This is a genomic window from Pseudomonas sp. TE3899, assembly GCF_056279105.1.
Genome location: NZ_JBWBQR010000001.1, coordinates 117,261 through 347,946, shown reverse-complemented (window position 1 = coordinate 347,946; position 230,686 = coordinate 117,261). Strand labels below are relative to the sequence as shown.

At 59.2% G+C, this 230,686-nt stretch carries 212 protein-coding genes and 5 pseudogenes (2 of these 217 only partly in view); 76 read left to right on the top strand and 141 right to left on the bottom strand.

Going from position 1 to position 230,686, the window contains the following annotated elements:
* Positions 1-8,498, bottom strand: a pseudogene (locus ACZ89E_RS01650) (non-ribosomal peptide synthetase) (it extends 4,488 nt beyond the left edge of the window).
* A 370-nt stretch (positions 8,499-8,868) separates the two neighbouring features.
* Here ACZ89E_RS01650 and ACZ89E_RS01645 point away from each other — a divergent pair.
* Positions 8,869-9,417 (top strand): RNA polymerase factor sigma-70, encoded by a 549-nt coding sequence (locus tag ACZ89E_RS01645; protein WP_149661803.1) that lies wholly within the window; start codon positions 8,869-8,871, stop codon positions 9,415-9,417.
* A gap of 134 nt (positions 9,418-9,551) precedes the next feature.
* Here ACZ89E_RS01645 and ACZ89E_RS01640 read toward each other — a convergent pair whose 3' ends face one another.
* The 3 genes from ACZ89E_RS01640 to ACZ89E_RS01630 form a co-directional block, all read right to left on the bottom strand.
* The gene (locus ACZ89E_RS01640) at positions 9,552-10,565 is read right to left on the bottom strand and encodes a GNAT family N-acetyltransferase (protein ID WP_476254691.1); all 1,014 of its coding nucleotides are present in this window, start codon (positions 10,563-10,565) and stop codon (positions 9,552-9,554) included.
* A gap of 100 nt (positions 10,566-10,665) precedes the next feature.
* Positions 10,666-11,460: a substrate-binding periplasmic protein gene (locus ACZ89E_RS01635; RefSeq protein WP_178129280.1), complete on the bottom strand. Its 795-nt coding sequence runs from the start codon at positions 11,458-11,460 to the stop codon at positions 10,666-10,668.
* Positions 11,461-11,553: 93 nt separating this feature from the next.
* Positions 11,554-12,180: a TetR/AcrR family transcriptional regulator gene (locus tag ACZ89E_RS01630; protein ID WP_463258061.1), complete on the bottom strand. Its 627-nt coding sequence runs from the start codon at positions 12,178-12,180 to the stop codon at positions 11,554-11,556.
* 190 nt (positions 12,181-12,370) lie between these two features.
* On the opposite strand from ACZ89E_RS01630, the gene ACZ89E_RS01625 reads away from it, so the two are divergent.
* From ACZ89E_RS01625 to ppnP, 8 genes are all read left to right on the top strand, one after another.
* Complete coding sequence (locus ACZ89E_RS01625) at positions 12,371-14,161, top strand: acyclic terpene utilization AtuA family protein (protein WP_476254690.1); 1,791 nt, start codon at positions 12,371-12,373, stop codon at positions 14,159-14,161.
* A 12-nt stretch (positions 14,162-14,173) separates the two neighbouring features.
* Complete coding sequence (locus tag ACZ89E_RS01620) at positions 14,174-15,043, top strand: SDR family oxidoreductase (protein ID WP_149661807.1); 870 nt, start codon at positions 14,174-14,176, stop codon at positions 15,041-15,043.
* A gap of 3 nt (positions 15,044-15,046) precedes the next feature.
* Positions 15,047-16,663 carry a geranyl-CoA carboxylase subunit beta gene (gene atuC, locus ACZ89E_RS01615; protein ID WP_149661808.1) on the top strand — a complete coding sequence of 539 codons (1,617 nt, stop codon included), beginning with the start codon at positions 15,047-15,049 and terminating at the stop codon, positions 16,661-16,663.
* A gap of 136 nt (positions 16,664-16,799) precedes the next feature.
* Complete coding sequence (gene atuD / locus ACZ89E_RS01610; RefSeq protein ID WP_476254689.1) at positions 16,800-17,957, top strand: citronellyl-CoA dehydrogenase; 1,158 nt, start codon at positions 16,800-16,802, stop codon at positions 17,955-17,957.
* Complete coding sequence (locus tag ACZ89E_RS01605; RefSeq protein WP_149661810.1) at positions 17,954-18,751, top strand: enoyl-CoA hydratase/isomerase family protein; 798 nt, start codon at positions 17,954-17,956, stop codon at positions 18,749-18,751. Before atuD ends, ACZ89E_RS01605 begins: the two co-directional genes overlap by 4 nt.
* 59 nt (positions 18,752-18,810) lie before the next feature.
* Entirely contained in the window at positions 18,811-20,772 is a 1,962-nt protein-coding gene (locus ACZ89E_RS01600) for an acetyl/propionyl/methylcrotonyl-CoA carboxylase subunit alpha (protein WP_476254688.1), read from the top strand.
* Positions 20,773-20,843: 71 nt separating this feature from the next.
* The gene (locus ACZ89E_RS01595) at positions 20,844-21,386 is read left to right on the top strand and encodes a 3'-5' exonuclease (RefSeq protein WP_476254687.1); all 543 of its coding nucleotides are present in this window, start codon (positions 20,844-20,846) and stop codon (positions 21,384-21,386) included.
* A gap of 69 nt (positions 21,387-21,455) precedes the next feature.
* Positions 21,456-21,740 (top strand): pyrimidine/purine nucleoside phosphorylase, encoded by a 285-nt coding sequence (gene ppnP, locus ACZ89E_RS01590; RefSeq protein WP_149661813.1) that lies wholly within the window; start codon positions 21,456-21,458, stop codon positions 21,738-21,740.
* Between the two features lie 72 nt (positions 21,741-21,812).
* Here the strand turns inward: ppnP and ACZ89E_RS01585 are convergent, their stop codons facing one another.
* Positions 21,813-22,619 carry an MOSC domain-containing protein gene (locus ACZ89E_RS01585; protein ID WP_476254686.1) on the bottom strand — a complete coding sequence of 269 codons (807 nt, stop codon included), beginning with the start codon at positions 22,617-22,619 and terminating at the stop codon, positions 21,813-21,815.
* A gap of 91 nt (positions 22,620-22,710) precedes the next feature.
* Positions 22,711-23,646 carry a chemotaxis protein CheV gene (locus tag ACZ89E_RS01580; protein ID WP_133838221.1) on the bottom strand — a complete coding sequence of 312 codons (936 nt, stop codon included), beginning with the start codon at positions 23,644-23,646 and terminating at the stop codon, positions 22,711-22,713.
* A gap of 441 nt (positions 23,647-24,087) precedes the next feature.
* Between ACZ89E_RS01580 and ACZ89E_RS01575 the strand changes: the two genes are divergently transcribed.
* The 3 genes from ACZ89E_RS01575 (at position 24,088) to ACZ89E_RS01565 (ending at position 26,618) form a co-directional block, all read left to right on the top strand.
* Positions 24,088-24,558 carry a hypothetical protein gene (locus tag ACZ89E_RS01575; protein WP_476254685.1) on the top strand — a complete coding sequence of 157 codons (471 nt, stop codon included), beginning with the start codon at positions 24,088-24,090 and terminating at the stop codon, positions 24,556-24,558.
* Between the two features lie 510 nt (positions 24,559-25,068).
* Positions 25,069-25,962, top strand: coding sequence for a sensor histidine kinase (locus tag ACZ89E_RS01570; protein WP_149661822.1), 894 nt, complete (start codon positions 25,069-25,071; stop codon positions 25,960-25,962).
* Positions 25,959-26,618 carry a response regulator gene (locus ACZ89E_RS01565; RefSeq protein WP_463258068.1) on the top strand — a complete coding sequence of 220 codons (660 nt, stop codon included), beginning with the start codon at positions 25,959-25,961 and terminating at the stop codon, positions 26,616-26,618. The genes ACZ89E_RS01570 and ACZ89E_RS01565 overlap by 4 nt, the downstream gene beginning before the upstream one ends.
* On the opposite strand, the gene yegS is transcribed toward ACZ89E_RS01565, so the two are convergent.
* Positions 26,602-27,519, bottom strand: coding sequence for a lipid kinase YegS (gene yegS / locus ACZ89E_RS01560; RefSeq protein WP_476257004.1), 918 nt, complete (start codon positions 27,517-27,519; stop codon positions 26,602-26,604). The two genes, ACZ89E_RS01565 and yegS, sit on opposite strands and share 17 nt — an antisense overlap.
* A 201-nt stretch (positions 27,520-27,720) precedes the next feature.
* Between yegS and ACZ89E_RS01555 the strand changes: the two genes are divergently transcribed.
* On the top strand, positions 27,721-28,020 hold the full coding sequence (locus ACZ89E_RS01555) for a hypothetical protein (RefSeq protein WP_476254684.1): 300 nt from the start codon (positions 27,721-27,723) through the stop codon (positions 28,018-28,020).
* A gap of 64 nt (positions 28,021-28,084) precedes the next feature.
* Here the strand turns inward: ACZ89E_RS01555 and ACZ89E_RS01550 are convergent, their stop codons facing one another.
* Complete coding sequence (locus tag ACZ89E_RS01550) at positions 28,085-29,272, bottom strand: molybdopterin molybdotransferase MoeA (protein ID WP_476257003.1); 1,188 nt, start codon at positions 29,270-29,272, stop codon at positions 28,085-28,087.
* A gap of 22 nt (positions 29,273-29,294) precedes the next feature.
* Positions 29,295-29,834 carry a molybdenum cofactor biosynthesis protein B gene (moaB, locus tag ACZ89E_RS01545; RefSeq protein ID WP_133838225.1) on the bottom strand — a complete coding sequence of 180 codons (540 nt, stop codon included), beginning with the start codon at positions 29,832-29,834 and terminating at the stop codon, positions 29,295-29,297.
* Between the two features lie 81 nt (positions 29,835-29,915).
* Between moaB and mobA the strand changes: the two genes are divergently transcribed.
* Positions 29,916-30,518 (top strand): molybdenum cofactor guanylyltransferase MobA, encoded by a 603-nt coding sequence (gene mobA / locus ACZ89E_RS01540; RefSeq protein WP_149661818.1) that lies wholly within the window; start codon positions 29,916-29,918, stop codon positions 30,516-30,518.
* 77 nt (positions 30,519-30,595) lie between these two features.
* On the top strand, positions 30,596-30,817 hold the full coding sequence (locus ACZ89E_RS01535; protein WP_133838227.1) for a YgdI/YgdR family lipoprotein: 222 nt from the start codon (positions 30,596-30,598) through the stop codon (positions 30,815-30,817).
* 79 nt (positions 30,818-30,896) lie between these two features.
* Here ACZ89E_RS01535 and ACZ89E_RS01530 read toward each other — a convergent pair whose 3' ends face one another.
* From ACZ89E_RS01530 to ACZ89E_RS01520, 3 genes are all read right to left on the bottom strand, one after another.
* The gene (locus ACZ89E_RS01530; protein WP_149660153.1) at positions 30,897-31,787 is read right to left on the bottom strand and encodes a pseudouridine synthase; all 891 of its coding nucleotides are present in this window, start codon (positions 31,785-31,787) and stop codon (positions 30,897-30,899) included.
* 72 nt (positions 31,788-31,859) lie between these two features.
* Positions 31,860-32,180 carry a transcriptional regulator gene (locus ACZ89E_RS01525; RefSeq protein ID WP_149660152.1) on the bottom strand — a complete coding sequence of 107 codons (321 nt, stop codon included), beginning with the start codon at positions 32,178-32,180 and terminating at the stop codon, positions 31,860-31,862.
* A 151-nt stretch (positions 32,181-32,331) separates the two neighbouring features.
* Positions 32,332-32,568: a glutaredoxin family protein gene (locus tag ACZ89E_RS01520; RefSeq protein WP_149660151.1), complete on the bottom strand. Its 237-nt coding sequence runs from the start codon at positions 32,566-32,568 to the stop codon at positions 32,332-32,334.
* Between the two features lie 214 nt (positions 32,569-32,782).
* On the opposite strand from ACZ89E_RS01520, the gene ACZ89E_RS01515 reads away from it, so the two are divergent.
* A complete protein-coding gene (locus ACZ89E_RS01515) occupies positions 32,783-34,495 on the top strand; it encodes a cation:proton antiporter (RefSeq protein WP_149660150.1) in 1,713 nt (570 codons plus the stop codon).
* Here ACZ89E_RS01515 and ACZ89E_RS01510 read toward each other — a convergent pair.
* The gene (locus ACZ89E_RS01510; protein ID WP_149660149.1) at positions 34,492-35,700 is read right to left on the bottom strand and encodes an ammonium transporter; all 1,209 of its coding nucleotides are present in this window, start codon (positions 35,698-35,700) and stop codon (positions 34,492-34,494) included. The genes ACZ89E_RS01515 and ACZ89E_RS01510 overlap by 4 nt on opposite strands.
* Before the next feature lie 305 nt (positions 35,701-36,005).
* On the opposite strand from ACZ89E_RS01510, the gene ACZ89E_RS01505 reads away from it, so the two are divergent.
* The 8 genes from ACZ89E_RS01505 (at position 36,006) to ACZ89E_RS01470 (ending at position 47,521) form a co-directional block, all read left to right on the top strand.
* Positions 36,006-36,320, top strand: coding sequence for an ElaB/YgaM/YqjD family protein (locus ACZ89E_RS01505; RefSeq protein ID WP_133838233.1), 315 nt, complete (start codon positions 36,006-36,008; stop codon positions 36,318-36,320).
* Position 36,321: 1 nt separating this feature from the next.
* Positions 36,322-36,711: a phage holin family protein gene (locus tag ACZ89E_RS01500; RefSeq protein WP_133838234.1), complete on the top strand. Its 390-nt coding sequence runs from the start codon at positions 36,322-36,324 to the stop codon at positions 36,709-36,711.
* Positions 36,708-37,049, top strand: a complete 342-nt coding sequence (locus ACZ89E_RS01495; protein WP_149660148.1) for a hypothetical protein — start codon at positions 36,708-36,710, stop codon at positions 37,047-37,049. The genes ACZ89E_RS01500 and ACZ89E_RS01495 overlap by 4 nt, the downstream gene beginning before the upstream one ends.
* A gap of 125 nt (positions 37,050-37,174) precedes the next feature.
* On the top strand, positions 37,175-38,338 hold the full coding sequence (locus tag ACZ89E_RS01490; protein WP_463258076.1) for an EAL domain-containing protein: 1,164 nt from the start codon (positions 37,175-37,177) through the stop codon (positions 38,336-38,338).
* Between the two features lie 69 nt (positions 38,339-38,407).
* Entirely contained in the window at positions 38,408-39,739 is a 1,332-nt protein-coding gene (locus tag ACZ89E_RS01485; protein ID WP_149660146.1) for a deoxyguanosinetriphosphate triphosphohydrolase, read from the top strand.
* 504 nt (positions 39,740-40,243) lie between these two features.
* Positions 40,244-40,870, top strand: coding sequence for a response regulator transcription factor (locus ACZ89E_RS01480; protein WP_123510288.1), 627 nt, complete (start codon positions 40,244-40,246; stop codon positions 40,868-40,870).
* 8 nt (positions 40,871-40,878) lie between these two features.
* Positions 40,879-44,523, top strand: a complete 3,645-nt coding sequence (locus ACZ89E_RS01475; RefSeq protein ID WP_476254683.1) for a transporter substrate-binding domain-containing protein — start codon at positions 40,879-40,881, stop codon at positions 44,521-44,523.
* 49 nt (positions 44,524-44,572) lie between these two features.
* Positions 44,573-47,521, top strand: a complete 2,949-nt coding sequence (locus ACZ89E_RS01470; protein ID WP_476254682.1) for an HD domain-containing phosphohydrolase — start codon at positions 44,573-44,575, stop codon at positions 47,519-47,521.
* On the opposite strand, the gene ACZ89E_RS01465 is transcribed toward ACZ89E_RS01470, so the two are convergent.
* Both ACZ89E_RS01465 and ACZ89E_RS01460 read right to left on the bottom strand, forming a co-directional pair.
* Positions 47,522-48,004 (bottom strand): GAF domain-containing protein, encoded by a 483-nt coding sequence (locus ACZ89E_RS01465; RefSeq protein WP_149660143.1) that lies wholly within the window; start codon positions 48,002-48,004, stop codon positions 47,522-47,524.
* Positions 48,001-48,891, bottom strand: a complete 891-nt coding sequence (locus ACZ89E_RS01460; RefSeq protein WP_149660142.1) for an ATP-binding protein — start codon at positions 48,889-48,891, stop codon at positions 48,001-48,003. The genes ACZ89E_RS01465 and ACZ89E_RS01460 overlap by 4 nt, the downstream gene beginning before the upstream one ends.
* Positions 48,892-49,045: 154 nt before the next feature.
* Between ACZ89E_RS01460 and ACZ89E_RS01455 the strand changes: the two genes are divergently transcribed.
* Positions 49,046-51,367: a hybrid sensor histidine kinase/response regulator gene (locus tag ACZ89E_RS01455; protein WP_149660141.1), complete on the top strand. Its 2,322-nt coding sequence runs from the start codon at positions 49,046-49,048 to the stop codon at positions 51,365-51,367.
* Here ACZ89E_RS01455 and ACZ89E_RS01450 read toward each other — a convergent pair.
* The 3 genes from ACZ89E_RS01450 to msrB all read right to left on the bottom strand — a co-directional run bounded on the left by ACZ89E_RS01450 (position 51,351) and on the right by msrB (position 52,909).
* Positions 51,351-51,812 carry a MarR family winged helix-turn-helix transcriptional regulator gene (locus ACZ89E_RS01450; RefSeq protein ID WP_463258080.1) on the bottom strand — a complete coding sequence of 154 codons (462 nt, stop codon included), beginning with the start codon at positions 51,810-51,812 and terminating at the stop codon, positions 51,351-51,353. The genes ACZ89E_RS01455 and ACZ89E_RS01450 overlap by 17 nt on opposite strands.
* Positions 51,809-52,294: a glutathione peroxidase gene (locus tag ACZ89E_RS01445; protein WP_149660139.1), complete on the bottom strand. Its 486-nt coding sequence runs from the start codon at positions 52,292-52,294 to the stop codon at positions 51,809-51,811. Before ACZ89E_RS01445 ends, ACZ89E_RS01450 begins: the two co-directional genes overlap by 4 nt.
* Positions 52,295-52,513: 219 nt before the next feature.
* Complete coding sequence (gene msrB, locus ACZ89E_RS01440; protein WP_463258081.1) at positions 52,514-52,909, bottom strand: peptide-methionine (R)-S-oxide reductase MsrB; 396 nt, start codon at positions 52,907-52,909, stop codon at positions 52,514-52,516.
* A 225-nt stretch (positions 52,910-53,134) separates the two neighbouring features.
* On the opposite strand from msrB, the gene ACZ89E_RS01435 reads away from it, so the two are divergent.
* A complete protein-coding gene (locus ACZ89E_RS01435) occupies positions 53,135-54,346 on the top strand; it encodes a pyridoxal phosphate-dependent aminotransferase (protein ID WP_054052048.1) in 1,212 nt (403 codons plus the stop codon).
* Positions 54,347-54,662: 316 nt separating this feature from the next.
* The gene (htpX, locus tag ACZ89E_RS01430) at positions 54,663-55,550 is read left to right on the top strand and encodes a protease HtpX (protein WP_149660137.1); all 888 of its coding nucleotides are present in this window, start codon (positions 54,663-54,665) and stop codon (positions 55,548-55,550) included.
* A 69-nt stretch (positions 55,551-55,619) separates the two neighbouring features.
* On the opposite strand, the gene ACZ89E_RS01425 is transcribed toward htpX, so the two are convergent.
* Positions 55,620-56,273: a thiopurine S-methyltransferase gene (locus ACZ89E_RS01425; RefSeq protein WP_149660136.1), complete on the bottom strand. Its 654-nt coding sequence runs from the start codon at positions 56,271-56,273 to the stop codon at positions 55,620-55,622.
* Positions 56,274-56,376: 103 nt separating this feature from the next.
* Between ACZ89E_RS01425 and ACZ89E_RS01420 the strand changes: the two genes are divergently transcribed.
* The gene (locus tag ACZ89E_RS01420; protein ID WP_463258082.1) at positions 56,377-57,144 is read left to right on the top strand and encodes a DODA-type extradiol aromatic ring-opening family dioxygenase; all 768 of its coding nucleotides are present in this window, start codon (positions 56,377-56,379) and stop codon (positions 57,142-57,144) included.
* A 98-nt stretch (positions 57,145-57,242) separates the two neighbouring features.
* Here the strand turns inward: ACZ89E_RS01420 and ACZ89E_RS01415 are convergent, their stop codons facing one another.
* Complete coding sequence (locus ACZ89E_RS01415) at positions 57,243-58,916, bottom strand: DEAD/DEAH box helicase (RefSeq protein WP_054052043.1); 1,674 nt, start codon at positions 58,914-58,916, stop codon at positions 57,243-57,245.
* 421 nt (positions 58,917-59,337) lie between these two features.
* Between ACZ89E_RS01415 and ACZ89E_RS01410 the strand changes: the two genes are divergently transcribed.
* Positions 59,338-60,129, top strand: coding sequence for a crotonase/enoyl-CoA hydratase family protein (locus ACZ89E_RS01410; protein ID WP_476254681.1), 792 nt, complete (start codon positions 59,338-59,340; stop codon positions 60,127-60,129).
* A 157-nt stretch (positions 60,130-60,286) separates the two neighbouring features.
* Here the strand turns inward: ACZ89E_RS01410 and ACZ89E_RS01405 are convergent, their stop codons facing one another.
* Positions 60,287-61,042 (bottom strand): spermidine synthase, encoded by a 756-nt coding sequence (locus tag ACZ89E_RS01405; protein ID WP_149660133.1) that lies wholly within the window; start codon positions 61,040-61,042, stop codon positions 60,287-60,289.
* A 147-nt stretch (positions 61,043-61,189) separates the two neighbouring features.
* Between ACZ89E_RS01405 and ACZ89E_RS01400 the strand changes: the two genes are divergently transcribed.
* Complete coding sequence (locus ACZ89E_RS01400; RefSeq protein ID WP_092279550.1) at positions 61,190-62,536, top strand: class II 3-deoxy-7-phosphoheptulonate synthase; 1,347 nt, start codon at positions 61,190-61,192, stop codon at positions 62,534-62,536.
* Positions 62,537-62,658: 122 nt separating this feature from the next.
* On the opposite strand, the gene ACZ89E_RS01395 is transcribed toward ACZ89E_RS01400, so the two are convergent.
* Together ACZ89E_RS01395 and ACZ89E_RS01390 are read right to left on the bottom strand one after the other, a co-directional pair.
* Complete coding sequence (locus tag ACZ89E_RS01395; protein WP_476254680.1) at positions 62,659-63,882, bottom strand: winged helix-turn-helix domain-containing protein; 1,224 nt, start codon at positions 63,880-63,882, stop codon at positions 62,659-62,661.
* A gap of 64 nt (positions 63,883-63,946) precedes the next feature.
* Positions 63,947-64,162, bottom strand: a complete 216-nt coding sequence (locus ACZ89E_RS01390; protein WP_149660160.1) for a DUF1127 domain-containing protein — start codon at positions 64,160-64,162, stop codon at positions 63,947-63,949.
* A 96-nt stretch (positions 64,163-64,258) separates the two neighbouring features.
* Here ACZ89E_RS01390 and ACZ89E_RS01385 point away from each other — a divergent pair, with 96 nt between their 5' ends.
* Positions 64,259-65,113, top strand: a complete 855-nt coding sequence (locus ACZ89E_RS01385) for a LysR substrate-binding domain-containing protein (protein WP_149660130.1) — start codon at positions 64,259-64,261, stop codon at positions 65,111-65,113.
* On the opposite strand, the gene ACZ89E_RS01380 is transcribed toward ACZ89E_RS01385, so the two are convergent.
* Complete coding sequence (locus ACZ89E_RS01380) at positions 65,103-65,852, bottom strand: sulfite exporter TauE/SafE family protein (protein ID WP_463258085.1); 750 nt, start codon at positions 65,850-65,852, stop codon at positions 65,103-65,105. The genes ACZ89E_RS01385 and ACZ89E_RS01380 overlap by 11 nt on opposite strands.
* A 109-nt stretch (positions 65,853-65,961) precedes the next feature.
* Here ACZ89E_RS01380 and ACZ89E_RS01375 point away from each other — a divergent pair, with 109 nt between their 5' ends.
* The 3 genes from ACZ89E_RS01375 to ACZ89E_RS01365 all read left to right on the top strand — a co-directional run bounded on the left by ACZ89E_RS01375 (position 65,962) and on the right by ACZ89E_RS01365 (position 68,203).
* Entirely contained in the window at positions 65,962-66,918 is a 957-nt protein-coding gene (locus tag ACZ89E_RS01375) for a LysR family transcriptional regulator (protein WP_149660128.1), read from the top strand.
* A 69-nt stretch (positions 66,919-66,987) separates the two neighbouring features.
* Positions 66,988-67,449 (top strand): MarR family winged helix-turn-helix transcriptional regulator, encoded by a 462-nt coding sequence (locus ACZ89E_RS01370; protein WP_149660159.1) that lies wholly within the window; start codon positions 66,988-66,990, stop codon positions 67,447-67,449.
* 334 nt (positions 67,450-67,783) lie between these two features.
* Entirely contained in the window at positions 67,784-68,203 is a 420-nt protein-coding gene (locus tag ACZ89E_RS01365) for an organic hydroperoxide resistance protein (protein WP_149660127.1), read from the top strand.
* Between the two features lie 88 nt (positions 68,204-68,291).
* Here the strand turns inward: ACZ89E_RS01365 and ACZ89E_RS01360 are convergent, their stop codons facing one another.
* Positions 68,292-68,861: an elongation factor P gene (locus ACZ89E_RS01360; RefSeq protein ID WP_032626910.1), complete on the bottom strand. Its 570-nt coding sequence runs from the start codon at positions 68,859-68,861 to the stop codon at positions 68,292-68,294.
* Between the two features lie 48 nt (positions 68,862-68,909).
* A complete protein-coding gene (gene earP / locus ACZ89E_RS01355; protein WP_476254679.1) occupies positions 68,910-70,052 on the bottom strand; it encodes an elongation factor P maturation arginine rhamnosyltransferase EarP in 1,143 nt (380 codons plus the stop codon).
* A 124-nt stretch (positions 70,053-70,176) separates the two neighbouring features.
* Between earP and ACZ89E_RS01350 the strand changes: the two genes are divergently transcribed.
* Both ACZ89E_RS01350 and ACZ89E_RS01345 read left to right on the top strand, forming a co-directional pair.
* A complete protein-coding gene (locus ACZ89E_RS01350; RefSeq protein WP_149660125.1) occupies positions 70,177-70,587 on the top strand; it encodes a hypothetical protein in 411 nt (136 codons plus the stop codon).
* 2 nt (positions 70,588-70,589) lie between these two features.
* On the top strand, positions 70,590-71,072 hold the full coding sequence (locus ACZ89E_RS01345) for a GreA/GreB family elongation factor (RefSeq protein WP_149660124.1): 483 nt from the start codon (positions 70,590-70,592) through the stop codon (positions 71,070-71,072).
* A gap of 6 nt (positions 71,073-71,078) precedes the next feature.
* Here the strand turns inward: ACZ89E_RS01345 and cysB are convergent, their stop codons facing one another.
* The 5 genes from cysB to ACZ89E_RS01320 form a co-directional block, all read right to left on the bottom strand.
* Positions 71,079-72,053, bottom strand: coding sequence for an HTH-type transcriptional regulator CysB (cysB, locus tag ACZ89E_RS01340; protein WP_054052018.1), 975 nt, complete (start codon positions 72,051-72,053; stop codon positions 71,079-71,081).
* 222 nt (positions 72,054-72,275) lie between these two features.
* On the bottom strand, positions 72,276-72,779 hold the full coding sequence (locus ACZ89E_RS01335) for a universal stress protein (RefSeq protein ID WP_149660123.1): 504 nt from the start codon (positions 72,777-72,779) through the stop codon (positions 72,276-72,278).
* Between the two features lie 94 nt (positions 72,780-72,873).
* On the bottom strand, positions 72,874-73,779 hold the full coding sequence (locus ACZ89E_RS01330) for a 5'-nucleotidase (RefSeq protein WP_463258088.1): 906 nt from the start codon (positions 73,777-73,779) through the stop codon (positions 72,874-72,876).
* Positions 73,780-73,803: 24 nt separating this feature from the next.
* Positions 73,804-74,757, bottom strand: a complete 954-nt coding sequence (locus tag ACZ89E_RS01325; RefSeq protein WP_476254678.1) for a putative 2-dehydropantoate 2-reductase — start codon at positions 74,755-74,757, stop codon at positions 73,804-73,806.
* Positions 74,754-75,140, bottom strand: a complete 387-nt coding sequence (locus ACZ89E_RS01320) for a thioredoxin family protein (RefSeq protein WP_476254677.1) — start codon at positions 75,138-75,140, stop codon at positions 74,754-74,756. The genes ACZ89E_RS01325 and ACZ89E_RS01320 overlap by 4 nt, the downstream gene beginning before the upstream one ends.
* Between ACZ89E_RS01320 and ACZ89E_RS01315 the strand changes: the two genes are divergently transcribed.
* Entirely contained in the window at positions 75,139-75,582 is a 444-nt protein-coding gene (locus ACZ89E_RS01315) for a PilZ domain-containing protein (protein ID WP_123406704.1), read from the top strand. The genes ACZ89E_RS01320 and ACZ89E_RS01315 overlap by 2 nt on opposite strands.
* A gap of 128 nt (positions 75,583-75,710) precedes the next feature.
* On the top strand, positions 75,711-76,787 hold the full coding sequence (locus ACZ89E_RS01310; protein WP_149660118.1) for a 3-deoxy-7-phosphoheptulonate synthase: 1,077 nt from the start codon (positions 75,711-75,713) through the stop codon (positions 76,785-76,787).
* A gap of 63 nt (positions 76,788-76,850) precedes the next feature.
* On the opposite strand, the gene ACZ89E_RS01305 is transcribed toward ACZ89E_RS01310, so the two are convergent.
* Positions 76,851-77,138: a GNAT family N-acetyltransferase gene (locus ACZ89E_RS01305; protein WP_020800382.1), complete on the bottom strand. Its 288-nt coding sequence runs from the start codon at positions 77,136-77,138 to the stop codon at positions 76,851-76,853.
* A gap of 643 nt (positions 77,139-77,781) precedes the next feature.
* Between ACZ89E_RS01305 and oprI the strand changes: the two genes are divergently transcribed.
* Positions 77,782-78,033 (top strand): outer membrane lipoprotei OprI, encoded by a 252-nt coding sequence (oprI, locus tag ACZ89E_RS01300; RefSeq protein WP_002553018.1) that lies wholly within the window; start codon positions 77,782-77,784, stop codon positions 78,031-78,033.
* A 122-nt stretch (positions 78,034-78,155) separates the two neighbouring features.
* Here the strand turns inward: oprI and ACZ89E_RS01295 are convergent, their stop codons facing one another.
* From ACZ89E_RS01295 to ACZ89E_RS01285, 3 genes and pseudogenes are all read right to left on the bottom strand, one after another.
* Complete coding sequence (locus ACZ89E_RS01295; protein ID WP_476254676.1) at positions 78,156-79,127, bottom strand: L,D-transpeptidase family protein; 972 nt, start codon at positions 79,125-79,127, stop codon at positions 78,156-78,158.
* Positions 79,128-79,417: 290 nt separating this feature from the next.
* The gene (locus tag ACZ89E_RS01290; RefSeq protein WP_003226812.1) at positions 79,418-79,711 is read right to left on the bottom strand and encodes a hypothetical protein; all 294 of its coding nucleotides are present in this window, start codon (positions 79,709-79,711) and stop codon (positions 79,418-79,420) included.
* A gap of 56 nt (positions 79,712-79,767) precedes the next feature.
* Positions 79,768-79,914: pseudogene (locus tag ACZ89E_RS01285) on the bottom strand (arylesterase); the annotation flags it as partial.
* A gap of 160 nt (positions 79,915-80,074) precedes the next feature.
* Here ACZ89E_RS01285 and hxsA2 point away from each other — a divergent pair.
* From hxsA2 to hxsC, 4 genes are read left to right on the top strand one after another with little or no spacing between them, the layout of a single operon-like run.
* Positions 80,075-80,359 carry a His-Xaa-Ser repeat protein HxsA2 gene (gene hxsA2, locus ACZ89E_RS01280; RefSeq protein WP_476254675.1) on the top strand — a complete coding sequence of 95 codons (285 nt, stop codon included), beginning with the start codon at positions 80,075-80,077 and terminating at the stop codon, positions 80,357-80,359.
* A 1-nt stretch (position 80,360) separates the two neighbouring features.
* Positions 80,361-80,663: a His-Xaa-Ser system protein HxsD gene (gene hxsD, locus ACZ89E_RS01275; RefSeq protein ID WP_149660115.1), complete on the top strand. Its 303-nt coding sequence runs from the start codon at positions 80,361-80,363 to the stop codon at positions 80,661-80,663.
* Positions 80,656-82,113 carry a His-Xaa-Ser system radical SAM maturase HxsB gene (gene hxsB / locus ACZ89E_RS01270; protein WP_476254674.1) on the top strand — a complete coding sequence of 486 codons (1,458 nt, stop codon included), beginning with the start codon at positions 80,656-80,658 and terminating at the stop codon, positions 82,111-82,113. The genes hxsD and hxsB overlap by 8 nt, the downstream gene beginning before the upstream one ends.
* A complete protein-coding gene (gene hxsC, locus ACZ89E_RS01265) occupies positions 82,107-83,270 on the top strand; it encodes a His-Xaa-Ser system radical SAM maturase HxsC (protein ID WP_149660113.1) in 1,164 nt (387 codons plus the stop codon). Before hxsB ends, hxsC begins: the two co-directional genes overlap by 7 nt.
* Positions 83,271-83,288: 18 nt before the next feature.
* On the opposite strand, the gene ACZ89E_RS01260 is transcribed toward hxsC, so the two are convergent.
* Positions 83,289-83,894, bottom strand: coding sequence for an arylesterase (locus ACZ89E_RS01260; RefSeq protein ID WP_169373730.1), 606 nt, complete (start codon positions 83,892-83,894; stop codon positions 83,289-83,291).
* A gap of 10 nt (positions 83,895-83,904) precedes the next feature.
* Between ACZ89E_RS01260 and ACZ89E_RS01255 the strand changes: the two genes are divergently transcribed.
* From ACZ89E_RS01255 to ACZ89E_RS01240, 4 genes are all read left to right on the top strand, one after another.
* Complete coding sequence (locus tag ACZ89E_RS01255) at positions 83,905-84,588, top strand: ABC transporter ATP-binding protein (RefSeq protein ID WP_133838269.1); 684 nt, start codon at positions 83,905-83,907, stop codon at positions 84,586-84,588.
* Entirely contained in the window at positions 84,588-87,092 is a 2,505-nt protein-coding gene (locus tag ACZ89E_RS01250) for an ABC transporter permease (RefSeq protein WP_149660110.1), read from the top strand. The genes ACZ89E_RS01255 and ACZ89E_RS01250 overlap by 1 nt, the downstream gene beginning before the upstream one ends.
* A gap of 33 nt (positions 87,093-87,125) precedes the next feature.
* Positions 87,126-87,623 (top strand): transcription elongation factor GreB, encoded by a 498-nt coding sequence (greB, locus tag ACZ89E_RS01245; RefSeq protein ID WP_463258093.1) that lies wholly within the window; start codon positions 87,126-87,128, stop codon positions 87,621-87,623.
* A 158-nt stretch (positions 87,624-87,781) separates the two neighbouring features.
* On the top strand, positions 87,782-88,642 hold the full coding sequence (locus ACZ89E_RS01240) for a phosphatidylinositol-specific phospholipase C domain-containing protein (RefSeq protein ID WP_476254673.1): 861 nt from the start codon (positions 87,782-87,784) through the stop codon (positions 88,640-88,642).
* A 7-nt stretch (positions 88,643-88,649) separates the two neighbouring features.
* On the opposite strand, the gene ACZ89E_RS01235 is transcribed toward ACZ89E_RS01240, so the two are convergent.
* The 3 genes from ACZ89E_RS01235 to ACZ89E_RS01225 all read right to left on the bottom strand — a co-directional run bounded on the left by ACZ89E_RS01235 (position 88,650) and on the right by ACZ89E_RS01225 (position 91,164).
* Positions 88,650-88,958, bottom strand: a complete 309-nt coding sequence (locus ACZ89E_RS01235) for a class I SAM-dependent methyltransferase (protein ID WP_149660107.1) — start codon at positions 88,956-88,958, stop codon at positions 88,650-88,652.
* 248 nt (positions 88,959-89,206) lie between these two features.
* Positions 89,207-89,641: a DoxX family protein gene (locus ACZ89E_RS01230; protein WP_149660106.1), complete on the bottom strand. Its 435-nt coding sequence runs from the start codon at positions 89,639-89,641 to the stop codon at positions 89,207-89,209.
* A 101-nt stretch (positions 89,642-89,742) separates the two neighbouring features.
* Positions 89,743-91,164, bottom strand: a complete 1,422-nt coding sequence (locus tag ACZ89E_RS01225) for an MltF family protein (protein ID WP_149660105.1) — start codon at positions 91,162-91,164, stop codon at positions 89,743-89,745.
* Between the two features lie 233 nt (positions 91,165-91,397).
* On the opposite strand from ACZ89E_RS01225, the gene ACZ89E_RS01220 reads away from it, so the two are divergent.
* The 3 genes from ACZ89E_RS01220 to ACZ89E_RS01210 all read left to right on the top strand — a co-directional run bounded on the left by ACZ89E_RS01220 (position 91,398) and on the right by ACZ89E_RS01210 (position 94,463).
* Positions 91,398-92,204 (top strand): TatD family hydrolase, encoded by an 807-nt coding sequence (locus ACZ89E_RS01220; RefSeq protein ID WP_149660104.1) that lies wholly within the window; start codon positions 91,398-91,400, stop codon positions 92,202-92,204.
* 181 nt (positions 92,205-92,385) lie between these two features.
* The gene (locus tag ACZ89E_RS01215) at positions 92,386-93,870 is read left to right on the top strand and encodes a methyl-accepting chemotaxis protein (protein WP_476254672.1); all 1,485 of its coding nucleotides are present in this window, start codon (positions 92,386-92,388) and stop codon (positions 93,868-93,870) included.
* 230 nt (positions 93,871-94,100) lie between these two features.
* Positions 94,101-94,463 (top strand): Mpo1-like protein, encoded by a 363-nt coding sequence (locus tag ACZ89E_RS01210; protein ID WP_149660102.1) that lies wholly within the window; start codon positions 94,101-94,103, stop codon positions 94,461-94,463.
* Position 94,464: 1 nt separating this feature from the next.
* On the opposite strand, the gene ACZ89E_RS01205 is transcribed toward ACZ89E_RS01210, so the two are convergent.
* The 3 genes from ACZ89E_RS01205 to ACZ89E_RS01195 all read right to left on the bottom strand — a co-directional run bounded on the left by ACZ89E_RS01205 (position 94,465) and on the right by ACZ89E_RS01195 (position 96,840).
* Positions 94,465-95,262 carry an acyl-CoA thioesterase gene (locus tag ACZ89E_RS01205; protein WP_149660101.1) on the bottom strand — a complete coding sequence of 266 codons (798 nt, stop codon included), beginning with the start codon at positions 95,260-95,262 and terminating at the stop codon, positions 94,465-94,467.
* 443 nt (positions 95,263-95,705) lie between these two features.
* Positions 95,706-96,473, bottom strand: coding sequence for a CHAD domain-containing protein (locus tag ACZ89E_RS01200; RefSeq protein ID WP_476254671.1), 768 nt, complete (start codon positions 96,471-96,473; stop codon positions 95,706-95,708).
* Positions 96,474-96,561: 88 nt separating this feature from the next.
* Complete coding sequence (locus ACZ89E_RS01195) at positions 96,562-96,840, bottom strand: hypothetical protein (protein WP_054051974.1); 279 nt, start codon at positions 96,838-96,840, stop codon at positions 96,562-96,564.
* A gap of 222 nt (positions 96,841-97,062) precedes the next feature.
* Between ACZ89E_RS01195 and ACZ89E_RS01190 the strand changes: the two genes are divergently transcribed.
* Complete coding sequence (locus tag ACZ89E_RS01190; RefSeq protein WP_149660098.1) at positions 97,063-98,100, top strand: patatin-like phospholipase family protein; 1,038 nt, start codon at positions 97,063-97,065, stop codon at positions 98,098-98,100.
* A 152-nt stretch (positions 98,101-98,252) separates the two neighbouring features.
* Here ACZ89E_RS01190 and ACZ89E_RS01185 read toward each other — a convergent pair whose 3' ends face one another.
* From ACZ89E_RS01185 to kdpF, 6 genes are all read right to left on the bottom strand, one after another.
* Positions 98,253-98,951, bottom strand: coding sequence for a response regulator (locus tag ACZ89E_RS01185; protein WP_476254670.1), 699 nt, complete (start codon positions 98,949-98,951; stop codon positions 98,253-98,255).
* Between the two features lie 68 nt (positions 98,952-99,019).
* Positions 99,020-101,665 (bottom strand): DUF4118 domain-containing protein, encoded by a 2,646-nt coding sequence (locus ACZ89E_RS01180; protein WP_476254669.1) that lies wholly within the window; start codon positions 101,663-101,665, stop codon positions 99,020-99,022.
* Between the two features lie 128 nt (positions 101,666-101,793).
* On the bottom strand, positions 101,794-102,339 hold the full coding sequence (kdpC, locus tag ACZ89E_RS01175; RefSeq protein ID WP_149660095.1) for a potassium-transporting ATPase subunit KdpC: 546 nt from the start codon (positions 102,337-102,339) through the stop codon (positions 101,794-101,796).
* A gap of 159 nt (positions 102,340-102,498) precedes the next feature.
* Positions 102,499-104,556, bottom strand: coding sequence for a potassium-transporting ATPase subunit KdpB (kdpB, locus tag ACZ89E_RS01170; protein WP_149660094.1), 2,058 nt, complete (start codon positions 104,554-104,556; stop codon positions 102,499-102,501).
* A 10-nt stretch (positions 104,557-104,566) separates the two neighbouring features.
* Positions 104,567-106,261 carry a potassium-transporting ATPase subunit KdpA gene (gene kdpA, locus ACZ89E_RS01165; RefSeq protein ID WP_149660093.1) on the bottom strand — a complete coding sequence of 565 codons (1,695 nt, stop codon included), beginning with the start codon at positions 106,259-106,261 and terminating at the stop codon, positions 104,567-104,569.
* Between the two features lie 8 nt (positions 106,262-106,269).
* Positions 106,270-106,359: a K(+)-transporting ATPase subunit F gene (gene kdpF, locus ACZ89E_RS01160; RefSeq protein ID WP_007899818.1), complete on the bottom strand. Its 90-nt coding sequence runs from the start codon at positions 106,357-106,359 to the stop codon at positions 106,270-106,272.
* 403 nt (positions 106,360-106,762) lie between these two features.
* On the opposite strand from kdpF, the gene eat reads away from it, so the two are divergent.
* Complete coding sequence (eat, locus tag ACZ89E_RS01155; RefSeq protein WP_149660092.1) at positions 106,763-108,127, top strand: ethanolamine permease; 1,365 nt, start codon at positions 106,763-106,765, stop codon at positions 108,125-108,127.
* 124 nt (positions 108,128-108,251) lie between these two features.
* On the top strand, positions 108,252-108,419 hold the full coding sequence (locus ACZ89E_RS01150; RefSeq protein WP_081744012.1) for a DUF2897 family protein: 168 nt from the start codon (positions 108,252-108,254) through the stop codon (positions 108,417-108,419).
* Between the two features lie 109 nt (positions 108,420-108,528).
* Here ACZ89E_RS01150 and ACZ89E_RS01145 read toward each other — a convergent pair whose 3' ends face one another.
* Both ACZ89E_RS01145 and ACZ89E_RS01140 read right to left on the bottom strand, forming a co-directional pair.
* Positions 108,529-109,380, bottom strand: a complete 852-nt coding sequence (locus tag ACZ89E_RS01145) for an urea carboxylase-associated family protein (protein ID WP_476254668.1) — start codon at positions 109,378-109,380, stop codon at positions 108,529-108,531.
* Positions 109,381-109,395: 15 nt separating this feature from the next.
* Positions 109,396-110,049, bottom strand: a complete 654-nt coding sequence (locus ACZ89E_RS01140; protein ID WP_476254667.1) for a GntR family transcriptional regulator — start codon at positions 110,047-110,049, stop codon at positions 109,396-109,398.
* 175 nt (positions 110,050-110,224) lie between these two features.
* Here ACZ89E_RS01140 and ACZ89E_RS01135 point away from each other — a divergent pair, with 175 nt between their 5' ends.
* Positions 110,225-110,782 (top strand): TetR/AcrR family transcriptional regulator, encoded by a 558-nt coding sequence (locus tag ACZ89E_RS01135; protein ID WP_476254666.1) that lies wholly within the window; start codon positions 110,225-110,227, stop codon positions 110,780-110,782.
* Here the strand turns inward: ACZ89E_RS01135 and fabF (ACZ89E_RS01130) are convergent.
* The 3 genes from fabF (ACZ89E_RS01130) to ACZ89E_RS01120 all read right to left on the bottom strand — a co-directional run bounded on the left by fabF (ACZ89E_RS01130) (position 110,779) and on the right by ACZ89E_RS01120 (position 113,407).
* Positions 110,779-112,053, bottom strand: a complete 1,275-nt coding sequence (gene fabF, locus ACZ89E_RS01130) for a beta-ketoacyl-ACP synthase II (protein ID WP_476254665.1) — start codon at positions 112,051-112,053, stop codon at positions 110,779-110,781. The two genes, ACZ89E_RS01135 and fabF (ACZ89E_RS01130), sit on opposite strands and share 4 nt — an antisense overlap.
* A 32-nt stretch (positions 112,054-112,085) precedes the next feature.
* On the bottom strand, positions 112,086-112,880 hold the full coding sequence (locus ACZ89E_RS01125; RefSeq protein ID WP_476254664.1) for an SDR family NAD(P)-dependent oxidoreductase: 795 nt from the start codon (positions 112,878-112,880) through the stop codon (positions 112,086-112,088).
* 191 nt (positions 112,881-113,071) lie between these two features.
* Positions 113,072-113,407 (bottom strand): ComEA family DNA-binding protein, encoded by a 336-nt coding sequence (locus ACZ89E_RS01120; protein ID WP_476254663.1) that lies wholly within the window; start codon positions 113,405-113,407, stop codon positions 113,072-113,074.
* 263 nt (positions 113,408-113,670) lie between these two features.
* On the opposite strand from ACZ89E_RS01120, the gene ACZ89E_RS01115 reads away from it, so the two are divergent.
* From ACZ89E_RS01115 to ACZ89E_RS01105, 3 genes are all read left to right on the top strand, one after another.
* A complete protein-coding gene (locus ACZ89E_RS01115) occupies positions 113,671-114,765 on the top strand; it encodes an acyltransferase family protein (RefSeq protein WP_149660085.1) in 1,095 nt (364 codons plus the stop codon).
* Positions 114,744-115,874 carry an SGNH/GDSL hydrolase family protein gene (locus ACZ89E_RS01110; protein ID WP_178129171.1) on the top strand — a complete coding sequence of 377 codons (1,131 nt, stop codon included), beginning with the start codon at positions 114,744-114,746 and terminating at the stop codon, positions 115,872-115,874. Before ACZ89E_RS01115 ends, ACZ89E_RS01110 begins: the two co-directional genes overlap by 22 nt.
* A gap of 126 nt (positions 115,875-116,000) precedes the next feature.
* Positions 116,001-116,477 (top strand): acyltransferase, encoded by a 477-nt coding sequence (locus tag ACZ89E_RS01105; RefSeq protein WP_149660083.1) that lies wholly within the window; start codon positions 116,001-116,003, stop codon positions 116,475-116,477.
* Positions 116,478-116,602: 125 nt separating this feature from the next.
* Here ACZ89E_RS01105 and ACZ89E_RS01100 read toward each other — a convergent pair whose 3' ends face one another.
* The 31 genes and pseudogenes from ACZ89E_RS01100 to mtnA all read right to left on the bottom strand — a co-directional run bounded on the left by ACZ89E_RS01100 (position 116,603) and on the right by mtnA (position 151,084).
* Positions 116,603-118,048, bottom strand: a complete 1,446-nt coding sequence (locus ACZ89E_RS01100) for a hypothetical protein (RefSeq protein WP_476254662.1) — start codon at positions 118,046-118,048, stop codon at positions 116,603-116,605.
* On the bottom strand, positions 118,045-118,422 hold the full coding sequence (locus ACZ89E_RS01095; protein WP_306108896.1) for a GtrA family protein: 378 nt from the start codon (positions 118,420-118,422) through the stop codon (positions 118,045-118,047). The genes ACZ89E_RS01100 and ACZ89E_RS01095 overlap by 4 nt, the downstream gene beginning before the upstream one ends.
* A gap of 19 nt (positions 118,423-118,441) precedes the next feature.
* The gene (locus ACZ89E_RS01090) at positions 118,442-119,389 is read right to left on the bottom strand and encodes a WxcM-like domain-containing protein (protein ID WP_476254661.1); all 948 of its coding nucleotides are present in this window, start codon (positions 119,387-119,389) and stop codon (positions 118,442-118,444) included.
* Positions 119,386-120,321: a glycosyltransferase family 2 protein gene (locus tag ACZ89E_RS01085; RefSeq protein WP_149660158.1), complete on the bottom strand. Its 936-nt coding sequence runs from the start codon at positions 120,319-120,321 to the stop codon at positions 119,386-119,388. Before ACZ89E_RS01085 ends, ACZ89E_RS01090 begins: the two co-directional genes overlap by 4 nt.
* Positions 120,322-120,465: 144 nt before the next feature.
* On the bottom strand, positions 120,466-122,460 hold the full coding sequence (locus ACZ89E_RS01080) for a polysaccharide biosynthesis protein (RefSeq protein WP_149660079.1): 1,995 nt from the start codon (positions 122,458-122,460) through the stop codon (positions 120,466-120,468).
* Between the two features lie 96 nt (positions 122,461-122,556).
* Positions 122,557-123,567 carry an MraY family glycosyltransferase gene (locus ACZ89E_RS01075; protein ID WP_256672319.1) on the bottom strand — a complete coding sequence of 337 codons (1,011 nt, stop codon included), beginning with the start codon at positions 123,565-123,567 and terminating at the stop codon, positions 122,557-122,559.
* Between the two features lie 10 nt (positions 123,568-123,577).
* Positions 123,578-124,558: an NAD-dependent epimerase/dehydratase family protein gene (locus ACZ89E_RS01070; RefSeq protein ID WP_476254660.1), complete on the bottom strand. Its 981-nt coding sequence runs from the start codon at positions 124,556-124,558 to the stop codon at positions 123,578-123,580.
* Positions 124,555-125,553, bottom strand: a complete 999-nt coding sequence (locus tag ACZ89E_RS01065; RefSeq protein ID WP_149660076.1) for a WaaS/CpsH family glycosyltransferase — start codon at positions 125,551-125,553, stop codon at positions 124,555-124,557. Before ACZ89E_RS01065 ends, ACZ89E_RS01070 begins: the two co-directional genes overlap by 4 nt.
* A gap of 2 nt (positions 125,554-125,555) precedes the next feature.
* Complete coding sequence (locus tag ACZ89E_RS01060) at positions 125,556-126,116, bottom strand: serine O-acetyltransferase (RefSeq protein ID WP_476254659.1); 561 nt, start codon at positions 126,114-126,116, stop codon at positions 125,556-125,558.
* Positions 126,117-126,127: 11 nt separating this feature from the next.
* Positions 126,128-127,261, bottom strand: coding sequence for an NAD-dependent epimerase/dehydratase family protein (locus ACZ89E_RS01055; protein ID WP_149660074.1), 1,134 nt, complete (start codon positions 127,259-127,261; stop codon positions 126,128-126,130).
* 67 nt (positions 127,262-127,328) lie between these two features.
* The gene (locus ACZ89E_RS01050) at positions 127,329-128,501 is read right to left on the bottom strand and encodes an O-antigen polymerase (protein WP_476254658.1); all 1,173 of its coding nucleotides are present in this window, start codon (positions 128,499-128,501) and stop codon (positions 127,329-127,331) included.
* Between the two features lie 3 nt (positions 128,502-128,504).
* Entirely contained in the window at positions 128,505-129,470 is a 966-nt protein-coding gene (locus tag ACZ89E_RS01045) for a glycosyltransferase family 2 protein (protein WP_476254657.1), read from the bottom strand.
* 43 nt (positions 129,471-129,513) lie between these two features.
* A complete protein-coding gene (locus ACZ89E_RS01040; RefSeq protein ID WP_476254656.1) occupies positions 129,514-130,785 on the bottom strand; it encodes an O-antigen translocase in 1,272 nt (423 codons plus the stop codon).
* A gap of 6 nt (positions 130,786-130,791) precedes the next feature.
* The gene (locus ACZ89E_RS01035) at positions 130,792-131,913 is read right to left on the bottom strand and encodes a DegT/DnrJ/EryC1/StrS family aminotransferase (RefSeq protein ID WP_476254655.1); all 1,122 of its coding nucleotides are present in this window, start codon (positions 131,911-131,913) and stop codon (positions 130,792-130,794) included.
* 64 nt (positions 131,914-131,977) lie between these two features.
* Positions 131,978-132,406 (bottom strand): sugar 3,4-ketoisomerase, encoded by a 429-nt coding sequence (locus ACZ89E_RS01030; RefSeq protein ID WP_256672322.1) that lies wholly within the window; start codon positions 132,404-132,406, stop codon positions 131,978-131,980.
* Positions 132,407-132,418: 12 nt separating this feature from the next.
* A pseudogene (rfbC, locus tag ACZ89E_RS01025) lies at positions 132,419-132,973 on the bottom strand (dTDP-4-dehydrorhamnose 3,5-epimerase); the annotation flags it as partial.
* 113 nt (positions 132,974-133,086) lie between these two features.
* Complete coding sequence (locus ACZ89E_RS01020) at positions 133,087-134,142, bottom strand: Wzz/FepE/Etk N-terminal domain-containing protein (protein WP_476254654.1); 1,056 nt, start codon at positions 134,140-134,142, stop codon at positions 133,087-133,089.
* Positions 134,143-134,309: 167 nt separating this feature from the next.
* Positions 134,310-135,188, bottom strand: a complete 879-nt coding sequence (rfbA, locus tag ACZ89E_RS01015) for a glucose-1-phosphate thymidylyltransferase RfbA (protein ID WP_476254653.1) — start codon at positions 135,186-135,188, stop codon at positions 134,310-134,312.
* Positions 135,185-136,066 carry a dTDP-4-dehydrorhamnose reductase gene (rfbD, locus tag ACZ89E_RS01010; RefSeq protein ID WP_149660066.1) on the bottom strand — a complete coding sequence of 294 codons (882 nt, stop codon included), beginning with the start codon at positions 136,064-136,066 and terminating at the stop codon, positions 135,185-135,187. Before rfbD ends, rfbA begins: the two co-directional genes overlap by 4 nt.
* A complete protein-coding gene (rfbB, locus tag ACZ89E_RS01005) occupies positions 136,063-137,139 on the bottom strand; it encodes a dTDP-glucose 4,6-dehydratase (protein WP_149660065.1) in 1,077 nt (358 codons plus the stop codon). The genes rfbD and rfbB overlap by 4 nt, the downstream gene beginning before the upstream one ends.
* 230 nt (positions 137,140-137,369) lie before the next feature.
* Positions 137,370-137,609 (bottom strand): LapA family protein, encoded by a 240-nt coding sequence (locus ACZ89E_RS01000; protein ID WP_149660064.1) that lies wholly within the window; start codon positions 137,607-137,609, stop codon positions 137,370-137,372.
* Positions 137,610-137,620: 11 nt separating this feature from the next.
* Positions 137,621-137,929 (bottom strand): integration host factor subunit beta, encoded by a 309-nt coding sequence (ihfB, locus tag ACZ89E_RS00995; RefSeq protein ID WP_054051920.1) that lies wholly within the window; start codon positions 137,927-137,929, stop codon positions 137,621-137,623.
* Between the two features lie 151 nt (positions 137,930-138,080).
* Positions 138,081-138,359, bottom strand: coding sequence for a hypothetical protein (locus tag ACZ89E_RS00990; RefSeq protein WP_149660063.1), 279 nt, complete (start codon positions 138,357-138,359; stop codon positions 138,081-138,083).
* 217 nt (positions 138,360-138,576) lie between these two features.
* Positions 138,577-140,271 (bottom strand): 30S ribosomal protein S1, encoded by a 1,695-nt coding sequence (rpsA, locus tag ACZ89E_RS00985; protein WP_123406822.1) that lies wholly within the window; start codon positions 140,269-140,271, stop codon positions 138,577-138,579.
* 120 nt (positions 140,272-140,391) lie between these two features.
* The gene (gene cmk, locus ACZ89E_RS00980) at positions 140,392-141,081 is read right to left on the bottom strand and encodes a (d)CMP kinase (protein WP_149660062.1); all 690 of its coding nucleotides are present in this window, start codon (positions 141,079-141,081) and stop codon (positions 140,392-140,394) included.
* On the bottom strand, positions 141,078-143,285 hold the full coding sequence (locus ACZ89E_RS00975; RefSeq protein WP_463260645.1) for a bifunctional prephenate dehydrogenase/3-phosphoshikimate 1-carboxyvinyltransferase: 2,208 nt from the start codon (positions 143,283-143,285) through the stop codon (positions 141,078-141,080). The genes cmk and ACZ89E_RS00975 overlap by 4 nt, the downstream gene beginning before the upstream one ends.
* Before the next feature lie 28 nt (positions 143,286-143,313).
* Positions 143,314-144,426: a histidinol-phosphate transaminase gene (hisC, locus tag ACZ89E_RS00970; protein WP_463258129.1), complete on the bottom strand. Its 1,113-nt coding sequence runs from the start codon at positions 144,424-144,426 to the stop codon at positions 143,314-143,316.
* Between the two features lie 10 nt (positions 144,427-144,436).
* Positions 144,437-145,531, bottom strand: a complete 1,095-nt coding sequence (pheA, locus tag ACZ89E_RS00965; RefSeq protein ID WP_028620536.1) for a prephenate dehydratase — start codon at positions 145,529-145,531, stop codon at positions 144,437-144,439.
* Positions 145,531-146,616 carry a 3-phosphoserine/phosphohydroxythreonine transaminase gene (gene serC, locus ACZ89E_RS00960; protein WP_149660058.1) on the bottom strand — a complete coding sequence of 362 codons (1,086 nt, stop codon included), beginning with the start codon at positions 146,614-146,616 and terminating at the stop codon, positions 145,531-145,533. The genes pheA and serC overlap by 1 nt, the downstream gene beginning before the upstream one ends.
* A gap of 303 nt (positions 146,617-146,919) precedes the next feature.
* On the bottom strand, positions 146,920-149,583 hold the full coding sequence (gene gyrA / locus ACZ89E_RS00955; protein ID WP_149660057.1) for a DNA gyrase subunit A: 2,664 nt from the start codon (positions 149,581-149,583) through the stop codon (positions 146,920-146,922).
* Positions 149,584-150,007: 424 nt separating this feature from the next.
* On the bottom strand, positions 150,008-151,084 hold the full coding sequence (gene mtnA / locus ACZ89E_RS00950) for an S-methyl-5-thioribose-1-phosphate isomerase (protein ID WP_476254652.1): 1,077 nt from the start codon (positions 151,082-151,084) through the stop codon (positions 150,008-150,010).
* 108 nt (positions 151,085-151,192) lie between these two features.
* Between mtnA and ACZ89E_RS00945 the strand changes: the two genes are divergently transcribed.
* The 5 genes from ACZ89E_RS00945 to ACZ89E_RS00925 all read left to right on the top strand — a co-directional run bounded on the left by ACZ89E_RS00945 (position 151,193) and on the right by ACZ89E_RS00925 (position 156,199).
* Entirely contained in the window at positions 151,193-152,527 is a 1,335-nt protein-coding gene (locus ACZ89E_RS00945; protein ID WP_149660055.1) for a TRZ/ATZ family hydrolase, read from the top strand.
* Positions 152,528-152,585: 58 nt separating this feature from the next.
* The gene (gene ubiG, locus ACZ89E_RS00940; RefSeq protein ID WP_149660054.1) at positions 152,586-153,284 is read left to right on the top strand and encodes a bifunctional 2-polyprenyl-6-hydroxyphenol methylase/3-demethylubiquinol 3-O-methyltransferase UbiG; all 699 of its coding nucleotides are present in this window, start codon (positions 152,586-152,588) and stop codon (positions 153,282-153,284) included.
* Between the two features lie 4 nt (positions 153,285-153,288).
* The gene (gene mupP, locus ACZ89E_RS00935; RefSeq protein WP_149660053.1) at positions 153,289-153,960 is read left to right on the top strand and encodes an N-acetylmuramic acid 6-phosphate phosphatase MupP; all 672 of its coding nucleotides are present in this window, start codon (positions 153,289-153,291) and stop codon (positions 153,958-153,960) included.
* A 196-nt stretch (positions 153,961-154,156) separates the two neighbouring features.
* Positions 154,157-154,897, top strand: a complete 741-nt coding sequence (locus ACZ89E_RS00930) for a YciK family oxidoreductase (RefSeq protein ID WP_007899713.1) — start codon at positions 154,157-154,159, stop codon at positions 154,895-154,897.
* A gap of 375 nt (positions 154,898-155,272) precedes the next feature.
* Positions 155,273-156,199: a GGDEF domain-containing protein gene (locus ACZ89E_RS00925; RefSeq protein WP_149660052.1), complete on the top strand. Its 927-nt coding sequence runs from the start codon at positions 155,273-155,275 to the stop codon at positions 156,197-156,199.
* A 59-nt stretch (positions 156,200-156,258) separates the two neighbouring features.
* Here ACZ89E_RS00925 and ACZ89E_RS00920 read toward each other — a convergent pair whose 3' ends face one another.
* The gene (locus tag ACZ89E_RS00920) at positions 156,259-157,020 is read right to left on the bottom strand and encodes a TenA family transcriptional regulator (protein ID WP_372242352.1); all 762 of its coding nucleotides are present in this window, start codon (positions 157,018-157,020) and stop codon (positions 156,259-156,261) included.
* A gap of 79 nt (positions 157,021-157,099) precedes the next feature.
* Entirely contained in the window at positions 157,100-159,556 is a 2,457-nt protein-coding gene (locus ACZ89E_RS00915) for an EAL domain-containing protein (RefSeq protein WP_149660050.1), read from the bottom strand.
* A gap of 233 nt (positions 159,557-159,789) precedes the next feature.
* On the opposite strand from ACZ89E_RS00915, the gene ACZ89E_RS00910 reads away from it, so the two are divergent.
* Positions 159,790-164,496: a hypothetical protein gene (locus ACZ89E_RS00910; protein WP_476254651.1), complete on the top strand. Its 4,707-nt coding sequence runs from the start codon at positions 159,790-159,792 to the stop codon at positions 164,494-164,496.
* Position 164,497: 1 nt separating this feature from the next.
* Here the strand turns inward: ACZ89E_RS00910 and ACZ89E_RS00905 are convergent, their stop codons facing one another.
* From ACZ89E_RS00905 to ACZ89E_RS00880, 6 genes and pseudogenes are all read right to left on the bottom strand, one after another.
* A complete protein-coding gene (locus ACZ89E_RS00905; protein ID WP_463258134.1) occupies positions 164,498-166,315 on the bottom strand; it encodes an ABC transporter ATP-binding protein in 1,818 nt (605 codons plus the stop codon).
* Entirely contained in the window at positions 166,308-166,910 is a 603-nt protein-coding gene (locus ACZ89E_RS00900; RefSeq protein WP_178129175.1) for a DsbA family protein, read from the bottom strand. Before ACZ89E_RS00900 ends, ACZ89E_RS00905 begins: the two co-directional genes overlap by 8 nt.
* A 36-nt stretch (positions 166,911-166,946) precedes the next feature.
* Positions 166,947-167,381 carry a rhodanese domain-containing protein gene (locus ACZ89E_RS00895; RefSeq protein ID WP_476257081.1) on the bottom strand — a complete coding sequence of 145 codons (435 nt, stop codon included), beginning with the start codon at positions 167,379-167,381 and terminating at the stop codon, positions 166,947-166,949.
* Between the two features lie 64 nt (positions 167,382-167,445).
* A pseudogene (locus ACZ89E_RS00890) lies at positions 167,446-167,826 on the bottom strand (rhodanese domain-containing protein); the annotation flags it as partial.
* A 238-nt stretch (positions 167,827-168,064) separates the two neighbouring features.
* Entirely contained in the window at positions 168,065-168,361 is a 297-nt protein-coding gene (locus ACZ89E_RS00885; protein ID WP_090186621.1) for a BolA family protein, read from the bottom strand.
* Positions 168,362-168,373: 12 nt separating this feature from the next.
* Complete coding sequence (locus ACZ89E_RS00880; RefSeq protein ID WP_149660046.1) at positions 168,374-168,901, bottom strand: DUF2059 domain-containing protein; 528 nt, start codon at positions 168,899-168,901, stop codon at positions 168,374-168,376.
* Between the two features lie 192 nt (positions 168,902-169,093).
* Between ACZ89E_RS00880 and ACZ89E_RS00875 the strand changes: the two genes are divergently transcribed.
* A complete protein-coding gene (locus ACZ89E_RS00875; RefSeq protein ID WP_149660045.1) occupies positions 169,094-170,488 on the top strand; it encodes a class II fumarate hydratase in 1,395 nt (464 codons plus the stop codon).
* A 123-nt stretch (positions 170,489-170,611) separates the two neighbouring features.
* On the opposite strand, the gene ACZ89E_RS00870 is transcribed toward ACZ89E_RS00875, so the two are convergent.
* Positions 170,612-171,571 (bottom strand): DMT family transporter, encoded by a 960-nt coding sequence (locus ACZ89E_RS00870; protein WP_149660044.1) that lies wholly within the window; start codon positions 171,569-171,571, stop codon positions 170,612-170,614.
* 210 nt (positions 171,572-171,781) lie between these two features.
* Here ACZ89E_RS00870 and ACZ89E_RS00865 point away from each other — a divergent pair, with 210 nt between their 5' ends.
* A complete protein-coding gene (locus ACZ89E_RS00865) occupies positions 171,782-171,976 on the top strand; it encodes a DUF6316 family protein (RefSeq protein WP_149660043.1) in 195 nt (64 codons plus the stop codon).
* Positions 171,977-172,091: 115 nt separating this feature from the next.
* Here the strand turns inward: ACZ89E_RS00865 and ACZ89E_RS00860 are convergent, their stop codons facing one another.
* A complete protein-coding gene (locus ACZ89E_RS00860; protein WP_476254650.1) occupies positions 172,092-173,276 on the bottom strand; it encodes a thiolase family protein in 1,185 nt (394 codons plus the stop codon).
* A gap of 102 nt (positions 173,277-173,378) precedes the next feature.
* Positions 173,379-174,893 (bottom strand): polyphosphate:AMP phosphotransferase, encoded by a 1,515-nt coding sequence (pap, locus tag ACZ89E_RS00855; protein WP_476254649.1) that lies wholly within the window; start codon positions 174,891-174,893, stop codon positions 173,379-173,381.
* A gap of 346 nt (positions 174,894-175,239) precedes the next feature.
* On the opposite strand from pap, the gene mnmC reads away from it, so the two are divergent.
* The 5 genes from mnmC to ACZ89E_RS00830 all read left to right on the top strand — a co-directional run bounded on the left by mnmC (position 175,240) and on the right by ACZ89E_RS00830 (position 182,763).
* On the top strand, positions 175,240-177,219 hold the full coding sequence (mnmC, locus tag ACZ89E_RS00850; protein WP_476254648.1) for a bifunctional tRNA (5-methylaminomethyl-2-thiouridine)(34)-methyltransferase MnmC2/FAD-dependent 5-carboxymethylaminomethyl-2-thiouridine(34) oxidoreductase MnmC1: 1,980 nt from the start codon (positions 175,240-175,242) through the stop codon (positions 177,217-177,219).
* A gap of 259 nt (positions 177,220-177,478) precedes the next feature.
* Positions 177,479-179,251, top strand: coding sequence for an N-acetylglutaminylglutamine amidotransferase (locus tag ACZ89E_RS00845; RefSeq protein ID WP_133838414.1), 1,773 nt, complete (start codon positions 177,479-177,481; stop codon positions 179,249-179,251).
* Positions 179,252-179,254: 3 nt separating this feature from the next.
* Positions 179,255-181,000: an N-acetylglutaminylglutamine synthetase gene (gene ngg / locus ACZ89E_RS00840; protein ID WP_476254647.1), complete on the top strand. Its 1,746-nt coding sequence runs from the start codon at positions 179,255-179,257 to the stop codon at positions 180,998-181,000.
* Between the two features lie 141 nt (positions 181,001-181,141).
* Positions 181,142-182,332: an osmoprotectant NAGGN system M42 family peptidase gene (locus ACZ89E_RS00835; protein WP_266017837.1), complete on the top strand. Its 1,191-nt coding sequence runs from the start codon at positions 181,142-181,144 to the stop codon at positions 182,330-182,332.
* A gap of 203 nt (positions 182,333-182,535) precedes the next feature.
* Positions 182,536-182,763 (top strand): YheU family protein, encoded by a 228-nt coding sequence (locus ACZ89E_RS00830; protein ID WP_010461751.1) that lies wholly within the window; start codon positions 182,536-182,538, stop codon positions 182,761-182,763.
* Between the two features lie 4 nt (positions 182,764-182,767).
* Here ACZ89E_RS00830 and csrA read toward each other — a convergent pair whose 3' ends face one another.
* The 3 genes from csrA to ACZ89E_RS00815 form a co-directional block, all read right to left on the bottom strand.
* A complete protein-coding gene (csrA, locus tag ACZ89E_RS00825) occupies positions 182,768-182,953 on the bottom strand; it encodes a carbon storage regulator CsrA (RefSeq protein ID WP_133838340.1) in 186 nt (61 codons plus the stop codon).
* 153 nt (positions 182,954-183,106) lie between these two features.
* Entirely contained in the window at positions 183,107-183,439 is a 333-nt protein-coding gene (locus tag ACZ89E_RS00820; protein ID WP_133838341.1) for a YnfA family protein, read from the bottom strand.
* Positions 183,440-183,503: 64 nt separating this feature from the next.
* Entirely contained in the window at positions 183,504-184,319 is an 816-nt protein-coding gene (locus ACZ89E_RS00815; protein WP_476254646.1) for an SDR family oxidoreductase, read from the bottom strand.
* Between the two features lie 390 nt (positions 184,320-184,709).
* On the opposite strand from ACZ89E_RS00815, the gene ACZ89E_RS00810 reads away from it, so the two are divergent.
* Positions 184,710-184,868 carry a DUF3309 family protein gene (locus ACZ89E_RS00810; protein ID WP_178129173.1) on the top strand — a complete coding sequence of 53 codons (159 nt, stop codon included), beginning with the start codon at positions 184,710-184,712 and terminating at the stop codon, positions 184,866-184,868.
* A 63-nt stretch (positions 184,869-184,931) separates the two neighbouring features.
* On the opposite strand, the gene ACZ89E_RS00805 is transcribed toward ACZ89E_RS00810, so the two are convergent.
* The 10 genes from ACZ89E_RS00805 to ACZ89E_RS00760 all read right to left on the bottom strand — a co-directional run bounded on the left by ACZ89E_RS00805 (position 184,932) and on the right by ACZ89E_RS00760 (position 194,355).
* A complete protein-coding gene (locus tag ACZ89E_RS00805; RefSeq protein WP_149660034.1) occupies positions 184,932-187,025 on the bottom strand; it encodes an LTA synthase family protein in 2,094 nt (697 codons plus the stop codon).
* Between the two features lie 284 nt (positions 187,026-187,309).
* Entirely contained in the window at positions 187,310-187,915 is a 606-nt protein-coding gene (locus ACZ89E_RS00800) for an START domain-containing protein (protein WP_463258142.1), read from the bottom strand.
* A 40-nt stretch (positions 187,916-187,955) separates the two neighbouring features.
* Complete coding sequence (locus ACZ89E_RS00795) at positions 187,956-188,210, bottom strand: YkgJ family cysteine cluster protein (RefSeq protein WP_149660032.1); 255 nt, start codon at positions 188,208-188,210, stop codon at positions 187,956-187,958.
* 166 nt (positions 188,211-188,376) lie between these two features.
* Positions 188,377-188,856 carry a translation initiation factor 2 gene (locus ACZ89E_RS00790; protein ID WP_476254645.1) on the bottom strand — a complete coding sequence of 160 codons (480 nt, stop codon included), beginning with the start codon at positions 188,854-188,856 and terminating at the stop codon, positions 188,377-188,379.
* 90 nt (positions 188,857-188,946) lie between these two features.
* The gene (locus ACZ89E_RS00785; RefSeq protein ID WP_149660030.1) at positions 188,947-190,386 is read right to left on the bottom strand and encodes an aminotransferase-like domain-containing protein; all 1,440 of its coding nucleotides are present in this window, start codon (positions 190,384-190,386) and stop codon (positions 188,947-188,949) included.
* Positions 190,387-190,586: 200 nt separating this feature from the next.
* Positions 190,587-191,399 carry an OmpA family protein gene (locus ACZ89E_RS00780; protein WP_149660028.1) on the bottom strand — a complete coding sequence of 271 codons (813 nt, stop codon included), beginning with the start codon at positions 191,397-191,399 and terminating at the stop codon, positions 190,587-190,589.
* A complete protein-coding gene (locus tag ACZ89E_RS00775) occupies positions 191,396-191,752 on the bottom strand; it encodes a DUF4398 domain-containing protein (protein WP_149660027.1) in 357 nt (118 codons plus the stop codon). The genes ACZ89E_RS00780 and ACZ89E_RS00775 overlap by 4 nt, the downstream gene beginning before the upstream one ends.
* A gap of 9 nt (positions 191,753-191,761) precedes the next feature.
* Positions 191,762-192,595 (bottom strand): substrate-binding periplasmic protein, encoded by an 834-nt coding sequence (locus ACZ89E_RS00770; RefSeq protein WP_149660026.1) that lies wholly within the window; start codon positions 192,593-192,595, stop codon positions 191,762-191,764.
* Positions 192,596-192,675: 80 nt separating this feature from the next.
* Complete coding sequence (locus ACZ89E_RS00765; RefSeq protein ID WP_149660025.1) at positions 192,676-193,605, bottom strand: electron transfer flavoprotein subunit alpha/FixB family protein; 930 nt, start codon at positions 193,603-193,605, stop codon at positions 192,676-192,678.
* The gene (locus ACZ89E_RS00760; protein ID WP_123406900.1) at positions 193,606-194,355 is read right to left on the bottom strand and encodes an electron transfer flavoprotein subunit beta/FixA family protein; all 750 of its coding nucleotides are present in this window, start codon (positions 194,353-194,355) and stop codon (positions 193,606-193,608) included.
* A 547-nt stretch (positions 194,356-194,902) separates the two neighbouring features.
* Here ACZ89E_RS00760 and ACZ89E_RS00755 point away from each other — a divergent pair.
* Positions 194,903-196,567 (top strand): electron transfer flavoprotein-ubiquinone oxidoreductase, encoded by a 1,665-nt coding sequence (locus tag ACZ89E_RS00755; RefSeq protein ID WP_476254644.1) that lies wholly within the window; start codon positions 194,903-194,905, stop codon positions 196,565-196,567.
* A 185-nt stretch (positions 196,568-196,752) separates the two neighbouring features.
* On the opposite strand, the pseudogene ACZ89E_RS00750 reads toward ACZ89E_RS00755, so the two are convergent.
* A pseudogene (locus ACZ89E_RS00750) lies at positions 196,753-197,644 on the bottom strand (AraC family transcriptional regulator).
* A gap of 180 nt (positions 197,645-197,824) precedes the next feature.
* Between ACZ89E_RS00750 and ACZ89E_RS00745 the strand changes: the two are divergent.
* A complete protein-coding gene (locus ACZ89E_RS00745) occupies positions 197,825-198,877 on the top strand; it encodes an NAD(P)-dependent alcohol dehydrogenase (protein ID WP_476254643.1) in 1,053 nt (350 codons plus the stop codon).
* Here ACZ89E_RS00745 and ACZ89E_RS00740 read toward each other — a convergent pair whose 3' ends face one another.
* The 7 genes from ACZ89E_RS00740 to ACZ89E_RS00710 all read right to left on the bottom strand — a co-directional run bounded on the left by ACZ89E_RS00740 (position 198,878) and on the right by ACZ89E_RS00710 (position 205,650).
* Entirely contained in the window at positions 198,878-199,681 is an 804-nt protein-coding gene (locus ACZ89E_RS00740; protein ID WP_476254642.1) for an IclR family transcriptional regulator, read from the bottom strand.
* Positions 199,682-199,741: 60 nt separating this feature from the next.
* Positions 199,742-201,052 (bottom strand): MFS transporter, encoded by a 1,311-nt coding sequence (locus tag ACZ89E_RS00735; protein WP_149660020.1) that lies wholly within the window; start codon positions 201,050-201,052, stop codon positions 199,742-199,744.
* A 166-nt stretch (positions 201,053-201,218) separates the two neighbouring features.
* Entirely contained in the window at positions 201,219-202,367 is a 1,149-nt protein-coding gene (gene dgoD / locus ACZ89E_RS00730; RefSeq protein ID WP_090186690.1) for a galactonate dehydratase, read from the bottom strand.
* Between the two features lie 47 nt (positions 202,368-202,414).
* Positions 202,415-203,035, bottom strand: coding sequence for a 2-dehydro-3-deoxy-6-phosphogalactonate aldolase (locus tag ACZ89E_RS00725; RefSeq protein ID WP_149660019.1), 621 nt, complete (start codon positions 203,033-203,035; stop codon positions 202,415-202,417).
* A 19-nt stretch (positions 203,036-203,054) separates the two neighbouring features.
* The gene (locus ACZ89E_RS00720) at positions 203,055-204,047 is read right to left on the bottom strand and encodes a 2-dehydro-3-deoxygalactonokinase (RefSeq protein WP_476254641.1); all 993 of its coding nucleotides are present in this window, start codon (positions 204,045-204,047) and stop codon (positions 203,055-203,057) included.
* Between the two features lie 97 nt (positions 204,048-204,144).
* On the bottom strand, positions 204,145-205,074 hold the full coding sequence (locus ACZ89E_RS00715) for a hypothetical protein (RefSeq protein ID WP_476254640.1): 930 nt from the start codon (positions 205,072-205,074) through the stop codon (positions 204,145-204,147).
* 93 nt (positions 205,075-205,167) lie between these two features.
* On the bottom strand, positions 205,168-205,650 hold the full coding sequence (locus ACZ89E_RS00710) for a GNAT family N-acetyltransferase (RefSeq protein WP_133838361.1): 483 nt from the start codon (positions 205,648-205,650) through the stop codon (positions 205,168-205,170).
* Between the two features lie 251 nt (positions 205,651-205,901).
* On the opposite strand from ACZ89E_RS00710, the gene ACZ89E_RS00705 reads away from it, so the two are divergent.
* From ACZ89E_RS00705 to ACZ89E_RS00695, 3 genes are all read left to right on the top strand, one after another.
* Positions 205,902-206,231, top strand: coding sequence for a hypothetical protein (locus tag ACZ89E_RS00705; RefSeq protein ID WP_476254639.1), 330 nt, complete (start codon positions 205,902-205,904; stop codon positions 206,229-206,231).
* A 53-nt stretch (positions 206,232-206,284) separates the two neighbouring features.
* Positions 206,285-206,539 carry a hypothetical protein gene (locus tag ACZ89E_RS00700; protein ID WP_133838363.1) on the top strand — a complete coding sequence of 85 codons (255 nt, stop codon included), beginning with the start codon at positions 206,285-206,287 and terminating at the stop codon, positions 206,537-206,539.
* A 94-nt stretch (positions 206,540-206,633) separates the two neighbouring features.
* On the top strand, positions 206,634-207,014 hold the full coding sequence (locus tag ACZ89E_RS00695; protein ID WP_149660015.1) for a Rho termination factor N-terminal domain-containing protein: 381 nt from the start codon (positions 206,634-206,636) through the stop codon (positions 207,012-207,014).
* A gap of 114 nt (positions 207,015-207,128) precedes the next feature.
* Here the strand turns inward: ACZ89E_RS00695 and ACZ89E_RS00690 are convergent, their stop codons facing one another.
* From ACZ89E_RS00690 to fabD, 25 genes are all read right to left on the bottom strand, one after another.
* Complete coding sequence (locus ACZ89E_RS00690) at positions 207,129-208,100, bottom strand: DUF3829 domain-containing protein (protein ID WP_149660014.1); 972 nt, start codon at positions 208,098-208,100, stop codon at positions 207,129-207,131.
* A 301-nt stretch (positions 208,101-208,401) separates the two neighbouring features.
* Complete coding sequence (locus ACZ89E_RS00685) at positions 208,402-209,331, bottom strand: PfkB family carbohydrate kinase (RefSeq protein ID WP_476254638.1); 930 nt, start codon at positions 209,329-209,331, stop codon at positions 208,402-208,404.
* Positions 209,324-210,790: a purine-cytosine permease family protein gene (locus ACZ89E_RS00680; RefSeq protein ID WP_463258154.1), complete on the bottom strand. Its 1,467-nt coding sequence runs from the start codon at positions 210,788-210,790 to the stop codon at positions 209,324-209,326. Before ACZ89E_RS00680 ends, ACZ89E_RS00685 begins: the two co-directional genes overlap by 8 nt.
* Before the next feature lie 283 nt (positions 210,791-211,073).
* Positions 211,074-212,072 carry an ADP-ribosylglycohydrolase family protein gene (locus tag ACZ89E_RS00675; protein ID WP_476254637.1) on the bottom strand — a complete coding sequence of 333 codons (999 nt, stop codon included), beginning with the start codon at positions 212,070-212,072 and terminating at the stop codon, positions 211,074-211,076.
* Complete coding sequence (locus ACZ89E_RS00670; protein ID WP_149660010.1) at positions 212,069-212,782, bottom strand: GntR family transcriptional regulator; 714 nt, start codon at positions 212,780-212,782, stop codon at positions 212,069-212,071. Before ACZ89E_RS00670 ends, ACZ89E_RS00675 begins: the two co-directional genes overlap by 4 nt.
* Positions 212,783-213,007: 225 nt before the next feature.
* Positions 213,008-213,976 (bottom strand): L-arabinose ABC transporter permease AraH, encoded by a 969-nt coding sequence (araH, locus tag ACZ89E_RS00665; protein WP_149660009.1) that lies wholly within the window; start codon positions 213,974-213,976, stop codon positions 213,008-213,010.
* Between the two features lie 12 nt (positions 213,977-213,988).
* A complete protein-coding gene (araG, locus tag ACZ89E_RS00660) occupies positions 213,989-215,530 on the bottom strand; it encodes an L-arabinose ABC transporter ATP-binding protein AraG (RefSeq protein WP_476254636.1) in 1,542 nt (513 codons plus the stop codon).
* A 64-nt stretch (positions 215,531-215,594) separates the two neighbouring features.
* A complete protein-coding gene (locus tag ACZ89E_RS00655; RefSeq protein WP_149660007.1) occupies positions 215,595-216,599 on the bottom strand; it encodes a substrate-binding domain-containing protein in 1,005 nt (334 codons plus the stop codon).
* 130 nt (positions 216,600-216,729) lie between these two features.
* Entirely contained in the window at positions 216,730-217,548 is an 819-nt protein-coding gene (locus ACZ89E_RS00650) for an SDR family oxidoreductase (RefSeq protein ID WP_476254635.1), read from the bottom strand.
* Positions 217,549-217,746: 198 nt separating this feature from the next.
* Positions 217,747-218,622, bottom strand: a complete 876-nt coding sequence (locus ACZ89E_RS00645; protein ID WP_149660005.1) for an SMP-30/gluconolactonase/LRE family protein — start codon at positions 218,620-218,622, stop codon at positions 217,747-217,749.
* 129 nt (positions 218,623-218,751) lie between these two features.
* Entirely contained in the window at positions 218,752-219,468 is a 717-nt protein-coding gene (locus ACZ89E_RS00640) for a FadR/GntR family transcriptional regulator (protein WP_149660004.1), read from the bottom strand.
* A gap of 209 nt (positions 219,469-219,677) precedes the next feature.
* The gene (locus ACZ89E_RS00635; RefSeq protein WP_133838375.1) at positions 219,678-220,238 is read right to left on the bottom strand and encodes a DUF1285 domain-containing protein; all 561 of its coding nucleotides are present in this window, start codon (positions 220,236-220,238) and stop codon (positions 219,678-219,680) included.
* Positions 220,239-220,254: 16 nt separating this feature from the next.
* Positions 220,255-220,860 carry a DUF4823 domain-containing protein gene (locus ACZ89E_RS00630; protein ID WP_149660002.1) on the bottom strand — a complete coding sequence of 202 codons (606 nt, stop codon included), beginning with the start codon at positions 220,858-220,860 and terminating at the stop codon, positions 220,255-220,257.
* A 248-nt stretch (positions 220,861-221,108) separates the two neighbouring features.
* Positions 221,109-222,077 (bottom strand): GTP 3',8-cyclase MoaA, encoded by a 969-nt coding sequence (locus tag ACZ89E_RS00625; RefSeq protein WP_149660001.1) that lies wholly within the window; start codon positions 222,075-222,077, stop codon positions 221,109-221,111.
* A 140-nt stretch (positions 222,078-222,217) separates the two neighbouring features.
* Positions 222,218-222,856: a TetR/AcrR family transcriptional regulator gene (locus ACZ89E_RS00620; protein WP_133838378.1), complete on the bottom strand. Its 639-nt coding sequence runs from the start codon at positions 222,854-222,856 to the stop codon at positions 222,218-222,220.
* Between the two features lie 394 nt (positions 222,857-223,250).
* Positions 223,251-224,042, bottom strand: a complete 792-nt coding sequence (locus tag ACZ89E_RS00615) for a TatD family hydrolase (protein ID WP_476254634.1) — start codon at positions 224,040-224,042, stop codon at positions 223,251-223,253.
* A gap of 15 nt (positions 224,043-224,057) precedes the next feature.
* The gene (locus ACZ89E_RS00610; protein WP_133838380.1) at positions 224,058-224,414 is read right to left on the bottom strand and encodes a PilZ domain-containing protein; all 357 of its coding nucleotides are present in this window, start codon (positions 224,412-224,414) and stop codon (positions 224,058-224,060) included.
* Positions 224,415-224,446: 32 nt separating this feature from the next.
* Positions 224,447-225,433 carry a DNA polymerase III subunit delta' gene (locus ACZ89E_RS00605; RefSeq protein ID WP_149659999.1) on the bottom strand — a complete coding sequence of 329 codons (987 nt, stop codon included), beginning with the start codon at positions 225,431-225,433 and terminating at the stop codon, positions 224,447-224,449.
* Complete coding sequence (gene tmk, locus ACZ89E_RS00600; RefSeq protein WP_149659998.1) at positions 225,426-226,058, bottom strand: dTMP kinase; 633 nt, start codon at positions 226,056-226,058, stop codon at positions 225,426-225,428. The genes ACZ89E_RS00605 and tmk overlap by 8 nt, the downstream gene beginning before the upstream one ends.
* A gap of 19 nt (positions 226,059-226,077) precedes the next feature.
* The gene (gene mltG, locus ACZ89E_RS00595; protein ID WP_149659997.1) at positions 226,078-227,319 is read right to left on the bottom strand and encodes an endolytic transglycosylase MltG; all 1,242 of its coding nucleotides are present in this window, start codon (positions 227,317-227,319) and stop codon (positions 226,078-226,080) included.
* 3 nt (positions 227,320-227,322) lie between these two features.
* Complete coding sequence (gene pabC, locus ACZ89E_RS00590; RefSeq protein ID WP_149659996.1) at positions 227,323-228,138, bottom strand: aminodeoxychorismate lyase; 816 nt, start codon at positions 228,136-228,138, stop codon at positions 227,323-227,325.
* Positions 228,138-229,382 carry a beta-ketoacyl-ACP synthase II gene (fabF, locus tag ACZ89E_RS00585; protein WP_149659995.1) on the bottom strand — a complete coding sequence of 415 codons (1,245 nt, stop codon included), beginning with the start codon at positions 229,380-229,382 and terminating at the stop codon, positions 228,138-228,140. Before fabF (ACZ89E_RS00585) ends, pabC begins: the two co-directional genes overlap by 1 nt.
* Positions 229,383-229,490: 108 nt before the next feature.
* Positions 229,491-229,727: an acyl carrier protein gene (acpP, locus tag ACZ89E_RS00580; protein ID WP_003442511.1), complete on the bottom strand. Its 237-nt coding sequence runs from the start codon at positions 229,725-229,727 to the stop codon at positions 229,491-229,493.
* Positions 229,728-229,918: 191 nt separating this feature from the next.
* Positions 229,919-230,662: a 3-oxoacyl-ACP reductase FabG gene (fabG, locus tag ACZ89E_RS00575; RefSeq protein WP_476254633.1), complete on the bottom strand. Its 744-nt coding sequence runs from the start codon at positions 230,660-230,662 to the stop codon at positions 229,919-229,921.
* A 16-nt stretch (positions 230,663-230,678) separates the two neighbouring features.
* A protein-coding gene (gene fabD, locus ACZ89E_RS00570) for an ACP S-malonyltransferase (RefSeq protein WP_476254632.1) crosses the window boundary here: on the bottom strand, positions 230,679-230,686 show its 3' end. 931 nt of this gene lie beyond the right edge of the window; the window shows 8 of its 939 coding nt (coding positions 932-939); the start codon falls outside the window, past its right edge; the stop codon is at positions 230,679-230,681.

Here is a 230,686-nt window from a genome sequence, read left to right as displayed (position 1 = left end):
ACCGCCAACAGCGCTTGCTCCAGGCGATGGGGTTCCAGGGCCAGGGTCGGTTCCAGCAGCAACGCCTGGTTCCAGTGCTGACGCTCAGGGATGTCGGTGTCGAAGAACCAGTGCTGGATCGGGGTCAAACCCGACTCGCCAACCAGCAAACCTTGCTCGGCGCTGACCTGCTCGGTACGGTTCGCCACGGCGGCGAGGGTCTGCACGGTCTGGTGCTGGAACAGGTCGCGCGGGCTGAAGTGAATGCCCTGCTGCCGTGCGCGGCTGACCACCTGGATCGACAGAATCGAGTCGCCGCCCAGTTCGAAGAAGTTGTCGTTGAGGCCGACCTGCGCCACGTTCAGCACGTCGCACCAGATCCCGGCCAGGGTCAGCTCCAGTTCGTTGCTCGGCGCCACGTAGTGCTGGCGGTTCAACTCCGGGTCCGGCGCCGGCAGTGCGCGACGGTCGAGCTTGCCGTTGGCGGTCAGCGGCATGCTGGCCAGCAGGATCAGGTGCGTCGGCACCATGTAGTCCGGCAGTTGCGATTTGAGGTGGGCTTTCAGGGCTTCGCGCAGGGCGGCTTGTTGCACTTCGTCCTGTTCGGCCACTTCAGTCACCAGATAGCCGACCAGTTGTTTGCCGCTCGGCGCATCCAGCGCCAGGACCACGGCTTCACGGATGGATTCGTGCTCCAAGAGGCGGGTTTCAATCTCGCCCAGCTCGATGCGGAAACCACGGATTTTCACCTGATGGTCGATACGGCCGAGGTACTCGACCAAACCGTCGGCACGCTGGCGCACCAGGTCGCCGGTGCGATAGATGCGCCCGCCATGGTCGGCAAACGGATCCGCAACAAAACGCTCCGCCGTCATCCCCGCCCGTTCGTGATAACCCTGGGCCAGGCCGGCACCGCCGACGTACAACTCGCCGGTCGCGCCTTGGGGCACCAAGGCCAGGTCGGCGTCGAGGATGTACACCACACGGGCGCCGATCACGCTGCCAATCGGCACACTGCCCAGGCCTTCTTCCAACACTTGCGGGGCCAGACTGGCCAGCGGCATCACAACCGTTTCCGTCGGGCCGTAGGCGTTGAAGAACAGGCCCGGTTTGAACGCCGCGCGAATCCGCGACAGGTGTTCGCCCGTCAGGGCTTCACCGCCGGTGATGATCATGCGCACCGGCAGGGTTTCGCCCTGGGTCGCCAGCCATTGCGCCAACTGGCTGCCGTAGCTGGGGGTGAAGCCGAGGATGTTGATCCGGTGCTGGCGAATCAGGCTGCAAATTTCTTCCGCGTCCCATTGCCCTTGGGCACGCAACACCACTTGCGCACCACTCAACAGCGGCACCAGCAGACGCTCGGTGGCGGCATCGAAGTTGATCGAATAGAAGTGCAGTTCGCAGTCGTCGGGACGCATACCGAAACGCTCGATCACCGCTTGGCAGTGCATGGCGATTTCGCCGTGGGACACCACCACGCCTTTCGGTTTGCCGGTGGAGCCCGAGGTGTAGATCAGGTACGCCTGATGTTGCGGCAGGCTGATAAACGGCAGCTCGGTGGCCGGGTAATTGGCCAGTTCGGCGGCATCGTCTTCCAGGCACCAGCGGGCCACGGTCGCCGGCAATTCACCGAGGGCGTTGAACAGGGCGGTGTCACTGAGCAGCAGACCAATGCCGCTGTCTTCGATCATGTAATGCAGGCGATCGAGCGGGTATTCCGGGTCCAGCGGCACGTAGGCACCGCCGGCCTTGAGAATCGCCAGCAGGCCGACGACCATTTCCAGCGAGCGCTCCAGCGCCAGGCCCACCCGAACCTGCGGGCCGACACCCCGCTCACGCAGCACCCAGGCCAGGCGATTGGCGCGGCTGTCGAGTTCGGCGTAGCTCAGGGTTTGCCCGGCGAAGGTCAGGGCCGGCGCATCTTTACGCACCAGGGCTTGTTCGCTGAACAGGTGATGGATGCATTGGTCAAGGCGATGTTCGCCCGGTTCGATGCCGAGGCTGTCGAGCAGGTTTTGCTGTTCGGTGGTTTCGAGCAACGGCAGTTCGCTGAGGCGCTGATGCGGATCGGCGAGCAGCGCTTCCAGCAGATTGCGCCAATGCCCGGCCATCCGTGCGATGCGCGGTTCGTCGAACAGGTCGGTGCTGTACGTCAGGCAGCAACCCAGGCGATGGTCGAGGTCGGTGACTTCCAGGTTGAGGTCGAACTTGGTGGCGCGGGCATCGTTGGCCAGGTACTCGACGGTCATGCCGGCCAGGGTGCGGCTCTGCTGGAATTCCCAGCGCTGCACGTTGCACATCACCTGAAACAACGGGTTGTACGCGGCGCTACGCGGTGGTTGCAGGGCTTCCACCAGATGATCGAACGGCAGGTCTTGATGGGACTGGCCTTCGATCACCGTGTGGCGAACCTGCTCGAACAACTCGCCAACGGACATCTGCCCGTCGAGTTGGCAACGCAGCACTTGGGTGTTGAGAAATGCGCCGATCAGCCCTTCACTTTCCGGGCGAATACGGTTGGCCACTGGCGCACCGATACGCAGGTCGGTCTGGCCGCTGTAGCGGTAAAGCAGCACGGCCAGGGCGGCGGTCATGGTCATGAACAGGGTCAGGCCGTTTTGCGCGTTGAAGGCTCGAGCCCGGGCGGCGAGATCATCGCTCAGGTCGAAACGGAACAGTTCGCCCTGATGGCTTTGTACCGGTGGACGCGGACGGTCGGCGGGCAATTCCAGCAGCGGATGTTCGCGGCCCAGTTGCGCGGTCCAGTAGTCGAGCTGGCGTTGACGTTCGCCGGATTCCAGCCACTGGCGCTGCCAGACGCTGTAATCCAGGTACTGCACCGGCAGCGGTTGCAGCGGCGATTCGCGGTCATCGACGAAGGCCTCATAAAGTGCACTGAGTTCCCGGGCGAAGATGTCCATCGCCCAGCCTTCGGTGACGATGTGGTGCAAGGTCAGCACCAGGTAGTGTTCCTGCTCGGCGGTCTTGACCAGGCAGGCGCGCAGCAGCGGACCGGTTTCCAGATCGAACGGTTTGTGCGCTTCGTCATCGGCCAGGGTCTGAACCCGTTGCTCGCGCAGGTCGGCGTCCTGGGCCGAGAAATCTTTCCAGTCCATGCGCAGGCCAGTGTCAGCATGCACCTGTTGCCGGGCCACGCCATCGACGCTCGGGAACGTGGTACGCAGGGTTTCGTGGCGCATGATCAGCGCTTGCAGCGCCGCTTCGAACCGCCCGACATCCAGCACCCCGCGCAGCCGCGCCATGCCACCGACGTTGTAGGCCGGGCTGTCCGGCTCCATTTGCCAGAGGAACCACATCCGTTGTTGCGAATAGGACAACGGCACCGCTTGGCTGCGGTCGACTTTCTCGATCGGCGGCTGCTGGTTGGTTTTGCCGCTGGCCTGGACCAATTGGACCTGCTCGGCGAAGGCGCCCAGTTCGCTGTTTTCGAACAACGCCCGCAGGGGCAATTCGACGTCGCAGGCCTGGCGGGTGCGGGAGATGATTTGTGTCGCCAGCAGCGAATGACCGCCGAGGGCGAAGAAATCGTCGCGCAGACCGATTTGCTTCTGGCCCAGCACTTCACGCCAGATGCCGGCGATTTGTTGCTCCAGCGTGGTCACGGGTTCGACGTGTTCGCGCACTTGCCATTGCGGTTCCGGCAAGGCGCGGCGCTCGAGTTTGCCGCTCGGGCTCAAGGGCATTGCATCCAGGCGCATCAACTGCGCCGGGACCATGTAGTCCGGCAGCTCGGCGGCCAGCGCGGTTTTCAGGCGTTGGGTTTGAACATCAATGTCTTCGGCGGAATCGGTTGAGGTGTAGTAACCGATCAACTGGCCGCCAGCGGCCGTTTCGCGCACCAGTACCACGGCTTGGGCGACGCCGTCCTGGGCCAGCAGGCGCGCTTCGATTTCTTCCGGCTCCACCCGGAAGCCGCGCAGTTTGACCTGCTGATCGAGACGGCCGAGGTACTCGATCACGCCATCAGCGGTCCAGCGCGCACGGTCGCCGGTGCGGTACAGCCGCGCACCGTTCTCGCCCAATGGATCGACGACAAACCGTTCGGCAGTCAGGGACGGACGACCGAGGTAGCCACGGGCCAGGCCGATACCGCTGATACACAGTTCACCCGGCACACCGGCCGGCACGGGGTTGAGGTCGCTGTCGAGCACGCGGCAGATCACGTTGCCCAACGGCCGGCCAATCGGCGAACGCTCGCCATCGGCCGTGGTGCAATGCCAATGAGTGACGTTGATTGCGGTTTCGGTCGGGCCGTAGCGGTTGTGCAGTTGCACGGCGGGCAGTTGCTCCAGCACGCGGTTGCGCAGTTCGGCAGGCAAGGCTTCGCCACCGGAGAACACCCGGCGCAGGCGGGTGCATTCGGCGGTCAACGGTTCTTCGATAAACAGCGCCAACAGCGGTGGCACGAAGTGCAGCGTGGTCACGCCGTATTGCTGGACAAGCTGCGCAATGCGATGGGGATCGCGGTGCTCGCCGGGGCCGGCAATCAGCAAACGCGCACCGGTGATCAGCGGCCAGAAGCATTCCCACACCGACACGTCGAAACTGATCGGCGCTTTTTGCATCAGCACGTCGGTTGCGTCGAGGCGATAGGTGTTCTGCATCCATTGCAAACGTTCGGCGAGGGCGGCGTGGGTGTTGCCGACGCCTTTGGGCTGACCGGTGGAGCCCGAGGTGTAAATCACGTAGGCCAGGTTGTCGCCGTGCAGGTGCAAATCGGGTGCCTGGCTCGGCCAGTTCTCCAGGTGCAAGGCGTCCATCGCGATCACGCTGACACCGTCGGTGGCCGGCAAGCGCTCGAGCAATTCGGTCTGGGTCAGGAGCAATTCGACGCCACTGTCGCTGAGCATGTAGGCCAGGCGTTCGGCCGGGTAATCCGGGTCCAGCGGCACGTAGGCGCCGCCGGCCTTGATGATCGCCAGCAGGCCGATCAGCAATTGCGGCGAACGCTCGGCGGCGATGGCCACGCACACATCCGGGCCCACGCCTTTGTCGCGCAGGTAATGGGCGAGGCGGTTGGCCTGGGCGTGCAGTTCGGCGAAGTCCAGTTGGCCGCCGTCCCAGATCAGCGCGGTGCGTTCCGGGGTCAGGCGCAGTTGTTCATTGAGCAATTCCGGCAGCCATTGGCTTGCCGGTGTGCACGGGGCCACGCTCCACGAGGCTTGCTGCTCATGCTCTCCTGAGGTCAGCAAGTGCAGGTCACCAATGGCTTGTTGTGGACGTTCGCAAACGTCGCGCAGCAGGTTGGTGAAGTGCTCGGCCAGGCGCTCGATGGTCGCTGCATCGAACAGTTCGTCGGCGTAGTCGAAGGACAGGCTCAGGCGACCATTTCGGTCCTCCTCACTGTGCAGTTGCAGGTCGAACTTGGCCTCGCGGCTGTGCCACGGCAGTTCTTCGGCGAGCAACCCCGGCAGGCGGCGCAGGGCGCTCAAGTCGCGCTGTTGGTGGTTGAACATGACCTGGAACAAACCGGACTCGCGAGCATGGGGGAAGGCTTCCAGCAGTTGCTCGAACGGCAAATCCTGATGGGCTTGCGCACCCAACGCCGCTTGGCGGGTTTGTGCCAGCAGCTCTACGAACGGCAGACGCGAATCGACGTCGGCACGCAGCACTTGGGTGTTGATAAAGAAGCCGATCAGCCCCTGGGTTTCCAGGCGTGGACGGTTGGCGTTCGGCACGCCGATGCGGATATCGCGTTGGCCGCTGTAGCGGTGCAACAGGCTCTGGAATGCCGCGAGCAATAGCATGAACGAGGTGGATTCGTGGGCCTGGGCGGTCTGGCGAATGGCTTCGCTCAGGCTCACGCCCAACCGCACGGAGTGGCGGGCGGCGCTGTGAACGTGATGCGCGGAACGCGGATGGTCGGTGGCCAGACTCAGCACCGGATGCTCATCGCCCAGCTGGTTTTTCCAGTAGGCCAGTTGCCGCTCGCCCTCGCCTTGGGCCAGCCATTGACGCTGCCAGCCGCCGTAATCGGCGTACTGGGTCGGCAATGCCGCGAGCGTGGCTTTCTGGCCTTGGGACGCCGCCGCATACAGCCGCGAGAACTCGTCGATCAGCACGTTCAGCGACCAGCCGTCGGCGATGATGTGGTGCATCGTCACCAGCAGTTGATGGTCCTCGTCGTCGAGACGTACCAGGGTTACCCAGAGCAGCGGGCCCTTTTCCAGATCGAACTGGGTGCGGGCTTCGTCTTCACGGATTTGTTGCGCGCGGACTTCACGCTTATCGACGGGTAAATCACTGATGTCGATCAGTTGCAGGTTGAATTCACCGGCCGCATCGACCTGTTGCAGGGCCACGCCGTCACGTTCGAAGAAGCGCGTGCGCAGGGATTCGTGGCGTTCGATCAACTGTTGGAAACTGGCGCGCAACGCGTCTTCGTCCAGCTCGCCACGCAGACGCAGGGCACCGGGAATGTTGTAGGCGCTGCTCTGGGGGTCGAGTTGCCAAGTGATCCACAGACGGTTTTGTGCCAGGGATTGCGGCATCGCTTCAATGCGCGACAGCGCGGTGATCGTGCCTTGGGCAAGACCGCCGTCGTGTTGCTGTTGCGCCACAGCGGCGGCAAATGCGCCCAGCGTCGGCGCTTCGAACAGCAGGCGCAGGTTCAGCTCAAGACCGAGTTCTTCACGCAACCGCGCGACCACTTGGGTGGCGGCGATGGAGTTGCCGCCGAGCAGGAAGAAGTGATCGTCGGCGTTGACCTGTTTGACGCTGAGTTGCTCGCGCCAGATGTTGGCGATCAGGGTTTGCAGCTCGGTAGCGGATTGCTCAGCCAGGATGTTTTCGGCGTCTGCCGAGGGAAACAGCGCATAACTGTCGAGGCTGCCATCCGCCAGGCGATTGCGGCACGCCGAGCGCTGCAGTTTGCCGCTGGAGGTCTTGGGCAATGCGCCGGGGTTGAGCAACACCACCACGCTCGGCGCTTCCTGATACGCCTCGGCCACCGCTTGGCGGATGGCTTTGATCAGGGCGTCGGGTGGGAGGATTTTCTGCACGCTGCGGCTGATTTCCGCAGCGATACCGATGCCTTCCTGGCCGTCGATAGTGACCGCGAACGCCGCGACGCGCCCCTTGCGCACCACTTCCACTTCACGCTCGACGGTTTGCTCGATGTCCTGCGGATAGAGGTTGTGGCCGCGCACGATCAGCATGTCTTTCAGGCGCCCGGTGATGAAAAATTCACCGTCACGCTTGAAGCCCAGGTCACCGGTGCGCAGCCAGGTACGGCCGTCGTGCTGGACGAAGGTCTTGGCGCTGGCCTCGGGGTTGCGCCAGTAGCCGTGGGCGATGCTCGGCCCGCTGGCCCAGACTTCGCCGACGGTGTTGTCAGCCAGTTCGGTGAGCGCGAGCGGATCGACAATCAGCACCGCGTGATCCGGCTGGCTGATGCCGCAACTCATGATCGCCGCGCCCTCGCCCGCTTCGGCACGGTTTTGCGCCAAGGCCTGATCGTCGACCCGCAGGTTGCCAATCCCCTGGCCACGAGGGGTGCCGGCGACGAACAGCGTGGCTTCCGCCAGACCGTAAGACGCCATGAAACTGCCCGGGGTAAAACCGCACGGGGCGAACTTGTCGGCGAAGCGTTCCAGGGTGTCGAGGCGGATCGGCTCGGAGCCGGAATATGCCACGCGCCAGCCGCTCAGGTCGAGGCGTTCCAGGGCCGATGCGCTGACCCGTTCGCTGCACAGGCGATAGGCAAAATCCGGCCCACCGCTGATGGTGCCGCCGTATTCGCTGATCGCTTCGAGCCAGCGCAATGGTCGGCCGAGGAAGTAGGCCGGTGACATCAACACGCACGGCACACCGCTGAAAATCGGCTGCAACAGGCCGCCGATCAAGCCCATGTCGTGGTACAGCGGCAGCCAGCTGACGATCACGTCGTCCGGGTTCAGGTCGATGCCGAAGCCGTGACGGATCAGCAGTTCATTGGCCACCAGGTTGCCGTGGCTGACTTGCACGCCTTTGGGCAATGCGGTGGAGCCGGAGGTGTATTGCAGGAAGGCGATGTGGTCGTGTTCAAGGTTCGGCAACACCCAGCCTTCGGCCATCGATGGGTCGAGGGTATCGACACAGAGCAGCGGCGGCGCGCCTTCAATTTGCAGCAAGGCTTCTTGCAGGCCGGCGCTGGTCAGCAGCAGGCGCGGCTCGGCGTCGCTGATGATCGACAGCAATCGCTCCTGGTGATGACGCTTGGTCGATTCCGGCGGGTAGGCCGGCACGGCGATCACGCCCGCATACAGGCAACCAAAAAACGCCGCGACGTAGTCCGGGCCGCTGGGAAACAGCAGCACCGCGCGGTCGCCAAATTCAGTCTGGGCCTGCAACGCGCCGGCAATGGTCCGCGCGCGCTGATCCAGATCGCGATAACTGAGCACCACCGTTTGATCCGCGGTCTCGGCGAGAAAACGCAAAGCGACTCGGTCCGGCGTCAGGGCCGCGCGGCGCTGGAGGGCTTGGACCAGTGTGCTGGGGAGTTCGAACGCGTCGGTCATGAGGTTTCCTGCCTGAATTCGGCTTACAAGTTGGAATCGGTTTTCCTACGTCACGCTCATAAAAATGGCGTGCAGGGCGCGGTCTTCGCCGACCGCGCAAGGCTTGGGAATGCGGTTATGGCCGGAGCGTGTCCGGAACCATTCACCAATGAGAACGATTGATGTCTTGAAATAATTAGTCCGCAGACCTCAACCCCAACAGGGACGGACGCGACAGCGTGTCGCAGTTCGCACTCTGCACTTTCGCGGCGCATTAATTCTCTTTCTCAATTGACAATCATTATCATTCAACATAATTTGTCGCTCGATGTGTAGGACGGCTCCCCAACGCTTGTCGTCCCACAACCCTATTTGCAGCAAGGTGATTTCCATGACGGAACAAGTATCCACAAGCAGGTGCGATTCACCGCTACTTCAGGCCTTTGTCGACAACCGACTGATTCTGGTCAAAATTGCCGCCCGCATTACCGGCTGCCGCTCGCGAGCTGAGGACGTGGTGCAAGATGCGTTTTTCCGGCTGCAATCGGCGCCGCAGATCACGTCTTCGATCAAGGCCCAGCTCAGCTACCTGTTCCAGATCGTGCGCAACCTGGCGATCGACCACTACCGTAAACAGGCGCTGGAGCTGAAGTACTCCGGCCCTGAAGAAGAGGGTTTGAACGTGGTGATCCAGGGCGCTTCGCCGGAAACCTCGCACATCAACTTCTCCACCCTGGAGCACATCGCCGACGCGCTGACCGAGCTGCCGAGCCGCACGCGCTACGCGTTCGAGATGTACCGCTTGCACGGCGTGCCGCAAAAGGACATCGCCAAGGAACTCGGCGTCTCGCCGACCCTGGTGAACTTCATGATTCGCGACGCGCTGGTGCATTGCCGCAAAGTGTCGGGCAGTCGTGCGGATACGTTTGCCCGTCGTTGAGATCCGATATTTTCGTCGCCCCGTTCGCGGGCAAGCCTCGCTCCTACAGGTTTTGCGCCAACCGCACACCTGTAGGAGCGAGGCTTGCCCGCGAAGGCTGGCTCAAGACCGCAACGGATCTTGAGCCCTACGCCTCACGCCAATTTGCACCGATCAAAAAACCGCTCACGCCCCAACACCATCAACGCCGCGCGCTTGTGCGGGAAGTCGAATTCTTTCTCGCAGTGGAAACACTGGTTGTGCAGGTGCCCGATCATCTTTGCGTTGTCGGCGCGGGGTTCGGCGACGACTTTCTGCGTGCGCGGATCGTCGAGGAACAGGCAATGCACCAGCGCCGATAACCAGCTCGCCACCTTGTGCGGGCCGCGGTGCGCTTCTTCACCCACCAGCATGTGAATGCCGCGGTCGTAATCGCCGGCGTCGTAGAACGGCGCGATGCGATCTTCCTTGGCCCAGTAGGCTTCAAAGTACGCAAATGGCTGATCATCGAAACAACCGATCAGCGTCAGCGTGTGCGGATCGGCGTCGAGCTTGCTCAGGTATTCGCGATGTTTGTCGAGACTGCCCTCCTCCTGCCAGAAACTGGCCACCCGCGGGCTGTTCTGCCAGCGATTGAAACGCGGCAAATCCTGTTCGATTTCGACCGTGCGCAACGACACCCACGCACCCAGGCGCGCATCGAAACGTCGATAGACTTCGCCGCGCGGTTTGGCCCGGCGCAAGGGATGACGCTTGCCGCCGCTGCTGACCATCTGCTGCGGATAGCTACCCGTCAGCGATTCGCCGAGCCACGGCTGCGGCAACTGCCAGAACAGGGTGCGTTCGCAGCGGTACTCGCCCGCCGTTTCGGTCGGGATCAGCAAACCGCTGAACAGCGCTTCGGTGGGCGCCTCGTCCAGGCGCCAGGTCAGGCGCTGGCACGCCGGATCCCGGGCAAACAGCCAATAACAGGCGGCCCAGAAAGCTTGACCCGCTGGCAAGCCGAAGCGTTCGTCGACTTCGATGTGCAACGCGGGTTCACGACTCAGGCGCAAGCGGATCAGCGGCTGCCCTTCCAGGGTGAGGCTCAGGCGGCTTTCGGTTTCATCGGCTACAAGACTGCGCCCTGACGGCAAGGCCAGGGCAGTCAGGTCATTCAGATTGGACATGGGTCGGGCTCACAGTAATCGTCGACAGTTCAACGATGTGACGTGAGCCGGAGCGGGAAATTTAAGCGAACGCGTTAAATCCGCGACCTGCGGCAGGTTTTCAGGATTTTGGCACCGGCACCACGGCAATCTTGTACGGCTGGAAGATCTTCAGCATCTGGCCGTTATCGCGCAAGCCTTGCAGCAATTTGCTGAATGCCGGGCCACTGATCGGCGCGGCCGGGCTGAGCAGCGCGTAGTGGTGATAGACCTGATCGATGCGCTGGGACACCAGCAGTTGATCAGCGACTTGCTCGTTGCGCAGCAGGTAATCGCTCAGGTAAGAGCGCGTGACCAGAGCAATGTCGGCCCGGTCGCGCAAGACCATCAGCAGGTTGCTGTCATGGGAATAGGTCAGCGTGGCGTTGAAGTTCTGCGCGAGGAATTTCGGGTCGGCGTTAAAGTTGGCGAACTCATAGTGATAGCCGCTGAACAAGGCCAGGCGCTTGCCCGTGAGGTCGGCAAAATAGCTCTCGTGGCGCTCGGGTTTGCGCTGGGCGACAAAAATCTCGGCGTCTTCCAGGCCCATGTCGACGGTGGTGTGAGGAATCTCCTTCCAGCCCCAATCCGGGTTCTCGAAGATCGCCATGTCCACCCGACCTTGCTTGAAATCGCCGAAACGCCGGGGGATGGAGGTCGGCACCAGCACGAACTGGTAATCGGTTTGCAACTGGTTCAAGGCTTCCACCAATTGCGGCAGCAGGCCCGTGTCGGCGCCGGACTCCGGGCGCACGGTGTAAGGCGGGAAATGCGCAGCACCGACCCGCACCAGTTGTGCCGCCTGGGACGGCAACACCCATAGCACCGCTAATGCCGCCAGCAAGAGCCGCGACACCGTCCACATTGGCGAAGACATCAAAACAACCCACTCCCCAAATAAAATACGCATCAATGCATTCAAGCTAGGCGGTTTCGCCTACTTAGCCAGTTTATCGTCGAGATAGACGTCTCACGGCTTCTCTTCAAGCACCAGAATCAACGCCTCTTCGGCCAATTGCTCAAGGCTCATGCTGCCGCCGGCGCGAAACCAGGTGGTGGTCCAGGACAAGGCGCCCGTCAGGAACCGCCGGGTGATGAACACATCACCGCGGATAAAACCGGCTTCCTTGGCTTCCCCGAGCACCTGCAGCCAGATCGCTTCATAGATGTCCCGCAGCGCCAGCACCTGGACCTGGCCGTCTTCGGACAGCGAACGCCATTCGTAGACCAGCACCGCCATGGCTTCGCCGCTACCGCCCATGATCGACTGCAACTCGCAGCGGATCAGCGCCAGCACTCGCTCGCGCACGTTGCCGGCCTCGGCCAGGGCCGCTTGCATCAACGCGGTGTTGTAGCGAATGGTCTCTTCCATCACGGCGCGCAGGATCTCGTCCTTGCTTTTGAAGTGATGAAAAATACTGCCCGACTGAATGCCCACCGCGCCGGCCAGGTCGCGCACCGTGGTGCGTTCATAGCCTTTATTGCGGAACAGGTGAGCCGCCACTTGCAGCAGTTTGCCGCGGGCGCTGTCCGGGTCGGTCAATTGGCCGTTGTCGACCAATTCGCGCATCACCCCGAGGGCTTTTTGCTCGTCCACCCGTTATCTCCTACAGTCGTTCAGTCAAATGCGCCCTTCGCCGCTAAAACAGCGGGGTTGCGCGGGCAATTTAAGCTGGCCGGGACGACCAAGCAAGCGCTTGGGCCGAAGATATTTCAGGCGTTTACAAACCAAGCGCTTGCTTGGTAGTCTCGGAGCACTTCTGTCGGAGCTGAGCATGGAGTCGACTGTGCCAAAAACAATCCGCATCGGTTGCGCCAGTGCCTTCTGGGGCGACACCTGCACCGCCGCTGCGCAACTGGTGCAAGGCGGGCGCCTGGACTATCTGGTGTTCGATTACCTGGCCGAGATCACGATGTCGATCATGGCCGGCGCCCGGATGAAAGATCCCCAGGCCGGCTACGCCACTGACTTCATCGAAGTCCTCGGTCCTTTGCTGCCACAACTCGCCGAACAGAAGATCCGCGTCATCAGCAACGCCGGCGGGGTCAACCCGCAGGCCTGCGCCGCCGCCCTGCAAGCGGCGTGCGACAAGGCCGGGGTGGCACTGAAGATTGCCGTGCTGCTGGGCGACGACCTGCAACCACAGTTCAAACAACTCGCCAGCCAAGGCCTGCGCGAGATGTTCAGCGGCGCGCCGTTGCCGCCGATGTGCGTGTCCACCAACGCCTACCTCGGCGCGCCGGGCATCGTCGAAGCCCTGCGCCTGGGCGCGGACATCGTGATCACCGGCCGGGTGGTCGACAGCGCCGTAGTCAGTGCCGCACTGGTGCATGAATTCGGCTGGTCGTGGCACGACTACGACAAACTGGCCCAGGCCGCGCTGGCCGGGCACATCATTGAGTGCGGCGCCCAGTGCACCGGCGGCAATTTCACCGACTGGCGCGAGGTGCCCGATTACGAGCACATCGGCTTCCCCATCGTCGAAGTCAGCGCCGACAGCCAGTTCATCGTCAGCAAACCCGAGGGCTCCGGCGGATTGGTCACGCCGCTGACCGTCGGCGAGCAGATGCTCTATGAAATCGGCGACCCACGGGCCTATCGGCTGCCGGACGTGGTCTGCGATTTCAGCCAGGTCAAGCTTCAGCAACAGGGCAAGCATGGGGTGCAGGTCCACGGCGCGAAAGGCTTGCCGCCGACCGATCAATACAAGGTCAGCGCCACTTACCCCGACGGTTTCCGCTGCACCGCCAGTTGCCTGATCGCCGGCATCGATGCGGTGGACAAGGCACGGCGGGTCAGCGCAGCGATCATCAACAAGACGTCAGAGATTTTCAGCCAGCGCGGCTGGGCACCCTACAGCGAAGTGAACATCGAACTGCTCGGCAGCGAAGCCACCTACGGCCCCCACGGCCAGCGCCACGACAGCCGCGAAGTGGTGATCAAACTCGCCGTGCGCCACCCGAGCAAACAGGCGCTGATCGTGTTCTCCCGGGAAATCGCCCAGGCCGCCACCGGCATGGCACCCGGGTTGACCGGGATCGTTGGCGGGCGGCCTTCGGTGTATCCGTTGATCCGGCTGTTCTCGTTCCTGATCGACAAAAACGCCTGCACGCTGGAGATTGATCTCAACGGTCAGCGCCACGCCTGCGCCCTGCCCAGCCTCGATCCGCTGGACACCGACGCCCTGCCCGCCCCGCATGAATTGCCCAAACCCCAGGGCCGGGCCGACGCCAGCGTGGCACTGGTCAAACTCGCGGTGGCGCGCTCCGGCGACAAGGGCAACCACAGCAACATCGGGGTCATGGCGCGGCAGCCGCAGTTCCTGCCCTGGATCGCCGAAGCGCTGACACCGGAAGTAATCGTCGACTGGATGAGCCACGTGCTCGACCCGGTCCACGGCCGTGTCGAGCGCTGGTACCTGCCCGGCACCCACAGCTTGAACTTCCTGCTGGAAAACGCCCTCGGCGGTGGCGGCGTGGCCAGCCTGCGGATCGATCCGCAAGGCAAGGCTTTCGCCCAGCAACTGCTGGAGATCCAGATTCCGGTGCCCCAGAGCATCGCCGACCAGGTCAACTAGAGGACCGCTGCCATGGCTTACGACTCGATTTTCAAACCCGACCTGTTCGCCGGCCACACCATCATCGTCACCGGCGGCGGCAGCGGCATCGGCCGTTGCACCGCCCACGAACTCGCGGCCCTCGGCGCCCATGTGCTGCTGGTGGGGCGCAACGCCGACAAACTGCGCAACGTCGCCACCGAGATCGCCGAGGACGGCGGCAAGGCGGACTGGAAGACCTGCGATATTCGCGAGGAAGAAGCGGTCAAGCATCTGGTCAGCGAGTTGATCCGCCTGTTCGGACCGATCCATGGCCTGGTCAACAACGCTGGCGGCCAGTTCCCGTCGCCCCTGGCCTCGATCAATCAGAAAGGTTTCGAAACCGTGATGCGCACCAACCTGGTGGGCGGTTTCCTGATGGCCCGGGAAGTGTTCAACCAGTCCATGAGCAAACACGGCGGGGCCATCGTCAACATGCTCGCCGACATGTGGGGCGGCATGCCCGGCATGGGCCATTCGGGTGCATCGCGCTCGGGCATGGACAACCTGACCAAGACCGCCGCGTTCGAATGGGGTTATGCCGGGGTGCGGGTCAACGCCGTGGCGCCGGGCTGGATCGCCTCCAGTGGCATGGACACTTACGAAGGCGCGTTCAAGGCCGTGATCCCGACCCTGCGCGAACATGTACCGCTCAAGCGTATCGGCACCGAATCGGAAGTGAGTGCGGCGATTGTGTTCCTGCTCAGCCCGGCGGCGGCGTTCGTCAGTGGCAGCACCTTGCGCATCGATGGCGCCGCGAGCCTGGGCGGTCGGGCGTGGCCGATTCACAAGGCGCAGAACAGTGAGTCGTACAACGGCTTCCATCGCGCCTATTTGCCGGACGTACTCAAGGACAAGGAATAAGCCATGCCGGTGATCGAGTCCCAGATCGACCCTTTCAGCGAACAGTTCGCGCAAAACCGTGCAGCGATGCTGGTGGGTATCGAGCATATCCGTCAGCTCGAACAGAATTTGCTGAACAAGGCCTTGGAGGCCAAAGCCAAGTTCGACAAGCGCGGGCAATTGCTGCCCCGTGAACGCCTCAATCTATTGCTCGACCCCGGCGCGCCGTTCCTCGAACTGGCAAGCCTGGCCGGCTACAAGCTGCACGACGATAAGGATGGCAGTTCGGCCGGCGGCGGCTTGATTGCCGGGATCGGCTACGTGTCCGGCGCACGGGTGCTGGTGGTGGCGAACAACAGCGCGATCAAGGGCGGGACCATTTCCCCCAGCGGTTTGAAAAAATCCCTGCGCCTGCAACAGATCGCCATGGAAAACAAACTGCCGGTGATCACCCTCGCCGAAAGCGGCGGCGCCAACCTCAATTACGCCGCCGACATTTTCATCGAAGGCGCGCGCAGCTTTGCCAATCAGGCGCGGATGTCCGCCATGGGTTTGCCGCAGATCACGGTGGTGCATGGCTCGGCCACCGCCGGCGGCGCCTATCAGCCGGGGTTGTCGGATTACGTGGTGGTGGTGCGCGGCAAGGCCAAGCTGTTTCTCGCCGGCCCGCCGCTGCTCAAAGCCGCCACGGGCGAAGTCGCCACCGATGAAGAATTGGGCGGCGCCGAGATGCACGCGCAAACCGCCGGCACCGCCGAATACCTGGCGGAAAACGATGCCGACGGTGTGCGTCTGGTGCGCGAGATTGTCAGCCTGATGGCGTGGAACGAGCAGTTGCCCTGGCTGCCCGAACCGCAGTGGAAAGAACCGCTCTACCCCATCGACGAACTGCTGGGGCTGATCCCGGATGACCCGAAAAAACCCTACGACGTGCGCGAAATCATCGCCCGGATTGCCGACGCCTCGAACTTCCTGGAATTCAAGGGCGAGTTCGATCAACAGACGATTTGCGGCCATCTGAAAATCCAGGGCCGCGCTTGCGGGTTTATCGGCAATAACGGCCCGATCACACCGAAGGGCGCAAGCAAGGCGGCGCAGTTTATTCAGCTGTGCGACCAGAGCCAGACGCCGCTGCTGTTTTTCCACAACACCACCGGGTTCATGGTCGGCACCGAATCGGAGCAGCAAGGGGTGATCAAGCACGGCGCGAAAATGATCCAGGCGGTGGCCAATGCCCGGGTGCCCAAACTGACCATCGTCGTCGGCGGTTCCTACGGCGCCGGCAACTACGCGATGTGCGGCCGTGGCCTGGACCCGCGTTTCATTTTTGCCTGGCCCAACAGTCGCACCGCCGTGATGGGTGGCGCCCAGGCCGGCAAGGTGCTGCGGATCGTCACCGAGGCCAAGCAGCTCAAGGACGGTCTGGTGCCGGACCCGAAAATGCTCGACATGCTGGAGCAGGTCACCGCGCAGAAACTCGACAGCCAGTCCACTGCGCTTTATGGCAGCGCCAGTTTGTGGGACGACGGGCTGATCGATCCGCGGGATACCCGGACCTTGCTCGGTTACTTGCTGGACATTTGCCACGAGGCCGAGGTTCGGCCGCTGCAAGCCAACAGTTTTGGTGTCGCCAGATTTTGATCGTTTGATCGTTCCCACGCTCTGCGTGGGAATGCAGCCCGGGACGCTCCGCGTTCCAAAGCGGACGCAGAGCGTCCATAGAGGCGTTCCCACGCTGAGCGTGGTAACGATCATGGATATAAGGAGAACAATAAAAATGATCTTCACCCAGGAACACGAAGCACTGCGCCGCACCGTTCGCCAGTTTGTCGATCACGAGATCAATCCGCACGTCGAAGCATGGGAAAAGGCCGGACGCTTTCCGATCCATGAGATTTTCCGCGAGGCCGGCGACCTCGGTTTGCTGGGGATTTCCAAGCCGGAGAAGTTCGGTGGCATGGGCCTGGACTACAGCTATTCGATCGTCGCCGCCGAAGAGTTCGGCACCATTCATTGCGGCGGGATTCCGATGTCCATCGGCGTGCAGACCGACATGTGCACCCCGGCTCTGGCCCGCTTCGGCTCCGATGAATTGCGCGAAGAGTTCCTGCGCCCGGCGATCACCGGCGAGCAGGTCGGCTGCATCGGTGTCTCGGAAGTCGGCGCCGGCTCCGATGTCGCCGGGCTGAAAACCACCGCGCGCAAGGACGGCGACGACTACGTGATCAACGGCAGCAAGATGTGGATCACCAACTCGCCGAGCGCCGATTTCATCTGCCTGCTGGCCAACACCTCGGACGACAAACCCCACGTCAACAAGTCGCTGATCATGGTGCCGATGAACACGCCCGGCATCAGCCTGAGTTCGCACCTGGACAAGCTCGGCATGCGCAGCTCGGAAACCGCCCAGGTGTTTTTCGACAACGTGCGCGTGCCACAACGCAACCGCATCGGCCATGAAGGCGCGGGGTTCATGATGCAGATGTTGCAGTTCCAGGAAGAACGCCTGTTCGGCGCGGCGAACATGATCAAGGGCCTGGAATACTGCATCGACAGCACCATCGAGTACTGCAAGGAACGCAAGACCTTCGGCAACGCGCTGATCGACAACCAGGTGATTCACTTTCGCCTGGCCGAACTGCAAACCGAAATCGAATGCCTGCGGGCGCTGGTCTATCAGGCCACCGAGCAGTACATCAAAGGCCAGGACGTCACGCGCCTGGCGTCGATGGCCAAACTCAAGGCCGGACGCCTGGGCCGGGAAGTCAGCGACAGTTGCCTGCAATATTGGGGCGGCATGGGCTTCATGTGGGACAACCCGGTAGCCCGGGCTTACCGCGATGTGCGGCTGGTATCGATTGGCGGCGGCGCCGACGAAATCATGCTGGGGATCATCTGCAAACTCATGGGCACCCTGCCGGGGAAAAAGAAATGAACAGCCTGCCGGTTTGCCAGACGCTGTTGCTCGAACTGCACAACGGCGTGCTGCACATCACCCTCAACCGCCCGGAAAGCCGCAACGCCATGAGCTTGCAGATGGTCGCCGAATTGCGCGCGGTGCTGGCGGCGGTGCGCGATGACCACGCGGTTCGCGCCCTGGTGATTGGCGGTGCCGGCGGGCACTTCTGCGCCGGTGGCGACATCAAGGACATGGCCAACGCCCGCGCCCAAGGGCCGGAGGCTTATCGCGACTTGAACCGGGCATTCGGTGCCTTGCTGCAAGAAGTGCAGCACGCGCCGCAAGTGGTGATCACCGTGCTGCAAGGCGCAGTGCTGGGCGGTGGTTTTGGTCTGGCGTGCGTCAGCGACGTGGCGCTGGCCGATCATCAGGCCCAGTTCGGTTTGCCGGAAACCAGCCTCGGCCTGCTGCCGGCGCAGATCGCGCCGTTTGTGGTCCAGCGCATCGGCCTGACCCAGGCCCGGCGGCTGGCCCTGACGGCGGCGCGGTTCGATGGCACTCACGCGCGTCGCATGGGCCTGGTGCACTTTGTCGAACACGACGCGCAAGCCCTGGCCGAGCGCCTCGAAGAGGTGTTGGCCCATGTCTTGTGCTGCGCGCCGGGGGCGAATGCCTTGACCAAAAAACTGTTGCTGGCGAGCGCCGGGCAACCTTCCGATGCCTTGCTGGATCAAGCGGCGCAGTGGTTCAGCGAAGCGGTGTCCGGGGTTGAAGGGGTCGAGGGGACGATGGCTTTTGTGCAAAAGCGTAAGCCGGGGTGGGCCCTGTAGGAGCGAGGCTTGCCCGCGAAGAGGCCGTCACATCCACCGCAAAACCAAGGGAATAAGCCATGCCCGGATTCAACAAAATCCTGATTGCCAACCGCGGTGAAATCGCCTGCCGCATCCAGCGCACCGCCCAGGCCCTGGGCTACCGCACTGTCGCCGTATTCAGCGACGCCGACGCCGATGCCCTGCACGTGCAAATGGCCGACGAAGCCGTGAACATCGGCCCGGCCCCGGTGCAGCAGTCCTACCTGAACATCCCGGCCATTATCGAGGCGGCCCGCCGCACCGGCGCCGATGCAATCCACCCCGGCTACGGCTTCCTCTCGGAAAACCCCGGGTTCGCCCTTGCCTGCCAACAGGCCAACATCACCTTCATCGGCCCCAGCCCCGAAGCCATCGAGTTGATGGGCAGTAAACGCCTGTCGAAACTCGCCATGCTCGCGGCCGGCGTGCCTTGCATCAAAGGCTATCAAGGCGCCGAGCAGGACGACGCCACCCTGAGCCGCGAAGCCGAACGCATCGGCTATCCACTGATGATCAAGGCCAGCGCCGGCGGTGGCGGGCGCGGCATGCGCCTGGTCCACGACGCCAGTGATCTGCTGGAGCAACTGCGCACCGCCCGCTCCGAAGCCCTGCACGGGTTTGGCCATGACGAGCTGATCCTTGAGCAAGCGCTGATCGATACGCGCCATGTCGAGGTGCAAGTGTTCGGCGACCAGCATGGCAACCTGATCTACCTCGGCGAACGCGACTGTTCGATCCAGCGCCGGCACCAGAAAATCATCGAGGAAGCGCCCTGCCCCGTCATGACGGCCGATCTGCGCCAGGCCATGGGCGAAGCGGCGCTCAAGGCCGGGCGAGCGGTGAACTATGTCGGCGCCGGCACCGTGGAATTCCTGCTGGACGCTCGCGGGCAGTTTTACTTTCTGGAGATGAACACCCGGCTGCAGGTGGAACACCCGGTGACCGAACTGATCACCGGCCTCGACCTCGTTGCCTGGCAGTTGCACGTCGCCGAAGGCCTGCCGCTGCCGCTGCGCCAGGAGGAGGTGCAGCTCAACGGACATGCCCTGGAAGTGCGCCTGTACGCCGAAGACCCGGCCCGGGGTTTCCTGCCGCAGACCGGGCAGATCAGTGCCTGGGAACCGGCGATGCACGGTGGCGTGCGCATCGACCATGGCCTGATCGACGGCCAGCACATCAGCCCCTTCTACGACCCTTTGCTGGGCAAGCTGATCGCCCACGGCGCCACCCGCGAAGAAGCCCGGCGCAAGCTGCTGCGAGCGGTGCAGGACAGCGTGTTGCTGGGGGTGCAAAGCAATCAGCGTCTGCTCGCCAGCCTGCTGCAACACCCGCAATTTATCCGCGGTGAATTCGGCACCGGGTTTATCCCGACGCATTTTTCCGACCATCCTTGCCTGCACGCCCATGTTCCGAGCGCTGAAGAACTGGCGATCGCGGCGGCGCTGCTCTATCACGCCTGTGCGCAACAGCACCGCGCGCCATTGGCCGGTTGGCGCAACAACGCCAGTGTGCCGCTGCACTACCGCCTCGGCGTGGAAGACAAGGACTGGGCCGTGGAACTGAACGCGGTGCCAGACGAGCCATACCGGCTGCAGGTCGGCGAGCGGAAACTCGCCCTGAAGATGATTCATTGCGACGGACACCAGGCCACCCTGGAAATCGACGGCATCCGCCAGCGCCATGCCTATCGCCTCGACGCCGGGCAACTGTGGTTGTTCACCCGCCCCGGCAGCCTGCGCCTGGAGGATCGCACGCAGTTGCCGGTCAGCAGTCAGGCCAGCATCAGCTCCGGCACGCTCAAGGCGCCAATGGACGGGGCGATCGTCGATGTGCTGGTCAGTGAGGGCAGCCCGGTCAGCAAGGGCCAGCTCCTGGTGGTGCTGGAGGCGATGAAAATGGAGCATCCGCTCAAATCCGGCATCGACGGCGTGCTTAAACGGTTGCAGGTACGGGTCGGCGATCAGGTCAAAAATCGCCAGATTTTGCTGGAGGTCGAATAAGGCGCTAGGCGGATCCGCCGGGTTTGGCTACGCTCAAGCCCTATCAGCACGCGGATACCAGGAACCCTGCGATGCCTCACTGGTTGGTCATTGATCTGGAAGCCACCACCGATGAGGGCGGCTGGCCAGTTACAGAAATGGAAATCATCGAAATCGGTGCCACCCTGGTGGACCGAAAAGGTCGAGAGCTGGACCAGTTCCAGCGCTTCGTACGCCCGACGCGCCGGCCTTTGTTGACGCCGTTTTGTCGGGAGCTGACTCACATCACCCAGGCCAATATCGACACCGCGCAGCCACTGACCGAGGTCTGGCCGGCGTTCGAGCGCTGGCTCGGCCAGCATCACTCGCGCCTGGAAGGCTGGGCCAGTTGGGGCGATTACGATCGCAAGCAACTGCTACAGGAATGGCAACGCCTGCAACTCGACAGCTTCCTGATCCAGGTGCCGCACATGAACCTCAAGCAGCGTTTCGCCAAGGCCCGGCGGCTGGAACGTCCGCTGGGTCTCAACGGCGCGCTGCAACTGGCGGGCATGCAATTCAATGGGCAACAGCATCGGGCGCTGGAAGATGCGCGTAATACCGCGCGGCTACTACCGCTGGTGCTGCCCCTCTAGGAAGGTGACGGCGCCAGGGGTGTTGTGCATACTGGCCGGCCCTTTTCAGCCCTTTTCGAGGAATCGCCCATGTTTAAAGTCAACGAATACTTCGACGGCACCGTCAAGTCGATCGCTTTCGGCACCGCTGAAGGTCCGGCGACCATCGGCGTCATGGCACCGGGCGAATACGAATTCGGTACCAGCCAGCGTGAAATCATGCACGTGGTCACCGGCGCCCTGAGCGTCAAACTGCCGGACAGCAGCGACTGGGAAACCTTCGCCGCCGGCAGCCAGTTCAACGTGCCCGCCAACAGCAAGTTCCAGTTGAAAGTCGCCGTCGACACCGCTTACCTGTGCGAATACCGCGGCTAAACCCCTGGGTTTTCACAGCGACAAAAAAATGCCCGTGTCCAACGACACGGGCATTTTTCATTCACGGGGCGGCTATTCGAGGATCGTCACCGGCATGCCGACTTCCAGTCGACCGTTGCTGTCGTTGACCAGGTTCTGGCCGAACATCGCCCCGTCCGCCTCGGCCCGATACTTCTGCAGCGTGGCCAGGGGCTCGCGATCATCACTACGGGTGCCGGTCTGCGGGTCGATGGTGGTCAGGATGCACCGTGAGCACGACTTGACCACCCGGAACTCGACATCACCGATGCGGATGCGCTTCCAGCCATCCTCGGCGTAGGCCTCGCTGCCCTCAATGACCAGATTTGGCCGGAAGCGCAGCATTTCCAATGGACGCCCGACTTTTTGCGACAAGTCTTCCAGTGACGCCTGGCCGATCAGCAACAACGGAAAACCATCGGCGAAGGCCACCTGATCGTCGTCCTTGCCGTAGCCGGCCTGGGTGGTGCGCGCGCGATCCAGCGGCACTTGCACCAGCCGTGTCGGTTTGCCGATGAACTCACTGACCCAGGCCCCCGCCGCGTCGCCGGCATCGGGCACGCGCAAGGTGTCGCGCCAAATGGTCACGCCGCGCAGTTCGGCGTCGCTGCCGGGCAAGGCGATATCGATCGGTGAATGGCCTGGGGCGTTGAGGGTCAGGCCGCCGTCGGCATTCCACAGCGCCGACAACTGGCTCATCTGCGCCACCGCGCGTTGGGTCAGGAAGCGCCCGCTGGCCTCGTCCACCAGCATCCAGCGTCGATCTCCGTCCAGGCCCAGTTTGTCGAGGCTGACCTGTTGCAGGGTCTCACCCTTGCCGGATTTCAACGGATAACGATAAAGCGCGCTCAGACGCAGCATGGCCAGCTCCCTGGTGGGCAAAAAACGCCACCCTATACGAGCTTGATCGCCGAATCAAAGGCTGACGCGATGTCAGCCTTTGGCGTCGGGATCAGGCCGGCACTTCGTCGAGCATCAGGCGCTGGCGCACCACGTCGACGAGTTTGTCTGGCTGGAACTTGGAGAGGAAGTTGTCGCAGCCGACCTTTTTCACCATCGAGTCGTTGAAGCTGCCGGACAGCGAGGTGTGCAGGACCACATACAGACCTCGCAGGCGCGGGTCGTTGCGGATCTCGGTGGTCAGGCGGTAGCCATCCATTTCCGGCATTTCGGCGTCGGTGAAGATCATCAGCAACTTGTCGGTCATGACCACGCCGGTATCGGCCCAGGCCTTGAGCATGTTCAGTGCCTTGAGGCCGTCGCTGGCGATGTGCATCTTCACGCCCAACTGGCCGAGGGTGTCGCGCAATTGCGAGAGCGCCACGTTGGAGTCGTCCACCAGCAGCACTTCACGGCCACGGGCGCGTTCCAGCACCGGATCATCCAGTTTTTCCTTGGAGACCTTGGCGTTGTACGGGACGATTTCAGCGAGGACTTTTTCCACGTCGATGATTTCCACCAACTGGTCATCGACCTTGCTGATGGCGGTCAGATAGTGCTGGCGACCGGCGCTGGTCGGCGGCGGCAGGATGGCTTCCCAGTTCATGTTGACGATGCGGTCCACGCCACCGACCAGGAACGCCTGCACCGAGCGGTTGTATTCGGTGACGATAATGGTACTGGTGGGGCTTGGCACCAACGGACGCATGCCGATGGCCTGGGACAGGTCGATCACTGGCAGCGTCTGGCCTCGCAGATTGACCACACCGCAGACAAACGGATGGCGCTGGGGCATCAAGGTCAGTTTCGGCAGTTGCAGCACTTCCTGGACTTTAAATACGTTGATTGCGAACAATTGCCGCCCGGCCAGCCGGAACATGAGAATTTCCAGGCGATTCTCACCCACCAGTTGCGTGCGTTGGTCTACCGTGTCGAGAATGCCGGCCATCAATGACTCCTGGGCTTGTTCTGATGAATTCACTAAAGAGGGTTATCGGCTGTTATTGCTAGAGCTTGACCCCCAGACAAAATGCCACGTCCAGGCATTGATGTCACATTAACATCATGCTTTACTGGCCTCGCGATTTCATCTGCTTCATCCCCTGCCGCGCGACCTCGGTTTGCACGTTAGGTTCCCCTGCGTAAGGGATTCCCCTAGTAACAATCAGGCCCAACCTGATATTCGCAATATCCAATAGCCATTAATGTGACGCCATTCTCATTGCATGAACGGAGTCAGGCTTTTGTGTGCGATCGCAGGTCAGTGGCCCCCCACCCTCTCGAGTTATCCAGCGCACGCAATAGCGAGGCGGAGCATGCTCGGGCGACAACTCGTGATCTTCGACACACACGACATTCCCTCATCAGCCATGACGTGGTGGAAATAAGTATGCCGAACGACCATAAAGAGGGGGCTCAACGCCTTCCCGAGTTTCTCGTCGAGGCTGAAACACTCCTGGCCAAGTCCGAGGAATGCCTCAGTCATCTGCAACTGATCAGCAATGATACGGACGCCATCGACTGCATGCTCAGCAGCCTGCTCAAGCTGGCGAACAAGGCCGATGCCCTGGCGCTGGAGGCAGTCTCGGAGTTTTCGCTGCACATCCATGGCTTGTTGAACCATGCCCAACACCACATGGCCCTGCACGAGCAGGCCCTTGAGGCGTTGAAAGACTGCTTTACGCTGATGGCCTGGCAACTCGAACTGATCGATCCTGCAACCGGCCAGTTGAGCCTCGATGACAGCGAGCAGGCGTCGCTGATCGAAGCCTTTGCCTTTCAGGTCGGACAAAGCCGCTTTCAGCCACCGGCCCACGCCAAGCCGCTCACCCTCGTGGCATTTTCGGAACGGCAGGCTTAAATTTGCCGGGGCGCTCTACGACGCCTGGTTCTCGTATTGCCCAGCCCCGACTCGTAACTAGAATGCCCATGTCGCAATTGAATAGTTCATACCTGCCAGCGACAGCTGAATAAACACAATTAATCTAGTTGTGCGCGGACTGTCTGTTCCGAGCGCAGGTAATGCCGGACTTTAAAAATATCCCGGGCGTGCTCACTATATTCGAGAGGCAAGAAACCAATCTTTTTCCATTATGGAACCATCGTCCAGATAACGTAATTCCTGACTGTCTGGACATATATACCAAACGCGACCAACGGTATCTTAAGTGGTATTATGCCGGCCATTAGTTGGCTTCAAATAATGGCACTGTGATTCAAGACGAGAGCAGCCCGCTAACTTCATGGCTGGATTTCGTCCTCTGGTTTGCCCCGTTGAAGTTGGTGATTCACCCTACAGTTTTTCAGACAGAGACCCGTCAGCCATCATGGCCGGTCTGCCCGCAGCGAACATCCATTGGCTCCATCTGCTATGTACGCCAGCCTCAAGTCAATTACCACGTGGCCCCCTTCCCGAGAAAACGCGCGCCGGTTCACGCTGTTGCTGTGCACCTGCTCGGCGCTTGGCAGCTTGTTGGTCTATGGCTTTTCCACTCGCCTGCCGGCAAGCCTGTTGTTCCTCAACATGGCCGCACTGGCCTGTGTCTGGGTCGGGCATCGCCTGTCGCGCAAATCGATCAAGTTTCAACCTCAAGAACTGGCCGACCGCCTCCTGCAAGTACAAGAGAACGAACGTCATCGGCTCAGCCGCGAGTTGCACGACGACATCGGTCAGTTGCTGACGGCGGCAAAACTGCAAAGCGAATGGCTCAAGCGCCGCCTGCCCGACGAGTTGCAGGGCCAATGCTCGGTGCTCTGTGAAACCCTGGAAGAAACCCTGACCAAGGTGCGTGACGTCTCGGCCATTCTCAACCCCCGGCAGTTGACCAGTCTCGGGCTGGAAGCCAGCCTGCGGGCACATTTGCTCAAGACGCTGGCCAATACCTCGGTGCACTGGAGCCTGGAATGCCACCAGCGCCTGACCGGCATCCCGGAAGAAATGGCCGTGGCCGCGTTTCGGATTACCCAGGAAGCAGTGACCAATATTCTGCGCCATGCCGACGCCAGGAACCTGCTGGTGCGCGTGCAGCGCTTGCCTCAGGGCCTGACACTGCTGATCAGCGACGACGGCCTGGGCTTTGCGCCCGCGGCCAACCCCGGGCGCGAAGGGCAACGCGGCATGGCCGGGATGTCGGAACGGATCGAACAATTGGGCGGGACCTTGGCCGTGACCAGCGAGCCGGGCAAAGGCACTCAAATCGAAGCACTTTTCCCCTGGGCGCCCCGTGCGCTCGAGCGGGCCAGTACGAATAAGGTTATGCGTTGACTTGTAACTTACTTCTGGTGGATGACCACTCGCTTATCCGGGCAGGCGTACGCGCTCTGGTGCTGGATATTCCCGGCTACGCAGTCGTCGGCGAGGCCAATGACGGCTCGCAACTGCTGGAGATGGTCGAGCAACTGTCCCCGGACATCGTCCTGCTGGACATTTCCATGAAGGAAACCGGCGGCCTCGAAGCCTTGCAGCGCCTCAAAAAGGTACGCCCGCAAAGCAAGGTGCTGATCCTGTCGATGCACACCGACCCGGCGCTGATCATGCAAGCGCTGGAATCCGGTGCCCATGGTTACTTGCTCAAGGACACCACGGCCACCGAACTCGAACACGCCCTGGACGCCTTGCGCAACAACGAACGTTACCTGAGCCCGGCGATTGCCCACACGGTGATCAACCAGGCGCTGACCCGCACCCAGAAAAACCAGGCGCCGGCCCCGGACACCCACAACCTGACGGCACGCCAGTTGGAAATCCTGCGGTTGATCGTTCGTGGCAAATCCACCCGGGAAATCGCCAACGGCCTGGGCCTGAGCATCAAGACCGTCGAAACCCACCGTTCGCAAATCATGAAACGCTTGCAGATCTACGACGTGGCCGGCCTGGTGCTGTTCGCCGTGCGTGAACAGATCATCAGCCTGGACGATTGACGGTCCGGGATGAACCCAGCAACGGCGAGTTTGGCGGCAAGTGCACGCGCAAGGCCCCCGGACGCGCTTCGAAACGCAGGTTGTCACCCTCCAGGGGTTCGCCATCGAGGTTGATGTGCAGGCCTTCCGACACCTTGATCTCGACCCACGGCAAACGCGCTCGCACAAACATGTTGTCGATGCCGAAGCCCTCGGTCAGCAGGTTTTTCAAGGTGCCGACCACCTCCTGCGGTGCCGGCAGAATGCTGATATCCAGCAATCCATCGTCCGCCAGCGCCTGCGGGCACAACACACGGCCGCCACCGGCCTGTCGACCATTGCCGATACCCAACGCCAACAGCTCGCCACGCCAGTGAAAGTCCGGCCCCTGCAATTCGCCATAGGCCGCGTGCAATTCGCTGAAGCGTGATAAACCGGTGAACAGGTACGCCGCGCCCCCCAGGATTTTTTTCAGGTCTTCCGAGGTATTGGCCGTGACGTTACTGCCAAAACCGCCCGTGGCCATATTCAGAAACACTTGTCCGCCGACCTCGCCCAGATCAATCGGCACCGGCGCGCTGTCCAGTAGCTCCAGAGCCTGGGCAGGCTCCAGGGGAATGCCCGCGGCACGCGCGAAATCGTTGGCAGTGCCCAAAGGCAGCAGCACCAGGCTGGCCTCGTTCGGATGCGCTGCCATGGCTTCGGCGATATCGCGCAACGTGCCGTCACCGCCACCGGCAATCAGTTGCCGATACCCCGCCGCCAGTGCTTCATCCACCAGGCGCCGGGCATCGCCGGCCTCCCAGGTCACCCGAACGGCCAGTTCCCACCCTTGCTTGCGCTTGCTTTCAACCGCCGCGCGGACTTCCTCGTTGAGTGCCTGCTTGCCATGCAGAATCAACAGCGCCTTGCGCTCATCCATTGCGATCACTCCCATGATTGGCATCCGTATGGGAGATGTTGACCACACAGATACGCAAAAAAGTCAGCTGAACTTCAATAAATTCAAAGCCACAGCGTCTTGCGTCCTACAGAGCGGTATTTTTTCTTACAAACTGTGAGGAATCGGCTCAATTGACCGACTCGGGTGATTGGTACACCGTGGGGCCCTGCGGTATCAATCATGAAATTACAAACACACAAGGATGTGCACGCAATGAATGCAAACGCCCTAAGGGCTCATCAGGCAGAGTTCAAAAACGGCGCAAAAGCCGCTGGAGAAGTTGATATGGAACCTCGCGTCGTCGAACTGGAGACACACCTCAAATACATCCGTCGGGACATGGACGAAGTGCGTGGCGACGTCAAATCCATCAAGCACCGACTGGCCTACTCTGCCGGCGCAATCGGTGTGATCCTGGGACTTCTGGGGTGGATCGCCAACAGCCGGTTTGAACAGGTTGTGACGCTTCTGTCGCAATAAGGCGAGGGTGGACGCAAGGCCCGGCTTGATCAACCGGGCTTGCAGGGTCAGTCAATGGCAGGCATCAGCTCAAGACTTCACTCAAGGGAATGAAGCTGACCTGATCGCCCTCGACCAGGGTGCGGTCTTCCAAGACCTCCACAAGGCCTTCGGCCCAAGCGGCGCTGCGCAATACACCAGAACTCTGATTCCGGTAAATGGTGGCCCTACCCTGTTCGAGACGCCCACGCAGGTACTCGCGTCGATTGCCAGCCTTGGGCCAGACGAACCCTGCCGGCACCTGGAATTTCAGCGGCTCGACGTCCTGGACACCTTGGCGCCGCAAGAGATAAGGCCGGGCCAGCAACGCGAAGGTCACCAGCGTCGACGCCGGGTTACCCGGCAAACCGATCACCGGCACGCCCCGGAAATGCCCGAATGTCAGCGGCTTGCCGGGTTTGATGGCGAGCTTCCACAGGCTCAGCTCTCCCTCCTCTCGCAAGGCAATACCGAGGAAGTCGGCTTCGCCCACTGACACACCGCCAGTGGACAGGATCAGGTCGACATCAGTCAGTTCACCCAAGCGAGCGCGAGTCACCGCCAGGTCATCCACCAGGATGCCGGCATCAATCACCTCGCAGCCCAAACGCTGCAACCAGCTGCACAGCAACACACGGTTACTGTTGTAGATCTGCCCAGGCCCCAAGGCCTGGCCGGGTTCGATCAGTTCATCGCCGGTGGACAGCACTGCTACACGCACTTTGCGCACGACATCCAGCTCGGCACATCCCAGGGAGGCCGCCAGCCCCTGCTCGATAGGACCCAGACGCGTGCCGGCCGTCAGGACCAACTCACCGACTGTGGTTTCCTGGCCTTGAGGTCGAATGTTCTGGCCAGGGGTGATGGTTTCGGTAAACACCACACGCTCATTCGCCTGGACTTCGGCGTTCTCCTGCATTTCGACACAGTCAGCGCCCTCAGGCACCGGCGCACCGGTGAAGATTCGCGCACAGGTCCCTGGCTGCAAGGGTTGCGGTGCCTGGCCAGCGAAAATCTTCTGACTGACCACCAACGGTTCACCGGTCCAGTCGGCCACGCGCAATGCATAGCCGTCCATGGCACTGTTGGGCCAGGGCGGCAGGTCGAGTGTCGAGACCAGATCCTGCGCCAGTACGCGGCCCTGAACCTGCGCCAACGGCAAGCGTTCCCGCTCGCGAATCGGCGCCGCTTCGGCCATTTCCAGCAAGCGCGCCAGCGCCACCTCGACAGGCATCAAGCTGCCGGTCTTGCCAGGCTTACCCGCGGGATTCACAGGGTGCCGCCTGTTTCAGGTGAGGGACGAAATTGCACGGACGGTGCCGCGAATCCAGCTGCTCGGCGAGAATCCCATCCCAACCGGTACGCACCGCGTTGGTCGAACCCGGCAAGCAGCACACCAGCGTGCCGTTGGCCAAGCCGGCGAGTGCGCGGGACTGCACCGTCGAGGTGCCGATGTCGGCCACGGAAATCTGCCGGAACAGCTCGCCAAAACCATCGACCTGCTTATCCAGCAGGCAACTCACCGCTTCCGGCGTGCTGTCGCGGCCGGTAAACCCGGTGCCACCGGTGATCAACACCACCTGCACCACATCGTCGGCAATCCAGGTGGCGACTTGCGCGCGAATTTTGTAGAGGTCATCTTTAAGCAACACCCGCGCCGCCAGGTTATGACCGGCAGCGCCCAGGCGGTCGACAAAGACCTGGCCGGAGGTGTCGGTTTCCAGGGTCCGGGTGTCACTGACAGTCAGCACCGCGATGTTGAGCGGTGCGAAAGGTACATCAGCCTTGGCTTTCATAGGCTCGTCCAGTTGTAGGGGAAACAGCCCGGTGTTATATCACAGCGCCTCAATTTTTCGCCGCCCCCATGGAGAGCTGCCATGACTTCGAATACTGCGCTACCCCCCTGTTCAATTCTGCTCCTGGCGGGCGGGCGCGGCCAGCGTATGGGCGGCCAGGACAAGGGGCTGATTGAGTGGCACGGCGAACCGCTGATTGCGCACCTGCATCGCAAGACCCGCGCGCTGAGCGATGACCTGATCATCTCCTGCAACAGAAACCAGGACACCTACGCACCTTACGCCGACCAACTGGTGGTTGACGATCACGCCGGTTTTCCCGGCCCCCTGGCGGGTATCCGGGCCGGCCTGAAAGCTGCCCGTCATGCTCACCTGCTGGTCCTGCCCTGCGATGTGCCGCGCATCGATGCCGCCCTGCTTCAAGGCATGCGCGAAACCGCCGCCCAGCATCCGGATAAGCCGCTAATGCTGCGCCACGGCGATCATTGGGAACCGCTGCTCTGCGTTATCCCCGTGGCCCTTTCGCAGGCGTTCGAAAATGCCTGGGACGAGGGTGAACGCAGTCCGGGCCGAATCATGCGGCAGCTGGGCGCCACAGCCCTGCAATGCCCCGACAATGACCCTCGCCTGGCCAACCTGAACACACCGGAACTGTTAAGTGCACACCACAGTGTGTCAGACTGACACGAGAAGGAACTTGCACGCGTTGCATACGTCTACAAGCTCAGTAACCAAAAGAATTCATATTCGGAGATACACTCATGACTCAACGGACCCTCGCCACTTTCATGCTCGCACTGGGCCTCGCTACCCTCGCCGGTTGCGCATCGCCAACAGTGATCACCTTGAATGACGGTCGTGAAATCCAGGCCGTCGACCAGCCTAAATACGATGAAGAGTCGGGTTTCTACGAATTCGAACAGCTGGACGGCAAGCACACCCGTGTCAACAAGGATCAGGTGCGTACCGTTAAGGATCTGTAATCCTTGCGGTGGTAACCGGATACAGAAAAGCCCGCTGATTGCGGGCTTTTTCATGGCTGGAGAAAAGTGCGGTGCGCGATCACCACTGCAAGGTGATGCTGCTCTCGAAGCTACGCTCCTGACCAGTCACCGGGTCGACAAAACGTAGCCCCTGGGCCAGCAGCTTCAACGGATTGGCGTAGTCATCCTCGACATCCTTGAGCACCTGCGGATAGAACGGATCATTGCAGATACTGGCGCCCAACGCCGTCATGTGCACCCGCAACTGGTGCTTCTTGCCGGTCACCGGGTAGAGCCCGTAACGCCAGAGATCGCCGTTTTTCTCCCTGACCTCGACCGCCGTCTCGGTGTTGCTGACGCCCGCCCCTTCCTGCATGCGAAAGAACGGCTCGCCATCCACCAGTCGGCTTTTATGGACTAATGGAAAGGACAATTCCGGCAATGCCCGGGCAATGGCCTCGTAGCGCTTCTCGATCTGCCGCGTCGGAAACAGCGACTGATACGCCGAACGCGTCTGAGGGTTGGCGGAAAACAGCACCAGCCCCGCCGTATGCCGGTCGATGCGATGCAAAGGCACCAGATGCGGGTTGTCCAACCGGCGGATCAGCCGCCGCAGCAGGGTTTGCTCAACGTATTCGCCAGCAGGCGTCACGGGCAGGAAGTGCGGTTTGTCCGCAACCACCAGGTGCTCATCGGCGTACAGGATCGTCTCGATCACCGGGATCGGCTTTTCGTCCGGCACCTCGCGAAAATAGTGAATCCTCAGGCCTTCCTTGTACGGCAGGTCAATGGCGATTGGCAGGCCCTGGCCGTCGAGGACCCGACCACGCGCGATCCGGTCCAGCCATTGCTCACGACCGATAGCGCGAAAATGTTCGCACAGGCAATCGAGTACGGTCTGCCACGAGCCGGGCGGCAGGTAGAGGGTGCTGGCCTGGCTGTGTGCAGCGCAAAACGATGAAGTGGACATACGAAAAGCTCTAACCCTCAATGCAGGGCGGCATTATCCAACAGTGGCCAGCACGAACCTAGCGCAGAATCCTCACGCCGGTATCGACTGTGCCCGCGCAGCCGCTTCGGTGAACTCCTTGAGCCAGCGCAACACATCCACCGCTTCCCAGCGGCCGGGATCGTAAAGCGCATACATCAAGCCCTGGTAACCCACGACATCCAGTTGCCGGTGATACCCCGCGCGTTGGAACAACGCCTCGATTTCGGCAAAACAGGTGTTGAAATGCAGCTTATTGAAAGGGGTTTTACCTTCGGTGACCAGGCCATCCAGGCGCAGTTCGATCACTGCCTCGCGCACCACGTCGATCGACATCCGGTTCACGCTGTTCTTCAATTGTTCGACATTGACCACGATTCATCCCTCTGACTAGCGGGATCACCTGGCCAATTCCGAAATAGGAGGATGCGAGGCAGGCAATCCGAATAACTGTATGCACGTACAGTAACCGAATAACCGGTTTTTCGCCAATGGACGAACACAACGCCGCGACGGGCGGGAAGACTCAGCGCAAGAACGCCACAACCTGCTCGGCATCGAAGGGCCAATCGAGTTCAGCCCCGGTATCCAGGCGCCGCAACACCGGGATACGCAACCCGTACTCATCGACCCAGGCTTCGTTTTCCGCGATATCGACCAACTCCACCATCAAACCGTGCTCGACCAAGGGCATCAGTTCTTCTTCGGCCACTTCACAAAGATGGCAACCCAGGGTGCCGAACAGCTGACATTCAGGAGGCATGACAAACAAACTCGTTCAAGTAAGGGTTCATTCTAGGCCCACCATCGCCGCCGAGCCAATGAGCGCACGCCCTGCAGACGCCCGTCAGTAAAATTTCAAAAAATTTCGGCAATTTCCTGATGCATATCATTTGCCCTGAATCCCGTCTGCGCGATGCTCTGGTCTTTTTTTGCCTCTACGCTTGGGTTGCCCGCACCCGTCACCGGAGTTTTTTGTGTTTGCCAATCTGTTGATCATCCTCGCCTCCTCCCTGGTGGTCATTGCCCTGTTTCGGCGCCTGCGTTTGCCGCCTGTGCTGGGCTACCTCTGCGTGGGCCTGATGGTCGGGCCCACGGCACTCGACTGGGTCAACAAAAGCGACGAATTGCCGGATCTCGCGGAGTTGGGCGTGGTGTTTTTGCTGTTCTCCCTGGGGCTGGAGTTTTCCCTGTCGAAAATGATCGCGCTACGCCGGGTGGTGTTCGGACTTGGCAGCCTGCAAGTGTTGATTTCCGGGCTGCTGCTGGGGATCTTGCTAATGCTGTTCGGCATGTCGGTCACCCCGGCCTTGCTGCTCGGTGCCGGTCTGGCGTTGTCGTCCACGGCCATCGTCAGCAAGGAGCTGGGCAGTCTGGGGGAAATTTTCAGCAGCCACGGCCAGAATGCCATCGGCGTATTGCTGTTCCAGGACGTGGTGGCGGTGTTGTTGCTGACCCTGGTGCCGGTGTTCGCCGGCAGCAGCGAACAAGCCTGGTATTGGGCGCTGCCCCTGACCCTGGCCAAGACCGCGCTGTTGTTCGTCGGCCTGCTGCTGGCAAGTCGCTGGTTGCTGCCCCGGCTGTTCCACGAAGTCGCCGCCTCCCGTTCCGCAGAACTGTTCGTACTGCTGGCGTTGGTGATTGTGCTGCTGACCGCCTGGCTGACCCATCTGCTCGGCCTCTCCCCTGCCCTCGGCGCCTTCCTCGCCGGCATGCTGCTGGGGGAAAGCCATTACCGGCATCAGATCGAGGCCGATATCCGGCCATTCCGCGACATCCTGCTTGGGTTGTTTTTCGTCAGTATCGGCATGCTGATCGACTTGCAGCTGTTTGCCAGCCACGGCGTGCTCATCCTCGGCTTGACCCTCGGGTTGCTGCTGATCAAGGGCAGCGTGGTGGCGCTGCTGGTCAAATGGCGCGGCAGCGATGGCGAGACCGCCTGGCGCAGCGGCCTGGCATTGGCTCAGGGCGGCGAGTTCTGCTTTGCCTTGATGGCCCAGATGCAACAGAACAAGATAATGCCCGCCGACCTCGGCGCACTGCTGCTGGCGGCGACCTTCTGCTCAATGCTGGTCACGCCATTGTTGCTGCGCGCCGCACCGCGGATCGCCGCCAGCCTGCACCGCAAGCCCAACGAAGAAGCCAAGCTCGAAGAAATCAGCGCACTCAACGCCGGCCTGCACGGCCATGTGGTGATTTGCGGTTACGGGCGCGTGGGGCAATCCATCGGACGGTTCCTGCACAACGCGCAACAAACCTACATCGCCCTGGACAATGATCCCGTGCGGGTTCAGGAAGCCGCCGCCGGTGAAAGCAGCGTGCATTACGGCGACTCACGGCGCGGCGAACTGCTGGCCGCCGTCGGGCTGGAACGCGCCCGGTTGCTGGTGATCGCGGTGGACCAGACCGACATCGCGCTGCTGATCCTCAAGGAAGCGCGCCGATTCAACCCAAGCGTGCCGATCCTGGTGCGCACCCGGGACGACAGTCAGTGGGCCGAATTGAAAGCAGCCGGCGCCAATGAAGTGGTGCCGGAGTTGCTGGAGTCGAGCCTGATGCTCGCCTCCCATGCGCTGATCATGCTCGGCTTGCCCGCGCATCAGGTCCAGGAGCGGGTCGATCAGGTCCGGCATGACCGCTACAGCCTGCTGCACCGGTTTTACCCCGGTGCTGAAGATGTAGAAAACTAGTCCTGGCTCACGGCGCCGATCTTGTGCACCGACAAGTCCGCGCCGTAATACTCTTCTTCCTGGCTCAGGCGTAAACCATGGAATGCCTTGATCGTGCCATACACCGCAAAGCCACCGGCGAGCGCCACGATCACGCCCAGCGAGGTGCCGATCAACTGACTGATCAGACTCACACCGCCCAAGCCGCCAAGCGCCGTCTGACCGAAAATGCCGCAAGCAATCCCGCCCCACACGCCACACAAACCATGCAACGGCCACACACCCAGCACATCGTCGATGTGCCATTTGCCTTGAGCGGCGGTAAAGCACCAGACGAACAACGCCCCGGCGATCGCACCGGTCAGCAGCGCACCCACCGGGTGCATCAGGTCGGAACCGGCGCAGATCGCCACCAGCCCGGCCAACGGGCCGTTATGCAGGAAGCCCGGGTCATTGCGCCCGACGATCAACGCCGCCACGGTGCCGCCGACCATGGCCATCAACGAGTTCACCGCCACCAGGCCGCTGACGCCTTGCAGCGTCTGCGCGCTCATGACGTTAAAGCCGAACCAGCCGACGATCAGAATCCACGAACCCAAGGCCAGGAACGGAATGCTCGACGGCGCGAACGCCACCAGTCGACCGTCGCGATAGCGCCCCTGGCGTGGCCCGAGCAACAGCACCGCCGCCAACGCCAGCCAGCCGCCCATGGCGTGGACCACCACGGAGCCGGCGAAGTCATGGAAACTGGCGCCAAAACGCTCCAGCAACCAGGCCTGCACACCGAAGTTGCCGTTCCAGATCATGCCCTCGAAAAACGGGTAGATGAACGCCACGATCAATGCGGTCGCGCACAACTGCGGAACGAAGCGTGCACGTTCGGCAATGCCGCCGGAAATGATCGCCGGGATCGCCGCCGCGAAGGTCAGCAGAAAGAAGAACTTCACCAACGCGTAACCGTGATCGGCATTGATCACTGCCGCCGGTTGCATGAAAGTGACGCCGTAGGAAATCCAGTAGCCTATAAAGAAATACGCGAGGGTCGAAATGGCGAAGTCGCTGAGGATCTTCGACAAGGCATTGACCTGATTCTTTTGTCGAACCGTGCCGACTTCCAGAAACGCAAACCCGGCGTGCATGGCCAGCACCATGACTGCACCGATCAAAATGAACAACGTATTGGAGCTATGGACCAGACTGTCCACAGCGCTTTGCAGATTTTCCATGGGGTTGGCAGACCTGAAGGCTAAAAAGCACCAAAGCAGTTCGCGCAGGCAATCCATGCACCAATTTGCGACGCATTGGAACCAACGCATTGATTCCAATGAACCGCTTTGGCGCACAAGGTCACGACCTTTGCGCGGGTTTTGATTATTTGAGTTATGGTTTTGCTCAAATCACGCCCGGCAACAGCGCAACGGCGCAGGCTGACGCACCATGACATAGCAAAAGTTGTACCAGTCATTTGTACTGAACCTTCACCCAAGGCTCATACTCGAACGCATCAGAAGCCACTTACGGAGATCCACCCATGGCCAGCATCAAGGCAAAGACTGCTCAAGAAATCCTGATGAACGATTTTCAAACCCTGGTCAGCGACACCGAACGGTTGCTGGAACACACCAAATCCATCGCCGGCGATCAGGCCGATGAATTGCGTGACCAGATCCACGACAGCCTGCTGCGTGCCCGGGAAACCTTGAAACTGACTGAAGACTCCCTGCGCCAGCGCGGCCAGGCAGCCGTCACCGCGACCGAAGATTACGTCCAGGCCAACCCATGGCAATCGGTTGGGATCGCCGCGGGCGTGGGCTTCCTGATTGGCCTGCTGGCCACGCGGCGCTGATATGTCTATCGGCGAATCCGGCCCGTCCGCGACGGGCACAAGCGCTTCCTCGCGGCGGCTGGGTGCGGCATTTCTAGGGTTGCTGCACAGCCATGTCGAGTTGTTCGGCATCGAATTGCAGGAACAGAAAGCCCGCACCGTCAGCCTGTTGCTGTTTGCAGGCCTGGCGCTGGTGTTTGCCTTGCTGTTGCTGGTGGGGTTGTCGACGCTGGTGTTGATCCTGTTCTGGGACACCTATCGCCTGGCTGCGATCATCGGGCTGTGCGTGTTCTACACCCTGGCTGCGATTTTTTGCGGGATGCGGCTCAAAGCGGCCGTGTTCGATGAGTCCTCGCCCTTCCACGGTACTTTGGAAGAATTGGCCAACGACCGGGAGCGCCTGCTGCCATGAGCCTGCCCCAATTGCCTCACAACAGTTCGCGCACGGAAATGCGCAAGGCGCTGATCCGCTTGCGCATGGAAATGCACCGCCAGGAAATCCGCCAGGAATCCCGGCAACTGCTGCAACCCTTGCAGCGGGTGCGCGGGATGACGCAAAACCTGCAAGACGGTTTCGGCATCAAGCACGCTCCGCTCTGGGGCATGGCCGCCGTAACCCTGCTCGGTTTTCTGACCGGCAAGGGTGCCAAAAGCGGCGGCGTCAGCAGCGTGACGCGCCTGGTTCAGTTGGGCACCAGCCTCGGTCCGCTGATCAAACTGGTGATGCAGGGTTCCTCGCGTAAACCCTGATCACCCGTTATCTGGCTGCATTCTTGCAATAACACCGGGATGAACCTCTTTATCGAGGGGTTCCATCCTGCGTGCCTACCCGGCACCGGGTCTATCCAAAAACAAGACCTTACTAAGGAGGCCTCGTGATCGACGGGCAACCGCTCGCCTGCTTTCAGCCGTTCATTGATACCGCCACCGGCCGTATCGCCGGCGTCGAGGCACTGGGTCGACTGCGCCAGGCCGATGGTCAATTAACCTCGGTAGGGCCGCTGTTCGCCGACCCGCGAACTCCCGCCATTGCCCTGCGGCGCCTCGATCGGCAGATCCGTGATAACGCCCTGAGCCGTTTGCACGAAGCCCCTGCGGAATGGTTTCTGAGCCTGAACATGTCGCCGCGCTGGATCAGCCGCTTGCGCCCGGACCAGGCGCTGCCGAGTCTCAAGCAACTGGCCAAGCATGGGGTCGACCCGCAACGCATCGTCTTCGAGATCACCGAACTGGGCGGCGACAGCCAACGCCTGGCCGACGTCGTGGTGCGCTACCGCCAGGCCGGCGCACGGATCGCGATCGATGACTTCGGCGCCGGGTATTCGCAACTCGATCGCGTGCTGGCCCTGCAACCGGACATTCTCAAGCTCGACATGCGCCTGTTTCAGGCCGCCGCCCTGGGCGGACCGAGCAGCGAAGTGGTCAAGGCCCTGGCGCTGATGGCCGAGAAAACCGGGTGCTGGATCATTGCCGAAGGGGTGGAAACCGAAGCCCAGCTGAATTTCGCCCTGGAGTGCGGTTCGCGCTATGTGCAGGGTTTCCTGTTCGCCCGGGCGCAAACCGATTTCTTTGCCACCGACGCCTTCGTCGAACAGTTCGCGCAACTGCGCCAACGCTACGTGCAGCGCAAACTGATTGAACGCGGGCAATTGATGGTCATGCGCCGGCAACTCACCGAACTGATGGCGATCCTGCAACACTGGGCCCAGACCCGCGCGCCCCTCAGCGCCCTGCCACAGCTGGATGCTTTCCCCTGGTTGTTGCGCTTCTACCAATGCGACCGCCACGGCACGCAACTGACACCCAACCTGGAATGGCGCAACAACGCCTGGGAAGCCGACAACCGCTACCTGGGCCACAACTGGTCATGGCGGCCGTACTTCTATCACCTGTTGGCCGAGGGTTGGGATGAGCGACGGCTGACCCTTTCCACGACCTATCGCGATGCCACCAGCAACCAGTATTGCCTCACCGCCGGACAGTTTTTCGATAATGGCGAGCGCCTGCTGCTCATCGATATCGACGCCGCCGGGCTGTAGTTCTGCTTGCAGGCCTTGATGCGAGACAGGACACTGGCCCCATCAGTCCCTTGACGGAGAGAACCAGCCTTGGATTGGCAAACCCTGCTTACTCGCGAACGCCTCGGAAAGCCTGTGCACAGCCCGGAAGAACTCGGCCGCAGCCCTTTCCACAAAGACCACGACCGCATCATTTTCTCCGGTGCGTTCCGCCGCCTGGGGCGCAAGACCCAGGTCCATCCGGTGTCCAGCAACGATCATATCCACACGCGCCTGACCCACTCGCTGGAAGTCAGTTGTGTCGGCCGCTCCTTAGGCATGCGCGTCGGCGAAACCATCCGCAGCGCCCTGCCCGACTGGTGCGACCCGAGCGACCTGGGCATGGTCGTGCAATCGGCCTGCCTGGCCCATGACATCGGCAATCCACCGTTCGGTCACTCTGGTGAAGATGCGATCCGTCACTGGTTCCAGCAAGCCGCCGGACGGGGCTGGCTCGATGGCATGAGCGAGGTCGAACGCAATGACTTCCTCAACTTCGAAGGCAACGCCCAGGGCTTTCGCGTGCTCACGCAACTGGAATATCACCAGTTCGACGGCGGCACCCGACTGACTTACGCCACCCTCGGTACGTATTTGAAATACCCCTGGACCGCCAAGCACGCTGATTCCCTGGGCTACAAAAAGCACAAGTTCGGCTGCTACCAGAGCGAACTGCCGCTGCTGGAACAGATCGCGCACAAGCTCGGCCTGCCACAACTGGAAGACCAGCGCTGGGCGCGTCATCCGTTGGTGTACCTGATGGAAGCCGCCGATGACATCTGCTACGCGCTGATCGATCTTGAAGACGGCCTGGAGATGGACCTGCTGGAGTACGCCGAAGTCGAGTCCCTGCTGCTGGACCTGGTGGGTGATGATATTCCGCAGACCTATCGCCAGCTCGGCGCGCAGGATTCGCGTCGGCGCAAACTGGCCATCCTGCGCGGCAAAGCCATCGAACACCTGACCAACGCCGCCGCCCGCGCCTTTGTCGAGCAACAGGACGCGTTGCTGGCCGGCACGCTGCCCGGCGATCTGGTGGAGCACATGCACGGCCCGGCCAAGCGATGCGTGCTGAATGCCAAGGACATGGCGCGTAAAAAGATCTTCCAGGACAAGCGCAAAACGCTGCATGAAATCGGCGCCTACACCACGCTGGAAATCCTGCTCAACGCCTTCTGCGGCGCGGCGCTGGAACAGCACAACGGGCGCTCGCCGTCCTTCAAGAGCCGCCGGGTGTTGGACCTGTTGGGTAACAACGCGCCCGATCCCCACGGCCCGTTGCATACCTCGTTTCTGCGCATGATTGATTTCATCGCCGGCATGACCGACAGCTATGCCAGTGAGATGGCCCAGGAAATGACTGGCCGCTCGATCCACGGATAAAAACCTCAAGATCAGCCGTGTCAGACGCTTCTGACCGGCTGATTGAAGGCGCTCGCCCTTCAACGCCCTTTCAACAGCCGCTGAATCTCCCTACGCGCCGCGCTGAGCTGACTGATCGAATACCCGGCCGGCTCGCGCAATCATCAGGCGCTCACTGCTGGCGGCGTATTCCCTTTCATGCAAACCCCACTGTTCGACTTCGACTTGCACATCCTGCTGGTGGAAGACCACCCCTTTCAGTTGCGGGAAAAACGCGCGACTTTCTGATACGTCTCATACGCAATCAACTACTGCGCATTACTTACATACCAACCCTAATCAATTTCCGATTACACAATCAGAACTTTCACATTCCTTATGCAAAACCCAGTTTATACGTAGCCCCATTCTTTTTCATTTGTAGGAAAAGTCCTATATTGCCGCTACAGCCCCGTCCGTTCATGCGCCCTCACAATTAACTGAGCTAAGGTGCGCGCTTTATTCGCGCACGTATGGGACTTGATTATGAACTCCGTTTTTATTGTCGACGATCACCCCGTCATCCGCCTTGCCGTGCGGATGCTGCTGGAGCATGAGGGTTATAAAGTCGTGGGCGAAACCGATAATGGGGTCGATGCCATGCAGATGGTTCGTGAATGCATGCCCGACTTGATCATTCTTGACATCAGCATCCCCAAACTGGATGGACTGGAAGTTCTCGCCCGTTTCAATGCCATGAGCACACCGCTGAAAACCCTGGTGCTGACCGCGCAATGCCCGACACTGTTCGGCATTCGCTGCATGCAATCCGGTGCCTCGGGGTATGTGTGCAAACAGGAAGACCTCAGCGAACTGATGAGCGCCATCAAGGCCGTATTGTCAGGTTATAACTACTTCCCCAGCCAGGCCTTGAATCCCGTACGCCCGGATGATGTGCGTTATGCCGAACTTGAACTGTTCAAATCCGTCAACGATCGGGAATTGATGGTCTTGCAACTCTTCGCTCAAGGACGCACCAATAAGGAAATCGCCAAAGGCATGTTCCTGAGTAACAAGACAGTCAGTACTTACAAGAAACGCCTCATGCAAAAACTCAAGGCCAAATCCCTGGTAGCACTCATCGAGATGGCAAAACGTAACGCGTTAGTGTGAGAGACAGGATGCCCAGTCGCCTAAAGGACTATCTAATAACATTGAGTGCAGGTTTATGCCTGAGCGCCTCAGTTTGCGCAGCACCCACCGCCGTCGAGAACTACTCCCTGCTCAGCCGCTCAACGGGTGGACACCTGGAAGTCCAGCTGGATAAAACACAACGCCAATGGGCACAGAACAAACGCGAACTGATACTGGGCTCCTCCGCCCCGGACTATCCCCCTTTCGACCTGACCGTCAGTGGCCAGGACTATGAAGGTTTCACCGCTGACTATGCCGGGATCCTCGGGCAGGCCACGGGATTGCCGGTCAAGGTCCAGCGCTACGCTTCGCGCCAGGCCGCCATCAAGGCATTGCAACTGGGAGAGGTCGACCTGCTCGGCACGGCCAATGGCTTCGAAGCCCAAAACCCCGACATTGTGCTGTCTGCTCCCTATGCCGTGGATCGGCCGGTGCTGGTAACCCGCGAGGGCGAAACCCGATCGTTGACCGATGGCCTCGCCGGGCTGCGACTGAGCATGGTGTATCACTACCTGCCGCTGGAGGAAGTGAAGGCGCTGTACCCCAAGGCGCTCATCATCGACTACCCGTCCTACCAGAATGCAATCAATGCGGTGGCTTTCGACCAGGCGGACGTCTTCCTCGGCGACACCATTTCCACCCACTACATGATCAACAAGGGTTACCTGAACAACATCCGCATGGCCAACTTCGGTAAACACGAAGCACACGGTTTCAGCTTTGCGGTGCGCAAGGACAACCTGCAACTGCTGCAGATCGTCAATGCGATCCTCGCGGCCATCCCCACCAGCGAGCGAGACAACATCGCCAAACGCTGGAGTGCCGGCAGCGACATTCTGCTCACTGATCACAAGCTGCAACTGACCGACCGTGAGCAGCAGTGGCTGGTACAGCACCCGGTGGTGCGCGTGGTGGTCAACGAAGCGTTCGCGCCCCTGACGTTTTTCGACAGCGACGGCAATTTTCGTGGTGTCACCGCCGACCTCCTGGAGCTGATCAGGCTGCGTACCGGGTTGCGCTTCGAGATCCAGCGCAGCCGCGGCGACGATCAAATGATCGCGCGCATCAAAGACAATCAGGCCGACCTGATCGCCGCGCTGCTCCCCAGCGTTCAGCGCCAGACCCAGTTGAATTTCAGTCGCCCCTATCTGGAAAACTCCTTTGTGCTGGTGACCCGCAAGTCCGCCGACAGCGCGACCCACCTGGCGCAACTGCAAGGCAAACGCCTGGCCATCGCCCAGGGCAATCCGCTGATGGACTACTTGCGCAGCGAATTTCCACGGATTCACCTGATTGAAACGCCGGACACCTTTCATGCCGTGGAACTGCTCGCCGAGGGCCAGGTCGAGGGCGCCGTCAATTCATTGGTCATCGCCAACTACTTTATTTCGTCGCACATCTTTGAACACAAACTGCAGATCAGCACCACCATCGGTACCCGGCAAGCGGCGTTTTCCCTGGCCACGGCCCGGGGCGCCACGGAGCTGAGTTCGATCATCGACAAAGCGCTGCTGAGCATCGCCCCGGAAGAGCTGGGCGTGATCAACAGCCGCTGGCGTGGTTACTCGGCGGCCTCGGAAAAAACCTGGAACAACTTTCACCGGGTGTTCTATCAGATCGTCGCCGCCGCCAGTTTCCTGTTGCTGATTTCCATGGCCTGGAATGCCTGGATGCGGCGCCAGATCAACCAGCGCAAAGCAGCCGAGCGGGCGCTGAACGATCAGTTCGAGTTCATGCGCTCGCTGGTCAACGGCACGCCTCACCCGATTTACGTGCGTGACCGCCAGGGGCTGCTGAAAAGCTGCAACGACAGTTACCTGGAGGCGTTCCAGGCGAAACGCGAAGATGTGATCGGCAAAAACGTCATGCAGGGCAAGATGAGCAATGCCTTCGAAGCCCGGGAATATCAGGCTGACTATCAACGGGTCGTCGCCGAAGGCACACCGTTGATCCTTGATCGCCCGCTGCACATCGGCGGCCGTCGACTGACGATCTATCACTGGATTCTCCCCTACCGTGATTCGAGCGGTGAAGTGCAAGGCGTCATCGGTGGCTGGATCGACATCAGCGAACGGCGGCAATTGTTCGACAAGCTGCGGGCCGCCAAGGAACAGGCCGATGAGGCCAACCGGGCCAAGAGCACCTTCCTGGCGACCATGAGTCACGAAATCCGCACGCCGATGAACGCGGTGATCGGCATGCTTGAGCTGACCCTCAAGCGCATGGATCAGGGGCGCCAGGAGCGTTCCGCGATCGAAACCGCGTACAGCTCGGCGAAAGACTTGCTGGCCTTGATCGGTGACATTCTGGACATTGCCCGGATCGAATCCGGGCGCCTGAGCCTGAGCCCGGAGCGGGTCAATCCGGGCGAAATCGTCGCCTCGGTGGTGCGGATTTTCGACGGGCTGGCCCGGCAGAAAAATCTGCGCCTGCTGTTGGTCTTCAATCCGCCGCAACCGCCCGTCGATGTGCTGCTCGACCCACTGCGCTTCAAGCAGGTGCTGTCCAACCTGGTCAGCAACGCGATCAAATTTACGGAGCAAGGTGAGGTCAGGATTACCGTTGACCTGCTTGCGGGTGAAGAACCCGAACGAACGCAGCTGCAAGTGCAGGTCCAGGACAGCGGGGTCGGCATCAGCGAGAAGGACCAGCAGCGCCTGTTCGAGCCCTTTGCCCAGGTCGGCAACAGCGGACAGCTGGCCCGGGGCGGCGCGGGGCTTGGGCTGGTGATCAGTCGCAGCTTGTGCGAAATGATGGGCGGCAGCCTGCAACTGCGCAGCCAGCCCGGGGTAGGCACCCAGGTCAGCATTTCACTGTACCTGCCGACGCTGCCACCCAAGCAGGTGCCGGACCGGGTCGAGCCGGCCATCCCTGCCAGCGGCGCGTCCTTGAACGTGCTGGTGGTCGACGATCATCCCGCCAATCGCCTGCTCATGTGCCAGCAACTGGAATACCTGGGGCATCGGTTTACCGGCGCTGACGATGGCCGTGCGGGACTGGAAGCCTGGCAGCGCGAGCCCTTCGATCTGGTGGTGGTCGATTGCAACATGCCGATCATGAATGGCTACGACCTGGCCAGTACCATCCGCCAGCAGGAGCAGCAGGCCCAACGCTCGCCCTGCACCATCCTCGGCTTTACCGCCAATGCGCAGCCGGAGGAAATCCAGCGCTGCAAGCACGCCGGAATGAACGATTGCCTGTTCAAGCCCCTGAGCCTGACGGTATTGAGCCAATGGGTCGAAGGCATCAAGCCAGCGGTCCGTGAACAGGCATTCAATCTGGAAGGGCTGGCGCTGTTGACCGGCGGCAACCCGGAAATGGCCCGGCGCCTGCTGGACGAGCTGCTAAGCAGCAACCGCCTGGATCGCCAGGAGCTGCTGGGCTTATCCGGACTTGGGGACCGCCAGGCACTGGTGGACGTCGCGCATAAAATCAAAGGTGCGGCCCGCATCGCCCAGGCGTGCCGATTGATCGATTGTTGCCAGGCCCTTGAGCAAGCCTGCCACGACGCAGCACCCGCGGATGACATCGCCCACTGCATAAAAACCATGAACCAGGTCATGCTCGAACTGGAGCAAGCATTACTGCACCAGATACGCTGCAACGACAACGGCAAAACGGTGACGCCTTAACTATGCTTGGACGCTGAGCAGTGCGTTAATCACTATGGAGAGAACCGTAATGCCCAGCCCACTGCGCCCGGATCGACGCCGGTTCCCCTTGCACGTGCATATCAGCGTCATGTTTACCTTCCTGTTGCTGTTGACCGGTGTGGTGCTGGGCATTTTCAACTACAGGCAAACCACGCAGATCATTCTTTCGAGCAGTGAAAAGCTCTTCGAGCGCATCGATCAGGATGTACGCCTGGACCTGCAGGCCACCTATGAACCGATTCGCCACCTGCTGAGCCTGCTGGCCGAGACCCCGGCCACCCAGGCCCCGAACCTTGAGCTGCGCCTGGCGCTGCTCAAACCGTTCAGCCAATCGCTCCAGGACAACCCCAACCTGGCCTCGCTGTACCTGGGCTACGCCAATGGCGACTTCTTCATGGTGCGTCCGCTGCGCACCGAGGCGTTGAAGGCGCTGCTCAAGGCCCCGGACATGGCGGCCTATCAGGTGTGGAGCATCGAGCACCCCGCCAGCGGTACTGCGGTCGTCTCGCAATCCCTTTTCTACGATCAGGCCCTGAACCTCATCAGTCGCCAGGACATGCCCGACGAAACCTATGACCCGCGAACCCGCGCCTGGTTTACCAGCGCTCGGGCGGAGGCGGACCAGATCACCACCGAACCCTACGTTTTTTTCTCCACCCACAACGTCGGCACCACCCTGGCCCGACGCAGCGGCGACGGTGCGGTGATGGCCGCGGACCTGACCCTGGCCGAACTTTGCGCCACCCTGGCCAAACACGTGGTGACCCCCAGCACCGAGATCGTGCTCTTCGATGCCGAGGGCAATGCCATTGCCTACCCGGACAGCGGCAAACTGATCATCGACGACCAGACCGCCCGCCTCGGCAAAGCCGCAGACTTGAATCCGGCCCTCGCTGCCCTGCTGGCCAGCCCGGCGGCAGGTAATCGTCTGGACGTCGCCGGCCGGCAGTGGATCGTCGCCCGCAGCCACATGCCGGAAGGAGGGCCCCAGGGTTTGCAAATGGCACTGCTGGTGCCCGAGGATGAATTGCTCGTCGATGCCTACCGCATGCGCTGGCAAGGGGCGCTGATTACCCTGGCCACCTTGCTGCTGTGCCTGCCGATGGGCTGGCTGACCTCGCGCATCCTGGTCAAGCCGCTGCGTGCGCTGGTGAAAGAAGCTGATGCGATTCGCAGTTTCGATTTCAACTTTCCCGTCAGCCGCCGCTCGCCGGTATTAGAGGTCGATCAATTGAGCCTGTCGATGGCGCGAATGAAGGACACCCTCGGCAGTTTTTTCCAGATCACCGACAGCCTGTGCGCTGAAACCCGCTTCGCGCCGCTGCTGCAACGGGTGCTGTTTGAAACCGTGAAAATCGCCCAGGCCCAGGCTGGCCTGATCTACCTGCGCGAAGGTGACGGCGAGCGCATCGAACCCCAAGGCCTGATCATCAATGGCACTTCCCACCCCTTGCCGTCGTTCGACCTTCAAGGCCACGAACTGCAGAACCCGCAGAACCCGGCGTGGCTGCAACAGCTGGCGAATGCGGACAATGTGGTCGCCAACCTCGGCTATGAACACGCGGGGGATTTGCAGAAAGTCTTGCTCGCCATGCAGAGCCCGCGGGTGCACCTGATCGGCATTCGCCTGCGCAACCGGCATAACGAGACGGTTGGTCTGCTGATACTGCTGCTGGCCGACAGCGGCAACCAAAGCGACCTGGAAAAACTGCGCCCGGATCGCATCGCCTTTCTGCAAGCGGTGTCCGGCGCGGCGGCGGTGAGTATCGAAAGCCAGCGTCTGCAAGCCAAGCAAAAACAGCTGCTCGACGCCTTCATTCAACTGCTGGCCGGTGCGATCGACGCCAAAAGCCCCTACACCGGCGGCCATTGCCAGCGCGTACCGGCGCTGACCCTGATGCTCGCCCAGGCTGCGGCGGCCAGCCAGGACCCGGCGTTCAGCGGCTACCACCCCACCGAAGATGAGTGGGAAGCCTTGCACATTGCGGCCTGGCTGCACGATTGCGGCAAGGTCACCACGCCCGAATATGTGGTCGACAAGGCCACCAAACTGGAAACCCTGAACGATCGCATCCACGAGATCCGCACCCGTTTCGAAGTGCTCAAGCGCGATGCCTGGATCAACTACTGGCAGGCCATCGCCATGGGTGGCGACGAGCAGCACCTGGCCGAATTGCGCAACGCCAACATCGCCGGTCTGGACGATGACTTCGCCTTTATCGCTCGCTGCAATCTGGGTGGCGAGGCAATGGCCGAGGCCGACCTCCAGCGCCTGAATGTGATCGCCCAACGGACCTGGACCCGAACCCTGGATGATCGATTGGGGGTTTCCTGGGAAGAGAACCGGCGTCAGGCGCGCACCCTGGCGCCGACGCTACCGGTCAGTGAACCGCTGCTGGCGGACAAACCCGAACATCTGCTGGAACGCGCCGAAGGCGAACTGATCCCGCCAGACAATCCCTGGGGCTTCAAACTCGATGTGCCGCCGCACAAATACAATCGCGGCGAGCTGTACAACCTGAGCATTGCCCGCGGCACCCTGACCCGCGAAGAGCGCTACATCATCAATCACCACATGGTGCAGACGATCCTGATGCTCAGCCACCTGCCCTTCCCCGGCCACCTCAACAACGTCGCGGAAATCGCTGGCGGCCACCACGAAAAAATGGACGGCACCGGTTATCCCAAACGGTTGAAGCGCGAAGACATGAGCCTGCCGGCGCGGATGATGGCGATTGCCGATATTTTCGAGGCGCTGACCGCAGCCGATCGCCCCTACAAGAAAGCCAAGTCCTTGAGCGAAGCGCTGGGCATCATGGCGACGATGTGCCGTGATGCCCATATCGACCCTGAGTTGTTCGGGCTGTTTATCAACGAACAGATTTACCGGCAATACGCCGAGCAGTTCCTCGACCCGAAACAGATCGATGCCGTGGACCCGGCAAGCCTGCTGGTCAAGGCAGGCTTGCGGGCGTGATCAGCAATCGGTCAGGCGCAGGAAAATCGCGGCCAACTGTTCGATGCCGGCCTGGTCGTCGGCAGTGAAACGCGCCAGTTTCGGGCTGTCCAGGTCCAGCACGCCGATCAGTCGGCCGTCCTTGACCAGTGGCACCACCAGCTCGCTGTTCGAGGCGCTGTCGCAGGCGATATGCCCGGGAAACGCGTGCACATCCTCGACCAATTGGGTTTGCAAGGTAGCGGCTGCCGCCCCGCACACGCCCCGACCGAACGGAATTCGCACGCAGGCGATCTGGCCCTGGAACGGACCCAGCACCAGTTCTTCATTGCGATTGAGGTAGAAACCGGCCCAGTTCAGGTCATCGAGCTGGTTGTACAGAAACGCGGAAAACTGCGCGGCGTTGGCGATGAAATCCCGCTCGTCCGCCAGCAAGGATTCCAGTTGCGCCCACAGCATGCCGTAGCCTTCGAGGCCCTGGCCGCTTTGTTTTAAATCGATCATGCCTTGTGCTCCAACAGCTTTAACCCAACCCAATAACGCGCAAATTGATAGGCGCAACGGCCATTGCGATTGCCCCGGCCAGTAGCCCAGCGGACGGCGAGAATGTCGAGTTCCTCGTTGCGTTGCCAGGCCAGGCCGGCCTTGTCGGCCAGTTGCCCGATCCAGTGCTCGACCACATTAAGGAAGTGTTCTTGAGTGAACGGATAAAACGACAGCCACAGCCCGAATCGATCCGACAACGCGATTTTGTCTTCCACGGCCTCGCTGGGATGCAGTTCGCCGTCAACGCGTTTCCAGTTTTCGTTATCGCTTTCCTTTTCCGGCACCAGGTGGCGACGGTTGGACGTGGCGTACAGCAGCACGTTGTCCGGCGCCTGTTCGAGAGAGCCGTCGAGCACGCTTTTGAGTACGCGGTAATCGCCTTCGCCGGATTCGAACGACAGGTCATCGCAGAACAGCACAAAACGCTGGGGCAGCTTGGCGACCTGCTCGACGATACGCGGCAAGTCCGCCAGGTGATCGCGCTCGATCTCGATCAGGCGCAAACCGGCCGCGTGATGTTCGGCCAGCAACGCGCGAACCAGCGACGATTTGCCGGTACCCCGCGAGCCCCAGAGCAACGCGTGGTTGGCCGGCATGCCGTCGATGAATTGTTGGGTATTGCGCCCCAGTTGCTCCACCTGGCGGTCGACACCGATCAGGTCGGTCAAGCGGGTGTCGAGGCTGACTTGCAGCGGCAACAGGAAACCGCTGCGGCCCTCACGCTGCCAGCGCGCGGCCAGGCAATGCACCCAGTCGATGGTTTGCCGAGGGGCCGGCAGCAGGGGTTCGATACGGGCCAGAACGGCATCGGCGCGTTCAAGAAAAGCATTCAATCGGGAATCCACGTCTTCTCCTCGGGCACGTTTCACAGTAATGATGGTGATACGGCAACTTACATCAACCGGCCCCCTCAAACTGGGGCGGTGCGGGAACATCGGTATCCATGCATGATCGACTATGCTTGAGCAGCGAAGGGAAACGGAAGTGGTTCAACACCCCATGGATATCAAGTTCACCCACCGGCTTTCATACAAACAAGCTCGGCTCACTGTGCTGGTCGGTTTCATACTGGGCACCTTGCTCAGTCTGGTGCAAATAGGCATCGATTATGCCAGCGAAGACGCCTCCATCAACCGTGAAATACTGTCTTTGCTGGAAATCAGCCACAACCCGGCCTCACGCATCGCCTACAACATCGATGCCGAGCTCGCCCAGGAACTGACCATGGGCCTGCTACGCTCGCCCGCGATCATCAGCGCGCAATTGACCGACAACAACAATACCGTGCTCGCCAGCGTCAAACGCCAGGGCCAGCAGGACGGTTATCGGCTGATCAGCGACTTCCTGTTTGGCGCCAACCGCCAGTTCGAAGACCGCCTCTACCTCGACCACTTGCCTGCCGAATCCCTCGGCACCTTGCAACTGGAGGTCGACACCTATGCCTTCGGCAGCCGTTTCCTGCGCCGGGCCGAAGTGACGCTGCTCAACGGGTTCGCCCGCAGCCTGATCCTGACCGGGATCCTGCTGGCGTTGTTCTACGTAATGCTGACCAAGCCACTGGTGCGGGTTATCCGCGAACTCAGCGGCCGTGATCCGCGCAGCGCGGAACCGACGTGGCTGGAGTACCCGGCGGGTCATGAAAACGATGAAATCGGCGTGTTGGTCAAGGTCGCCAATCAACAGTTCGAAAACATCGCCACCGAAATCCAGCAACGACGCAACGCCGAAAATCGCCTGACCGATTACCTCGGGCAACTGGAAAATATCGTCTCGGCCCGCACTGCCGAACTCAAGGCGATCAACACCCGGCTCAGCCAATCCAACGAGGAACTGGAAGTCGCCCGCCGGACGGCCCTGGACATGGCCGAAGCACGCTCGGCGTTCCTGGCCAACATGAGCCATGAAATCCGCACGCCGCTCAATGGCCTGCTGGGGATGATCGCGCTCTCGCTCGATGGACCGCTGAATGCCGAACAACAGCAACAGCTGTCCATCGCCCATGACTCGGGCAAGGTGTTGGTGGAGTTGCTCAACGATATTCTCGACCTGTCGAAATTCGATGCCGGCCAACTGGAGCTCGAACACATTCCGTTCGACCTCGGCTCGCTGATCGAGGACACCGCCAACCTGCTGTCGCAGAACGCCGCGCCCAGCGTCGAACTGGCCTGCCTGATCGATCCGCAGTTTCCGGCCCTGGTGCTGGGCGACCCGACCCGGGTCAGGCAGATTGTCAGCAACCTGCTGTCCAACGCGCTCAAGTTCACCCGTTTCGGGCGGGTCGATGTGCGGCTGTCCACCTTTGAGGACGGCGTGCGCATCGAGGTCTGCGACACCGGCATCGGCATCGCCCAGGACGCCCAGGTGAAAATCTTCCAGCCCTTCACCCAGGCCGGCGCCGGCATTACCCGGCAATTCGGCGGCACCGGGCTGGGGCTGGCGCTGACGTTCAACCTCTGCGAAGCCATGCAGGGACGGTTGACGATCAGTTCCGAAGCCGGGTTCGGCAGCCAGTTCTGCGCTGACCTGCCGTTGCCCGCCCACACCCGCGCCATCGCGCCGCAGCCGTTGCAAGGCAAGGTCATCGCCATTACGGCCGCCAGCAGTGGCCTGGCGGAACTGTTGAAAGGGTTGTTACCGTTATGGGGGCTCGACTATCAGCAGCGCTCCATCGAGGATTCCTTGCTCGGCCTGGAACCGGATGTGTTGATCACTGACTGCCCGGAATGCCTGTTCGGCCTGCGTACCACGCTCAGCGCACCGATCCTGCTGGTCACCGCTTATGGCAGTTTCATGCCCAGCGAAGAAGCCGCGGCCCTGGCGCCGTTGCAGCAACAGGCGCGGCCATTGGCACGTAACGCGCTCTATCAGACATTGCGCCGGATCCTGCAACCGGACACCAGCACAATCAACGACGCCCGCCTCGACGCCCTCACCCCTCAACGCCGCGGTCGGGTGTTGCTGGTGGAGGACAACCCGGTCAATCAATTGGTGGCCAAGGGCATGCTCGGCAAACTCGGTTGCGAGGTGATTGTCGCGGCTCACGGTGCCGAAGCCCTGGATCAGCTGGAGCTGAGTGAATTCGATCTGGTACTGATGGACTGCAACATGCCGGTGATGGACGGCTACGAGGCCAGTCGGCACATCCGCCGCAGCGGGCGCTGGCCGCAGCTGCCGATTGTCGCCCTGACCGCCAACGCCATGTCCGAAGAACGCGAGCGCTGCCGTGCGGCGGGCATGAGCGACTACCTGGCCAAACCCTTCCGCCGGGAAGAACTGGCCGCCCTGCTCGACTTGTGGATACCGACTACGACAGTGCTTTGATCTGCCCCAACAGCTGATCAAGGCCCTCGCGCAGTTCATTCAAGTGATTGAGATCAACGCCGCTGTCGCAGAGCAGGCGCGCCTTGAGCGGCCCGACCTGCTCGCGCAAGGCCAGGCCGGCTGGCGTCAGGCTCAGGTGCACCTCACGCTCATCCCGCGCCGAACGCTGGCGCTGGACCAGTTGCAGCTGCTCAAGCCGTTTAAGCAACGGCGTGAGCGTGCCGGAATCCAGCGCCAGGCGTTCACCCAGGGCTTTGACGGTTGGCTGCTGCGGAGCCGCTTCCTGCCATTCCCACAACACCAGCATCGCCAGGTATTGCGGGTAGGTCAGGCCGAGCTGATCGAGCATCGGCTTGTAGCCTCGAATCACCGCCCGGGAAGCGGCATACAGCTTGAAGCACAGTTGGCTGTCGAGCTTCAGCGAATCGGCGGACACGCTGTTCATTTGAGCAGGGCTTCAATCTCGGCGCTCAGGTCCTGCGGCTTGGTGGCCGGGGCGAAGCGCTTGACCAACTGGCCGTCCTTGCCGATCAGGAACTTGGTGAAGTTCCACTTGATGCCTTGGGAACCCAACAGGCCCGGTGCGCGCTTTTTCAGTTGCACGAACAGCGGATGGGCGTCGGAACCGTTGACATCGATCTTTTTGAACAGCGGGAAGCTGACGCCGTAGTTCAACTCGCAGAACTCGGATATCGCCCCTTCATTGCCCGGCTCTTGCTTGCCGAACTGGTTGCAGGGGAAGCCGAGCACCACCAGCCCTTGATCCTTGTAGGTCTGCCACAGCGCTTCCAGACCTTTGTACTGTGGGGTGAAGCCGCATTTGCTGGCGGTATTGACCACCAACACGGCTTTGCCGGCGAAGTCGGACAGGGTTTTCTGTTCACCCTTGATGGTGGTCACCGGGATACTCAGCAGGTTGTCGCTCATGGTTCGGGCTCCAGAGGATGGAAGAAGCGTTGAACATAGCGAGCAATTGAATTGTGTGCAATTTAATAAATCAATAGAACCCACGCCAATCCCTGTACCTGTACCTGTACCTGTAGGAGCGAAGCTTGCTCGCGAAAGCGTCGGATCAGTCAACATCATTGTTGAATGTTAAGACGCCATCGCGAGCAAGCTTTGCTCCTACACCAGGGGGATTCGGGGTTATTCGCGGGGAACCAGGTCCAGGCACACCGAGTTGATGCAATAACGCAAACCGGTCGGTGGCGGGCCATCCGGGAACACATGGCCCAGGTGCGCATCGCACTTGGCGCAGACCACTTCGGTGCGGATCATGCCGTGGCTGACGTCGCGGATCTCGACCATCGCACTGTCGCCGATCGGCGCGTAGAAGCTCGGCCAGCCGCAGCCGGAATCGAACTTGGTCCTGGAATCGAACAACGGCTCGTTGCAGCAGATGCAGTGGTAAACGCCGTCGACCTTGCTGTCGTTGTACTTGCCGGAGAACGGACGCTCAGTGCCCTTGAGGCGGCAAACGTTGTACTGCTCCGGGTCGAGCATCGCCTTCCATTCTTCCAGGGTTTTATCCAACTTTTCCATCGTCACACCTCAGCAGCTGAAAAAGCCCGATCTGTACCTTTTCCAAGGATCGGGCGGCACGTATGATTGCGCCTCGTCAAACGCCAGTCTGGCAGCCAGACACCGCGCATTCAAACGGATTATGAGTGTCGCCATCGCAGGCGTCAGGCCTGTGTGAATACGCAGGATTCCCAGTACGGTCGTTCACACGCCGCCTGGATCGTTCATTTTCGGGAACACATCGCCATGCAGGTCAGCAAATCGAACAAGCTCGCCAACGTCTGCTACGACATTCGCGGCCCAGTGCTCAAGCACGCCAAACGCCTGGAAGAGGAAGGCCATCGCATCCTCAAGCTGAACATCGGCAACCCGGCGCCCTTTGGTTTCGAAGCGCCGGATGAAATCCTCCAGGACGTGATCCGCAACCTGCCGACCGCCCAGGGCTACAGCGATTCCAAAGGCCTGTTCAGCGCGCGTAAAGCCGTGATGCAGTACTACCAGCAGAAGCAGGTCGAAGGCGTCGGCATCGAAGACATCTACCTGGGTAACGGCGTTTCCGAGCTGATCGTGATGTCGATGCAGGCCCTGCTCAACAACGGCGACGAAGTGCTGGTGCCGGCCCCCGACTATCCGCTGTGGACCGCCGCGGTCAGCCTGGCCGGCGGCAACCCGGTGCATTACCTGTGCGATGAAGGCGCCGACTGGTTCCCGGACCTGGCCGACATCAAGGCCAAGATCACACCGAACACCAAGGCGCTGGTGATCATCAACCCGAACAACCCGACTGGCGCGGTGTATTCGAAGGAAGTGCTGCTGGGCATGCTCGAACTGGCCCGCTCGCACAACCTGGTGGTGTTCTCCGACGAAATCTACGACAAGATCCTCTACGACGACGCCGTGCACATCTGCACTGCGTCCCTGGCGCCGGACCTGCTGTGCCTGACCTTCAACGGTCTGTCCAAGTCCTACCGCGTGGCCGGTTTCCGTTCCGGCTGGATCGCCATTTCCGGGCCGAAACACCACGCCCAGAGCTACATCGAAGGCATCGACATGCTGGCGAACATGCGCCTGTGTGCCAACGTACCGAGCCAGCACGCGATCCAGACCGCACTCGGCGGCTACCAGAGCATCAATGACCTGGTGTTGCCGCAAGGTCGCTTGCTGGAACAGCGTAATCGCACCTGGGAATTGCTCAACGATATCCCGGGCGTGAGCTGCGTCAAGCCGATGGGCGCGTTGTATGCCTTCCCGCGCATCGACCCGAAAGTCTGCCCGATCCACAACGACGAGAAGTTCGTGCTCGACCTGCTGCTGTCCGAGAAGCTGTTGGTGGTGCAAGGCACGGCGTTCAACTGGCCGTGGCCGGATCACTTCCGCGTGGTCACCCTGCCCCGCGTCGACGAACTGGATCAGGCCATCGGCCGGATCGGCAACTTCCTCAAGACTTACCGCCAGTAAGCTGACGGACACCGTGCGACTCGGTTCCGGGTCGCACGGTGATTGATTCAGCAACACATCTCTACACCCTGTCGGCCATCCTGGCCGTCATCCCTGCCTGCTGACCGATTTCCTGCTCGCGTCTAACAAAGACGGGGGCCGCGTCGTCCATCGACTGACAACCACGTCCTGCATCAGCGTCGGAAATTGCCTGCACGCGGCTAAACTGTTGCTGTAGGACACAGTTTGAAATAGTCACTCGGTTGAATAGCACGGTGCAGCACCTTATATACCCCGCAGTACGCTACATCTTAAGCATGAGGAGATTTCTACAACCATGATGCGCATTCTGCTGTTTTTGGCCACTAACCTGGCGGTCGTGCTGATTGCCAGCATCACCCTGAGCCTTTTCGGCTTCAACGGGTTCATGGCGGCCAACGGGGTTGATCTGAACCTCAATCAGCTGCTGATTTTCTGTGCGGTCTTTGGTTTCGCCGGCTCGCTGTTCTCGCTGTTCATCTCCAAGTGGATGGCGAAGATGAGCACCAGTACCCAAATCATCACCCAGCCGCGCACCCGTCACGAGCAATGGCTGCTGCAAACGGTCGAACAACTGTCGCGCGAAGCCGGGATCAAGATGCCCGAAGTCGGGATTTTCCCGGCCTACGAGGCCAACGCCTTCGCCACCGGCTGGAACAAGAACGACGCGCTGGTCGCGGTCAGCCAGGGCCTGCTCGAGCGGTTCTCGCCGGATGAAGTCAAAGCCGTGCTGGCCCACGAGATCGGTCACGTGGCCAATGGCGACATGGTCACCCTGGCGCTGATCCAGGGCGTGGTGAACACCTTCGTAATGTTCTTCGCGCGGATCATCGGCAATTTTGTCGACAAGGTGATCTTCAAGAACGAAGAAGGCCAGGGCATCGCCTACTACGTGGCGACCATCATCGCCGAACTGGTGCTGGGTATCCTCGCCAGCTCGATCGTCATGTGGTTCTCGCGCAAACGCGAGTTCCGTGCCGACGAAGCCGGCGCACGCCTGGCCGGTACCAGCGCAATGATCGGCGCCCTGCAGCGCCTGCGGGCCGAACAAGGGATGCCGGTGCACATGCCGGACACCCTGACCGCATTCGGCATCAACGGTGGCATCAAACAGGGCTTCGCCCGCATGTTCATGAGCCACCCGCCGCTGGAAGAGCGTATTGACGCGTTGCGTCGCCGGGGCTGATAGCCCTACGCAGAAACACGAAGGGGCGATCGATTGATCGCCCCTTTTTTGTGTCTACTGCTTTTTGAATCAACTCACCAAGCGATACACCCGCTCTTCAAGCCGCGTCACACCGCTTTCGATAAACTTCCAGCTCTCGCCCAGCACATCCTGATCTTCCAGAATCTTCAATTTCCAGGCTGCCCCGAACAACCGCTGCACTTCATCGTCCAGTACGGCAAACGGCGGTCCGTCCTTTTGTGCCTGCTCGTAATCCAGGGTAATCAACAGCCCCAGGGAGTCCTTCGGCACAATCCGCTTCAGATGCTCGGCGTATTGCTCACGCATCTTCGGTGGCAAGGCGATCAACGCCGCGCGGTCATACAGCGCGCTGCAATCGGCAACATCACCGGCGGTCAGGGCGAAGAAATCACCACACCAGATTTCGATCGAGCCGGCGCGATAGACCGTGAACGGGCCCTGGTCGCTCACGTCCGGGTCAAATTGATGCTCGTGGAAAAAGTCCTCCACGGCCTTTTCCGACAATTCGATGCCCAATACCTCGTGACCGCATTTTGCCAGCCATAGCAGGTCCAGGCTTTTGCCACATAACGGCACCAGTACGCGCGCGCCCTCTTCCAGGCCCAGTTGCGGCCAGTACCGTTGCAGATATGGATTCACTTCCGGCAGGTGAAAGCCGATCTGATTCGACGTCCACCGCTTGTGCCAAAACTCCGGCTGCATAATTAATCCCGAAAATTCGATCAAAAGACCCTAAAACTTATATTAGATTTAGATCAATGATCTGACTGAAGATGACGCCATCTTACCCCTCAGGAGCTCTTTCATGTTCCCCAGCCTCTACATATCCCATGGTTCGCCGATGTTGGCACTGGAACCGGGCGCCAGCGGTCCCGCCCTGGCGCGCCTGGCGGCAGAAATGCCCAGGCCAAAAGCCATCGTGATTGTGTCTGCGCATTGGGAAAGTAATGAGCTATTGGTCAGCGGAAACCCCCAGCCAGAAACCTGGCATGACTTCGGCGGCTTCCCGAAGGCGCTGTTTGAGGTGCAATACCCGGCGCCGGGCGATCCGCAACTGGCGGCCGAGGTGGTCGAGCTGCTCAAGGCGAATGACCTGCCGGCGCGCATCGATGCCAAGCGCCCGTTCGATCACGGGGTGTGGGTGCCGCTGTCATTGATGTACCCCCAGGCCGACATCCCGGTGGTGCAAGTCTCACTGCCAACCCGTGGCGGCCCGGCCCTGCAAACCCGTGTCGGCCATGCGCTGGCCAGCCTGCGCGAGCACGGCGTGCTGTTGATCGGCTCTGGCAGCATCACCCACAACCTGCGTGAACTGGACTGGCATGCCGGCCCGGAAAGTGTCGAGCCGTGGGCCAAGGCCTTTCGCGACTGGATGATTGAAAAGCTTGCCGCCAACGATGAAGCCGCATTGCACGATTATCGTCAGCAAGCGCCAAACGCGGTGCGCAATCATCCGAGTGATGAGCACTTGCTGCCGTTGTACTTTGCCCGCGGGGCCGGGGGCGAATTCGGGATTGCGCACCAGGGGTTCACCATGGGTGCCTTGGGCATGGATATTTACCGCTTTGGTTAACTGATCGTTCCTACGCTCTGCGTGGGAACGATCAGGCAAAAAAAATCCCCGAACCAGTCGGGGATTTTTTATGTGCGATCAATCAGCTCAAGAGCGGATTAATCTTCGCGATAGCGACGCAGCTTCAACTGCTTGCCAGCAACGCGAGTGTCCTTCAGTTTGGTCAGGAGTTTTTCCAGACCATCTTCCGGCAGCTCGACGAGGCTGAAGCTGTCACGCACCTGGATGCGACCGATGGCTTCACGAGCCAAACCGCCTTCATTCAGGATAGCGCCCAGCAGGTTCTTGGCAGCGATGCCATCACGCGCGCCCAGCGCGGTACGGCAACGAGCACGGCCTTCGGCCAATGGAACCGGAGCGCGACGCTCACGATCACCACGGTCCGGACGATCACCGGTGCGCTCTGGACGATCGCCACGCGGTGCGTTGTTCGGCACCAGTGGACGTTCCTTCTCGATCGCAGCCAGGGTCAGCGCCTGAGCGTTGGTGGCTTTGCGCAGCAGTGCAGCGGCCAGGGCACGCGGGGTGCAACCGATGTCGGCGGTCAGGCGATCGAGCAGATCACCGTGAGTCGATTCGGCATCAGCCACCAGTGGCGACAGGCTGTTGGTCAGTTTCTTGATGCGGGCATCAAGAACAGCTTGTGCGTCCGGCAGGCGAACTTCGGCAACCTTTTGACCGGTTACACGCTCGATCACTTGCAGCATGCGGCGCTCACGTGGAGTCACCAGCAGCAGTGCACGACCTTCGCGACCGGCACGGCCAGTACGGCCGATACGGTGAACGTAGGATTCCGGGTCGTACGGCATGTCAACGTTGAACACGTGAGTGATGCGCGGAACGTCCAGGCCACGGGCGGCAACGTCGGTCGCCACAACGATGTCCAGACGGCCATCCTTGAGGGATTCGATCACGCGCTCACGTTGGTTCTGAGCAATGTCACCGTTCAGCGCAGCGGCTTTGTAGCCTTTGGCTTCCAGGGCACTGGCCAGGTCCAGGGTCGCTTGCTTGGTGCGCACGAACATGATCAGGGCATCGAAGTCTTCGACTTCCAGCAGGCTCAATACAGCCGAGGTCTTCTGGTCAGCGTGAACCAACAGGTGAGCCTGTTCGATCGCGGTAACGGTCTGAGTCTTGGTCTGGATCTTCACGTGCTGCGGATCACGCAGGTGACGCTCGGCGATCGCACGGATCGACTGCGGCAGGGTCGCCGAGAACAATACGGTCTGACGGGTCGGTGGCAGAGCCTTGAAGATAACTTCGAGGTCGTCCATGAAACCCAGTTTGAGCATTTCGTCCGCTTCGTCCAGAACCAGGTGGTTCACGGTCGACAGGACTTTTTCGTCACGACGCAGGTGGTCGCACAGACGACCCGGAGTGGCGACAACGATCTGTGCGCCATTACGGATTGCTTTCAGTTGTGGGCCCATCGGGGCGCCGCCGTAAACGGCCACAACGGTAACGCCCGGCATTTGCTTGGCGTAGGTTTCGAAAGCGGTTGCTACTTGCAGCGCCAACTCACGGGTTGGCGCCAGGATCAGGGCTTGCGGCTCGCGCTTGGCAGGATCGATGCGATGCAGGATTGGCAGAGCGAACGCGGCGGTTTTACCAGTACCGGTTTGCGCCTGGCCAATCATGTCGTGGCCGGCCATGATGATCGGGATCGATTGCTGCTGAATAGCCGAAGGTTCTTCGTAGCCAGTCGCGATGACGGCTGCAAGAATATTCGGATTAAGATTAAAAGCGGCGAAGCCGCCGGTTTCCTGGGTCATGGGTCTGCCTCTAAGTGCATCCGCAAAGACCCATGCTCCAAAGCTGCGCATGCCGTGTAAGACTCAAGAGTCGCCCTGGCTGCTTTGTCGGCGGGGATTTGCGAAAACGAATGAATGAAAAAGATTCGTCAAGGAAGAGTCCGCTGTGCGGACGTGCAGCCGAAGCTGACTTCGGGGAATTGCGCTACCTAAACGCGGCCCGGTTAAAGGCCGGCGCGCACTATACCGGAATTCGCCCAAAAAGGGAGCATTATTTGTCGGAAAACTGACGCATACGCCGTTGTGTCACACGCTTTGCGGATAATCGTGCAACGGTCTATTTTTCAAAGGCCCGGCCCTGCTGGCGATGGCGCTAAAACGGTTCACCCTGATGACCCGGACCTTCGGTCTGGCACCCCCTTCCCGCCCGAGGAAATACCTCATGAATCAGCCTGCTTCCAGTCGTGTCAGCCGCGAACGACGTGGTCATGTGTTGTTGCTGGGCCTGGACCGGGTCGCCAAGCGCAACGCCTTCGACCTCGATCTGCTCAACGACCTGAGCCTGGCCTACGGCGAGTTCGAAGCCGACAACGAGGCGCGGGTCGCGGTGGTGTTCGGCCACGGCGAGCATTTCACCGCCGGGCTCGACCTGATCAATGCCAGTTCCGCACTCGCCGAAGGCTGGCAGGCACCGCCCGGCGGCTGCGATCCGTGGGGCGTTTTCGCCGGACCGAGGGTGAGCAAACCGGTGATCGTCGCCGCGCAAGGTTATTGCCTGACCATCGGCATCGAGCTGATGCTGGCCGCCGACATCAACCTGTGTGCCAGCAATACCCGATTTGCCCAGATGGAAGTGCAGCGCGGGATCTTTCCGTTTGGCGGCGCCACCCTGCGTTTGCATCAGGTGGCCGGCTGGGGCAACGCCATGCGCTGGCTGCTGACCGGTGATGAGTTTGATGCCCATGACGCGTTGCACCTGGGGTTGGTGCAAGAAGTGATGGCCAGCGAGGATCTGCTGCCGAGGGCAATTGAACTGGCAGAACGCATTGCCCGGCAGGCACCGCTGGGGGTCCAGGCAACATTGATGTCGGCCAGACAGGCGCGTTATGAGGGAGAAACCGCGGCGGCGCAGGCGTTACCGGCGATGGTGAAGAAGTTGTTGAACAGTGAGGATGCCAAGGAGGGGGTGCGGTCGATGGTCGAGAAGCGGCCCGGCGTATTCAAAGGCTGCTGACACTCAACCTGTGGCGAGGGGGCTTGCCCCCGTTCGGCTGCGCAGCAGTCGCAGTTGCGGCAAACGCGGTGTACCTGACGGAACCCGTTGCAGCATTTAGGGCCGCTTCGCAGCCCAACGGGGGCAAGCCCCCTCGCCACAGTGACCCCGCCGGCCTTCACGTCGCCGGCCGAATCGCCTTGATCAACGACAACAACGAATACCCCAACCGCGGCGCCAGCCCTTCGGCTCGGGCGATCAAGCCGTCCATGTCCAGTTCCTGATCCAGCTCCGACGGCACGATCAGGATCACGTTGCCCTCCTTCACCGGCAGTTCCCAGTAATGCCGGTGATAGAGCCCGCGAAACAACGCCGCGCCCAGGGGTTTGCCGTCATCGGTGGCCCATTGGTTGATCACCAGCCAGCCCCCCGGATTCAAGCGTTTCTGACAGTTTTCGAGAAAGCTCCAGGCCAGATGCCCGACACCCGGCCCGACATCGGTATAGAGGTCGACGAAAATCAGGTCCGCCGGCTCAGCCGTCTCCAGCAAGTCCAGCGCATCGCCGACGCGGATATACAGCCGGGGATCATCATCCAGCCCCAGGTATTCGATGGCCAGGCGCGGCACGTCGGGGCGCAGCTCAATCGCTTCGACGTCTTCCAGCGGCAGGAACTTGAGGCAAGCCTGGGTCAGCGTGCCGGCGCCAAGGCCGAGGAACAGCGCGCTTTCCGGCTGTTCATGGCACAGCGCACCAATCAGCATGGCGCGGGTGTAGTCGTATTCCAGCCAGCTCGGGTCAGCAGTGAACACGCAGCTTTGCTCGATGGCATCGCCGAATTCGAGAAAACGGTAATCGGCCACTTCCAGCACGCGAATCACGCCGAACTCATCCTGTACCTCGGCGAGCAGATGCTCGACGCGCTCCTCAGTCATTTCGTCTCCTGATCGTCACCGATGCCGGCAACGCGACAAGCCGCCACATGAAGCGGCAAAGGCGCGATTGTCCGCGAAGCGACGGGAACAGGTCACGCACTAATTGCTGATAACATAAGCGCCCGTGCGTAAACACTAGAGACCGTGATGAGCCAACCCTGGAGCCCTGACAGCTGGCGTGCCTTGCCGATCCAGCAACAACCCCGCTACCCCGACGCCGCGCATTTGGCGCAGGTCGAGCAAACCCTGGCCAGTTATCCGCCGCTGGTGTTTGCCGGTGAAGCCCGGGAATTGCGCCGTCAGTTCGCCGAAGTGACCCAGGGCCGCGCGTTTCTGTTGCAAGGCGGCGACTGCGCCGAAAGCTTCGCCGAGTTCTCCGCCGCGAAAATCCGCGACACCTTTAAAGTGCTGCTGCAAATGGCCATCGTGATGACCTTCGCCGCTGGCTGCCCGGTGGTTAAAGTCGGGCGCATGGCCGGCCAGTTCGCCAAGCCCCGCTCAGCCAACGACGAAACCATCGACGGCGTGACCCTGCCCGCCTACCGTGGCGACATCGTCAACGGCATCGGTTTCGACGAAAAAAGCCGCGTGCCGGACCCGGAACGCCTGCTGCAGTCCTATCACCAGTCCACCGCCACCCTGAACCTGCTGCGCGCCTTCGCCCAGGGCGGTTTTGCCGACCTGCACCAAGTGCACAAGTGGAACCTGGACTTCATCGCCAACTCGGCCTTGGCCGAGAAGTACAGCCACCTCGCTGATCGCATCGATGAAACCCTGGCCTTCATGCGCGCCTGCGGCATGGACAGCTCGCCGCAATTGCGCGAAACCAGTTTCTTCACCGCCCACGAAGCGCTGCTGCTGAACTACGAAGAAGCGTTCGTGCGTCGCGACAGCCTGACCAACGATTACTACGACTGCTCGGCCCACATGCTGTGGATCGGCGACCGCACCCGTCAGCTTGACGGCGCCCACGTCGAGTTCCTGCGCGGGGTGAACAACCCGATCGGCGTCAAAGTCGGCCCGAGCATGAATCCTGAGGATTTGATTCGCCTGATCGACGTGCTCAACCCGGACAACGATCCGGGTCGTTTGAACCTGATTGCGCGGATGGGTGCGAACAAGGTCGGCGATCACCTGCCGCAGCTGATTCGCGCCGTGGAGCGTGAAGGCAAGAAAGTGCTGTGGAGCTCCGACCCGATGCACGGCAACACGATCAAGGCCAGCAGTGGCTACAAAACCCGCGACTTTGCGCAGATCCTCGGCGAAGTGAAGCAGTTCTTCCAGGTCCACGAAGCGGAAGGCACTTATGCCGGCGGTATCCACATCGAAATGACCGGGCAGAACGTGACCGAGTGCATTGGCGGGGCGCGGCCGATTACCGAGGATGGGTTGTCGGACCGGTATCACACCCATTGCGATCCGCGGATGAACGCGGATCAGTCGCTGGAATTGGCGTTTTTGATTGCCGAGACGTTGAAACAAGTCCGCCGCTGAGTCAGTGATCGTTCCCACGCTCTGCGTGGGAATGCAGCCCGTGACGCTCCGCGTCACTGGACGCGGAGCGTCCCTAGAAGCATTCCCACGCAGAGCATGGGAACGATCAGGTTAAGGCCTAATTACTCAATCTGCGCCAATGCCACCCGCAACCGCCCAGCACTCACCCGCTGACAATTCAACTGCACCCGCTCCAGCCCCAACCAATCCGCCATCTGCCGCAAATTCACCGCCAACGCCAGCATCCCCGCGTCATCCAGCCCCGGCTCTTCTTCGTGCACCGCATGCACCGCCAACCGGCCCAGCGCCCGTTCCGCCCGCAGATCCACCCGCGCGGCAATCCGCTCATTGTGCAAAAACGGCAGCACGTAATAGCCGTAGACCCGCTTGTCCTGCGGCGTATAAATCTCCAGCCGATAACGGAAATCGAACAACCGCTCGGTGCGGCTGCGCTCCCAGACCAGCGAATCAAAGGGCGACAGCAAGGCGCTGGCCTCGACCTTGCGCGGGACCTTGGGCTGGGGCAGGCAATACGCCGGTTGGCGCCAACCCTGAACTTCGCAGCTCAACAACTCACCGGCCTCGACCAGTTCCGCCAAACGCGGCCGGGCGTCACCGGGGTTGAGCCGAAAGTAGTCCCGCAGGTCTTTTTCCGTCGCCACACCCAGGGCATTCGCGGCATGCAGCAACAGACCGCGCTGGGCTTCGGCTTCCGTGAGCAACGGCTGCTGGAGAACGGCCGAAGGAATCACCCGTTCCGGCAAATCGTAAAGCCGCTCAAACCCGCGTCGGCCGGCGACGGTCACTTCACCGGCAGCAAACAGCCATTCCAGCGCATGCTTTTCGGCGCTCCAATCCCACCAGGGACCGGCGCGCTCCTGACGGGTCGACAAGCTACCGGCGCCCAATGCGCCGAGTTCTTCGACCGAGCCCAGTACCCGGCGAATCGTGTCCTGTTGTTCACGACCAAACTTCGCCAGTTGCTGGTAGATGTCTTCGCCGCGGGTAGCGCGCTGCATGCGCCAGCGCATCAGCGGGTACATGGACAGCGGCAATAACGAAGCCTCGTGGCCCCAATATTCAAACAACGTACGACGCCGCCCCTGACTCCAGGCAGCCTGGTCAAGCAGGTCGGATGAGTAATTGCCAAGACGGGAAAACAAGGGAAGGTAGTGCGAACGCACCAACGCATTGACCGAATCGATCTGCAAAATGCCCAGCCGTTCAATCAGGCGATTGAGCTGGACCGGTTTGATCGCCGCTGGCGGCTGGCGCCCGTTGAACCCTTGGGCAGCCAGTGCCAGACGTCGAGCCTGTTTGATGGAAAAGGACAGCGTTGCGGGCATGAGCATCTCCTTGTCTGCTCGCAACCTACCTCACCAGAGAGGGGTTTGTGTAGCAATGGCCTCATCATTTATGCATCGGATCGTCCCAGAACGGCCGGACCGATTCGTGCTCGACATCCGCACGGCTGACGCCGATGTCCTTCAGCGCTTCATCGCTCAAGCTCGCCAGCAGCTCACGTTCGCGGTGAAGTTCGTACCAGCGACTAAACTTGTGCAGCAAATCGGAAACCGCGTGGATCGAGAATTTTTCTGCCGTTACCTGCTCGTGTTGACCTTTCATCATGTCGCCCTCCTTTAGGGATGGCTGTAGTCTCGCGCTGGAGCTAAGATCAATCCAACGAATGTTTCTGATGCCATACATCTCGGAGATTGATGAATGTCTGCGTTCCCCAGTATCGATACCGATGTACTGCGCACGTTTGTCGCCATCGCCGACCTGGGCGGTTTCACCCGCGCCGGGGAACTGGTCAACCGCACGCAATCGGCGGTGAGCATGCAGATGAAGCGCCTGGAAGAAGACGTGTTGCAGCGCCAGCTGTTCGAGCGCGACGGGCGTCAGGTCAAGTTGACCGCCGAGGGCCAGGTGCTGCTCGGCTATGCGCGGCGCATCCTCAAACTGCACAGCGAAGTCTTCAATACCCTGCGCGAACCGCACATGGTCGGCACGGTGCGCATCGGCACGCCGGATGATTATGTGATGCGGTTTCTGCCGGGGATTCTGTCGCGGTTCGCCAAATTCTATCCGCTGATCCAGATCGAAGTGCATTGCGAGTCGACCAGGCAGTTGTTGCAGCGTCAGGACCTGGATTTGTCGATCGTCACCCGCGAACCGGGGACCGAGATCGGCCAGTTGCTGCGCAAGGAGCGTTTTGTCTGGGCCGAAGCGCAATGTTTCAGCGCCCACGAGCAGACGCCGTTGCCCCTGGCGATGTTCAACAGTGATTGTTTCTGCCGGTTATGGGCGTGCAATGCCCTCGACGCCATGGGCCGGGATTACCGCATTGCCTACAACAGCTCGAGCCTCTCGGCGTTGATGGCCGTGGTCAGTGCCGGCCTCGCGGTGACCGCGCAACTGGAAAGCCTGATCACCCCGGACATGCGCATCCTCGGCGCCGCCGAAGACCTGCCCATGTTGCCCGAGGCCAGCATCATGCTGGTGCGCAACCTGCACAACCCGTCGCCGATCACCGAATGCCTGGCCGAGCACATCGTCGAAGGCTTCAAACTTTAAGAGCGAGCATCACCGCACAGAACACCAGGAAACCGCAGAACAGCCCGCGCAGCAGCCGCTCCGGCATGGCGTGGGCGATTTTCACGCCCCAACTGATGCTCATCAATCCGCCAATTGCCAAGGGTAAACCGATCATCCAGTTCACCTGATGATGCACCGCGTACGTCACCAACGTGACGCCGGTGCTTGGCAACGCCAGGGCCAGCGATAAACCTTGAGCAACCACCTGAGAAGTGCCGAACAGGCTGGTCAGGACCGGCGTCGCCACCACCGCCCCGCCCACACCAAACAACCCGCCCATGGTCCCGGACGCCGCGCCGAGCACGCCCAGCCATGGCCATGAGTAATGCATTTGCGAAGTCGCCGGTGCGTTGGCGGTAAACATTCGCACCAGGTTGTAGGTCGAGAGCGCCACCAGAAACGCGACAAATCCCACGCGCATGGTTTGCGCATCGATGCCCACGGCCCAGATCGAACCGATCCAGGCAAAACAAAACCCCATCGATGCCAGCGGCAATGCGTGACGCATTTCGATGCGATTGCGCTGGTGATAGCGCCACAGCGCCAGCATCACGTTCGGTACCACCATCACCAGTGCGGTGCCTTGGGCGATCTGTTGATCGAGACCGCACAACACCCCGAGCAGCGGAATGGCAATCAGGCCACCACCGATGCCGAACAAACCACCCAGAGTGCCCAAGGCAGCGCCAAAGATCAGGTACAGCAGAAACTCAAGCACAGGCCTATTCCCTCTTGTCAGGCGTTTCATCCTACGCAGTCGGTCCTGGCAGGGAAACGCATAGCAACGCACAATGGCTGTGCCGATTTCGCACAAGCGCTGGTAAACCATGAATCCCAATCAATTGACCGACCAACTCGGGCTGTTCCTCGATGTGCTCGAAACCGGGAGTTTTTCCGCCGCCTCCCGGCGCCATCCTCTGACGCCCTCGGCCGTGGCTCGGCGCATCGATAGCCTGGAAAGCGCCGTGGGCAGCCAGTTGTTCCTGCGCAGCACCCATGCCGTCCGGGCGACACCGGCCGGTCTGGCGTTTGCCGAGCGCGCGCGGCGAATCGTTGCCGAACTGCGCCTGGCCCGGGCGGAAGCGGTTTCTCTCAGTAGCGCCCCCGAAGGCTTGATTCGAGTGGACGCGCCCGCCGCGTTTGGTCGCCGGCATCTGGCGCCGGTCATTGCCGATTTTCTGATGCTGTACCCCGGCCTCGATGTACAACTGCACCTGATCGACAGCTTCGTCGACATGCAGGGCTTGAACCTGGGCAAGGTCGATCTAGTGCTACGCGCCGGGCAGATGGCCGACACCCGGCTGGTGGCCACGCCGCTGGCGAACATGGTGCGCATCGCCTGCGCCAGCCCCGCCTATCTGAAGCGCCGGGGCGTGCCGACCAATCCATCCCAACTGAGCGAACACGACGGCCTCGACTGGGACGGCCTCGCCCCGCCCTTTGCCTGGCGTTTCGAGCAAGAGGGGCGCATGCAGTTGCACCGGCCCGCGCGCATTCGCATGAGCGCCAACAATGCCGAGGCGCTGGTCTGCGGTGCACTGGCCGGGCTGGGTATCGCGCATTTGCCGACCTGGCTGGCCAGCGAATACCTGTTGCGTGGCGAACTGCTGCCATTGTTCTGTGAAAACGGCCTGCCGAACCCGGAAACCGCCGGGATCTACGCCTTGCGTCTGGAGCAGCAGGCCAGCTCCCGCAGTCGCCTGTTACTCGAATACCTGAAGACGCGCTTCAGCCCGATTGCGCCTTGGGATCTGGCCCTGCAAGGCAACCTGACCGGCTACTGAGCCATAATTATCTGGCGCATTAAAGATTCGCCCGCTAGATTCATGACGATTACAGATCAAGGCTTTGACATGACCACCGACAGCAACACCCCGGACACTTGCGACCACCTGCTGCTGGACAATCAGGTCTGCTTCGCCCTGCATTCCACTTCGCTGCTGATGACCAAGGTCTACAAACCCTTGCTGCAAGCGCTCGGCCTGACCTATCCGCAGTACCTGGCGATGATGGTGTTGTGGGAACGGGATGGTTTAACCGTAGGCGAAATCAGCACAAGGCTGCTGACCGATCCTGGCTCGTTGACCCCTTTGCTCAAGCGACTTGAAGTTGAAGGACTGCTCAGTCGTACTCGCAGCCGTGAAGATGAACGGGTGGTGATCGTCGAACTGACCGAACAGGGTCGCGCGTTGCGGGACAAGGCTCGGGATATTCCGCAGTGCATATTGGGGGCTAGCGGGCAGACGATCGAGCAATTGAAGAAGCTGCAAAATGATCTTCAAGCGCTGCGTAGCCACTTGCAGGACAGTCTTTAGGGACATTTGCTAGACCGCGTTTTCGTTCTTCGCGGGCAAGTCGAATCGTCGCACCGCTCGCTCCTACATTTGGAATGCGTTCCCCCTTGTAGGAGCGAGGCTTGCCCGCGAAGGCGCCCTCAAAAGCCGCAAATAATTTCCCGCCTGCACAACCCGCACAAACCCCTCTATTCCAAGCCTCTGCGGCGATTCGCATCTAAGACATCTCTCACAAGCCAAACTTTTTCAAAAATTTATCTTGCGCGCTAAATATTCGCGCGATACATTTATCTCGCACTTACTTAGCGCGCAAACATTTAGCGCAAAACACCCAAATCCGAATGAGGCTCACACCATGCAAACTCTCTACACCGCAATCGCAACTTCCACCGGTGGCCGTGACGGTCGTGCGGTTTCCAGCGACAACGTCCTGGACGTCAAACTTGCCACCCCGAAAGAACTCGGTGGTGCCGGCGGCGCGGCGACCAACCCTGAGCAACTGTTTGCAGCCGGCTACTCCGCTTGCTTTATCGGCGCACTGAAGTTCGTCGCCAGCCAGACCAAACGCACCATCCCTAACGACGCCTCGATCACTGCCCATGTCGGCATCGGCCAGATTCCTGGCGGTTTCGGCCTGGATATCGACCTGCACATCAGCCTGCCAGGTCTGGAACAAGCCGATGCGCAATCCCTGGTTGAAGCTGCCCACCAGGTCTGCCCGTACTCCAACGCCACCCGTGGCAATGTCGAAGTGCGTTTGCATGTGACCGTTTAACGTCCGGGCTGCGATCAGTTGATCTTCAAATCCAAGGCGAAAAAAAGCCCGACTCAATGGTCGGGCTTTTTCATTCCTGGGGCTGTGCTTATTTAGCACGGCCTTTGTAGGAACCGCCTTCGCGGGTGTCGATTTCGATGCGGTCACCGATTTCGATGAAGTCAGCCACTTGCAACTCAGTACCGTTGCTCAGCTTGGCAGGCTTCATGACTTTGCCGGAAGTGTCACCGCGAGCGGAACCTTCGGTGTAGTCAACGACGCGCACGATAGTGGTCGGCAGTTCTACGGAAACCAGACGCTCTTCGAAGAAGATGGCTTCGCAAACATCGGTCATGCCTTCTTCAACGAAAGGCAGAACAGCTTCGATGTCTTCAGCGTTCAGCTCGTACATGGTGTAGTCGGTGGTGTCCATGAACGTGTAGGTGTCGCCGCTGATGAAGGACAGGGTCGCTTCTTTGCGGTCGAGGATTACGTCGTCCAGTTTGTCGTCAGCGCTGTAAACGATCTCGGTCTTGTAACCGGTCAGCAGGTTCTTCAGCTTGGTCTTCATGATCGCGCTGTTACGACCGGACTTGGTGAATTCAGCTTTCTGAACCAGCCAAGGATCGTTTTCGAGACGGATCACGGTACCGGGTTTCAGTTCTTTACCAGTTTTCATTGCGAATATCCGAATTTGGATGGGATTTACAAAAATCTAGGCCGCGTATCATATCCAATTTACATAAAACTGTACCAGCGCCGCGGCAAGATCAGCTTGCAAGGCTTGTTCCAGACACCACGCTTCGGCGTGTTTTTGCAGCTCTGGCCAGTGTTTGCGGGTCGCGAGCCACTGGTCGGCCATGTCGTCGCCAGCATCCCAGGCTCGCCAAAGACCGCTGATCGCCTCTGTGGCGGGCGCCGACAGGCCTTTTGTATAGAGCGTGAGGAAGGCTTCGAGCTTGTCGAGGTGAATGTCTTCGTCCTGCTGGTAGATGTGCCACAGCAGCGGTCGCCCCGCCCATTGCGCCCGGACAAACGAGTCTTCGCCGCGTACGGCGTTGAAGTCGCAGCACCAGAGCAGGTGATCGTATTGATCCTGCCGGACGAACGGCAGCACCTGAAGGGTCAGGGCATCGCGCACATACAACGCACCCGCGGCGAGATCACTGACCCCGAGCCAGCGTTCAACGTCGCCGAGAATCCGCCCTTCCGGCACCAATAGATGCGTGGGCACCGAATCGCTCGCCAATGTATCGAGCCAACTGGCCAGCCCGGCATTTTCGTAGGCAAACAGCGAGATCAACTGCGCACCTTGCGCATGATCGACCCCTATCCCTTGCAGGAATTCGCGCTGGGCCGCGGGGCTTTGCTGAAACTGGCGACGCCGCTCCAGTAATCCGCTTTCCCGCAGCAAGCCACCGGTGCCTTTCTGGAACCCCGGGAAGAAGAAATATTTCTGCACATTCTTGTACTTCACCGACGGCAAACCGTGGCACCCGATGACCCAGTCTTCAGCGCTCAGGTAGTCGAGGTTCATCCACAGCGGCGGTTTTTCGCGCTCGGCCATGGCGTCCATGTAGGCGCTGGGCAGTTGGCAGGCGAACGCGGCGATCACCACGTCGGCAGCATCGGCAGGCTGCCACTCAGTCGGCCATTGGCACACCTCGACACCTTGCTGCCATTGCCGGGGTGCATGGATGTCGATCTCAGGGCACAGGCGTTCAAATGCCCGCAGATCATCGACCCACAAACGCACATCTAGCGCATGATCGGCCACCAATTGCCGGGCCAGCCGCCAGGTCACGCCGATGTCGCCAAAATTGTCGACGACGATGCAAAAAATATCCCAGCGGGCTTTCAGTTCAGGCATTCCAGGAATCCGTTGGCAAAGGCGGCGATTGTCCGCATAAATTACCCCGTGCAGAAGAGCCAACGACGATTAATCTTCGTGCGACAATCGCCATCCGCCCGCGACCACCCGCCAGGAGGCAGCCATGCCCTACCGTCCCAACCCACGCCGCCCGTTGCCGATCCGCCTCAACGTCCTGCAACTGACCGGCAGCATTGCCCTGGGTCTGTGGCTCGGGTTCCTGGCCATTGCGCTGACGTGCTGGCTCGCTTCGCGTTTTATCTTCCCGGAGCAATTGGCGCCAGTGGCCCAGGCCGTGCAGCAACTGGCGCAACCGCCGGTAGTCCAACAGCCGGTGCCGGATATTCCGCCGCAGAGTCCGTTGTTCGAGCAATACAAAGAAAACCTGCGCAAGAACGAGCAACAGCAATTCCTCGATCAGGCCCGGACCAATAACCGTAATCTGTCGAACCCCAAATGCCAGTTCTGGTTGCAACAGGACCAGACCGCGCCGAACGAAAAAAGCCGCGCTAACGTCCAGCAATTCTGCGATTGATCATGAATAAGCACATTGTCCACCAACTGATTCTCGACAAGCTGCGCATCGACCTCGACATCGCCGAACGCGCTGCGCAAACCGCCTACGAAACCGCGACCCACGAAGAGAACATCGCCGAGAACAAATACGACACGCTCGGACTGGAGGCGTCTTACCTGGCGGCCGGGCAGGCGAAGCGGGTCGAGGAAATCCGTCATTCACTGACGCTGTGCCAGAACCTGGCGTTGCGCCCGTATGACGATCAGCGTGGCATCGAAGTCGGCGCCCTGCTCGGTCTCGAAGACGAGAAGGGTCGGGAACAATGGCTGTTCCTGGCCCCCGACGCGGCGGGCCTGAAGGTCGATCTGGTGGGGCAGATGATTACCGTCATCACCCCTCGCTCGCCGCTGGGCAAAAGCCTGCTGGGCAAGTTCGAAGGGGACGAGGTGGAGATTCTGGTGGCGGGCGCTCGGCAACAGTTTGCTGTTACCGAGGTTGTCTAACGAAGCTTAGTGGACCGGCAGTTCGACGCCGTCGAACAGCTCTTCCAGCTCCTGCTTGTTGTGGCACTGAATGGCCTTGGCCATGACTTCGCGGGTCAGGTGCGGGGCAAACTTCTCGATGAAGTCGCACATGAAGCCACGCAGGAAAGTGCCGCGACGGAAGCCGATCTTGGTGATGCTGGACTCGAACAGATCGCTGGCATCGAGCATCACCAGATCGCTGTCGAGCTTGGCGTCGACCGCCATTTTCGCGACGATGCCCACGCCCAGGCCCAGGCGCACGTAAGTCTTGATCACGTCGGCGTCGGCGGCGGTGAACACCACTTTCGGTGTCAGGCCACGATGACTGAAGGCTTCGTCGAGTTTCGAACGGCCGGTGAAACCGAACACGTAGGTCACGATCGGGTATTCGGCCAGGGCTTCGAGGGTCAGCTTCGGCAGCTTGGTCAGCGGGTGGCCCTGAGGCACGACCACGCAGCGATTCCAGCGGTAGCACGGCATCATCACCAAGTCACCGAACAGCTCCAGGGCTTCGGTGGCGATGGCGAAATCCACGGTGCCGTCAGCGGCCATTTCGGCGATCTGCATCGGCGACCCCTGGTGCATGTGCAACGCCACGTCCGGGTACTGCTTGATGAAGTTGCTGATCACCGGGGGCAACGCATAACGTGCCTGGGTGTGAGTGGTGGCGATCGACAGAGTGCCTTTCTTCTCGTTGGAGAATTCCTGGGCAATCTGCTTGATGCTTTCAACCTTGCGCAGGATTTCGCCGGCGGTGGTGATGATGCGCTCGCCGGCCGGGGTGACGCGGGTCAGGTGCTTGCCACTGCGGGCGAAGACCTCGACGCCCAATTCGTCCTCCAGCAAACGAATCTGTTTACTGATGCCCGGCTGCGAGGTGTAGAGACTTTGGGCGGTAGCGGAAACGTTGAGGTCGTGGTGCGCCACTTCCCAGATGTAGCGCAATTGTTGAAGCTTCATATGAATCCCTCAAAGCAGGTAGACGCCACGGGCATCAGCGACGGTATATAACTATATTAATGGTTTGAAGAATAAATCTAGAACTTTTTTATCAGAACGCCATTATTCGTGTTCTTGTGCCCTGCTTCTTGAATACGTTCCTCTTTTGACGAGGGGCTGTTGCTGCCAGGCAAGGCGCCGCGACGAGTCATCGCCCGCTATGGCGAGGAGCGGCAACGCGCACTACCGATCGCCCTGACGCCGACGCTCCACCAGCGGCACCAGATAGACCGGGACCCTGGCCAACTGCAACACCCGCGCCGCCGTGCGCCCCAAAGGCGTTTCCGCACCGGCGCGATGGCTATGACTACCTACGATCAGCAAATCCACCGAGAGTTTCTGCACCTGGTCGAGAATCACCTGCGACGGATCGCCCTGCAGCACCCGCACCGCTTTGATCCGTTCCAGATCCTGCTCCCCCTCATCCCCCAGCTCTTCACGAAAGCTTTCGAGTACCCGTTGCTCGATATTGGCGATCACCGTGTTCAGGCCCTGGCTGTGAAACTCGTTCAACGCCTGCTCATCGAGATAGCTTTGCAGCACCGACTCGGCGAACAGCCCCATCGGTTCCACGGCGTGCACCACATACAAGTCGGCATCGAAGGTTCGCGCCAGCGCCAAGGCGTGCTGCATCACCAAAGGTGCGTACAGGCCGAGGTCGGTGGCATACAGCATGGAACGAATCATATGACCTCCTTGCGTGCCGACATGGCGGAGATTGATTCAGCTTAGCAGTGCCTTGCCGAGTACGACGGGCCGCGTAACACCTTGACGCAGGAGCTTAAACTTTCTGCTCATTGCTTATGCCATGAGGCACGTGACCGGTGGCGACCACTTCGCGCGCCAGTTCGCAATGGCCGGCCTGATCGTCGAAAAACACGTCGGCGGCAAAGGCTTCCAGAAACGCCGCTTTGGTCAGTCCCCCCAGAAACAGCGATTCGTCCAGGCGGATGTCCCACTCGCGCAACGTGCGGATCACCCGTTCGTGGGCCGGTGCCGAGCGCGCGGTCACCAGGGCGGTGCGGATCGGACAAGCATCGTCGGGGAACTCGCGCTGCAACAGATTGAGCGCCGCCAGGAAGCCTTTGAACGGCCCACCGCGCAATGGCTCGCGGGCGGCTTCGCGCTCGCTGGCCTGGAACGCTTCCAGCCCACCGGCCTGATAGACCCGCTCCGACTCATCGGAAAACAGCACCGCGTCACCGTCGAAGGCGATGCGCAATTCGTCACTGGCGGCGCGGCTCGCGCCCCCCGAGAGAATGGTTGCCGCGGCAAAACCGGCGTCCAGTGCGCTGCGCACATCCTCGGCATGGGTCGAGAGAAACAGGTCGCAGCCGAAGGCCTTGAGGTATGGATAAGGACTGCGTCCGCCGACAAACGCCGCCCGGGAAATCGCCAGGCCGTAATGGTGAATCGAGTTGAAGACCCGCAGGCCGGTGTCGGCACTGTTGCGCGACACCAGCACGACTTCGACCCGCGCGCGGCCAAGACTGGCGTTGAGCTTCAGCAGTTTTTCCACCAGCGGGAAGGCATCGCCGGGCTCGAGGATTTCGTCTTCGTGTTCGATCTGGTACTGCCGATAGGCTTCGACGCCGCTCGACAAATACACCTTGTGGCTCTCGCTCAAGTCGAACAACGCTCGCGACGAAATCGCCAGCACCAGCTTGTCATCTATGTCTTTTGCCATGCCCTTCCCCTCTGGTGGATCGACTTAAACGTTACGTCGATCAATAAAACCGAGCGCCCGATACAGGGCCTCGATGCGCGGCAATTCACAGCCCGCCGCTTTCGCCGCCGCCAGGGGCCGGGCGTAAATCGCCTCCAGCTCCAGCGGGCGTTTGTGCAGCAAATCGTGGTGCATGCTCGGCCAATAGTCGGGCATTTTCTCGGTCATCATGAACAGGTAGTCGGCATAACCGGGCGGTATGGCATGACCACAAGCCTGGGCGCCCTGCACCACCTCGGCCATCAACGCCTGGATCAGCGCGCGGCTATCGGCATCGGCCATCAATGGCGTGGTACTCGCCCCCAGCAACACCGACAGACCGTTGTAAGGAATATTCCAGACCAGTTTCTGCCAGCGCGCCTGATGCAGGTTGGGCATGGCTTGCGAGTCGATGCCGGCGGCACGGAATAGGCCGGCGCCCTCCTCGACCAGCGCCATGCGCGCTGCTTCATCGCTGGCCGGGCCGCTGTGGTAGCCCACATTGACCGCGCCTAGCGCTTGATGGGTGATCACGCCCGGGCTTTCGCGGTGGACGCAAATCAGGCACAGGCCACCGAGCAGGTGCAACGAATCGGGCAGCACCTCACGCAGGCTGTCTTCGACATCCAGGCCGTTTTGCAACAACAGGACTTTGGCGCCGGGGGCAGCAGCCTGGGTAATGATCGGGGCCAGGCCCGAGCTGGTGCTCTTGGCCGCCACCAGCAACCAGTCGCAGGGTGGCATGTCTTCGGCCGCTGAATAGGCCTGGACCGGATTCAGGCTCAGCGCGCCATGCACCGCACTGTTGACTTGCAAGCCGTGTTCGGCGACTGCGGAAAACTCACTGCGCAACAGAAAGTGCACATCGAAACCGGCCCGCGCCAGCATCAGCCCGTAGAAACCACCGATCGCCCCGGTCCCGATAATGCCGATTGTCGGCTTGGCAACTGCGCCCATCATGGCAACTCCTCCGCAATTCGATTCAGCGCCTGCCCCACCGCTGCATTGAGTTCGGTGCTGGTCAGGCGTGACTGTACCGCCCCAAAAAACTCACCGTCGCGCACCACAAACAGCGCCGGTAAATGAAAGACCTCATAACGTTCGACCAACCCGCCATTGTCCCCGGCGTCGATCCAGCACAGCTGATCCACCCTCAGATCGAGCCTGGGCAATTGCTCTCGGGCAAAACGACAACTGGCGCAGCCGACGCTGGTGAAAATCACCAGGGAAGTGCCGCTCATCGCCAGCAGCCGCTGGTCGGCGTCGAAATCGGTCAGTTCCGATTCGACCACTATACTGGGGGAAACAATGTCAAATGGGCGACACAGGGAGTCCGTGTTCATGGGACGTTTTCTTCCTCATCCTGACGATGTACCCGTGGAGCTGACGCTACTCAAACATGAGTGCATTTCACGGCAACGGCTGCACACTATCAGCCTCGGGGGCATGGCTTGCAATTACCACCGCGCCTGGCGTCACGGTACGGCGCTGGAAGTGCGCATGCCGACCTTGAACCCCGACTTGCGTTATCTAGGCTATGTGGCCTGGTGCCTGCGACGAAAGCGCGGCTATCTGGTGGGCATCGCGTTTGTGGACGAGCAGATGCTATTCAGTGCGCGGATGGGTGAGCAAGTGTGCCAGATTGAACACTATCGCCGGCTGCATGAGGCACATGATGACTTGCAGGATATTCAGGCCCTGGCCCTCGAATGGGTCCAGGAGCATGCCGACGAGTTCTCCCACGACACGGTCCGCAAGGCTTTTGCTCAGCCTGTGCTGGATTAAAGCGGTGTCTGCCCATTGTCGAATCACGGTGTAACGCGCTAAGGTTCCGCTCCCCGACGCGCTTAATTTGCTGTGCTCCGCCGCGCGGGTTCGCTGGCGGATGGCACCCGTGACCTGACGAGTAAACGATGGCTGATTTACCGATCAACGACCTAAACGTCGCTTCCAACGAAACCCTGATCACTCCCGATCAGCTCAAGCGTGATATCCCTTTGAGCGACGCTGCCCTGCGCACCGTGACCAAGGGCCGCGAAGTCATTCGCAACATTCTTGATGGCACCGACCACCGCCTGTTCGTGGTGATCGGGCCGTGCTCGATCCACGACATCAAGGCTGCCCACGAATACGCCGAGCGCCTGAAGACCCTGGCCGCCGAAGTGTCCGATACCCTGTATCTGGTGATGCGCGTGTATTTCGAGAAGCCGCGGACCACCGTTGGCTGGAAAGGTCTGATCAACGATCCGTACCTGGATGACTCGTTCAAGATCCAGGATGGTTTGCACATCGGTCGCAAGTTGCTGCTGGACCTGGCCGAGATGGGCCTGCCGACCGCCACCGAAGCCCTCGACCCGATCTCCCCGCAGTACTTGCAGGACCTGATCAGCTGGTCGGCCATCGGCGCACGCACCACCGAATCCCAGACGCACCGTGAAATGGCTTCCGGCCTGTCCTCGGCCGTCGGCTTCAAGAACGGCACCGACGGCGGCCTGACTGTGGCGATCAACGCCTTGCAGTCGGTGTCCAGCCCGCACCGTTTCCTCGGCATCAACCAGGAAGGTGGCGTGTCGATCGTCACCACCAAGGGCAATGCCTACGGTCACGTGGTATTGCGTGGTGGCAACGGCAAGCCGAACTACGATTCGGTCAGCGTCGCGCTCTGCGAGCAAGCGCTGAACAAGGCCAAGATCAAGCCGAACATCATGGTCGATTGCAGCCACGCCAACTCCAACAAGGACCCGGCCCTGCAACCCCTGGTGATGGAGAACGTCGCCAACCAGATCCTCGAAGGCAACCAGTCGATCATCGGCCTGATGGTCGAGAGTCACCTGAACTGGGGCTGCCAGGCGATCCCGAAAGACCTCGCCGACCTGCAATACGGCGTGTCGATCACCGATGCCTGCATCGACTGGTCCGCCACCGAAAACACCTTGCGCAGCATGCATGCCAAGCTCAAGGACGTGCTGCCGAAACGCGATCGCAGCTGATCTACGTTTTTCGGGCACAAAAAAAACGCCGGGCTTAACCCGGCGTTTTTTTATGCGTTGCGTTTACTGGCTCAGCTTCGCGGCGTGCCGCTGATGACGCTCCATGTAGCGCTCCACGTAGGAGCACGACGGGATCACCGTGTAGCCCATTTCTTCGGCGTACTGCAGCGCCTGCTCGGTCAATGCTGCCGCAATGCCGCGTCCACGCAATGCGTTGGGCACGAACGTGCGATAGATATCCAGGGTCTGTTTCCCCAGATCCATATAGGTCAGGTAGGCACGATGACCGTCCACATTGGTCTCGAACTGATGACCAGCCTGGTCATGGTGGATGGACAACGCCTCGCTCATCACTACTCCTCGCGGGTCTTGGATTCTGACCCCTACCTTACCGATGTTTTTCCGGCGAAGGAACATCTACGCCACCCTGTGCCTGAATGGACACCGAGAAGAGCGACACCGATCTCGCGCAACCTGGCACGTATCAAATAGTAGGCACCATTGGCGAAAATGCTCAAGGTGCGCTCGTCATCATGCTTAGGCGGCGACGGGTGTTGCTCATGGGTGACGCAGGGACGGCCCGACCGAAGATCTTCCCGGGTCGAAAGCCTGAACATTGCCGGATGTTGAGACTTAAGACGAGCGCCCTTGGTTAAAGTCACCTCTACATGCAGAAAGATATGAGAGCCGCTGCTCAAAATCCGAACAAAAGTGTAGACGAAACCATCTAGACAGACTTTAACAAATACCGGAAATACAGCCTTCGCAATAGGGAACTTTTCCCATGGGGCTCGCTCAGCTCGGGCCTCGCAGCTGGGTATTTTTTAAACAGCGCAGTTAAAAGTTGCTCGAAAAAGAATCAACGCCTACAATTTTTTTTGCTTCTTGCTTTACGTCAGTTTACTTACGACAAGTAATGGGTAGTATGTACGCCGGCTATTTCCTCACTCTGAGGAGACAGCCACTTAATAGAAAGTCCTTGAAGGGGAACACGATGAACAACGTTCTGAAATTCTCTGCTCTGGCTCTGGCCGCAGTTCTGGCTACCGGTTGCAGCAGCGTATCGAAAGAAACCGAAGCACGTCTGACCGCTACTGAAGACGCAGCTGCTCGCTCCCAGGCTCGTGCAGACGAAGCTTACCGTAAAGCTGATGAAGCTCTGGCTGCTGCTCAAAAAGCACAACAGACTGCTGACGAAGCTAACGAGCGTGCTCTGCGCATGCTGGACAAAGCTAGCCGCAAGTAATAGTCCTTCGGGATTATTATCAAGCCGATCCATTTATGGGTCGGCTTTTTTTATGTCCGGCGTTTAGTCCCGGCCATAAAAAACCCGCCGACGGCCAACGTCGGCGGGTTCTTTTGGAGTGCTTACTGCTGCATATCGACCGGCACGCTCGACACCATCGGTGCGGAGGTGTTCGGTACGGCGATCTCTACTGGCAGGCCATCTTCGGCCGCCACCACGTCACGCACCACATCCCAGTTCATGCGCAGGTTGTTGGTGATGTCTTCACGCTTGAGCATCGCGTTGATCACCGCGGTGTGCTTGTCGACCACCGACGGGTTGCCGTTGTCGTCGAGCGGCGTGTGCGCTTCGAGGTAGACCTTGCCGCCACTCATGCCGAATTTGTACGGGTCGTTGATGATGCGCACCGACGTACCGACCGGCACCATGCCCGCCATTTCCAGCACGTTGTTGTTGAACATGCGGAAGCAGCCATGGCTGGTGCGCATGCCGATACCGAATTTTTTGTTCGAACCGTGGATCAGGTAGCCCGGGGTGCCCAGGCTGAACTTGAACGGCCCCAGCGGGTTGTCCGGGCCGGCCGGCACCACATTCGGCAACGGATCACCGTCAGCAGCATGCTCGGCCTTGATCGACGCTGGAGGGGTCCAGGTCGGGTTCGGCGTTTTCGCCGTGATGGTGGTGTGGGCGATTGGCGATCCCCAACCCTCACGACCGATCCCCAGCGGGAAGGTGTACACCACGTTCCGGCCTTTGGGGTAGTAGTAGAGGCGGTATTCAGCCAGGTTGATGACGATCCCTTCGCGCGGACCCGGTGGCAGGATGAAGCGGGTCGGCAACACGATTTCAGTCCCGGCGCCCGGCAGCCAGGCGTCGACGCCCGGGTTGGCCGCAACCATTTCCGTATAGCCCAGATCGTAGGTTGTACCAAGGTCGGCGAAGGTGTCTTCGTACTTGGCCTTGATCACTTGCACCTGACCGATGATGTCTTCACCAGGTGGCGGTAGAGGCAGCTCTAATGCTGAAACCGGACCGGCTGCACAGAGGGCAGCAAGGGTCAGGCAGCGGGTGACGGCAGGAAAGCGCGGCAACATCCGGAAAATCCTTCGCAGGGTCGACAAGGGTATAAGAACGCGATTGTACACCGACACCCGCAAATTCGGGGAGGTCGAGAACGTGGCAGGCGATACATGATGTTTTTTTCATGTACAGGGGGGGGTGGTTGGAAAGCTTTTGTGGCGAGGGGGCTCGCCCCCGTTCGGCTGCGAAGCAGTCGTAAATTCATCACACGCGGTGTGTCAGTTGAAGCCCGGCGGCAGGATTTGGCACTGCTTCGCAGCGCAACGGGGGCAAGCCCCCTCGCCACAAGGGCTGTCGCACTGGCCTAAAGCTCGAAACGCAACTCAGGCCAGATCGGCGAGGTGCCGCGTTTTTGCGATTCCAGGATCGCCCGGCACAACGAGCACAAGCGCTGGTCCTGGAACACCCGGCGATCCACACTCGACCAACGCGGCTGCGCCGGCAGCAGGCTGCCGCACAAGGTCCGGTCCGCAGAGCCGCCGAGCTCCAGCTGACGGGTCACCAGATGCACCCGCACTTCCTGGCAGGCGAACAGATCCAGCTGCTCGTCAGGCTCGATCAGTTGGTAAGCAAAAAGGGACCAGGCGGGACGCGGCATCGGGGGCTCCAAATCGGGGGCGCCACCTTAGCCGAAACACCGCCACTAGAAAAGCGTCAAAGCAGCGGTTTCAGCGTCGGCCAGACATTTTCCAGCAACTTGTCCTGAGCCGCCGCTGCCGGGTGCAGGCCGTCGGCTTGCATCAGGTCTGGATGACCGCCGATCCCGTCGAGGAAAAACGGTACCAGCGGGATTTTTTTCTCGGTGACGACGTTACCGAATGCCCCGAATTTAGGCTGCCCAAGGTACGTCTGTCGGATTTAAGGGATGGAAAGAGCTCCGTCACTAATTCCACATTGACATCATGGCTATCCGCCAGTGAGACTCGACGAATACCCACACCGACGATAAGGAAATCCAACAATGAAAAAGCGCTCCTTTCTGGTACCAATGGCAACTCTGGCCGCTGCTGTAGCTACCGAACAGGCTTCGGCCATAACTACCCACGAGGTTGTCGAGCCCAGCACCGACACCACCATCACATTCAAATCGGCTCCTCAAAGCGAAAACCTTTCGGTTCGCGGCGGCAATGATCTCTTTGCGTTTGTCCTGAAACGTGGAGATCAAGGCCAATTCATGGCTTACCACACCTCTCATAGCTCCCACGCCTCACACAGCTCACATAGCTCCCACCACTCGGGATCCTGAAATGGAACACGCGGCGACGCTCGTCTTTGATGAGCGGCTTTATGACGGACAGGTTCTGCAAAAAGCCGCTTATCGCTCGATGAACTCACTGACAGCCGATATCACATGCGCCGATGGAAAATTAATCTGCGCCTTGTCTTCGAATATCGGCATCGATGAATCTTCGTTTCTTTCAGCTATTCAAGAATTCAAGAAGGATGTACTCGACTACCAGCTGCGGCACCGGCTGAACGCTGAGACTCTACCGATCAGGAATCTGATCCTTGGACTGGCCTTCTCAAAAACCGGACTGACCAGTGAGTAAATTCCAAAAGCTGGAATTTTATGTAGAGCAACGTCCCTACGATTTGCTTCCGTTCAAATTTGATCGACTGAATGACGACGAGTACGTCATCACCAACATGGCAGGCGAGTATCACGTCATACCGATACAGATACTCGAACCACTGATCAGCAAGACGCTTCCGATCTCATCCGAACTGATCCCTACACTCCGGTCGAAACAGTTCATCCGATTCACCGATGAGCAGGCGCCACTTCAGCTTCTGGCACTCAAGATTCGTACACGCTTGTCCAGACTGGCGCAGTTCACCAATCTGCATATCTTTGTCGTAACCCTTCGCTGCGACCATAGCTGCCCGTACTGCCAGGTATCCAGGCAATCGGAAAGCAAAGGCGAATTCGACATGACGATGGAGATGGCTGAAAAATCGTTGGACTTCGTTTTCAGATCACCCAATCCCGCCATCAAAATAGAATTTCAGGGGGGCGAGCCGCTGCTGAACTTCGAGATGGTGAAGTACATCGTTCTGGAGGCAAAAAAGCGCAACATCATGGAGCGTCGTGACCTGCAGTTCGTCATTGCAACCACACTGTCGCTACTGACCGATGACGTGCTCGATTTCTGCAAGCAGCACCATATCGTGCTTTCGTCTTCTCTAGACGGGCCAATGGATCTCCATAACGCGAACCGCCCAAGACCCGGGCGAGACAGCCATCAGCGCTTCGAAGAAGGGCTGAAAAAGGCACGTGCAGCGCTTGGTTACGATCAGGTGTCAGCTCTGATGACAACAACGGACAAGAGCCTGCCGCGGGCAAGGGACATCATCGATGAGTACTTGCGCCTAGGCTTTGATGGAATCTTTCTGCGCACTCTTTCCCCATACGGTTTTGCAATCAAGACCAAGAAATTCATGTCGTATGACACTGAGCGCTGGCTGGAATTTTACAAGGAAGGTCTCGAGTACATCATCGAGCTGAACAAGTCGGGAGTACGTTTTGTCGAGCAATATTCCTCGCTCGTCCTGACAAAAATGCTGACATCAAGTGACCCTGGATTTGTTGACTTAATGAACCCTGCTGGCGCTGGCATCGCTGCCATCGTGTTCAATTACGACGGCGCCGTCTATGCCTCAGACGAAAGCCGGATGCTTGCCGAGATGGGCGATCACACGTTCAGGCTAGGCAACATTCTTGAACATTCTTATGAGGAAATTATTCTGTCCGACCAGCTTCTGGATGCTCTGGAAAACTCCTTCACGTTAAGCGCACCAATGTGCTCCGACTGCGCGTTTGAACCCTATTGTGGCGCCGAACCCGTCTACCACCACGCCATGCACAAGGACCTCGTGGCGAGAAAACCCGAATCCTCGTTCTGCAAACGCAACATGGCGATTTTCAAGCATCTCATTGAGCTGATGGGTAAAGACGAAAATACGAAACGGATTTTTATGGGGTGGGCCAATCGATGCTGAAGCTCAGCGGGAAGGTAATCCGTATCCACGCGGTTAACATTTACAAGGACCTCACCCTGATCAAGGTTTCCACTAATCGGAACCTGCCTGAAATCCTGCGACAGGAATTGGCTTATCTGGTTTCCGATCACCAGATCCCCATAGGTTTCGCCCACTATTTACTGACTGAGCAACATCAGAAGCTGGCTGAGGAACTGCCTGCCGGCTGTGACTATTCCATCCTTGCGAATGACTTCAGCTACATCGGTGACAATGACGTAATCCGGCTATCCGCTGATCGTCAGAGCATACGAGTGTTGTTTCGTGCTTCATCACCGAACAACAGCATCCTGCTAACCGAGCAATGCAACAATTACTGCCTGATGTGCTCTCAACCGCCTAAAACAGCAGATGACTCATGGATACTCGATGAGATCGAGAGCTTGATTCCGTTAATCCCAAAAGAGACCAGAGAGCTAGGTTTTACTGGGGGCGAGCCAACGACCAACAAAGATCGTTTCCTCAAGATCATCAGCCTCACCAAAAGCTATCTGCCAAGAACTGCGATCCACATCCTTTCGAACGGTAGAAGCTTCAAAGATCCAACGTTCGCAGAAAAATATGCGGCGATCGAATTGCCCGATGCGATGATTGGAATTCCCGTCTACTCAGACGATCCGACGCTGCATGATTACATCGTCCAGGCTCAAGGTGCGTTCGATGAAACCATTCAGGGCATTCTTAACCTGAAGCGTTTGGGCCAGAGGGTTGAGATCCGAGTGGTCATACACAAGCTCTCGGTGCAGCGACTTCCTGAGTTGTGCGAGTTCATCGCCCGCAATCTTCTTTTTGTCGATCAAGTAGCGCTGATGGGCCTTGAAATGATGGGCTTTACCAGAGCCAATCTCGACGAGCTATGGATCGACCCCATCGAGTACAAAGACACGCTCAGCAAGTCGGTTGGCATTCTCGCCAAGTACGGCATGAACGTCTCTGTCTACAACCATCAGCTGTGCCTGGTGAACCCGGATATTCTTCCCTACTACCGAAAATCGATCAGTGACTGGAAGAACGAGTTCGCCCCCGAATGCCAAAACTGCAAGAAGCAGCGTGAGTGCGGGGGCTTTTTCGCATCAGGCATCAAGTTTGGGTATAGCAAACAGCTTTCCCCCTTCTGACCCCTTCGATAAAACATTTCAAAGCAGCGGTTTCAGCGTCGGCCAGACATTTTCCAGCAACTTGTCCTGAGCCGCCGCTGCCGGGTGCAGGCCGTCGGCTTGCATCAGGTCTGGATGACCGCCGATCCCGTCGAGGAAAAACGGTACCAGCGGGATTTTTTTCTCCTCGGCCAGCGTGCCATAGACCTTCGCAAATGCCTCGGTGTAGCGGGCGCCGTAGTTGGGCGGCAGTTGCATGCCCAGCAACAAGACCTTCGCACCACTGGCCCGGGAGCTGTCGATCATCGCCGCAAGGTTTTGTTGCAATTGCGTTGGCAGCATTCCGCGCAAGCCGTCGTTGCCTCCCAATTCGAGGATCACCAGCTCCGGTTTATGCTCTGCAAGCAGCGCTGGCAGGCGTGCCTGGCCTCCGGCACTGGTGTCGCCGCTGATGGAGGCATTGATCACTTTATCGTCGAAACCTTCGCGCTTGAGCCGTTGCTCAAGCAGCGACACCCACCCCAAGCGGGTATCCAGTCCGAAACCGGCGCTGATACTATCGCCAACGATCAGGACTGTACCCGCCGCTGCGTTCTGGGCCATGCACATCAAGGCCAGGCCAGCACTCAAAAACCAAACACGCATCGGATTCTCCATGGGCGCAAGCATTCTCACCGCGACGAACCTCAGCAAAGTGGTTCCCAGCGCGGAAGGTGAACTGACTATCCTGCACGAACTCAGCCTGGAACTGAACAAGGGCGACAGTCTGGCCATCGTCGGCGCCTCCGGTTCGGGCAAATCCACCCTCCTCGGTTTGCTGGCCGGCCTCGACCTGCCGAGCAGTGGCGAAGTCACCCTCGCCGGGCAGGCCCTGAGCAATCTCGACGAAGACCAACGGGCGCGCATCCGCGCCGAGCACGTGGGCTTTGTCTTCCAGTCGTTCCAATTGCTCGACAGCCTCAACGCCCTGGAAAACGTCATGCTGCCGCTGGAACTCGACGGCCGCAAAGACGCCCGGGAGCGCGCCACCGAGTTGCTGCAACGGGTGGGCCTGGGCCAGCGCCTGACCCATTCGCCACGCCAGCTCTCCGGTGGCGAGCAGCAGCGCGTGGCGATTGCCCGGGCGTTCGCCGCCGAGCCCGACGTGCTGTTCGCCGATGAACCCACGGGTAACCTCGACAGCCACACCGGCGAGCGCATCAGCGATTTGCTGTTCGAATTGAACCAGGAACGCGGCACGACCCTGGTGCTGGTAACTCACGACGAACGCCTGGCACATCGTTGCCGGCGCCTGATCCGCCTTGAAGCCGGCCTGCTGGTCGCCCCTCTGGAGCCTTGATGGCACGCTTGCCGCTATTGCGCCTGTTCAGCCTCGCCATCCGCCAATTGCTGCGCGACGCCCGCGCCGGTGAGCTGCGGGTGTTGTTCTTCGCCTTGCTGGTGGCCGTGGCGGCGAGTACCGCCATCGGCTATTTCGGCGCCCGCCTCAACGGCGCCATGATGCTGCGCGCCACCGAGTTTCTCGGCGCCGACCTGTTGCTCGAAGGCAGTTCGCCGGCGCGGCCCGAACAGATCAGGAGTGGCACCGAGCTGGGCCTGGAACATGCCCAGGTGGTGGAATTTTCCAGTGTTATCGCCACGGATAACGGCATTCAACTGTCGAGCATCAAAGCTGCCGACGATGTTTATCCCTTGCGCGGCGAACTGAAAAGCGCCCCGGCGCCCTTCGCGGCGGAAGAATCCGGCGGCGGACCGAAATCCGGCGAAGCCTGGGTCGAAGCGCGCCTGCTGACGGCGCTGGACCTGAAGATCGGCGACAGCATCGACGTCGGCATGAAAACCCTGAAGCTGTCGCGGGTGCTGACCTATGAGCCGGATCGTGCCGGTAATTTCTACAGCCTGACCCCGCGTGTATTGATCAACCTCAGCGACCTCACGGCAACCGGTGTGGTGCAACCCGGCAGCCGGGTCAGCTACCGCGAACTCTGGCGCGGCAAGGCTGAAGCGCTGGAAACCTATCGTCAGTTGATCAAACCGGGGCTGGCCGCCAACCAGCGCATCCAGGATGCCCGGGACGGCAACCGACAGATTGGTGGTGCGCTGGGCAAGGCCGAGCGCTACTTGAACATGGCCAGTCTGGTCGCCGTTTTACTCTCGGGTGTGGCGGTGGCGCTGTCGGCAACGCGCTTCGCCACCCGCCGCTTCGATGCCAGCGCCCTGCTGCGATGTCTGGGTCTGTCGCGCCGGGAAACCATGGTGCTGTTCAGTTTGCAGCTGACAGTACTCGGCCTGCTTGCCAGCCTCAGTGGCGCCCTCCTCGGTTGGCTGGCGCAGCTCGGGCTGTTTGCGTTGCTGCATGATTTGTTGCCCACCGACGTTCCGCCGGGGGGCTTGCTGCCGGCTGTTGCTGGCATCGGTACTGGATTGGTCGCACTGGCCGGTTTTGCCCTGCCCCCGCTGGCAGCCCTCGGTCGGGTGCCGCCCTTGCGCGTATTGCGTCGGGACATGCTGCCGATCCCGTCCAGCACCTGGATGGTCTATGGCGCGGCGCTGGGCGCACTCGGGTTAATCATGTGGCGCCTGAGCCTGGACCTGGTCCTGACGTTTGCCTTATTGGGCGGTGGCGTGATTGCGGCCGTGGTGCTGGGCGGCTTGCTACTGTTACTGCTCAAAAGCCTGCGCCGGATGTTGGCCCGAGCCTCGTTGCCGTGGCGCCTGGGCCTGGGTCAATTGCTACGTCACCCATTGGCGGCGGCTGGCCAATCCCTGGCCTTCGGTTTGATTCTGCTGTCGATGGCATTGATCGCATTGCTGCGTGGCGAATTGCTCGATACCTGGCAAAACCAGCTGCCGAAAAACGCGCCGAATTATTTCGCCCTGAACATTCTGCCGGCGGACAAGCAAGCGTTCACCGATCGCCTGATCGAACTGTCGGCGCAATCGGCACCGTTGTACCCGGTGGTGCCCGGTCGGCTGATCAGCATCAATGGCGAACCGGTGCAGGACATCGTCAGCAAGGATTCGGCCGGCGACCGGGCGATCCAGCGTGACCTGAGCCTGACCTGGGCGGCGGATTTGCCGGCGGGTAACAAGCTCACCTCGGGTAACTGGTGGACCGAACAAACCCCGGATGAGATTCCCGGGGTATCGGTCGAAGGAAAGGTCGCCGAGAGCCTGAAGCTCAAGCTAGGCGATCATTTGGTGTTCACCGTCGGCGGGGTCAATCGCGAAGCGAAAGTCACCAGCCTGCGGGAGATCAACTGGGACAACTTTCAGCCGAACTTCTTCATGATCTTCCAGCCCGGGACCTTGAAGGACCTGCCGGCGACCTACCTCACCAGCTTCTATCTGGCGGCGGGTCACGATCAGCAGATTGTCGACCTGTCCCGGGCGTTCCCGGCAGTGACCATCCTGCAAGTCGAAGCCTTGCTGGAGCAACTGCGCAGCATCCTCGCCCAGGTCACCCTGGCGGTGGAGTACGTGTTGCTGTTCGTGTTGGCGGCGGGGATGGCGGTGCTGTTCTCCGGCCTGCAAGCAACGCTGGATGAACGGATTCGCCAAGGGGCGTTGTTGCGCGCATTGGGGGCTGAGCGGCAATTGCTGGTCAAGGCCCGGCGCATCGAGTTCGGCTTGCTCGGCGCGGTCAGCGGCTTGCTGGCGGCGCTGGGTTCGGAGTTGGTCAGCCTGGTGCTGTACCGCTACGCCTTCGACCTGCCTTGGCATCCGCATCCGTGGTTGCTGGTGCTGCCGCTGATTGGTGCGGTGCTGATCGGTGGTGCCGGTGTGTTCGGCACCCGTCGCGCCTTGAACGCCAGCCCCCTGACAGTCTTGCGCGAGGGTTGATAGACTCGTGACTCATTTCCACAAGAAGTCGCCATGAGCCGTTATCGCCCTCCCCGCACCGCTGGCACCGCGCTGATCACCCCCGAAGGTGAAGCGCGGATGCGCGCCGAGTTCCACGAGTTGTGGCACGTGCGCCGACCACAGGTCACGCAATCGGTCAGTGAGGCGGCGGCCCAGGGTGATCGCTCGGAAAACGCCGAGTACACCTACGGCAAGAAAATGCTGCGTGAAATCGACAGTCGTGTGCGTTTTCTCACCAAACGCCTGGAAGCCCTGAAAGTCGTCAGCGAAAAACCCAGCGATCCGAACAAGGTGTACTTCGGCGCCTGGGTCACGATTGAAGATGAGGAAGGCAAGGAGTCGCGCTATCGCATCGTAGGCCCGGATGAGCTGGACCTGAAACTGGGTCTGATCAGCATTGATTCGCCACTGGCGCGGGCATTGATCGGCAAGGCACTGGATGCCGAAGTTCGGGTGCAGACACCGACGGGCGAACAATGCGTTTATATTGTGGACATTAGTTACCCCTAAATCCCAACTATAAAAAGCACCCAACTTATTCACTCCGCAATATTTCGCGAAAGTTATAACTCGCAGGCGCTTTGACAATAGGCAAAGCCTGAGCGAGATTAATAGCGCGCCCTATGAGCGCACTTACTTTAATCGCACTTATTCAAGGATGAATAAACATGACTCAGAACATCCAAGGCCTGGACAGCTGGATGGATAACACCCCCGGCCTTTACAAACTACGCATTGATGAACTTATTCTGCCGGGGACTCACGATTCCGGCGCCGACAAAAAGGCATCGATCCTGAACTACCCTCAGGAAATTACTCAGGACGTTCCGGCTTCCGAGCAAATCAAGGCGGGCTTCAGGGTCCTGGATCTGCGCGTGAGATTCCTGCCCGGCAAGGCGGCTAACGATCCCAAGCGCTTCCAGCTATATCACTGGCATGACCTGAACCGCTTTATCAGCACTGATATTCTCGATATGTTGAACGACTTCTACGACGGTTCTTCGAGCAGAGCGAAAGAACTGATCATCCTGAACTTTCACCAATTCGACAACTTCACCGATGCGGCCCATGACGAACTCCATTTGCTGATTAACGAAAAAATTGGCAAACGCCTCATTCCACCGAGTTACAGGTATTCGACCATTGCCGACATCTGGAAAAAAATTCCCGGCCAGACCGTAGTCATTTCTTATAACAAATACACTAGCTACCCTGATTACTGGGATGGCGTGCAACAACAATGGATGGGCGAGAACTACGTCTCTACCGACAAACTTAAAAAGTTCATGGATGAAGTTTCCCTCGAGCCGAAAAGAGCGTATGGACTGCGCTCGATCCAGTGCGCCAAATACACCGGCTTGTTTGTCCCGGATGATTTCAGCGACAAGATCGATGAGTGGTTCCATTCCAAGGACAGCAACAGCTACATCCAGCGCTTCCACATCATCAATACCGACTGGTCAACCCGCAGTCGCATCGTGCAGAACTGTGTCCACGCCAACCAGTACCGGGCGAGCGCCAAGGGCTGATACGACCTCAGCGTCGAGTAATCAGCCCTTGCCGGGCGACACGGGTCAGCTGCTTGATCACTTCAGGCGCGTCTTCGAGGTTCGGCGACTGAATCACCGCCAGATCAAAGCTGTCGTTGGCAAATCGCGCCAGGGACTCGCCATCTTCGACAAACTGGATCAGGAACGCGGCGGGACCGCCGGTGCGACGTGGCCAGCCATCGAGATAACGCAGGAGCGTCGGCTGATGTTTGCCGCCAAGCAGGATTTTTGGATTGCGCTGGGTGAGGTGTGCCGTAATCGGCGCGGGGCGTACAACGGGGCTTAGTGCATTCATTGGGTCGTGTCTCTGCCTCAAAAGTCTGCATGGCAGGTGAGAGGCAACACCGAACCAGCGCTTTAGCGGTATTTCGAAGCCTGTTCCAGGCTTCTATCGGCAACTGAATGAGTCACCTGGCGCCCCGCAAGTAGCTGTTTAAATCGGCGCATGGGCAGCATCCTAGAGAACCTGACCGGACAGTGTCAAGAATGACGCGCAACAAAAAAGGCCCGCACAATGCGGGCCTTTTCGTTGAGCCAGAGCGGTCAGCCGGCGATGGCGCGGTCCGCCGAAAGCTTGCCGGCGCCTTCAATCAGTACCGCGATGCTGCCACCGAGCAAGGCAAGGGCGAACTCATAACCGTTGTTGGCCATGAACAAACCGTTAGGCAGGTGCACGGTGAAGATCGCCACCAGGGAAAGGAACGCCAGCCCCAGTGCCGCCGGACGCACCAACAAGCCAATGATCAACGCCAGGCCAGCGAAGAACTCGGTACCACCGGCCAGGATCGCCATCAGGTGACCCGGCGCCAGGCCGATGCTTTCCATGTACTGCGCGGTGCCGGCGATGCCGTAACCACCGAACAGCCCGAAGAGTTTCTGCGAGCCGTGGGCCGCGAAGATGATGCCGACAAAGATCCGCAGAACAGTCAGGCCGTAGCCAGCGCGGGTAAACAGAACCTTGTTGATCAGAGTGCTCATGCTGTGTCATCCATTGAGTGTGTGTTGGTTGGCCGCTATATTAATCAGTAAATCAAATGTTAAAAGCGCAAATATTCCGCCATAACAATCAGTTTATTCGATCACTTCCGTGAGGCCACTTTTTGCCCCTGGGGCTCCAACGACTCCCGCTCCCGATCGAACGCCAAGTAATACTTGTTTACGCTATTAACATAGCTGACGGCGCCCATCCCCACCTGCTCCATGGCAATGCGCTCGACCTGGAAGAACCACTGGTTCGGGTTCAGCCCCCGACGCCGAGCCTCGGCGCGCATGCCCTGGACCCGTTCCGGTCCCATGTTGTAGGCCGCCAGCACAAAGGCCATGCGCTCGCGCTCATTGAGTTTGGGGCTGGAGAAGAATTTGCGACGGATCATCGCCAGGTACTTGGCCCCGGCCTGCACATTGGCATCGAGGTCCTGGATATTGTTGACCCCGACCCGCTGGGCCGCAGACGGGGTGATTTGCATCAAACCCGTGGGGCCACTGCCACCGCGGGCCCCCGGTTGCAGCGCCGACTCCTTGAACGCCAGCGCCGCCAGGTTCAACCAGTCCATGCCTTGGGCATCCGCGTGCTTCTGCAGCACCGGACGCAGTTTTTCCAGACGCTGTCGATCAGCCTTGGCCAATGGATAGTGCACTTGGTACAAGCGTCGGTAGATACGCAGAAACGCCACGTCTTCATCCGACGGCTTTTTGTAGGTGGTCAGGAACCGATCAATGCTCGCCCGCAGCATTGAAGCATCGCGGCGCACGAACCAGTATTCCTCGCCGGGCTCGCTGATCAGCACTTGTCGATCGAAACGCAGCTTGGGCAGGATCTTGCCCCAACGCTCGGCAATCGGTTGCTCGACGATGGTCAGGTGGAAAATGCCACCCTGGACCATCTCCAGCACATCCTCGACCGCCAGGCTGGGGTCGACCCACTCGACCTTCACCGGCGCCAGTTTGTGCAGCGCGAGTTTTTGATTGATCTGGCTGACCGCATCCCCAGCGGCGCTCCCCGTCGGCAGCGCCAGGGTTTTGCCGGAGAGTTGTTCGAGTTTGGTGTAGCGGCGTTCGCCCTTGATGCCGACCAGCATCAGCGGCACGTTGCTGGCAATCGGTTCACTGGTGCTGACGGCGTGCCCCGATTGCGGATCGAGCAACTCCCCTGGCGCCACCAGATCACCCTCGCCGCGCTGCAAGGCGCCGAGCAGTTGATCCTTGGCTTTGGGGATGATCTTGAGGGTGATTTCCTGGCCGTCGCGCGCATGGCCGTTGAGGTATTGCTCGAAGGCGCGCAGGCGATGGTATTCGACGCCAATGGCCTGGCCCTGGACTTCGCCGGAGCTGTTGCGGCTCTGGTTGACCAGCACCTTCAGCACACGGCTGCTGCGGATGTCCGCCAGGTCGCGCACTTTGGTCGACGGCACGGCTTGCAGCGGTCCGGCCAGACGCGCGACCGCCGGCATCGGCAGCAGCAACGAACAACACAGCAGTAGCAAAACCGAGGGACGTGTCATCCACTCTCCGGAAAGAATACTGGTCGACATCATGAAAATCATGGCATCGAACGACAGAAACAGAGCGCCGTGAGCGCTGGCAAAGTGCGAAAGACTGGCACAGTGATGGCAGTTTCACCAACCCGACCTGTCTAGCGGCATCAACAGACAGCTTTAACTCGTTGTAGTTCTTGGCTTTTCTTATAAATCTACAGCTCTGATATGCTTTCCGGCCTTTGGTCCGAGGTAGCACCATGCAACTCATCGATATCGGCGTCAACCTGACCAACCCCAGTTTCGACGATAAACACCAGGCTGTACTCGACCGCGCCTATGCCGCCGGGGTCTGCCAATTGGTGCTCACCGGCACCAGTGTCGAGGGCAGCGAACAGGCCCTGGAACTGTGCCGGCGACTGGATGAAAGTGCGCAACGGCTGTTCGCCACGGCCGGCATTCACCCCCACAGCGCCAGCGACTGGAACGCCGACAGCGAGCGCAGCCTGCGCAGTTTGCTCAAGGAGCCGAACATGGTGGCCGTGGGCGAATGCGGGCTGGATTTCAATCGCGACTTCTCGCCGCGCCCGCAGCAGGAAAAAGTCCTCGAACAACACCTGGCCATGGCGGTCGAGCTGCAATTGCCGGTGTTCCTGCATGAGCGCGATGCCAGTCAGCGCTTGCTGGAAATCCTGCGTGACTACCGCGATCAGTTGCCCGCCGCCGTGGTGCATTGCTTCACCGGGGAAAAGAAAGCGCTGTTCAGTTACCTCGATCTGGATTTGCACATCGGCATCACCGGGTGGATCTGCGACGAGCGTCGGGGCACGCATTTGCATCCGCTGGTCAAAGAAATCAAACGCGGCCGCTTGATGCTGGAAAGCGATGCGCCTTATCTGCTGCCGCGCAGCCTGCGGCCGAAACCGAAGAATGGGCGCAACGAGCCGGCGTACCTGACCGAAGTGCTGCGCGAAGTAGCGTTGCATCGGGGCGAGAGCGAGGACGACCTGGCGGCGCACACCACGGCCTGTGCGCGGGCATTCTTTGGGCTGCCTTCAATCGATTGAAACCGTGTTGACGCTATCGCGGGCAAGCCTTGCTCCTACGGATTGATGTTGTCCGCCCGCGATGCGTCCTTGCGCCAGCGCCCCACTCAAACTTGACCCATATCAAAATCTCCCGACCTGCATAGCGGCACAATGCTGGCACCTTGCCAATGCTGTTTCCGCTATCAGAGAAGACCTTCCTATGGGTGCCTGGCTTAGCAACATATCGCTGAAATACAAATTCTGGGCGGTCAACGCGGTCGCCTTCGTCACTACCCTGCTGTTGGTGTTGTACGCCGTGCAACTCGAACAACAGGCCCGCAGCCACGCGTCCCAGGCATCGGCCCAGGCCCAGGCGCGGTTGCTCGATGCCTGGCCTGCCGGGCAGCCGTTGCCCAAGGCTGACAACGTACTGAACTTCAGCCACGGCCAGGCGCCACGCTTGAATGATCAACCGGTATTGGAGCTGACCGATACCCAAAACGGTTGGACCGAGATCAACCGCATGCCGCTGTTCGGTGACAACCCGTTGATGGGCGCTGAAGTTTTCAGCCGCGCCGACGGCCAGCAGGTCGCGGTAATCGCGTACGGCCCGAGCCTGAGCCAAGTGTTCAGCGAACGTTTCTTCAACTATGCGATGGCGGTGGCGATCCTGATGCTGGCGATGCTCGGTGCTTCGCAGTTATTGATCCGCTTCTTGCTCAGCCAACTCAACACGTTGAAGGACGTGATGCTGCACGTCGAGAAAACCGGCGACCTGTCGGCCCGTGTACCGCTGGCCGGCAAGGATGAAGTCGGGCAAATGGCCAATGCCTTCAACGCCATGCAGGCCGGTTATCAGCGGGTGGTCAACACCGTCGCCAACACCGCCCGGCAATTGGATGTCGGCGCAGCCCGGCTGGCGTCGAGCATGAACGAGGTGCGCCACGGCATGCTTGGCCAGCAAAGCGAAACCGACCAGGCGGCCACGGCGATCAATGAAATGACCGCCACGGTCTACCACATCGCCCAGCATGCAGGCGCCACCCGAGACCTGTCGCAAAGTGCTGACACCCTCGCGGGCAGTGGCCAGGAAGTGGTCAGTCGGGTGCAGAAGTCGATTGCCGGGTTGTCCAGCGGCGTGCAGCAGACCGCCGAGATGATCCAGCGCCTGGCCGAAGACAGCCAGAAGATCAACGGCGTGGTCAGTGTGATTCACAGCATCGCCGAGCAAACCAATCTGCTGGCGCTCAATGCGGCGATTGAAGCGGCGCGGGCCGGTGAAATGGGGCGTGGTTTTGCGGTGGTCGCCGATGAAGTGCGCAACCTGGCCAAGCGTGTACAGGCCTCGACCGATGAAATCACCCTGATGGTTTCCGCGTTGCAGGCCGGGACCCGGGACGCGGTGGATTTCATGCAGGAGAGCACGTTCAAGGCTGACGATTGCGTGCAACAGGCGCAGGAAGCCGGCGCAGCGTTGGCGCAAATCACCAGTGCGGTGGCGCAGATGCGCGAAAGCAATACGCAGATCGCCGTGGCCGCCGAGCAGCAGAGCCATGTGGCCGAGGAAATGAATCGATCCGTGGTGAGCATTCGCGACGTGACCGAGAACACCGTGCAACAGACCGTGGATTCGGCGAACACCAGTAATGAGTTGGCGACGTTGGCGGGGGAATTGAGCAAGGCGATCGGGCAGCTCAAGCTTTGAGGGCCCCTTCGCGGGCAAGCCTTGCTCCTACACGGGACCGCGTTCGTTCAAAAATATTGCGAACGACTCAATCCTGTAGGAGCGAGGCTTGCCCGCGAAGGCGTCCGCCCGGTCAACATCAATTTGCGCCATTGCCGCTATCGCGGCGATAGCCAACCTCGATTCGCCGCCCACCCGCGCCACGCCTATTCTTCAAGCATGTATTCAACATGGATTTGAGGAGTTTCATCATGGGCAAACGTCACCCCAACCTTCCGGCCTGGCAATGGAAGTCCTACCCCAACAATCATCAGCACCCGACCAATCTGGCCTTGCACCTGATCGCTGTGCCGCTGTTCATCATCGGCTTTCTGTTGATTGTGTCCGGGGTGTTCAGCCTGAACCTGGTGAATGTCGTGATTGGCGTCATCGGCGTGATTGCCGGCCTGGGCCTGCAGCGCCACGGTCACAGCCTGGAGGCGCAAGCCGCCGAGCCGTTCAGTGATCGCAAAGATGCAATGTCGCGCTTGCTGGTCGAGCAGTTCCTGACCTTCCCTCGATTTTTCCTCAGCGGCGGCTGGTGGCGTGCCTGGCGCAAGCGCCACCGGCGCTGAGTCAGGCGAAGATCGTCACGGTCTGGCGGCTCATGGCGATCAATTGACCGTCCGCGCTCCACAGCTTCGCCGCTGCGTGACCGTAGCCGTCCGCGGCGTGTTCGATCTCCACCAGGTACTTGCACCAGTCCAGGGTGCTTAGCGCCAGCAACGGCTGGACGAATTCGATGGTCCAGGTCAGCGTACTGCCCATCGCCGGTTTGTTCAGGTGCGGCAACAGCGCCGGTGGCCAGGCGTCGACCAGCGCCAGGATATGCGCCTCGCCCAGCGCTTCTTCCTTCACATCCCCCCGCAAACGCACCCAACCGCCCATGTCTCGGGATTTGTTGCCGGTGAACGGCAGCCCGCCTACGCTCCAGCGCATCGCCAGGTGCTTCATGAATTCCGGGGTCACGCCTTTGATGTAAGGCAGTTCCTGGCAGTCGTCCCAGTGTTTGAACTCGGGAGCAGGCTCGGCCGCCACGGCCACTTCGGAAGGACGCGAGGCGCCAAAACTGCCCTGGACCAGGGTCACCACCTGGCCTTTCTGCATCGCCCGGCCCAGCACCTGGCTGACGGCCTTGCCTTCGCGTAACACATCCACTTCAAAACTCACCGGCACATCGGGCTCGACCGGGCCGACAAAGGTGATCGCCAGCGAGCGCACCGGACGATCCGCCGGGACTTGCGCGCGCATGGCTTCGTACTGCAACGCCGCAACCAGGCCACCAAAACTGGCGCGGCCCTGGCCCCATTCGGCAGGAATGGACAGATCCTGCGGCTGGCTGCGTACAGCGTCGAGCAGATCGGAAAAGCGCATGGAAACCTCAAAGATGCAGGAAAAGGATGAAGGGATGGTAACCAGCCTAAGAGGACGATACAGCGCTTATTCCGGACAAATTGACTGACAGAAGAGCCGCGCAGGTCTTATGTCTGACACAAAACCAACTGTGGGAGCGATTCTGTGTGGCGAGGGGGCATGCCCCCGTTGGGGTGCGAAGCGCCCCTAAAACATACGACCGTGGTGCATCGGGCCAACCGCATGCGATGGATTTACGACTGCTTCGCAGCCGAACGGGGGCAAGCCCCCTCGCCACACAGGCTCGTTCCCACAGGGGTTACGCAGTGTTCTTGATCGTTCCCACGCTATGCGTGGGAATGCCTCAACGGACGCTCCGCGTTCGGCTCTGGATGGGACGCGGAGCGTCCCGGGATGCATTCCCACGCGGAGCGTAGGAACGATCAACAGAAGCCGTGGTGTTCTCAGGATTTGAAGCAGGCTGCGCCGAGTTTGTCGAGGACTCGGTCGGCACGCCCTTCAGCCTCGGCCATGGTGGTTTTCCACACGGCGACGCAGGGTTTCAAGTCCGCTTCCTGTTCGGCCCGCAGCAGCCACTGCCAGCAATCGTGCCAATCACCCAACGCGGCCTGGGCGGACTTGAGTCGTGGCAAGGCTTGCTTGGGCAAACGGTCCAGTTCGGGATAGGCCTCGATGCCGTAGCGCACCCGCTTGATCAACAAGCGCAAGCGATGGCGATCATGGGCCGGATCGTGCAGGGCTTCGTCGAGTTTTTTCCATTGCTTGGCCAGGCGTTTTTCGATGCGTTTGCGCAAGCCCTTGAGCAACCCCTGACGCTGGGAAGCGCGCAGGAAGCGCGGAAACGCGTCGAGGATCATCAGCAATTGAATGACTTGCGGGCTGGTCGCCACGGTGGGATAGGCCACGTCCATTTGCGCCATGCGTCGCTGCGCCGCTTCGGGTTGATGGTGCTCGAGCAAATACGCCGCCAACACTTCGCGATCACGCAGCGGCGTGGTCAATTGACCGACACCGGACGCCGCCACTTCCAGTTGCTCGACCCCGGGCAAACCCCGCAACGGTCGCAACAGGCTACGCAAGCGGCGAACCGTGGTGCGCAGGTCGTGCAACGCCTCCGGGTCGGTGCGGGCAGTCAAGCGAGCCTGGCAGGCCAGCAAACGGACTTCAATGCTCAAGACTTGAGCCACCAACCGGTCAACCAAGGCAGACATCACTTGCTCCCTGAATCGAATGTGGATTTTCCCGCTCGACGTATCGTGCCCGCATCGAAACCCGGCGTCCTTGCCCTAGATCATGGGCTTAACGACCGGCGCGGGATTCACGAATATAGAAACGCGCCTTCTCGGCTTTGCTGGTGCAGCCTTCGTAGGCTTCGAATTGCTGCTGGGTCTTGGCACCGGTCAACAGCGACAGAGCTTTAGAGTAGCTCACTGTGCCAGCAAAACCTTCGGCCTTGGCCAGGTCCAGTTCGTGCCACGCCGCATCAATCTGGGTGCCGCAGCTATCACGGTACGCAGTTTTCCCGGCACAACCGGCCAATGCCAGGGCAATCAAAGGCACACAGATCCAGGCTTTCATCGATAACACCTCAAAGTTAGATAAACAGTCGTGCAGGTAAGACGGTGCGGCACGCAAAAAGTGCCTTGCCTCGCCCGTACAAACTATAGCGCTCGCGAGCATACCCATCTGTCGCCATGCAGTGTCGAAAAAACGACGCCCCTGCCCCGGCAAACGACCTTGGTGATTGAAGCGCCACCCTCGATGGGTGCATTGTTGAACCTTGTCAGACGAGGGGGATTCATGAAAAAGCGTGTCGCACTGGTGCTGGGCTCAGGTGGAGCGCGGGGCTATGCCCATATCGGTGTCATTGAAGAGATCGAACGGCGTGGCTACGACATCGCCTGCATCGCCGGTTGCTCGATGGGCGCCGTGGTCGGCGGGATCTATGCCGCCGGCAAACTCAACGAATATCGCAACTGGATCGAAAGCCTGGATTACCTCGACGTGTTGCGTCTGGTGGATGTCAGCTTCCGGCTCGGCGCGATTCGTGGCGAAAAAGTCTTCGGCCAGATCCGCAAAATCGTCGGCGAGATCAACATCGAAGACCTGCGCATCCCCTACACAGCGGTGGCCACCGACCTGACCAACCAGCAGGAAATCTGGTTCCAGGCCGGCTGTCTGCATCAGGCCATCCGCGCCTCGGCGGCGATTCCCAGTCTGTTCACGCCAGTGATGCAGGGCAACCGCATGCTGGTCGATGGTGGTTTGTTGAACCCGTTGCCAATCGTGCCGGTGGTGTCGAGCCATTGCGATTTGATCATCGCGGTCAACCTCAACTCGACCAACCAGCGCCACTATCAACTGCCGGTGATCCCGCGCCCTCCGGCGTTCAAGTCACGCTTCAACAGCCTGGTCAATTCGCTGGGTTCGAAGATGCCGTTCCGACGCAAACAGGCTGAGCAATTGCTGCTGCTGGAACAGGAAGCGTTGAAGGCCGAAGCGGCGGAGATCAATCCGTGGATCGAGTCTGCCGAACCCGAAGCCCAGCAACCCGCCGCCGCTCCGCAAGGCGATGGCGCGCCGAAGTCCGCTACCGGTTCGTTCATCATCGACAACGTCGGGCCGGCGTCTTTGCTGGACTTGATCAACCAGAGTTTCGAGGTGATGCAGACTTCGTTGGCGCAGTACAAGATTGCCGGGTATCCGCCGGACATCCTGATCAACGTGCCGAAGCGTGTGTGCCGGTTTTTCGAGTTCTACAAGGCGCCGGAGTTGATCGCGCTGGGACGGGAGATTGCGCGGGATACGATGGATCGGTATGAGAATGAGCAGAATTGAGCATTTGAACGATCAAAAGCGCCTGATCGTTCCCACGCTCCGCGTGGGAATGCATCCTGTGACGCTCCGCGTCACGACCTCAAGAGCGGACGCGGAGCGTCCATGGCGGCATTCCCACGCGGAGCGTGGGAACGATCAGCGCGTGGGGACGATCAGAGCCCACCCTCATTCAACAACCGATACCCCACCCCCGCCTCGGTCACGATAAACCGTGGCTGGGTCGGATCATCCACCAGTTTCTGGCGCAGATGCCCGACCACAATCCGCAGGTAATGACTGTCCTCGGTATGGGTCGGCCCCCAGATGTCCTTGAGCAATTGCTGCTGGGTGATGACCCGCCCCGGATGCCGCGCCAGTTGCGCCAGCACCGCATACTCCTTGCGGGTCAGCGCGACTTCGGCGCCGTCGAGCAGCACTCGGCGATAGGCCAGGTCCACGGTCAATGGGCCGAACGTCAGGGCCGCTTGCTGGGCTTCACCGGCCGGAGCCTGGCGCAACAAGGCGCGAACCCGGGCCAAAAATTCCTGAATGCCGAACGGCTTGGTCACGTAATCGTTGGCGCCGCCATCCAGCGCTTCAACCTTCTGCCCCTCGCTGGCGCGCACCGACAGCACCAGCACCGGCACGGTCGACCACTCACGAAACTCGCGCAGCACTTGCTGGCCGTCCATGTCCGGCAGGCCGAGGTCGAGCACCAGCAAATCGGGCTTGTTCAGCGCGGCTTGCGCCAGGCCTTCGTTGCCGGTGCCGGCCTCCAGCACTTTGTAGCCCTGGGAAGCGAGGCTGATGCGCAGGAACTTGCGGATCTGCGGTTCGTCGTCGATGACCAAAATGGTCGCGGTCTGGCTCATGAATTCCCATCAACACAAAGAAGTGGCAAGAGAGTAGCGCAAGCGTGTTCAGGCTTCACATTCGGCTCTTAATTTTCAAAATCCGGCTGTTCCTGCAATGGCAGATGAAGCGTGATGCAGGTGCCCCGTCCTTCAATGCCATCGCCGACGCTGATCCGCCCGCCATGTGCGCCGACCATGCCCTGACAAATCGCCAGCCCCAACCCCGTGCCCTGCCCGCCGCGATCACCGCGAGCGGCGGTGTAGAACATGTCGAAAATCTTCGCTCGTTCATCCTCCGGAATCCCTGGACCTTCATCGCTCACCGCGAAAAACAACTCGTTGTCATCCGCCCCGGCGCGCACTTGCAGGCGTCCGTGCGCCGGTGAAAACCGCGCGGCGTTTTCGATCACGTTGACCAGTGCCTGTTCGATCAACGCCGCATGCACGTACAGCAACGGCAACTCGGCCGGCACTTCGGTGCTGACCTGCAACGGCGCCAGCACCGCGCGCAGTCGATTAAGCGAACTGCCGACGATATCCGCTGGCGACACCCAGTCCCGGGCCAGTTTCAGGGCGCCGTGACCCAGGCGAGTCATGTCCAGCAGGTTTTGAATGTAGCGGTCCAGGCGTTCGGCTTCGTCGCGGGTGCCTTCGAGCAATTCACGACGATCCTCCAACGGGATCGCCTCGCCGAGGGCCAGCAGGCTGTCGATGCTGCCGCGCATGGAGGTCAGCGGCGTGCGCAAATCGTGGGACACCGAGGCGAGCAAGGCGCTGCGCAACTGCTCGGTTTCGCCGTGCAGGCGCGCCGCCTCGAGGTCTTCGGCCAGTTGCGCACGGGCCAACGCCTGGGCCAGCGGCTGGCTCAGGGCGGTCAACAAACGCCGACGCTGGCCGCTCAAGGTCTGGCCTTCGTTGGCACACACGCCGAGTAAGCCCAACGGCCCATCCTCGACCGACAACGGCCACCACCACCAACGCCCGAACGGCAAGGTGCCGGTGCCCGCCCCCGCCGGTTGATCGTGTTGCCAGGCCCAATCGGCGGCAGCGCGTTCGGCTTCGGAGAACTCCAGCGGGCCACCGGTCTCGACTTTCCAGCCGCCCTGCCCGTCACGGTTGAGCAGGCACAATTGCAGGTCGCTCCAGCCGTTCAAATGCTGGGCGGCGGCGCTGACCACAGCTTGACGGTCGGTGGCGGCGGTGAGTTTGCGCGACAGGTCGAGCAGTTCGCTGGTTTCTTCCTGGGTGTCGCGCAACGCCTGCAATTGCCGACGCTGACGGGCCGCGAGGTTACCGGTGAGCGCCGCCATCAGCAGGAAGAACAGCAAGGTCAGGACGTCTTCTTCGCGCTGGATGCTGAAGGAGAAATTCGGCGGGATGAACAGAAAGTCGTAGGTCAGAAACGACAGCACCGCACACGCCAGCGCCGGGCCGAGGCTGCTGCGTACCGCCACCAGCAACACGGCGGCGAGGAACACCAGGGAGATATTCGGCAGCGGCAGAACACTCGCCACTGCCCAGGCCAAAGCACTGGCCAAAATCGTTGCCACCAAGGCGAGTGCGTAATCGAACCAGACCAGTGAATGGGCTGAACGCTGACGCGGTGCGTGAGTTTCCTGGTCGCTGTCGAGGACGTTGATTTCCAGACCACGGGCATCGCGCAACAAACGGGACGCCAGACCGCCGCCGAACAAGCGTCGACGCAAACGCTGCCGCGATTGGCCGACCAACACCAGACTGGCGCGGCGTTCGGTGGCGTGCTGGATCAGGGTTTTCGCCACCTCGCCGGCCCGCAGCAGCACCACTTCGCCACCGAGGCGCTCGGCCAGTTGCTGGGCGCTTTGCAGGCGCAGGCGCGATTGCTCATCGCGCACGCGGCCGTTGTCCACATGCACCAGGCTCCACGGCAGATGCCGACGCTGGGCGACGCGGCTGGCGTGACGCACCAGGCGCTCGGCCTGGGCATCGCCATCGACCCCGACCAATAAACGACCGCGCACCGCTGGCGCCGCCTGACCGAGCTGGCGATAACCCTGGGCCAGGTCATCATCGACCTGGGCCGCCGCGGTTTGCATGGCCATTTCCCGCAGGGCGGTGAGGTTGGTCTGGGTGAAAAACGCATCGATGGCCGCCCGCGCCTGTTCCGGTACGTAGACCTTGCCATCGCGCAGACGCTCCAGCAGTTCCCGGGGCGGCAGGTCGATCAGCAGCAGTTCGTAGGCTTCTTGCAGGACCCAGTCCGGCAGGGTTTCGCGAACCTGGACGCCGGTGATGCCGCGCACTTTATCGTTGAGACTTTCCAGGTGCTGGACGTTGACCGTGGTGTACACGTCGATGCCGGCGGCGAGCAGTTCCTGGATGTCTTGCCAGCGCTTGGCGTGGCGACTGCCCGGGGCGTTGCTGTGGGCCAGTTCGTCGACCAGCACCAGTTTCGGCTTGGCTTTGATCAGGCCGTCGAGGTCCATTTCTTCAAGCATCACGCCACGGTATTCCGAGCGCACCAGCGGCTGTTGCGGCAGGCCGCCGAGCAGGGCTTCGGTTTCGGCGCGGCCGTGGGTTTCAACCACGCCGGCAATGACTTTCACGCCTTGGCGCAGTTGGGTGTGGGCCGCTTGCAACATGGCGTAGGTCTTGCCGACACCGGGGGCGGCACCGAGGAACACCTTGAGCCGGCCACGGCCGTCGCGGGGCAGGTCTGCTAACAGCGCGTCGGCGCGGCCGGAATCACTCATGCTTGAAGTTCTCTTCATCGTTCCCACGCTCCGCATGGGAATGCAGCCCGGGACGCTCTGCGTCCCAACAGCGGACGCAGAGCGTCCATTTGATGCATTCCCACGCAGAGCGTGGGAACGATCCTCTCTTACAGTTTTTCCAGCGCGATGTTCAATGCCAACACATTCACCACTGGCGGCCCCACCAGCGGCTGTTCGATGTTCGCGTTCAGCAGTTGCTCAAGCGTAGACACCGGCACATTACGCGCCGCCGCAACACGCGCCAGTTGATAGGCAATCGCCGCCGGAGGCAAGTGGGGATCGAGGCCGCTGCCGGAGGTGGTCAGCATCGCCAACGGCACCGGACCTTGCCCCGGCACTTGCAGTTTATTGGCATCGTCGATCACCCGCGTGGCCAGCGCCGGGTTACTCGGCGACAGGTTGCTGGCACTGCTCGATACCGTGGCAAACGCACCGGCCGACGGCCGTGGGTGGAACCAGGCGTCACCGACGAAATCCTGGGCAATCAGCGACGAGCCACGGACCTTGCCGTCGGCATCACGCACCAGGCTGCCATTTGCCTGGTCCGGGAACGCGACTTGCGCGACACCGGTCACCACCAGTGGGTAGGCAACGCCAGTGATCAGGGTCATCAGCACCAGCAGGCTCAGGGCCGGACGTATCATTGTGGACATTTCAAAATCCTCGAATTCAGGGAACATATACCGCGTTCAGTCAGGTGAACCGTGGTGCATTCTTCGCGAGCAAGCTTTGCTCCTACAGGGAAATACATTTTCCTGTAGGAGCGAGGCTTGCCCGCGAAGACGGCGCATCTGACACACCGCCACAGAGCGTCAAACCAGATGCAACGCCGTCAACAGCATGTCGATCGCCTTGATGCCCACGAACGGCACCACAATCCCGCCCAAGCCGTAGATCAGCAGGTTGCGGCGCAGCAATGCCGCCGCACTCGCCGCCTGCACCCGCACACCGCGCAGGGCCAGGGGAATCAGCACCACAATGATCAAGGCGTTGAACACAATCGCCGAGAGGATCGCGCTCTGCGGGCTGCTCAGGTGCATGACGTTCAGCACGCCGAGTTGCGGGTAGATCGAGGCGAACAGCGCCGGCAGGATTGCGAAGTACTTGGCCACGTCGTTGGCGATGGAAAAGGTCGTCAACGCGCCACGGGTCACCAGCAACTCTTTACCGATCTGCACCACGTCCAGCAGCTTGGTCGGGTCGCTGTCGAGATCGACCATGTTCGCCGCCTCGCGCGCCGCCTGGGTACCGTCGTTCATCGCCATGCCGACGTCTGCCTGGGCCAGGGCAGGGGCGTCGTTGGCGCCGTCGCCGCACATCGCGACCAAACGACCGTCGTTCTGCTCGTGGCGAATGCGCGCCAGTTTCTTCTCCGGGGTGGCTTCGGCCAGCACGTCATCGACGCCCGCTTCGGCAGCAATCGCGGCGGCGGTCAGCGGGTTGTCGCCGGTCACCATAACGGTGCGAATGCCCAACTTGCGCAGCTCGGCGAAACGTTCGCGAATGCCAGGCTTGACCACGTCCTTGAGGTGGATCGCGCCGAGCAATTTACCGTCGGCACAGACCAGCAACGGGGTGCCCCCGCTCTGGGCAATCTTGTCGATTTCCCGGGACAGGGACGGCGCCAGGTCGGCGCGCTTCAGGCCGACGAAGGCCAACAGTGAATCCACCGCGCCTTTGCGATACACGCGGCCCTGATAGTCGACACCGGACAGGCGCGTCTCGGCGCTGAACGGCACGGCGGTCAGCAGCTCGGGACTTGGCTCTGGCTGCGGATGCAGGCCACGCAGGTACTCGACGATGGACTTGCCTTCAGCCGTGTCATCGGCCAACGAAGCGAACAACGCACCTTCCGACAGCTCTTTAGCGCTGACGCCCGGTGCCGCATACACGGCGGTGCAACGACGGTTGCCGAAGGTGATGGTGCCGGTCTTGTCCAGCAGCAGGACGTGCACGTCCCCCGCCGCTTCCACGGCGCGACCGGATTTGGCAATCACGTTCAAGCGCACCAGGCGATCCATCCCGGCGATACCGATGGCCGACAACAAGCCGCCAATGGTGGTCGGAATCAGCGTGACCAACAGCGCCACCAGGAACACCAGCGGCAGGCTGCCATTGGCGAAGTGGGCGAACGGTTGCAGGGTCACGACCACCAGCAGGAAGATCAGGGTCAGGCCGATCAGCAGGATGTCGAGCGCCACTTCGTTCGGGGTTTTCTGGCGTTTGGCGCCTTCGACCAGGGCGATCATGCGGTCCAGGGTCGACTCGCCCGGGTTGGCGGTGATGCGCACCAGCAGCCAGTCGGACACCAGGCGGGTGTTGCCGGTGACGGCCGAACGGTCGCCGCCGGACTCGCGAATCACCGGCGCGGATTCACCGGTAATCGCCGCTTCATTGACCGCTGCGATACCTTCAATCACCTCGCCGTCACCGGGGATCATTTCCCCGGCTTCGACGCGCACCACATCGTCCTTGCGCAGGCTGGTGGCGGGCACCACCTGGAAGGTGCCATTGGAGGTGCGGCGGCGAGCGCTCAAACCTTCGCTGCCGGCCTTGAGGCTGTCGGCGCGGGCCTTGCCGCGACCTTCGGCCAAGGCTTCGGCGAAGTTGGCGAACAGCACGGTGAACCACAGCCACAACGCAATTTGCGCCGCGACAAAGGTCGGCACGCTGCCGTCGGGAATGAAGCACAGCACGGTGGTCAGCACGGCAGTCAGTTCGACCACCAGCATCACCGGCGCACGCTGCAGTTGCCGAGGGTCGAGCTTGACGAAGGCTTGCACCAGCGCCGGGCGCCACAGGGCCGAGATCGCGGTTTTCGGTTGTTCCGGGGCTTTGACGACCACCGGTTTATTGACAGGCATATTCATCATCAGCTCCTTAGAAGCCCATGCTCAGATGTTCAGCGATTGGGCCCAAAGCCAGGGTCGGCAAGAAGGTCAGGCCACCCACCAGCAAAATGGTCACGGTCAGCAAGGTCACGAACAGCGGGCCGTGGGTCGGGAAGCTGTTCTGGCCGATCGGTGCGGTTTTCTTCATCGCCAGGCTGCCGGCCAGGGCCAGAACCGGGAGGATGTAACCGAAGCGACCGATCAACATGCCCAGGCCCAACATCAGGTTGTGGAACGGGGTGTTGGCACCGAAACCGCCGAACGCCGAACCGTTGTTGGCACTGGCCGAGGTGTACGCATAAAGCAACTGACTGAAACCATGGGCACCGGGGTTACTCACCGCCGCCACCGGACCGGGCAGGCTGGCAGCAATCGCGCCGAGTACCAGCACGCCGACCGGCATCACCAGCAAGGTCACCACCAGCAATTGCACTTCCTTGGCTTGCAACTTTTTACCGAGGTATTCCGGGGTGCGGCCGATCATCAGGCCGGCGAGGAACACCGCGATCAACACGTTCAGCAACATGCCGTAGAGCCCGGCACCGACGCCGCCGAAGATCACTTCGCCGACCATCATGTTGACCAGCGCGACCATGCCGCTCAGCGGGTTGAGGCTGTCGTGCATGCCGTTGACCGAACCGTTGGACGCCGCCGTAGTGGTCACGGACCAGAGCACGGTGGCCGTGGTGCCGAAACGCGCTTCCTTGCCTTCCAGCGGCGCGGTCTGCTCGACGGCAGCGTTGGCCAGGCTTGGGTTCGGTTGGTACTCGGCCCACAACGAGGTCGCGCCGCCAATCAGGAACAGCGCCAGCATGCAGGCGATGATCGCGCGGCTCTGACGCAGGTCTTTCACGTAGTGGCCGAAGGTGAACACCAGGGCGACCGGAATCAGAATGATCGAACCGACTTCAAACAGGTTGCTCCACGCCGTCGGGTTCTCGAACGGATGCGCCGAGTTGACGCCGAAGAAGCCGCCACCGTTGGTGCCCAGTTGCTTGATCGCAATCTGACTGGCGGCCGGGCCGAGCGGGATCACCTGATCGACGCCTTGCATCGTCACGGCATTCACGTACTGAGCAAAGGTTTGCGGCACGCCCTGCCAGACCAGGTACAGCGCCAGCAGCAGGCACAGTGGCAACAGGCCGTAGAGGGTGGCGCGGGTCATGTCGACCCAGAAGTTGCCCAGGGTCTTGCTCGACTTGCGACCGATACCGCGACACAGGGCTACCAACACGGCGAGGCCGGTGGCAGCGCTGACGAAGTTCTGCACGGTGAGGCCGGCCATCTGACTCAGGTAGCTCAGGGTCGCTTCGCCGCTGTAGGACTGCCAGTTGGTATTGGTCATGAAGCTGACGGCAGTATTGAACGCTTGCGTCCACTCCTGACCCGGCAGGTTTTGCGGGTTGAGCGGCAAGTGGTCCTGGAACAACAGGATCGCGAACAACAGCAAAAAGCCCGCGAGGTTGAAGGCGAGCAAGGCCAGAGTGTATTTCTGCCAGGTCTGTTCTTCCTGCGGGTCCACGCCAGAAATTCGATAACAGCCGCGCTCGACGGGGCCAAGGATCGGTGACAGCCAAGTGCGCTGGCCTTCCATCACCTTGTAGTAAAAACGCCCCAGGAACGGTGCCGGAATCAGCACCAGGGCGAAGAAGGCCAGGATCAGCCAATAGTCATAACTGTGCATAGCCGCTCCTAGTTCCGATCCGCGCGCAACAGCGCAACCAACAGATAAATGAACAGCCCCACTGCCAGTAGCAGTGACACCCCGTCCAGAACGCTCATGGAAGTTCTCCGTGTTACGGCGTATTGCCGCTTGTGCAGTCATTGTCGGCAGGGAGGCTGTAAAGGAACGAGAGCGAGGGGGTTGGCTTGGCATAAAGAAAGCGTAAAGAGTGGGTTTATGCGGGCGTTACAGGCCTGTTTTCGTGGCGATTAGGCGGGCCTCTTCGCGGGCAAGCCTCGCTCATACAAAAGCGGGTTCGCGGTGAACCTGTAGGAGCGAGGCTTGCCCGCGAAGACGGCAGAACAGCCACCACCGCCCCCAACTGGCGCACAAAAAACCCGCATCCGGCGGCGATCATCCCCGATACGACAGCTTTCAGCCCTTTACGACGCACAAATACGAAATGGCACGCCCACTGCAATGCCCTCCCCCGAGCTTTCCAAACCGTTCAGGGAGCAACGCATGAACACACAACTCAAACCCACGCTGGGCACGTTGCACCTGTGGGGCATTGCGGTGGGGCTGGTGATTTCCGGTGAGTACTTCGGCTGGAGTTATGGCTGGGGCGTGGCCGGGACACTGGGCTTTCTGGTCACGTCCTTTATGGTCGCGACCATGTACACCTGCTTTATCTTCAGTTTCACCGAGCTGACCACCGCGATTCCCCATGCCGGCGGTCCCTTTGCCTACAGCCGCCGCGCCTTTGGCGAGAAAGGCGGACTGATCGCCGGGCTGGCGACGCTGATCGAATTCGTCTTCGCCCCGCCCGCCATCGCCCTGGCGATTGGGGCGTACCTGAACGTGCAGTTTCCCGCTCTCGATCCGAAACACGCGGCGGTTGGCGCCTACATCGTGTTCATGGGCCTGAACATCCTTGGGGTGAAACTCGCGGCAACCTTCGAGTTGATCGTCTGCGTATTGGCCGTGGCCGAACTGCTGGTGTTCATGGGCGTGGTTGCCCCGGCGTTCAGCTTCAGCCACTTCGCCCTCAATGGCTGGGCCGGTTCCGATGTGTTCGGCGCGCCAGCGATTGCCGGGATGTTTGCGGCGATCCCGTTTGCGATCTGGTTTTTCCTCGCCATCGAAGGCGCGGCCATGGCCGCCGAAGAAGCCAAGGACCCGAAGCGCACGATCCCGAAAGCCTATATCAGCGGCATCCTGACCCTGGTGCTGCTGGCCATGGGCGTAATGTTTTTTGCCGGCGGCGTCGGCGATTGGCGCACCCTGTCGAACATCAACGACCCTTTGCCACAGGCGATGAAAACCGTGGTCGGCGAAAGCTCCGGCTGGTTGCACATGCTGGTGTGGATCGGCTTGTTCGGCCTGGTGGCGAGCTTCCACGGGATCATTCTGGGCTACTCGCGGCAGTTCTTCGCCCTCGCCCGGGCCGGTTACTTGCCCAAATCCCTGGCCAAGCTCTCGCGCTTCCAGACCCCGCACCGGGCGATCATCGCCGGTGGCCTGATCGGCATCGCAGCTATTTATAGTGACGGCTTGATCAACCTCGGCGGCATGACCCTGACGGCAGCGATGATCACCATGGCGGTGTTCGGCGCGATCGTGATGTACATCATGAGCATGCTCAGCCTGTTCAAACTGCGTAAAACCGAGCCGAACCTGGAGCGCACGTTCCGCGCGCCGTGCTACCCGCTGGTACCGATGATCGCGCTGGTGCTGGCGGTGGTGTGCCTGGTGGCGATGGCCTGGTTCAACGCGTTGATCGGGGTGATCTTCCTCGGCTTTATGGCGGTGGGTTTCGTGTACTTCATGCTCACCGCGCAATTGCGGGCGGATGCGCCGGCGGATGCGATGTTGACCGGGCTTTAAACAGCGCAGGTGTTGCTGCCATATCAGGCATAGAATGGAACCACTGCGAAAATGAATCGCTCAAAGTGGTATGCACGATCGGTTGGCAAAATCCGCCAACCGGCCTGCCCTCAAGGAGAGCCCTATGCCCTGGTATGCCTGGTTGATTCTGGTCGTTGCAATCGGCTCGATCGTTGGTGGTTTGATGATGTTGCGCGACACCGCCACCAAGGTCGATCTGACCGAAGAGCAACGTAAACGCGTCGCCGAACGCAATGCGGAAATGGATGCCAAGGAAGCGCAGGACCGCTAAAACAAAAACTATGGCGAGGGAGCTTGCTCCCGCTGGACTGCGCAGCAGTCCCATAAGGGGGCCGCTGCGCGACCCAGCGGGAGCAAGCTCCCTCGCCACAAATGCGTTTCTACTTCTCCCAATCAGCCTTGGCTATGTGCAAGCCATGCAGCCCCTTGTATGCCGCTCGCTCAGGCTGGCTCCAGCCTTCAAGCAACGAATCCTCCAACCGATAAATCTCCACCCCCAGCGGGCGGCACACGCTCAGTGGATCCTGCGCATCCGGCCCCCACATGGCCAACGACAGATCGCCGCCGGGGCAGGTCGACAGCGCACACAGCAAATCGATTTCGGCAAAGAACTCCAGGTAATCGCCCTTCTGCGCCGGGCACGCCTTCATGAAATACAGGTCGTCCTGGTTCAGGCCGGTGCACTGGAAAATATTCAGCACGTCATGCACGTCGAACTCGGTCAGGCCATGGGGCAGCACGGCGCGGGTCAGGTTGGAGTGACAGTGGTGATGGAAGTCCTCGCCGGTGAGCATTTTGTTTACATACGGATCGCAACGCGTGCCCAGCAGATCGTGCAAACGACCGCCATGCTCATCGATGCCATAACCGGCCAGGCTGTCGTCGGTGATGGTCACCAGCGGGCGCAGAAACGGCAGGTTCGACCAGAGCCGGTCGTGGGTGCTGACATGGGCGCCCTGCAACTGCCGGGTGCGCGCCGCCCACAGACGTTCCCGCGGATCATGGGCATTCCAGACGTTGAAATCCCCGACCTGCGGGCCGACTGGGGTGGTGACTCGAAAGACATGCCCGGCCGGCACGTGCCAGGCGCGGCCGGTGCGGATCGGCACTTCGAATTGCTCGATCAACGTGCGCCCGTCCTTGCTGTCGCGGACCCGTTCATAGAACGCCTTGTCAACCTGCAACGCCGAGCCTTTGCTGACTTGATAGGCCGCCGGATAGTCTTTGTACATGGCACGAATCCTCAATCAGTGATGGGGAACAGGGGTCAGTAGCTGCAACAGCAGTTGCTCGGAATCGTCGAGATACAGGCTCAGCGCATCCAGCGCGCCAGCCTTGTCACCCTCAGCGAGCAGGTCGTGGATCAGCCGATCGCGGGCCAGCCACGGCGCCTGGAAGCGCGACTCATCGGGTGCATTGCAAAACACCAGGCGCAATTGCGCGACGACGTTGGTGAAGAATTCATCGAACAACGGGCTGCGCAGCAACCCGACGATATGTTGATGAAACGCCAGACCGTGGGTGCCGACTGCGCGCCAGTCTTCCCGATCCCGGGCCAGTTCCGTGGCCTCCAGGGCTTCGAGCATGCGGTCGGACTGGTACTCGCGTAAGGGCTGGCTGCTGCTGATGGCTTGCAATTCCAGGGTGCGGCGAACCTTGAACAGGTCGCGCACGTCATCGGCGCCGACCCTGCGCACCATCACGCCTTTGTTGCGCACATAGCGGGTCAGACCTTCCTGTCCCAGCCGATGCAGCGCTTCGCGAATGGTGTTGCGCGAGGCGTTGTAGGCCGACACCAGATCGTTTTCCACCAGCGCCATGCCCGGTAGCAAACGCCCGCCAATGATGTCGGCGCGCAACTCCAGGGTGATGTGGTCGGCCAGGGACAGTCCGCTGCTCATGTGGGTCGCCTCGTGATTGTTCAACAATCGTTAGCGAATGAGTAATCACTATTCATGCCAATGACCTGGAATTTCCCAGCCGAGTTGGACGCATCTGCATGCTTTTTAGAAGTAGAAGTACAGTCACCATTCAACATTCATTGGTTAATATGGCGCATTGTCGCGGAGATTAGAGATGCGTTACTCGCAAGACCATAAAGCCCAGACCCACCAACGCATCATCAAGGAAGCGTCAGCACGTTTCCGCCGCGACGGAATCGGTGCTACCGGCTTGCAACCACTGATGAAAGCCCTGGGCCTGACCCACGGCGGTTTCTATTCTCACTTCAAGTCCAAGGATGAACTGGTGGAAAAGGCTCTGGTGGCCGCAGGCGAAGAAGTTGAAGGGTTGTGCGCCGAGCTGTTCGCGTCCGAGCGTCCGCTGGACGCCTTCATCGATACCTACTTGTCCGAATGGCACCAGACGTCACCCCATCAAGGATGCCCACTGCCGACCATGTCGTCGGAACTCGGGCTGCGCGGGCAAGCGAGCCCCACCAGCGATGCGGTGCTAAACGCGCGTCTGGAACAGGTGCAAGGCACCCTGGAAGGCGAAAACGCCGCCGAGCGCAGCATCGTCATCATGTCGACGCTGGTCGGGGCGCTGCTGTTATCACGCAGTGTCGAGAACCCTGAGCTGGCGCAGCGGATTCTCGACGTGACTCGCGATCATCTCAAACAGGACAACAACTAGTCCTGCCAGCGCTTGAACAGCACACTGGCATTGACCCCACCAAAGCCGAAGCCGTTGGACAAGGCGTATTCGATCGGCATCGGCCGCGCCTGGCCGTGGACGATATCCACCCCTTGCGCCGCCGGGTCAGGGTTTTCGAAATTGAGGGTTGCGGGCACGATCTGATCGCGGATTGCCAACAGCGTGAAGATCGCCTCGATCCCGCCAGCGGCGCCGAGCAGATGCCCGGTGGCGGACTTGGTCGAAGTCACGGCAATCTTGTTATCCGTGCCAAACAACGACTTGATCGCCGCCAACTCCCCGAGGTCCCCAACCGGTGTCGAGGTCGCATGAGCGTTGAGGTGCTGGACCTGCGCCGGCGAAATCCCCGCCTGGGCCAAGGCCAGCGACATCGCCCGACGCGCACCGCTGCCATCTTCAGGCCCGGCGGTCAGGTGATAGGCGTCGGCACTGGTGCCGTAACCGACCAGCTCGGCAATGGGCTTAGCCCCACGGGCCAGCGCATGCTCCAGGGATTCGATCACCAGCAGACCCGACCCCTCACCCATTACAAATCCGTCGCGATCACTGTCGAATGGCCGCGAGGCGCGCTCCGGCGTTTCATTGAAACCGCTGGACAAGGCACGAGCAGCCGCAAACCCGGCCAGGCTGACGCGATCGATCGCCGCCTCCGCCCCGCCGCACACGGCAATATCAGCCTCGCCACAACGAATCAGTCGCGCCGCATCACCAATCGCCTGGACGCCGGCGGCGCAGGCAGTGACCGGCGCACCCAACGGGCCTTTGAAGCCATGCTGGATCGACACATGCCCAGCCGCGAGATTAACCAGAAACGACGGAATGGTGAACGGCGACAACCGTCGCGGCCCGCGAGTGTCCGTGGTGCGCACCGCATCGGCGATCGCGCCAAACCCGCCGACACCGGAACCGATAATCGTCGCGGTCCGCTCCTGGGCATTGGCGTCCCGCGCTTGCCAACCGGCCTGCTCCAGCGCCTGACGTGCAGCCTCCATGGCAAACATGATGAAGCGGTCCATCTTCTTCTGTTCTTTGGGCGGGGTGGCCCGGTCCGGGTCGAACCCGGCTTCAGCGTCTTCGGCCAGGCTCGGCACGGCACCACCGACCTTGGCCGGCAAATCGGCGACCACTTCGTCCGGCAACACGCGCAACCCGGAGCGCCCGGCCAGCAGGCGCGCCCAGACAGCCTCGACGCCACTGCCCAGCGGCGACACCAGGCCCATACCCGTTACAACGACTCGACGATCACTCATACCGCATTCACCTCAAACCGATTCATGGCGCCTCACTTATAGCGTGGGGCGGCTTTGTCTCGAGACAAGTTCGGCGCCATCACATGACGGGCCGCAACAAACGCTTCCCACTCGGACGCTTCCGGCAACGACGGAATGGTGATCAGCTCACCCTGGTCCAGACCGGACAACGCCGCGTCGACCATGTCCCCTGTTTCCATGACCATTTCCGCCGGAATGCCACTGGTGTCGATGCCGGAACGCTCCCAAATCTCGGTGCGTGTCACCCCAGGCAACACCGCTTGCACCTGGACCCCGGTGCCATTCAATTCAGCATTCAACGATTGGGTCAGACTCAGAACATACGCCTTGCTGGCGCTGTACGTCGCGTTGAACCGCTCGGGGAACAACGCCACGACCGACGCAATATTAATGATCGTCCCCCGCCCGGCCTTGGCAAAACTGGCCGCTGCCGCCGAAGCCAGACGCGTGACGGTGGTGACGTTGAGCTGAATCAAACGCTCCAACTGTTCCAGATCAGCGTTGGCCAACAAGCCATCGGCGGCAACACCGGCGTTGTTGAGCAACAGGCTGATACTCGAATCACTGCGCAGACGCTGCTCAAGCTTCAGCACTTCTTCTTTTTGCGTCAGGTCCGCCTTGAGCACTTCGACCCGAACGCCATGCTCAGCGCGCAACTTGCTCGCCGCCGCCTCCAGCCGCTGCTCGTCGCGAGCGACCAACAACAAATCAAAACCACGGGCCGCCAACCGCTCGGCGTAAACCGCCCCGATACCGGATGAAGCACCGGTGACGAGGGCCGTACCTTGGGACTGGGTGGAAGTCATGACTGTGCTCCTGAGTATGCTTGAGGGAAAGCGAGCGCCAGAGCGCTTCCGCCCTTTTATTATAGGCATAATCCAAACGCAATATGATAGCCGTAATTTTTCATGCGCCGACGAAAGGCCGCTCACCCGCGCTGGCGCCAGAACGAAAAAAGGCCGGTCAATGACCGGCCTCTAGGCGTTGATCTACAAGCTTAGTTCACTTCGAGCTTATCGCGATTCCTGTCCAGAATCGCCTTGCCGATCCCCTTCACTTCCAGCAACTCATCCACCGATGCGAACGGCCCATTAGTCTCACGATACGCAACAATCGCCCTGGCCTTGGCCTCACCGACACCCGCCAGTTCCCGCTGCAGCGTCGGGGCATCGGCGCCGTTGAGATCGATTTTTTCGCCCTGTGCCTTGGCGCCGACGTCCAGCACCAACGGTGCATTAACCGCTTCAGGCTTGGCTGCAGGTGCAGCAATGGCAGCGATAGAGGCGCTGGTGAGCAGGGCAAAAACCAGGGAGGAGAAATAACCTGTACGCATAAATGAAGCTCCATGACATCGATTGGGAAAGCAGCTTTTCCGAAGCTGCTCCTGAAACTTAGGCGATGGGCAGCGCATGTCAAAAACGAGAGCGTTGCAAAAAGTGTAATAGGAACAGATTCCGCCACCCTGGAGAATTTCCCACACGGGGAACACAGGCACACTCATCTTCCCTTCACCTCGGGCGAAGCGAACGATAGCGCACGGGCACTTGGCGGTTTAAACTTGCGCGCTCGCAGCTGCCCCCCTTTCAGAGCAACAATATGATAAAAAATATCCAATATCTGCGTTTTTTGGCGGCCTTCCTGGTCATCCTTGCGCACGCCAACCTGCAAATCTATGGTGTACCCGCAACGCTCACTAATCTGGGTGGCTTCGGTGTAGATATCTTCTTCGTTATCAGTGGCTTTATCATGCCCTTCATTTTATATGGTGGTATGTATAAGCCTGGTAGTCGGTTAAAACTGGACGCAGGTACTTTTTTACTGCGCAGGGTCATTCGGATTTGGCCGATGTACCTGTTCATAATTCTGACCGTTATGTTCGTTTCACTTTTAACAACCCGTGGAATAATCGCCAACCCATCGGCTGATCTCTTCTATATATTCAATGGTTCAAAGCTGGAATTTCAGTGGTTCCTTGAAACCGTAACATTTACCCACTGGAACCGTCCGCCCCTTCTAAATATAGGCTGGACCTTGCAGTTCGAGTTTATTTTCTATACCGCCATCGCGCTGATGCTTTTTCTTCGAATCAAAAAGTTCGAAGCACTTGAATTGGGTACTTTCGGATTTTTCTTCCTGTTCCTGATGGCCAGTTTCTCGACACTTCCGTCATTCGGCTTTACGACAACAATGGCCAACCCTGTGATTTTTGAATTCATCATGGGAATGCTGCTGTATCGGGTTGTTTCATCGGAGGTGTTGCTCAACAAGTTCGCTGCCATTGTGATTGCGATAGTAACTATCCCTGCATTTTTTTACCTCGAATTGAATTTTTCATTCCGACTCGAATCACCATTTCATAGGTTATTTATCTATGGCCCTGCGGCATTCATGCTGGTGTGGGCAGCCCTTAGCCTGGAAAACCAGACCAAGGAAATAAAGTTGTTTGAATTACTGGGGGATGCGTCTTACAGCTTGTATTTAGTACACGGTGTCGTTGCACCACTCTTTGTTTTCTTCTGGACCCGAATGGGTCTGGAGCAATTTGTCAGCGTATGGATCTACATCATCTCCTACGCAGCGGTATGCCACATAGTGGGTATTGCCGCGCATTTAAAAATAGAAAAACCTCTGAACAATTTTCTGAAAAAACTTACCCAACGAGAAAAGAAATGCGCGCCTGCTTCGCTTTAACAACCTTACTTTTAAGTAGTGCCGTGTTTGCCGGTATCGCACCGGATGGTGCGCCGATGGATGAAGACTTTCACAACTGCGACAACCTTGATTGCGGTGTTTATCCTATGATGAAATTTCATCTGACGGACAAGACCCTTTCAGGTGCAACCGTAAACGGAGAAACTTTTTTCGTCGCTGAAGGAGATTCGAATTTCTATAAAACAGTCTTTCCACCAACACGAATCCGTTTAGTATTTAACCCGGCAAATGGGAAAATATATAAGCAGGGCGTAGATTATGTTGCCACTACTGAGGGGATCAAGCTTACTCCGACCACTGGAATTGAAAAGGCACCAGCGAATTTTGTTTCTACTATCACAGACGATGAAAGAAAAAACTATAAAGTTCGCATGACCCCTGAGTTCCAGAAATATCAATACGCTGTCACGTACGACAAAAACAGATATTTTCGTCCCAGTATTTTTGGCAAGTTAGGAAACATCCCGGCCATTGCGGGAAAAGTGCCGCTGAAGGTGACGTTTTTCGGCGATTCCATCACCCTGGGTGCGAATGCCACTGACATTTACGCTGCGCCTAACCAACCCGGTTACGTAGGGTTGGTCATGGCCTACTTGAACACGCAATATCCCGGTTTGTGGGAGTATCGCAACAACTCCGTGGGCGGCTGGAGTACCAAGAATGCCATGTCAGCCGTCAGTTACAGGGTGATGGACAAAAAAAGTGACTTGGTTGTTCTCGGTTTCGGAATGAACGACAGCAATTCTATTTCCGCCATCGACTACAAACACAACTTACAAAACGTAATATCCGCGATCCGCAGCAAACAACCTAACGTCCCGATACTTCTTATCAGTAGCATTTCTGCAAACCCCGACAGTTCAGTCCAGAATCGAAAACTCCTATTGAGCTATCCAAAGATGATGCGTGGGCTCACTGTCGAGAACAAAAATGTCGCTTTAGCCGATGTCACAGAGACGTGGCTGATGATTTTGAAGAATAAACGCTACCTCGACTTAACCGGAAACGGTCTGAACCATCCCAACGACTTTGGGCATCGAGTTATCGCAGAGGCCGTCCTTGCTGCCGTCTTGGGCGACAAATACTAAAGTAGGCTGCTCCCCCTCACACGGGAGCAGGTGGCTATCAGGACGACAATCGCATACCCGGCCCACTCTCTGGAAACGCCCGCTTTCCAGGACACTAACGCCAAATATCAAAACGGAACGGACAAAATGAGCGAACCCAAAGACTACTTCGTGCATTCCCACGCTTTGTGCGAAACGACTCAAATAGGCAAAGGCTCTCGAATCTGGGCTTTTGCGCATGTGCTGCCAAAAGCGAAAATCGGCGAAGACTGCAACGTATGTGACCACGTCTTCATCGAAAACAATGTAGTTATCGGCGATCGGGTCACTATCAAATGCGGCGTCCAGATTTGGGATGGCATTTCTATTGCTGATGACGTTTTCATCGGTCCGAACGCAACGTTCACCAATGACCGCTTCCCGAGAAGCAAGGTCTACCCGGAAAGCTTTGATAAGACCGTGATCTGCAAAGGGGCTTCGCTGGGTGCTAACTGCACAATCCTTCCGGGAATAACCATTGGCGAGAATGCGATGATTGGTGCTGGTGCCGTTGTCACTCGATCAGTACCCGCCAACGTGACCGTTGTGGGTAACCCTGCGAGAATTCTGCAATCAAAGAAATAATAGGGTCAGCGCCAATCTATTGATCTGGAAAGCGCTTGGCTTACTTGTTGCGACGTGCAGGTTTTCTACAAGAACCGTCTGACGATACGCAAATGATTTGCGTATCGTCGATGGCTACCTGCCATTCAGTTCTTATCGATCACCAGTGCATCCGGCGCTCGTCGGAAATACATGTGCATAAATAGCGCGATCGAAATAAACACCAACGATGCAATCACGCCAACTTGATAAGTTGTAAGTGACATCCACGGCCCCTGCCTGCCGAAATAGAATTGCCACTGAAAAGTCTGGAATCCCATGCCCGTACTCGCAGCTACGGAGATGGTTGGTTTTAACCAAAAGGCTGGAAGTAACACCAGAGCTGAGAAAATCAGGCACCAGACACGCGTCCTCCAGGCATAATCCGCAACAGCAAAAATGACCAAGGCTATGGGCAACACGCCTATCCACTGCCGGCTCTCGGAGCCGAAAGCCAGCAACGGCAAGAAGGCCAGGAACACCAATTGAAGCGCGGTGGGAATTCTGCGTCCCACCAGGCATGCGGAGATCGCGAGTAATATGACGGGACCAAAGCTTATGAAGTGAGCAACCAATGGTTTGAACGGCGCAGCCAGCGACTGGTAAAGCAGATAGTCGAGCAGTGGCGGTCCCGCGAAACCTGTCTTCCAGTCAAAGCTGACTTTCATTAACGTTGCCGAAGCAACGAAGAAAAGTGCCCCTACAAGTAAGCCTGGGACACTAAGCGACTTCCATGTGGCTGGATCCAGCGCCGCTCTGGCACCGACCCATACAATCAGGTACATAGAAACCAACATTGAAAACGCCGACAACAAGATCATGTCAGTACTGGCTGTCTTGCCATTAATGCTGACTGAATGCGCAGCCACAGCGGCCAAAGGAACATGGTAAATCGTCAGCAGCAGTAACACAGTCAGCGGTATCGCTAGTAACGCGAACAACGAGAAGGTGTACTTGTAATTGACTGATATAGTTTCCAAGGAATCGACTCGGTATGGAAACGCTGCCAAAACAAGCGGGATGATAAAAAGACCCGGCATCAGCCATGCACAATACGCACACAGAAAGTACACAGTAAATTTGTAGGAACGCACCCAACTCCACAAACTAAAACAAACCATCGCCAACGCAACGTGATCACTTAAAACAGGGTAAAACATCGGCATACACAAAAACAGCCAACTGCAAGAAAGGATCGCAACAGACAGTGTTGCTACTGCCTGCCTGACGTTCAATCTCACCATCACGTCGTGAAGCAATGCCGCGCCAATAGACAACATCACAGCGTTGAGACAGGCTTGCAACCCAATGAGTACCGCTTTGGAAGCTCCCAGGTAAGATGCAACGACAAGCGGAAGAAAACCTGACATGCGAATGGAGCGGTATGGGTCACCGAAGATAGGTAGCCCCTGCCCCAAGCGTTCGACGTATTGGACGTACACACCACCGTCCCAACCGGCTCCCTCACCGACCGGTATAAACCCTACTATGTAGTGGACTATCAAAAAAGCAAATGCAACAGCGAGGCCGCAGTAAACGGAAACTCTGCTCAACTTAAATCTCCATTATTCTGATTTTTACGAGAAAATATTTTACTAGATAGAAAATAATTTAGCGGCACGAAAGCCACAATAGCGATGAGCAGAGCGAACCGACTATCAACATCAAGATTATCCACCAGCAACCACAACGCAAAACTTGTCGATAGATACTGGAGCACATATATAAAAGGGAACAACAACACGGAACGCAAGCCTTGATGTGCTTTGAAAACCACTACCCTATTCAAAAAATAAGATAGGACAACACCTAGCAAGTACGAAATCGTGTAGCTTATCTGATATGAAAAAAAAGCAAGCAACAGCAGATACACAAGATACGTCGACAGCGTATTAAAACCACCCGACAATAAAAATCGTGCGAACACAGTGTATGTTGATCTAAATTTATACACCCGGCGCGCCCAGGTTTAGCGAAACATGAGAGATGAATTCCTCATAACTTCTTACATAGTCTTCATTATCATAATAATCTGAAGCCAGCACCAACAGCACCGCATCCGCAGAGTATTTATGCTGGATACCCCAGGTCATTGGGGGAAGGTGAAGCCCTTTATCGGCGCGATCCAGAACAAATTCTTCCCGGTTTACCCCATCGTCAGCGATGACGTGAACCGTACCTTTAACGGCGACCAAGAATTGATGGCATCGAAAATGCGCGTGGTCACCGCGAACCTCCCCTGCGGGAACATTGTAAACAAGGAAATATCGACACACCATAAAAGGAATATTTCGACCAAACTCGCCCATTGATAAATTGCCGCGTTTATCCTGAACGTTATGCAAATTATGTAACGTGACACCCGCCACAGAAGTAGTTTGCACTTCTCGTAATACATCAGCATCCGAGTCGCTTTCCGCGACAGGCGCGGTGTTGCGTGTGTAACCAACAACTTTCGCCGGATTACCAGTCATGATAGCGCCAGGTGGAACTGAAGCTGTTAGTACAACATCCGCTCCAACCACAGCACCATCACCAACCCGGACACCCGCCAGAACCTCTACGCCATCCCCCAGAGAAACCCCTTTGCCTATAATCGTCTTCCGATCAGTCCCGGGTTCTGAGGTCGCTCCGTATATTTTTACATGAGCACCAATGACCGAGTTATCCCCGACAATGACTCCGTCCAAAACTTTCGCACCGTATTTAATAACCACGTTGCTCCCTATGGTGACGTATTTATCAATGAAAACATCGCTAAAAATACAGCAATTTTCACCAATGCATGCCGTCGGGTCCAGGCGCACAAATGCCAGCACAGAGGTTCCCATGCCAATTTGGCCAGGTAGACACTCGGCCTGCTCATGTATAAATCGATCAGCACGATTAGTCACGCCAGGCCTCCATACTGCTCCACCCGCATAGGGATCGCTAATGGCCTGTTTTTTGTATTTTCGTAAGTTCGCCATGCGTAAGAGCCGACAATACCAAGCCCCATTAAATTCAAACTTCCAAGCAGAGTAATCATTAATATCGTTACAGCATATCCGGGAACAGTGATTTCCCCATGCAGCTTTGCCCAAACAACAATCAAGCCAAATAAAAATGCCAAAATGGATCCGGCTGCTCCAACGCGTATCAACAGGCGAATCGGCAAATCGGTGAAAGCAAATACACTGTCCATCATGTAGTTAATTTTTTTGCGCAATGTCCAAGCGGACTTGCCATGCTGTCTTTTCTGTCGTTTGTATTGCACTGTAGTGCGACGAAATCCGAGCCAGAAAATCTGGGCTATCAAAGAGCTATGTCGCTCCTCAAGTGTCAGGAGCGTGTCGCGGAAAGGTTTGTTACAGGCAAACATGTCCACTCCCCCGAGCGGAATCTCAGGGACAACGTAACGTCGATACAGTCCCCAAAAAGCTTTTGAGGCCAGTCGGGAAAGCAGTGGATCATCCCTACCCTCTCTAACCCCTACAACGACGTCGACTTCCTGGGACATCAAAATAGTATTCATTTCATTGATTAGTTCAGGGGGTTCCTGAAGGTCCGCTGCCATCACAGCGAATCGGTCGCCGTTACCAAACTGAAAGCCTGTTCGAATAGCCATGAATGAACCAAAATTTCGAGACAGTAAAATCAATTGAGAACGAAATTTTCGCGTAGGCAAGTCTTTTCTAAGAATCTCATAGCAATTATCCGGACTACCATCCACAACAAAAACCACCTCAAGATTTTGTTGTAATTGGTCGTTCAATTGGTCAATCACACTGATCAGATCAGATAATGAACCTTCATTGCGATAAACAGGAATGACTAAGGTCAGCAAAATGGAGGCCCCTGAAAAATTATAAAAATCCTGCAAGCAGGACTCGAAACAATTACCGAAATATTCAGCGGTACCGAAAAGCTATTCAACGACTGGAAGTAGCTGAACGCGGCCCGCTTTTACCATAACGACGTCTCTTCGCTGTCAAGGATCCAACCGTCGTTGCTGATGTATCCAGTCTACGATTTCGCCATCTGGCGCATAGCCGCTGACCGTATCACGGAGCAGCTGACGCACACGTGTGTAGTCGTCTGATTCAACGGCCGAGATTAGCTCCGCCAGTTTGCCTTTTAGTACATCCCAAGATATGAAATCCTCGTTTGCACTCATAATCATTGGATGAGGGGTCTTGACGACGTTATCGCCTATCAATAGCTCCTCATACAACTTCTCTCCTGGACGGAGCCCCGTAAATTCAATAGCGATGTCACCGTGCGGATTTTTCTCTGAACGCACACTGAAGCCAGAAAGATGGATCATCTTTTCGGCCAGTTCGACGATCTTGACCGGCTCCCCCATATCCAGTACAAAAACATCTCCGCCCAAACCCATGGACCCTGCCTGAATAACCAACTGAGCAGCTTCAGGAATGGTCATGAAGTAACGGGTTATCTTCGGGTGAGTGACAGTTAGAGGGCCACCGGATTTGATTTGTTTATGAAACAGAGGGATGACGGAGCCGGATGATCCAAGAACATTGCCGAAACGCACCATTGTAAATCGGGTTTTATTGACACGTGAAACATTCGAGTTATCACGAAACATTACCGGGGCTAATTCTCGACTAAGCGCCTGTAACGTCAGTTCCGCCAGACGTTTAGTGCTACCCATTACATTGGTAGGACGCACGGCCTTATCTGTCGAAATCAAAACAAAGTTCGCTACACCCGCCTGCAAAGCAGCTTGGGCAGTATTCAAGGTACCAATGACGTTATTAATAACGCCTTCAGCAATATTATGCTCGACAATAGGCACATGCTTATACGCTGCGGCGTGATATACCGTGTCTACTTGCCAGGTGTTCATGACATCAAGCAGCTTACGCGGGTTACTCACCGAGCCAAGTATTGGCAACAGCCTGACAGACAGCGACTTCCGCGTAACCTGTTGTTCTAACTCAGAAAGAATACTGTAGAGATTAAACTCGCTGTGCTCGAATAATATTAACGTCGTTGGACGCAGCTCAAGTATTTGACGGCATAATTCCGAGCCAATCGAACCGCCTGCCCCGGTGACCATGACAGACTGCTCTTTAATACAATGCTCAAGGAGATTCTCCTGGGCAGGTACCGCATCACGTCCCAGCAAGTCCGCGATATCTACTTCTTGAATGTCATCAACCTTGACCCGCCCGCTTGCCAGATCCATAAAACCGGGGACGCTTCGCACATGAAGCGGAAAGCCTTCTAAAAATCCGAGTATTTCACGACGCCTTACACGGTTTGCCGAAGGAATAGCCAATAGTATTTCCTGCGCTCCCGTTGCATCGATCATGCGCTGAATATGTTTAGGCTTGTAAACCTGCAACCCTGCAATGACGCGATCGGCAATGCTGCTGTCGTCATCGATAAATGCGATCGGGCGCATGACGCGCCCCATGCGTAATGCGGCCACCAATTGATTACCCGCAGCACCGGCGCCGTAAATGGCGACCTTGGGCAGGCCGTCATCACGATTGGTAAATGGTACGTGTTGTGCGGCCGTGAACCAGTCGCCGAGGAAATACTGGCGCATTGCCAGGCGCAACCCGCCAATCATGATCAGGCTGAGCCACCAATAGTTGAAAATGATCGATCTCGGAACGATGTTCTGGTGATTGCTGTACCAATAAACAACCACACCCAAGATCAACGAGGAAAGGGTGACCGCCTTGACGATGGCAATCAGCGCGTCGTTGCCAAAATACCGCATGACCGCACGGTACATGCCAAATCGGATAAATAAGGGAATAGCAATGGCCGGTGCACTCAGAAACAGCACTTCGTGCATGGTGAAAGGGTTGATAAGAACATCCACCCCCAACCGGACCACAAAGGAAAGCCATAATGCCAGCCAAACGAGGACGATATCGGCAGATACCTGAATCAAACGCTTCTGTCGACGCGGTAGTCCTACCAAAAAAGCACGTAATTTATCCATAAATCCTTTGAGCACCTTACATAAAACGCCTGGACTGTCAGTATCCTCTTTTCTATCAAACTCGTCAGAGGACTCACACGCCAAAACCAATCGGGGCTAGCTAACTTCTACATCCCCGGCTCGGAATTTTAGTGCCAGCAACAGCAAAGGTACATACGCTGTAATCAATCCGAATATGCCTTCCAGCTTGCCAGCAACCACCAGGAAGGCAATCGGCAACAGCCACACAGTGTTCAGTATTCCCGTCGCCAGCGTCACCGGCAAATGTCGCTTGTACTGGCGAGAGGCAAATTGATAGGCATGACTGCGGTGCGCCTCGTAAACCTTTTCTCCACGCAACAATCGGCGAAGCAGTGTCACGGTGGCGTCCACTATGAACACGCCGAGCAGGATCAGCCACGCAAAAAACAAGTTGGATGATATCCACGCGGCCTGAAGCGCAAAAATCCCCAGAATCATGCCCAGAAATCCACTCCCGGCATCCCCCATGAAGATCTTGGCTGGCGGAAAATTCCAGCATAGAAATCCCAAGACCGCGCTAGCGAGTAATAGCGGCCCGCCCACTGCGGCACCTCCCTGCCACCAATACAGTAATGCAGCCCCGACGCAAGCCGACACCGCCTCGACACTGGCTATCCCGTCAATGCCATCCATGAAGTTATAAAGATTAAGCATCCAGACCAGAAACATTGCGGCCACAACGTAACCGAAAATACCGAGGTCGATATTTACCCCGAACACAGAAATAGGTGCGAGACCGCCAATCCAATACAAGGCCCAAAACGCCGCCAGGAAATGACCTAAAAGTCGCCATCTGGCAGCGATATGACCGTGATCATCCAAAAATCCCAGAACGGCCACCAATGCACCGGCTCCCAGCAACGCCGCGACCTGATTCAATGGAAGCATTTCCAGAAAGAACATCGCCACGGCAGCGGCGAGGAAGCACACGACGATTGCGACACCACCACCTCGGGGCGTAGGAATGGTATGAGAACTACGCGCATTGGGCACATCGATAAGACTGCGGGCCAGCGCGTACCGACGAAGAACCCACGTCAGAGAGAAGGAAAAAATGGCGATGACCGGCAAAAATAACCACAGCATTAAAAACTCCTTATTGAGACCGCACCGTTTTTGAACGAGGTGCATCACCGGACAACTCAAAATTTCGCGCCGATTTGATCAACTCATCGCGTGAAGAAAAAGGCGGCGTCCAGTTTAACAAAGCCTTAGCTTTATTGGAGTTCAGTACGAAAGAGCCACACAGTTGTGTCATCAGTGCGCCCTTGCCGAGCAGTCGACTTACCGCTGACATGATCGACACAGGAAAGTAAAAGAGTCTGGATTTTCGTCCCATCCCCTCTGAAAGCGCTTCAAGTATCTCTGGCAAAGAAAGATCGTCTCCATCAGAAACTAGAAATAACTGCCCACCGGCCCGAGGATGAATTGCACAGGTGCTTAAAAAGTCGGTGAGATTATTGAGCGAAACCATACTTCTCTTGTTGGCAACCCCGGAAAATGGCAACGGCGCACCAGCTTTAACGAGTTTAAGCAACTTTTGAAAGTTTCCAGGTGCGTTGGCTGCATACACGAGAGGAGGCCGGATGATAACCAACTCCATTTCACTAGCATGATTTATGTATCGCTCGGTCAAGCCAATTTCCGCCTCATACTTGGACAAGGCGTAGTCCTTCACTGGATTGGCGGGGGACGTTTCATCGATAGCTACCGAGCCAGTTTCCACCCCATTGACGCCAATGGAACTGACAAATATAAAGCGCTTAACCCCAAGTTTTTCTGCGTATGACGCTAACTTAAGCGTTAGATCCTTATTCACCGCGAGCATTGCTTCCAGATTCGTGGAAGCTTTTCCGAACTGATGCGCTCTGCCGGCAAGATGAATAACGACATCTATGCCTGACAACGCTGTCGAGAGAAACGCCTCATCATCCAGCTCACCAGACAAACATTCATAATCAGCGACAACCGAGGACTGCTTTCTCATGAGCGCTCGCACTGCCAATCCTCTGGATTGCAGATCCAGACATAGCGCACGACCAATAAATCCGCTTGCCCCTGTAACTAAAATTTTCATTTTTCGTTTACCAAGCTGATAATTTCTTCGAGCCACCCGGCCAGGCTATAGCGACGGTAAATATGAGGTTCAACCGCCTTGTATGGTTTATCGAGAAACGCTTTAGGAATAACGGGATCTTGCCGATCAATGACAAAAATATTATCTTCAGAATAAAAATCGTACAACTTTACACTGGCATTAGTGGTGACTAACTTCTTCCGCGCACCGAGTGTTTCCAGGGTACGCATGGTCAATCCCGTTTGCTGAGGATGTTCTATATCAAGTATGGCTTTCGAAGCGTTAAATACTCGCTGCACTTCCGTCTTGGCAATAGACTGGTACTTAAAGTTATTAGATTGCGCCGTGCGATAGGCACTATTGGTGAAACGGTAAACCCAATAGACCCATTTTGCCTGTAAGAAAAGATACCAGTACTTTCTGAATGACGAACCTAACTGTCGGTCAACTTTATCAACGATAGAGAATCTATCGGTATGTGCCGTACCTATGAAGCTGATGTCATATTGAATAGGTGTCAGGTCTACCGATTCAAATCCAGCTGAAAAAAACAAAGGCCGAAAATTCGCCTGATATTTTTCAGCATCATTTTTGTCAAATGTGAAAACACTATCGAAATACTTGAGATTCCTTAGCGTTTGCTGCCGATTCGAAAAAGAATCCCACATATACAGTACAAACTTAGCCGCCGGGTAGCGTTCACGCCAGGCGCTGAGGGTATGGGTAGATAATGTCTGCCCATTAACAACAAATATGTAATCGAACTCGGTATCGATAGAAGTCAACTGGCTTTCGTAATAACGATCAGCCGCCCCTATCACCCACTCGCGACGAACCCGGGTGAGCGCCTTGAGAAGCGGAGAATTAAAGGGACGATCCAGCAAAAAGGTAACGTTAGCGCCCTGCTGCTCGAGTTCCTTTTTTATCTCACTTTCGTAGCCAAAAAAAGCCGGAGCAATATATAAGACGCTTTTGTTTTCTAGCAAATAATTCACGACTACATCGTCCGTTGTTTAACAATTTTTGCAGGCATACCGGCTACAATAACATCAGCCGGCACACTCATGAGCAACACTGAGTTTGCAGCGACTGTGACATTATCACCCAGCGTCAGCCCCCCAAGGACTTTCGCCCCCGCGCCGACAACGACATTATTGCCCACTACTGGGCGGTGATGCTCGTCATAGGTGAAATCGAGGTCTTTAGCGCCGAGGGTAACACCCTGGTAGATAACTGCGTTGGCACCTATGCTCACGGCTCCGATCACGGTACCTTGGGTATGAGGGAAGAACAGCCCCGGGCCAATTTTGCAGACAACAGCAATTTCGATACCGAAAAAAGTGTAATTCAGCAATGAGAAAAAACGCGCCAGTATTCTAAAACCCTTATGGTTCATTGAATACGCCAGTCTATAGAGCAGCACAGGAGCAAATCTTGGAGCAAACATACCCAAGATTAATTTAACTTTCGACTTGATAGGGGGCGCATTGAACAGCGCTCTCTGCCTGTCAATATCTGCGCGCAACAAACTGCGCAAACTCGGGTTGTCCTGCTCCATAGACTATCTCCTTAATTCATCAACTTTCGGGCGCGCAACTCTTGATTCGCCTTTTCCAACTGATCTTCCGGCAGAGGTTGCTGAAGGACCCATTCAGCGAAGCGCTTGAGACCCTCCTTCAAAGTGACTTTAGGATGAACACCCAGCAGCTCATCCAAGCGTTTGATATCTGCATAATTGTGGCGAATATCCCCAACCCGGAACTGCCCCGTTACTGTTACGTTCGGTTCCTTCCCAAATGCTCGCGTCAGTTCCTCCGCCACTTCTTTAACCGAGGTAGCGACACCGCTGCCGACGTTAACAATCGTGTTTGGCGACTTCTCGACAAGTAACCCTGCAAGCAATGCATCAGTAACATCATCAACGTGAACAAAATCACGGCTTTCCAGACCGTCTTCGAAAAGAGGAAGAACGCTATCACGGCGGATTTTGGTGGAGAATATCGACAGAATTCCGGTGTAAGGATTGTTCAACGACTGACGTTCACCGTAGACGTTTTGCAAACGGAATATCGTGTAATCAATACCCATTGATTGACCGCCAATCCGAACAAGATCCTCTTGGGCATACTTGGTCGCAGCATAAAACGAAGATGGGGCGATCAGATCCGTTTCAGTCGTTGGCACGAGTTTCAGGACAGTGCCGGTAGAGGGACACAACGGTTCCCACATTTGCTTACCCAAAGCCTCTGCCGAACGCGCGGCAGGACATACACGCTGATTGGTCTCGGGATTGATGTAGGCACCCTCGCCGTAAACCGAACGGCTGGAGGAGAGAATAATCCGCTTGACGCTGTGCGACGGCAATTTACCCAACACATCAAACATCAACGCAGTGCCTTGGGAGTTGACCTCGTTGTAACGGGCAATTTCATACATCGACTGACCAGTCCCGGTCTCGGCCGCCAAGTGGACAATGCCGTCGATACCCTCCAGCGCTTTCACCCAGTCTTCTCGGGAAGTAACACTACCGCGAATGAATTCAACCCCCTCTCCACCCAGCCAATCGAGATCAGCCGGCAGACTTCCATGTACCTGGACAGTCAAAGGATCCAGAATCCGGACTGTATGGTTGGTCCTCAGCAATTTGGGAACAAGGTGTGAACCTATGAATCCTGCGCCGCCGGTGATTAGAATTTTCTTCATGATCGTACCTCTAGAAATCGACAGTAAAACAATTTTTCCAGGCTTGGTGTCCCGAGTAATCTATAAATTATGTATCTTGCAGCGCCTCCTTTTTTTGACTATCGAGGCGCAGATTTGCAAAAACATAAAGCGAAAAGCAGATAAAGAACTGAAACAGCGTTGGAAGCAAGAAAAACATGTCATAAAAAATCGAAAAAACCAGAATCTGAAAGGCTACGGAGTAAGCAAATATCCCCCAAGGTTTCCCCTTTAAAGACGCATTATATATGCAGCAACACACCAACTGAATCAGGGCGACAAACAAGAACCCACCAAATGCCCCCACATCCGATACAAAGCCGGCATAAATAGTGGACGTATTCAGATTTCTGTCTACAAAGGTGAATAGGTCGTTCCGAGCATCTAACCCAAAAGACGCCTTTACGACAGAAGGCAACATATTGGACATGGAATAAGATACCGACCAGGCAGGACTTACCGTATCAATGTTATGGAAGAAATTACTTAGTCCCGCCGTCAAATAAACATAAAACCAAAGAAATCCGCTCGGCAAAGCGTCAAAGACTTCAGCCGATGTTCCAGACACTAAATACGAAAACGGATTTGAAGTTTGCCGCATATCACCAAGATAGCCAAACACCACCACTACTGATAGCAAGACAACAACCAAGGTGGCTATCTTCTTATAAGATATTTTCGTCAAAACGAGGGAAACACAAACTATTTGTATCAATCCGCTGAGTAAAATCCCCCGTCCCAACATCAATACCGGCCAAAGCAACAACACAGCTATGACGAAAATCAGTTTTTTCGATCTAGTCTTAATCGACAGGTAAGTTGCCATGGATAGTATTTGCAGATAACAGGCATTCATTACACCATGAAGCGAAGGAACTCCAAACTCCGTATACAACTTATTGATACCCGCGAGACGCCAATAAAGAGGTACGCCAGCAGAGTAATAAATCTCGAAAACCGTACCCAACAACCAGACAACAAGCAGCAATCGAAAAAACCTACTAACAACAGCTACATAATACTCTGTTCTTTCCGAACTTAATGGTTCGTTTTTTTTACGCCCCTTCAAAAGCACATACAGCAAAAATATGCTGACCATGTTCATCAATATCACCATCAGCCCCACCACTGTTGGCGGAACCAAATTGGTCGTCAATCCAAAAAAATACAACAGCAAAACCAATGACCACATAGAAATATAAACGAATGCTGGATTAAGCATGATTTATACATTCCGCTTTATCGCATTTTTTAACTTTGGAAGCAACCCTGAAACCAAGTTAAAAATAATCGAGTTATTGAGAACTTTAAACACAATATTGGTCAAGCACTTCTTGCTTCCGGAAGAATACTTCAAAAACAAAGGATGAAGCGCCTCCACGTTTGCTTTGTTCTTTTTAACGACTTGCCTGAATAGTTCACCAAGAAGGTAACGATATCCCCCTTGCTCACAAGCCTTTTGAATAGCAGGATCACTTGCATAACGCTGCGAAATAAGATCAACAGTCAATAGAGACTCTTGCAGCAATTCGAATGTTCTGTCACTTGCACCCAAACCATGTTTACGATACTTACCAAATACTCCAGAGAGTTCTCGAATTTCTCCACGCAATGCGACTTCTATATAAAAAATCCAATCTGACACCACAGGAAAGAGCGGGTCAAATCCGTGCGAAGGGCACGCTGAACGTCTCACCATTACGGAAGAGGCTCCTGGAATGCCTCCCTTCGATATCAGATCGTAGACGTTATTGATTTTTTCTTTTTCAGTGGTATTGGTTCGAAAAAGCACCTTCCCGTCGGCATGATTAAAAATATCAACCGGGTGGTAGGAAAGAACAACTTTCGAATCTTCAAACTGTTCGACCTGCGCTTTTATCTTACCTGGCAGGAATAGATCATCCCCCCCCAGAATCGCAACTAACTCACCAGTGCAAGCGAAGAAAGCCGCATTCGAATTCCCAGTGATGCCCATGTTTTTTTCATTAAGGATTGGGATTACCACATCAGGGTATCGACGCTGAAAATCTAAAATCACTTCTCGCGTTCCATCCGTCGAAGCATCATCCGCCACGACTATTTCAAGATTTTTGTAATCTTGCAAAAGAACGCTTTCAATAGTTTCTGCAATCAAATGAGATTGATTGTAAGTGATGATCATTACAGAAACTTTTGGATTATAAATATTCAACGTAACCGCCTCAGCAAAAAAAAATTCAAGTACCCAACAACCGTCAGCCAGCTAAAACTTCAGGTTTCATCCTTTTGAGCGCCCTCGCAACAAACAACATCATCAAGATCCAGTAAATCGCGTAGTTTATTGCATGAGCCAGCGATACACCTTCCAGCCCCATATACTTCGTCAAAACGACAGTCAGCAGATAAAAACATGCAGCGGAGACTATTTCCGAGATGATAAAGAGCTTGAACATTGCCTTGCCAAGCATCACGTAGGCCAGTATCCAGCTTCCGATTTTCAGCGTGTCACCAACAATTTGCCACGCAAAAAGGTTTCTCATGGGAAGGAAATCAGCGGTAAACAACACGTGAATTATAAAATCACGCAATACGTAGATGAGCAGTCCGCAGATCGCAGTGCACGGCAATATAAACCGATAACCCTGTATTATTTCTTCTCTTACGTCAGCTTCATTCGTTAATTCCGACAGCTTGGGCAAGTAATAGACACTCAACGTTGTAGTCACCAGCATCAGATATGCTGCGCTGAGACGCCACATAGCCTCCCAATAACCCGCGGCTTCCCAGCCAAGTGAAGCACCAAGGTGATTACGCACGAGGATGTGGCTGACCGGAACGCAAATTGCCGAAGTCAGCGCCATCGCTGTGTATTTTAAAAAATTCCTGGCTACCTCTTTATCAACACGCCCATACAGGTAACTCAGACGAAACCAAGAAGCTTTTAGACAAATAACCAACGTCACAAAAAAACTTATTGACTGATATATTGCCAGCGCTATCAACGCGCCATAGAGCCCTGAGAATATTGATAAAGCCGTGGTCACTACGAACGCAAACAGGCTTCCGGCAATATTCGCAGCCACATACCGCAACAGGTCTTTTTTACCGTTGAGTATCGCGAGCAAAAGTGTATTTAACGTAAAGAATACCAGCGTGGCTGCAAACCACCTGAAAACCCCTCCAAACTCATTGTTTTTCAGTATCCAACCTGCCAGGTCATCACTGAAGATCAATATAATGACGCTGCATAATAACGAGCCAGAAATAGCTATCGTTCCTGCACTCCGCCAAACGGCTTGCTGCTTTTTCTCATCATAATGATACTCTGCCGTGTACTTGGTGACGCCTGTATTAATCGCACCGCTCGCAAAAGTAGTGATCATTTGAATGGCATTTTGAAACTGCCCGAGAGCCGCATAACCTACAGGACCAACATAAATCGCCAGTACTTTATTTATTCCAAGCAGTGTGAGCATCTTAACGAGGACAGCAATCCCGTTTAGCAAACTCGTTTTTATCAGCGTCATTATCCTTCAACCGTTACCGTTGAAACTATTGCACGCGCTTATCACTGTCGCTGCGTCTTCCACAGACATCGTAGGCCCAATGGGCAGGCTCAGTACCTGGTCGTGTATTTTTTCGGTAATAGGGAAAGACAAGCTATTCCAGTCTTTATAAGCCTGTTGCTTATGAGGTGGGATCGGGTAGTGAATCAGTGTCTGCACACCGGATGCAGCCAGATGCTTTTGCAACGCGTCACGCTTATCTGAGCGGACAACAAAGAGATGCCAGACATGACTCTCGAGAGTCAGCGGAGACACACCCATATCAAGCGGTAAGCGAATCAGGTCATTTTTTATTCCGCGCATATACAATTCTGCAATTTTTCTGCGACTTTTAATATCTTCCGACAGGTATTTTAGTTTCACAGTTAACATAGCCGCCTGAATTTCATCAAGCCGACTATTTACACCTTGATAGATATTTTTGTACTTTTCGTGCGACCCATAATTTCTCAACGCCTTTACGACTTGAGCTAACTCGTCATCGTTAGTGGTAATGGCGCCAGCATCCCCAAGCGCACCGAGGTTCTTCCCTGGATAGAAACTGAATCCCGCGGCATCGCCCCAGCTGCCCGCCTTCTTTCCATCAATACTGGCGCCATGCGATTGAGCCGAATCTTCAAGAACCAAAAGACCGTGGTCTTTCGCGATATTCATGATCGCTGGCATATCAGCCAGTTGCCCGTACAAGTGAACGGGGATGATCGCTTTTGTTTTCGGCCCGATGGCAGCCTTGATAAGGGCAGGAGAAATATTCAGAGACTCATCTGGTTCAACGAGGATTGGCGTCAAACCATTTTCGGTAATCGCCAGGACACTGGCGATGTAAGTGTTCGCAGGCACGATCACTTCATCGCCAACGCTCAATTTCCCGAGAATTTTCCAAGCTCTCAAGGTCAAAGTAAGCGCGTCCAACCCATTCGCCACGCCAAAGCAGTACTTCGAGCCACAGGCAGCAGCGAAATCTGTCTCGAACTGCTCCAGTTCTTTCCCCTGGATATACCAACCAGAGTCAATTACCCGCGCACAGGCAGCCTTGAGTTCGACAGCATGGGCTGCGTTCACATCTTTCAAACTTAAAAACTCAATCATTAAAACACCTGTTATGTCCGTATTACCAAAACTTATGTCAATCACGCTACAGCTGAACTACCGATCAGCACGCACCGCTCGACGCCGTATTGATGGCAACAACTTTTATAAATTCTTCATAGCTTCGTATATAGTCGGCCTCATCATATTCGTGACTGGCAAAAACCACTAATACGCAATCATCGCTGAAGTCATGCATCTCTCGCCAAATAAGGTTATTGATCAAAACCCCTTTTTTGGGTGAGTCCAGCCAGACTTCTTCTTTGGTGAGGCCATTATCCATCAGCATGCGACACTTTCCTGAAACGCAAACTGCTAGTTGCCGCAACTGTTTGTGCGCGTGAAACCCTCGGCTTACATCAGGCAGAGTACCGAAAATATAATAGACGCGTTTAATTTCGAATGGGACTTGCCGACCTTTCTCCAGGGATACCAAACTGCCACGGTTGTCACCAATCACTTCCAAATCGATAAGTTGTGTAGTACCTGGCAAGTAAACAGTAGGCAAATCCGCTTCATTGAATGCCTTGGCTTGCCTGTCTTTTTCACTGACAATAAGATCAATGTCTTCAGGCCACTTTATACCAATATCGGCATCGTTCCACTTGATACTACGCTCAAGATCCTTACAGTAAACATCTGTGGTTTTATATAAAAAATGAGTATCGTCTTCCAGAGCTATAAAGCCGTGGGCAAACCCTTCAGGTATCCATAACATCCGATTATTAGCTGCACTCAACTCGACGCCAACCCAGTTCCCGTAAGTAGGTGATCCCTTTCGAATATCGACGGCAACATCATATGCGGCACCTGAAACAACTCTGACCAACTTCCCCTGGGCATGAGGCGACAGTTGGTAGTGCAGGCCTCGAAGCACACCTTTTTGGGAGCACGAGTGATTATCCTGGATGAAGCTTCTGGGAATAGGTAAACCCAACTCCGAAAGTGCCTCATGAAAACGCGGCTCGTTAAAACTTTCAGTAAACCAGCCGCGATCATCCCTAAAAACCGTTGGCTCTATTATAACTACTTCCTGTAAATCGGTTTTTAGCAATTTCATGTAGTAACACCTTAAACGGCTATGAATATTCTGCCTATAATGACTATAAACAACTTAAAGGCACCATTTCCATTGCCTTTCTCACTCTGAAACATCGCTTCGATGACACAGAATCAGGTATACGCTTTTTTCCGCGTTTCCTCCCAGCGATACTGCGTAAAAGCTGACAGAACACCAAGCATTAGCCCCAGCACCAGTGCCAGCGCTATGACGAGTGTCTTTTTCGGCTTAATCGCATTTTCTGGTGTTTCTACAACGCCGTCATAGCGATACATATCGATTTCTCTCGGGGCGACGGCCAACTTTTCGTAAAAACTTTTCTTGGCTTGGAGGCCTCGCAGTTCCTTAATAAACGCGTCGTTGGATGACCTGCTTTCAAGATTTTTTATCTCAGCCTTTATCGCTTCAACCCCTCTCAAGAAACTCATCTCTCCTTCCATGTTTCCTGCCACCCCAGCCGGTGCTCCGCCGAATACCACGGTTGGTTTCTGCACGCCAGCTGCCTCTGCGACGCTAAGCGCTGCACGCAGCTTGGTAATGGTATCGCCACGCGAGGTTTCGCCCGTTTCACGCTTGGTATCAATTTCCTGGCTAGTGTTCTTGGCGCGGATTTTTGCCTCGTAAGACACGTTTTTCATTATCTCCTTAGTCGCCCGGGACTCGGCGCGTTTTACGTATTTCTTAACCCAGTCAACTGCTTTTTCACTACTCATGGTCTGTACAACAACCGAGTAACGGCCTTCTTCATCCGCTGTAACAGGGTTGACCTGAATTTTTTTTGAAAACTCCGAGTACAGCGCGTCTTGCGACCGTGTCTTTTGATCGTCACTCAACGAGGGCAGATACTCGTCCACAAAAAACTCCTGCCGAAGCGACTCGGAGCGTAGATTCCGAACAAATAAACGATAGACATCTTCAATCGAATACGGAGCGAGCTCAAACTCCCGAGTGCGCCCGGTATTCAGATCGGCAATATCACTCTGAGTAGGAGGAACTAAATAGGCTCTAGCTTCGTAAACACGCTCGCTAAAGAACGCGTACATGACGCCCAAGCCAACCACAATCGCGGCGATACCTATAATTAGCCACACGCGTTTACACAATGCTCGCGCGATCAAAAAAACTTCAATTTCATCGGGGTTTTGGTTATTAGCAGCATCGCTTCGCATAGTGTTTTGAGCCTTGTTTTAATCTGGTCTCGATCTGTGAAGATCACAGCTTGACGTTTTTCCCAGTTTATTGGACAGTAGTTTCGAATACCAATCGACCCCGGTTGCGCGCTAACAGTTCCTATCAGTGACAGGGATTGCGCCCTGTCACCAAACATCAGGCGGTATTAATTCAGCAGTTTGAGCAAATACTGACCATAACCCGTCTTTTTAAGGCGCTCAGCCTGCTGCGCCAACTGCGCCCTGTCGATCCAGCCGTTGGTAAAGGCAATTTCTTCGAGACAAGCCACTTTAAGCCCTTGACGCTGCTCAATTGTGTGAACGAAATGGCTGGCCTCCAGAAGTGAGTCATGAGTCCCTGTGTCAAGCCAGGCGAAACCACGCCCCAACATCTCTACACTGAGAGTCTTGCGCTCAAGATAGACCCGGTTCACATCGGTAATTTCCAACTCGCCGCGCTCGGAAGGCTTGATATTTTTCGCTATTTCAACAACATCATTGTCGTAGAAATAAAGACCTGTAACCGCGTAGTTGGACTTCGGTTTTGCGGGTTTTTCTTCGATGCTCAATGCACGGCCCGACTGATCAAACTCAACCACGCCAAAACGCTCAGGATCAGACACGTGATAACCGAATACCGTTGCTCCTGCCTTTTGAGTAGTCGCCGAACGAAGGTTGTCCGAGAAATGCTGGCCGTAAAAAATGTTATCTCCCAGGATCAGACAGCAAGGGTCCTTGCCGATGAACTCTTCACCGATAATAAACGCTTGTGCCAGGCCGTCTGGGCTTGGTTGTTCGGCATAAGTCAGTTTAATACCGTAAAGACTGCCATCACCCAGCAGCTTGCGAAAGCAAGGCAAGTCTTCCGGAGTGGAGATGATCAGGATTTCCCGCATACCTGCGAGCATCAGCACCGACAGAGGATAAAAGATCATCGGCTTGTCGTAGATCGGCAGCATCTGCTTGGACACACCGAGAGTCAACGGATGCAGTCGTGTGCCCGAGCCGCCGGCGAGGATGATCCCTTTACGATTTGTCGTGGTCATTTGTTCAGAACTTCCCTAAGCATTCGAGTTACACCACTTTGCCAATCCGGCAAGTGTAGAGAAAAATTGTCACGTAGCTTCTGAGTGTTCAAACGTGAATTCAGAGGGCGACGCGCAAGCGTTGGATAAGCGGTCGTTTCGATCGGATTTACCGCCGTTACGGCGAGTAGCTCGCCATTGACCTGGGCAAACTCGATCACATGCCTGGCATAGCCATGCCACGACACTTCACCCGTGGCGGCCAGATGATAAAGACCTGCCAGCTCGGGCCGTTGCATGACCTGCTGAATGGCCAACGCGGTCACGTCGGCAATCAGATCTGCACCCGTCGGGGCTCCGATCTGGTCGGCGATGACGCTCAGGGTCTCGCGATCCTTGGCCAGACGCAGCATGGTCTTGGCGAAATTGTTACCGCGAGCGCCATACACCCAGCTGGTGCGGAAGATCAGGTATTTGCAGCTCGAAGCGATAATCGCCTGCTCACCGGCCAGCTTACTGGCGCCGTAGTGATTCACCGGGGCGACTGGATCGGTTTCTTGCCACGCCTTTGAACCCTGCCCACTGAACACGTAATCGGTCGAGTAGTGAATCAGCCAGGCCCCAAGTAATACGGCCTCTTCAGCCATAACCTGGCTTGCCTGACCATTAACGCGGTCGGCCAGCTCAGTTTCGGACTCGGCCTTATCTACAGCGGTGTAGGCGGCGGCATTGACGATGACGTCCGGCTTGAGCTGACGGATCGTCGTGCGCAAGGCGTCCAGATCGGACAAGTCACCGCCGGTGCTGCGATCCAGGGCAATCAGCTCACCCAGCGGCGCCAAGGAGCGTTGCAACTCCCACCCTACCTGGCCATTTTTTCCCAGTAGGAGGATTTTCATGCCTTACTCGAACGATCCGCGTAGTTCTGGTCAATCCATTGCTGGTAGCTGCCGCTCTTCACGTGAGCAACCCACTCAGTGTTATTGAGGTACCACTCGACAGTTTTGCGAATGCCGGTTTCGAATGTTTCTTCAGGCGTCCAACCCAGCTCGCGCTGGATTTTGCTGGCATCGATCGCGTAACGCTGATCGTGGCCCGGGCGATCCTGAACATAGGTGATCAGACTGGCGTGAGGGCGATGCGCAGAATCCGGGCGCAACTCGTCGAGCAGTGCACACAAGGTGTTCACGACTTCGATGTTTTGCTTTTCGTTATGGCCACCAATGTTGTACGTCTCACCGATAACACCTTCGGTCACGACTTTGTACAGTGCGCGAGCGTGGTCTTCGACGTAGAGCCAGTCACGAACCTGGTTGCCCTTGCCATAGACCGGCAGCGGCTTGCCTTCCAACGCATTGAGGATGATCAGCGGGATCAACTTCTCCGGGAAGTGGCACGGGCCGTAGTTGTTCGAGCAATTGGTGACCAGGGTCGGCAAACCGTAGGTACGGGTCCAGGCGCGAACCAGGTGGTCGGAACTGGCTTTGCTCGCCGAATACGGCGAGCTTGGCTGATAGGGTGTGGTTTCGGTGAAGAGGTCTTCCGGACCTTCGAGGTCTCCGTAGACTTCGTCTGTCGAAATATGGTGAAAGCGGAAGTTGGCTTTACGCGCATCATCCAGTGCAGCCCAGTAGTGGCGTGCGGCTTCCAGCAGGGTGTAGGTGCCAATGATGTTGGTCTGGATGAACTCGGACGGACCGGAGATCGAACGATCAACGTGGGACTCTGCGGCCAGGTGCATGATGGCATCTGGTTGGTGTTCACGCAGGACACGATCGATTTGATCGCGGTCGCAGATGTCGACGCGCTCAAACGCATAACGCGGGTTCTGGCTGACTTCGGCCAGCGACTCCAAGTTACCGGCATACGTCAGTTTATCGACGTTAACGACAGCGTCGGTAGTGTTTGAGATGATATGACGAATGACTGCGGAGCCGATAAACCCGGCGCCACCGGTTACTAGAATTTTCACGCGAAACTACACCCTTTGAGTTGCTGACAGGGCCGTCGATCGAGCGCTGTCTAATCCATGAATGCAAAAGCCTTCATCTAAGCTAAAGGCTTCTGACAGAGTCAGTCTGACCGAAATGGGAATATGCCATTACCGGACAAGCGCAGCATTTTACAGCTTAATGACGCTTTTACTAATGGATATAGACAAGCTGTGACGCAAATTCAACACGTCCATTACATCAGCCGCGATCAAACGAGGCGCTTGCGGGATGCTCTGGACGAACGCCCCAGAAACCAACCCAGAATCGGCCCGATCAGCATGCCGATCAGCAGCGCCAGCACCATGACCAGCGATACCGGCAATTGCGGCCCCGCCCAGCCAAGAAACAGCAGCGACACTGATTGCTGATTTTCCAGGACAAACGCAAGAATCGCCAGGACCAGCAACAGGAGAACCAAGCCAAGGAGTACACGCTTGAGGTTACGCATGCGTCGACCCTTTAGTTGTGGAGGTCAAAACCTTCCTCCTCTTCCTCGTTCACCCGATCACGCAGCTCCTTGCCCGGCTTGAAATGCGGAACGAACTTGCCATCGAGGCTGACGGACTGACCGGTTTTTGGATTGCGACCTACGCGCGGTGCGCGGTAGTGCAGGGAGAAGCTGCCAAAACCACGGATCTCGATGCGATCACCGGTGGCCAGACATTGGGACATTTGTTCGAGCATGGTCTTGATGGCCAGCTCCACATCCTTGGATGAGAGCAGCCCTTGATGGGTGACAATTCGTTCGATCAACTCCGACTTCGTCATATTTTTCCCTTCTTTTTCAAGCAGCTAGATCAGCGCTTCAAAGGTTTTAGCATGCCCGGAGGAATTTGAACAGCCCAGGGCTTGACATATATTTACCAAGCCTGTGATGCACATTTACGGAGCACCACAACACGACAAAGGCGTTACGCACTCACCGACAAATGACCAACATGGTGCGCGTCACAAACCCTGCCGGATTGAAGCCGAACGGAAATTCGTCCTCATCCTTGGCATCGTCAGATCGGGCGACCACCTTGTAACCACTCCCCTTGCACTCCCTGTCGGCTCGCTTGCGGCACTTCTCCCAACCGGAACCCAAACCAGAACAATCGACCTCGATACCACTGACGCCACGCACGACATGAGTCTTGGCGTTAGTCGTACAGCCCGCCAGTGTCAGTAACACTACTGCGACAATGAGCTTGTTCATTCACTTCCTTATATCGGACGCTTGGCCCGACTGTCGTTCGCATCAAGCGTAAGCCTAGCTGCAATTAAACGATTGATCCTGTTAAAGAAAGAGACAGCAGGTTAAAGGCATTGGTTTCACTGGCACAGGATTTAGAACAGCGCTTGGGGAGCTTCACTAAATCGCAGGCACAAAAAAGGGCGACCGAAGTCGCCCTTTTTCTATGGTCTGACAGAACTTAGTTCTGTTTTTCCATTTGTGCACGCAACAGGTCGCCCAGAGTGGTAGGACCAGCAGCAGGTTCCGAAGTCGCTGGCTTGTCGCGCAGGCTCTGGATTGCTTCTTTCTCTTCAGCATCGTCTTTCGACTTGATGGAGAGCTGGATTACGCGGCTCTTGCGGTCAACGCTGATGATCTTGGCTTCTACTTCCTGGCCTTCTTTCAGAACGTTGCGCGCGTCTTCAACGCGGTCACGGCTGATTTCGGAGGCTTTCAGAGTCGCTTCGATATCGTCGGCCAGAGTGATGATGGCGCCTTTAGCGTCAACTTCTTTCACGATGCCTTTAACGATTGCGCCTTTGTCGTTCTCTTGAACGTACTCGGAGAACGGATCGCTTTCCAGTTGCTTGATACCCAGGGAGATGCGCTCGCGCTCTGGGTCAACCGACAGGATAACGGTGTCCAGCTCGTCGCCCTTCTTGAAGCGGCGAACGGCTTCTTCGCCCACTTCGTTCCAGGAGATGTCGGACAGGTGAACCAGACCGTCGATGCCGCCGTCCAGACCAATGAAGATACCGAAATCGGTGATCGACTTGATGGTGCCGGAGATTTTATCGCCCTTGTTGAACTGGCCAGAGAAATCTTCCCATGGGTTAGATTTGCACTGCTTGATGCCGAGGGAGATACGACGACGCTCTTCGTCGATGTCCAGAACCATAACTTCCACTTCGTCGCCGACTTGTACGACTTTCGAAGGGTGGATGTTTTTGTTGGTCCAGTCCATTTCGGAAACGTGTACCAGGCCTTCAACGCCTTCTTCCAGCTCAGCGAAGCAGCCGTAGTCGGTCAGGTTGGTTACACGAGCGGTAACGCGAGTGCTTTCTGGGTAACGGGCTTTGATAGCAACCCATGGATCTTCGCCCAGCTGCTTCAGGCCCAGGGAAACACGATTGCGTTCGCGATCGTATTTCAGAACCTTGACATCGATCTCGTCGCCAACGTTGACGATTTCGGAAGGATGCTTGATACGCTTCCAAGCCATGTCGGTAATGTGCAGCAGGCCATCGACGCCACCCAGATCGACGAATGCGCCGTAATCGGTGAGGTTCTTGACGATACCTTTGACTTGTTGACCTTCCTGCAGGGATTCCAGCAGAGCTTCACGCTCGGCGGAGTTCTCGGCTTCGAGGACGCTACGACGGGAAACGACAACGTTGTTGCGTTTCTGGTCGAGCTTGATGACCTTGAATTCCAGCTCTTTGCCTTCCAGGTGCGTGGTGTCGCGCACTGGACGAACGTCAACCAGAGAACCTGGCAGGAACGCACGGATGCCGTTAACGTCGACAGTGAAGCCGCCTTTAACCTTACCGTTGATAACGCCCTTGACCACTTCTTCGGCTGCGAAGGCTGCTTCCAGAACAATCCAGCATTCAGCGCGCTTGGCTTTTTCACGGGACAGCTTGGTTTCACCAAAGCCGTCTTCAACCGAGTCCAGAGCAACGTGAACTTCGTCACCGACGTTGATAGTCAGTTCGCCAGCATCGTTGTAGAACTGCTCAAGCGGGATGAGTGCTTCAGACTTCAGGCCAGCGTGAACGGTTACCCAGCGAGCTTGGTAATCGATATCAACGATAACACCGGTGATGATGGAGCCTGCCTGAAGGTTCAGGGTTTTTAGGCTTTCTTCAAAGAGTTCCGCAAAGCTTTCGCTCATTTTAATTCCTGTTGAATAAGGGCGAAGGATACGCCCATCTCCACATCCCAGACGACGTGGGTTACGTTCATTAGAAGAAGCATCGCAAGACTATGACTGGTCCCCTGCAAAGCTTCTTGGTCACCCGGTGATATCGCGAATGGCGATTTCACTCATGATGCGTTCCAGCACCTGATCGATGGATAATTCCGTGGAATCCAGCTGTATGGCGTCAGCCGCCGGTTTGAGCGGGGCTACCGCTCGCTGGGTGTCACGCTCATCGCGGACACGTATCTCATCTAGCAGACTCGACAGACTAACACCATCGACTTTGCCCTTCAACTGCAAGTATCGACGGCGTGCACGCTCCTCGGCACTGGCAGTGAGGAATATCTTCAGCGGCGCATCGGGAAATACCACCGTGCCCATGTCGCGACCATCGGCCACCAGGCCCGGTGGCTCCTGAAACGCCCGCTGGCGCTGCAGCAATGCGTCGCGCACCGCCGGCAGCGCAGCGACCTGGGAAGCCCAGGCGCCGACCTGCTCATTGCGCAGATCATCGGTAACATCGTCACCTTCGAGAATAATCCGCTGCGGATGCCCTTCCGTCGCGCCGACGAACTGCACGTCCAGATGAGCGGCCAACAGCTTCAGCGACTCTTCATTGGTCAGATCGACACCATGATTGCGCGCCGCGAATGCCAGGAGGCGATACAACGCACCGGAATCCAGCAGGCACCAGCCCAGGCGCTTGGCCAGAATCCCGGCAATAGTGCCCTTGCCCGAACCGCTAGGGCCGTCGATGGTGATGACCGGTGGCTTGATAATCACGACTGAGCCTCTTGTGCAACACGGATACCGACCTGCGCGCACAGCGCGAGGAAATTCGGAAACGAAGTCGCGACGTTGGCGCAATCATGGATGCGGATCGGTGCCGTGGCGCGCAACGAAGCCACGCTGAAGGCCATCGCAATCCGATGATCGCCGTGACCGTGCACTTCGCCGCCGCCGATCAGGCCGCCGTCGATGATGATGCCGTCCGGGGTCGGCTCGCATTTCACGCCCAACGCCAGCAAGCCGTCAGCCATGACCTGGATCCGGTCCGACTCCTTTACTCGCAGCTCTTCGGCACCGCGCAAGATGGTGCGCCCTTCGGCACAGGCCGCCGCCACGAACAACACCGGGAACTCGTCGATGGCCAGTGGAACCAGCGCCTCGGGAATCTCGATACCCTTGAGTTTAGCTGCTCGCACGCGCAGGTCGGCTACAGGCTCGCCACCGACTTCACGCTGGTTTTCCAGGGTGATGTCGGCGCCCATCAGACGCAGGATGTCGATCACGCCAGTCCGGGTCGGGTTGATGCCAACGTGTTCGAGCACCAGCTCCGAACCCTCGGCGATGGATGCGGCGACCAGGAAGAACGCCGACGACGAGATGTCGCCCGGCACTTCGATGTGGGTCGCAGTCAGCTTGTGGCCGGACTCGACCGACGCCGTGGCGCCATTGACCGTCACCGGGTAGCCGAAGCCACGCAGCATGCGCTCGGTGTGATCGCGGGTCGGAGCCGGCTCGGTGACGGTGGTCTTGCCTTCAGCGTACAGGCCAGCCAGCAGCAGGCAGGACTTAACCTGGGCACTGGCCATCGGCATGGTGTAGGTCAGGCCTTTAAGCTTGTTGCCGCCGCGAATGGTCATCGGCGGACGACCTTCTGCGGCGGTTTCGATCACGGCGCCCATCTCACGCAGCGGGTTGGCCACGCGATTCATCGGGCGCTTGGACAGCGAGGCATCACCGGTCAGCGTGCTGTCGAAACTCTGCGCAGCCAACAGGCCTGACAGCAGACGCATCGAAGTGCCGGAGTTGCCCAGATAGATCGGACCTGGCGCAGGCTTCAGGCCATGCAGGCCGACACCGTGAATGGTCACACGACCGTGGTGCGGACCTTCGATCACGACACCCATGTCGCGGAAGGCTTGCAAGGTCGCCAGGGCATCTTCGCCCTCAAGGAAACCTTCCACTTCGGTGGTGCCTTCGGCCAGGGAGCCGAGCATGATCGAACGGTGGGAAATGGACTTGTCGCCCGGTACACGAATCCGCCCAGTCAGGCGGCCACCAGGTTGTCCCAGGAAAATCAGGTCGTTGGAGTTCATAGCGTCCACATAAGCCCGGCGGGCCAGGATTTTACTGAAATGTTCGCGGGCAACCCGGGCGCGCGTGAACACGCCCAGCAATTGATGCCCATCCCCTGCATCGACCGCGTCGCGCAAGGCGTCGAGGTCGCTGCGAAATGTATCGAGTGTGCGCAGGACAGCTTCGCGGTTGGCGAGGAAGATGTCGTGCCACATGACCGGGTCGCTTCCGGCGATTCTTGTGAAATCGCGAAAACCGCCCGCAGCGTAACGGAAGATCTCAAGATTTTCATTGCGCTTGGCCAGTGAATCGACCAAACCGAACGCCAACAGGTGCGGCAAATGGCTGGTCGCCGCCAACACTTCGTCGTGGCGCTCGACCTGCATGTGCTCGACATCGGCACCCAATTCGCGCCACAAACGGTCGACCACGGCCAGGGCTGCCGGATCGGTTTGATCCAGCGGCGTCAAAATCACTTTATGGCGACGGAACAGCTCGGCATTGGAGGCTTCCACCCCGCTCTGCTCGGAGCCGGCAATCGGATGCCCCGGCACGAAACGCGCCGGCATGCCGCCGAACGCTGCGGTGGCCGCACGCACCACATTGCCTTTGGCGCTGCCGACGTCGGTCAGGATCGCTTGCCCCAGGTCCATGCCCGCCAAACGGCCAAGCATTTTTTCCATGGCAAGAATTGGCACGGCGAGCTGGATCACGTCAGCCCCCTGGCAAGCAACAGCCAGGTCTTCTTCGCAGCGATCCACAACACCCAACTCAACTGCCAACTTGCGCGACTGCGGATCGAGATCGACCCCGACCACTTCGCGGCACAGGCCACTTTCGCGCAACCCCTTGGCAAACGAACCACCGATCAACCCCAGACCGACCACCACCAGGCGCCCGATCATAGGTTCAGCAGATTGCAGTGCAGTGACATCAACCACGAGCCAGAACCTTGGTCAGCGCCTCAAGGAAGCGACTGTTTTCAGCCGACAGACCGATGGTGATGCGCAAGTGGTTCGGCATGCCGTAATTGGCCACCGGGCGCACGATCACGCCTTCGCGCAGCAAGCCCTGGAAGACCGGTGCAGCGACCTGCCCCAGGTCAACGCAGATGAAGTTGCCCTTGGACGGAATCCAGCTCAGCCCCAGCTCACGGAAACCCGCTTGCAGCTGCAGCATGCCGGCTTCGTTCAGGCGACGGCTTTCAGCCAGGTATTCGGCGTCCTGCAATGCCGCGCACGCAGCGGCCAAGGCCAGGCTGTTGACGTTGAATGGCTGACGTACGCGGTTCAGCACATCAGCGACAACGGCGGTGGACAAGCCATAACCGACCCGCAGCGCCGCCAGGCCATAGGCCTTGGAGAAGGTGCGCGAGACCAGCAGGTTCGGATACGCCGCGAGGAAGTCCAGGCCATCCGGCAAGTCGCTGCCTTCGGCGTATTCGATGTAGGCCTCGTCCAGCACCACCAGCACGTGGGCCGGGACGTCCTGGAGGAATTCGTCCAGCGCTTCGGCGCCGAACCAGGTCCCGGTCGGGTTGTTCGGGTTGGCGATGAACACGACGCGGGTGTCGGCATCGATCGCGGCCAGCATCGCCGGCAGATCATGGCCCCAGTCTTTGGCAGGGATCACGCGTGCGTCAGCACCCACGGCCTGGGTCACGATCGGGTAGACCGCGAACGCGTGCTCGCTGAACACCGCGTTCAGGCCCGGGGCCAGATAAGCACGGGCGACCAGCTCCAGAATGTCGTTGGAACCGTTGCCCAGCGTCACTTGATTCAGCTCGACGCGGCACTGCTCGGCCAGCAGGGTCTTGAGCGCAAAACCGTTGCCATCGGGATAACGGGTCAGCTCGGCCAATTCTTCACGAATCGCAGCCAGCGCCTTGGGACTGGCGCCCAGCGGGTTTTCGTTGCTGGCCAGTTTGACGATTTTGGCCGGATCGATATTTAGTTCGCGCGCCAGTTCGTCCACAGGCTTGCCCGGAACGTACGGCGAAAGTTGTTGCACGCCCGGCTGTGCCAGAGCGAGGAAGTCACCACTCATTTGCTACCCCTTAGAGAACTGCTTTCGGGTAGGAACCCAGCACTTTGAGTGCTACTGCTTCCTGACTGATCTTTTCCAGCACGCCTTTGATCAATGGATCACGGTGGTGGCCGACGAAGTCGATGAAGAACACGTAGGTCCATTTACCGCTGCGCGACGGACGGGTCTCGATTCGTGTCAGATCGATGCCGTTGTCGTGGAACGGCACCAACAACTCGTGCAGTGCGCCGGGTTTGTTGCTCATGGAGACGATGATCGAGGTTTTGTCGTCGCCGGTCGGCGGCACTTCCTGACTGCCGATCATCAGGAATCGCGTGGAGTTGTCCGGGCGATCCTCGATTTTCTCGGCCAGACGAGTCAGCCCGTACAAGCCTGCCGCCATGTCGCCGGCAATCGCCGCCGAGTTCCACTCACCCTTGACCCGCTTGGCCGCTTCAGCGTTGCTGGACACCGCCACGCGCTCGACATTCGGGTAATGGGCGTCCAGCCACTTGCGGCACTGGGCCAGGGACTGGGCGTGGGAATAAATGCGGCTGATGCTGTCAGTTTTGGTGTTTTCACCGACCAACAGGTGATGGTGAATCCGCAGCTCGACTTCACCGCAGATCACCATGTCGTGTTCCAGGAAGCTGTCGAGGGTGTGGTTGACCGCGCCTTCGGTGGAGTTTTCCACCGGAACCACGCCAAAGTTCACCGCACCGGCCGCCACTTCACGGAACACTTCGTCGATCGCCGCCATCGGCTTGCTGATCACGGCGTGGCCAAAATGCTTCATGGCCGCGGCCTGGGTAAACGTACCTTCAGGGCCGAGATAAGCCACTTTCAGCGGCTGCTCGAGGGCCAGGCACGAGGACATGATTTCGCGGAACAACCGCGCCATCTCTTCGTTGCCCAGCGGCCCCTGGTTACGCTCCATCACGCGCTTGAGCACCTGAGCTTCGCGCTCAGGACGATAGAACACCGGCACTTCGCCTTCGGCCAGCGAGGCCATCTTTACTCGCGCAACTTCCTGGGCGCAGCGTGCACGCTCGCTGATCAGCTCCAGGACTTTGGTGTCCAGGGCATCAATGCGAACGCGCAGTGCCTTGAGTTCTTGCTCAGACATTAGCCATGTTCCTTCTCGAACTCTGCCATGTACGAAATCAGTGCGTTGACCGCAACGATATCGACGGCGTTATAGATGGAGGCGCGCATGCCGCCCACGGAACGGTGACCCTTGAGGTTCAGCAGGCCACGTTCGTCGGCGCCGGCCAGGAATGGCTTGTCCAGGCGATCGTCGGCCAAACGGAACGGCACGTTCATCCACGAGCGGTCCGACTTGTTGATCGGGTTGCTGTACAGGCCGCTGGCGTCGATGAAATCGTACAGCGTGCGCTGTTTGACTTCATTGAGCTTGCCGATGGCTTCAACACCACCCTGCTCTTTCAGCCACTCGAATACCAGGCCCGACAAGTACCAGGCCAGGGTCGGAGGGGTGTTGTACATCGAGCCGTTATCGGCCGCGACCTTGTAATTGAGCATGGTCGGGCACAGCGAACGGGCGTGACCGAGCAGGTCTTCGCGCACGATGTTGACCAGGATGCCGCTTGGGCCGATGTTCTTCTGGGCGCCGGCGTAGATCATGCCGAAACGCGAGATGTCCACCGGACGCGAGAGGATGTCCGAAGACATGTCGGCCACCAGCGGAACGTCGCCGGTTTCCGGGATCCAGTTGAATTCCAGGCCGCCGATGGTTTCGTTCGGCGCGTAATGAACGTAGGCCGCGTCTTTCGACAGCTTCCATTCGTTCTGGCCGGGAATGGCGAAATAGTCGTAAGGCTTGGCGGTAGCGGCAACGTTGACGTGACCGTAACGCGAAGCTTCTTCGATGGCTTTCTGCGACCAGATACCGGTGTCGATATAGTCAGCCGAGCCGCCCTCAGGCAACAGGTTCAGCGGAATCTGGGCAAATTGCTGACTGGCGCCGCCTTGCAGGAACAGCACTTTATAGTTCGAGGGGATATTCAGCAGATCACGCAGATCCTGCTCGGCCTTGGTCGCGATGGACACGAACTCATCGCTGCGATGGCTCATCTCCATGACCGACAGGCCCTTGCCGTGCCAATCGAGGAGTTCACCCTGAGCGCGCTTCAGGACAGCTTCAGGCAGCGCCGCAGGACCGGCACAGAAGTTATAGGCTCTCTTGCTCACATCCAATCTCGCTCTGATTTGGTGGATCGTACAAACATATCAGTCGACACAGACCCAATGCGGGAGCGGGCTTGCCTGTGGCGAGGGGGCTTGCCCCCGTTCGATTGCGAAGCAATCGCAAACCGGTCACCACGTTCTCATGCAAGATAACGGCGACTGGTTTCAGGGGCGCTTCGCACCCCAACGGGGGCAAGCCCCCTCGCCACAAAAGCCCGGCACCCACACGGATCTCCATGGGTGTCGATATTTCATTGCGGAGAAACAAGAAGGGGGCGAATTCTCATCCGCCCCCTGTTTGTCCGCTTATTCCTGCGGTTCTTCGTCGGCGGCGGCGTCGAGTTGCTGGTCTTCGGCAACGTCGTCGATCACGACCTCACCGTCGAACACTGCACCTTCTTCGCCCTCTTCGCCTTCGAGCTCTGCACCTTCGACTTCCGACGGCTCCTGAACCCGCTCCAGACCTACCAGCTTTTCATCGCTGGCCAGTTTGATCAAGGTCACGCCTTGGGTGTTACGCCCCAGGCTGGAAACTTCGTCGACTCGAGTACGAACCAGGGTGCCCTGGTCGGAAATCAGCATGATTTCCTCGCCGTCGAGCACCTGGACGGCACCGACCAGACGGCCGTTACGGTCGTTGCTGACCATGGCAATAACGCCCTGACCGCCACGCTTGTACTCAGGGAACTCGGTGATCGCCGTGCGCTTGCCGTAACCACGGGCCGAAGCGGTCAGGATCTGGCTGCCTTCTTCCGGGATCAGCATGGAAATCAGCTTCTGGCCTTCCGGCAGACGCATACCGCGAACACCACGAGCGGTACGGCCCATGGCGCGAACGTCGGTTTCCTTGAAGCGCGTCACCTTGCCGCCGTCGGAGAACAGCATGACTTCGCGGCTGCCATCAGTAATGGAAGCAGAAATCAGCACGTCACCTTCGTCCAGCTCCAGCGCGATCAGGCCGACGCTGCGTTGACGGCTGAAGGATTCCAGCGGGGTCTTCTTCACGGTGCCTTTGGCGGTCGCCATGAAGATGAAGTGACCTTCGGTGTACTCGTCGACCGGCAGCATGGTGGTGATGTATTCATCACTGTCCAGCGGCAGCAGGTTGACCAGCGGACGACCACGGGCAGCACGGGAGGCTTCCGGGATTTCGTAGGTTTTGAGCCAGTACACCTTGCCCTTGCTGGAGAACAGCAGCAGCGTGGTGTGGCTGTTGGCGACCAGCAGGTGAGCGATGTAGTCCTCATCCTTGACGCCGGTAGCCGATTTGCCTTTACCGCCACGACGCTGGGCCTGGTACGCAGCCAATGGCTGGGTCTTGGCGTAGCCACCGTGGGAGATGGTCACGACGCGCTCTTCTTCCGGGATCATGTCACCCAGGGTCAGGTCGAGACGGGCATCGAGGATTTCGGTGCGGCGCACATCGCCGTATTCGGCGCGGATCACTTCCAGTTCTTCGCGGATCACTTCCATCAGGCGCGTGGCGCTGCTGAGGATGCGGATCAGTTCGCCGATCTGGTTGAGGATCTCCTGGTACTCGGCCAGCAGCTTCTCGTGCTCCAGACCGGTCAGGCGGTGCAGACGCAGTTCCAGAATGGCTTGCGCCTGTTCTGGCGACAGGAAGTACTTGCCTTCGCGCAGACCGTATTGCGGGTCCAGGGTTTCCGGACGGCACGAATCGGCACCGGCGCGCTCAACCATCGCGACCACGGCGGAAGATTCCCACGCGGTCTTGATCAGCGCTTCCTTGGCTTCCGACGGCGTCGGCGAGGCCTTGATCAGGGCGATGACCGGGTCGATGTTCGACAGGGCAACCGCTTGACCTTCCAGGATGTGGCCACGTTCGCGGGCTTTACGCAGCTCGAACACGGTACGGCGGGTCACGACTTCGCGACGGTGACGAACGAAGGCTTCCAGCAGGTCCTTGAGGTTCAGGATCCGCGGACGGCCGTCGATCAGCGCGACGATGTTGATACCGAACACCGCTTGCAGCTGGGTCTGGGCGTAGAGGTTGTTGAGGATCACCTCAGGCACTTCGCCACGACGCAGCTCGATCACGACGCGCATACCGTCCTTGTCGGACTCGTCGCGCAGTTCGGTGATGCCTTCCAGCTTCTTCTCTTTGACCAGCTCGGCGATCTTCTCGATCAGACGGGCCTTGTTCAGCTGGTAAGGGAGTTCGGTGATGACGATCTGCTGGCGACCACCGACCTTGTCGATGTCTTCGATCATCGAGCGGGCACGCATGTAAATGCGGCCGCGACCGGTGCGGTAGGCTTCGATGATGCCGGCGCGACCGTTGATGATCGCGGCGGTCGGGAAGTCCGGACCCGGGATGTATTGCATCAGCTCATCGATGGTCAACTCAGGGTTGTCGATGAGTGCCAGGCAACCATCGATGACTTCACCGAGGTTGTGCGGCGGGATGTTGGTCGCCATGCCCACGGCGATACCGCTGGAGCCGTTGACCAGCAGGTTGGGAATACGGGTCGGCATGACCGCCGGGATCATTTCGGTGCCGTCGTAGTTCGGCACCCAGTCCACGGTTTCTTTATGCAGGTCGGCCAGCAGCTCGTGCGCCAGCTTGGTCATGCGCACTTCGGTGTATCGCATGGCGGCGGCGTTGTCGCCGTCTACCGAACCGAAGTTGCCCTGACCGTCTACCAGCAGGTAGCGCAAGGAGAATGGCTGCGCCATCCGAACGATGGTGTCGTACACCGCGGTATCACCGTGAGGGTGATACTTACCGATCACGTCACCGACAACACGGGCAGATTTCTTGTACGGCTTGTTGAAGTCGTTGCCCAGCTCGCTCATCGCGAACAGCACACGCCGGTGCACGGGCTTCAAGCCATCGCGCGCATCCGGCAGTGCCCGCCCGACAATTACGCTCATCGCGTAGTCGAGGTAGGACTGCTTCAGCTCGTCTTCGATATTGACCGGGAGGATTTCTTTGGCCAGTTCGCCCATGAGAAGCCTGATTCCTTTTTCTGGTGAAACTTCGTCACATCCATTCGGGACGAACGAAGCTCGCCGATGACGGCTGAGTGCCATGCACCGACTTACGACAAATCAACGAGTTATGCCATGGATCTGCGCAGTAAAGACAACCCCGTGGGACTGCCTCGGAAAACGCCGGATGTTATCACAAGAGCCGCCACGCACCTATCCCCCTGATGCGCATGGAGCATAGTTAGTTGACCGGTGACAGGCTTAACGGCGACGAGAGAGGCTTAGAGCCGGCACAACCCTCGATTCGCTAGCAGAATATGAGGCAGTAGGGAGGAGAGATCGAGTCATCGTTCTTCGCGGGCAAGCCTCGCTCCTACAGATTCCACATTCCTGTAGGAGCGAGGCTTGCCCGCGAAGGCGTTTTAACTGACACCAAATACCGTCAATGCAGACGCTTGCGGCACATCAACTGCGCCATTTTCGCCGTATCCGGCCGCTCGACGATGCCCTTCTCGGTGACGATGGCATCGATCAGGTCGGCCGGGGTCACGTCAAACACTGGATTGAAAGCATCAACATCTGCCCCGACGCGCTTGCCGCCAACGTCCAGCAGTTCACTGCCGGCACGCTCTTCGATAGGAATGTCGTCGCCACTGGCCAGGTTCATGTCGATGGTCGAACTCGGCGCCACCACCATGAACCGCACGCCGTGGTGCATCGCGCTGACCGCCAGTTGATAGGTGCCGATCTTGTTGGCCACGTCGCCATTGGCGGTGATCCGGTCGGCACCGACGATGACCCAGGTGATGCCCTTGGTCTTCATGATGTGCGCGGCGGCGGAGTCGGCGTTGAGCGTCACCGGAATGCCTTCGTTGGCCAGTTCCCACGCCGTCAAGCGCGAACCTTGCAGCCACGGGCGGGTTTCGTCGGCGTAAACGCGCTCGACCATGCCTTCGATGAACGCACCGCGAATCACCCCCAGCGCCGTGCCGAAGCCACCCGTGGCCAGGGCACCGGTGTTGCAATGGGTGAGGATCGCCTGGGCGTTGCCCTGGTGCTTGCGAATCAAGTCCACACCCAGTTGCGCCATGGTCAGGTTGGCTTCGCGATCGCTTTCGTGGATGGCGATGGCCTCCGCTTCCAGCGCCGCCAGCGGGTCGGCATCGCCCTTGAGACGGTCCAGGCGATCACGCATGCGACCCAAGGCCCAGAACAGATTCACCGCCGTCGGACGGGAATCGGCCAGCAGCGCGTAATCCTCTTCCCACGCGGCCTGCCAGTCGCCGCCCTCGGCAATGCGAGCACGAGCCGACAGCACCATGGCATAAGCAGCGCTGATGCCAATCGCCGGCGCGCCGCGCACCACCATCGAGCGAATGGCCTCGGCCACGCCGGCGGCGCTGGTGTAGCCGATCCAGGTTTCCTCGAACGGCAGAATCCGCTGATCCAGCAGGTACAGGGCGCCATCACGCCAATCGATGGCCTTTACCTTCTCCGCAGCCAACAGTCGATCGCGCATCCCACACCCCGCACTCATGAACAAAAGCCGCCGATTATAGCGAGCCCCCCGCGAAGACGCTCGGGTATACTTCGCCATCCTTTACAAAAGCACTGGAACCGACCCTCGATGCCGAAACCTGCCGTTGCGCTCGACTTATTATTGCTGCCGACCTGGCTGGTACCCGTCGAACCCGCTGGCGTGGTCCTCAAAGAGCACGGCCTGGGCATCCGCGACGGTCGTATCGTATTTATCGGCCCGCGTGCCGAAGCGCTGAAGTGTAACGCGACTGAAACTCGCGAGCTGCCGGATGTTCTGCTCGCCCCCGGCCTGATCAACGCCCATGGCCACGCGGCGATGACGCTGTTCCGGGGCCTGGCCGATGACCTACCGTTGATGACCTGGCTGGAAAATCACATCTGGCCGGCCGAGGCCAAGTGGGTCGATGAAGCGTTTGTGCGCGATGGCACCGACCTGGCGATTGCCGAACAGCTCAAAGGCGGCATCACCTGCTTCTCTGACATGTATTTCTTCCCGAAGGTTGCCAGCGAACGCGTGCATAACAGCGGCATTCGCGCGCAAATCGCGATTCCGATCCTCGATTTCCCGATTCCGGGCGCTGCCACGGCGGACGAAGCCATTCGTCAGGGCGTCGAACTGTTCGGCGACTTGAAGCACCACGAACGGATCAAAATCACCTTCGGCCCCCACGCCCCCTACACCGTGGGCGACGAAAACCTGGAAAAAATCCGGGTCATCGCCGAAGAGCTGGACGCGGCGATCCACATGCACGTCCACGAAACCGCCTTCGAAGTGCAGCAATCGGTGGAGCAGCGAGGCGAGCGCCCGCTGGCCCGCCTCGGGCGCCTGGGCTTGCTCGGGCCGCGCTTCCAGGCGGTTCACATGACCCAGATCAGCGATGAAGACCTGGCCTTGCTGGTAGAAAGCAATACCAATGTGATTCATTGCCCGGAATCGAACCTGAAGCTGGCCAGCGGCTTCTGCCCGGTGGAACGCCTGTGGCAGGCCGGGGTGAACGTCGCCGTCGGCACCGATGGCGCGGCCAGCAATAATGACCTCGACCTGCTCGGCGAAACCCGCACCGCGGCGTTGCTGGCCAAGGCTGTCGCCGGCTCGGCCACGGCGCTGGATGCCCACCGCGCCTTGCGCATGGCAACCCTCAACGGTGCCCGCGCCCTCGGGATCGAAGCCGAAGTCGGCTCGCTGGAAATCGGCAAGGCTGCGGACATCGTCGCTTTCGACCTGTCCGGCCTGGCCCAGCAACCGATCTACGACCCGGTTTCGCAACTGATCTACGCCACTGGCCGCGACTGCGTGAAACACCTATGGGTCGCTGGCAAACAACTGCTCGACGACAAGCGCCTGACGCGCCTGGATGAAGCACAACTGTGCGCCACGGCCAAGGCCTGGGGCCAGCGCATCAGCGGCCACACCGAATCGTAAGCCCCCCGGGCGCAAACCCGGGGCAACAGGATTTTTCAAGTTTTAGAGGACTTAAACCATGAGCAACGTCGACTACGCCGAAATCGCCAAATTCGAAGCCCTGGCCCATCGCTGGTGGGACCGCGAAAGCGAGTTCAAACCGCTGCACGACATCAACCCGCTGCGGGTCAACTGGATTGACGAGCGGGTCAACCTGGCCGGCAAAAAGGTGCTCGACGTCGGTTGTGGCGGCGGCATCCTCAGCGAAGCCATGGCCCAGCGCGGCGCTACCGTCATGGGCATCGACATGGGCGAAGCGCCGCTGGCGGTCGCGCAACTGCATCAACTGGAATCCGGCGTGACCGTCGAATATCGCCAGATCACCGCCGAAGCCCTGGCCGAAGAGATGCCCGAGCAGTTCGACGTGGTCACTTGCCTTGAAATGCTTGAGCACGTACCGGACCCATCCTCGGTCATCCGCGCCTGCTTCAAGATGGTCAAGCCCGGCGGCCAGGTGTTCTTTTCCACCATCAACCGCAACCCGAAGGCCTACCTGTTCGCGATCATCGGCGCCGAGTACATCATGAAGCTGCTGCCGCGCGGCACCCACGACTTCAAGAAATTCATCCGCCCGTCCGAGCTCGGGGCCTGGAGCCGCATGGCCGGCCTGACCGTCAAGGACATCATCGGCCTGACGTACAACCCGCTGACCAAGCACTACAAACTGGCGGCCGACGTTGACGTCAACTACATGATCCAGACACTGCGCGAGGAGTAAGCCGATGCGAATCAGAGCAGTCCTTTTCGACATGGACGGCACCCTGCTCGACACCGCGCCGGACTTCATCGCCATCTGCCAGGCGATGCGTGCCGAGCGCGGCTTGCCGCCGATGAACGACCAACACATTCGCGACGAGATCTCCGGCGGCGCCAAGGCGATGGTCGCGGTGACGTTCTCCATGGACCCGGAATCACCGGGGTTCGAGGCGCTGCGCCTGGAGTTCCTGGAGCGCTACCTCGTGGGTTGCGCGGTGCACAGCAAACTCTTCGACGGCATGGGCGAGCTGCTGGCCGACATCGAGAAGGCCAACCTGATCTGGGGCGTGGTCACCAACAAGCCGCTGCGGTTTGCCGAACCGATCATGCAACAGCTGGGGCTGGCCGAGCGCTCGGCGCTGCTGATCTGCCCGGACCATGTGAAGAACAGCAAACCGGACCCGGAGCCGTTGATCCTCGCGTGCAAGATGCTCGACCTGGACCCGGCCAGTGTGTTGTTCGTCGGTGATGATCTGCGGGATATCGAGTCGGGGCGTGATGCCGGCACCAAGACCGCCGCCGTGACCTACGGCTATATCCACCCGGACGATAACCCGCGGCATTGGGGCGCGGATGTGGTGGTGGATCATCCGCTGGAGTTGCGCAAAGTGCTCGATAGCGCGTTGTGTAGCTGCTGATCCGCACTGCTTGATGAGTACCTGTGGCGAGGGGGCTTGCCCCCGTTCGGCTGCGAAGCAGTCGTAAAAGCTGATGAACACACTTAGCGGGGAGAAGGCAGGGAGCGCTTCGCACTCCAACGGGGGCAAGCCCCCTCGCCACAGCAAGCTCCTTCGCCACAGGTTCGGTGTTCGTCTTAATTGTGTTGAGGTTTTTATGTTTGATTATTCCGCCCGCCCTGAATTGCTCAAGGACCGGGTCATCCTGGTCACCGGCGCCGGCCGTGGCATTGGCGCCGCCGCCGCAAAAACCTACGCCGCCCACGGTGCCACCGTGCTGTTGCTGGGCAAGACCGAAGCCAACCTGACTCAGGTCTACGACGAAATCGAAGCGGCCGGTCACCCGCAACCGGCGGTGATCCCGTTCAATCTGGAAACCGCCCTGCCCCATCAATACGATGAGTTGGCCGCGATGATCGAGACTGAATTCGGGCATCTCGACGGTTTGCTGCACAACGCCTCGATCATCGGCCCGCGCACGCCGATCGAGCAGTTGTCCGGTGAAAACTTCATGCGCGTCATGCACGTCAACGTCAACGCCATGTTCATGCTCACCAGCACCCTGCTGCCGCTGCTGAAGCTGTCGCAGGATGCTTCGGTGGTGTTCACCTCCAGCAGCGTCGGACGCAAGGGCCGGGCGTACTGGGGCGCTTACGGCGTCTCCAAGTTTGCCACCGAAGGGCTGATGCAAACCCTGGCCGACGAAGTCGACACCGTGGCACCGGTGCGTTCCAACAGCATCAACCCCGGCGCCACCCGCACCAGCATGCGCGCCCAGGCTTATCCGGGGGAAAACCCGCTGAACAACCCGACGCCCGAGGAGATCATGCCGGTCTATCTGTACCTGATGGGGCCGGACAGCACGGGCATCAATGGCCAGGCGTTCAACGCTCAGTAACGCCGCACGTCGCTTTTGTGCCGCGGCATTTAATTGCCGCGGCATGCCGGATCCGCGTCAACTCCCGCCCTTTACAGTCAAACAAATGCCGCTGCCTCCAGCGGCATTTTCTCAAAACCGCTCTAATCCAATGATTTGAAACAGTTTTTATCCGAATGAACCGAATGGCACGACTTTCGCTCTAATTTTGTTCAGACACGCAGTGTGACAGCAGCTGGCGGTGGCGCCTGAGTCGATAGGTTCCTTATCTTCGACAAAGCGGACTAAACTCGTACCAAATGTCCTACGGGACTGATGGACCAGTATGACGCGCAGCCCAAAGCCGCTCTCACCCAGCCTGTAAGACAGCCTTACTGCTTTAGGGGCTCACGCCATATGAAATCACCTTCCCAGACCAACGCAATTGACTTCGACAGTGCCAAATTGCAACGCCTGGGCTTTGGTCAGCAGCCTCCTCTCCTGGAGCGGCCGGTCAGCCTCGCGCAATTGCGCCAGCAACTGGGCATGCAACTGCAAACCAGTCTTGAGCCGCAACGCATTCTCGGGCTCTTTTTCCGCGAAATTCAGCGCCTTGTGCCTCTGGATGCCTTGAGCTACCAGCACAAGACGAGTGACTTGCGCCTGGAATTCGGCCAGCGCGGTCATCATTCGGTCAGCTATAGCCTGAGCCATGAAGGTGAACATCTGGGTGAGTTGGTGTTCCGCCGCAATCAGCGTTTTAACGAGCAGGAACAGGGCAACCTGGAGTCGCTGTTGTCGGCGCTGCTCTATCCGATGCGCAATGCCCTGCTCTACCGCGTCGCAACCCAAAGCGCCCTGCGCGACCCACTCACCGGCACCGGCAACCGCGTCGCCATGGATCAGACCCTGCAACGGGAAATCGACATGGCGCACCGGCATCGCCAGCCGTTGTCGTTGCTGATGCTGGATATCGACCACTTTAAACGGGTCAATGACAGCCACGGCCACAGTGCAGGCGATGAAGTGCTCAAGGCGGTTGCCGCCTCGATCAAGGGCCAGCTGCGCAACGTGGACATGGTGTTCCGTTTTGGTGGCGAGGAGTTTTTGATCCTGCTGTCCAACACCAGCCGGGAAGCGGCGGCGATGGTGGGCGAACGCCTGCGGTTTGCAGCTCAGGCCCAGGATTATCACGCTGATGGCCGGGTGATTGAGCTGACGGTCAGCCTTGGTTGCTCGACGTTGCTGCCGGGCGAGTCGGCCGAGAGTTTGCTGCGTCGCGCTGACAGCGCGCTGTATGTGGCCAAGCGCGAGGGGCGTAATCGGTTGGCGATGGCGGGGTAATACCTGAACAGGCCCGTGTAGGCGCTGCCGAAGGCTGCGCCTACACGGGTTGACGACGTTTAGCTTTCCGCCAATGCCATCCGCTCGCGAGCGACCGGCACTCGTTCCGCGTGTTCCTGCTGCATGCAGCGCTCCAGGAACAGGAACATGTAGTCGTAGCTCTTGCACACGGCCTGGCGCAGTTCCACTTGCAGGGCTTTGCTCGGATTGGTGCCGGCCAGGGTGCAGATGATTTCCAGCGCTTCCCACGGGTGGGCATCGTCGTACTGGGCGTGCATCTTCAACCACTTCATCGCCCGCTTGCGATCCTCCTCGGGGAACGCTGCCGCGTACACACCCGTGGAACACACCAGCGCCGACCACTCCCCGGTCGCGCCTTCAATGGCGTAGTTGGTCGCAGCGATGGCCACGATCAGCGAGTCCGCCGAACTGGTGTGCCAGCACCAGTGACTCAAGGCGTGCAGTTCCGGCGCAACTTGCTGGGCTTGTAGATCTTCCAGGCTGACACCGTGAGCCCGGCTCCAGTGCACCCAGTAATCGGCGTGATTGAGTTCGACACGAATGTTACGCATCAGCCAGCGCCGCGCCATGTCTTCGCCGGGGTGGCGAGCAAAGCGGGTCTTGGTGAGATTCTGTGCCATATATAAAGCGAACTGCTCAACGACGGGCCAGCCACCTATCAGGTACTGGCGCATGGTTTTTGCGCTGAGTTTGTTATCTCGCATGCGCTGATACAGTTCGTGTTCGACAACCCGGCGTTTGCTCTCGCTGCAATCCTGGATCAACTGTTGGGCCCAGGCGGGATAACTTGCAGCTTCCATGAGTGGTCCGGTTCGGTTGAATGTGTCGATCACTGTTCGGCTCCTTTTGATTTGTGATTGTAATGATCAGCAAGAGATTTCAACGGAACGTGCCAGGCGCCTTGAATAACAGCGGTTGCGGTCTGGCGGGACGACTTTGCAAACTGTCGCAGGTAAACAATTGCGGGCGTTCGATGACATACCCTTGAGCGTAATCGACACCGATCTCGAGCAAGGCCTGCTCGATCTGAGGTGTCTCGACAAACTCGGCAATGGTGCGCTTACCCATGACATGGCCGATGTGGTTTATCACCTCGACCATAGCGCGGTTAATCGGGTCGTCCAGCATGTCCTTTACGAAACTCCCGTCGATCTTCAAGAAGTCTACAGGTAAATGTTTCAAGTAAGCGAACGAGGACATTCCGGCGCAGAAGTCATCAAGTGAGAAGTGGCAACCTAAACCTTTGAGTTCATTAATAAATCTGATTGCACTTCCTAAATTCGAAATAGCGCTGGTTTCTGTAATTTCAAAACAAATCATTTCCGGAGGAATAGCGTAAGTAACAAACTGTTCACGCAAGAAGTCCAGGAACGCCTCATCTCCGATAGTAATGCCTGAAAGATTAATCGCACACATGGCCAACGGGCCTTTACGTTGTTCGGCAATGCATTGGGCAATGATCTTGAAAACGTTCTCTACCACCCAGCGATCCAGCGACGTCATCAGGCCATAACGCTCGGCCGCCGGAATGAAACTGTCAGGCAAAATCATCCGCCCGGCCTCGTCATGCAGGCGCAGCAGTATTTCGATGTGTCCGCCCTGTTCGACATGGCCGAGCGGCGCAATTTCCTGGGCGTACAGGCAGAAACGGTTCTCTTCCAGGGCCATGTGCAGACGCTGGACCCAGGCCATCTCGCCAAAGCGCAGGGACAGTTCCGAATCGTCGGCGTGGTAGACCTGAACCCGGTTGCGGCCCTTTTCCTTGGCCATGTAACAGGCCATATCGGCGGCGCGCAGCGAGGTTTCAAGGGTGGTCGGCGTCTGGGCGATATGGACCAGGCCGATGCTCACGGTGGTCAGGAACGGCCGCCCCTTCCACACAAAGTGCAGGTTTTGCACGGTCTGGCGCAGCACTTCGGCGATTTTTTCCGCGTGCTCCGGTGCGCAGTTCTCCAGCAGGATGCCGAACTCGTCACCGCCCAGCCGGGCCAGGGTGTCGCCTTCGCGCAGACCGGATTGCAGCAACGCACAGATATGCCGCAGCAGTTCATCCCCCGCCGCATGGCCGCAGGTGTCGTTGACCAGTTTGAATTGGTCCAGGTCGAGGAACATCAAGGCATGCCGCCCCGACTGGCGCGTCAGGTTATGCAGCGCCTGCTCCAGGCGATATTCGAATTCGCGACGGTTCGCCAACCCGGTCAAGGCGTCGTGGGTCGCTTGCCAGGATAGATTGGCGATGTATTGCCGTTCCTGGGTCATGTCGTGCAGCACCAGCACCGTGCCGCTGACCTTGCCGGCATTGCGGATCGGCGCGCCGACCAGAGTCACCGACACGGTGCTGCCATCCAGGCGCTGGATCAGTTTGGAATGTTCGCTGCCGCCGCTGAGCTGACCACTGAGGATGTGTTCGATCAGGGTAAAGCCGTCGGCCTGGGCATTCTCGTCCAGCAGATTGAACAGCGCCGCCAGGGGCAGGCCGGTGGCCTGTTCGGCTTTCCAGTGGGTCATGGCCTCGGCGGCCGGGTTCATGTAGGCAATCGCCCCTTCGACATCCGTGGTGATCACGCCATCGCCAATCGACTGCAAGGTGATCTGCGCCCGGTCCTTCTCCAGTTGCAGGGCCTCGGCGAAGGCATGCCGTTGCTTGAGCAGTTTGTGGGTGCGCAGCAACGCCAACACGATCAGCCCCAGCGCCGTGGCCAGGTTGGTCACCAGCAACAGCCGCAGAATCACCCGCGAGCCCTCGCCCAACGCATCGCTAAACGCCTTGGCGGCCGGGGTCACGCCGTCGTTGATCGCAAAAATCTGGTCTTTCCAGCGCTTGATGTCGGTAGCGGTAGCCTGATTGTCGACGACTTGCTGGTGCATCTCCCGGGCGACGTCATCCAGTCGTACCAGATAAGAGTCGCCCACTGTCCAGAGATCAATGGCTTTTTCCAGATAACTGAAATGCCGGAAGTTCAAGTACAGCCAGATAACGCTGGAAACGTCGTCCGGATGATTACCCCCCTTGAGAATCCCCACCCGTGCCGCTTCAAGATCCGGAGGCTGTTTGTCCAGCGCCACGCGCAACTCATGCCCGCCTTGGGGCACGGCAATGGCGTTCTGGTATTTGCGGAAAATCGCCTCGTCGCGACTGTCGGCGTAGAGGTTGAGGTAATAGATGGCGTCTTTCTGGCCCTTGGACCAGAGGCTTTCCCCGGCCACATAGCCGCGCACCGCCGACAGCACGTACAGGCTGACGCCACCGAGCAACGCTTGAAACAGCACCACGGCGATAAACGGCCAGACGATGCCCAACAATCGTGGCGTTCCGAGAGTCCGTTTTGGCTTCATGAGGTCCCTTGCATAGGTACTGCCTGATCATCATCCAGATCAAACCGCTCCCGCAAGACTAGGAGGCGATCCCCATCCCCGCAAGGACGCGTTCGTCCTGGCGCGGGCAAGTTTGCACCAATAACCGGTTTTCGACGCAATTCGGGCAAAAACAGAGGAATTCCAAGGGAAGCTTCTGCGCAATAACTATGTACAGCCCGGCGCTGAAATAGATCGCTTGTAATCGAGCCCGAATGCCGTTGCCCGCTGCGACGCGCAACTCAATCGACTATCAAGAGATCAATACGTTCATGCAAATGATGACGCCGAGTGGCCTGTACCCTCCTACTAATCCTTCCCCAGCCGAACTGCACACAGGGCAGTTGCAAGACTACGAACTCATGCTGTCCGCCATGCGCGAGCCGCAGGCAACTGTAAATCTGAACAATTTGATCCTGATCGGGCCCTTTTCACCCTTACACCGGGTGAGCGAGGACGGATTGAATGCGTTATGGCATGTGTTGCGCGATCGAGACTACATCGATATGTGCTCAAGACTGCACATCAGGCATGGCGCACTGAGTGTGACCCTCGAAGGACAGACCTATGTGTACCAAGGCTATAAAGACTCAGGAGAGCGAATCACGCTGGATCTGACGCAAAACGCAAGATGGCATGCGCTGACCCCGCGTATCGAACGGGCGGCTGCTTTATTGGGCGGGCAGATCAACGCCAATCGCAGGATCACGCTGGGCAGGATGTGCTGGTTTTACGGCCTCCTGCCCTGGCAGCCACGACATCCGCAGGAACATCCCGGCGCCATACTGGCCCTGCAAGAAAAGATCGCCAGTCACCAGCTAAGGCTGGAGGACGACTTCGAAGTCCTGGCGCTGAGGCGCCGCCCCACCGATGCCGACCGTGCCACGTTCCGGGCCCGTCGGCGCAGCTCAGCCGATCCCCTGCAAGTGGACACTGAAAAGGTCCATGCGCAAATCATCCGCGCCGAAATCATCGACACCGTCGACCAATTCCTGGCCGATCGAGGCGCATCGTCGCTGTCCTTCCTGACCGATGCGATTCTCGCTGAAGCGACCCTCGAACAGGTTCGGGGGTGCCCTGCCGTTTACCTGCAAAACATCCTGCACAGCGCTGAAGCCGAGAACCTCGGAACGCTCTTGCTGTCGGCACTGGATTGGTACGGCGGGGAAATCGGTGAAGAAACTTCACCGGGCATTCGTACCTGGCTGATCGCCCAGGCGCTGCAAATCTGGCTGGCGGGACCTGCCGACGATCCGCAACGAATCGCCGGTTATGACTGGCAAGCACGCGAACACTGGGGCAAAAGTTATCAAGTGATCCGGGCCGAGTTTGAAAGCCACCTGCTCACATCACAACGTGCCTCGTCGGCCAAAGAAGCGATCGTGATCGCGCGCCTGTTCCTCTCCAGGTTTCCCTCGGAGTTTCGGGTCACTGGCATTCCTGCTGATCTGGCCTACAGAAGTTCGTTGGTATGGGTCAACTTCCTCACTGGCGTCAATTTGATCAAGGCGAGCGATGCCCGATCACTGGACAGAATGACCTTCCAGCAACTGGTCAACCTGCCGAGCATATTCTGCGAAGAGGCGACGAAAGAAGTCCTGACGTTCATCAGCCTGGCGAGGCTGCAGCCGACATTGGACTGGGCGCAAACCTACGGCGTCATTGCGCATTTACCCCATGAGCCGTATGCGGCAACAGACATTGAGCAAGCGCTGACGGCCTTCGAGCAATACAGCGACGATCTGACAAAAGCCTCTGTCCAGATCGACAAGAAGGTGCCCGAGCGCCTGGCTATCAGTAAAAGAGAAATGGAAACGCTTTTCGGCAAAAACGGCTTTAACACCGATGGCAGGCAACTGGCTAAGAAGCTGTATCCGCCGCTTTTCGTTTCTCGTGACATCCCCTACCTCGAAGGCAAGGGTTATGACATCTACTCGTTTCTCGACGTATTGGCGGCTGGCAAGTTTGATCAGCAGGAAGAATGGTTTGTTACGGACATCGACGGCAGTACTGTCAGCCAGCAATGGATTCAAATTGATGAACATCGAACGATAGAAACCAACGGTCCGTTGCCGGCCCCCGGCGGCTCATTTGCAGGAACGCGCCGGGTCTGGCCGCCGAAGGCCAAGCTGGTGTTGCCAGACGTCAAGGCGCTGTTCGACGTAGAGTTCATGCGCTATTTGACGGACACGACAGACGCCTATGCCACGCTGATCAAAAGCCTGCTGGCATCCCTTCCCTACAACGACCGCCTGGCCCTGGAGTTCGGTGAAGTCAAGATTTACTCCCTGAGAAAGGAAACGAAGGGCATCGAGGCCCAACATGAAACGGCGGAAATGATATTGCCACTCCGGGCTCGCAATGGCCTGATTTTGCAGGCAACCCTCGACGAACACGTCACCCATTACGAACTGCTGCCCAGGGCGGGCGTCATGCGCCGCATCGAAAAACTGGACCCGGCGCTTTTTGGTGGCCAACTCGAGACTGAACGCTGGAGCTTGCGGAACGCCTCAAGCGTTCGCGTCGATGTTATGCGCCACAAGGATTTACCGTTCGATTGGGAGGCCCATTCAACCGGAAGCGCGCCGAACGACGCAGCACGTTGCCAAGCCATTCTCGAACAACTGGGTGATACGCTCGACGCCGTCGTTTACGCGAAAGATCCCTCAGCACCTGCAGCGCAAACACTCTCCTCCGAGCGCACAGTGAGCATCAGCCGTGTTATCGCAACTCAACTGCTGTTCATAGACCCAAAGACGCTACGCGACGCCGCCAATGGCATCACGCAATTTGATCTAGACACTGAGTGGTACAAAAACGTCGTCGCGCTGACCAAGGCGTTCGTTCCGTTTTGGAGCAGCATCGAAGACCTGATTTCAGGCGACAGGATGCGCTTGATCAACGGTTCGTTTGGTCTGTTTACCGACGCCATTTCATTTTTCATACCGGTCGGCAAGTTTGCTTCGGGTTCGTTGCGACTGATGACCCAGACGGGCCGATCAACACTGCGGGCCGCCCTGCCATCATTCAAACAGCTGACGATGGAGTTGGTGGTGTCGATTCTGGGGGCGCTGAACCCGCTGGATGGCCCGCTCGCCCTGCTGACCGGATTGGGCACTGCCACGGTGAAACTGGCCCGGGCCGGTCGATTCAAAGTCTTGGAGCTGATGGGCAGAGCGGGCCGCTACGATTTCGTGAACAGTCGCCCCCAGATCCGTGACGCAGGACATTGGAATCCGTTGGTGAACGGTGATGAATTAGCCCGGGTAAAAGGCATTGACGACGTGCCGGTGCGCAATCTGGCAAACGCTGGCAAGTCGGACTACCGCCTGATCGATCCGCTATCGTCCAGGCTGTTCGGCCCGACTTTGGCGACCAAGGCCGGAGAACTTTCTCCGGGACGCTCTCACTACCGCCTCCTGGAAAAAACCGACAGCCATCTGATCGTTGAGCTCTCGAAAAAAAGCCAGGTCAGGGAGGTGTTCGAGGTCGATGGGCGTACCACCGTGTTTATTGACGATGTGGCGTATCGGCTGGAGAACGATACGCTGCGTCGCGCCGACAGCTTCACGATCGAACAGACCTACAAAAAGTTGCCTTGCCGCGTACGACGCGCCGGAGATCCCGTTACCTGCCAGACACAGTACGTCAACAGCCTCACCCCGGCCCCCACCCCCAAACAGGGAGTATTCGATGAAACCAACAGTTGGGCCCCCTGGTTCGGGGACAGCCACTACACGCCGGCCCCAAACAGAGCACCATTGAGTATCTCCGCATTCGCTGCACATTCAACGCTGAAAGGGACGATGGAGTTTCAGACGGGTATTTATGGGCGAGTCAAAATCAGCGTCCCGGTCCCCGAGGGAGATTTTTTCCATACCTTCAACTCCGGCGCCACGATCGTCGAAGCGAAGGACGGCTCAAGGCATTACGTATTCACACGGTTGGATGCGGGGGACTTTTACGTTGCCGAACGCCTGAAAGGCCAAAGCGCGCAGCAATTGTTGACCTTCAGGAAAGCCACAACCCTCGCAGAAGGGCTTCTGGAAGAATTGCGGGTGGTCTACACCGGCTCTCTCCAAGCCAACAACATGGCGCGCTTCTACGGCATCGAAGCCGTCGAGCGCGCCATGAAAACCATGGAGGACATCGCCATTCCCATCGGCGGTCACACCTATCCGCCCGATACGCTCAAATGGTTGACAGTCGATACCAGCCCCGGTGAGGCGGTATTGTTCGACCATTCGACGCGCATGATCGTCGCCACCCAACCAAAAGGTGCAACGTCCTGGTCACGCAGTACGACTGCCTCGGAGGCCTTTCGTCAGAGAACCGCGGAGATCTTCGATGCACTGTTTATGGAAAAGGTGATCACACAAACGCCCAACAGCGCTTTGAAGATCGATAAGACGATGAGAACGCTTCATAGCATGCTCCCTCGTGGCAAACGATCCAGGAATCCCAGGAACATCGCCTATGCGGAAGTCACGACCGCGTCAGGCACTCGCGAGGTATACGTCAGTGTTTCGGGGGCTCAAGGGATCACCGGACAGCTTCCGCTATTCAAGCAAAACTTCGGCGCAGATCAGGTCACCGTGGGGGAAACCACTTACTTCAATATCGACATGAACCAGTCGTTTTCCAGCACCTCTCTGGACGTAACCGCCGAGGGCAAGCTGCTCGCCGTGCCGCGCACTATCGATGACATTGGCACTTACCGTCCGGAGCTGACCAGCCGACCGACCTCACTGGACAGCGAAAGCAAGTTGATCAGCGTGATCCGTGCCAAGTACCCGGACAGTGAATCGATCCAGTCGGTCAATGTCGCCACAACCATGGCGCCATGCGATTCCTGCTCGGTGGTGATGAAGCAGTTCGCCTACGACGGCGGGGAAAATGCACTGGAGGTCCTGTGGAAATGACCTACAACTGCTGCAAATGCCCATAAAGCTTGGCGTACAAACCGCCATCGGCAATCAGTTGCTGATGGTCGCCATCCTCGGCAATGCGCCCGCCATCGAACACCAGCACGCGGTCGGCCTGTTTCACCGCTGACAACCGATGGGCAATGATCAACGTGGTGCGTTCGCTGAGGAACCGCGCCAGGGCTTCATGCAGGTTGTATTCGGTGGCGGCGTCCAGCGCCGAGGTGGCTTCGTCGAGGATTACCACTTTTGGCTGGGCCAGCACCATCCGCGCAATGGCCAGGCGTTGGCGCTGGCCGCCGGACAGGCGCACGCCGGAACGCCCGACCACGCTGTCCAGGCCTTGGGGCAAGCCGCGCACGGTGCCATCGAGCTGGGCGATTTCCAGGGCCTGCCAGCACGCTTCGTCGCTGCGCTCGCGACCCATGGTCAGGTTGGCGCGGATGGTGTCGTTGAACAGCGCCGGATGTTGCAGCACCACCGCGACATTCTCCCGCACCGTTTCCAGGCCGATTTCCTGCTGCGTCGCACCGCCGAAACGAATGGTCCCGGCCAGCGGCGTGTACAGGCCCAGCAGCAATTGCACCAAGGTACTTTTGCCGCCACCGCTGGCGCCGACAATCGCGACTTTTTCACCGGGGGCGATGGACAGGTTCATCTGGTCCAGCACCAGCTCGTCGCCGTAGCTGAAACTCAGGCCCTGCACCTCGATACCCACGGTGTTGCGGCCCTGGAACGGATCAACGCCACCGGGGTATTGCGGCTCATCGGCCCGGGCCAGCAACTCGTTGATCCGCGACAGCGCGCCACCGGCGGCGTAGTAGGCGTATTGCAGGTTCAGCAGCTGTTCCACCGGACCGATCATGAACCACAGGTAGCTGAACACCGCGAGCATCTGGCCGATGGACAGGTCGGAGAACAACACCGTAAGCATCGCCGCCGCGCGGAAAATATCGATGCCGAACTGGAACAACAAGCCACTGGCCCGGTTCGAGGCATCGGTTTTCCACTGCGAGTTCACCGCGTAATCCCGCACTTCCCGGGCCCGTTGGCCGAGGCGTCCGAGGAAGAAGCCCTGGCGGTTGCCGGCGCGTACTTCCTGGATCGAATCCAGGGTTTCGGTCAGGGCCTGGGTGAAGCGCGAGGTGCTGTCGTTCTCCAGTTTCTTCAGGTGCTTGACCCGTTTGCCCAACTGCACCGTGGCGTAGATCACCAACGGATTGAACAGCATGATCAGCAGCGCCAGTTTCCAGTGCATCCACACCAGAATGCTCGCAGTGCCGACCAGGGTCAGCATGGCCACGAGGAAACGGCTGAGGGTTTCACCGACGAATTTGTCCAGGGTGTCGAGGTCGGTGACCAGGTGCGTGGTCACCGTGCCGCTGCCCAGGCTTTCGTATTCGCCGAGGGAGATGCGCTTGAGCCGTTCGATCAGGCGCACGCGAATGCGATAGACGATGTCCTTGGCCAGCGCCGCGAACAACTTGGCCTGGACCACGTTGAACAGCAACGCGCCACAGCGCAGGACGAAGGTCACCAGCAACATCAGGCCGATGTAGCCGGCGGCTTTCTGCCAGGCATCGGGCAGTGCGTGATTCATGATTTTCAGCGCGGAATCGCCGTGGCCCAGCAGCACTTCGTCGACCAGCAACGGCAGCAGCAACGGAATCGGCACGCTGCACAAGGTCGCCAGCACAGCCACGCCGTTGGCGATCCACAGGGATTTTTTGTGATGCAGGGCCAGTCGGCGGATTTCCGCCCAGCTCAGTCGATCGACACGCGGGGCTGCGGGTGCATCATCGGGCAGATCATGCACAGGCAGCGCGCTCCAGCCAGCGGCCGAGCAGCGGTGACAGGACACTCAAGGGTTGATAGCCATTGGTCAGCAGCGCCAGTTGCCCGTCGCGCTCGGCCAGCAAGGTCGGGAACCCGGCGATGCCCAGGTCCTGGACCCAGGTGAAATCGGCGGCGGTGGCGGCGTGTTGATCGGCGCGGTCGAACGCGGCGGCGAATTCGATGCGTGGTACCCCGGCCTGCTCCGCCAGTTCCACCAGGACGCTGGCGTGGGTGACGTCGCGACCTTCGGCATAGAACGCATGCTGGATCAGCCCGAGCAGTTTCCACGCGCAATCCGGCGCCAGGCTGCGCGCCGTCACCAGCGCCCGGCAAGCGGGTTCGGTGTCGTAGACAAAGCCGTCGGGCAAGGCGCCTTCGCGTTTGAACGGCTGGCCGGTGGCCTCGGTGACCGCCTGCCAGTGCTCAAGAATGTAGCGCCGGGTGGTCGGCTCCAGGGCCGCGCCGCTGCCGGTGCGCAAGCCGCCCACCACCAGATGCAACTCCACGCCCGCTGCCTGTGCCTGCTCGACCAGCGCTTCAGCCACCGGCGCAAAGCCCCAGCACCAGGAACACATCGGGTCCATCACATAGAGCAGGCGAGCAGACATGATTCAAGCCTCGGCAGGGGTTTGCTTGTAGTTGTAACCGATCGGGTGCGGCAAGTTGCGCGCCTTGGCCAATTCGATCTGCTTCTGCCGATCAATGGCGCTGCGACGGGTTTTCTCACTCAGCGTATCCCAGCAATGCGGGCAACTGATGCCAGCCACATAGTGCTCGGACGTGCGGTCTTCGACGCTGATCGGTGTACGACAGGCATGACATTGATCGTAGTCGCCTTCGCTCAAGTCGTGACGCACGGTCACGCGGTTGTCGAAGACGAAGCAGTCGCCCTGCCACTTGGTCTCTTCCTGCGGCACCTCTTCGAGGTACTTCAGGATGCCGCCCTTGAGGTGATACACCTCGTCGAAGCCCTGGCTGAGCATGAAGCTCGACGCCTTTTCGCAACGAATGCCGCCGGTGCAGAACATCGCGACTTTCTTGTGCACGGCCGGGTCGAAGTGCTCTTTGATGTAGTCGGGGAATTCGCGAAAACTGGTGGTTTTCGGATCGATGGCGCCCTTCGAAGGTGCCGATCGCGACTTCGTAGTCGTTGCGGGTGTCGATCAGCAGCACTTGCGGGTCGCTGATCAGCGCATTCCAGTTCTGTGGCTCGACGTAGGTGCCGACGGTTTTGTTCGGGTCCACGCCTTCGACGCCGAGGGTGACGATTTCTTTCTTGAGCTTGACCTTGGTGCGGTAGAACGGCTGGTCGTCGCAGTACGACTCTTTGTGGTCGATGTCGTCCATGCGCGGGTCGTTCTTGAGCCAGGCCATCAGCCCGTCAATGCCTTCGCGGCTGCCGGAGACGGTGCCGTTGATGCCTTCTTCGGCGATCAGCAGGGTGCCCTTGATGCCGTTGTCGACCATCGCTTGCAGCAATGGCTCGCGCATCTCGACGTAGTTTTCCAGGGTGACGAACTTATACAGTGCCGCCACAACAATCTGTTGCGTCATGGGTGATTCTCCAGGTGGCTACCCTCGTAAGGGGTGAACCGGATGCGAAAAAAAACGCGCCGGGTGAGCGGCGCGTTGGGCAGTCTATCAAAAAAAGCAGCTTCGAGCGGCAAGCTATAAGCGGCAAGTTAAAGCCGCGCGCCTGATCTTGCAGCTCGAAGCTTGCAGCTGCTTTTTACTGCTTTCCTCCCGCACAGGTCGGTGAGGCCGGGGCCGCGTCGATCTGTGCCCATTCTTCTGGCGTGTAGGTATGCAGCGCCAACGCATGAAACTCACCCATCAGCTCGCCCAGAGTGCCGTAGACCTTCTGGTGACGCTTGACGCGATTGAGGCCCTCAAACTGCTGGCTGACGACCACCGCCTTGAAGTGGGTTTGCAACCCACGGCTGTGCATGTGGCTTTCATCCAGCACTTGCAGGTGCTCGGGCTGCAACAGCCCCAGCGTTGATTCGATGCGCTGTTGCATGGTCATACCCGACTCCGCTTAAGGCTTTTTCTTGACGGCAGGAGCAGCGGCGCCTTTAGGCTCCAGCTCGGCAGTCATGTCAGCCAGCAGTTTGTTGACCACTGGTACCGCGCTTTCGAGTTTGGCCTGGGTCATCTGGGCCGATTGCTGAGTCAGCTGCGGCATTTTTTCCAGGACTTTTTTACCCAGTGGCGACTGGTAGAACGCGACCAGGTCCTTGAGCTCGGATTCGCTGAAGTTGGTGGTGTAGAGCTTGACCATGTCAGGTTTCAGCTTGTTCCAGCCAATGGCCTGGTCCAGAGCGGCGTTGGCCTTGGCCTGGTAAGTTTCCAGCAGGGCTTTTTTCGATTCGGGGGCTTTGGTCTGTTCAAAGCGCTGGGCAAACATTTGCTGCACTTGCATGTACACCGGAGTGCCCAATTTGTCAGCGTGCGCCAGGGTCAGGAAAGCTTCGGCACTGGCATTGTGGCTGGCGGTATCGGCAAAAACAGGGCCGCTGGCGCAAACCAGTGCAACCGCGGTACAGATGGCACGAAGACGAGTCATCGAGTTTCCTTTCTAGCAGGCGAGGTCGTTACCCCAAGGGCGACCATTCTGCACCTAAAAAAGTGTGTCACTCAACCCCAAGCCTTGTCGGGCCTGAATTAGAGGGGTTGAATGGTCAAAAAACAGACTGATGGAACCACGGCCGACGATCACGGCCTAAACTGCGCAATCAGACCTACAGGAGTGTGAGCGATGAGCCGTATCGAAACCGACAGCCTTGGTGAAGTGAACGTCCCGGATGAAGCCTACTGGGGCGCACAGACCCAACGTTCGCTGATCAACTTCGCCATCGGCCAGGAACGCATGCCCCTGGCGGTGCTGCACGCCCTGGCGCTGATCAAGAAAGCCGCGGCCCGGGTCAATGACCGCAATGGCGACCTGCCGGCGGACATTGCCCGGCTGATCGAGCAAGCCGCCGACGAAGTGCTCGACGGCAGCCATGACGACCAGTTCCCGCTGGTGGTCTGGCAGACCGGCAGCGGCACCCAAAGCAACATGAACGTCAACGAAGTGATCGCCGGTCGCGCCAACGAACTGGCCGGCAACGCCCGCGGCGGCAAGTCGCCGGTGCACCCCAACGATCACGTCAACCGCTCCCAGAGTTCCAACGATTGCTTCCCCACCGCCATGCACATCGCCACGGTTCAAGCCGTGCAGCACAACTTGCTGCCGGCGATCAGCGAATTGTCGGGCGGCCTGGCCGAGTTGTCGGCGCGGCACATGAAGCTGGTCAAGACCGGCCGCACCCACATGATGGATGCGACACCGATCACCTTCGGCCAGGAGTTGTCGGCGTTTATCGCGCAGCTGGATTACGCCGAACGGGCGATCCGCAGCGCCCTGCCCCAGGTCTGTGAACTGGCCCAGGGCGGCACGGCGGTCGGCACCGGGCTGAACTCACCCCATGGATTTGGCGAAGCGATTGCCGCCGAACTGGCCGCGCTGTCCGGCCTGCCGTTTGTCACCGCGCCGAACAAATTCGCCGCCCTCGCCGGCCATGAACCGCTGACCACCCTGTCCGGGGCGCTGAAAACCCTGGCCGTGACCCTGATGAAAATCGCCAACGACCTGCGCCTGCTCGGCTCCGGGCCACGGGCCGGTTTCGCCGAAGTGAAGCTGCCGGCCAACGAGCCGGGCAGTTCGATCATGCCCGGCAAGGTCAACCCGACCCAATGCGAAGCCCTGTCGATGCTGGCGTGCCAGGTGCTGGGCAACGACGTGTCCATCGGCTTTGCGGCGAGTCAGGGCCACCTGCAATTGAACGTGTTCAAACCGGTGATCATCCACAACCTGCTGCAATCGATCCGGCTGCTGGCCGATGGGTGCAGCAACTTCCAGCAGCATTGCATTGCCGGGCTGGAGCCGGATGCGCAGAAAATGGCCGAACACCTGGAACGGGGCTTGATGCTGGTGACTGCGTTGAACCCGCACATCGGTTATGACAAGTCGGCGGAGATCGCCAAGAAGGCCTACAGCGAAGGACTGACCTTGCGCGAGGCGGCGTTGCAATTGGGTTATCTGACCGATGAACAATTCGATGCCTGGGTACGGCCGGAGAATATGCTGGAAGCGGGCGCCAAGGGTTGACCCCCTGAACTGATCGTTCCCACGCTCCGCGTGGGAGTGCCTCACCGGACGCTCTGCGTCCGCTTCAGTAGGGGCGCGGAGCGTCCCGGGCTGCGTTCCCACGCGGAGCGTGGGAACGATCAATTAACTGACGGCCATCCGCTGACGCCGCGCCCGAAGCCCCGCCATCAACGAAGGCCCCAACGCCACCAGCGCCGACCCGACCACCACCAACACCGCCCCGCCATACCCCAGACCATTAATCGTCTCGGCATGCACATACTCCGGCCACGCCCACGCCGCCCCGGCCACCGCCACAAACGTCACCAGCGGCGTAATCGCCAGCGTCGCACTGACCCGCGAAGCCTCCCAGTGCGCCAGCGCTTCGGCAAACGCGCCATAAGCGATCAGCGTGTTCATGCAACACGCCAGCAGCAGCCAGCCTTGCCGCGGGCTCAGGCTCAGCGCCTCCAGTGGATGCACCCACGGCGTCAGCAGCAGCGCGCAGAACAGGTAAATCACCATCATCACCTGCAACGAGTTCCACACCGTCAGCAATTGCTTCTGGCCCAGGGCGTAAAACGTCCAGACCGTGGACGCCGCCAACACCATCAAGACGCCAGCGGTGTAGTCGGTGAGGGAGGTGAGCAGCTCCATGAGCCGCTGATTGAAAAACAGCCCGAAACCGATCAGCAGCACCAGCAGGCCAATGCCCTGCCCCACGCTGAATCGCTCCTTGAACACAAACAGGCTGGCGATCAGCAACATGATCGGGCCCATCTGCACCACCAGTTGCGCGGTGCCGGGGCTGAGCAGGTTCAGGCCCATCAGGTACAACACGTAGTTGCCGACCAGGCCGAGCACCGCCATCAGCACCAGCCAGCCGCCCTTGGGTCCGAGCACCTTGCGGCTCGGCAAGCGCTTGGTCGCCGCCAGATACAGGAACAGGCACCCGCCGGATACCGACAGGCGAAACCAGGTCACTGTCACCGGGTCCATCACTTCCAGCACCTGTTTGAGTTTGATCGGCAAAATGCCCCACAGCAGCGCCGTCAGCAGCGCCAGGAACAGTCCATACACCCAGCGACCCGATGAAATATGCATGCCGACCCCAAAGCCCAGTGACAAGAATCGTCATTCTAGGCCCGGCACCCGGCGGCACACAGGGACAGTTACGCACAGGCCGCGAATGAAACTGTGCAGGTCGCAACGCTAAATTGACGCAGTGCCGTCGATCAGGTCGCCGGGCACTGCAAGTACTTCACACCTAAGCTCATTGGATCCGCAAACAGGACTTACCCTCAGGAGATCGCCATGTACGGCATGCGCGCCCAGGACAACGCCCCCGCCACGCACTTTCGCAGTGACCGGATGTGTCGTGTGAATGGGGAGTTGTATTTCAGCACCCGGGAAAACACCCTTGAAGGGCCGTTTGATAACCCCGAGGCGGCGGCGCGGGAGATACAGGCGTACATCGAGCGGATGCAGATTCAGCGTCAGGACCGATAACCCTGTGGCGAGGGGGCTTGCCCCCGTTGGGGTGCGAAGCGCCCCCCCAAAATAGGGGACTGCTGCGCACTCCAACGGGAGCAAGCTCCCTCGCCACAAAAGCATTCAATCCAGGTTAACGCACCGCCTCAAACAACCCCGTAGCACCCATCCCGCCCCCCACGCACATGGTCACCACGCCATAACGCAAGTTGCGCCGTTGCAGTTCCCGTACGAGATGCCCGACCTGCCGCGACCCGGTCATGCCGAACGGGTGGCCGATGGAAATCGACCCGCCATTGACGTTGTATTTCGCGTTATCGATTTCCAGTCGATTACGGCTGTACAGGCACTGGGAAGCGAACGCTTCGTTGAGTTCCCACAGGTCGATATCAGCGACCTGCAAGCCCTTGGCCTTGAGCAACTTCGGCACCGAGAACACAGGGCCGATGCCCATTTCATCCGGGGCGCAACCGGCCACAGTGAACCCACGGAAGAACGCTTTCGGCTTCAAGCCCAACTCCAGGGCTTTTTCCAGGCTCATCACCAGCGTCATCGACGCGCCATCGGACAGTTGCGACGAGTTACCCGCCGTCACCGAACCGTCCTCGGCAAATACCGGATTCAAGCCGGCCAGGCTTTGCAGGGTGGTGTCCGGGCGGTTGCAGTCGTCGCGATCAACCATACCGTCGAGGATCTGCACCTGGCCGGTGGCCTTGTCTTCGACCCGGTACTTGACCGCCATCGGCATGATTTCATCGTCGAACAGGCCGGCAGCCTGAGCCTGGGCCGTGCGCTGCTGGCTCTGCAACGCATACAGATCCTGTTCTTCGCGGCTGACGTTGTAGCGGCGGGCGACGATTTCGGCAGTCTGGCCCATCGGGAAGTAGATGCCCGGCACCTGCTCTTTGAGCAGCGGGTTGATCAGGTTGTCGGTGTTGACGCTTTTCATGGTCAGGCTGATGGACTCGACGCCACCGGCGACGATGATGTCGCTGCACCCCGAGGCAATCTGGTTGGCGGCAATCGCGATGGCTTGCAGGCCCGAGGAACAGAAACGGTTGAGGGTCATGCCGGCGGTGCCGATGCCCAGGTGCGAGAGCACCGCGACGTTGCGTCCGATGTTGTAGCCCTGGGCGCCCTCGTTGGAGCCGGCGCCGACGATGCAGTCTTCGACACTGGCCGGGTCGATGTCGTTGCGCGTGAGCAGCGCATTGACGCAATGGGCCGCCATGTCGTCCGGACGGGTCTGGTTGAACTTGCCGCGAAAGGACTTGGCCAGGCCGGTCCGTACGCTGTCGACGATCACCACTTCACGCATGGCATACCTCATTGTTGTGGTCGGTTGAGAGTGGACCGAGCATAAGTCCACCCCATTACCGACCGCGACAATCATTCACCCCGCGTATGCGCAACCATCGTTTCACTTCTTGTGCTTGCTGGCCTTCTTGTCGGCTTTTTCAAACGCCTCTTCCAGCGCCCGGTTGATGGTGCGCAACACCTTGATCCGCGCCCAGCGCTTGTCGTTGGCTTCCACCAGGGTCCAGGGCGAAATTTCGGTGCTGGTGCGATCGACCATGTCGCCGACCGCCGCGCGGTAAGCGTCCCACTTGTCGCGATTGCGCCAGTCGTCCTCGGTAATCTTGAAGCGCTTGAAGGGGATCTCTTCCCGGGCCTGGAAGCGCTCCAGTTGGGTCTGCTTGTCGATGGCCAGCCAGAACTTGACGACGATGACGTGCGACTCGGCGATCTGCTCTTCGAAATCGTTGATCTCGCTGTAGGCCCGCAGCCAATCCGCCGGCGGGCAGAACCCTTCGATGCGCTCCACCAGTACCCGGCCGTACCAGGAGCGGTCGAACACGGTGAATTTGCCCTTGGCCGGGAGGTGCCGCCAGAACCGCCACAGGTAAGGTTGCGCCCGCTCTTCTTCGGTCGGCGCGGCAATCGGCACGATGCTGTACTGGCGTGGGTCGAGGGCCGCCGCGACCCGACGGATCGCCCCGCCCTTGCCAGCCGCGTCATTGCCTTCGAACACCGCCACCAGGGCGTGCTGGCGCATGCGTTTGTCGCGCATCAGCCCGGAGAAACGCGCCTGCTCGGTAATCAGTTGTTCTTCGTAATCGTCCTTGTCCAGGCGCTGGGTCAGGTCGAGGCTGTCGAGCAGGTTGATTTGATCGATGTGGGTAGGCAACGGCGCGGCGTTGACCTTGTCGGGGTGGATCTTGGGCCGCTTGAGGGCATTTTGCAGACCTTCGAGCAGGATCTGGCCGACCACCAGACTGCGGTAATTCGGGTCCACGCCTTCAATCACGTGCCACGGCGCGTAATCGCGGCTGGTTCGGCGCAACACGCGCTCGCCGTACTTGACGAATTTGTCGTAGGTTTTCGATTGCTGCCAGTCCAGCGGACTGATGCGCCAGCTGTGCAACGGATCGTCGGCAAGGGCCTTGAGCCGCGCTTTCATCTGTTTCTTGGAGAGGTGGAACCAGAACTTGAAGATCAGCGCGCCTTCGTCGCAGAGCATTTTCTCCATGCGCTCGGCCTGGTTGATCGCCTGATCCAGCACCGGGTCCTTGAACAAGCCATGGACCCGCCCTTGCAACATCTGGCTGTACCAGTTGCCGAAGAAAATCCCCATGCGGCCCTTGGCCGGCAGCATCCGCCAGTAGCGCCAGGCCGGTGGTCGCGCCAGTTCTTCGTCGGTTTGCTGGTCGAAGGTGCGCACCTCGATCAGGCGCGGGTCCATCCACTCGTTGAGCAACTTCACCGTCTCGCCCTTGCCGGCGCCTTCGATGCCGTTGATCAAAATAATCACCGGGAAGCGTTGCTGCTGCTGAAGTTCGAACTGCGCTTCGAGCAAGGCTTCACGCAGGATCGGCACTTCGGTGTCGTAGGTTTCTTTGTCGATGGCGTGACCGATTTCGGCAGATTCGAACATGGGCGGCTCCGTTCCTAGATTGAGCAAGACTAGCGGATTGACCTGATGGGTATCAGAGAAATTCCGTGTGGCCGTTTTTTTGGCAGAAGTGATTTGTGGCTCTTGTGGCGAGGGGGCTTGCCCCCGTTCGGCTGCGAAGCAGTCGTAAAATCAGGCAACTCGGTTTACCTGACAAACCGAGTTGCCTGATTTCAGGGCCGCTTCGCGACCCAACGGGGGCAAGCCCCCTCGCCACATTAGTCCAGCGCCAGATTCTCCCTGATGCAAAGTCATTGGAACCTGCCATGGATCAAGCACCGACGCCCTGATCAGCTAGAATGCCCGCCTTGCCGTTGCCGAGCCTGCCATGAACCCTGAATTGCCTAACGCCCAGCTCGACTGGGACGACCAGGGACGCCCGTACTCGCGGGTGTTCGATGATGTGTATTTTTCCGACCTGTCCGGGCTGGAGGAAACCCGCTATGTGTTCATCGAACAAAACCGCCTGAAGGAGCGCTTCGCCGCGTTACCCGCCGACGGGCGCCTGGTGATTGGCGAGACCGGGTTCGGCACCGGGTTGAATTTCCTCTGCGCCTGGCAACTGTTCGAAGAACAAGCGGTGGCCGGTGCGCGCCTGCATTTTGTCAGCGTGGAAAAGTACCCGTTGACCGCCCCGGACCTGCAACGGGCGCTGGCGTTGTGGCCGGAACTCAAGCCGTTCGCCGATCAATTGCTGGCCCAGTACGTGGCGATCCATCAAGGCTTTCAGCGGCTGGTGCTGGATAACGGCCGGGTGACCCTGACCTTGCTGATCGGCGATGCGCTGGAACAGTTGCCGCAGCTGGACGCGCAGATCGATGCGTGGTTTCTCGACGGTTTTGCCCCGGCGAAAAACCCCGACATGTGGACCGCCGAGCTGTTCGCCGAACTGGCGCGCCTGGCCGCTCCCGATTCCACCATCAGTACCTTCACCAGCACCGGTTGGGTCCGGCGTTTGCTCAACGCAGCGGGCTTCAAGATGAAGCGCACGCCGGGCATCGGCCATAAATGGGAAATCCTGCGCGGTGCTTTTGTCGGTTGGCCTTCTGAGACACCGGCACCGACGCCTGCCAAGCCCTGGTTCGCTCGCCCTGCGCCACATAACGGCGAACGCCGCGCCCTGGTGATCGGCGCCGGGCTGGCCGGTTGCGCCAGTGCCGCCAGTCTCGCGGCGCGGGGTTGGCAGGTGCGGTTGCTGGAACGTCACGCCGATATCGCCCAGGAAGCTTCGGGCAATCCCCAAGGCGTGCTGTACCTCAAACTGTCGGCCCACGGCACGGCGTTATCGCAACTGATTGTCAGCGGTTTCGGCCATACCCGGCGGGTGCTCGAACAGTTGCAGCGCGGCGTCGACTGGGATGGCTGCGGCGTGCTGCAACTGGCGTTCAATGCCAAGGAAGGCGAGCGTCAGGCGCAACTGGCGGCGGCGTTTCCTGCCGACTTGCTGCACCTGCTGGATCAGCCCCACGCCGAGGCCCGGGCCGGTATTGCGCTGGCCCATGGCGGCTTGTTCTACCCCGAGGGTGGCTGGGTGCATCCGCCGGCGCTGTGCCAGTGGCAGGCTTCGCAACCCAATGTGCAATTGCTGGCCCATCGCGATGTGCTGGAGTTGCGCAAGGTCGATGACCAGTGGCAAGCCTGGGACGGCGACACCCTGCTCGCCAGTGCTCCGGTGGTGGTGCTGGCCGGCGCCGCCGAGATCAAGCGTTTCGCACAAAGCGCCGACCTGCCGCTCAAACGCATTCGCGGGCAAATCACCCGGTTGGCACAAACCACCGAGAGCCAGAGTCTGGCCACGGTGGTTTGCGCCGAAGGTTACGTGGCGCCGGCACGCCTGGGCGAACACACCCTGGGCGCGAGCTTCGATTTCACCAGCGACGACCTGACGCCGACCGCCGCCGAACACTTGGGCAACCTGCAATTGCTGGAAGAAATCTCCAGCGATCTGGTTACCCGCCTGCACGCCGATCAACTCGACGCCGAACAGTTGCAAGGTCGCGCCGCGTTCCGTTGCACCAGCCCCGATTACCTGCCCATCGTCGGACCACTCGCCGATGGCGAGGCGTTTAACCTGGCCTATGCCGCCCTGAGCAAGGACGCCCGGCAAGTGCCCGACGTACCCTGCCCCTGGCTCGACGGCTTGTACGTCAACAGCGGCCACGGCTCACGGGGCTTGATCACCGCGCCGCTGTCCGGTGAGCTGCTGGCGGCGTGGCTGGACAACGAACCGTTGCCGTTGCCACGCAGCGTGGCCGAGGCCTGTCACCCGAATCGCTTTGCCTTGCGCCGGTTGATTCGCGGCAGTTGAGCAGACCGCAACAAGACCTGTAAACCCAGATCGCCCCCTTCCATCGCCTCGTCGGTCAATCGCTCCAGCACTTGAGTCTCGCGGGGGAAAACCACCCGCGACACGGCTGTTGTGCCTGCCGGGCGCAACACCCCGCCCCCGCTACTTATAACCGATCGATCTAAAACTCCCACCAACCCACCGGGTCAGTTTCAGAGTACCCGCCGTTTTGGCGCGGACTCGAATGACCCTCCCCAACGGAAAAACCGGTAAGGACTTTATGTGCGGATTAGCTGGCGAGTTACGCTTTGATCATCAACCTGCGGACCTCGCGGCCGTTGAACGAATCACCCATCACCTGGCCCCGCGTGGCCCGGATGCCTGGGGTTTTCACAGCCAAGGGCCGATTGCCCTGGGCCATCGTCGCCTGAAAATCATGGACCTGTCGGACGGCTCGGCGCAGCCGATGATCGACAACCAACTGGGCCTGTCCCTGGCCTTCAACGGCGCGATCTACAACTTCCCGGAACTGCGCACCGAGCTTGAAGCGCTTGGCTATGCCTTCTATTCCGGCGGCGACACCGAAGTGCTGCTCAAGGGCTATCACGCCTGGGGCGAAGCATTGCTGCCCAAGCTGAACGGCATGTTTGCTTTCGCGATTTGGGAACGTGACGCCCAGCGCCTGTTCATCGCCCGTGACCGTCTCGGCGTGAAGCCGTTGTACCTGTCGCGTACTGGCCAACGCTTGCGCTTTGCCTCGGCTCTGCCGGCGCTGCTCAAGGGCGGCGATATCAGCCCGATGCTCGACCCGGTGGCGCTCAACCATTACCTGAATTTCCACGCGGTGGTCCCGGCCCCGCGCACCTTGATCGCCGGCATCGAGAAACTGCCGCCCGCGACCTGGATGCGCATCGAGGCGGATGGCACCACCGAGCAGAAAACCTGGTGGACCCTGCCCTACGGCCCCCACGCCGATGAGCTGAACCTGACCCTGGAAGATTGGCGCGACCGCGTGCTCGACAGCACCCGCGATGCCGTCGCCATCCGTCAGCGTGCCGCCGTCGATGTGGGCGTGCTGCTGTCGGGCGGTGTCGATTCGAGCATGCTGGTCGGTCTGTTGCGTGAAGTGGGTGTCGAGAACCTCTCGACCTTTTCCATCGGTTTCCAGGATGCCGGCGGCGAGCGAGGCGACGAATTCCAGTATTCGGACCTGATCGCCAAGCACTACAACACGCAGCACCATCAACTGCGCATCCAGGAAAGCGAGATCATCGAGCAACTGCCCGCGGCGTTCCGCGCCATGAGCGAGCCGATGGTCAGCCATGACTGCATCGCCTTCTATCTGTTGTCCCGGGAAGTGGCCAAGCACTGCAAGGTTGTGCAAAGCGGCCAGGGCGCGGATGAGTTGTTCGCCGGTTATCACTGGTACCCGCAAGTGGACGGCGCGGCCGATCCGTACGCGGCGTATCGGGAGGCGTTCTTCGACCGCAGCTACGAGGACTACGCCGCCACCGTGCAGCCGAAATGGCTGACCGCGAATGACGCCGCTGGCGACTTCGTGAAGGAACATTTCGCACAACCCGGCGCCGATGCAGCGGTGGACAAAGCCCTGCGTCTGGACAGCACGATCATGCTGGTGGACGACCCGGTCAAACGCGTCGACAACATGACCATGGCCTGGGGCCTGGAAGCGCGTACGCCGTTTCTCGATTATCGCCTGGTGGAACTGTCGGCCCGGGTGCCGGGCAAATTCAAACTGCCGGACGGCGGCAAGCAAGTGTTGAAAGAAGCCGCGCGACTGGTCATCCCAAGCGAAGTGATCGACCGTAAAAAGGGCTACTTCCCGGTGCCCGGCCTCAAGCATTTGCAGGGTGACACGCTGAACTGGGTGCGCGAACTGCTGCTCGATCCAAGCCAGGATCGCGGCCTGTTCAACCCGGCCATGCTCGACCGCCTGCTGACCGATCCCCAAGGCCAGTTGACCCCGTTGCGCGGCTCCAAGCTGTGGCAATTGGCGGCGCTGAACCTGTGGCTCAGTGAACAAGGACTCTGATCGATGAAACCCCACGCCTCGGCTTACAGCCAACGCTTGTTGCGCGGTCAGTCCCCTTCCTACGAACGCTTGCAGGCGCGTCTGGCCGAAGACGGCAGCGAATTGAACGCCGCGCCGATTGCCGTGCATTGCGGGTGGGGCCGGTTGTTGATCGGCCACACGTTCCCTGACGCGGCGAGCATCGCCCAGGAGTTGCTCAACGAGCAGCCCGGCGAGCGCGACATCGCCTTGTACGTCGCCGCGCCCCAGCAAGTGCTGGGGCTGGAACCGGCGCAGTTGTTCCTCGATCCGTCCGACACCTTGCGCCTGTGGTTCAGCGATTACCGCCAGTCGACCCGGGTGTTTCGCGGCTTTCGCATTCGCCGGGCCCAGAGCGACGCCGATTGGCTGGCGATCAACCTGCTGTATCAGGCGCGCGGCATGTTGCCGATCGACCCGTCGTTGCTGACCCCGCGTCATATGGGCGGCCCGGTGTATTGGCTGGCGGAAGATGAAGACAGCGGCGCGATCATCGGCAGCGTCATGGGCCTCAATCACCACAAGGCCTACAACGATCCGGAAAACGGCAGCAGCCTCTGGTGCCTGGCGGTTGACCCGCATTGTTCGCGGCCCGGTGTCGGTGAAGTGCTGGTGCGGCATTTGATCGAGCACTTTATGAGCCGGGGTCTGAGCTACCTTGACCTGTCGGTATTGCACGACAACCGCCAGGCGAAAAGCCTGTACGCCAAGCTCGGTTTTCGTAACCTCTCGACCTTCGCGATCAAGCGCAAGAACGGCATCAATCAGCCGCTGTTCCTTGGGCCGGGGCCGGAGGCCGAGTTCAATCCTTATGCGCGGATCATCGTCGAGGAAGCCCATCGGCGCGGCATTGATGTGCAGGTGGATGACGCCGACGCCGGGATGTTTACCCTCAGCCACGGTGGGCGCCGGGTGCGTTGCCGCGAGTCCCTGAGCGACCTGACCAGCGCTATCAGCATGAGCCTGTGTCAGGACAAAAGCCTGACCCACAAGGTGCTGAAAGCCGCCGGTTTGAACCTGCCCTCCCAGCAACTGGCGGGCAACGGCGACGACAACCTGGCGTTTCTCGACGAGCACGAACGGGTGGTGGTCAAGCCGCTGGACGGCGAACAGGGTCAAGGCGTGGCGGTGGATTTGCAGACCATTGAAGAGGTTCAGCAAGCCATCGAAGCGGCGCGCAAGTTTGATTCGCGGGTGTTGCTGGAAAGCTTCCACGAAGGCCTGGACCTGCGGATTGTGGTGATCGGTTTTGAAGTGGTCGCCGCCGCGATTCGGCGGCCGGCGGAAGTGGTCGGTGACGGCCAGCATTCCATCGGTGCGCTGATCGAAGCCCAGAGCCGACGCAGGCAAGCGGCTACCAGCGGCGAAAGCAAGATTCCGCTGGACCACGAAACCCAGCGCACCTTGCAAGCGGCGGGTTACGACTACAACAGCATTCTGCCGGCGGGTGAGCATCTGTTCGTACGGCGCACGGCGAATCTGCATACCGGTGGCGTGCTGGAGGATGTCACCGCGATCCTGCATCCGACCCTGGTGGACGCCGCCGTGCGTGCGGCGCGGGCGCTGGATATCCCGATGGTCGGGCTCGACCTGATGGTGCCGGCGGCCGACCAGCCGGAGTATGTGTTTATCGAAGCCAATGAACGCGCCGGGCTGGCGAATCATGAACCGCAGCCGACGGCGGAGCGGTTTGTGGATTTGTTGTTTCCCCATAGTCAGCCGGCGGTTTAACCCCCTTCATGATCGTTCCCACGCTCTGCGTGGGAATGACTCCTCGGACGCTCCGCGTCCGTCTTGGGACGCAGAGCGTCCCTGGCTGCATTCCCACGCAGAGCGTGGGAACGATCAGTCGTCACCTCATCAGGAGTTTCCATGACCAGCAAAATCCCCGAACCGGACCTCAACTACCTGCAAAAAGTCCTGCTGGAGATGCTCGCCATTCCCAGCCCGACCGGGTTCACCGACACCATCGTGCGTTACGTCGCCGAGCGGCTCGAAGAGCTGGGCATTCCGTTCGAGATGACCCGGCGCGGCACCATTCGCGCCACCCTCAAGGGCAAGAAGAACAGCCCCGATCGCGCGGTGTCCGCGCACTTGGACACCATCGGCGCAGCCGTGCGCGCGATAAAGGACAACGGGCGCCTGACCCTGGCCCCGGTCGGCTGCTGGTCCAGCCGGTTTGCCGAGGGCAGCCGGGTCAGCCTGTTTACCGACAACGGCGTGATCCGTGGCAGCGTATTGCCGTTGATGGCCTCCGGGCATGCGTTCAACACCGCTGTGGATGAGATGCCGATCAGTTGGGATCACGTCGAGTTGCGCCTGGATGCCTACTGCGCCACCCGCGCCGATTGCGATTCCCTGGGGATCAGCGTCGGTGATTTCGTTGCTTTCGACCCGTTGCCGGAGTTCACCGAAAGCGGCCATATCAGCGCTCGTCACCTCGATGACAAGGCCGGGGTGGCCGCGCTGTTGGCGGCGATGAAAGCCATCATCGACAGCGGCGAAGAGCTGATGATCGATTGTCATCCGCTGTTCACCATTACCGAAGAAACCGGCAGTGGCGCGGCGGCCGCGTTGCCGTGGGATGTCAGCGAATTCGTCGGCATCGACATTGCGCCGGTTGCCCCGGGCCAGCATTCCAGCGAACACGCGGTCAGCGTGGCGATGCAGGATTCCGGCGGGCCGTATGACTATCACCTGTCGCGGCATCTGCTGCGGCTGGCCAGTGACAATGAATTGCCGGTGCGCCGCGACTTGTTCCGCTATTACTTCAGCGACGCCCATTCGGCGGTCACCGCCGGGCACGACATCCGCACCGCACTGCTGGCGTTTGGTTGCGACGCGACCCACGGCTATGAACGGACGCACATCGACAGCCTGGCGGCGCTCAGTCGCTTGCTCGGCGCGTATATCCTGAGCCCGCCGGTTTTTGCCAGCGACGCACAGCCGGCCAAGGGTTCACTGGACCGGTTCAGTCATCAGATCGAACATGACACGCAGATGGAAAGCGACACGCGGGTGCCGTCGGTGGATAGTCTGGTTGGGCAGCGCAACGACAGCTAAGTCCTGCGGTGTTTGAACAAACGCCTTCGCGGGCAAGCCTTGCTCCTACAGGTCTTGTGTTGACCTCGATATCCGGGCACGACACAAAACCTGTAGGAGCAAGGCTTGCCCGCGATGGCGTCAGATCAGGCAATGAAGAGCTCAGGCTAGCCGCAAAACCTCATTCGCCGTAGCATCGCGCCATTGTTTTAGCCGAGGTGCCTATGCTGATCCCTTACGACCAACTTGAAGTCGACACCCTGACCCGCCTGATCGAGGATTTCGTGACCCGCGACGGCACCGATAATGGCGACGACACGCCGCTGGAAACCCGCGTATTGCGCGTTCGCCAGGCACTGACCAAGGGCCAGGCCCTGATCGTTTTCGACCCGGACAGCGAGCAATGCCAGTTGATGCTCAAGCACGACGTGCCCAAGCATCTGTTCGACTGATCGCCTAGCGTCCTTTGCTTTTCGCCCGTTTGATCTGGATGCGTTCGTAGACTTCGGCCCGATGCACATTGACGTCTTGGGGGGCTTCGACGCCGAAGCGCACGCTGCCGCCGTTGACCGCCAGAATGCGTACGGAAATGTTGTCACCGATGGAAATCAACTCGCCTACAACGCGACTGAGTACAAGCATGGCATTCGTCCTTCAGAGTTACCGGACCCTGAAGATGCCCCGCGCGTACTTGGGCTTCAATGCGTTGCGGGCAAATCAGTCCTGCCCTACAGCCCAGGACGTCGCAACCCTCAGACAACTCCTACAAACACCGTGAAATGAAGGACCGATCCTTCAGGACGCGGAGAAACGTGGGCCGAAAAGGATGACAGACGCGCCAATCACGCACAGCGCCACGCCGATCCAGTCCGAGCCCAGCGGACGAATCCGCTCGACCACCGCCAGCCAGCCAATCGACGCAATGATGTAGATGCCACCGTAGGCGGCATAGGCGCGGCCGGCGTACGTGGCTTCGACCCGGGTCAGCAGCAAGGCGAACAGGGTCAGGCTCAGCAGCGCCGGGATGACCCACAGGGCACTTTTGCCCTGGCGCAACCACATCCAGAAGGCGAAGCAACCGGCGATTTCGAACAGTGCGGCGAGAAAAAACCACAGGTAATTGAGCATGCAGGCGTCTCGTTTGGATGACCGATGGCGGCCACCCTAACGACGCGGGTGCCAGCGGGCAAGATCAGCCGGCGGTTTGTTTGGCCTTGGCGCGCATTTTGTCGGCCATGACGGTCATATCGTTGTAGAGCAGTTGCGGGTTTTTCTGCTTGAGCGCCCACGCCATGCGTCCCTGTTCGTGGGGCAGGATCATGAATTCGCCGGCGGCCACTTGCGTGTAGATGTAGTCGGCAATGTCGGTGGCGGTGATCGGTGAGCTTTCCAGCAACTTGCCGACCTGGGCTTTCATGGCCGGGGTCGGGCCACGGAAGGAATCCAGCAAGTTGGTCTGGAAGAACGACGGGCAGACCACGTGGACCCCGACTTCCTGCTGGGCCAATTCGATCAGCAAGCTTTCAGAGAGCGCCACCACACCGGCCTTGGCCACGTTGTAATTGCTCATGGCCGGCCCCTGCATCAGCGCGGCCATCGACGCGATGTTGATGATCTTGCCTTTGCTCTTTTCCAACAACGGCAGGAAGGCCTTGCAGCCTTTGACTACGCCCATCAGGTTGATCGCGATCTGCCAGTCCCAGTCTTCCAGGGACAGCTCACTGAAGAATCCACCTGAGGCGACCCCGGCATTGTTGACGATGACATCGATGCCACCGAGCCGCTCTTCGCAAGCCTGGGCAAACGCCGTCAGCTGGCTGTAATCACGCACATCGCAACGCTGGATAAAACCGTCGCCGCCGGCTTCGCGAACCCGTTTCAACGTTTCTTGCAAGCCGGGCTCGCTGACATCCGACAAGGCCAGTTGCCAGCCTTCGCGGGCCCAACGCAGCGCGATTTCGCGACCCAGGCCTGAGCCTGCGCCAGTGATCATCATGCGATTTTGCATAGCAAACAGCCTTGTTGTTCTGGGGAAGATGCGCCGAGTGTAGCGAAGGATATTGCCCGACCCACGCTCCATCAGATTGCTGAATGGTCTGCGCAAACCGGGGCATGGCGTGAAACCGAGTCGCGGCCTTCGCGGGCAAGCCTTGCTCCTACAAGAAGAGCGCCGCGTTCCCCGTAGGAGCAAGGCTTGCCCGCGAAAAACGATGACACGGTTTAACTGACCAACTAACAACAAAACGCAAAAAAGAAATAAACCTTCTTTCCAAAAAACATTAAAAAACTTTGAATTTTCTTTCAGTTGCACAAGTCGGAGTTGTTAAGCAGTTCGGATTTATCGCATTCCGGCTGATAGTTAAAACGTTAGGTCATTCAGAACACTTCCAACAAGGAAATAGACATGGGCACAATTCTTATCGTTATCCTGATCCTGCTGCTGGTCGGTGGTTTGCCAGTCTTCCCGCACTCAAGAAGTTGGGGTTATGGGCCATCGGGTATCCTCGGCGTCGTGTTGGTAGTGCTGTTGATTCTGCTCTTGCTCGGCAAGATATAAAGATTTAACCCGACCAAAAAAAGAGGCCCTTGAAAAAGGGCCTCTTTTTTATTGCGTCAAACGTTAGTCCGGCTTGCCGTTCACCACGCCGGCGGTGTTATCCAGCAGGCTCTTGGTCGCGGTTTGCAGGAACGACTCAAGTTTCTGCTTGAGTGCCGCTTCGTCAGCCGACTCTGGAATCACCACCCCTTTCGGGTTAGCGCCCAATTCGTACTGATACAGCTTCGGCGGCATCTCTTTTGGCAGCACCAGCACACGGTCGGCGGTCAGCAATGCGACGGTCTGATCGCTGCCCGAAGGCTTGATCACGCCGAAACCTTTATCGCCTTCCGGCAGGTTCAGCAGGTCGCGGCCCCAGCACTGGTGAATTACATCGCCACCGACGCGGCCCATGATGGTCGGCACGATGTCGATCTGAGTGCCCACGGTGTGGTCACGCTGACCGAATTTTTCCTGGATGCCCGGCGCGATCATCAGCATCGGCACGTTGAAGCGGCCCAGGTCCATTTCAGTGATTTGCTGCTCGTCGCCGAAACCATGGTCGCCCACCACCACGAACAGGGTTTCATTGAAGTAAGGCTCTTTACGCGCCTTCTCGAAGAACTGACCCAGCGCCCAGTCGGAGTAGCGCATGGCGGTCAAGTGTTCGTTCAGGCTGCCGCGATCGGTCACGCGTTCGACCGGCAAGGGTGTCGGCAAGGCGTACGGCGTGTGGTTGGACAGGGTTTGCAGCAAGGCATAGAACGGTTTTTTGTCCTTGCCATCGCGTGCCTTCAGTTCTTCCAGGCCACGGTTGAACATGTCCTGGTCGGACACGCCCCAGGTCGGGTCGGAGAACACCGGGTTGACGAAGTCATTACGCCCGATGAAGTTGGTCATGCCCTGGTTGCTGAAGAAGCCCGACTGGTTGTCCCAGGCGAAGTCGCCGTTGTAGACGTACACATCGTCATAGTTACGGGTACTGAGCAGTTGCGGCAGGCCGGACAGTTTGTGGCTGCCTTCCGGGGTCTGCATCAGGTATTCGAAACCCGGCAGGTTCGGGAAGCAGGCCATGGTGGCGAACATGCCCTGGTGGGTATGGGTGCCGTTGGAGAAAAAGCGATCGAACAACAGGCCTTCTTTCGACAACTTGTCGAAGGCGGGCGTGATGTTGCCCGGACGACCCAGGGCGCCCACCGAGTGACCGGCGAAGCTTTCCATCAGGATGACCACGACGTTCTTGATCGGCAGGGTCTTGTTGGCGTCCGGCGTGTAGTTGCGGCGCACTGCCGCGATGTCGGCATCGACCAGTTTGTCACTCGGCGTCAGCAACATGTCGCGCACGGTCTGCTGGGCCAGAGGCTGTGGCAGCGTGGCTTTCCAGATGTTGTCGCGCTCTTCGGACATCCGCGCCTTGCCGGCGGCAATCAGCGACAGCGTGCCGTTGAGGCCCAACTGGTTGGCGAAGTTGGAGTCGGTGGTGTAGACGTCACCCCAACGCAGGGGCGGGCCTTGACGCAGGGTGCCACGGGCGGCGACCACGCACACCAGCAGGCACACCACGAACACCGCGATGCGCGCATACCACGGGGCGATCTGGCGCGTGCCGATGCTGCCACCGCTGAACGGGCCGCGAGGACGGGTGGCGCGGTCGGCGCCCTTGAATGCCAGGGTCAGGATCAAGGTGCCCACGGCCCAGGCCAGCAGATAGCGAACCACCGGGAAACCGTACCAGAGCATGCTCATCACGGTTTTCGGGTCTTCCTTCACATACTGGAAGACCAGGCCGTTGAGGCGCTGGTGGAATTCACGGTAGAAGTCCATCTCCATCAGGCCGAGGAACAGCGCGATGCTTGAAGCAATGGTCAGCCAGAGGCGGAAGAACCCGCGGGCCGCCATGGCCCGGGCGCTGAACAAGGCCAGCAGCAACGGAATAATGAGGTAGACCACCAGGCGCAGGTCGAAACGCAGGCCGTTGGCGAACGCTTCGAGGAAAGTCGAAGCCGGTGTGTCGAGGATCATCGCGCGGTTGTAAACCAGCAGCGCAACGCGCAGCAGGCTGAACATGACCATCATGACCAGGGCACACAGTAGCGTGTAGGCCAGATGCGATTTGACGGTCGGTTGCAGCAGGCGACTAGAAGCTCGCTGCTGATTCAGGGCGTCCGGGTTTGCCATGTCGTTTTAGGACCCATTGGAAGTTGAAGTTGCAAAAATACAGCTGCGCCCTGCCCTCTGTTGGCCACTACTTGGCCCCGGGGCTTGCGCGGAGCGCAAATGTTGCACGATCACTCGCGGCATTGCCATTGATTACTGTCCGCAATGTTGGCGCGGGCGAATTGTCTTGGACACTTTGTGAAAATTTCGTACAACGCATATCCGGAAACACAATAAAGCCGCTGTATTCCCCCCAACGAAAAACGCCCCGAACCAGTCGGGGCGTTATCGAAAGAGCGGCGCGGTTACTTCTCGGCGCGTTCTTTCAGGGCTTTCAGGGTGTTGAACGGTGCGTCGACCACGAACTTGTTGGCCACCATCGACGGCACGCTGCCACCCGGCTCAGTGTGCACCTGGTAGGTCACTTCGACCTGGTCACCCTTGGGTACGAACTTCCAGAAGCCGTCGACTTTGGCGACCCGGACGAAGCCTTTTTCCTCAGGAATGTATTTCGGTACGCCTTCGAGTTTGCGGGTCAGGCTGCCGTCGGCGCCTTCGACCGTGGTGACGTGCAGTACCGAATCACGCGGAGTGACGGGCCAAGGGGTGTTGAACTGAGTGTAGGTCCAGCTCTGATCGCCTTCGTGTTTGAGCAGCTTCTGGGCTTTGCACTCATGAATCCACGAGCAGGCGCCCGCCACGTCTTCCTGCAACGCGCGCAACTTGGCGATGGTCGTCTTCATCAGGGTGACGCCCTGGTAGGCCTTGTAATCGGAACCCGCCACTTCACTCAGGGACACCTTGATGCCGTCTTCGTTTTTGGCGACTTTCCAGTCTTCAGCGTGAGCGGCCGTGGTGGCCAGCACAACCGTCAAACCACACAGCACAGCCATACGATGCAGCGAACCCATAGTCTTATTCCTTATTGTTGAAGTTCCATTCTTGAACACATCACGCCGCCGTCATTTGCTCCCACCAGCCAAGCAGCCGGATGGCTTCTTCACTGCTGTTTCCGCAGACCTCGGCATCGGCTTCGAACGCCGAGCAGACAGCCGGACGTTCGGCCTGGCCGAAAATATTGCACAGGTTTTCGACAGACAGTTGCACGCAACGTTCTCCGGCAGGTTTGCCTTGCGGCATGCCGGGAATCGGTGAACTGATGGAAGGGGCAATACAGCAGGCGCCACAGCCTTCACGGCATTTCATGACGACAAACACCTCGCGACGGGCAATGTGTAAAAGGGACGTGGCACAGAGTACCCGCTAAAACGACTGTTTAAAATTACCTGGCCCGCAGTTTTTGTGCTCAAGCGAACGTGACCGACCAGTCTCCGACGAAGTGTCTGGCCCGCGGCTCACCGATGGGAATAATTTAACGCTTGAACTCGAATTCCAGCGCCGCGCCTTCAACATCACGACGCTCTTCGTTGCGCAGTTGCAGCTGCATTTCGTTGCTCAGCAGACGGCCGTTGAGTTGGAAGTCACTGGTCTTGTCACCGAACATTTGTGGCAATACCCCATCGTGTTTGGGCAATGGCACAGTCCCTTTGGGCTTGAGCTCTTCGACCATTTGCTTGGGCAAGCTCAAGTCGAGCGTGGCCGGTGGCAGTTGAGTGGTCTTGACCACTTCACTGGCCGATTTGGATTTGGAGGCAATGGGGGGACGTTTTTTGATCGGTGCGGCCTTCTTTTTAGCAGGCGTCGCTTTTTTGGTCACAACCGGTTTCTTCGGAGTTACCTGGGCACTACTGGCAGCCGGTTTACCCTGGGCGGCAGCGGCCATGACACCGACCGGAAACGCAGTCACCAACAGGCAGATCGACAGCCAGGCAGCAGAAAAAATCGTTTTCATGGACCCAACGGCACTAACGGCAGAGGGCCATATGCTCGCCTGTTGGGAGCGACATGACAAGCACGGGCAGCAGATGACCTGCCCGTGGGGTCAAAAACCGTTGGCCGTCTCCTGGCAGAGCTGGGTCGCCAGCATGCCCAGCGTCATCAATGCCCGCTCGGCTTCACGGTTCCAGGGCGTGCCACAGTTCAGCCGAATGCAGTGATTGAACTGCTCGGTGTTACTGAAGATCAGGCCCGGGGCGATGCTGATGCCTTGCTGCAAGGCTCGCACATGCAATTCCTGAGTGTTGACCCGCCCCGGCAGACTGACCCACAGAATAAAGCCACCGGTTGGCCGGCTCATCTGCGTGCCTTCGGGGAAATACTGTTGCACCGCCAACTGGAAGGCGCTGAGGTTTTTGCGGTACTCCTGACGGATGAAACGTAAATGCCGGTCGTAGCCGCCGTTTTCCAGGTACGCCGCGATGCCCATCTGCGTGACGCTACACGCCGAATGGGTGCTGAACGTTTGCAGACGCTGGATTTCCTGCTGGTATTTACCGGCGATCATCCAGCCGATCCGCACGCCCGGCGACAGGGTCTTGGAGAAACTCGAGCAATAGATCACCCGGTCGAGCCGGTCGTAGGCCTTGAGCGCTTTGGTCCGACCCTGCTCGAACATCAGCTCACCGTAGATATCGTCTTCGACGATCTGGATGTCGAAATCCGAGGCCAGGCGCAGTAGTTGTTTCTGGCGCTCTTCGGGCATGGTGCCGCCCAATGGATTGCTCAGGCGGGTGGTCAGCACCAGCGCCTTGATCGACCATTGGTTGGCGGCCAGTTGCAGCGCTTCGAGGCTCATGCCGGTGGCGGGATCGCTGGGGATCTCGATGACTTTGAGGCCGAGCAGGTCGGCCAGTTGCAGCAGCCCATAATAGGTCGGCGACTCGGCGGCGATCAGGTCTCCCGGCCGGGTCAATACGCGAAGCGACATCTGCAAGGCATCGACGCAACCGTGGGTAATCACCACTTCGGACGGATCGACCACCACGCCGGCATCGCGCATGCGAATCGCCACCTGACGGCGCAACGGTTCAAAACCCGGGCTGAACATGTAGCTGAAGGCCCGTGGGCTATGGAAGCGAGTGACCTTGGCCAATTGCTGATGCAGCGCCCGCACCGGCAAATAGTCGACGCTCGGCACCGCCGCACCCAGCGGAAACACGCCTTCGCGGCGGGATTCCACCAGCACTTGCTGGATGATGCTGCTGCGGGTGACCAGGCCGGGCCGTTCGACCCGGGCAATGTCCGGGGTCGGCGCGGTCAGGGCGGGAGTCTGGTGCACGTAGTAACCGGACTGCGGCCGGGCGCGAATCAGGCCCTGGTCCTCAAGGTTGGCGTACGCCTGCAACACCGTCGCATGGCTGACGTTGAGCTGCGAGCTCATCTTGCGCACCGAAGGCACGCGCTCCCCCGGTTGATAGACACCACGACGGATGTCCTCGGCCAGTTGCTGAGCAATACGTTGGTAGAGCAAGAGATTGGTCATGACGCAGCACTCGATTTCACGGGCATTTTATTCTTGTGTGAAACAATACCGGAACAGTTTAGAAGTGTACGGGGACAGTTGCCACAATAGTCGACCGTACAGTGCAGTGTCAGCAAAATCTGTACTGCTTTGTGAAGCGATTGGCAGGCGTAAAAAAACCCGGCGCTGACGGGCAGGCCGGGTTTTCCAGAGACGCTGCCCTATCGGGCGGCGCCGAGCTGGCCTTTTTCGTCGGAGAACACAATTTCCACTCGACGGTTCTGTGCGCGACCACGCTCAGTGGCGTTGACGTCCACCGGGTATTCATCGCCATAGCCTTCGACCTGGATGCGTTTGTCTTCGATACCCAGGTCCATCAACACGTCGGCCACCGATTGCGCGCGGTCGCGGGACAGTTTGAGGTTGTCCTGCTTGCCGCCGGTGCTGTCGGTGTAGCCCTCGATCCGCACCACGCGTTTCGGGTTGAGTTGCAGGAACTGCACAATTTTCAGCACGACACGGTTCGCCGAGTTCTTCAACTCCGCCTCACCGGTATCGAACAGTACGTCGCCCAGGGTCATCACCAGTCCGCGATCGGTCTGGGTGGTGGCCAGTGCAACGATCTGCTCTTCAAGCCACTTGCCCTGTTGTTGCACGCTGAGCAACTTGGACTCGCGCAGGGCCAGTTGCAGGCGCTGGCGCTCCAGTTCGAGCTTGGCCGCCTGCTCCTCGTTGAGCACCTGATTGGTGTGTTCCCGGGCAATTTCGCTGTAGCGCTGGCTCAGGTACGCGTAATGCACCACATCCGAGCCGCTGCCCCAGTAGCTGGACAAACGATCGGCCCGGGCCAGGGACTCACCGGCGCGGATCACATCCTTCGGCGCAATGCGCAGCACGTTGGAATCTTCCTTGACCTTCTGGAAGTCGGCGCTGGCTTCTTGCAGCGCCGACTCACTGTGCTGGCCGGCGCAGCCATACAGGCTGACGCAGCCTGCGAGGAGCAAACCGCCGAGTGCTTTGGTCTTGAGGCTCATTGGGCATCTCCCAGTTGCTTGCGCAGGCGAGTGATGCGGGTATTGAGTACGTTCAACTGCTCCTGGCTCTTGAGGGTCAGGACCCGGGCTTCGGCCAGACGCGCATCCAGTTCAGCCTGTTCGGCGCGCATGCGGGCGTGCTTGTAGGACTGGTCGGTCATGTCACCTTGGGCGCGGGAGAATTTGTCTTCTGCCAGCTTCAGCTCAGGCACTTCGTCAGCGGTGGCGCCAACGGCCTTGGCTTGGACGAGGGCCTGCTCGGTCAGGCGTATTTGTTCATTCGGCGCAGGATCGGCTGCACAACCCGCCAGAGCCAGAACGGCCAGGGCAGCGAAAAGAGGTCGAATACTCACTAAAAATCCCTACTGTTTTGGGGTACTGGCGGGGTGTTGCTGCAGTTGCTGCTGGGCTTTCCAGCGCTCGATGTTGCGTTGCAGCACGGCTTCCGTCAGTCCGGACGCGGGCAATTCTGTCATCTTTTTGGCCAGCTGTCCGCGCAACCACGGATCGTTGCAGGCGGAGTTATGGGAAACCGCGAGGAACAGGCCGGGTCTGTCGACCGGTTGCGGATAGGCTTGCAGGTCGTTGCCCATGCCCAATGCCTGCGCGGCCGCCATGCCCGAGTAGCGCCCGGCGAGTACATATTCCACCTCGCCCAGCAGCAATTTCTGAAAGGCCTGGGTCAGGTTTGGTGTACGGCTGAGGGTCAATTGCTGCTCGGCGAAAGTGCCAAATTCCCGGGTCATTCGAGACTTTTCCGACACAGCGCCGGTGTGCCCGTGCAGGTCTTTGGCTTCGCTGTAGGGCAGCGTCGAGTCTTTACGGGTCCAGACCAGATAGTCGTTTTCCAGCAACGGCGGATGGATGTAATCCAGGGTTTCCAGCTCGCTGAGCGTCAACGGCGCGTCCGCCAGCATGTCCATGCGCCCGCTGCGCACTTCATCCAGGGCCTGGGCACGTTTGCCGGCGTAAAGCATCTCGATCTTGATACCCAGCTCCCCCGCCACGTGCTGCAACAAATCGGCACTGGCGCCGATCAGGTGCTTGGGGTTCTGCGGGTCTTGCCACAGGTACGGCGGTGCATCCGGGCTGCCGGTGACCACCAGGCGCTCGCATTTGCCAGCGGCGCTCGCGAGCCCTGGCAACAGCGTCAGCCCCAGCAGCAATGACCAGCCACCTACGCGGCGCAAATCCATGGCAACACTCTCCCATTCAAATCCGGAACAAAAAAAAGCCCGACCAAAAGGTCGGGCTCTTTATAAGTCAGGCCGCTGGATTAGACCAGCTTCTCGAACTCAGGGATTGCTTCGAACAGGTCTGCCACCAGGCCATAATCGGCCACCTGGAAGATCGGCGCTTCTTCGTCCTTGTTGATCGCAACGATCACTTTGGAGTCTTTCATGCCAGCCAGGTGCTGGATCGCGCCGGAGATACCGACGGCGATGTACAGCTGTGGAGCAACGATCTTGCCGGTCTGACCGACCTGCATGTCGTTGGGTACGAAACCTGCGTCGACCGCGGCACGGGAAGCACCGACGGCAGCGCCCAGCTTGTCGGCCAGGGCGTACAGGTGTTTGAAGTTGTCGCCGTTCTGCATGCCGCGACCGCCGGAAACGACGATCTTGGCAGCGGTCAGTTCCGGACGATCGGACTTGGCCAGTTCTTCGCCAACGAAGCTCGAAGTACCAGCGTCGTGGGCAGCGGCAACCGCTTCCACAGCAGCCGAACCACCTTCAGCGGCAACCGGGTCGAAACCGGTGGCGCGCACGGTGATCACTTTGACCGCAGCATTCGATTGAACGGTAGCGATGGCGTTACCGGCGTAGATCGGACGCTTGAAGGTGTCAGCGCTTTCAACCGAGATGATCTCGGAGATCTGGTCAACGTCCAGCTGCGCAGCAACGCGCGGCAGGATGTTTTTGCCGTTGGACGTCGCGGCAGCCAGGATGTGGCTGTAGCTTTTACCCAACTCTGCAACCAGAGGAGCAACGTTTTCCGGCAGTTGGTGAGCGTAGGCGGCGTTGTCGGCCACCAGCACTTTCGCCACGCCGGCGATTTTCGCAGCGGCTTCAGCCACGGCGCCAGCGCCCTGACCTGCAACCAGCACGTGGATGTCGCCGCCGATTTTGACAGCAGCAGCCACGGTGTTCAGCGTGGCCGGGGCCAGCACTTTGTTGTCGTGTTCAGCAATAACCAAGATAGTCATTTAGATTACCTTCGCTTCGTTTTTCAGTTTCTCGACCAGTTCAGCCACCGACTTGACCTTGATACCCGCGCTGCGTGCAGCCGGCGCTTCGACTTTCACGGTCTTGTTGGTGGAGGCGGTGGATACGCCCAAAGCGTCCGGAGTCAGCACTTCGAGAGGCTTCTTCTTGGCTTTCATGATGTTTGGCAGGGACGCGTAACGCGGCTCGTTCAAACGCAGGTCGGTGGTGACGATGGCCGGCAGTTTCAGGGAAACCGTCTGCGCGCCGCCGTCGATTTCGCGGGTCACGGCAACGGTGTCGCCAGTGACTTCGACTTTCGAAGCGAAGGTGCCCTGACCGTAGCCGCTCAATGCAGCGAGCATCTGGCCAGTCTGGTTGTTGTCGCTGTCGATAGCTTGTTTGCCAAGGATCACCAGCTGAGGCTGTTCCTTGTCGACGACAGCCTTCAACAGTTTGGCAACGGCCAGGGAAGTCAGATCTTCAGCGGATTCGACGAGGATGGCGCGGTCGGCACCCAGAGCCAGCGCGGTGCGCAGTTGCTCTTGAGCGGTGGACGGGCCGATCGAGACGACGACGATTTCAGTCGCAACACCTTTCTCTTTCAGGCGTACGGCTTCTTCCACTGCGATCTCGCAGAATGGGTTCATCGACATCTTCACGTTAGCGAGGTCGACGCCGGAATTGTCCGCCTTGACGCGAACCTTGACGTTGTAATCCACAACGCGTTTGACAGCTACAAGAACCTTCATGGATTCCTCGTTACTCTCCGGTGAAAAGAAAGTCGCCTAGGCGAACCTGGCGGTTGATGCTCGTGGGCGCAAGGGCACCTCTAAAAACGCTGGCATCTGAACGGGGTGACACGGCTCGCGTTGCTGATGACCGTTCGTCAGTGGTGACCGATGAGTCATTCATTACCGCGGCGTGTAAACTGCGCGCCGAATCCTCGCTACGCATCACCTTGTACTGCCATCGCCCTGTCTTTAGAGGTGCTCTTGAAACCAACAGTCAGCCTACGGCGAGCGCAAAACCGCCCGTATCTTGACCGGAACACCTATTCCGGTCAATACGGCAAAATGGCCAGTCATAAGCCGCGTGACTTGGATTTCTCTGGCTTTGAGCCAATTCAAACAAACGTTTGTATTGGACGCTAGGAGTGGTGTAGATATAATGCGCCACCCAGAGAGAAAGGTGGTTCATCGATTGTCCTCTTCCGGCCTTGCGCCGGGATTCATGGATGCGACACCAAACCTCCAATATTAGAAAAAAAACTGTTGAGCCTTGAGTAGGAGATAACCTGTGGAACGCGAATACATGGAATTCGACGTGGTCATCGTCGGTGCCGGCCCCGCTGGTCTTTCCGCCGCCTGCCGCTTGAAGCAGAAGGCCGCCGAAGCCGGTAAGGAAATCAGCGTCTGCGTGGTCGAAAAAGGCTCCGAAGTCGGTGCTCACATCCTGTCTGGTGCCGTGTTTGAACCACGCGCCCTGAACGAACTGTTCCCGGACTGGAAAGAACTCGGCGCCCCGCTGAACACGCCGGTCACCCGCGATGACATCTTCGTTCTCAAGAACGCTGAAAGCGCGCAGAAAATCCCCGACCTCTTTGTGCCCAAGACCATGCACAACGAAGGCAACTACATCATCTCCCTGGGCAACCTGTGCCGCTGGCTCGCCCAGCAGGCCGAGAACCTGGGCGTGGAAATCTACCCGGGCTTCGCCGCCCAGGAAGCGCTGTTCGACGAGAACGGCGTGGTACGCGGGATCATCACCGGCGATCTGGGCGTTGACCGCGAAGGCCATCCGAAAGAAGGCCTGTACACCCCAGGCATGGAGCTGCGTGGCAAGTACACGCTGTTCGCCGAAGGTTGCCGTGGCCACATCGGCAAGCAACTGATCAAGCGCTTCAACCTCGACAGCGATGCCGACGCCCAGCACTACGGCATCGGCCTGAAAGAAATCTGGGAAATCGACCCGGCCAAGCATCAGCCAGGCCTGGTGGTCCACACCGCCGGTTGGCCGCTGGACATCATGGGCACCGAGAACACCGGTGGCTCGTTCCTCTATCACCTGGAAAACAACCAGGTCGTAGTCGGTCTGATCGTCGATCTGTCCTACAGCAACACTTACCTGTCGCCGTTCGACGAGTTCCAGCGCCTCAAGCATCACCCGGTGCTCAAGCAGTACCTGGAAGGCGGCAAGCGCATCAGCTACGGCGCTCGGGCGATCTGCAAGGGTGGCCTGAACTCGCTGCCGAAAATGGTGTTCAAGGGCGGCGCGCTGATCGGTTGCGACCTCGGCACCCTGAACTTCGCCAAGATCAAAGGCAGCCACACAGCGATGAAGTCCGGCATGCTCGCCGCAGAATCCGTAGCCGAGGCGTTGTTCGCCGAGAAGGACGGCACCGAAGAGCTGACCACTTACGTCGAAGCGTTCAAGAAGAGCTGGCTCTACGACGAACTGTTCGCCAGCCGCAACTTCGGCCCGGCGATTCACAAGTTCGGCGCCATCGTCGGCGGCGGTTTCAACTGGCTGGACCAGAACATCTTCGGCGGCAAACTGCCGTTCACCCTGCACGACACCAAGCCGGATTACGCGTGCCTGAAGCTCGCGGCGGACTGCAAGAAGATCGACTACCCGAAACCCGACGGCAAGCTCAGCTTCGACAAACTCAGCTCGGTGTTCATCTCCGGTACCAACCACGAAGAAGAACAGCCGTGCCACCTGAAGCTGACCGACCCGAGCATCCCGATCAGCAAGAACCTGCCGCTGTACGATGAGCCTGCCCAGCGCTACTGCCCGGCCGGCGTGTACGAAGTGGTGACCAAGGAAGACGGCGAGAAGCGCTTCCAGATCAACGCCCAGAACTGCGTTCACTGCAAGACCTGCGACATCAAGGACCCTGCACAGAACATCACCTGGGTGGCGCCGGAAGGCTCCGGCGGCCCGACTTACCCGAACATGTAAGCCGCACGCCTGAACATCGAGGCTCCCGAATGGGGGCCTTTTTGTTGCCTACGATTCAGGAATCACCACAACCCAAATGTAGGAGCAAAGCTTGCTCGCGATAGCGGTATGCCAGGCAACGACAATGCCGAATGACAGACCGCTATCGCGAGCAAGCTTTGCTCCTACAAAAGATTGTCGGTGTTTCAGGCAGCGCGCTCATCCCCCGGATTACGCTCAAAGTAGCGCTTGTACTCACGACTGAACTGCGACGTGCTCTGATACCCCACCCGATGCGCCACCTGCGCCACGCCCAACCCTTCAGCCAGCAACAACTGCTGCGCCTTGAGCAAGCGCAAACGCTTCAGATACTGCACCGGCGACAACAACGTGCTGCGCTTGAAATGCTCATGAAAGGTCGACGCGCTCATGTTCGCGCAACTGGCCAGCGTCTCGACATTCAACGGCTCGGTGAAATGCCCGTGTAAATGGTTGAGCGACGCGGCAATCCGCGCGAACTGCCCTTGCTGTTCCACCAACGCCCGCAACACATCGGCCTGGGGACCGCGCAAGGCCACGAACAATAATTCACGCACCCGCGCCTGGCCCATGATCTGGCATTCCAGCGGATCGTGCAGGCAGCGCAGCAGCCGCTCCACGCAACCGCGCATGCCGTCATCGAGCACTGTCGAGGTCATGGATTCCAGCGTCTGCGCCGCAATACTGCGCCCCGACACCAGCCCCATGGCCAGCACCAATTCACCAAGCAGGATCCGGTCGATGGCGATGGAAATCCCCAGCATCGGCCCCTCCGGCGCGGCAAAGGTTTCGCACTCGAACGGCACCGGCAACGCCTGGATCAGATAATGCCCGGCGCCATATTCCAGGGTTCGCGGCCCCAGGTACGCGCAATTTGCTGCCCTGGACAATGATCACCAGGCTCGGCTCATAGATCTGCGGACCACGGGCCACATCGCAACTGGCGCGCAACACCTGCACACCCGGCAACGCCGTGGGGGCGAAACCGTCGCGGGTGGTCAGCGGCTGGAGCAGTGAAACCAGCGTGGCATTGGCATCTAAATGACGAGTCAACAACATGGGGAAAACTTCATGGAAATCGGGATGAAAGCATCATCGCAGGTCTGGTGGCCAATGCGACCGATCCGAGGCGCATGCCGGAGGATTAGGCATGACACCCGGAGGAATCGCCATGGCCGACACCCGGTTCGGTCCCCAGAATGGCCCACCTCACCTGTCACTGCTTTTGCGAGGTTTCTCATGTACACCGCTATCGGATACGCCGCCCAGTCGGCCACCACTCCCCTCGCCCCTGTGAAATTCGAACGCCGCAGCCCGCGGGCCGACGACGTTGCGATCGACATTCTGTACTGCGGCGTCTGCCATTCCGACATCCATCAGGCCCGCAACGAGTGGGGCATTGCCGTTTACCCGCTGATGCCCGGCCATGAGATCGTCGGCAAAGTTACTGCCATCGGTGCGAACGTGACCAAGCACAAAGTCGGCGATCTGGTCGGCGTCGGCTGCATGGTCGATTCCTGCCGCAGCTGCGAAGCCTGCCAGGCCAACCTCGAGCAATACTGCCTCGAAGGTCCGACCATGACCTACGCCACCCCGGACCGGGTCGATGGCAGCAACACCATGGGCGGTTACTCCGACAGCATCGTGGTCAGCGAGCACTTCGTGGTGCGCATCCCGGAAAAACTCGACCTGGCCAGCGCCGCGCCGATCCTCTGCGCCGGCATCACCACCTACTCGCCGCTCAAGCACTACGGTGTTAAGGCTGGCGACAAGGTCGGGATCCTCGGCATGGGCGGCCTCGGCCACATGGGCATCAAATTCGCCAAGGCCATGGGCGCGGAAGTGACGTTGTTCACCCGCTCGGCGAGCAAGGCTGAAGAAGCGCGGCGCCAGGGCGCGGACCACGTGATCGTGTCCACCGATGCCGAACAGATGAAGGCCGCCGCCGGGCATTTCGACTTCCTGCTGGACACCATTCCGGTGCAGCACGACCTCAACCCCTACCTCGACACCCTGCGCTTCGACGGCGTGCATATTCTGGTGGGTTTGATCGAGCCGGTTGATCCACCGGTCCACGCCGGCAAACTGGTGATGAGCCGCCGCGTGCTGGCCGGTTCGCTGATCGGTGGCGTTGCCGAAACCCAGGAAGTGCTGGATTTCTGCGCCGAGCACAACATCACCTGCGACATCGAAATGCTCGACATCCATCAGATCAACGAAGCGTTCACCCGCATGATTGCCGGTGACGTGAAGTACCGCTTCGTGATCGACATGGCGACGCTGAAGGTCTGATCAGACCTTAGCGCCGAGTTCGGCAGAGAGCCGGGCCGTGACCCCTTTGATCAGGGGGATCAGCTCGGCCATTTTTTCCAGTGGCATATACGGCACGGTGCTGGCGATGCTGATACCGGCGACGATGCGCCTGCTGGCATCTCGAATCGGCGCCGCGACACAACGGATCGACGGTTCGTTATCTTCCAGATCAAACGCGTACCCCCCCGCCACATACTCGACCATGCGCTGCTGAAACTGCTCCCAGGACTGCTCCGGGTGCTGCGGCCAGAACTGACTTTTCCCACCGGCCGGCAGGCTCACTTCGTACAGCCGCTTCCAGTCTTCCTGGGTGTCATCGAGCATCAGCGCCTTGCCGATCCCGGTGCGCGCCAACGGCATGCGATGGCCGACCCGCGAACGCATTTCCGGGCCATTGCGCCCCGGATTCTTGTGCAGGTACAGCACCTCGTCGCCCTCACGAATAGCCAGGTGAATGGTGTCGCCGGTCAGCGCCGACAACTCATCCAGATATGGCCCGGCCAGGGTCACCAGTGGCAACTCTTCCCGCGCCTGGAACCCCAACTCGATCAACTTCGGCCCCAGCAAATAGCCGACTTGCGGCACCACCCGCAGGTAACGCTCGTCCACTAGGCAACTGGCCAGTCGATGGGTGGTGCTGCGCGTGGTGCCGATCAGCCGGGCGATTTCCTTGAGATCCCGGGCGCCACTGGCCACGGCCTGAACCACACCCAGGCCGCGAAGCAGTGTCTGGGTGCCGGTCGGCGCGGCGTCCTTGGCGATTTTTGGGGCGTCTTCCTGCATATCTAGCCTTTACCGTTGAGCGAGGGAACGGGCGGCATTATGGTCGCCCGACGGCTGCCACTACAACTCGATACGCTCGACCTTGCCCACCAGCAGCACGTAGGACAATGCACCGATCAGCGCCAGCACCGCGATGTAAGTAATGGCCGGGGCAAACGAATCGCCGGTAGCGAGGAAACCGATGACGATCGGTGTGGTAATCGCCGACAGGTTGCCGATGAAATTGAACACCCCGCCGGTCAACCCGAGCAACCGTGCCGGGGCCAACGTTGACACCAGCGACCAGGTGATCGAGGCGAGCCCGTTACCGAAGAACGCCAACGCGAGGAAGGCGATCACCAGCGGCGTCGACTCGACGAAGTTGGCGCCGATGATCGAGGTGGAAATCAGCAGGCCTCCAATGATCGGCAGCTTGCGCGCGAAGCCAACGGTGTAGCCGCGACGGATCAGGAAATCGGAAAAGAACCCGGAACACAGCACACCGACGAACGCCGCGAGAAACGGCAACGATGCGAGCAAACCGGACTTGATGAAGTCCATGCCGCGATATTTCACCAGGTAGGTCGGGAACCAGGTCAGGAAAAACCACAGCGTCGAGTTGAGGCAGAACTGGCCGAGGTAAATGCCCCAGAGCTTGCGTTTGCTCAGGACGATTCCGAGGTCGGTCCAACTGAATTTGGCCTTGGCCTTGGCGGTGTCCGCCTGGATATCCACCAACCCGCCGCCCTCGCGGATCAAGTCGATTTCCGCTTCGTTGGCGCCCTTGAAATCCCGTGGCTCGCGATACACCGCGTACCAAATCACCGCCCAAATAATGCCGACGACACCGGTGCTGACGAACACCATGTGCCAGCCAAACTCATGCTGCAGCCAGGCCAGAACCGGCGTCAGGAACGCCAACCCGACAAACTGCCCGGAGGTGTAGAAGCCGATGGCGGTGGCGCGTTCGCGCTCGGGGAACCAGGTGGTGACTACGCGGCTGTTGATCGGATAGGCCGGGGCTTCCAATGCGCCGACGGCCATGCGCAGCACGAACAGCGCGATGAAGCTGGCGGCGAAACCGAGCATCACCGTGGCGATCGACCACAACAGCAGTGCGACGCTGTAGAGGATGCGTGGTGGCACGCGATCCACCAGCCAGCCGCCGGGGATCTGCATCGCGGCGTAGGTCCAGCCGAACGCGGAGAAAATCAGGCCGACGTGGATCGGGTCGATCCCCAGTTCACTGGTCAGCGCCGGGGCGGCAATCGACAGGTTGCTGCGGTCGAGGTAGTTGATCACCACGGTGATAAACAGCAGCACCATGATGAAAAAACGCTTGCGGCTGGGCGTCACCAACGACGCCTGCCCGGTGAGGGTTTGCGGTTGCATGAGGGATGCCTCTTCTTATGTTTATTGAGGGCGTAAGTTGTGATCGTTCCCACGCTCTGCGTGGGAATGCAGCCCGTGACGCTCTGCGTCACAGCGTGAACAGCGGACGCGGAGCGTCCATGGCGGCATTCCCACGCCGAGCGTGGGAACGATCACCGAGTGGGTATCACCACTCGGCAAAACTGCCATCGGCATGGCGCCAGATCGGGTTGCGCCAGCGATGCCCGACCGCCGCGCGTTCGATCACATATTCCTCGTTGATCTCGATCCCCAGCCCCGGACCATTCGGAATCTTCACGAAGCCTTTGTCGTAATCGAACACCCGCGGATCCTTGACGTAATCCAGCAGGTCGTTGCTCTCGTTGTAGTGGATGCCCAGGCTCTGTTCCTGGATGAACGCGTTGTAGCAAACCGCGTCCAGTTGCAGGCACGCCGCCAGCGCAATCGGACCCAGCGGGCAATGCAGCGCCAGCGCCACGTCGTAGGCTTCGGCCATGTTCGCGATCTTGCGGGTTTCGGTGATGCCACCGGCGTGGGACGCATCAGGCTGGATGATGTCGACGTAACCTTCGCTGAGCACCCGTTTGAAATCCCAACGGGAGAACAGGCGCTCACCGAGGGCAATCGGCGTGCTGGTCAACGGTGCCAGTTCCTTCAGCGCTTCGTAGTTTTCGCTGAGCACCGGCTCTTCGATAAACATCAGTTTGTACGGGTCGAGTTCCTTCATCAGTACCTTGGCCATGGGCTTGTGCACCCGGCCATGGAAGTCGACGCCGATGCCGACGTTCGGCCCGACCGCGTCACGCACGGCCGCGACGTTGGCCAGGGCCAGGTCGACTTTCTCGAAGGAATCGAGGAATTGCAGCTCTTCGGTGCCGTTCATTTTCACCGCGGTGAAGCCACGCTCGACCGCTTCTTTCGCCGCGCGAGCGGTGTCCGCCGGGCGATCGCCGCCGATCCACGAATACACGCGAATCTTGTCCCGCACCTGGCCGCCGAGCAAATCGCTGACCGACACGCCCAGGGCCTTGCCCTTGATGTCCCACAACGCCTGGTCGATGCCGGCCAGGGCGCTCATGTGGATCGCGCCGCCCCGATAGAAGCCGCCGCGATAGAGCACGGTCCAGATGTCTTCGATATTGCGTGGGTCTTTGCCGATCAGGTAGTCGGACAATTCTTCAACGGCAGCGGCGACCGTATGGGCGCGGCCTTCGACCACGGGTTCACCCCAGCCGGTTACGCCTTCGTCGGTTTCAATCTTGAGGAAGCACCAGCGCGGCGGGACGATGAAGGTGGTGAGTTTGGTGATTTTCATCTCATTGTCTCTCTTGTTAGATGCAGCGCTCACAGCGCCAAAAATTCTTAGCTCAGGGCTTTCCAGGCAGTGACGTAAGCCTTGGCATTGGCCGCCACTTGCTCGGGGGTCATGCCCGGTTTGAACAACCCGGAACCGAGGCCGAAACCTTTGACGCCCGCGTCGATAAACACCTGCATGTTGTCCGGTGTGATGCCACCGACCGGCGCCAGAATGGTTCCGGCGGGCAACACCGCGAGCCAGGCTTTCACCACCGCGGGCCCCATCTGCTCGGCGGGAAACATCTTCAGCACATCCGCGCCTTCGGCCAACGCGGCGAACGCTTCGGTTGGCGTCGCCACGCCCGGCGACAGGTACAACCCCGCGGCCTTCGCCGCACGCAAGACCTTGGGATCGCTGTGCGGCATGACGATCACCTGCCCGCCCGCTGCTTTCACCTGTTCGACCTGTTCCGGCGTCAGCACCGTGCCCGCGCCGATCAGGCAATCGGCGGGCAAAGTACTGCGCAGGATGCGGATACTGTCGTACGGCTCCGGGGAATTAAGCGGCACTTCGATGACGCGAAATCCGGCGCTGTACAGGACTTCGCCGATGGCCGCAGCCTCTGTAGGACGCAGGCCGCGCAGGATCGCGATCAGGCCGTTTTGCGCCAGGGCTTGCTTGAGCATGTCAGACCTCCAGTCAGGTTTAACGTGATGGTTGGTGTTTGATCAGGCCGGCGGCAACCGCCAGTTGCCACAGCCCGCGCTCGGTGGCCTGCTCGGCCAAGGTCACATTGGCAAAGCCGCAGGCGTCGAGGGCCCGGCTGTAGCGGGCGCAGAGTTGGGTATTACCAATGAGGATGATCGAGGGCAGATGCACGCTGTTGCGGCGTCGGCGCTGAACGTTGGCCAGGGCCGACAGCTCATGGCCAATCAATAGGCCGGACAGGTAATCCGGTTGCGCGGTGGCGCTGAGTTCGCCGGTCAGCCCGAGGCTGCGCGCACTGAACAAGGTCGACAACGGCCCGATCTCGCCGTCCGCCGACAACGCCACTTGCACGCCGCGATCAAACGCCTGGCCATCGAACGAGGCGCCCTGCTGCTGGGTGCGCCCGAGAATGCTGTGTTCGCTGAGCACGGCGAAGACTTCGCCGGTCATGAAGGTGTCGAAATGCACGATGCAGCCGTCGGCCACTTCCACCCATTTCGAATGACTGCCGGGCAAGCCGATCAATAGGTCGTTGCCCGCCCCGCCCGGCAGGTTCTGCAACACACCAAGGACCTGGGTTTCCTCGCCGCGCATCACATTCGGCAGGCGCGAACGCTGAATCACGCCCGGCACGATGTGCACATCGACACCGCGAAGACTGCGTACGGTTTGTAGGGAATTTCCGAGATCGGCGACGTTGGCCGGTGTGTCCTGGTAGGACGCTTCGCGCCAGCCCTGGGCGCTGCCGACCATGCCGCAGGCGATTACCGGTAAATCGGGTTGCGCGTCGAGCCAGTCACCGCAAGCGTCGTCGAAGGCCAGTTCAAAACCGTCGGTGCATTCCTGGCCGTTAATGATTCGCGGCGTGCGCGGCAGCTGCATGATCCCGGACGACAGCGAACGCTGTTCCAGCACCTGGCCACCCGCGGCGAGTTTGTAAGCACGTAATGAGGTTGTCCCCCAATCGAGCGCGATCAATTGCGCCAGCATCGCTTCACCTGTTTTGTTTTTGGCAGTGAGTGAGCTGGACTATAGACCTCCTAGAGGGAAAATCTCAATATGTAATTAATACTCCCATATATTGGGATTATTCGAATTGTGATGTCCATCGTTCTCTGGCCCCAATTCCCGCCCCGACTTCAACCTTCAGCGTCTCCCGCGTCATGGAACCCACCTGGTGGGTATCGCCGTTCTCAGCCGAGATACCGGGTTCACGCCGACCATCGCCTCGAATAAGGGTGTAAGCCGTCAGCGGTTTGGGGGTTTGATCCGACCAGGTCACAAGCACCAGTTTCTTGTTGCTGGGTGAGAATGAAGCCAATAGACCGGCGTAGGGAACATCGCGGCATAAACCGACGTCGTCGATCTGGTCGTAAGCCGGTGCCAATTCTTCGCGCCATCGAACGACGCAAACCGGCTCGAATTGCAGCCACGTCAAAGGGCGATCAGCAGGTTTGAGTGAAACCTGCGGAGGCGCAATTCGAGGGTTTTTCACCTCGGCAATAATCCGCGACGTCGGGACGTACATCACTTTCGAATAGTAAGCCGTGAAAGGAAACGCGGTGATGACGACTTTACAGGGCACGTAGTCTTGAGGCTCCAGGAGTCGGACTAACCGTGATCGAGCGATATCCCTCATGCCAGTCCGGTCTTCATTGTCCTCAAATCGAATAATGGCCAATAGTTCATAACGTCGATCGCCCTCGATCAGGCGCATATCTTCTATGCGGCCATAACCTTCCAGCGCAATGTTGTGTTCAGCGGAGAAGTCGAGATCACCATCGAGCGAACAATGAAGGCTGGTGCTTATCTGTCCGCCGCGGCCGTGTGCTTCATATAAATGAATCAGGTCCCTGTCTGAAGTAAACCGCATGTCATAGAGCGAATAGCTATCGTGATTAATCGATACAAACTCGATGCGTGCCGGCGGTACGTCGAGATGCAGGCACCCCGAACAGAGAGCACAGAACATCATCAAGGTAAAAAAACGCAGGTAAATGCAGAAGCCAGGTTGCATTGCAGATGTCGTCCGTGAGCGCGCAAGGGGCACACAGAGTGCCGGACTAGAGCAGTACCGACAACTGATTCATCCGCAGTTTGCCATCACGCCTCAACGCCCTTCGGCAAACTCCCGCAACACCGCCCCATCCATCCGATAACGCACCCACTCTTCCTGGGGCTGCGCGCCGAGGGATTTGTAGAACTCGATGGCGGGTTTGTTCCAGTCCAGCACGCTCCATTCAAAACGTCCGCAATCATTGGCGCAGGCGATTTTTGCCAAGTGACGCAGCAAGGTTTTGCCGGCGCCGCCGCCGCGTTGTTCGGGGGTGATGTAGAGGTCTTCGAGGTACAGGCAGTTGCTGCCCAGCCAAGTGGAATAGCTGAAGAAGAACACCGCGAAGCCAATCGCCAGACCGTCGCGCAGGCAGATCAGGCCGTGGGCGGTGGCGCCTTCGCTGAACAGGCTGCGCTCGATGTCGGCGACACTGGCGATGACTTCATGACGGGCACGCTCGTAGTCGGCCAGTTCAGTGATGAACGCGAGGATTTGCGGTGCATCGCTGGGGGTCGCCGGGCGGATCTCGATCGTCATGGACGTGCCTTGTCAGAAGTTGAAAACGCCATACTAAGGCGGCGCGCGACGCTCGTCACATGGGAAAGCAAAAAGTCCCCTGTCACCCACCTCGCCCCTGTAGCCGCGGGCGAAGCCTGCGTTCGGCTGCGAAGTGTCCAAATACCCTGGGCGCCACAGCCAGCCTGAACCGTTCGTCGTGCCTCAGGCACCAACCCAACCGAGGGCGGACCAACATCAGGTAAGGACTCTAATAATCTGGAGACGACACCATGATCATGTCCCGGCTGACCGCTCTCGCTCTCGCTGCCCTGCTGTCCTCTACGGCCTTCGCCGCCACCACCGGCACCGGCCCGACCGACCCGGTGGAAAAACCCAAAGCCCCCGCCATCCAGAGTGCCCCTGGCATGAACACCGATGGCTCGGGAATCGACAGCAGTCTGCCGCCGTCCACTGGAACCGATCCGCGCCTGAAAGGCAACGACACCGGTCGCCAGGGCGGAACGGGCATGCCGGACGCCCAGACACCCGATAACGCCGGCTCCGGCATGGGCTCGAAAACCACCACCGGTGGCTCGGGCTCCGAAGGTGCCGGTCAATAGTTCGCCGACGCGAGCGACGCAACACCCTATCCACATCCATGAAAGAGGTAACCATGAACGTCGATAAAAACCTGGAAAAAGAAGTCCTGACCCGCCTGTTGCACGCCCACCCAACGGGGTTGGGCAAGGAGGTCCTGGACAATTACCGGGGGGAGAAAGTCGTGGCCAGCACCCTCGCCACTTTGCAGGATCGCGGATTGATCCAGCATGGCCATGTGAGTTGCAACGAGGCAGGCGAGCACTCGCTGAACCTGCCGATCAAGCTCAGTGCCGCCGGGGTTGAGGCGGCGCGCAAGCTGGACGTTTAAGCGCAGCAAGATCAAAGGATCGCAGCCTTCGGCAGTTCCTGCGGGACTGTGAACCGCTGCGATCTTTACAACCCTTGAAGCCAGGAGAAATCCCATGCCTCGTGGAAGCAAAGACAAATACACCGCCGAGCAAAAGCGCAAGGCCGAACACATCGAAGACAGTTACGAACACAAGGGGGTTTCGAAGGACGAAGCCGAAGCCCGGGCCTGGGCGACGGTGAACAAGCAGTCGGGTGGCGGCGAACGGGCCGGCGGCGCCGGGCGCAAGAAACCGGCCAGCGCCAAGTCCGAGGACCGCAAGGAGTCCTCGCGCCGAGCGGTCGCCAGCCGTGAAGGCCATTCGCGCAACAGCAAGGCTTCGCGCGATACCCAGACCGTCGACAGTTTGATGAAAGAAGCCCGGGAGAAGAAGATTCCGGGGCGGTCGGGGATGCGCAAGCAGGCGTTGATTGAGGCGTTGCGCAAGGCCGGTTGATGGTCGGGATTTGTGTAGGATTTAGGGCCTCTTCGCGGGCAAGCCTCGCTCCTACAGGGGACTGTGTGGTCCCTTGTAGGAGCGAGGCTTGCCCGCGAAGACGTCAGGTCAGACTCAGCACATCGGATGATTAAACCGATTAATCACATTCGAGTATTTGCTGTTATAGCGATTCGCCGAATTAGTGATGTTCGAACTGCTCATCCGCGCCATCACACCGGTTTCTTCACGCTTGAACACGCCGTCCTTGATGTCTTTGACCAGGGAGCGGGACTGACCCAGGAAATCGTTGATCTCCAGCATGCCGCCATTGCAGCTCTTGCCGGACTTGGTCGATTGCTCGGTGACTTTCTTGTCCCAACCCGCCGCGGCATCTGCCACTTGTGCCAGGGACTTCTCGAAAGCGTCGAGTGCGGCTGCGTCATTCGGCGCGGCAAACAACACGTTGGCGTCGGCATTGTTCAGCTTGCCGTAGTAAATCAGCCCGGCGCGGTAGTAAGCGGCGGTGTCCTTGGGCGCCTGGTCGAACGCTTCCTTGGTCAACGCCTGATCACGATCACTCAGGCCTTTGTAGAACGCCTGTTCTTTCTGCGCGACCAGGGTCAGTGCCGCCAGGTAATCTTTGCTCAATTGGCGCGCCTTGGCGCCATTGTCGGCCAGGTAACCTTTGGAGTTGGCGTAGTTGTTCAGCTCATGGCTCAACGGTGACAAGGTCTTCAATGCGGCGGAAAAGTCCTTGGCGGCGGCATCGATTTCCACAATCGGGGCGTCGATGGCGGCGGCGGTGTCCAGTTGCTTGGCCGAGCGATCCACCAGAATGTCGTTTTCGATGCGCATCGAAGTGGGCGCTTCTTTGCCCTTCAACAGCGGCATCTGTTGGTTCAGGTAGTTGTCCTGGGCTTCCTGGAAAGACGTGGTCAGGCTGTTGGCCACATCGACATACAGGTTGTACTTCTCGATTTGCTGCTGTTCAGCGGCGCTTTGCTTTGGCTGCGCGGCGGCCGTCGCGTCAGGCTTGTCGCCACAACCGGCCAGCAGTGCCGAGGTCGCGACCGCTGTCGCGGCAATCATCATCCGGAAATTCATGTGTTCTCTTCCATAAAGAAACGCGGCGGGCCATGCATGGCTTGCCGGGGGGTGTGCAGTAGGAGGTAGGGCATACGAGAGACTCTGTCCTTGAGTGTACGAAACTGGCCCGACAGGCTGTCAGACGCTTCCCCTTCCTGGGGGCGCGCATTGTGCGAATTTTCAGACGGGATAGCAAATGGGTGCTGGAAGACCTGTGGCGAGGGAGCTTGCTCCCGCTGGGGCGCGAAGCGGCCCTCTCTTCACCTAAAAAAGGGGCCTGCTGCGCAGTCCAGCGGGAGCAAGCTCCCTCGCCACAGGATCAGCCGCCGAACGTCTCACGGATAAACGCATCCACCTGCGCAGTCCCCGGCGAAGTCGCCGGCCCCCACCGCGTCACGGCCAACGCCGCCGCTGCGTTCGCCCGCCGCGCCGCCTCGACCGCCGACAACCCTTGCGCCAACCCGGCCACAAACACCCCGGCGTGAGCATCCCCGGCGCCGTTGCTGTCGACTGCGTCAACCTTGAACCCCGGCACATGCTGGCAGTCACCGCGCTGGCGAATCCAGCAGCCTTGCGGGCCATCGCGCACCACCATCAACACATCCGCCGGCAGATGCTCGACCAACCGATCCAGCGCCTCGCCAATGTCCGACGCCCCGGTAAACCGCAACGCCTCGACACTGTTGCTGGTCCACACATCGATGCGTGGCAGCAACGCATTCATCAGCGGTTCATGCGGCGATTCGACCAACGGACCCGGATCGAAAATCACGTTGATGCCTTTCGGCAATCCCAACACCCAATCCACCAGCGCCTGCGCTTTGCCCACGTGCAGCAAGCTATAACCGCTGACGTAGACATAGTCCCCCGCCTCGGCCGGCACGCTCGCCAGGTCTTCGGTGGACACTTCACCTTCAGCGCCGATGTAGGAAATGAAACTGCGCTCAGCCGAGGCATCGGTCACCGCCACGCACAACCCGGTGTCGCGTTCGGCTTTGTCGGCGATGCCGATCCGAATGCCTTCAACCTTCATCGCCTCCCGCGCCAGGTCGCCGAAACGCCCGGTGCCATGGCGGCCGAGGTAAACCACCGGCAAACCATTACGCTGGGCGGCGGCCATCACGTTGAAGCCGCCACCGGCTTCGAAACTGGCGGATTGCGCCAGCACGTCGCCGCCGGCCTGGGGCAGTTTATCCACGGCCATGACCAGGTCGATGATGACCTGGCCGGTGTGCAACAACTTAGGCATGAGCGTTCTCAACCAATGCAGTGCGACGATCCTTGGCCCCGCCGAGTACGAAATAAATCCCGCCAGCCACCAGGAAGGTCACGATCCAGCCGAGGCCGTTATGGCCCAGGTACGAGTCGGAAAGGAAGCCACGGAACCAGATGTTTTCCGCTGTGGTGCCAATGGTGGTGAAGCTGAAACCCAGCACGATGGCAATCGCCCACGCCCCGAAGGCACGCCACTCGATGCCGCCGCGATACCAATAGGCGCTGCTTGGGCTGACGTCCAGCAGGTCTTTGGGGCTGTAGTAATGACGGTGGATCAGGTCAACGACGAAGATCCCGACCCACGCAGTGATCGGCACCGCCAGCAGGGAAATGAAGGTGATGAACGGGCCGTAGAAGCTGTCGGCGATCAGCATGAAGTAGATCGAACCGGCGAAGATCGCCACGATGTCGACCACCACCGCATAGACGCGCGGGACCTTGAGGCCGAGGGTCAACGTGGTCAAACCGGCGGAGTACACCGACAGGTTGTTCGACAGCAGCAAGCCGCCAAACGCGGTGATCAGATACGGCACGGCCATCCAGGTCGGCAGCATGTCGCGGATCGCGATGATCGGGTCGGTGGCTTGGGCCAGGTCATTGTTGCCCACCGACAGCAAGCCGCCGAGGGTGATCAGCAGCACCAGCGGGATCCCCGCACCGAATGCGGCCGAGGCCACCAAGCGCACGGCTTTGACGCTTTTGTGCTGGTAGCGCGACATGTCCGCGCCCGCATTGGCCCAACCGATCCCGGTGCCGGCCGCCATGGTGCCGACGCCGATGATCATCGCGCTGAGCGGTGCTGGCGTGGCGTTGAACACCGCACTCCAGTCGATGGTCGCGCAGAGGAAACCGCCCACCAGAATGTTCAGCGCGCCAAACACGTAGGTCGCCCACTTCTGGATCACCAGCAGCGTGGCGTGACCGAGGCCCGACACGGACAAGGTCAGCAGGACGAAAATCGCGATGAAAATCAGCGTGAGGACCGGTGCGCTTTTGGCTTCCACCGGCGAACCGAACAGGATCGAGCACAGCGACAGCAGCACGAAGGCGGCGGTGGTGGTATTGACCGTTTCCCAGCCCAGGCGCGACATCAGCGACACCACAGTCGGGCCGATATTGCCGCGTACGCCGAAGATCGCGCGGGACAGGGTCAGACTCGGTGCGCGCCCGCGACGGCCGGCGATGGAGATGATCCCGACCACGGCGAAGGAGCCGGCGGCGCCGAGGATCGCGACGATGATCGCCTGCCAGATCGCCAGGCCACGAAACGCCACCAGTGTGGCGCCCAACGGCAAGCCGAGGATGGAGATGTTGGCGGCGAACCAGACCCAGAACAGTTGCAGCGGATGACCGTTGCATTCGCTTTCCGGAACCGGCTCGATGCCACGGGTTTCCAGTTGCCCGGCGCTTGGCCCGGCGTTCGATGAACTCATGATGGATGCTCCTGTTGCCATTGTTTTGGTTGTGGGCAGTTTCGGAAGTCGACATAACATCCCGGCAGTCCTGGCCAGATTTGTGCGTTCCGTTGCGGGTGAAAATCTGATTGAAGCAAGTGCCCCAGCGACTCGGTCACTGTGGCGAGGGGGCTTGCCCCCGTTCGGCTGCGAAGCAGTCGTGAATCCAGACAACTCGGTAGGCTGACAGAGGGTGGGGGGCTGCTTCGCAGCTCTACGGGGGCAAGCCCCCTCGCCACAAAAGCCTCGACTCACCTGAGGATCAACGCAAGGCTAAAAGCCCCTGCACCAACGGTCCCAGCTCCAGGCCATTCACGGCTTTGACCTTATCGATCATCGCCGCCGGCCAGCTCTCCATACCCAGGCAAGCGCCAAGCATGGCGCCGAGAATCGCCGCGATGGTGTCGGTGTCGCCACCGAGGCTCGCGGCCATGCACACGGCTTCGAAGGCATTCAATTCACCAATCGCCACCTGCTGGGCCAGGGCGAACGAGACCACCACCGATTCCTGCGACGCCACCGAAGTACCGATCACGTCATACAGCAAGTCCATCAGCAGCGCCTTGTCGCTGTCGATGCTGATGGTCCGCGCCCAGCTGATCCGCGAGGCGATGCGTCCGCCCGCGACCCAGTGACCATGACTTTCCGCTTGCTGGGCGATGTGCATGCCCAGGTTCAGCGCTTCGCCCAGGTCCATGCCATTGATGCCGGCCGAGACCACCGCCGCCACCGCCGCCGCGCTGGAGATGCCCAACGTGGTGTTGTGGGTAACCTGGCAGGCCTGCACCACGGCACGGATGAAACGCTCTGGATCAGCAACATCCGCCGCGATCCCGACCGGGGTGATGCGCATCGCCGCGCCGTTGGTGGTGCCGTAGCGCCCCGACTCTTCCGGCGAATGGCCGGCGAGGATCATCTCGATGGCACGTTTGGTCGAAGGGCCGAGCAAGTCCTGCGAGCCCTTGGCCTGCATCTCGGCTTCCCATTCGATCAACCGTTGGGCCAATACCGACGGCTCGATCCGGCCTTCGCCTTCGATCAGCAATTGGCCAACCAGGATCGCCTGTTCGGTGTCATCGGTGATCGAGCCTTTGGGCATGTTGGCGGCGATCGGTTGGTCGGGGCCGGCGTCTTGCAGGTCGGTGATGTCGCCGAAGCGCGCCTTGATCTGGGTACGGCTCAAGGATTGGGTCGGCATGCCCAGGGCATCGCCCAGGGCCAAACCGTAGAACGCGCCCAAGGCACGATTGAGCGCGGTCACTTTGACTCTCCAAATTGCAGGTGCAGACGGAAATGCACCGGGTCGAGCAAGCTTTCGACCTGCTCCATGAAGCGGCCCTGACGGTCGTACGTGGTGCGTAGGGCCTTGAGGAATACGGTGCCGGTCGGACGACCGAGCAGTTCGGCGTCTTCGGCGTTCAGCGGTTCGGCGCCGATCCATTGATCGCCGCGTTCGCCGATGTAGCCGTAGGCGGCCAGGGTGATGGTCAGCGAGTCATCGATCAGGCCCACTCGCGGCAGACTTTCCAAAGTGCCAGTGGCGGGAATCAATGAACGTTCGAGGGACACCAACGTGCCGTCATTGGCGCGGCGGCGACGGTCGAGGGTGATGAATTTGTCGGTGCCGAAACGCGGCATCAGGTCAGGACGACTGATCGGCTCCAGGCGCAGCACTTCGGTGTTGATCAGCGCCCCGCTGTCCGCCAGGGCCTGGGCCCAGCCGCTGCGCTGGTCGAGCACCACGCCGTCGAAGGTGACGATGGAGCCGACGCCACTTTGCGTCGCGATGTAGTTGCGCCTCTTCAGTTCGGCCAGGGCTTCACGCAGCGTGCCGCGGCTGACCTTGAATTCTTCAGCCAACTGATGCTCGCCCGGCAACAGAAAGCCGTCCTCCATGAGGCCGCTTTCAATGCGCCGGATGAGCTCGTCGACCACCCGTTGTTTCTTGTCAAATCGAACCTGTCTAATCATGTACAAAGAGATAACCGAAACAGGGTCGGGCGGGCAAGGGATATTTTTCGGGAGGTGACGGGAGGTGGCTAAGGCGATGCGCGGAATGGGCGGTGTCAGGTACAAAGCCTTCGCGGGCAAGCCTCGCTCCTACAGGTTAAATGTCAGTCGCAAAATTTGCGCACGACACACAACCCGTAGGAGCGAGGCTTGCCCGCGAAGGCGTCAGTCAGATCAACAAAAATCTCAGCGTTGTTTCAGACGGTCAATCACGACGGCCAACAACAGAATCGAACCCCGAATCACATACTGATAAAACGTATCGATGTTCTTCAGGTTCATCGCATTCTCGATGATCGCCAGAATCAACACCCCGGCAATCACGTGCCGGATCATGCCAATCCCGCCGCTCAGCGACACCCCGCCCAACACACACGCGGAAATCACCGTCAGCTCAAACCCCTGGCCAATCATCGGCTGGCCCGAGGTCATGCGCGACGCGAGGATCACCCCGGCCAACGCGCCGATCAAACCGTGCACGGCGAAGATGATGATCTTGGTCCGATCAACGTTTACGCCAGCCAGCAGCGCCGCTTCCTGGTTGCCGCCGATGGCCATGGTGTTGCGCCCATAGGTGGTGTAGTTCAGCAACCAGCCGAAAAACAGGAAGCAGACGATGGTGATCAGGATCGGCACCGGCACGCCGAACAACTGGCCGTTGCCGAAGACGAAGAACTGTTCCTGGGACACGCCCACCGCTTTGCCATTGGCAAAAATGTAGGCCAGGCCCCGCACGATTTGCATGGTCGCCAGCGTCGTGATCAAGGCATTGACCCGCAGCTTGGCGATCACAATCCCGTTGATCAACCCGACGATCAGCCCCATGAACAGCGCCGCCGCCACGCCGAGAAACACGCTGTCGGTGTCCCGCATCACCACCGCCGCGACCACGCCGGCGCAAGCAATCACCGAACCCACCGACAAGTCGAAATGCCCGGACGCCAGGCAATACAACATGGTGCACGCGGCAATCCCGGTGGTGGAAATCGCCAGGCCCAGCCCGCGCATGTTCAGCGGCGAGAGGAAGTTGTCGATCAGCAAGGTGCAGGCGACGAAGATGGCGATGGCCGCCAGCAGCATCACCCAGTCATCGAGGAAACGCCGCAGATCCAGAGGTTTGCGCGGGGTGGGCAGAGCGTTGTTTTGGATGGTCATCATAATTACCTCTCAGTTCGCCACGCCGTCAGCGCGTTGGCGCGGCAAAGCCAGTTGCAGCAGGTTGGATTCATTCGCTTCGTCGCGGGACAGTTCGCCGCGCATCGCGCCTTCGCACAGCACCAGGATGCGGTCGGAAATGCCCATGACTTCCATCAAGTCGCTGGACACCACAATCACCGCGATACCACTGGCGGCAAGGTTGTGGATGATCTGGTAGATCTCGGCCTTGGCGCCGATGTCGATGCCACGGGTCGGTTCGTCGAGCAGCAGGACTTTCATCGGCATCGACAGCCAGCGACCAAGAATTGCCTTCTGCTGATTGCCGCCGGACAGGTACATGATTTTCTGCGAGGCGCTCGGCGTCTTCACTTTCAGCGCCGCGATCTGCTTCTCGGCGTTGCCCTTTTCCCACAGGCCGCGCAACAGGCAACCAAAGGTGGAATGGGCGCCGCGCGCACTGATGTTGATGTTCTCGGCGACGCTGGAGAGCGGCATGATGCCCTCCTTCTTGCGGTCTTCGGGGCAGAGCAAAACGCCGGCGGAGATGGCATCGCGAGGGGAACGCAGTTTCAGCTCATGGCCACGCAATTCCAGGCGACCCGCCGTGTTGCGCGTCAAGCCGCTGAGCATGCGAAACAGTTCCGTGCGCCCTGCCCCGACCAGACCGAATAGCCCGAGAATCTCGCCCTTGTGCACCTCGAAGCTCACCGGCTCGCGCAGGCCCGGCCCGAGCAAACCGTCGACTTTCAGCGCCACCGCACCGCGCTGGCGCGGACGGTAATCGTAGATGTCCTGGATGTCGCGGCCGACCATGCACGTCACCAACTGGTCGTGGGTCAATTCGCTCATGTTCTCGAAGGTGCGCACGAAGCGGCCGTCCTTGAACACCGTCACCGCGTTGCAGATGCGGAACACTTCTTCCATGCGATGGGAGACGTAGAGCACCACTTTGCCTTCATCCCGCAGGCGACCGATGATCGCCATCAAGCGGTCGATCTCCCGCGCGGAAAGGCTGCTGGTGGGTTCATCAAAAGCGATCACATGCGCGCCACGGGACAAGGCCTTGGCGATTTCCACCAATTGCCGCTGGCCGAGGGACAGGCGCCCGACTTTCTCTTGCGGGTCGATTTCATCGGCCAGGCCCTTGAGGCAAGCCAAGGCTTGCTGGCGCAACGCACCGCGATTGATCAGGCCGAAACTGGCCGGCAGATGGCCGAGGAACAGGTTTTCCGCGACGGTCATTTCCGGGACCAGGTGCAGTTCCTGGTGAATCACCGCGACGCGGCTGGCGATGCTGTCGGCGGTGGACTTGAAGGCCATCGTCTGCTCGCCGATCTGCAGGTCGCCGCTGCTCGGGATATACGCGCCGCCGAGGATTTTCAGCAGCGTCGATTTGCCGGCGCCGTTCTCACCCATCAAGGCATGCACCTGCCCCGGATGCGCGACGAAGCTGATGCCGTCCAGCGCCTTCACCCCGGGAAAGGTCTTGCCGATCCCGTTGAAGCGCAAGCTGCCGCCGCTGTGTTCTTGTGTTTGTGTTTGCGCTTGCATAACCACCTCATCACACAGATCAGGCGGCCCCGTCGCCAGGGCCGCCGATGAAATCAACCGGCCTTCAGTTCCACAGGCCGATCTTTTCCAGTTCCTGCTTGAAGTTCTCGCGAGTGATCAGCGTCACGTCGTCCATGGCGGTGTATTTCGGCGGCTCTTTGCCGGTGGTGACCCACTCGTACATCATCGCCGCCGTGTTGTAGCCCTCGATGTGCGGGCTTGGCAGCATCGAGCCGAAGAAACCGCTGTTGGGCTTTTTCAGTTCGCCGATGGCGTCGGTGCCGTTGATGCCGATCCCGATCACGTTGGCGGCGGCAAACCCGGCGCTTTCGGTGGCGCGCACGCCGCCTAGCACGGTGTTGTCGTTCATGCCGCCGATGATCAGGTTTTTCGCGCCGCCGGGCAGTTTGACCAGCGCCGAGTTGGTGGCGTCCATGCTACCCGGGACGTCGAGGGTCTTCTGCGCGGTGAAGAGGATATGGTCCTTCGGCAGGCCAGCATCTTCCAGGGACTTGACCGAACCGTCGGTGCGTTTCTTGCCGGTGTCGAGTTCGTTGAAGGTGTTGATCACGGCGTAGGTTTCTTTCCAGTCCCAACCGCGCTTCTTCGCTTCGGTGGCCATGGCGCTGCCCTGTTTCTGGCCGACTTCAAACGCGGCCATGCCGAGGTACGGCACGTCTTCCATGAACTTGCCGTTGGCATCGACGAAACGGTCGTCGACTGCCATCACTTTCAAGTCGTTGAGCTTGGCTTTGGCCACGATGGCCGGGCCGAGACCGACGTCTGGCGGGCAGATCACAAAACCCTTGGCGCCGTTGGCCGCCAGGCTGTCGATGGCCGAGAGGGTTTTCTCGCCGTCAGGCACGGCGATCTTGATCAGGGTGAAGCCTTTGTCCTTGGCGGCTTTTTCCGCGAAGGCCCATTCGGTCTGGAACCAGGGCTCTTCGGCCTGCTTGACCAGAAAGCCGATTTTCACTTGCTCGGCCGCCAGCAGCGAACTGCTCAGGCTGACCGCCGTGACCGCCAAAGCGGCACAGCACAGGGAACGGATCCCGGGACGACGATTCATAAGCTGACTCCTTGTTATTTTTTTTGAGCGTTATTTGAAAGCCGGTACAGCGGTCAAAACGTGTAGCGAATAGTCATATCGTATGATGATTGGATTTCGCACGGAGTTCCGCGCCTGAAACCCTCTGCGCTCAGTCGTGGTACATGACCGAGCGACCACCATCGATGGTGATGCACGAGGCGTTAATGAACGGTGCTTCATCGCTGGCCAGGAAAACGGCCGTCATCGCCACTTCCATCGGCTGCCCGATGCGCCGTGGCGGATGCAAGTCAAAGGCGCGCTGACGTTCGGCCTGGGGGTCGGCAAAGCCGTTCCAGTAATCGACGTTCAGCTGGGTTTCGATGTAGCCCGGCGCGATGGCGTTGACCCGGATGCCCTTCGCCGCGTATTCGATGCCGAGGGCGCGAGTCAGGCCGAGCAAACCGTGCTTGGCCACCGGGTACGGGAAGCAGCCGGGAATGATGTGGCTGGAATGGGTCGAGGCAATGTTGATGATGCTGCCGATGCCCTGCTCGATCATCTGCGGCAACACCGCTTTGCAGCCAAACCACGCGCCGTCGAGGTCGATGGCGAAGCAGCGGCGCCAGTCTTCTTCGGTCATTTCCAGCGGGTCGCGGAACACATTGACCCCGGCGCAGTTGACTAACACATCGATACGGCCGTGGCGTTCGACGGCCAGTCTGGCCATGGCATGCAGGTCTTGCTGATCGGAAACGTCAGCCTTGATCGCTTGAACGTCGAAGCCTTGGTCCCGCCAGTGCACCGCGACGTTCTCGACTTTCTCACCCTGGATGTCACTGATGATCAGCTTCGCTTGCTGGGACGCGAAGGTCGCGACAATCGCCTCGCCAATGCCCTGGGCCGCGCCGGTCAGCAACACGACCTTGTTTTTCAGTCGTTCGCCCTTCGGCGGCTCGGGCACCGGCGGCAAGGAAAGAGGTTCAGCCATGAAGCTGGACTCCCTTTTCCAGGCACGACAAAAACCGGGCATCTGTCGATGTCCGGTCGAAAAACTGTTTGGAAAATCGCTGCATCACTTCACCTGTTTTGTTTTTTTAAGTGTGAGTGCGTGTAACTGATGGAGCCGACTATAAACCCGACCGCCAAATAATCTCAATATATAATTTTACATCCCATATTTTGGGATTTAGCCAGCAAACCTCGTACAGATTTTTCCGGGCACATCGACCCGAATCGATAGCACCGCACCGTCTAATGGATGATTGAGCGGGCTCGCAGCGCTGGTGATGTACAAGGTTTGCAGGTCTTCGCCGCCGAATACGCAACTGGTGGGACGGCTGACGGGCAGCTCGATCACCCGGTCAACCTGGCCTTCGGGACTCAAGCGGAGCAGGCAGTTGCCGTCCCATCGGGCGTTCCACAGATAGCCTTGTGCATCCATCGCCGAACCATCCGGGCCACCCCGCTCATGGGGACCGAACCAGACCCGGGCCGGATCGAGGCCGCCATCGGTGCGGATGAAATGTTGATAGAGCGTGCCGTCGAGGCTGTCGGCAAAGTACAGCCGAGTCGAGTCATCGCTCCACAGCAAGGTGTTGGGAATGCCCAGGCCCCGGAGCAGCGGCGTGACCCGGGCATCGCGGTCGATACGGAACAGGCCGCCGGAGCGACGCTCGATGGGCAGGTCTTCGCCGTTCTCGCCGATGTTGTTTTGCATGGTGCCGAGCCAGAGCTGGCCTTGGGCATCGCAGCGGGCTTCGTTGGGGCGATTGCCCGGTTGCGGGTCGGCGACGCAGAGCAGGGTCAGGCGCGGTTCCAGGCCCGGCGAGTCCAGGTCCAGGCGATAGACACCGCTGCTCAGGGTCACCAGCGCATCACCGCTCTCGCAGGGGATGAATGCAGAGACATGCTCGGGCATCTCCCAGATCTGCACGTTGGCGCCGATCAGCCGTAGCGCTTGCTTGCCGGCGATGTCGACCCAGTACAGCGCCTGGGTGGGGGCGTCCCAGAAGGGGCCTTCACCGAGTCGGGCGCGGTGTTGGGTAACGGCAGTCCACGTCATGAAACCTCCTTTCTTATGTTCTTCTAGGTAGGAGCGAGGCTTGCCCGCGAAGGCGATGGGTCTGTGACATCAGTGTTGAAAGTGATGACGCCTTCGCGGGCAAGCCTCGCTCCTACAGGATAGGTGTTGTCAGCTGGCTTTTTTGTCGGCCATGACTTGTGGGTAGAAACGTTTGATGGCCAGGTCCGCGTTGTCGATCAGGGTCATGCAGGCCCACACACCCCGCGCGGCATCCCGGGCGGCGATGGCGTCGGCCATGTCTTTGTGGATCGGCAATGTGCGGCGCAGTTCATCCGGATCGGCGGCGGACACTTCGAACGACACCGCCAGCAACGCGCCGAGGGCCGGGACCATTTGTTCGATGAATTGATTGTGGCTGGCGGCGAGGATGCACTCGTGGAAGAACTGGTCGGCGCGGTTGTAATCGATGCCGCTGTCCACTGCGCGCTCCAGCGCGTTGTAGGCCTGGAGGATCGCTTGCACCTGTTCGACGGTGGCGCGCTCACAGGCCCAGCGCACGGCCATGGGTTCGATGGTGCGGCGCAGGTCGAGCAAGTCGTCGACGAAGTTTTCCGGCAGGCCGCTGCGGGACAACCAGCCGACGACTTGCGGATCAAACAGGTTCCAGCGCTTGATCGGCAGCACCCGCGTCCCGACCTTCGGCCCGACTTCGAGCAAGCCCTTGGCGACCAGGGTCTTGATGGCTTCGCGAATCACCGTGCGACTGACCCCGAGCTGCTGGCCGAGGTCGGCTTCCACCTTGATGGTTTCGCCGGGCTTGACCTGGCCGGCGGCAATCCAGCCACCTAGCCAATCGACCGTCGACGCATGAAAACTGCTGGACATGAAAACCTCGAAGCAGGGACGGCAAAAAACCGTTCGCGATGGAGGCCCACGCTAATCATCATACGATTGGGTGTCAATTTGAATTTTGTGAGAAACACACAAAAACAATGTGGGAGCGGGCTTGCTCGCGAAAGCGTTGTGTCAGGTTATTTATAGGCTGACTGACACGACGCCTTCGCGAGCAAGCCCGCTCCCACATTTGGATTTGCTTAGGGCTCAAGCCCAATCGGGAAGAACTCACCACCACTCCACACGCCCAACCAGCGCTGGCCGTCGATTTCGCGGCTCACCGCCAGCTCGACCAATTGGTAGAACACGTTGCGATGGATCAGCGCTTCAAGGTTGGTCCGCACGTGCACGTAGGGCGCCGGTTCCTGGGTCACGGGATCAATCACCACGCGCATCGGGTGTTCGGCGCCTGCCTCGGCCGTCTCATCGACATTGGTGGTGAAGCGCAACACCTGAGCTTCGCCCTCGCCTTCGACGTCCACGGCAATCGCCACGAACGGAGCGTCGTCGACTTTGATGCCGACTTTCTCGACCGGGGTAATCAGGAAGTAGTCATCGCCGTCGCGGCGGATGATGGTCGAGAACAGCTTGACCATCGGCTTGCGCCCGATCGGCGTGCCCAGGTAATACCAGGTGCCGTCCCGGGCGATGCGCATGTCGATGTCGCCGCAGAAGTCGGGGTTCCACAGGTGGACCGGTGGCAAGCCTTTGGTCTTGGGGATTTGCCCCAGCAGGTCGTTGGCTTTTTGCGGGCCACTCATGGCGTTCTCCTTGGAATTACTGTTCGCCGAGCCCCAGCAGGCTACGCGCGTATTGCTCCAGCGGCGGGCCCAGCAGGTCTTCTGGCTTGGTGTCGTGGAACGTCAGTAAACCGCCACGACTCTTGATCCGTGCAGTATCGATCAGATACTGGGTGCTGGTCTCGATCAACATGATCTGAATCACGCCGCTGTCGATGCCGAGGCGATCCACGGCTTCCTGGTCGAGCCATTCATCCGAGTTGCCGATGCGGTCGTCAGCCTTGGCAAACCGCGTGTACAGCAAGTAATGCGCACCGGCGGCCCGGGCTTCGCCCATGGCGGCATCGAGCCCTTCCGGCGCACGGGCGCGGCGGACCATCGGGAAGTATTCGATAAAGCCGTCGAAGGCGGTTTCAGCCACCACGTTCGGGCGCGGATAAGCGCTGCCCGGCGGCGCGAAAGCACCTTGGGCGATGTAGATGAAGGAGTCCGGCTGGATACGGAAGTTGTTCACGCGCTGACTGTTGCTGTGATCCAGCAGCCCCGCGTCGCTCATGTGATAGCGAACACCTTCGCCCATGTCGCTGACATTCATGCAGCCACCAAGCGCCATAACGGCCAGCAGCAAAACCAGGCTACGCATCCTACCCTCCAGAAGCCGGTGACGGAAAACCGGCGAATGGGCGTTGGATGCAGCTTCCGCGCCAGTCCTTGGGTCTATCGATAATTCGAGTTTGGAAACACAGACTGTGGCGAGGGGGCTTGCCCCCATTCGGCTGCGCAGCCGTCGTGAAATCGGAGAATGCCGTTTTTACTGGCACAACGCAGGGGAATGTTTTGGGGCCGCTTCGCGACCCAACGGGGGCAAGCCCCCTCGCCACAAAGGCCCTGTCAGCCGCCGATAATCTTCATGATGGTCGCACCACCGGAGAACGCCACTTCCTGCTTGTCCCCCAGGGCTTTCACCAACAGCCGCTGCAACGCCGGCAACGCCTGATGACGCGGCTTGTCCAGCAAGTCGCCGACATAGTGGCGATTGCTCGACGACAGGCAACCATGCAGCCAACCGGTCGACGACAGCCGCAGCCGCGAACACGTCCGGCAGAACGGCACGCTTTCGTTGGCGATCACGCCAAAGTAGCCCTGCCCCGGAATTTCGTAGCGCACCGCCGTGGCATCCACCGGCGCGTCGGCTTGCAGGTATTCATGACGCTCGCCGATCAGGCTCAGCAACTGCTGAAGGCTGACGAACTGCTGCAAAAAGGCATTGTTGTCGCTGGCCAGGTGGCCCATGCGCATCAGCTCGATAAAACGCAGCTCATAGCCACGCTCCAGACAGTAATCGAGCAGCGGCATCACCTGGTCGAGGTTCTGCCCGCGTAACGGCACCATGTTGACCTTGATCTTCATCCCGGCCGCCGAGGCCTGGTCCATACCATCAAGCACAGTCGCCAGGTCGCCACCACGGGCAATGCTGCGAAACGCACTGGCGTCGAGGGTATCGAGGGAAACGTTGATGCGCCGGATGCCGGCATCCACCAGCAGCGGCAGTTTTTTCGCCAGCAGCTGACCATTGGTGGTCAGGCTGATGTCTTCAAGCCCCATCTGGCCGACGGCGCTCATGAAGGCTTCGAGTTTGGGACTGACCAGCGGCTCGCCACCGGTAATACGCAACCGCTCGATGCCGGCGGCTTCGATCAGATACGCCACACCGCGCGCCATGGCCTCAGCCGACAATTCATCCTGCGCAGCCACCAGCCGCTTGCCGTTAGGCACGCAGTAGGTACACGCGTAATTGCAGGCGGAGGTCAGGCTGATCCGCAAATTGCGAAAACGCCTGCCTTGACGGTCAACGATCATGGATCACTCCGGCGGAAGAAGTTTCGGGACCGCTAAAACTTGACTCACAAATCAAGTTTTAGCAAGTCCCAAGCCTGAGTATATTCCTGCGGTACGGCGCCATGTAGCGAAATAATGGCGCCATCAGGCAGCTGAATGGCTCAGCTGCTTGGGGTGTCGGTGTCGCGCTTGCGTTTGTTGCCCATGCGCACGCCGATGTCCATCAGGAACTGGAAGAAGCCTTCCTGATCTTCCAGCACATTGCTCCAGAACGGCGAGTGATACAGCGCCACAGCGCCATGCACCAGCGCCCAGGACGCGCAGTAGTGGAAGTACGGCGGCACGTCTTCGAGCTTGCCTTCGCTGATCCGACCCTTGATCAGCAGGGTCAGGCGTTCGAAGTTCGAGGCACGGATCTTGTGCAGTTCCTCGACCATCTCCGGCACCTGGTTGCCCTTGACCACCTTTTCTTCCAGGCGATCGAACAAGCGATAGCGCTGCGGGTCGCGCATGCGGAATTCGAAGTAGGCCCGGGACAGGGCTTCCTTGTCCTTGTCGACATCGGCCGAATGCAACAGCTCGTTCAAATCGCGCTCGTAATCGAGCATCAGACGCAGATAGATCTCGGCCTTGGATTTGAAGTGCTTGTAGATCGTGCCTTTGCCGATACCGACGGCATCAGCAATCATCTCGACGGTGACACTGTCTTCACCCAGTTCGAGGAACAGCTTGAGCGCGGTATCGAGAATTTCTTGCTCGCGGCGACGAAACTCACGGACCTTACGAGGTTCTTTATGCATAAGAAAAGGTCTGTAGGGGTCAAAATTCGAAGCCGCGTATTATGCCTAACTTGCGCCAAAATGCACGGATCATCCGACCATATCTGCGTTTCTTGATCATTTCACGCACGGTCCCCGGTTGATGAGAACTCTTCCGAAGCGCCCGTATTCCAAAATTGTTTAAAAACCGGGGCCGCTAAACTGGACTCGGCGCAATACTGATCAATACTTGAACTGTCGGCGGGGCATCTCCCCCAAGTGCCGCGTCGATATAGGTACCAACGGACCGCGTGCCTTTGTTTTACTCCTAATGGTCTTAACCCGGATTCACCCCCCAGAACCCGGGTTTTTTTTGCCTGCGATTCAGTGGGCATCGCCGCGCAGGAGCTGCCGAAGGCTGCGATCGTTACCGGCGTTACGCCGATGCCCTGACGTGCGCCAACGGAAACAACCGCTTGAAATTCTCGGTCGTCTGCTCGGCAAACCGCTCGTAGGATTCCCCGCGCAACATCGCCAGAAACTCTGCCACTTCCCGCACATATTGCGGCAGGTTCGGTTTGCCGCGATAAGGGATCGGTGCCAGGTACGGCGAGTCGGTTTCCACCAGCAAACGGTCGGCCGGCACTTTGCTCGCGACATCGCGTAACGCATCGGCATTGCGGAACGTGACAATCCCGGACAGGGAAATGTAATAACCCATGTCCAGCGCAGCCTTCGCCATGTCCCAGTCTTCGGTGAAGCAATGCAGCACGCCGGCCTGGGGCAACGCGGCTTCGCGCAACAGCGCCAGCGTATCAGTACGGGCACCACGGGTATGGATGATCACCGGTTTGCCGGTTTGTTGAGCAGCCTGCAGGTGCAGGCGGAAGGATGCCTGCTGCAATTCGGCGGCTTCCGGCTCGTAGTGGTAATCCAGGCCGGTTTCACCAATCGCCACCACCCGCGGGTGATTCAGCTCCTGCAACAGCCAATCCAGCGCGGGCGCGGCACCGGGTTGCACATCCAGCGGATGCACGCCGACCGAACAATCGACGTCGTCATAACGCTCGGCCAGGGCTTTGACATCAGCGGCGTTATCGACGCTGACGCCGATGCACAGAAAGTGCCCTACCCCGCGCTGCCGGGCCGCATCGAGTGCGGCATCCAGGGAGCCGTCATGGGCGGCGAGGTCGAGGCGATCAAGGTGGCAATGGGAATCTACGAGCATAAAAAGGGCTGCAACTTACATCGTATGAGTGGGACGGTCGGATTTCAGGGCTCCGGCCAGATGGGTTTCGATTCGACTGCGGGCGGTGTTGTCACCGTCGTTGAACTGCACGCCCACCCCGGCAGCCCGGTTGCCCTGAGCGCCTTTGGGGGTGATCCAGCTGACTTTGCCGGCGACCGGAATCTTCTCCGCTTCGTCCATCAGGTTCAGCAACATGAACACCTCATCGCCCAACTTGTAGCTTTTGTTGGTCGGGATGAACAGGCCACCGTTCTTGATAAACGGCATGTAGGCCGCGTACAGCACGGACTTGTCCTTGATGGTCAGGGACAAAATGCCGTTACGCGGTCCGGTATTGACGGGTTCATTCATGCTGACCTCCACGGCTGATGCTCAGAGTCTAGTCACTTCTGGCCCGGCAAAGACACCCATTGCACCAGCAGCGCCTCGAGCAACAGCGCTGGATTGAGGTTGGCCTTGCTCATCACCTTCTGACGCTGGGCGAGGATCCAGTCCTGAATAGCGAGGACTTTGCCCTGCCCGGACTTCTGCGCCAGGTATTGAATGACCTTGCGCATGTCCATCAGGCCCAAGCCTTGTTCATCCTGGGTCAGTTGATAGCGCAGGATCAGGCTCGACCAATCGCAGAACCAGTCAAACAGCAGTAACTGGGGAATGCTTTTCCATTCTTCGGCCAACTGGGTCGGCGATTTCTGTTGCTTGAGCAACTGCTTCACGCCTTCGACCACCAGCAAGCGCTGTTCGCGAACGCCTTGAGTCTGCAACTTGACCGCGGCCAATGGCGAACCGGCGGCCAGGGTCAGCAATTCGATGCGTTCATCCTGCGTGCAATCCGGCAACGCCGTCGCCAGCCACGCCAGGCTCATGGCCTCGCTGGGCAGCGGGCAGGCCTGCTGCTGGCAGCGGCTCTTGATCGTCGGCAGCAGACGACTGGTCTGGTGGCTGACCAGCAGCAATACGGTATCGCCGGACGGTTCTTCGAGGCTTTTGAGCAAGGCGTTGGCGGCGTTGACGTTCATCGACTCGACCGGCTCGATCAGCACCACTTTGCGCCCGCCCATCTGCGCGGTCTGGACCACGAAACTGACGAGGTCACGCACCTGATCGACCTTGATCGCCTTGTCCGCTTCTTCGGGCTCGAGGATGTAGTTGTCGGGGTGGCTACCGGCCTTGAGCAGCAGACAGGATTTGCACTCGCCGCAGGCATCCTGGGCAGTCGGACGCTGACACAACAAATGCGCCATCAACCGTTCGGCCAACGCACGCTTGCCGATCCCGGCCGGGCCATGCAGCAAATAGGCGTGGGCGTGCTGTTTACGCCCCGCCAGTTGCTGCCAGAGCTCGTCCTGCCACGGATAGGCCTCAGCCACGGGTCAGCTCCAGCAAACGCGGGAGCAACCCATCCAGCGACTGCTGGACTTGCGGCAGCGGCTGGGCGGCGTCCACCAACACGTAACGGGCAGGATCGGCTTCGGCGCGCTTGAGAAAGGCGCTGCGCACGGCATCGAAAAAGGCACGGCCTTCGAGTTCGAAGCGATCCAGCCGACCGCGCGCACTGGCGCGGGCCAGGCCGACTTCCACCGGCAGATCGAAAATCAGCGTCAGGTCCGGACGCAAGTCGCCCTGGACGAAGGCTTCCAGCGTGGCGATGCGTTCCAGCGACAAACCGCGACCGCCGCCCTGATAGGCGTAGGTCGAATCGGTAAAGCGGTCGCACAAGACCACCGCGCCCCGGGCCAGTGCCGGGCGAATCACCTCGGCCAGGTGCTGGGCACGGGCGGCGAACACCAGCAACAGCTCGGTGTCGGGGTTCATGACTTCATCCACCGGGGCCAGCAGCACTTCGCGAATGCGCTCGGCCAGTGGCGTGCCGCCCGGTTCGCGGGTCAGCAGCACTTCGATACCGGCGGCGCGCAGGCGCTCGGCCAGGTATTCGCGGTTGGTGCTCTTGCCGGCGCCTTCCGGGCCTTCCAGAGTAATAAACAAGCCAGTCACAGGCAGTCCTTAATCAGAGTCATTGCGGGCTTTGCGGCGCGGCTGCATCCGGTGCGGGCGCGGGTGCAGGTTCTTGCGCGGGCGTCGGTGGTACAGATTCTGGAGCGAGCGTGGATTCCGGTGCCGGGGCCGGCTCTTGGGCCGGGACCTGTGGCACCGCTTCCGGCGCTGTATCCGGGGAAGCGGCGGGAATCGGCGTCTCGGCCTCCGGCGTCACGGGCGCATTCGCCGGTGCCGGGCTGGAGCGGTAATCGGCACGACGCTTGAGCTGAAATTCACGCACTGCCGAGTTATGGGCATCCAGGTCATCGGAGAACACATGGCTGCCATCGCCGCGAGCGACAAAATACAAACTGTTGCCGGCCACCGGGTTCAGCGCCGCATGAATCGCTTCGCGGCCGACCATGGCAATCGGGGTCGGTGGCAGGCCGGAGATCATGTAGGTGTTGTACGGCGTCGCTTCCTTGAGGTGGGCGCGGGTCAGCTTGCCGGTGTAGCGATCGCCGAGACCGTAGATCACGGTCGGATCAGTCTGCAACAACATGCCGATCGCCATCCGCCGCACGAACACGCCAGCAATCTGCCCGCGCTCCTGAGGCACGCCGGTTTCCTTCTCCACCAGCGAGGCCATGATCAGCGCCTGATAGGGTTCGGTGTACGGCACATCAGCGGCGCGCTTGTCCCATTCCTTGGCGAGCACTTCGTCGAGGCGCTCGTAGGCTTTTTTCAGCAGCTCGGCGTCGGTCATGCCACGCACGAAACTGTAAGTGTCGGGAAAGAAGCGACCCTCAGGGAAAATCCCGCTATGGCCGATCTTGTCCATCACTTGCGTGTCGCTCAGGCCGTTCAGGGTTTGCTTGAGTTTGTCATCCTTGGCCAGAGCCGCACGGACCTGATGGAAATTCCAGCCTTCGACCAGGGTCACGCTGTACTGCACCACTTCGCCGCGTTTCCACAAATCGATCAGACCGTCGACGGTCATCCCGGGCAGCATACGGTATTCGCCACTGTGGATCGGCGTGGCGGCGAGGTTAAAGCGCCAATAGACGCGCAACCAGAAGGCGTCCTTGATGACGCCATCGGCTTCGAGTCGATAGAAAGTGCGGGTGGGAGTCGTGCCCTTGGGCACTTCCAGCAGTTCTTCCTGGGTGATGTTCAGCGGCTGTTCCAGCGCCGAATGGATTTTCCAGGCCGAAGCGGCCATTAGCAGCCCCGCCAGAACCAGTCCGGTTTCCAGCAGCAGCAAAAATTTACGTCTCACGTATCAAGCATCCAGTAGCGCGCGGGCAATGGTTTGGAGTTTACGGGTGAGCGGGCCAACCGACCAGCTCAGTGCTGCATAGGCGCGCACCGGCCAAACGCCATACACGCTGTTGCAGACGAAGACTTCATCGGCCCATTGCAACTGATCGAGGCTGATGTCGGTGATTTGCGTGGGGATCCCCAATGACTCAGCCTGAAACAATAATTCGGCGCGCATCACACCGGCTACGCCGCAGCGTTTGAGATCGGCGGTGATCAGCACACCGTCGCGTACCAGGAACAGATTGCTGAAGACGCCTTCAATGACGCGACCGACCCGATCGAGCATCAGTCCTTCAGCGTGGTCGGTGTCTTGCCATTCGGAACGGGCGATCACCTGCTCCAGGCGATTCAGATGCTTGAGCCCGGCGAGCAACGGTTGGTTGGACAGGCGCGTGGCGCAAGGGAACAAGCGGACACCCTGCTCGCCATGGACGACAGGATAAGCCGCGGGAGGATTGCCTTGCAGAATGCGTCGGGCCTGGGCCGAAGGATCGGGCGCGTAACCGCGCAAACCGTCGCCACGGGTGAGGATGAGCTTGAGCACGCCCTCGCCCATTGCGGCGGCGTAGGCCAGCAGCTCGCTGCGGATCAAGGCATGATCGGCAGTAATCGCCAGGCGTGAACAACCCTGCGCCAGCCGCGACAGATGCCGCTCCAGCAACAACGGTTGCCCGCCTCGCACAGCGATGGTCTCGAACAGACCATCACCGTAAGCCAGGCCGCGATCCTTCAGCGACAACGTGTCAGCCGGCTGACCGTCGACCCAGCTGTCCATCAGTCAGCGAACCGGCGGAACACCAGCGAGCCGTTGGTCCCGCCAAACCCGAAGGAGTTGGACAGCACCACATCGATATCCATGTTGCGCGCGGTGTGCGGCACGAAGTCGAGATCGCAGCCTTCATCCGGCTCATCGAGGTTGATGGTCGGCGGTGCCACCTGGCTGTTGATCGCCAGGACACTGAAGATCGCCTCGACCGCGCCCGCCGCACCCAACAGGTGACCGGTCATGGACTTGGTCGAACTGACCGCCAGTTTGTAGGCGTGATCGCCGAACACCGACTTGATCGCACAGGCTTCAGCGAGGTCGCCGGCCGAAGTCGAGGTGCCATGGGCGTTGATGTACTGAACCTGGTCGCCATTGATCTTGGCGTCGCGCAGGGCATTGGTGATGCAACGTGCAGCACCGGCGCCGTCGGCGGGAGGCGACGTCATGTGGTAGGCATCGCCACTGGTGCCGAAGCCGATCAGCTCGGCGTAGATGGTCGCGCCACGGGCCTTGGCGTGTTCCAGCTCCTCCAGCACCAGTGCACCGGCGCCGTCGGACAGGACGAAGCCATCACGGCCCTTGTCCCATGGACGGCTGGCGCGGGCTGGCTCATCGTTGCGGGTCGACAGTGCGCGGGAGGCACCGAAGCCACCCATGCCCAGACCACAAGCGGCCATCTCGGCGCCGCCGGCAATCATCACGTCGGCTTCGTCGTACATGATGTTGCGTGCCGCCATGCCGATGCAGTGCGTACCGGTGGTACACGCGGTGGCGATGGCGTAGTTGGGTCCCTGTGCACCGAGGTGGATGGACAAGAAACCGGAAATCATATTGATGATCGAGCCAGGCACGAAGAACGGTGAAATTCGACGAGGGCCGGAATCATGCAGCGTGCGGCTGGTTTCTTCGATATTGGTCAGTCCGCCAATACCCGAACCCATGGCCACGCCGATGCGCTCACGGTTGGCGTCGGTGACTTCCAGACCCGAGTTACGCACAGCCTGAAACCCTGCGGCCAGACCATACTGGATGAACAGATCGAGCTTGCGAGCTTCCTTGACCGACAGGTATTCCTCAACATTGAAGCCCTTGACCGAGCCGCCAAAGCGGGTGGAATAGGCAGAAAGGTCGGTGTGTTCGATCAGACCAATGCCACTGCGGCCAGCCAGAATGCCCTGCCAACTGCTCGGCACATCCGTGCCCAGTGGCGACAACATACCCATACCGGTGACTACGACGCGTCTACGCGACACAGCACTCTCCTTTTTCAAATGGCGACTTTGCATCAGGCCTAAAGAAAAAACCGCACGCCGTGATGGCAGTGCGGTTTTTCCATGACAGCAAGCAGCGATTACAAGCTATTAAGCCTGATGGTTAGTAACGTAATCGATTGCAGCTTGTACAGTAGTGATCTTCTCAGCTTCTTCGTCAGGGATTTCGGTCTCGAATTCCTCTTCCAGAGCCATCACCAGCTCAACGGTGTCAAGGGAGTCGGCACCCAGGTCTTCAACGAAGGAAGCAGTGTTGACCACTTCTTCTTCTTTAACGCCCAGTTGCTCAGCAACGATTTTCTTGACGCGCTCTTCGATGGTGCTCATACCTTGTTTTCACTCCTAATGGACAAATTCAGGCAGCTGGCCAGTGGGTAAGTGTATAGAAAGACTTTTCAGTTTTTCAACTGAAAGCTTCACTCCTCAAACCCGACGACCCTCTGCCTATAAATAGATTGCAGCTTTATAACGGATTTTAGACAGCTCGTATGACATTTTTTTGAAGCAATCCGTCACATTTAACTCATGTACATCCCGCCGTTCACCGGGATTGTAGCCCCAGTAACGTAAGCCGCACCGTCGGATGCAAGAAAAGCGACCACAGACGCGATCTCTTGAGCTTGCCCCAGACGGCCCAGCGGAATCTGCGTCTGCAAGGCTTCACGCTGCGCCTCGGGCAGTTCGCGGGTCATATCGGTGTCGATGAACCCAGGGGCCACCGAGTTTACCGTAATCGAACGCGAACCGACTTCACGCGCCAGTGCACGGCTGAAACCTTCCAGACCGGCCTTGGCGGCTGCGTAGTTTACTTGGCCTGCGTTGCCCATGGCACCCACAACAGAGCCAATACTGATAATTCGTCCCCAACGGGCCTTGGTCATGCCGCGCAAAACACCCTTGGACAGGCGGAACAGACTGTTCAAGTTGGTATCGATGACGTCGCTCCATTCGTCGTCTTTCATGCGCATCATCAGATTATCGCGGGTGATGCCGGCATTGTTGACCAAAATTGCCGGGGCGCCAAACTGCGTAGTGATGCTTGCCAGCACCGCAGCAACCGATTCATCACTGGTGACGTTCAGTTCCAGGCCAGTGCCTTCAATAGCGTTTTCTTTCAGGGTTGCCGCGATGCGCTCGGCACCCGAGGCGGAGGTCGCGGTGCCAATGACGATGGCGCCCTGACGACCCAGTTCCAGGGCGATGGCCTGGCCGATACCGCGGCTCGCACCGGTGACCAGTGCAACTTTACCTTGCAGACTCATGCAAGTTTCTCCTGATTCAGGCCA

Bases quoted from the DNA above. Each gene is read 5' to 3' on its own strand.
- ACZ89E_RS01645 (WP_149661803.1), top strand. From the start codon at position 8,869: ATGACGGAACAAGTATCCACAAGCAGGTGCGATTCACCGCTACTTCAG.
- ACZ89E_RS01640 (WP_476254691.1), bottom strand. From the start codon at position 10,565: ATGTCCAATCTGAATGACCTGACTGCCCTGGCCTTGCCGTCAGGGCGC.
- ACZ89E_RS01635 (WP_178129280.1), bottom strand. From the start codon at position 11,460: ATGTCTTCGCCAATGTGGACGGTGTCGCGGCTCTTGCTGGCGGCATTA.
- ACZ89E_RS01620 (WP_149661807.1), top strand. From the start codon at position 14,174: ATGGCTTACGACTCGATTTTCAAACCCGACCTGTTCGCCGGCCACACC.
- atuC (WP_149661808.1), top strand. From the start codon at position 15,047: ATGCCGGTGATCGAGTCCCAGATCGACCCTTTCAGCGAACAGTTCGCG.
- atuD (WP_476254689.1), top strand. From the start codon at position 16,800: ATGATCTTCACCCAGGAACACGAAGCACTGCGCCGCACCGTTCGCCAG.
- ACZ89E_RS01605 (WP_149661810.1), top strand. From the start codon at position 17,954: ATGAACAGCCTGCCGGTTTGCCAGACGCTGTTGCTCGAACTGCACAAC.
- ACZ89E_RS01600 (WP_476254688.1), top strand. From the start codon at position 18,811: ATGCCCGGATTCAACAAAATCCTGATTGCCAACCGCGGTGAAATCGCC.
- ACZ89E_RS01595 (WP_476254687.1), top strand. From the start codon at position 20,844: ATGCCTCACTGGTTGGTCATTGATCTGGAAGCCACCACCGATGAGGGC.
- ppnP (WP_149661813.1), top strand. From the start codon at position 21,456: ATGTTTAAAGTCAACGAATACTTCGACGGCACCGTCAAGTCGATCGCT.
- ACZ89E_RS01585 (WP_476254686.1), bottom strand. From the start codon at position 22,619: ATGCTGCGTCTGAGCGCGCTTTATCGTTATCCGTTGAAATCCGGCAAG.
- ACZ89E_RS01580 (WP_133838221.1), bottom strand. From the start codon at position 23,646: ATGGCCGGCATTCTCGACACGGTAGACCAACGCACGCAACTGGTGGGT.
- ACZ89E_RS01575 (WP_476254685.1), top strand. From the start codon at position 24,088: ATGCCGAACGACCATAAAGAGGGGGCTCAACGCCTTCCCGAGTTTCTC.
- ACZ89E_RS01570 (WP_149661822.1), top strand. From the start codon at position 25,069: ATGTACGCCAGCCTCAAGTCAATTACCACGTGGCCCCCTTCCCGAGAA.
- yegS (WP_476257004.1), bottom strand. From the start codon at position 27,519: ATGGATGAGCGCAAGGCGCTGTTGATTCTGCATGGCAAGCAGGCACTC.
- ACZ89E_RS01555 (WP_476254684.1), top strand. From the start codon at position 27,721: ATGAAATTACAAACACACAAGGATGTGCACGCAATGAATGCAAACGCC.
- ACZ89E_RS01550 (WP_476257003.1), bottom strand. From the start codon at position 29,272: ATGCCTGTCGAGGTGGCGCTGGCGCGCTTGCTGGAAATGGCCGAAGCG.
- moaB (WP_133838225.1), bottom strand. From the start codon at position 29,834: ATGAAAGCCAAGGCTGATGTACCTTTCGCACCGCTCAACATCGCGGTG.
- mobA (WP_149661818.1), top strand. From the start codon at position 29,916: ATGACTTCGAATACTGCGCTACCCCCCTGTTCAATTCTGCTCCTGGCG.
- ACZ89E_RS01535 (WP_133838227.1), top strand. From the start codon at position 30,596: ATGACTCAACGGACCCTCGCCACTTTCATGCTCGCACTGGGCCTCGCT.
- ACZ89E_RS01530 (WP_149660153.1), bottom strand. From the start codon at position 31,787: ATGTCCACTTCATCGTTTTGCGCTGCACACAGCCAGGCCAGCACCCTC.
- ACZ89E_RS01520 (WP_149660151.1), bottom strand. From the start codon at position 32,568: ATGCCTCCTGAATGTCAGCTGTTCGGCACCCTGGGTTGCCATCTTTGT.
- ACZ89E_RS01510 (WP_149660149.1), bottom strand. From the start codon at position 35,700: ATGGAAAATCTGCAAAGCGCTGTGGACAGTCTGGTCCATAGCTCCAAT.
- ACZ89E_RS01505 (WP_133838233.1), top strand. From the start codon at position 36,006: ATGGCCAGCATCAAGGCAAAGACTGCTCAAGAAATCCTGATGAACGAT.
- ACZ89E_RS01500 (WP_133838234.1), top strand. From the start codon at position 36,322: ATGTCTATCGGCGAATCCGGCCCGTCCGCGACGGGCACAAGCGCTTCC.
- ACZ89E_RS01495 (WP_149660148.1), top strand. From the start codon at position 36,708: ATGAGCCTGCCCCAATTGCCTCACAACAGTTCGCGCACGGAAATGCGC.
- ACZ89E_RS01480 (WP_123510288.1), top strand. From the start codon at position 40,244: ATGAACTCCGTTTTTATTGTCGACGATCACCCCGTCATCCGCCTTGCC.
- ACZ89E_RS01475 (WP_476254683.1), top strand. From the start codon at position 40,879: ATGCCCAGTCGCCTAAAGGACTATCTAATAACATTGAGTGCAGGTTTA.
- ACZ89E_RS01470 (WP_476254682.1), top strand. From the start codon at position 44,573: ATGCCCAGCCCACTGCGCCCGGATCGACGCCGGTTCCCCTTGCACGTG.
- ACZ89E_RS01465 (WP_149660143.1), bottom strand. From the start codon at position 48,004: ATGATCGATTTAAAACAAAGCGGCCAGGGCCTCGAAGGCTACGGCATG.
- ACZ89E_RS01455 (WP_149660141.1), top strand. From the start codon at position 49,046: ATGGATATCAAGTTCACCCACCGGCTTTCATACAAACAAGCTCGGCTC.
- ACZ89E_RS01450 (WP_463258080.1), bottom strand. From the start codon at position 51,812: ATGAACAGCGTGTCCGCCGATTCGCTGAAGCTCGACAGCCAACTGTGC.
- ACZ89E_RS01445 (WP_149660139.1), bottom strand. From the start codon at position 52,294: ATGAGCGACAACCTGCTGAGTATCCCGGTGACCACCATCAAGGGTGAA.
- msrB (WP_463258081.1), bottom strand. From the start codon at position 52,909: ATGGAAAAGTTGGATAAAACCCTGGAAGAATGGAAGGCGATGCTCGAC.
- ACZ89E_RS01435 (WP_054052048.1), top strand. From the start codon at position 53,135: ATGCAGGTCAGCAAATCGAACAAGCTCGCCAACGTCTGCTACGACATT.
- htpX (WP_149660137.1), top strand. From the start codon at position 54,663: ATGATGCGCATTCTGCTGTTTTTGGCCACTAACCTGGCGGTCGTGCTG.
- ACZ89E_RS01425 (WP_149660136.1), bottom strand. From the start codon at position 56,273: ATGCAGCCGGAGTTTTGGCACAAGCGGTGGACGTCGAATCAGATCGGC.
- ACZ89E_RS01420 (WP_463258082.1), top strand. From the start codon at position 56,377: ATGTTCCCCAGCCTCTACATATCCCATGGTTCGCCGATGTTGGCACTG.
- ACZ89E_RS01415 (WP_054052043.1), bottom strand. From the start codon at position 58,916: ATGACCCAGGAAACCGGCGGCTTCGCCGCTTTTAATCTTAATCCGAAT.
- ACZ89E_RS01410 (WP_476254681.1), top strand. From the start codon at position 59,338: ATGAATCAGCCTGCTTCCAGTCGTGTCAGCCGCGAACGACGTGGTCAT.
- ACZ89E_RS01405 (WP_149660133.1), bottom strand. From the start codon at position 61,042: ATGACTGAGGAGCGCGTCGAGCATCTGCTCGCCGAGGTACAGGATGAG.
- ACZ89E_RS01400 (WP_092279550.1), top strand. From the start codon at position 61,190: ATGAGCCAACCCTGGAGCCCTGACAGCTGGCGTGCCTTGCCGATCCAG.
- ACZ89E_RS01395 (WP_476254680.1), bottom strand. From the start codon at position 63,882: ATGCCCGCAACGCTGTCCTTTTCCATCAAACAGGCTCGACGTCTGGCA.
- ACZ89E_RS01390 (WP_149660160.1), bottom strand. From the start codon at position 64,162: ATGAAAGGTCAACACGAGCAGGTAACGGCAGAAAAATTCTCGATCCAC.
- ACZ89E_RS01385 (WP_149660130.1), top strand. From the start codon at position 64,259: ATGTCTGCGTTCCCCAGTATCGATACCGATGTACTGCGCACGTTTGTC.
- ACZ89E_RS01375 (WP_149660128.1), top strand. From the start codon at position 65,962: ATGAATCCCAATCAATTGACCGACCAACTCGGGCTGTTCCTCGATGTG.
- ACZ89E_RS01370 (WP_149660159.1), top strand. From the start codon at position 66,988: ATGACCACCGACAGCAACACCCCGGACACTTGCGACCACCTGCTGCTG.
- ACZ89E_RS01365 (WP_149660127.1), top strand. From the start codon at position 67,784: ATGCAAACTCTCTACACCGCAATCGCAACTTCCACCGGTGGCCGTGAC.
- ACZ89E_RS01360 (WP_032626910.1), bottom strand. From the start codon at position 68,861: ATGAAAACTGGTAAAGAACTGAAACCCGGTACCGTGATCCGTCTCGAA.
- earP (WP_476254679.1), bottom strand. From the start codon at position 70,052: ATGCCTGAACTGAAAGCCCGCTGGGATATTTTTTGCATCGTCGTCGAC.
- ACZ89E_RS01350 (WP_149660125.1), top strand. From the start codon at position 70,177: ATGCCCTACCGTCCCAACCCACGCCGCCCGTTGCCGATCCGCCTCAAC.
- ACZ89E_RS01345 (WP_149660124.1), top strand. From the start codon at position 70,590: ATGAATAAGCACATTGTCCACCAACTGATTCTCGACAAGCTGCGCATC.
- cysB (WP_054052018.1), bottom strand. From the start codon at position 72,053: ATGAAGCTTCAACAATTGCGCTACATCTGGGAAGTGGCGCACCACGAC.
- ACZ89E_RS01335 (WP_149660123.1), bottom strand. From the start codon at position 72,779: ATGATTCGTTCCATGCTGTATGCCACCGACCTCGGCCTGTACGCACCT.
- ACZ89E_RS01330 (WP_463258088.1), bottom strand. From the start codon at position 73,779: ATGGCAAAAGACATAGATGACAAGCTGGTGCTGGCGATTTCGTCGCGA.
- ACZ89E_RS01325 (WP_476254678.1), bottom strand. From the start codon at position 74,757: ATGATGGGCGCAGTTGCCAAGCCGACAATCGGCATTATCGGGACCGGG.
- ACZ89E_RS01315 (WP_123406704.1), top strand. From the start codon at position 75,139: ATGGGACGTTTTCTTCCTCATCCTGACGATGTACCCGTGGAGCTGACG.
- ACZ89E_RS01320 (WP_476254677.1), bottom strand. From the start codon at position 75,140: ATGAACACGGACTCCCTGTGTCGCCCATTTGACATTGTTTCCCCCAGT.
- ACZ89E_RS01310 (WP_149660118.1), top strand. From the start codon at position 75,711: ATGGCTGATTTACCGATCAACGACCTAAACGTCGCTTCCAACGAAACC.
- ACZ89E_RS01305 (WP_020800382.1), bottom strand. From the start codon at position 77,138: ATGAGCGAGGCGTTGTCCATCCACCATGACCAGGCTGGTCATCAGTTC.
- oprI (WP_002553018.1), top strand. From the start codon at position 77,782: ATGAACAACGTTCTGAAATTCTCTGCTCTGGCTCTGGCCGCAGTTCTG.
- ACZ89E_RS01295 (WP_476254676.1), bottom strand. From the start codon at position 79,127: ATGTTGCCGCGCTTTCCTGCCGTCACCCGCTGCCTGACCCTTGCTGCC.
- ACZ89E_RS01290 (WP_003226812.1), bottom strand. From the start codon at position 79,711: ATGCCGCGTCCCGCCTGGTCCCTTTTTGCTTACCAACTGATCGAGCCT.
- hxsA2 (WP_476254675.1), top strand. From the start codon at position 80,075: ATGAAAAAGCGCTCCTTTCTGGTACCAATGGCAACTCTGGCCGCTGCT.
- hxsD (WP_149660115.1), top strand. From the start codon at position 80,361: ATGGAACACGCGGCGACGCTCGTCTTTGATGAGCGGCTTTATGACGGA.
- hxsC (WP_149660113.1), top strand. From the start codon at position 82,107: ATGCTGAAGCTCAGCGGGAAGGTAATCCGTATCCACGCGGTTAACATT.
- ACZ89E_RS01260 (WP_169373730.1), bottom strand. From the start codon at position 83,894: ATGCGTGTTTGGTTTTTGAGTGCTGGCCTGGCCTTGATGTGCATGGCC.
- ACZ89E_RS01255 (WP_133838269.1), top strand. From the start codon at position 83,905: ATGGGCGCAAGCATTCTCACCGCGACGAACCTCAGCAAAGTGGTTCCC.
- ACZ89E_RS01250 (WP_149660110.1), top strand. From the start codon at position 84,588: ATGGCACGCTTGCCGCTATTGCGCCTGTTCAGCCTCGCCATCCGCCAA.
- greB (WP_463258093.1), top strand. From the start codon at position 87,126: ATGAGCCGTTATCGCCCTCCCCGCACCGCTGGCACCGCGCTGATCACC.
- ACZ89E_RS01240 (WP_476254673.1), top strand. From the start codon at position 87,782: ATGACTCAGAACATCCAAGGCCTGGACAGCTGGATGGATAACACCCCC.
- ACZ89E_RS01235 (WP_149660107.1), bottom strand. From the start codon at position 88,958: ATGAATGCACTAAGCCCCGTTGTACGCCCCGCGCCGATTACGGCACAC.
- ACZ89E_RS01230 (WP_149660106.1), bottom strand. From the start codon at position 89,641: ATGAGCACTCTGATCAACAAGGTTCTGTTTACCCGCGCTGGCTACGGC.
- ACZ89E_RS01225 (WP_149660105.1), bottom strand. From the start codon at position 91,164: ATGACACGTCCCTCGGTTTTGCTACTGCTGTGTTGTTCGTTGCTGCTG.
- ACZ89E_RS01220 (WP_149660104.1), top strand. From the start codon at position 91,398: ATGCAACTCATCGATATCGGCGTCAACCTGACCAACCCCAGTTTCGAC.
- ACZ89E_RS01215 (WP_476254672.1), top strand. From the start codon at position 92,386: ATGGGTGCCTGGCTTAGCAACATATCGCTGAAATACAAATTCTGGGCG.
- ACZ89E_RS01210 (WP_149660102.1), top strand. From the start codon at position 94,101: ATGGGCAAACGTCACCCCAACCTTCCGGCCTGGCAATGGAAGTCCTAC.
- ACZ89E_RS01205 (WP_149660101.1), bottom strand. From the start codon at position 95,262: ATGCGCTTTTCCGATCTGCTCGACGCTGTACGCAGCCAGCCGCAGGAT.
- ACZ89E_RS01200 (WP_476254671.1), bottom strand. From the start codon at position 96,473: ATGTCTGCCTTGGTTGACCGGTTGGTGGCTCAAGTCTTGAGCATTGAA.
- ACZ89E_RS01195 (WP_054051974.1), bottom strand. From the start codon at position 96,840: ATGAAAGCCTGGATCTGTGTGCCTTTGATTGCCCTGGCATTGGCCGGT.
- ACZ89E_RS01190 (WP_149660098.1), top strand. From the start codon at position 97,063: ATGAAAAAGCGTGTCGCACTGGTGCTGGGCTCAGGTGGAGCGCGGGGC.
- ACZ89E_RS01185 (WP_476254670.1), bottom strand. From the start codon at position 98,951: ATGAGCCAGACCGCGACCATTTTGGTCATCGACGACGAACCGCAGATC.
- ACZ89E_RS01180 (WP_476254669.1), bottom strand. From the start codon at position 101,665: ATGAGTGATTCCGGCCGCGCCGACGCGCTGTTAGCAGACCTGCCCCGC.
- kdpC (WP_149660095.1), bottom strand. From the start codon at position 102,339: ATGTCCACAATGATACGTCCGGCCCTGAGCCTGCTGGTGCTGATGACC.
- kdpB (WP_149660094.1), bottom strand. From the start codon at position 104,556: ATGAATATGCCTGTCAATAAACCGGTGGTCGTCAAAGCCCCGGAACAA.
- kdpA (WP_149660093.1), bottom strand. From the start codon at position 106,261: ATGCACAGTTATGACTATTGGCTGATCCTGGCCTTCTTCGCCCTGGTG.
- kdpF (WP_007899818.1), bottom strand. From the start codon at position 106,359: ATGAGCGTTCTGGACGGGGTGTCACTGCTACTGGCAGTGGGGCTGTTC.
- eat (WP_149660092.1), top strand. From the start codon at position 106,763: ATGAACACACAACTCAAACCCACGCTGGGCACGTTGCACCTGTGGGGC.
- ACZ89E_RS01150 (WP_081744012.1), top strand. From the start codon at position 108,252: ATGCCCTGGTATGCCTGGTTGATTCTGGTCGTTGCAATCGGCTCGATC.
- ACZ89E_RS01145 (WP_476254668.1), bottom strand. From the start codon at position 109,380: ATGTACAAAGACTATCCGGCGGCCTATCAAGTCAGCAAAGGCTCGGCG.
- ACZ89E_RS01140 (WP_476254667.1), bottom strand. From the start codon at position 110,049: ATGAGCAGCGGACTGTCCCTGGCCGACCACATCACCCTGGAGTTGCGC.
- ACZ89E_RS01135 (WP_476254666.1), top strand. From the start codon at position 110,225: ATGCGTTACTCGCAAGACCATAAAGCCCAGACCCACCAACGCATCATC.
- fabF (WP_476254665.1), bottom strand. From the start codon at position 112,053: ATGAGTGATCGTCGAGTCGTTGTAACGGGTATGGGCCTGGTGTCGCCG.
- ACZ89E_RS01125 (WP_476254664.1), bottom strand. From the start codon at position 112,880: ATGACTTCCACCCAGTCCCAAGGTACGGCCCTCGTCACCGGTGCTTCA.
- ACZ89E_RS01120 (WP_476254663.1), bottom strand. From the start codon at position 113,407: ATGCGTACAGGTTATTTCTCCTCCCTGGTTTTTGCCCTGCTCACCAGC.
- ACZ89E_RS01115 (WP_149660085.1), top strand. From the start codon at position 113,671: ATGATAAAAAATATCCAATATCTGCGTTTTTTGGCGGCCTTCCTGGTC.
- ACZ89E_RS01110 (WP_178129171.1), top strand. From the start codon at position 114,744: ATGCGCGCCTGCTTCGCTTTAACAACCTTACTTTTAAGTAGTGCCGTG.
- ACZ89E_RS01105 (WP_149660083.1), top strand. From the start codon at position 116,001: ATGAGCGAACCCAAAGACTACTTCGTGCATTCCCACGCTTTGTGCGAA.
- ACZ89E_RS01080 (WP_149660079.1), bottom strand. From the start codon at position 122,460: ATGGATAAATTACGTGCTTTTTTGGTAGGACTACCGCGTCGACAGAAG.
- ACZ89E_RS01075 (WP_256672319.1), bottom strand. From the start codon at position 123,567: ATGCTGTGGTTATTTTTGCCGGTCATCGCCATTTTTTCCTTCTCTCTG.
- ACZ89E_RS01070 (WP_476254660.1), bottom strand. From the start codon at position 124,558: ATGAAAATTTTAGTTACAGGGGCAAGCGGATTTATTGGTCGTGCGCTA.
- ACZ89E_RS01060 (WP_476254659.1), bottom strand. From the start codon at position 126,116: ATGGAGCAGGACAACCCGAGTTTGCGCAGTTTGTTGCGCGCAGATATT.
- ACZ89E_RS01055 (WP_149660074.1), bottom strand. From the start codon at position 127,261: ATGAAGAAAATTCTAATCACCGGCGGCGCAGGATTCATAGGTTCACAC.
- ACZ89E_RS01050 (WP_476254658.1), bottom strand. From the start codon at position 128,501: ATGCTTAATCCAGCATTCGTTTATATTTCTATGTGGTCATTGGTTTTG.
- ACZ89E_RS01040 (WP_476254656.1), bottom strand. From the start codon at position 130,785: ATGACGCTGATAAAAACGAGTTTGCTAAACGGGATTGCTGTCCTCGTT.
- ACZ89E_RS01035 (WP_476254655.1), bottom strand. From the start codon at position 131,913: ATGATTGAGTTTTTAAGTTTGAAAGATGTGAACGCAGCCCATGCTGTC.
- ACZ89E_RS01020 (WP_476254654.1), bottom strand. From the start codon at position 134,142: ATGCGAAGCGATGCTGCTAATAACCAAAACCCCGATGAAATTGAAGTT.
- rfbA (WP_476254653.1), bottom strand. From the start codon at position 135,188: ATGACCACGACAAATCGTAAAGGGATCATCCTCGCCGGCGGCTCGGGC.
- rfbD (WP_149660066.1), bottom strand. From the start codon at position 136,066: ATGAAAATCCTCCTACTGGGAAAAAATGGCCAGGTAGGGTGGGAGTTG.
- ACZ89E_RS01000 (WP_149660064.1), bottom strand. From the start codon at position 137,609: ATGCGTAACCTCAAGCGTGTACTCCTTGGCTTGGTTCTCCTGTTGCTG.
- ihfB (WP_054051920.1), bottom strand. From the start codon at position 137,929: ATGACGAAGTCGGAGTTGATCGAACGAATTGTCACCCATCAAGGGCTG.
- ACZ89E_RS00990 (WP_149660063.1), bottom strand. From the start codon at position 138,359: ATGAACAAGCTCATTGTCGCAGTAGTGTTACTGACACTGGCGGGCTGT.
- rpsA (WP_123406822.1), bottom strand. From the start codon at position 140,271: ATGAGCGAAAGCTTTGCGGAACTCTTTGAAGAAAGCCTAAAAACCCTG.
- ACZ89E_RS00975 (WP_463260645.1), bottom strand. From the start codon at position 143,285: ATGATCGGGCGCCTGGTGGTGGTCGGTCTGGGGTTGATCGGTGGTTCG.
- hisC (WP_463258129.1), bottom strand. From the start codon at position 144,426: ATGAGTGGTGACTTCCTCGCTCTGGCACAGCCGGGCGTGCAACAACTT.
- pheA (WP_028620536.1), bottom strand. From the start codon at position 145,531: ATGTCTGAGCAAGAACTCAAGGCACTGCGCGTTCGCATTGATGCCCTG.
- gyrA (WP_149660057.1), bottom strand. From the start codon at position 149,583: ATGGGCGAACTGGCCAAAGAAATCCTCCCGGTCAATATCGAAGACGAG.
- mtnA (WP_476254652.1), bottom strand. From the start codon at position 151,084: ATGCGCGATCGACTGTTGGCTGCGGAGAAGGTAAAGGCCATCGATTGG.
- ACZ89E_RS00945 (WP_149660055.1), top strand. From the start codon at position 151,193: ATGCCGAAACCTGCCGTTGCGCTCGACTTATTATTGCTGCCGACCTGG.
- ubiG (WP_149660054.1), top strand. From the start codon at position 152,586: ATGAGCAACGTCGACTACGCCGAAATCGCCAAATTCGAAGCCCTGGCC.
- mupP (WP_149660053.1), top strand. From the start codon at position 153,289: ATGCGAATCAGAGCAGTCCTTTTCGACATGGACGGCACCCTGCTCGAC.
- ACZ89E_RS00930 (WP_007899713.1), top strand. From the start codon at position 154,157: ATGTTTGATTATTCCGCCCGCCCTGAATTGCTCAAGGACCGGGTCATC.
- ACZ89E_RS00925 (WP_149660052.1), top strand. From the start codon at position 155,273: ATGAAATCACCTTCCCAGACCAACGCAATTGACTTCGACAGTGCCAAA.
- ACZ89E_RS00920 (WP_372242352.1), bottom strand. From the start codon at position 157,020: ATGGAAGCTGCAAGTTATCCCGCCTGGGCCCAACAGTTGATCCAGGAT.
- ACZ89E_RS00915 (WP_149660050.1), bottom strand. From the start codon at position 159,556: ATGAAGCCAAAACGGACTCTCGGAACGCCACGATTGTTGGGCATCGTC.
- ACZ89E_RS00910 (WP_476254651.1), top strand. From the start codon at position 159,790: ATGCCGTTGCCCGCTGCGACGCGCAACTCAATCGACTATCAAGAGATC.
- ACZ89E_RS00900 (WP_178129175.1), bottom strand. From the start codon at position 166,910: ATGTGTTCCTGGTGCTGGGGCTTTGCGCCGGTGGCTGAAGCGCTGGTC.
- ACZ89E_RS00885 (WP_090186621.1), bottom strand. From the start codon at position 168,361: ATGACCATGCAACAGCGCATCGAATCAACGCTGGGGCTGTTGCAGCCC.
- ACZ89E_RS00880 (WP_149660046.1), bottom strand. From the start codon at position 168,901: ATGACTCGTCTTCGTGCCATCTGTACCGCGGTTGCACTGGTTTGCGCC.
- ACZ89E_RS00875 (WP_149660045.1), top strand. From the start codon at position 169,094: ATGAGCCGTATCGAAACCGACAGCCTTGGTGAAGTGAACGTCCCGGAT.
- ACZ89E_RS00870 (WP_149660044.1), bottom strand. From the start codon at position 171,571: ATGCATATTTCATCGGGTCGCTGGGTGTATGGACTGTTCCTGGCGCTG.
- ACZ89E_RS00865 (WP_149660043.1), top strand. From the start codon at position 171,782: ATGTACGGCATGCGCGCCCAGGACAACGCCCCCGCCACGCACTTTCGC.
- ACZ89E_RS00860 (WP_476254650.1), bottom strand. From the start codon at position 173,276: ATGCGTGAAGTGGTGATCGTCGACAGCGTACGGACCGGCCTGGCCAAG.
- pap (WP_476254649.1), bottom strand. From the start codon at position 174,893: ATGTTCGAATCTGCCGAAATCGGTCACGCCATCGACAAAGAAACCTAC.
- mnmC (WP_476254648.1), top strand. From the start codon at position 175,240: ATGAACCCTGAATTGCCTAACGCCCAGCTCGACTGGGACGACCAGGGA.
- ACZ89E_RS00845 (WP_133838414.1), top strand. From the start codon at position 177,479: ATGTGCGGATTAGCTGGCGAGTTACGCTTTGATCATCAACCTGCGGAC.
- ngg (WP_476254647.1), top strand. From the start codon at position 179,255: ATGAAACCCCACGCCTCGGCTTACAGCCAACGCTTGTTGCGCGGTCAG.
- ACZ89E_RS00835 (WP_266017837.1), top strand. From the start codon at position 181,142: ATGACCAGCAAAATCCCCGAACCGGACCTCAACTACCTGCAAAAAGTC.
- ACZ89E_RS00830 (WP_010461751.1), top strand. From the start codon at position 182,536: ATGCTGATCCCTTACGACCAACTTGAAGTCGACACCCTGACCCGCCTG.
- csrA (WP_133838340.1), bottom strand. From the start codon at position 182,953: ATGCTTGTACTCAGTCGCGTTGTAGGCGAGTTGATTTCCATCGGTGAC.
- ACZ89E_RS00820 (WP_133838341.1), bottom strand. From the start codon at position 183,439: ATGCTCAATTACCTGTGGTTTTTTCTCGCCGCACTGTTCGAAATCGCC.
- ACZ89E_RS00815 (WP_476254646.1), bottom strand. From the start codon at position 184,319: ATGCAAAATCGCATGATGATCACTGGCGCAGGCTCAGGCCTGGGTCGC.
- ACZ89E_RS00805 (WP_149660034.1), bottom strand. From the start codon at position 187,025: ATGGCAAACCCGGACGCCCTGAATCAGCAGCGAGCTTCTAGTCGCCTG.
- ACZ89E_RS00800 (WP_463258142.1), bottom strand. From the start codon at position 187,915: ATGGGTTCGCTGCATCGTATGGCTGTGCTGTGTGGTTTGACGGTTGTG.
- ACZ89E_RS00795 (WP_149660032.1), bottom strand. From the start codon at position 188,210: ATGAAATGCCGTGAAGGCTGTGGCGCCTGCTGTATTGCCCCTTCCATC.
- ACZ89E_RS00790 (WP_476254645.1), bottom strand. From the start codon at position 188,856: ATGAAAACGATTTTTTCTGCTGCCTGGCTGTCGATCTGCCTGTTGGTG.
- ACZ89E_RS00785 (WP_149660030.1), bottom strand. From the start codon at position 190,386: ATGACCAATCTCTTGCTCTACCAACGTATTGCTCAGCAACTGGCCGAG.
- ACZ89E_RS00780 (WP_149660028.1), bottom strand. From the start codon at position 191,399: ATGAGCCTCAAGACCAAAGCACTCGGCGGTTTGCTCCTCGCAGGCTGC.
- ACZ89E_RS00770 (WP_149660026.1), bottom strand. From the start codon at position 192,595: ATGGATTTGCGCCGCGTAGGTGGCTGGTCATTGCTGCTGGGGCTGACG.
- ACZ89E_RS00765 (WP_149660025.1), bottom strand. From the start codon at position 193,605: ATGACTATCTTGGTTATTGCTGAACACGACAACAAAGTGCTGGCCCCG.
- ACZ89E_RS00760 (WP_123406900.1), bottom strand. From the start codon at position 194,355: ATGAAGGTTCTTGTAGCTGTCAAACGCGTTGTGGATTACAACGTCAAG.
- ACZ89E_RS00745 (WP_476254643.1), top strand. From the start codon at position 197,825: ATGTACACCGCTATCGGATACGCCGCCCAGTCGGCCACCACTCCCCTC.
- ACZ89E_RS00740 (WP_476254642.1), bottom strand. From the start codon at position 199,681: ATGCAGGAAGACGCCCCAAAAATCGCCAAGGACGCCGCGCCGACCGGC.
- ACZ89E_RS00735 (WP_149660020.1), bottom strand. From the start codon at position 201,052: ATGCAACCGCAAACCCTCACCGGGCAGGCGTCGTTGGTGACGCCCAGC.
- dgoD (WP_090186690.1), bottom strand. From the start codon at position 202,367: ATGAAAATCACCAAACTCACCACCTTCATCGTCCCGCCGCGCTGGTGC.
- ACZ89E_RS00725 (WP_149660019.1), bottom strand. From the start codon at position 203,035: ATGCTCAAGCAAGCCCTGGCGCAAAACGGCCTGATCGCGATCCTGCGC.
- ACZ89E_RS00720 (WP_476254641.1), bottom strand. From the start codon at position 204,047: ATGCTGGCGCAATTGATCGCGCTCGATTGGGGGACAACCTCATTACGT.
- ACZ89E_RS00715 (WP_476254640.1), bottom strand. From the start codon at position 205,074: ATGCAACCTGGCTTCTGCATTTACCTGCGTTTTTTTACCTTGATGATG.
- ACZ89E_RS00710 (WP_133838361.1), bottom strand. From the start codon at position 205,650: ATGACGATCGAGATCCGCCCGGCGACCCCCAGCGATGCACCGCAAATC.
- ACZ89E_RS00705 (WP_476254639.1), top strand. From the start codon at position 205,902: ATGATCATGTCCCGGCTGACCGCTCTCGCTCTCGCTGCCCTGCTGTCC.
- ACZ89E_RS00700 (WP_133838363.1), top strand. From the start codon at position 206,285: ATGAACGTCGATAAAAACCTGGAAAAAGAAGTCCTGACCCGCCTGTTG.
- ACZ89E_RS00695 (WP_149660015.1), top strand. From the start codon at position 206,634: ATGCCTCGTGGAAGCAAAGACAAATACACCGCCGAGCAAAAGCGCAAG.
- ACZ89E_RS00690 (WP_149660014.1), bottom strand. From the start codon at position 208,100: ATGAATTTCCGGATGATGATTGCCGCGACAGCGGTCGCGACCTCGGCA.
- ACZ89E_RS00685 (WP_476254638.1), bottom strand. From the start codon at position 209,331: ATGCCTAAGTTGTTGCACACCGGCCAGGTCATCATCGACCTGGTCATG.
- ACZ89E_RS00680 (WP_463258154.1), bottom strand. From the start codon at position 210,790: ATGAGTTCATCGAACGCCGGGCCAAGCGCCGGGCAACTGGAAACCCGT.
- ACZ89E_RS00670 (WP_149660010.1), bottom strand. From the start codon at position 212,782: ATGATTAGACAGGTTCGATTTGACAAGAAACAACGGGTGGTCGACGAG.
- araH (WP_149660009.1), bottom strand. From the start codon at position 213,976: ATGACCATCCAAAACAACGCTCTGCCCACCCCGCGCAAACCTCTGGAT.
- araG (WP_476254636.1), bottom strand. From the start codon at position 215,530: ATGCAAGCGCAAACACAAACACAAGAACACAGCGGCGGCAGCTTGCGC.
- ACZ89E_RS00655 (WP_149660007.1), bottom strand. From the start codon at position 216,599: ATGAATCGTCGTCCCGGGATCCGTTCCCTGTGCTGTGCCGCTTTGGCG.
- ACZ89E_RS00650 (WP_476254635.1), bottom strand. From the start codon at position 217,548: ATGGCTGAACCTCTTTCCTTGCCGCCGGTGCCCGAGCCGCCGAAGGGC.
- ACZ89E_RS00645 (WP_149660005.1), bottom strand. From the start codon at position 218,622: ATGACGTGGACTGCCGTTACCCAACACCGCGCCCGACTCGGTGAAGGC.
- ACZ89E_RS00640 (WP_149660004.1), bottom strand. From the start codon at position 219,468: ATGTCCAGCAGTTTTCATGCGTCGACGGTCGATTGGCTAGGTGGCTGG.
- ACZ89E_RS00635 (WP_133838375.1), bottom strand. From the start codon at position 220,238: ATGAGTGGCCCGCAAAAAGCCAACGACCTGCTGGGGCAAATCCCCAAG.
- ACZ89E_RS00630 (WP_149660002.1), bottom strand. From the start codon at position 220,860: ATGCGTAGCCTGGTTTTGCTGCTGGCCGTTATGGCGCTTGGTGGCTGC.
- ACZ89E_RS00625 (WP_149660001.1), bottom strand. From the start codon at position 222,077: ATGATCGTTGACCGTCAAGGCAGGCGTTTTCGCAATTTGCGGATCAGC.
- ACZ89E_RS00620 (WP_133838378.1), bottom strand. From the start codon at position 222,856: ATGCATAAAGAACCTCGTAAGGTCCGTGAGTTTCGTCGCCGCGAGCAA.
- ACZ89E_RS00615 (WP_476254634.1), bottom strand. From the start codon at position 224,042: ATGCTCGTAGATTCCCATTGCCACCTTGATCGCCTCGACCTCGCCGCC.
- ACZ89E_RS00610 (WP_133838380.1), bottom strand. From the start codon at position 224,414: ATGAATGAACCCGTCAATACCGGACCGCGTAACGGCATTTTGTCCCTG.
- pabC (WP_149659996.1), bottom strand. From the start codon at position 228,138: ATGGACAGCTGGGTCGACGGTCAGCCGGCTGACACGTTGTCGCTGAAG.
- acpP (WP_003442511.1), bottom strand. From the start codon at position 229,727: ATGAGCACCATCGAAGAGCGCGTCAAGAAAATCGTTGCTGAGCAACTG.
- fabG (WP_476254633.1), bottom strand. From the start codon at position 230,662: ATGAGTCTGCAAGGTAAAGTTGCACTGGTCACCGGTGCGAGCCGCGGT.